At 64.0% G+C, this 230,686-nt stretch carries 186 protein-coding genes, 2 tRNA genes and 2 pseudogenes (2 of these 190 running past the window's edge); 80 read left to right on the top strand and 110 right to left on the bottom strand.

Annotated elements, in window-relative coordinates; all coding sequences use genetic code 11:
* The 7 genes from BJ994_RS04495 to BJ994_RS04465 form a co-directional block, all read right to left on the bottom strand.
* A protein-coding gene (locus BJ994_RS04495; protein ID WP_167991905.1) for an AAA family ATPase crosses the window boundary here: on the bottom strand, window positions 1-347 show its 5' portion. Its footprint begins 625 nt before the window's first position; 347 of the gene's 972 nt are visible here — the first part of the coding sequence; its start codon is at window positions 345-347; its stop codon lies beyond the left edge, outside the window.
* A gap of 108 nt (window positions 348-455) precedes the next feature.
* The gene (locus BJ994_RS04490; RefSeq protein ID WP_167991902.1) at window positions 456-6,269 is read right to left on the bottom strand and encodes an Ig-like domain-containing protein; all 5,814 of its coding nucleotides are present in this window, start codon (window positions 6,267-6,269) and stop codon (window positions 456-458) included.
* A 474-nt stretch (window positions 6,270-6,743) separates the two neighbouring features.
* Window positions 6,744-12,560: an Ig-like domain-containing protein gene (locus BJ994_RS04485; RefSeq protein ID WP_167991900.1), complete on the bottom strand. Its 5,817-nt coding sequence runs from the start codon at window positions 12,558-12,560 to the stop codon at window positions 6,744-6,746.
* Window positions 12,561-12,994: 434 nt separating this feature from the next.
* Window positions 12,995-14,077, bottom strand: coding sequence for an adenylate/guanylate cyclase domain-containing protein (locus tag BJ994_RS04480; RefSeq protein ID WP_245192403.1), 1,083 nt, complete (start codon window positions 14,075-14,077; stop codon window positions 12,995-12,997).
* Between the two features lie 89 nt (window positions 14,078-14,166).
* Entirely contained in the window at window positions 14,167-14,745 is a 579-nt protein-coding gene (locus BJ994_RS04475; RefSeq protein WP_167991897.1) for a PH domain-containing protein, read from the bottom strand.
* A gap of 42 nt (window positions 14,746-14,787) precedes the next feature.
* The gene (locus BJ994_RS04470; protein ID WP_167991893.1) at window positions 14,788-15,672 is read right to left on the bottom strand and encodes a biotin--[acetyl-CoA-carboxylase] ligase; all 885 of its coding nucleotides are present in this window, start codon (window positions 15,670-15,672) and stop codon (window positions 14,788-14,790) included.
* A 257-nt stretch (window positions 15,673-15,929) separates the two neighbouring features.
* The gene (locus BJ994_RS04465) at window positions 15,930-16,778 is read right to left on the bottom strand and encodes an SDR family oxidoreductase (protein WP_167991891.1); all 849 of its coding nucleotides are present in this window, start codon (window positions 16,776-16,778) and stop codon (window positions 15,930-15,932) included.
* A 242-nt stretch (window positions 16,779-17,020) separates the two neighbouring features.
* Here BJ994_RS04465 and BJ994_RS04460 point away from each other — a divergent pair, with 242 nt between their 5' ends.
* Window positions 17,021-18,673 carry an acyl-CoA carboxylase subunit beta gene (locus BJ994_RS04460; protein WP_245192251.1) on the top strand — a complete coding sequence of 551 codons (1,653 nt, stop codon included), beginning with the start codon at window positions 17,021-17,023 and terminating at the stop codon, window positions 18,671-18,673.
* A complete protein-coding gene (locus tag BJ994_RS04455; RefSeq protein WP_342450282.1) occupies window positions 18,670-18,894 on the top strand; it encodes an acyl-CoA carboxylase subunit epsilon in 225 nt (74 codons plus the stop codon). The genes BJ994_RS04460 and BJ994_RS04455 overlap by 4 nt, the downstream gene beginning before the upstream one ends.
* Here the strand turns inward: BJ994_RS04455 and BJ994_RS04450 are convergent.
* Together BJ994_RS04450 and BJ994_RS04445 are read right to left on the bottom strand one after the other, a co-directional pair.
* Window positions 18,891-19,565 carry a hypothetical protein gene (locus tag BJ994_RS04450; RefSeq protein WP_167991889.1) on the bottom strand — a complete coding sequence of 225 codons (675 nt, stop codon included), beginning with the start codon at window positions 19,563-19,565 and terminating at the stop codon, window positions 18,891-18,893. The two genes, BJ994_RS04455 and BJ994_RS04450, sit on opposite strands and share 4 nt — an antisense overlap.
* A 67-nt stretch (window positions 19,566-19,632) precedes the next feature.
* The gene (locus BJ994_RS04445) at window positions 19,633-20,898 is read right to left on the bottom strand and encodes a serpin family protein (RefSeq protein WP_245192250.1); all 1,266 of its coding nucleotides are present in this window, start codon (window positions 20,896-20,898) and stop codon (window positions 19,633-19,635) included.
* A gap of 153 nt (window positions 20,899-21,051) precedes the next feature.
* Here BJ994_RS04445 and BJ994_RS04440 point away from each other — a divergent pair, with 153 nt between their 5' ends.
* Together BJ994_RS04440 and BJ994_RS04435 are read left to right on the top strand one after the other, a co-directional pair.
* On the top strand, window positions 21,052-22,767 hold the full coding sequence (locus BJ994_RS04440; RefSeq protein WP_167991877.1) for a DUF885 domain-containing protein: 1,716 nt from the start codon (window positions 21,052-21,054) through the stop codon (window positions 22,765-22,767).
* A 287-nt stretch (window positions 22,768-23,054) separates the two neighbouring features.
* Window positions 23,055-24,293 (top strand): IS110 family RNA-guided transposase, encoded by a 1,239-nt coding sequence (locus BJ994_RS04435; protein ID WP_167991874.1) that lies wholly within the window; start codon window positions 23,055-23,057, stop codon window positions 24,291-24,293.
* A gap of 101 nt (window positions 24,294-24,394) precedes the next feature.
* On the opposite strand, the gene BJ994_RS04430 is transcribed toward BJ994_RS04435, so the two are convergent.
* Both BJ994_RS04430 and BJ994_RS04425 read right to left on the bottom strand, forming a co-directional pair.
* Window positions 24,395-25,153: a hypothetical protein gene (locus tag BJ994_RS04430; protein WP_167991872.1), complete on the bottom strand. Its 759-nt coding sequence runs from the start codon at window positions 25,151-25,153 to the stop codon at window positions 24,395-24,397.
* Window positions 25,150-25,683, bottom strand: a complete 534-nt coding sequence (locus BJ994_RS04425) for an RNA polymerase sigma factor (RefSeq protein ID WP_167991869.1) — start codon at window positions 25,681-25,683, stop codon at window positions 25,150-25,152. The genes BJ994_RS04430 and BJ994_RS04425 overlap by 4 nt, the downstream gene beginning before the upstream one ends.
* 177 nt (window positions 25,684-25,860) lie before the next feature.
* On the opposite strand from BJ994_RS04425, the gene BJ994_RS04420 reads away from it, so the two are divergent.
* The 3 genes from BJ994_RS04420 (at window position 25,861) to BJ994_RS04410 (ending at window position 28,871) form a co-directional block, all read left to right on the top strand.
* A complete protein-coding gene (locus BJ994_RS04420) occupies window positions 25,861-26,571 on the top strand; it encodes a CHRD domain-containing protein (protein WP_167991866.1) in 711 nt (236 codons plus the stop codon).
* 204 nt (window positions 26,572-26,775) lie between these two features.
* Window positions 26,776-28,167: a cation:dicarboxylate symporter family transporter gene (locus BJ994_RS04415; protein WP_167991863.1), complete on the top strand. Its 1,392-nt coding sequence runs from the start codon at window positions 26,776-26,778 to the stop codon at window positions 28,165-28,167.
* 77 nt (window positions 28,168-28,244) lie between these two features.
* Window positions 28,245-28,871: a Maf family protein gene (locus tag BJ994_RS04410; RefSeq protein WP_167991861.1), complete on the top strand. Its 627-nt coding sequence runs from the start codon at window positions 28,245-28,247 to the stop codon at window positions 28,869-28,871.
* On the opposite strand, the gene BJ994_RS18525 is transcribed toward BJ994_RS04410, so the two are convergent.
* On the bottom strand, window positions 28,868-29,056 hold the full coding sequence (locus BJ994_RS18525) for an FAD-dependent monooxygenase (RefSeq protein ID WP_425339401.1): 189 nt from the start codon (window positions 29,054-29,056) through the stop codon (window positions 28,868-28,870). The genes BJ994_RS04410 and BJ994_RS18525 overlap by 4 nt on opposite strands.
* A gap of 166 nt (window positions 29,057-29,222) precedes the next feature.
* A complete protein-coding gene (locus tag BJ994_RS04400; RefSeq protein WP_167991856.1) occupies window positions 29,223-29,600 on the bottom strand; it encodes a serine/threonine protein phosphatase in 378 nt (125 codons plus the stop codon).
* Between the two features lie 181 nt (window positions 29,601-29,781).
* On the opposite strand from BJ994_RS04400, the gene BJ994_RS04395 reads away from it, so the two are divergent.
* The gene (locus BJ994_RS04395) at window positions 29,782-31,581 is read left to right on the top strand and encodes an acetyl/propionyl/methylcrotonyl-CoA carboxylase subunit alpha (protein WP_167991854.1); all 1,800 of its coding nucleotides are present in this window, start codon (window positions 29,782-29,784) and stop codon (window positions 31,579-31,581) included.
* Window positions 31,582-31,742: 161 nt separating this feature from the next.
* Here BJ994_RS04395 and BJ994_RS04390 read toward each other — a convergent pair whose 3' ends face one another.
* The 3 genes from BJ994_RS04390 to BJ994_RS04380 form a co-directional block, all read right to left on the bottom strand.
* Complete coding sequence (locus tag BJ994_RS04390; protein ID WP_167991852.1) at window positions 31,743-32,387, bottom strand: hypothetical protein; 645 nt, start codon at window positions 32,385-32,387, stop codon at window positions 31,743-31,745.
* Window positions 32,384-33,598: a serine/threonine-protein kinase gene (locus tag BJ994_RS04385; RefSeq protein WP_167991850.1), complete on the bottom strand. Its 1,215-nt coding sequence runs from the start codon at window positions 33,596-33,598 to the stop codon at window positions 32,384-32,386. The genes BJ994_RS04390 and BJ994_RS04385 overlap by 4 nt, the downstream gene beginning before the upstream one ends.
* Window positions 33,599-33,772: 174 nt before the next feature.
* Complete coding sequence (locus tag BJ994_RS04380; RefSeq protein WP_167991848.1) at window positions 33,773-35,185, bottom strand: MFS transporter; 1,413 nt, start codon at window positions 35,183-35,185, stop codon at window positions 33,773-33,775.
* Window positions 35,186-35,438: 253 nt separating this feature from the next.
* Between BJ994_RS04380 and BJ994_RS04375 the strand changes: the two genes are divergently transcribed.
* The 3 genes from BJ994_RS04375 to BJ994_RS04365 are packed head-to-tail and all read left to right on the top strand — an operon-like array spanning window position 35,439 to window position 40,497.
* The gene (locus BJ994_RS04375) at window positions 35,439-36,809 is read left to right on the top strand and encodes an MFS transporter (RefSeq protein ID WP_167991846.1); all 1,371 of its coding nucleotides are present in this window, start codon (window positions 35,439-35,441) and stop codon (window positions 36,807-36,809) included.
* Window positions 36,810-36,826: 17 nt separating this feature from the next.
* Window positions 36,827-38,920, top strand: coding sequence for a molybdopterin oxidoreductase family protein (locus tag BJ994_RS04370; protein ID WP_167991844.1), 2,094 nt, complete (start codon window positions 36,827-36,829; stop codon window positions 38,918-38,920).
* A complete protein-coding gene (locus BJ994_RS04365; protein WP_167991841.1) occupies window positions 38,917-40,497 on the top strand; it encodes an FAD-dependent oxidoreductase in 1,581 nt (526 codons plus the stop codon). Before BJ994_RS04370 ends, BJ994_RS04365 begins: the two co-directional genes overlap by 4 nt.
* 137 nt (window positions 40,498-40,634) lie before the next feature.
* Here BJ994_RS04365 and BJ994_RS04360 read toward each other — a convergent pair whose 3' ends face one another.
* Window positions 40,635-42,032 (bottom strand): NAD(P)H-quinone dehydrogenase, encoded by a 1,398-nt coding sequence (locus tag BJ994_RS04360; protein ID WP_167991839.1) that lies wholly within the window; start codon window positions 42,030-42,032, stop codon window positions 40,635-40,637.
* A 107-nt stretch (window positions 42,033-42,139) separates the two neighbouring features.
* Between BJ994_RS04360 and BJ994_RS04355 the strand changes: the two genes are divergently transcribed.
* Both BJ994_RS04355 and BJ994_RS04350 read left to right on the top strand, forming a co-directional pair.
* Window positions 42,140-42,952: a purine-nucleoside phosphorylase gene (locus BJ994_RS04355; RefSeq protein ID WP_167991837.1), complete on the top strand. Its 813-nt coding sequence runs from the start codon at window positions 42,140-42,142 to the stop codon at window positions 42,950-42,952.
* A 2-nt stretch (window positions 42,953-42,954) separates the two neighbouring features.
* Window positions 42,955-44,643 (top strand): phospho-sugar mutase, encoded by a 1,689-nt coding sequence (locus BJ994_RS04350; RefSeq protein WP_167991834.1) that lies wholly within the window; start codon window positions 42,955-42,957, stop codon window positions 44,641-44,643.
* A gap of 19 nt (window positions 44,644-44,662) precedes the next feature.
* On the opposite strand, the gene BJ994_RS04345 is transcribed toward BJ994_RS04350, so the two are convergent.
* Both BJ994_RS04345 and nirD read right to left on the bottom strand, forming a co-directional pair.
* Window positions 44,663-45,214 carry a flavin reductase family protein gene (locus BJ994_RS04345; RefSeq protein ID WP_167991831.1) on the bottom strand — a complete coding sequence of 184 codons (552 nt, stop codon included), beginning with the start codon at window positions 45,212-45,214 and terminating at the stop codon, window positions 44,663-44,665.
* Between the two features lie 49 nt (window positions 45,215-45,263).
* Entirely contained in the window at window positions 45,264-45,641 is a 378-nt protein-coding gene (gene nirD / locus BJ994_RS04340) for a nitrite reductase small subunit NirD (RefSeq protein WP_167991829.1), read from the bottom strand.
* Between the two features lie 226 nt (window positions 45,642-45,867).
* Between nirD and nirB the strand changes: the two genes are divergently transcribed.
* The 5 genes from nirB (at window position 45,868) to BJ994_RS04315 (ending at window position 52,017) form a co-directional block, all read left to right on the top strand.
* Window positions 45,868-48,471, top strand: a complete 2,604-nt coding sequence (nirB, locus tag BJ994_RS04335) for a nitrite reductase large subunit NirB (RefSeq protein WP_167991826.1) — start codon at window positions 45,868-45,870, stop codon at window positions 48,469-48,471.
* Window positions 48,472-48,473: 2 nt separating this feature from the next.
* Window positions 48,474-49,496 carry a uroporphyrinogen-III C-methyltransferase gene (cobA, locus tag BJ994_RS04330; protein WP_167995851.1) on the top strand — a complete coding sequence of 341 codons (1,023 nt, stop codon included), beginning with the start codon at window positions 48,474-48,476 and terminating at the stop codon, window positions 49,494-49,496.
* Window positions 49,493-50,620 carry a uroporphyrinogen-III synthase gene (locus BJ994_RS04325; protein WP_245192249.1) on the top strand — a complete coding sequence of 376 codons (1,128 nt, stop codon included), beginning with the start codon at window positions 49,493-49,495 and terminating at the stop codon, window positions 50,618-50,620. Before cobA ends, BJ994_RS04325 begins: the two co-directional genes overlap by 4 nt.
* A 59-nt stretch (window positions 50,621-50,679) precedes the next feature.
* Complete coding sequence (locus BJ994_RS04320) at window positions 50,680-50,943, top strand: hypothetical protein (RefSeq protein WP_245192248.1); 264 nt, start codon at window positions 50,680-50,682, stop codon at window positions 50,941-50,943.
* 126 nt (window positions 50,944-51,069) lie between these two features.
* Window positions 51,070-52,017, top strand: a complete 948-nt coding sequence (locus BJ994_RS04315) for a hypothetical protein (protein ID WP_167991824.1) — start codon at window positions 51,070-51,072, stop codon at window positions 52,015-52,017.
* Between the two features lie 67 nt (window positions 52,018-52,084).
* Here BJ994_RS04315 and BJ994_RS04310 read toward each other — a convergent pair whose 3' ends face one another.
* The 4 genes from BJ994_RS04310 to mfd form a co-directional block, all read right to left on the bottom strand.
* Complete coding sequence (locus BJ994_RS04310) at window positions 52,085-52,957, bottom strand: aldehyde dehydrogenase family protein (RefSeq protein WP_167991821.1); 873 nt, start codon at window positions 52,955-52,957, stop codon at window positions 52,085-52,087.
* A complete protein-coding gene (locus tag BJ994_RS04305; RefSeq protein ID WP_167991819.1) occupies window positions 52,954-54,426 on the bottom strand; it encodes an aldehyde dehydrogenase family protein in 1,473 nt (490 codons plus the stop codon). Before BJ994_RS04305 ends, BJ994_RS04310 begins: the two co-directional genes overlap by 4 nt.
* A 10-nt stretch (window positions 54,427-54,436) precedes the next feature.
* On the bottom strand, window positions 54,437-55,453 hold the full coding sequence (gene deoC, locus BJ994_RS04300) for a deoxyribose-phosphate aldolase (protein WP_167991816.1): 1,017 nt from the start codon (window positions 55,451-55,453) through the stop codon (window positions 54,437-54,439).
* A 256-nt stretch (window positions 55,454-55,709) separates the two neighbouring features.
* Window positions 55,710-59,324 (bottom strand): transcription-repair coupling factor, encoded by a 3,615-nt coding sequence (gene mfd, locus BJ994_RS04295; protein ID WP_167991813.1) that lies wholly within the window; start codon window positions 59,322-59,324, stop codon window positions 55,710-55,712.
* A 206-nt stretch (window positions 59,325-59,530) separates the two neighbouring features.
* On the opposite strand from mfd, the gene BJ994_RS04290 reads away from it, so the two are divergent.
* The 3 genes from BJ994_RS04290 to nhaA all read left to right on the top strand — a co-directional run bounded on the left by BJ994_RS04290 (window position 59,531) and on the right by nhaA (window position 61,711).
* Complete coding sequence (locus BJ994_RS04290) at window positions 59,531-60,028, top strand: DUF2505 family protein (protein ID WP_167991811.1); 498 nt, start codon at window positions 59,531-59,533, stop codon at window positions 60,026-60,028.
* The gene (locus tag BJ994_RS04285; protein WP_167991808.1) at window positions 60,028-60,249 is read left to right on the top strand and encodes an SCO4848 family membrane protein; all 222 of its coding nucleotides are present in this window, start codon (window positions 60,028-60,030) and stop codon (window positions 60,247-60,249) included. Before BJ994_RS04290 ends, BJ994_RS04285 begins: the two co-directional genes overlap by 1 nt.
* Before the next feature lie 106 nt (window positions 60,250-60,355).
* Window positions 60,356-61,711 carry a Na+/H+ antiporter NhaA gene (gene nhaA / locus BJ994_RS04280; protein WP_167991806.1) on the top strand — a complete coding sequence of 452 codons (1,356 nt, stop codon included), beginning with the start codon at window positions 60,356-60,358 and terminating at the stop codon, window positions 61,709-61,711.
* An 85-nt stretch (window positions 61,712-61,796) separates the two neighbouring features.
* On the opposite strand, the gene sufU is transcribed toward nhaA, so the two are convergent.
* The 9 genes from sufU to BJ994_RS04235 form a co-directional block, all read right to left on the bottom strand.
* Window positions 61,797-62,270, bottom strand: a complete 474-nt coding sequence (gene sufU, locus BJ994_RS04275) for a Fe-S cluster assembly sulfur transfer protein SufU (RefSeq protein WP_167991803.1) — start codon at window positions 62,268-62,270, stop codon at window positions 61,797-61,799.
* On the bottom strand, window positions 62,267-63,568 hold the full coding sequence (locus BJ994_RS04270; RefSeq protein WP_167991800.1) for an aminotransferase class V-fold PLP-dependent enzyme: 1,302 nt from the start codon (window positions 63,566-63,568) through the stop codon (window positions 62,267-62,269). Before BJ994_RS04270 ends, sufU begins: the two co-directional genes overlap by 4 nt.
* Before the next feature lie 218 nt (window positions 63,569-63,786).
* Complete coding sequence (locus BJ994_RS04265; protein WP_167991797.1) at window positions 63,787-66,480, bottom strand: LuxR C-terminal-related transcriptional regulator; 2,694 nt, start codon at window positions 66,478-66,480, stop codon at window positions 63,787-63,789.
* A 7-nt stretch (window positions 66,481-66,487) separates the two neighbouring features.
* Window positions 66,488-69,115: a helix-turn-helix transcriptional regulator gene (locus BJ994_RS04260; RefSeq protein ID WP_167991795.1), complete on the bottom strand. Its 2,628-nt coding sequence runs from the start codon at window positions 69,113-69,115 to the stop codon at window positions 66,488-66,490.
* A gap of 402 nt (window positions 69,116-69,517) precedes the next feature.
* Window positions 69,518-70,105: an aminoacyl-tRNA hydrolase gene (pth, locus tag BJ994_RS04255; RefSeq protein ID WP_167991792.1), complete on the bottom strand. Its 588-nt coding sequence runs from the start codon at window positions 70,103-70,105 to the stop codon at window positions 69,518-69,520.
* Between the two features lie 12 nt (window positions 70,106-70,117).
* A complete protein-coding gene (locus tag BJ994_RS04250) occupies window positions 70,118-70,762 on the bottom strand; it encodes a 50S ribosomal protein L25/general stress protein Ctc (RefSeq protein ID WP_167991789.1) in 645 nt (214 codons plus the stop codon).
* A 266-nt stretch (window positions 70,763-71,028) separates the two neighbouring features.
* Window positions 71,029-72,009: a ribose-phosphate diphosphokinase gene (locus tag BJ994_RS04245; RefSeq protein WP_167991787.1), complete on the bottom strand. Its 981-nt coding sequence runs from the start codon at window positions 72,007-72,009 to the stop codon at window positions 71,029-71,031.
* A complete protein-coding gene (gene glmU / locus BJ994_RS04240) occupies window positions 72,006-73,496 on the bottom strand; it encodes a bifunctional UDP-N-acetylglucosamine diphosphorylase/glucosamine-1-phosphate N-acetyltransferase GlmU (RefSeq protein ID WP_342450281.1) in 1,491 nt (496 codons plus the stop codon). Before glmU ends, BJ994_RS04245 begins: the two co-directional genes overlap by 4 nt.
* Window positions 73,497-73,586: 90 nt before the next feature.
* A tRNA-Gln gene (locus BJ994_RS04235) sits at window positions 73,587-73,658 on the bottom strand.
* A gap of 132 nt (window positions 73,659-73,790) precedes the next feature.
* Between BJ994_RS04235 and BJ994_RS04230 the strand changes: the two genes are divergently transcribed.
* On the top strand, window positions 73,791-74,435 hold the full coding sequence (locus BJ994_RS04230) for a TetR/AcrR family transcriptional regulator (RefSeq protein WP_245192247.1): 645 nt from the start codon (window positions 73,791-73,793) through the stop codon (window positions 74,433-74,435).
* Between the two features lie 32 nt (window positions 74,436-74,467).
* Here BJ994_RS04230 and BJ994_RS04225 read toward each other — a convergent pair whose 3' ends face one another.
* The 5 genes from BJ994_RS04225 to BJ994_RS04205 form a co-directional block, all read right to left on the bottom strand.
* On the bottom strand, window positions 74,468-76,306 hold the full coding sequence (locus BJ994_RS04225) for an ABC-F family ATP-binding cassette domain-containing protein (RefSeq protein ID WP_167991785.1): 1,839 nt from the start codon (window positions 76,304-76,306) through the stop codon (window positions 74,468-74,470).
* A gap of 46 nt (window positions 76,307-76,352) precedes the next feature.
* The gene (locus BJ994_RS04220; RefSeq protein WP_167991782.1) at window positions 76,353-77,327 is read right to left on the bottom strand and encodes a 4-(cytidine 5'-diphospho)-2-C-methyl-D-erythritol kinase; all 975 of its coding nucleotides are present in this window, start codon (window positions 77,325-77,327) and stop codon (window positions 76,353-76,355) included.
* Window positions 77,328-77,401: 74 nt separating this feature from the next.
* The gene (rsmA, locus tag BJ994_RS04215) at window positions 77,402-78,277 is read right to left on the bottom strand and encodes a 16S rRNA (adenine(1518)-N(6)/adenine(1519)-N(6))-dimethyltransferase RsmA (protein ID WP_167991781.1); all 876 of its coding nucleotides are present in this window, start codon (window positions 78,275-78,277) and stop codon (window positions 77,402-77,404) included.
* A 127-nt stretch (window positions 78,278-78,404) separates the two neighbouring features.
* Window positions 78,405-79,514 (bottom strand): resuscitation-promoting factor, encoded by a 1,110-nt coding sequence (locus tag BJ994_RS04210; RefSeq protein ID WP_167991780.1) that lies wholly within the window; start codon window positions 79,512-79,514, stop codon window positions 78,405-78,407.
* A gap of 361 nt (window positions 79,515-79,875) precedes the next feature.
* Window positions 79,876-80,811: a TatD family hydrolase gene (locus BJ994_RS04205; protein ID WP_167991779.1), complete on the bottom strand. Its 936-nt coding sequence runs from the start codon at window positions 80,809-80,811 to the stop codon at window positions 79,876-79,878.
* Window positions 80,812-80,990: 179 nt separating this feature from the next.
* Between BJ994_RS04205 and BJ994_RS04200 the strand changes: the two genes are divergently transcribed.
* The 3 genes from BJ994_RS04200 to BJ994_RS04190 are packed head-to-tail and all read left to right on the top strand — an operon-like array spanning window position 80,991 to window position 85,883.
* A complete protein-coding gene (locus BJ994_RS04200) occupies window positions 80,991-82,034 on the top strand; it encodes an AAA family ATPase (RefSeq protein WP_167991778.1) in 1,044 nt (347 codons plus the stop codon).
* Between the two features lie 13 nt (window positions 82,035-82,047).
* Window positions 82,048-83,487 carry a DUF58 domain-containing protein gene (locus BJ994_RS04195; RefSeq protein ID WP_342450280.1) on the top strand — a complete coding sequence of 480 codons (1,440 nt, stop codon included), beginning with the start codon at window positions 82,048-82,050 and terminating at the stop codon, window positions 83,485-83,487.
* Window positions 83,484-85,883: a transglutaminase TgpA family protein gene (locus tag BJ994_RS04190; RefSeq protein WP_167991775.1), complete on the top strand. Its 2,400-nt coding sequence runs from the start codon at window positions 83,484-83,486 to the stop codon at window positions 85,881-85,883. The genes BJ994_RS04195 and BJ994_RS04190 overlap by 4 nt, the downstream gene beginning before the upstream one ends.
* Before the next feature lie 141 nt (window positions 85,884-86,024).
* Here BJ994_RS04190 and BJ994_RS04185 read toward each other — a convergent pair whose 3' ends face one another.
* Together BJ994_RS04185 and rsmI are read right to left on the bottom strand one after the other, a co-directional pair.
* Window positions 86,025-87,506: an NAD-dependent succinate-semialdehyde dehydrogenase gene (locus BJ994_RS04185; RefSeq protein WP_167991772.1), complete on the bottom strand. Its 1,482-nt coding sequence runs from the start codon at window positions 87,504-87,506 to the stop codon at window positions 86,025-86,027.
* Between the two features lie 185 nt (window positions 87,507-87,691).
* Window positions 87,692-88,552, bottom strand: coding sequence for a 16S rRNA (cytidine(1402)-2'-O)-methyltransferase (rsmI, locus tag BJ994_RS04180; RefSeq protein ID WP_425339400.1), 861 nt, complete (start codon window positions 88,550-88,552; stop codon window positions 87,692-87,694).
* A 259-nt stretch (window positions 88,553-88,811) separates the two neighbouring features.
* Here rsmI and BJ994_RS04175 point away from each other — a divergent pair, with 259 nt between their 5' ends.
* Together BJ994_RS04175 and BJ994_RS04170 are read left to right on the top strand one after the other, a co-directional pair.
* On the top strand, window positions 88,812-90,308 hold the full coding sequence (locus tag BJ994_RS04175) for a dolichyl-phosphate-mannose--protein mannosyltransferase (RefSeq protein WP_167995845.1): 1,497 nt from the start codon (window positions 88,812-88,814) through the stop codon (window positions 90,306-90,308).
* 51 nt (window positions 90,309-90,359) lie between these two features.
* Window positions 90,360-92,156 carry an AMP-dependent synthetase/ligase gene (locus BJ994_RS04170; protein ID WP_167991770.1) on the top strand — a complete coding sequence of 599 codons (1,797 nt, stop codon included), beginning with the start codon at window positions 90,360-90,362 and terminating at the stop codon, window positions 92,154-92,156.
* A 42-nt stretch (window positions 92,157-92,198) separates the two neighbouring features.
* Here BJ994_RS04170 and BJ994_RS04165 read toward each other — a convergent pair whose 3' ends face one another.
* Both BJ994_RS04165 and BJ994_RS04160 read right to left on the bottom strand, forming a co-directional pair.
* Window positions 92,199-93,230 carry a lipoprotein intramolecular transacylase Lit gene (locus tag BJ994_RS04165; protein ID WP_342450279.1) on the bottom strand — a complete coding sequence of 344 codons (1,032 nt, stop codon included), beginning with the start codon at window positions 93,228-93,230 and terminating at the stop codon, window positions 92,199-92,201.
* Between the two features lie 126 nt (window positions 93,231-93,356).
* Window positions 93,357-94,349, bottom strand: a complete 993-nt coding sequence (locus BJ994_RS04160) for a stage II sporulation protein M (RefSeq protein ID WP_342450278.1) — start codon at window positions 94,347-94,349, stop codon at window positions 93,357-93,359.
* A 73-nt stretch (window positions 94,350-94,422) separates the two neighbouring features.
* Here BJ994_RS04160 and BJ994_RS04155 point away from each other — a divergent pair, with 73 nt between their 5' ends.
* Complete coding sequence (locus tag BJ994_RS04155) at window positions 94,423-95,226, top strand: RDD family protein (protein WP_167991767.1); 804 nt, start codon at window positions 94,423-94,425, stop codon at window positions 95,224-95,226.
* 14 nt (window positions 95,227-95,240) lie between these two features.
* Here BJ994_RS04155 and BJ994_RS04150 read toward each other — a convergent pair whose 3' ends face one another.
* From BJ994_RS04150 to BJ994_RS04140, 3 genes are all read right to left on the bottom strand, one after another.
* The gene (locus tag BJ994_RS04150) at window positions 95,241-96,518 is read right to left on the bottom strand and encodes a L,D-transpeptidase (protein ID WP_167991765.1); all 1,278 of its coding nucleotides are present in this window, start codon (window positions 96,516-96,518) and stop codon (window positions 95,241-95,243) included.
* A 182-nt stretch (window positions 96,519-96,700) separates the two neighbouring features.
* Window positions 96,701-98,179, bottom strand: coding sequence for an adenosylhomocysteinase (gene ahcY / locus BJ994_RS04145; RefSeq protein WP_167991763.1), 1,479 nt, complete (start codon window positions 98,177-98,179; stop codon window positions 96,701-96,703).
* A gap of 381 nt (window positions 98,180-98,560) precedes the next feature.
* Entirely contained in the window at window positions 98,561-98,941 is a 381-nt protein-coding gene (locus BJ994_RS04140) for a DUF3499 family protein (protein ID WP_167991762.1), read from the bottom strand.
* Window positions 98,942-99,076: 135 nt separating this feature from the next.
* On the opposite strand from BJ994_RS04140, the gene BJ994_RS04135 reads away from it, so the two are divergent.
* The gene (locus BJ994_RS04135) at window positions 99,077-99,568 is read left to right on the top strand and encodes a metallopeptidase family protein (protein WP_167991761.1); all 492 of its coding nucleotides are present in this window, start codon (window positions 99,077-99,079) and stop codon (window positions 99,566-99,568) included.
* A gap of 39 nt (window positions 99,569-99,607) precedes the next feature.
* Here BJ994_RS04135 and BJ994_RS04130 read toward each other — a convergent pair whose 3' ends face one another.
* Genes BJ994_RS04130 through BJ994_RS04120 form a run of 3 tightly spaced genes read right to left on the bottom strand, consistent with a single transcriptional unit; the run spans window position 99,608 to window position 105,379 of the window.
* A complete protein-coding gene (locus BJ994_RS04130) occupies window positions 99,608-101,245 on the bottom strand; it encodes a DUF5719 family protein (protein WP_167991760.1) in 1,638 nt (545 codons plus the stop codon).
* Window positions 101,246-101,255: 10 nt separating this feature from the next.
* Complete coding sequence (locus tag BJ994_RS04125; protein WP_167995842.1) at window positions 101,256-104,831, bottom strand: glycosyltransferase; 3,576 nt, start codon at window positions 104,829-104,831, stop codon at window positions 101,256-101,258.
* Window positions 104,831-105,379, bottom strand: a complete 549-nt coding sequence (locus BJ994_RS04120; protein ID WP_167991759.1) for a WhiB family transcriptional regulator — start codon at window positions 105,377-105,379, stop codon at window positions 104,831-104,833. Before BJ994_RS04120 ends, BJ994_RS04125 begins: the two co-directional genes overlap by 1 nt.
* A gap of 272 nt (window positions 105,380-105,651) precedes the next feature.
* Here BJ994_RS04120 and BJ994_RS04115 point away from each other — a divergent pair, with 272 nt between their 5' ends.
* Complete coding sequence (locus BJ994_RS04115) at window positions 105,652-106,398, top strand: TIGR03089 family protein (RefSeq protein WP_167991757.1); 747 nt, start codon at window positions 105,652-105,654, stop codon at window positions 106,396-106,398.
* Here the strand turns inward: BJ994_RS04115 and BJ994_RS04110 are convergent.
* Window positions 106,376-107,002 carry a GtrA family protein gene (locus BJ994_RS04110; protein ID WP_167991754.1) on the bottom strand — a complete coding sequence of 209 codons (627 nt, stop codon included), beginning with the start codon at window positions 107,000-107,002 and terminating at the stop codon, window positions 106,376-106,378. The two genes, BJ994_RS04115 and BJ994_RS04110, sit on opposite strands and share 23 nt — an antisense overlap.
* Before the next feature lie 251 nt (window positions 107,003-107,253).
* Between BJ994_RS04110 and BJ994_RS04105 the strand changes: the two genes are divergently transcribed.
* The 5 genes from BJ994_RS04105 to BJ994_RS04085 are packed head-to-tail and all read left to right on the top strand — an operon-like array spanning window position 107,254 to window position 112,840.
* A complete protein-coding gene (locus BJ994_RS04105) occupies window positions 107,254-108,378 on the top strand; it encodes a 5-(carboxyamino)imidazole ribonucleotide synthase (protein ID WP_245192399.1) in 1,125 nt (374 codons plus the stop codon).
* A gap of 35 nt (window positions 108,379-108,413) precedes the next feature.
* Window positions 108,414-108,914 (top strand): 5-(carboxyamino)imidazole ribonucleotide mutase, encoded by a 501-nt coding sequence (gene purE / locus BJ994_RS04100; RefSeq protein ID WP_209067398.1) that lies wholly within the window; start codon window positions 108,414-108,416, stop codon window positions 108,912-108,914.
* A complete protein-coding gene (locus BJ994_RS04095) occupies window positions 108,911-110,500 on the top strand; it encodes an LCP family protein (RefSeq protein WP_167991747.1) in 1,590 nt (529 codons plus the stop codon). The genes purE and BJ994_RS04095 overlap by 4 nt, the downstream gene beginning before the upstream one ends.
* A gap of 15 nt (window positions 110,501-110,515) precedes the next feature.
* On the top strand, window positions 110,516-111,835 hold the full coding sequence (manA, locus tag BJ994_RS04090) for a mannose-6-phosphate isomerase, class I (RefSeq protein ID WP_167991745.1): 1,320 nt from the start codon (window positions 110,516-110,518) through the stop codon (window positions 111,833-111,835).
* Between the two features lie 3 nt (window positions 111,836-111,838).
* Window positions 111,839-112,840: a lipid II:glycine glycyltransferase FemX gene (locus BJ994_RS04085; protein WP_245192246.1), complete on the top strand. Its 1,002-nt coding sequence runs from the start codon at window positions 111,839-111,841 to the stop codon at window positions 112,838-112,840.
* Here the strand turns inward: BJ994_RS04085 and glpX are convergent.
* Entirely contained in the window at window positions 112,822-113,871 is a 1,050-nt protein-coding gene (gene glpX / locus BJ994_RS04080; RefSeq protein ID WP_167991742.1) for a class II fructose-bisphosphatase, read from the bottom strand. The two genes, BJ994_RS04085 and glpX, sit on opposite strands and share 19 nt — an antisense overlap.
* A gap of 147 nt (window positions 113,872-114,018) precedes the next feature.
* On the opposite strand from glpX, the gene BJ994_RS04075 reads away from it, so the two are divergent.
* The 3 genes from BJ994_RS04075 to BJ994_RS04065 all read left to right on the top strand — a co-directional run bounded on the left by BJ994_RS04075 (window position 114,019) and on the right by BJ994_RS04065 (window position 116,790).
* Window positions 114,019-114,603 (top strand): DUF4245 domain-containing protein, encoded by a 585-nt coding sequence (locus BJ994_RS04075; protein ID WP_342450276.1) that lies wholly within the window; start codon window positions 114,019-114,021, stop codon window positions 114,601-114,603.
* A 76-nt stretch (window positions 114,604-114,679) separates the two neighbouring features.
* Entirely contained in the window at window positions 114,680-115,294 is a 615-nt protein-coding gene (locus BJ994_RS04070; protein WP_167991740.1) for a carbonic anhydrase, read from the top strand.
* A 71-nt stretch (window positions 115,295-115,365) separates the two neighbouring features.
* On the top strand, window positions 115,366-116,790 hold the full coding sequence (locus BJ994_RS04065) for a class II fumarate hydratase (protein WP_167991738.1): 1,425 nt from the start codon (window positions 115,366-115,368) through the stop codon (window positions 116,788-116,790).
* A gap of 131 nt (window positions 116,791-116,921) precedes the next feature.
* Here the strand turns inward: BJ994_RS04065 and BJ994_RS18335 are convergent, their stop codons facing one another.
* Entirely contained in the window at window positions 116,922-122,414 is a 5,493-nt protein-coding gene (locus BJ994_RS18335) for a rhamnogalacturonan lyase family protein (protein WP_280801301.1), read from the bottom strand.
* Window positions 122,415-122,645: 231 nt separating this feature from the next.
* On the opposite strand from BJ994_RS18335, the gene BJ994_RS04055 reads away from it, so the two are divergent.
* Window positions 122,646-123,296, top strand: a complete 651-nt coding sequence (locus BJ994_RS04055) for a TetR/AcrR family transcriptional regulator (protein ID WP_167991735.1) — start codon at window positions 122,646-122,648, stop codon at window positions 123,294-123,296.
* Window positions 123,293-124,927: an MDR family MFS transporter gene (locus BJ994_RS04050; RefSeq protein ID WP_167991733.1), complete on the top strand. Its 1,635-nt coding sequence runs from the start codon at window positions 123,293-123,295 to the stop codon at window positions 124,925-124,927. Before BJ994_RS04055 ends, BJ994_RS04050 begins: the two co-directional genes overlap by 4 nt.
* 118 nt (window positions 124,928-125,045) lie before the next feature.
* On the opposite strand, the gene BJ994_RS04045 is transcribed toward BJ994_RS04050, so the two are convergent.
* Together BJ994_RS04045 and BJ994_RS04040 are read right to left on the bottom strand one after the other, a co-directional pair.
* Window positions 125,046-125,516: an NUDIX hydrolase gene (locus tag BJ994_RS04045; protein WP_167991730.1), complete on the bottom strand. Its 471-nt coding sequence runs from the start codon at window positions 125,514-125,516 to the stop codon at window positions 125,046-125,048.
* Between the two features lie 5 nt (window positions 125,517-125,521).
* Window positions 125,522-126,025, bottom strand: coding sequence for a prepilin peptidase (locus BJ994_RS04040; protein WP_167991727.1), 504 nt, complete (start codon window positions 126,023-126,025; stop codon window positions 125,522-125,524).
* A 59-nt stretch (window positions 126,026-126,084) separates the two neighbouring features.
* On the opposite strand from BJ994_RS04040, the gene BJ994_RS04035 reads away from it, so the two are divergent.
* Complete coding sequence (locus BJ994_RS04035; protein WP_167991724.1) at window positions 126,085-126,828, top strand: hypothetical protein; 744 nt, start codon at window positions 126,085-126,087, stop codon at window positions 126,826-126,828.
* A 1-nt stretch (window position 126,829) separates the two neighbouring features.
* Here BJ994_RS04035 and phoH2 read toward each other — a convergent pair whose 3' ends face one another.
* A complete protein-coding gene (gene phoH2 / locus BJ994_RS04030) occupies window positions 126,830-128,242 on the bottom strand; it encodes an RNA 5'-3' helicase PhoH2 (protein ID WP_425339363.1) in 1,413 nt (470 codons plus the stop codon).
* A gap of 51 nt (window positions 128,243-128,293) precedes the next feature.
* Between phoH2 and BJ994_RS04025 the strand changes: the two genes are divergently transcribed.
* Window positions 128,294-128,470 carry a hypothetical protein gene (locus tag BJ994_RS04025; RefSeq protein WP_167991722.1) on the top strand — a complete coding sequence of 59 codons (177 nt, stop codon included), beginning with the start codon at window positions 128,294-128,296 and terminating at the stop codon, window positions 128,468-128,470.
* Window positions 128,471-128,495: 25 nt separating this feature from the next.
* On the opposite strand, the gene BJ994_RS04020 is transcribed toward BJ994_RS04025, so the two are convergent.
* On the bottom strand, window positions 128,496-129,257 hold the full coding sequence (locus tag BJ994_RS04020) for an isoprenyl transferase (RefSeq protein WP_342450275.1): 762 nt from the start codon (window positions 129,255-129,257) through the stop codon (window positions 128,496-128,498).
* A gap of 144 nt (window positions 129,258-129,401) precedes the next feature.
* Here BJ994_RS04020 and trhA point away from each other — a divergent pair, with 144 nt between their 5' ends.
* Complete coding sequence (trhA, locus tag BJ994_RS04015; protein WP_167991717.1) at window positions 129,402-130,157, top strand: PAQR family membrane homeostasis protein TrhA; 756 nt, start codon at window positions 129,402-129,404, stop codon at window positions 130,155-130,157.
* Here the strand turns inward: trhA and BJ994_RS04010 are convergent.
* From BJ994_RS04010 to mca, 3 genes are all read right to left on the bottom strand, one after another.
* Window positions 130,148-132,241 (bottom strand): thioredoxin domain-containing protein, encoded by a 2,094-nt coding sequence (locus BJ994_RS04010; protein WP_167991714.1) that lies wholly within the window; start codon window positions 132,239-132,241, stop codon window positions 130,148-130,150. The genes trhA and BJ994_RS04010 overlap by 10 nt on opposite strands.
* A 3-nt stretch (window positions 132,242-132,244) precedes the next feature.
* Window positions 132,245-132,589, bottom strand: a complete 345-nt coding sequence (locus BJ994_RS04005) for a hypothetical protein (protein WP_342450274.1) — start codon at window positions 132,587-132,589, stop codon at window positions 132,245-132,247.
* A 63-nt stretch (window positions 132,590-132,652) separates the two neighbouring features.
* A complete protein-coding gene (gene mca, locus BJ994_RS04000) occupies window positions 132,653-133,588 on the bottom strand; it encodes a mycothiol conjugate amidase Mca (RefSeq protein WP_167991711.1) in 936 nt (311 codons plus the stop codon).
* Between the two features lie 83 nt (window positions 133,589-133,671).
* Here mca and BJ994_RS03995 point away from each other — a divergent pair, with 83 nt between their 5' ends.
* Window positions 133,672-134,112, top strand: coding sequence for a DUF4307 domain-containing protein (locus BJ994_RS03995; protein WP_167991709.1), 441 nt, complete (start codon window positions 133,672-133,674; stop codon window positions 134,110-134,112).
* 217 nt (window positions 134,113-134,329) lie between these two features.
* Window positions 134,330-134,821, top strand: a complete 492-nt coding sequence (greA, locus tag BJ994_RS03990) for a transcription elongation factor GreA (RefSeq protein WP_167991706.1) — start codon at window positions 134,330-134,332, stop codon at window positions 134,819-134,821.
* Here the strand turns inward: greA and BJ994_RS03985 are convergent.
* From BJ994_RS03985 to BJ994_RS03975, 3 genes are read right to left on the bottom strand one after another with little or no spacing between them, the layout of a single operon-like run.
* Window positions 134,818-135,429: a rhomboid family intramembrane serine protease gene (locus BJ994_RS03985; protein WP_209066592.1), complete on the bottom strand. Its 612-nt coding sequence runs from the start codon at window positions 135,427-135,429 to the stop codon at window positions 134,818-134,820. The two genes, greA and BJ994_RS03985, sit on opposite strands and share 4 nt — an antisense overlap.
* Window positions 135,413-136,609, bottom strand: a complete 1,197-nt coding sequence (gene ilvA / locus BJ994_RS03980) for a threonine ammonia-lyase (RefSeq protein WP_245192395.1) — start codon at window positions 136,607-136,609, stop codon at window positions 135,413-135,415. Before ilvA ends, BJ994_RS03985 begins: the two co-directional genes overlap by 17 nt.
* Window positions 136,610-136,665: 56 nt before the next feature.
* A complete protein-coding gene (locus tag BJ994_RS03975; RefSeq protein ID WP_167991700.1) occupies window positions 136,666-137,898 on the bottom strand; it encodes an AI-2E family transporter in 1,233 nt (410 codons plus the stop codon).
* 82 nt (window positions 137,899-137,980) lie between these two features.
* Between BJ994_RS03975 and BJ994_RS03970 the strand changes: the two genes are divergently transcribed.
* From BJ994_RS03970 to galK, 3 genes are read left to right on the top strand one after another with little or no spacing between them, the layout of a single operon-like run.
* Window positions 137,981-138,811, top strand: a complete 831-nt coding sequence (locus BJ994_RS03970; protein WP_245192245.1) for a DeoR/GlpR family DNA-binding transcription regulator — start codon at window positions 137,981-137,983, stop codon at window positions 138,809-138,811.
* Window positions 138,808-139,944, top strand: coding sequence for a galactose-1-phosphate uridylyltransferase (gene galT / locus BJ994_RS03965; protein WP_167991695.1), 1,137 nt, complete (start codon window positions 138,808-138,810; stop codon window positions 139,942-139,944). Before BJ994_RS03970 ends, galT begins: the two co-directional genes overlap by 4 nt.
* Window positions 139,941-141,083, top strand: coding sequence for a galactokinase (gene galK, locus BJ994_RS03960; RefSeq protein ID WP_167991693.1), 1,143 nt, complete (start codon window positions 139,941-139,943; stop codon window positions 141,081-141,083). The genes galT and galK overlap by 4 nt, the downstream gene beginning before the upstream one ends.
* A gap of 159 nt (window positions 141,084-141,242) precedes the next feature.
* On the opposite strand, the gene BJ994_RS03955 is transcribed toward galK, so the two are convergent.
* A complete protein-coding gene (locus BJ994_RS03955) occupies window positions 141,243-142,124 on the bottom strand; it encodes a Bax inhibitor-1/YccA family protein (protein WP_167995835.1) in 882 nt (293 codons plus the stop codon).
* A gap of 187 nt (window positions 142,125-142,311) precedes the next feature.
* Between BJ994_RS03955 and BJ994_RS03950 the strand changes: the two genes are divergently transcribed.
* The 5 genes from BJ994_RS03950 to BJ994_RS03930 all read left to right on the top strand — a co-directional run bounded on the left by BJ994_RS03950 (window position 142,312) and on the right by BJ994_RS03930 (window position 146,934).
* Complete coding sequence (locus tag BJ994_RS03950; RefSeq protein WP_342450273.1) at window positions 142,312-142,608, top strand: GroES family chaperonin; 297 nt, start codon at window positions 142,312-142,314, stop codon at window positions 142,606-142,608.
* A 259-nt stretch (window positions 142,609-142,867) separates the two neighbouring features.
* The gene (locus BJ994_RS03945; protein ID WP_167995834.1) at window positions 142,868-144,124 is read left to right on the top strand and encodes a branched-chain amino acid ABC transporter permease; all 1,257 of its coding nucleotides are present in this window, start codon (window positions 142,868-142,870) and stop codon (window positions 144,122-144,124) included.
* Window positions 144,125-144,134: 10 nt separating this feature from the next.
* Complete coding sequence (locus tag BJ994_RS03940; protein WP_167991688.1) at window positions 144,135-145,118, top strand: branched-chain amino acid ABC transporter permease; 984 nt, start codon at window positions 144,135-144,137, stop codon at window positions 145,116-145,118.
* A gap of 68 nt (window positions 145,119-145,186) precedes the next feature.
* The gene (locus tag BJ994_RS03935) at window positions 145,187-146,161 is read left to right on the top strand and encodes an ABC transporter ATP-binding protein (protein ID WP_209067381.1); all 975 of its coding nucleotides are present in this window, start codon (window positions 145,187-145,189) and stop codon (window positions 146,159-146,161) included.
* Window positions 146,158-146,934, top strand: a complete 777-nt coding sequence (locus BJ994_RS03930) for an ABC transporter ATP-binding protein (RefSeq protein WP_167991683.1) — start codon at window positions 146,158-146,160, stop codon at window positions 146,932-146,934. The genes BJ994_RS03935 and BJ994_RS03930 overlap by 4 nt, the downstream gene beginning before the upstream one ends.
* An 83-nt stretch (window positions 146,935-147,017) precedes the next feature.
* Here the strand turns inward: BJ994_RS03930 and BJ994_RS03925 are convergent, their stop codons facing one another.
* The gene (locus tag BJ994_RS03925; RefSeq protein ID WP_167991681.1) at window positions 147,018-148,400 is read right to left on the bottom strand and encodes an ABC transporter substrate-binding protein; all 1,383 of its coding nucleotides are present in this window, start codon (window positions 148,398-148,400) and stop codon (window positions 147,018-147,020) included.
* Window positions 148,401-148,633: 233 nt separating this feature from the next.
* Between BJ994_RS03925 and BJ994_RS03920 the strand changes: the two genes are divergently transcribed.
* Window positions 148,634-148,706: transfer RNA gene (locus BJ994_RS03920), tRNA-Leu, on the top strand.
* 17 nt (window positions 148,707-148,723) lie between these two features.
* Here the strand turns inward: BJ994_RS03920 and BJ994_RS03915 are convergent.
* The 20 genes and pseudogenes from BJ994_RS03915 to BJ994_RS03820 form a co-directional block, all read right to left on the bottom strand.
* On the bottom strand, window positions 148,724-149,125 hold the full coding sequence (locus tag BJ994_RS03915; protein WP_342450272.1) for a CHY zinc finger protein: 402 nt from the start codon (window positions 149,123-149,125) through the stop codon (window positions 148,724-148,726).
* Entirely contained in the window at window positions 149,035-149,547 is a 513-nt protein-coding gene (locus BJ994_RS03910; protein ID WP_167991678.1) for a GNAT family N-acetyltransferase, read from the bottom strand. Before BJ994_RS03910 ends, BJ994_RS03915 begins: the two co-directional genes overlap by 91 nt.
* 77 nt (window positions 149,548-149,624) lie before the next feature.
* Window positions 149,625-151,073 carry an NAD(P)/FAD-dependent oxidoreductase gene (locus tag BJ994_RS03905; protein WP_167991675.1) on the bottom strand — a complete coding sequence of 483 codons (1,449 nt, stop codon included), beginning with the start codon at window positions 151,071-151,073 and terminating at the stop codon, window positions 149,625-149,627.
* A 40-nt stretch (window positions 151,074-151,113) separates the two neighbouring features.
* Window positions 151,114-152,607 (bottom strand): S8 family serine peptidase, encoded by a 1,494-nt coding sequence (locus BJ994_RS03900; protein ID WP_342450271.1) that lies wholly within the window; start codon window positions 152,605-152,607, stop codon window positions 151,114-151,116.
* Window positions 152,604-153,560 carry a Ppx/GppA phosphatase family protein gene (locus BJ994_RS03895; protein ID WP_167991674.1) on the bottom strand — a complete coding sequence of 319 codons (957 nt, stop codon included), beginning with the start codon at window positions 153,558-153,560 and terminating at the stop codon, window positions 152,604-152,606. Before BJ994_RS03895 ends, BJ994_RS03900 begins: the two co-directional genes overlap by 4 nt.
* A 1-nt stretch (window position 153,561) precedes the next feature.
* Window positions 153,562-154,212: a DUF501 domain-containing protein gene (locus tag BJ994_RS03890; protein ID WP_342450270.1), complete on the bottom strand. Its 651-nt coding sequence runs from the start codon at window positions 154,210-154,212 to the stop codon at window positions 153,562-153,564.
* Window positions 154,213-154,254: 42 nt separating this feature from the next.
* Entirely contained in the window at window positions 154,255-154,956 is a 702-nt protein-coding gene (locus tag BJ994_RS03885) for an FtsB family cell division protein (RefSeq protein WP_167991670.1), read from the bottom strand.
* 92 nt (window positions 154,957-155,048) lie between these two features.
* The gene (gene eno / locus BJ994_RS03880) at window positions 155,049-156,329 is read right to left on the bottom strand and encodes a phosphopyruvate hydratase (protein ID WP_167991668.1); all 1,281 of its coding nucleotides are present in this window, start codon (window positions 156,327-156,329) and stop codon (window positions 155,049-155,051) included.
* Window positions 156,330-156,467: 138 nt separating this feature from the next.
* Window positions 156,468-157,172: a MazG nucleotide pyrophosphohydrolase domain-containing protein gene (locus tag BJ994_RS03875; RefSeq protein WP_245192243.1), complete on the bottom strand. Its 705-nt coding sequence runs from the start codon at window positions 157,170-157,172 to the stop codon at window positions 156,468-156,470.
* Window positions 157,169-158,302, bottom strand: a complete 1,134-nt coding sequence (locus BJ994_RS03870) for an adenosine deaminase (protein WP_167995830.1) — start codon at window positions 158,300-158,302, stop codon at window positions 157,169-157,171. Before BJ994_RS03870 ends, BJ994_RS03875 begins: the two co-directional genes overlap by 4 nt.
* 222 nt (window positions 158,303-158,524) lie before the next feature.
* Window positions 158,525-159,136 (bottom strand): annotated as a pseudogene (locus BJ994_RS03865) (DedA family protein); the annotation flags it as partial.
* A gap of 249 nt (window positions 159,137-159,385) precedes the next feature.
* The gene (locus BJ994_RS03860; RefSeq protein WP_167991663.1) at window positions 159,386-160,672 is read right to left on the bottom strand and encodes a thymidine phosphorylase; all 1,287 of its coding nucleotides are present in this window, start codon (window positions 160,670-160,672) and stop codon (window positions 159,386-159,388) included.
* Window positions 160,669-161,127: a cytidine deaminase gene (locus tag BJ994_RS03855; protein ID WP_167991661.1), complete on the bottom strand. Its 459-nt coding sequence runs from the start codon at window positions 161,125-161,127 to the stop codon at window positions 160,669-160,671. The genes BJ994_RS03860 and BJ994_RS03855 overlap by 4 nt, the downstream gene beginning before the upstream one ends.
* A 4-nt stretch (window positions 161,128-161,131) precedes the next feature.
* On the bottom strand, window positions 161,132-162,412 hold the full coding sequence (locus BJ994_RS03850) for an ABC transporter permease (protein ID WP_167991658.1): 1,281 nt from the start codon (window positions 162,410-162,412) through the stop codon (window positions 161,132-161,134).
* Entirely contained in the window at window positions 162,409-163,704 is a 1,296-nt protein-coding gene (locus BJ994_RS03845; protein ID WP_167995829.1) for an ABC transporter permease, read from the bottom strand. Before BJ994_RS03845 ends, BJ994_RS03850 begins: the two co-directional genes overlap by 4 nt.
* Window positions 163,705-163,757: 53 nt before the next feature.
* Window positions 163,758-165,494 carry an ATP-binding cassette domain-containing protein gene (locus BJ994_RS03840; protein ID WP_167991654.1) on the bottom strand — a complete coding sequence of 579 codons (1,737 nt, stop codon included), beginning with the start codon at window positions 165,492-165,494 and terminating at the stop codon, window positions 163,758-163,760.
* Window positions 165,495-165,646: 152 nt separating this feature from the next.
* On the bottom strand, window positions 165,647-166,723 hold the full coding sequence (locus BJ994_RS03835) for a BMP family lipoprotein (RefSeq protein ID WP_167991651.1): 1,077 nt from the start codon (window positions 166,721-166,723) through the stop codon (window positions 165,647-165,649).
* 270 nt (window positions 166,724-166,993) lie between these two features.
* Entirely contained in the window at window positions 166,994-168,028 is a 1,035-nt protein-coding gene (locus tag BJ994_RS03830; protein WP_342450268.1) for an LLM class flavin-dependent oxidoreductase, read from the bottom strand.
* 66 nt (window positions 168,029-168,094) lie between these two features.
* Window positions 168,095-169,300 carry an amidohydrolase gene (locus tag BJ994_RS03825; protein WP_167991647.1) on the bottom strand — a complete coding sequence of 402 codons (1,206 nt, stop codon included), beginning with the start codon at window positions 169,298-169,300 and terminating at the stop codon, window positions 168,095-168,097.
* Window positions 169,301-169,366: 66 nt separating this feature from the next.
* The gene (locus BJ994_RS03820) at window positions 169,367-170,488 is read right to left on the bottom strand and encodes a mannose-1-phosphate guanylyltransferase (RefSeq protein ID WP_167991645.1); all 1,122 of its coding nucleotides are present in this window, start codon (window positions 170,486-170,488) and stop codon (window positions 169,367-169,369) included.
* Window positions 170,489-170,713: 225 nt separating this feature from the next.
* Between BJ994_RS03820 and sdhC the strand changes: the two genes are divergently transcribed.
* The 4 genes from sdhC (at window position 170,714) to BJ994_RS03800 (ending at window position 174,197) form a co-directional block, all read left to right on the top strand.
* On the top strand, window positions 170,714-171,094 hold the full coding sequence (sdhC, locus tag BJ994_RS03815) for a succinate dehydrogenase, cytochrome b556 subunit (protein WP_167991643.1): 381 nt from the start codon (window positions 170,714-170,716) through the stop codon (window positions 171,092-171,094).
* Window positions 171,095-171,097: 3 nt separating this feature from the next.
* Window positions 171,098-171,565 (top strand): succinate dehydrogenase hydrophobic membrane anchor subunit, encoded by a 468-nt coding sequence (locus BJ994_RS03810; protein WP_167991641.1) that lies wholly within the window; start codon window positions 171,098-171,100, stop codon window positions 171,563-171,565.
* 65 nt (window positions 171,566-171,630) lie between these two features.
* On the top strand, window positions 171,631-173,409 hold the full coding sequence (gene sdhA, locus BJ994_RS03805) for a succinate dehydrogenase flavoprotein subunit (protein WP_167991639.1): 1,779 nt from the start codon (window positions 171,631-171,633) through the stop codon (window positions 173,407-173,409).
* Complete coding sequence (locus tag BJ994_RS03800; protein ID WP_167991636.1) at window positions 173,409-174,197, top strand: succinate dehydrogenase iron-sulfur subunit; 789 nt, start codon at window positions 173,409-173,411, stop codon at window positions 174,195-174,197. The genes sdhA and BJ994_RS03800 overlap by 1 nt, the downstream gene beginning before the upstream one ends.
* A gap of 101 nt (window positions 174,198-174,298) precedes the next feature.
* Here BJ994_RS03800 and BJ994_RS03795 read toward each other — a convergent pair whose 3' ends face one another.
* From BJ994_RS03795 to BJ994_RS03775, 5 genes are read right to left on the bottom strand one after another with little or no spacing between them, the layout of a single operon-like run.
* Window positions 174,299-175,411 (bottom strand): YihY/virulence factor BrkB family protein, encoded by a 1,113-nt coding sequence (locus tag BJ994_RS03795; RefSeq protein ID WP_167991634.1) that lies wholly within the window; start codon window positions 175,409-175,411, stop codon window positions 174,299-174,301.
* Window positions 175,371-175,970 (bottom strand): 2'-5' RNA ligase family protein, encoded by a 600-nt coding sequence (locus BJ994_RS03790; protein ID WP_167991631.1) that lies wholly within the window; start codon window positions 175,968-175,970, stop codon window positions 175,371-175,373. Before BJ994_RS03790 ends, BJ994_RS03795 begins: the two co-directional genes overlap by 41 nt.
* 4 nt (window positions 175,971-175,974) lie before the next feature.
* Window positions 175,975-177,030: a tryptophan--tRNA ligase gene (trpS, locus tag BJ994_RS03785; RefSeq protein WP_167991629.1), complete on the bottom strand. Its 1,056-nt coding sequence runs from the start codon at window positions 177,028-177,030 to the stop codon at window positions 175,975-175,977.
* 12 nt (window positions 177,031-177,042) lie between these two features.
* Window positions 177,043-177,879: an exodeoxyribonuclease III gene (locus BJ994_RS03780; RefSeq protein ID WP_342450267.1), complete on the bottom strand. Its 837-nt coding sequence runs from the start codon at window positions 177,877-177,879 to the stop codon at window positions 177,043-177,045.
* A gap of 36 nt (window positions 177,880-177,915) precedes the next feature.
* The gene (locus BJ994_RS03775; protein WP_167991626.1) at window positions 177,916-178,407 is read right to left on the bottom strand and encodes a hypothetical protein; all 492 of its coding nucleotides are present in this window, start codon (window positions 178,405-178,407) and stop codon (window positions 177,916-177,918) included.
* A 181-nt stretch (window positions 178,408-178,588) separates the two neighbouring features.
* Between BJ994_RS03775 and BJ994_RS03770 the strand changes: the two genes are divergently transcribed.
* A complete protein-coding gene (locus tag BJ994_RS03770; RefSeq protein ID WP_167991624.1) occupies window positions 178,589-179,365 on the top strand; it encodes a hypothetical protein in 777 nt (258 codons plus the stop codon).
* 16 nt (window positions 179,366-179,381) lie between these two features.
* The gene (locus BJ994_RS03765) at window positions 179,382-180,059 is read left to right on the top strand and encodes a class F sortase (protein WP_167991623.1); all 678 of its coding nucleotides are present in this window, start codon (window positions 179,382-179,384) and stop codon (window positions 180,057-180,059) included.
* Window positions 180,060-180,146: 87 nt separating this feature from the next.
* On the opposite strand, the gene BJ994_RS03760 is transcribed toward BJ994_RS03765, so the two are convergent.
* The 6 genes from BJ994_RS03760 to glyA all read right to left on the bottom strand — a co-directional run bounded on the left by BJ994_RS03760 (window position 180,147) and on the right by glyA (window position 185,704).
* Complete coding sequence (locus tag BJ994_RS03760; protein ID WP_167991620.1) at window positions 180,147-180,506, bottom strand: VOC family protein; 360 nt, start codon at window positions 180,504-180,506, stop codon at window positions 180,147-180,149.
* Between the two features lie 58 nt (window positions 180,507-180,564).
* Entirely contained in the window at window positions 180,565-181,398 is an 834-nt protein-coding gene (locus BJ994_RS03755) for an ABC transporter permease (protein ID WP_167991617.1), read from the bottom strand.
* A complete protein-coding gene (locus BJ994_RS03750) occupies window positions 181,395-182,273 on the bottom strand; it encodes an ABC transporter permease (RefSeq protein ID WP_167991615.1) in 879 nt (292 codons plus the stop codon). The genes BJ994_RS03755 and BJ994_RS03750 overlap by 4 nt, the downstream gene beginning before the upstream one ends.
* Window positions 182,266-183,207 carry an ABC transporter ATP-binding protein gene (locus tag BJ994_RS03745; RefSeq protein WP_342450266.1) on the bottom strand — a complete coding sequence of 314 codons (942 nt, stop codon included), beginning with the start codon at window positions 183,205-183,207 and terminating at the stop codon, window positions 182,266-182,268. Before BJ994_RS03745 ends, BJ994_RS03750 begins: the two co-directional genes overlap by 8 nt.
* A 167-nt stretch (window positions 183,208-183,374) precedes the next feature.
* On the bottom strand, window positions 183,375-184,268 hold the full coding sequence (locus tag BJ994_RS03740) for a bifunctional methylenetetrahydrofolate dehydrogenase/methenyltetrahydrofolate cyclohydrolase (protein WP_167991613.1): 894 nt from the start codon (window positions 184,266-184,268) through the stop codon (window positions 183,375-183,377).
* Between the two features lie 143 nt (window positions 184,269-184,411).
* Window positions 184,412-185,704, bottom strand: coding sequence for a serine hydroxymethyltransferase (glyA, locus tag BJ994_RS03735; protein ID WP_167991610.1), 1,293 nt, complete (start codon window positions 185,702-185,704; stop codon window positions 184,412-184,414).
* Between the two features lie 302 nt (window positions 185,705-186,006).
* On the opposite strand from glyA, the gene purU reads away from it, so the two are divergent.
* Window positions 186,007-186,888, top strand: coding sequence for a formyltetrahydrofolate deformylase (gene purU, locus BJ994_RS03730; protein ID WP_167991607.1), 882 nt, complete (start codon window positions 186,007-186,009; stop codon window positions 186,886-186,888).
* A 20-nt stretch (window positions 186,889-186,908) separates the two neighbouring features.
* Entirely contained in the window at window positions 186,909-187,082 is a 174-nt protein-coding gene (locus BJ994_RS03725) for a DUF1737 domain-containing protein (protein WP_167991605.1), read from the top strand.
* A gap of 163 nt (window positions 187,083-187,245) precedes the next feature.
* Here the strand turns inward: BJ994_RS03725 and BJ994_RS03720 are convergent, their stop codons facing one another.
* On the bottom strand, window positions 187,246-188,205 hold the full coding sequence (locus BJ994_RS03720; protein ID WP_167991602.1) for a hypothetical protein: 960 nt from the start codon (window positions 188,203-188,205) through the stop codon (window positions 187,246-187,248).
* Window positions 188,206-188,512: 307 nt separating this feature from the next.
* On the opposite strand from BJ994_RS03720, the gene BJ994_RS03715 reads away from it, so the two are divergent.
* Genes BJ994_RS03715 through BJ994_RS03700 form a run of 4 tightly spaced genes read left to right on the top strand, consistent with a single transcriptional unit; the run spans window position 188,513 to window position 192,095 of the window.
* Window positions 188,513-189,034 carry a gamma carbonic anhydrase family protein gene (locus tag BJ994_RS03715; protein ID WP_167991600.1) on the top strand — a complete coding sequence of 174 codons (522 nt, stop codon included), beginning with the start codon at window positions 188,513-188,515 and terminating at the stop codon, window positions 189,032-189,034.
* Between the two features lie 50 nt (window positions 189,035-189,084).
* Complete coding sequence (locus tag BJ994_RS03710; RefSeq protein ID WP_167991598.1) at window positions 189,085-189,750, top strand: winged helix-turn-helix domain-containing protein; 666 nt, start codon at window positions 189,085-189,087, stop codon at window positions 189,748-189,750.
* Complete coding sequence (locus tag BJ994_RS03705) at window positions 189,747-190,979, top strand: MFS transporter (protein WP_167991597.1); 1,233 nt, start codon at window positions 189,747-189,749, stop codon at window positions 190,977-190,979. Before BJ994_RS03710 ends, BJ994_RS03705 begins: the two co-directional genes overlap by 4 nt.
* 39 nt (window positions 190,980-191,018) lie before the next feature.
* Window positions 191,019-192,095, top strand: coding sequence for a Gfo/Idh/MocA family protein (locus tag BJ994_RS03700; protein ID WP_167991594.1), 1,077 nt, complete (start codon window positions 191,019-191,021; stop codon window positions 192,093-192,095).
* Between the two features lie 32 nt (window positions 192,096-192,127).
* Here BJ994_RS03700 and BJ994_RS03695 read toward each other — a convergent pair.
* From BJ994_RS03695 to purH, 5 genes and pseudogenes are all read right to left on the bottom strand, one after another.
* Window positions 192,128-193,116: pseudogene (locus BJ994_RS03695) on the bottom strand (bile acid:sodium symporter family protein).
* A 169-nt stretch (window positions 193,117-193,285) separates the two neighbouring features.
* A complete protein-coding gene (locus tag BJ994_RS18330; protein WP_280801299.1) occupies window positions 193,286-195,496 on the bottom strand; it encodes an LPXTG cell wall anchor domain-containing protein in 2,211 nt (736 codons plus the stop codon).
* A gap of 89 nt (window positions 195,497-195,585) precedes the next feature.
* Window positions 195,586-196,716, bottom strand: a complete 1,131-nt coding sequence (locus BJ994_RS03685; RefSeq protein WP_167991592.1) for a hypothetical protein — start codon at window positions 196,714-196,716, stop codon at window positions 195,586-195,588.
* 172 nt (window positions 196,717-196,888) lie between these two features.
* On the bottom strand, window positions 196,889-199,108 hold the full coding sequence (locus tag BJ994_RS03680) for an NADP-dependent isocitrate dehydrogenase (RefSeq protein WP_167991590.1): 2,220 nt from the start codon (window positions 199,106-199,108) through the stop codon (window positions 196,889-196,891).
* Between the two features lie 71 nt (window positions 199,109-199,179).
* The gene (gene purH, locus BJ994_RS03675; RefSeq protein WP_167991587.1) at window positions 199,180-200,796 is read right to left on the bottom strand and encodes a bifunctional phosphoribosylaminoimidazolecarboxamide formyltransferase/IMP cyclohydrolase; all 1,617 of its coding nucleotides are present in this window, start codon (window positions 200,794-200,796) and stop codon (window positions 199,180-199,182) included.
* A gap of 153 nt (window positions 200,797-200,949) precedes the next feature.
* Between purH and BJ994_RS03670 the strand changes: the two genes are divergently transcribed.
* Both BJ994_RS03670 and BJ994_RS03665 read left to right on the top strand, forming a co-directional pair.
* Window positions 200,950-202,299, top strand: a complete 1,350-nt coding sequence (locus BJ994_RS03670; RefSeq protein WP_167991585.1) for an MFS transporter — start codon at window positions 200,950-200,952, stop codon at window positions 202,297-202,299.
* Between the two features lie 56 nt (window positions 202,300-202,355).
* The gene (locus BJ994_RS03665; RefSeq protein ID WP_167991583.1) at window positions 202,356-205,058 is read left to right on the top strand and encodes an alpha-amylase family glycosyl hydrolase; all 2,703 of its coding nucleotides are present in this window, start codon (window positions 202,356-202,358) and stop codon (window positions 205,056-205,058) included.
* Window positions 205,059-205,097: 39 nt separating this feature from the next.
* Here the strand turns inward: BJ994_RS03665 and purN are convergent, their stop codons facing one another.
* Window positions 205,098-205,679, bottom strand: a complete 582-nt coding sequence (gene purN / locus BJ994_RS03660) for a phosphoribosylglycinamide formyltransferase (RefSeq protein WP_167991581.1) — start codon at window positions 205,677-205,679, stop codon at window positions 205,098-205,100.
* A 254-nt stretch (window positions 205,680-205,933) separates the two neighbouring features.
* Here purN and BJ994_RS03655 point away from each other — a divergent pair, with 254 nt between their 5' ends.
* Window positions 205,934-206,347, top strand: a complete 414-nt coding sequence (locus BJ994_RS03655) for a hypothetical protein (RefSeq protein WP_167991578.1) — start codon at window positions 205,934-205,936, stop codon at window positions 206,345-206,347.
* Window positions 206,348-206,394: 47 nt separating this feature from the next.
* On the opposite strand, the gene BJ994_RS03650 is transcribed toward BJ994_RS03655, so the two are convergent.
* The gene (locus BJ994_RS03650) at window positions 206,395-207,651 is read right to left on the bottom strand and encodes a cell division protein PerM (RefSeq protein ID WP_167991576.1); all 1,257 of its coding nucleotides are present in this window, start codon (window positions 207,649-207,651) and stop codon (window positions 206,395-206,397) included.
* Window positions 207,652-207,720: 69 nt separating this feature from the next.
* Entirely contained in the window at window positions 207,721-208,473 is a 753-nt protein-coding gene (locus BJ994_RS03645) for a TSUP family transporter (protein ID WP_167991574.1), read from the bottom strand.
* A 40-nt stretch (window positions 208,474-208,513) separates the two neighbouring features.
* Here BJ994_RS03645 and BJ994_RS03640 point away from each other — a divergent pair, with 40 nt between their 5' ends.
* The 3 genes from BJ994_RS03640 (at window position 208,514) to BJ994_RS03630 (ending at window position 211,235) form a co-directional block, all read left to right on the top strand.
* Window positions 208,514-209,140, top strand: a complete 627-nt coding sequence (locus BJ994_RS03640; protein WP_167991571.1) for a DUF1684 domain-containing protein — start codon at window positions 208,514-208,516, stop codon at window positions 209,138-209,140.
* Window positions 209,141-209,209: 69 nt separating this feature from the next.
* Complete coding sequence (locus BJ994_RS03635) at window positions 209,210-210,376, top strand: glycosyltransferase (RefSeq protein WP_167991568.1); 1,167 nt, start codon at window positions 209,210-209,212, stop codon at window positions 210,374-210,376.
* 34 nt (window positions 210,377-210,410) lie between these two features.
* Window positions 210,411-211,235 carry an MSMEG_6728 family protein gene (locus BJ994_RS03630; RefSeq protein ID WP_167991566.1) on the top strand — a complete coding sequence of 275 codons (825 nt, stop codon included), beginning with the start codon at window positions 210,411-210,413 and terminating at the stop codon, window positions 211,233-211,235.
* On the opposite strand, the gene uxaC is transcribed toward BJ994_RS03630, so the two are convergent.
* Window positions 211,225-212,643 carry a glucuronate isomerase gene (uxaC, locus tag BJ994_RS03625; RefSeq protein ID WP_167991564.1) on the bottom strand — a complete coding sequence of 473 codons (1,419 nt, stop codon included), beginning with the start codon at window positions 212,641-212,643 and terminating at the stop codon, window positions 211,225-211,227. The two genes, BJ994_RS03630 and uxaC, sit on opposite strands and share 11 nt — an antisense overlap.
* A 239-nt stretch (window positions 212,644-212,882) precedes the next feature.
* Window positions 212,883-213,938, bottom strand: coding sequence for a substrate-binding domain-containing protein (locus BJ994_RS03620; RefSeq protein WP_167991561.1), 1,056 nt, complete (start codon window positions 213,936-213,938; stop codon window positions 212,883-212,885).
* A 243-nt stretch (window positions 213,939-214,181) separates the two neighbouring features.
* Between BJ994_RS03620 and BJ994_RS03615 the strand changes: the two genes are divergently transcribed.
* The 5 genes from BJ994_RS03615 (at window position 214,182) to manD (ending at window position 221,134) form a co-directional block, all read left to right on the top strand.
* Window positions 214,182-215,222 carry a TRAP transporter substrate-binding protein gene (locus tag BJ994_RS03615; protein ID WP_167991560.1) on the top strand — a complete coding sequence of 347 codons (1,041 nt, stop codon included), beginning with the start codon at window positions 214,182-214,184 and terminating at the stop codon, window positions 215,220-215,222.
* An 83-nt stretch (window positions 215,223-215,305) separates the two neighbouring features.
* Entirely contained in the window at window positions 215,306-217,195 is a 1,890-nt protein-coding gene (locus BJ994_RS03610) for a TRAP transporter large permease subunit (protein ID WP_167991559.1), read from the top strand.
* Between the two features lie 51 nt (window positions 217,196-217,246).
* The gene (locus BJ994_RS03605) at window positions 217,247-218,395 is read left to right on the top strand and encodes a M24 family metallopeptidase (protein WP_167991558.1); all 1,149 of its coding nucleotides are present in this window, start codon (window positions 217,247-217,249) and stop codon (window positions 218,393-218,395) included.
* 104 nt (window positions 218,396-218,499) lie between these two features.
* Window positions 218,500-219,894, top strand: a complete 1,395-nt coding sequence (locus BJ994_RS03600) for a mannitol dehydrogenase family protein (RefSeq protein ID WP_167991557.1) — start codon at window positions 218,500-218,502, stop codon at window positions 219,892-219,894.
* 10 nt (window positions 219,895-219,904) lie between these two features.
* A complete protein-coding gene (gene manD / locus BJ994_RS03595; RefSeq protein WP_167991556.1) occupies window positions 219,905-221,134 on the top strand; it encodes a D-mannonate dehydratase ManD in 1,230 nt (409 codons plus the stop codon).
* A 75-nt stretch (window positions 221,135-221,209) separates the two neighbouring features.
* Here the strand turns inward: manD and BJ994_RS03590 are convergent, their stop codons facing one another.
* Window positions 221,210-221,890, bottom strand: a complete 681-nt coding sequence (locus tag BJ994_RS03590) for a PIG-L deacetylase family protein (RefSeq protein WP_245192242.1) — start codon at window positions 221,888-221,890, stop codon at window positions 221,210-221,212.
* A 17-nt stretch (window positions 221,891-221,907) separates the two neighbouring features.
* A complete protein-coding gene (locus BJ994_RS03585) occupies window positions 221,908-222,438 on the bottom strand; it encodes a ferritin (RefSeq protein ID WP_167991554.1) in 531 nt (176 codons plus the stop codon).
* Between the two features lie 124 nt (window positions 222,439-222,562).
* Between BJ994_RS03585 and BJ994_RS03580 the strand changes: the two genes are divergently transcribed.
* On the top strand, window positions 222,563-224,170 hold the full coding sequence (locus BJ994_RS03580) for a stealth family protein (protein ID WP_167991553.1): 1,608 nt from the start codon (window positions 222,563-222,565) through the stop codon (window positions 224,168-224,170).
* 1 nt (window position 224,171) lies between these two features.
* On the opposite strand, the gene BJ994_RS03575 is transcribed toward BJ994_RS03580, so the two are convergent.
* Together BJ994_RS03575 and BJ994_RS03570 are read right to left on the bottom strand one after the other, a co-directional pair.
* Window positions 224,172-225,083: a phosphodiesterase gene (locus tag BJ994_RS03575; protein WP_167995826.1), complete on the bottom strand. Its 912-nt coding sequence runs from the start codon at window positions 225,081-225,083 to the stop codon at window positions 224,172-224,174.
* A gap of 168 nt (window positions 225,084-225,251) precedes the next feature.
* Window positions 225,252-225,845: a TetR family transcriptional regulator gene (locus BJ994_RS03570; protein ID WP_167991552.1), complete on the bottom strand. Its 594-nt coding sequence runs from the start codon at window positions 225,843-225,845 to the stop codon at window positions 225,252-225,254.
* Window positions 225,846-225,932: 87 nt separating this feature from the next.
* Between BJ994_RS03570 and BJ994_RS03565 the strand changes: the two genes are divergently transcribed.
* Together BJ994_RS03565 and BJ994_RS03560 are read left to right on the top strand one after the other, a co-directional pair.
* Window positions 225,933-227,366, top strand: a complete 1,434-nt coding sequence (locus tag BJ994_RS03565) for an APC family permease (protein ID WP_245192241.1) — start codon at window positions 225,933-225,935, stop codon at window positions 227,364-227,366.
* Window positions 227,366-229,060 (top strand): amidohydrolase, encoded by a 1,695-nt coding sequence (locus tag BJ994_RS03560; protein ID WP_167991550.1) that lies wholly within the window; start codon window positions 227,366-227,368, stop codon window positions 229,058-229,060. Before BJ994_RS03565 ends, BJ994_RS03560 begins: the two co-directional genes overlap by 1 nt.
* A gap of 205 nt (window positions 229,061-229,265) precedes the next feature.
* Here the strand turns inward: BJ994_RS03560 and BJ994_RS03555 are convergent, their stop codons facing one another.
* A complete protein-coding gene (locus tag BJ994_RS03555) occupies window positions 229,266-230,345 on the bottom strand; it encodes a glycoside hydrolase family 130 protein (RefSeq protein WP_167991549.1) in 1,080 nt (359 codons plus the stop codon).
* A 6-nt stretch (window positions 230,346-230,351) separates the two neighbouring features.
* Window positions 230,352-230,686, bottom strand: partial view of a carbohydrate ABC transporter permease gene (locus BJ994_RS03550; RefSeq protein ID WP_245192385.1) — the 3' end only. 421 nt of this gene lie beyond the right edge of the window; only the last 335 of its 756 coding nucleotides appear in the window; its start codon lies off the right edge, out of view; the stop codon is at window positions 230,352-230,354.

The following is a 230,686-nucleotide window of genomic DNA, read 5'->3' as shown; positions in this document are numbered from 1 at the left end:
TTGATCTCATCCGCGAGCACGATGTTCGCGAAAATCGGCCCCTTGTGGAACTCGAATTCCTGGGTCTTCTGGTCATAGATCGTGATGCCGGTGACATCGGATGGGAGGAGGTCCGGCGTGAACTGGATCCTGGAATGGGTTCCCTGCACGGTGGCTGCAAGGGACCGGGCCAGCATGGTCTTTCCGGTTCCCGGCGCATCCTCGAGCAGCACGTGCCCCTCGGCAAGCATGCTGGTCAGAACCAGGCGGACCACCTGAGACTTACCGAGGACAGCCTGGCCGACATTGCCGACAAGCTTGTCGAAGGTACCGGCAAACCACGCGGCCTGCTCAGCTGTCATTGTCATGATGGTTCCTTTGTTGTCGATGTCCGGTTATCACTGAGGGAGTACGGCGTTGGGCCGTGTCCAAGAATAGCTAGCATTTGGGAGCTCCAGGTCGGCCCAGTGAACGCGCTACCCGCATCGCGGCATTCCTTCAGGAGGGTTGGTACCACGGGTGGCGTGAATTCCCTTCAGGAACAAACCGTTGTTGTTGGCATCCCTGTTTGGCCCCGACTGCTGCCGATACCAGGTGCCGCTCGATCGCGTAATGAAGCAGTTCGATTGCATGGTCTCACCTTCATAGAGCCAATGGCTCCCGATGCAGCCACTGCCGGTCCAGTTCGTTCCCCCCTGTGGGTCCATGCAGCTACGTGAATTCTGATTCAGTTGTCCTCCACCGGTGATGGGCCAAGGGCCGGGATCCGGTGGCGGTGGTGGTGGCGGTGCCTCTCCGCTCTTCGCCGCTGCCTCGGCCACCGGCCCTGCTTGGTCCCGGGAGTTAAGTGACCTCACCTTGATCCGTACGGTCTCGTTGTAGCCATTCGTCCTGACGGTACGGTTCCCGGAGTTGCGGACGTTTTCCCAGCCACCACCGTTGATCTTGATCTGGATCTGCTTGACGTCATGGGCTGCCGGGTTCGGTGCGTTCCAACTCACCGTTACCTTCTTCTCCTCCTTGGCCCCGTCACGTGCATCAGCTTTCGCCGATCCTGGTGCGCCGTAGGGGTTCACCCGGTTGGATCCGGCGGGCGGACTGGAGTAGTTGGCGCCGTCGCTGTTAACGACAGCCGTGACGGTGGCTGTGACGGCCGTGCCATTCTTGAAGCCGCCGACCTCTTGACCGGATCGAATACCCATTTGGCGTCCGTCGCTGAAGGTTGCCTGGTAGCTGACTTCGGAGGCTCGTGCACCGTTGCGCTGGGCGGGAGTAAGTTCATTGAAGTTGATGACGACATGCCGTCCCTCGGCACCGGTTCGCGTCTCCTTAAGCGATACGCCGGTCGGTGCGGCGGGGGCTCCGACTGCTCGTCGTGGTGCGGATTGCGCCCCGTACTCGGTCCAGCCGGCTTTGTTATAGGCCCGCACGGAGTAGCTGTAATCGGCTTCAGCGTTCGGGACAACGATGGTCTGTTCAGAGGCCTGGACTTCGGGCAGGGTACGGATGAGGTTCCCGCCCTGGAATTCCTGGACCTGGTACTTCGTCACGGGTGCACCGTTCGGGTTTACATCCGCCCAATCGATGACCAGCTGGCTCTCATTACCCAGCGACTGGGCCCGTGTAGTGGTCGGCGCCGGAGGTGTCCCGGGCAACCCGGCAGGAGTTTCCGCAGCGGAGTAATCACTGAACTCCGACGGTTCCGGGGCAGCGTTACGAGCCTGCACCCGGACCTTGTAGGCGGTACCGTTTTCCAGGCCTTCCCACGTCAGCGGGCTCCCGGACGCGCTGCGCTGCACCGCACCATTGGGTGGTGCCGGGGAAATCTGCAGGTCATACCCCTCGATCGGGGACCCTTCATTGGCCGGTGGAACCCAGTTCACCGTCAATGCTCCGTCTCCGAATACCAGGGTCGGCGGTGCAGGCTGCGCAGGTTGGGTATCCGGGCGTGCCACAGCGGATTCCGGGGACGGATCGGAGGTGCCGATAGCGTTCGTGGCGGTGACCGTGAACACGTATTCCACGTTGTTCGTCAACCCGGTCAGCGTGCACGTGGTCGCCTGGCATTCCTGGGTAAAACCGTTATTACTCGTGACCGTGTATCCGGTGATCGGGGACCCGTTATCGGCCGGTGGATCCCAGGACAACACGACGGACTTATTCCGGGTGCTCTCCACCACCGGGGTCGAGGGAACACCGGGTTCGCCCTTCACGGTCAACACGATCTGCCCGGTAGCGAGCCGTGAAAGCTCGCCTGTTTTATCCTGCACCGTGTACTCCACCGTCATGGTGCCCACAAAAGACTCACCCGGGGTCACCACCACCGAGTCGCCCTGCTGGGACACACTGCCGTTACCGTCAGCGATCACATCGATAATCTGCAGCGGCTCCTCAGGGAACGGATTCACATCATTGCTGAGCACATCCACCGTCACCGGTTCTCCCTGGACCGCTTCCGGAACCTCGTCGTCATTGGCGACCGGCAACGGCCGGGACGAGGCAAGGACCGTCAACGCGACACTGCTGGTAGCGGTTTCCTCACCATCACTCACGGAAATACCCACCGTGCCCGCGGTCCCGACCTGCGTACCGTCCTGCGCCGCAACACTGAGCACGGAACCTTCGAAAGACACATCGAAGCCCGCCGGCACGTCCCCGGTCAACGAAAACTCAAGCACGTCATCCGGGTTCGGATCCGCTGCCAACCCGGCCAGATCCAGGGTCACCGCCGGCTCCGCGATAGCAACCTCCAACGACCCGGACTCAAGCGTGGGCGGGAAATTACGGTCCTCGTTCGGGATCACGTTTATCAGGACCGTCAGCGTCGAACTCAACCCTTGCGGATCATCCGGTCCCGTACCGTCAGTGACTTCGAACGTGATCGAACCCTTACCCGCGTAATCAATATCCGCCGCGTAGCGCAGGTTGCTGGGGTCAACCACCCACTCATTGACGTTGCTGGTCCCGATCGCTGAAACCTTGTCCTCGACCGTCAGCCGTGGGCTCCGACCCTCCCGGACCTCAACAAGCTCACTCAGATCAAGGGCCAGTTCCTCCCCCGCCGTCACATCTATCGGAGCATCACTGATCAACGTCGGATACTGCTCGCTCAACCCCGGCACCCAAATCACCGCCGTCGCTAAACCACCATCAATGTCCTCGACCGTATACGGGACAATCTGGGCGTCCTCAGTCAGTTCCACCCGGACCACGTTCTCGGCACCGACACTGGCACCGACATAAGCCGGATCAACCGTGACATCCAGATCCTCGGAAACCCCATCCGGGTCCTCATCATTCTTCAACACCGGAACATCAACAGCAGTCTGGCCCCGCGTCTCTTCCCGCTCCACCCGGTCATCACGGGCAATCGGCAACAACAACGGAGCGTTCTGATCCACCGTGACACTGATGTTCCCATTCGCCGTCCCACCGCGGCCGTCCTGGATGCCATAACGGACACTGAAGTCACCCTCGGCCTCCGGTGCACGGAACACCACCCTGCCCTCAACAACCTCCGGGCCCATCTCCTCGGGAGACGCGCTCACAGCCTCGGGATCCAACGAGATCGGATCCCCGTCCGGGTCAGAATCATTGCGTAACGCATCAACAGCGATCGCACGCCCCGGCCGCAAAATCACCCCATCATTGACCGGCACCGGTAACTGGTTAGCCTCCGCCGCAGGAGCGATCCCCACCTGCACGGTTCCCGTGTTTTCCAAACCCAACCGGTCCCGCACCGTATACGTAAACGTATCCGTCCCAGCACCCGTAGCCGAGGCCGTGAAATCAATATAGTTCGGCCCCGGCACCGCAGCACCCATCCCAGGTGCAACATCGATCCCAGCCAGGAACGACGAGTCACCATCGGCATCAATGCCATCCAACGGGACCGGAATCCGCACGGTGGATCCCGCGATCACCCGGGCATCAAGGTTCTTCGGCACCGGCGGAGTGTTCGGCGCATCCAACGGCCGGATGTTAATCCGCACCTCCGCCGAGTCCGTCTGCCCCGTGCTATCCATCACCTCGTAAATGGCGTACACGGTCTTCGCAGTATTCCCGGCCACGAACCGCAACGTGTTCTCCGACGCGAAGATCCGCCCATCAGCAAGATCAATCCCCTGCGCCAGCACCGGGCTCAACGTCAGCTCATCCCCATTCGGGTGCGTGTCATTCTCCAAAACCGGGATATTCACCACATCCCCGGCACGCACCGTCACCTCATCCGCGTTCGCCTGCGGCGGCAAAAGCGTCTGGGGGCCCTCCACCGACAACACACTCACCTCACCGGTAGCAGTCGCCGTACCATTGGAAACCGTATAAGTGATGGTCGTCTGCTGGTTCAGGCCGCGGACGTCATGGATGCGAAGAACATTGTGATCAAGCACAGCCACCTCAAGAGGTGAGTCCGCGGGGACATCCACGGACTGAACCACCAGCACGCCACCAGTCGGATCGCTGTCATTCCCAAGCACATCCACCAGCACGTCACCATTTCGAGGCAACAACGCCACATCACGGACAGCGATCGGAGCACCCTCAGCACCCTCAGCCTTCGCATCCACCCGGATCAGACCACTGGCACTCTGCGGCCCATTCGTCACCAAATACTCGACGTAATACGTCCCCGCCGCCTCCGGAGTGAAAGCAACCGTCCCCGTGTCGTAATTCGGGGTCAGCGCTGCCTCACCGCCGGTAGCCTCCGCCTTGGCCAGACTCAACTGCCCACCGGCAGGATCCAGATCATTCTGCAACGGAGTCAACTGCGACTCCTGCCCCACCGTCGCCGTGAAATGATCGAAATTCACCACCGGCGCCAGCGTTCCAGACGCCCGAACATCAAAACTGATCACACCGGAAACCTCATCGCGGCCATCAGAGACCACAATGTTCACTTCCTTCACGCCCTGGCCCTTGCCGACATCCCGGAACGTCAACAACCCATCCGAACGGGTCCGCACCTGATCGCCGTCGGGCGTGGGCTCCGCGCTGACCAGGAACAAATCATCACCATCAGGGTCCATCCAACTGGACAGAATGTTCTGACTGACCGACTTCCCCTCTTCCACCAAAATCTTCGTCGGCCGCAAAGGCGTCGGCGGCTCATTAGACTCCGCACCCCGCACATCAACACTCACCTCAGCCGAATCGCTACCACCCCGACCATCAGCAACCTCATACGAGAAAGTATGGTTCCCCACCGGCGCATCCGCCGGCACCACAACCTGCAACCCCGCACCGTTATAAATCGGCTGCACACTCCCCGCAGCAGGCTGCTCACCGGTCAACGTCGCGGTAAGCAAATCACCATCCGGGTCAGTGTCATTAGTCAACACATTCAAAATCGTGGTCCGCCCCGCACGCGCACCATAGGAATCATCCTCAGCCACCGGCGGACGGTTCTCACCACTACGATCCGGCAGCGTATTCACCGGATTCTCACTGGCCGATTCCTCATCCTCCTCATCGGAGTCCTGCTTCGGCGGAATAATGTCACCCCAGTTATCCACCAACTGCATGTTCTGCAACACCAACCACACATCACCGGCATTGACATCATTGAGCACAACCACACTCCGGTTCACCCGGAAAACCAGCTCCGACTCCGCCCCCAACTCCGGAATCTCCTCACGACGATCACCAGCATCATCAACACAATCCCGCACATACACCGCCGCCCCAGCCCACGCCGCATGCACACAACCATCCAACTGCACCGGAGCCGCAGGAACCCCATTACCCTCCAACGCAGTAACCACGGGTTCACCACCACCAAGAGACTGCTTGATCAACGACGTCGGCGTCGCCACCACCACAAAATCCGCAACCGGCCCACTCTGCTGAAGCTTGCCATCTTGTCCGTCCGGGAGAACAACAACCTCACCACCAGGCAAAACAAGCTGCCCCGACTCACCATCGAACACCACAACCTGATCACCCACCGCCGCGACCTGCACATCACCGAAACTCTTCAGCGCCTCCGACTCCACAACCTCAAGCTCTTCATACGTACCGTCCACGGCGACCACATACGTCGAAACGGTCCCCGCACCAGGATCAGCAACAAACACCCGATCATTCGACGACACCGCCGCGACCACACCCGCCGCACCGGTCACCACCGGCTCGACCTCCTGATCACTGAACGCACCAAGATTCTGCGTCGTCGTAATCCAAACAGACCCACCAGCCCGATCCGTCACTACCGCAGTGCTCCCACCCATCGCGACCACAGCAGAACCCGGCAACTGAACCTCAGTACCACGCACCACATTCGCAACATCCACCGGACTGACCTTCGACTGATCAGAATTAACATTAAAAACAGTGGCCGCATCCTGAAGAACGTCAAAACCATCACTATTCGCCGCATACCCGCCATCAAGCAGACGCGACTGATAATTCAAATGACCCACCATCCCCGTATTACGGTTAGTCACCCACACACCACCATCGTTCAGATCCACCTCAGCCGTCGCGAACCCCGGATACAACAACGCACCACTGACCACAGCCACAACCACCGCCGAAACGGTAGAAACAGAAACTGCTCGCTTATGCCTGGCACCGAACCGACGAAAACCGTTCAAAAGCTTCACAAAATTCCCCGACAAAGACACTGGATGGACCGGCCCCCACACACGGAGGCGAAAAGGCCAATACTTGACCGATTAAAGTGTTACACGACCACGCAACCCAAAAAGCCCCCACCCATGGGCAGTTGTGCCCATGAAAGCTCCGACACAGTCTGTTTCAAAGGTTCAGCATCGGGGCAGTTCACTCTCCGACGGTGAGCCAACGGTCGTGTGTCCAGCGTCGATATACCGTCCTACATTCCGTGGGCCGGCCACGATCCGATACCAGGAACCAGACTTGCCGTAGCCATCGGTATGCGTGATCCAGCACCCAACCGTAAATTCATGCATGTAGTAGAACCAGGGCGGGTTGTTCCCTCCAACGCCGTCGCAGGTGTGCCTACTGGTGTCGTATGTAGCACGGTCGGCAGGATCAGTGCAGCTTCTTTCCATGCCATTATTCAGACGAGTCCGCAGTTCCCGTGGCGCGGGAGCACCACCGGCGTGTCCGGTAACCTGCTTGCTTCCGGCGCACTGGCCCGTGGAATCGCACGTCTGGAACTCGAGCGTTACAGATTTGCCCCAGTCATCAGCGGGGAAGCTCGCCTTGCCGGACTTACCGCCGTTGACCCATCCGAGATCCGGTGCGAGATGCCGATAGCGCACATAGTCCACGGCGCGACCGTTGTCTGCGGGGGCGGACCAGGTGAAGTGGACCTGTCTGTCGCCGCGGTCGCTCGTTCCCGAATCGGCATTGGGCTGCCGCGGTTGTCCAAACGGGACCACAGGATTGGAAGGTTCACTGTCGGGTCCGGGGTAATTGGAACCGTCGGCTGTGGTGACGGCGCGGATGACTGCTGTGACGCGGGTTCCGTTGGGGAATCCGCCGATTTCCTGGCCGTTGCTCACCCGTAGTTGGCGTCCGTCGCTGAAGGTTGCCTGGTAGCTGACTTCGGAGGCTCGTGCACCGTTGCGCTGGGCGGGAGTAAGTTCATTGAACTCGATACGCACGTGCTCACCGTTACCGCCCGTGCGGGTTTCGATCAGTCGTGGTGGTGCCGGTGCGGCGGGGGCTCCGACTGCTCGTCGTGGTGCGGATTGCGCCCCGTACTCGGTCCAGCCGGCTTTGTTATAGGCCCGCACGGAGTAGCTGTAATCGGCTTCAGCGTTCGGGACAACGATGGTCTGTTCAGAGGCCTGGACTTCGGGCAGGGTACGGATGAGGTTCCCGCCCTGGAATTCCTGGACCTGGTACTTCGTCACGGGTGCACCGTTCGGGTTTACATCCGCCCAATCGATGACCAGCTGGCTCTCATTACCCAGCGACTGGGCCCGTGTAGTGGTCGGCGCCGGAGGTGTCCCGGGCAACCCGGCAGGGGTCTCCGCAGCGGAGTAATCACTGAACTCCGACGGTTCCGGGGCAGCGTTACGAGCCTGCACCCGGACCTTGTAGGCGGTACCGTTTTCCAGGCCTTCCCACGTCAGCGGGCTCCCGGACGCGCTGCGCTGCACCGCACCATTGGGTGGTGCCGGGGAAATCTGCAGGTCATACCCCTCGATCGGGGACCCTTCATTGGCCGGTGGAACCCAGTTCACCGTCAATGCTCCGTCTCCGAATACCAGGGTCGGCGGTGCAGGCTGCGCAGGTTGGGTATCCGGGCGTGCCACAGCGGATTCCGGGGACGGATCGGAGGTGCCGATAGCGTTCGTGGCGGTGACCGTGAACACGTATTCCACGTTGTTCGTCAACCCGGTCAGCGTGCACGTGGTCGCCTGGCATTCCTGGGTAAAACCGTTATTACTCGTGACCGTGTATCCGGTGATCGGGGACCCGTTATCGGCCGGTGGATCCCAGGACAACACGACGGACTTATTCCGGGTGCTCTCCACCACCGGGGTCGAGGGAACACCGGGTTCGCCCTTCACGGTCAACACGATCTGCCCGGTAGCGAGCCGTGAAAGCTCGCCTGTTTTATCCTGCACCGTGTACTCCACCGTCATGGTGCCCACAAAAGACTCACCCGGGGTCACCACCACCGAGTCGCCCTGCTGGGACACACTGCCGTTACCGTCAGCGATCACATCGATAATCTGCAGCGGCTCCTCAGGGAACGGATTCACATCATTGCTGAGCACATCCACCGTCACCGGTTCTCCCTGGACCGCTTCCGGAACCTCGTCGTCATTGGCGACCGGCAACGGCCGGGACGAGGCAAGGACCGTCAACGCGACACTGCTGGTAGCGGTTTCCTCACCATCACTCACGGAAATACCCACCGTGCCCGCGGTCCCGACCTGCGTACCGTCCTGCGCCGCAACACTGAGCACGGAACCTTCGAAAGACACATCGAAGCCCGCCGGCACGTCCCCGGTCAACGAAAACTCAAGCACGTCATCCGGGTTCGGATCCGCTGCCAACCCGGCCAGATCCAGGGTCACCGCCGGCTCCGCGATAGCAACCTCCAACGACCCGGACTCAAGCGTGGGCGGGAAATTACGGTCCTCGTTCGGGATCACGTTTATCAGGACCGTCAGCGTCGAACTCAACCCTTGCGGATCATCCGGTCCCGTACCGTCAGTGACTTCGAACGTGATCGAACCCTTACCCGCGTAATCAATATCCGCCGCGTAGCGCAGGTTGCTGGGGTCAACCACCCACTCATTGACGTTGCTGGTCCCGATCGCTGAAACCTTGTCCTCGACCGTCAGCCGTGGGCTCCGACCCTCCCGGACCTCAACAAGCTCACTCAGATCAAGGGCCAGTTCCTCCCCCGCCGTCACATCTATCGGAGCATCACTGATCAACGTCGGATACTGCTCGCTCAACCCCGGCACCCAAATCACCGCCGTCGCTAAACCACCATCAATGTCCTCGACCGTATACGGGACAATCTGGGCGTCCTCAGTCAGTTCCACCCGGACCACGTTCTCGGCACCGACACTGGCACCGACATAAGCCGGATCAACCGTGACATCCAGATCCTCGGAAACCCCATCCGGGTCCTCATCATTCTTCAACACCGGAACATCAACAGCAGTCTGGCCCCGCGTCTCTTCCCGCTCCACCCGGTCATCACGGGCAATCGGCAACAACAACGGAGCGTTCTGATCCACCGTGACACTGATGTTCCCATTCGCCGTCCCACCGCGGCCGTCCTGGATGCCATAACGGACACTGAAGTCACCCTCGGCCTCCGGTGCACGGAACACCACCCTGCCCTCAACAACCTCCGGGCCCATCTCCTCGGGAGACGCGCTCACAGCCTCGGGATCCAACGAGATCGGATCCCCGTCCGGGTCAGAATCATTGCGTAACGCATCAACAGCGATCGCACGCCCCGGCCGCAAAATCACCCCATCATTGACCGGCACCGGTAACTGGTTAGCCTCCGCCGCAGGAGCGATCCCCACCTGCACGGTTCCCGTGTTTTCCAAACCCAACCGGTCCCGCACCGTATACGTAAACGTATCCGTCCCAGCACCCGTAGCCGAGGCCGTGAAATCAATATAGTTCGGCCCCGGCACCGCAGCACCCATCCCAGGTGCAACATCGATCCCAGCCAGGAACGACGAGTCACCATCGGCATCAATGCCATCCAACGGGACCGGAATCCGCACGGTGGATCCCGCGATCACCCGGGCATCAAGGTTCTTCGGCACCGGCGGAGTGTTCGGCGCATCCAACGGCCGGATGTTAATCCGCACCTCCGCCGAGTCCGTCTGCCCCGTGCTATCCATCACCTCGTAAATGGCGTACACGGTCTTCGCAGTATTCCCGGCCACGAACCGCAACGTGTTCTCCGACGCGAAGATCCGCCCATCAGCAAGATCAATCCCCTGCGCCAGCACCGGGCTCAACGTCAGCTCATCCCCATTCGGGTGCGTGTCATTCTCCAAAACCGGGATATTCACCACATCCCCGGCACGCACCGTCACCTCATCCGCGTTCGCCTGCGGCGGCAAAAGCGTCTGGGGGCCCTCCACCGACAACACACTCACCTCACCGGTAGCAGTCGCCGTACCATTGGAAACCGTATAAGTGATGGTCGTCTGCTGGTTCAGGCCGCGGACGTCATGGATGCGAAGAACATTGTGATCAAGCACAGCCACCTCAAGAGGTGAGTCCGCGGGGACATCCACGGACTGAACCACCAGCACGCCACCAGTCGGATCGCTGTCATTCCCAAGCACATCCACCAGCACGTCACCATTTCGAGGCAACAACGCCACATCACGGACAGCGATCGGAGCACCCTCAGCACCCTCAGCCTTCGCATCCACCCGGATCAGACCACTGGCACTCTGCGGCCCATTCGTCACCAAATACTCGACGTAATACGTCCCCGCCGCCTCCGGAGTGAAAGCAACCGTCCCCGTGTCGTAATTCGGGGTCAGCGCTGCCTCACCGCCGGTAGCCTCCGCCTTGGCCAGACTCAACTGCCCACCGGCAGGATCCAGATCATTCTGCAACGGAGTCAACTGCGACTCCTGCCCCACCGTCGCCGTGAAATGATCGAAATTCACCACCGGCGCCAGCGTTCCAGACGCCCGAACATCAAAACTGATCACACCGGAAACCTCATCGCGGCCATCAGAGACCACAATGTTCACTTCCTTCACGCCCTGGCCCTTGCCGACATCCCGGAACGTCAACAACCCATCCGAACGGGTCCGCACCTGATCGCCGTCGGGCGTGGGCTCCGCGCTGACCAGGAACAAATCATCACCATCAGGGTCCATCCAACTGGACAGAATGTTCTGACTGACCGACTTCCCCTCTTCCACCAAAATCTTCGTCGGCCGCAAAGGCGTCGGCGGCTCATTAGACTCCGCACCCCGCACATCAACACTCACCTCAGCCGAATCGCTACCACCCCGACCATCAGCAACCTCATACGAGAAAGTATGGTTCCCCACCGGCGCATCCGCCGGCACCACAACCTGCAACCCCGCACCGTTATAAATCGGCTGCACACTCCCCGCAGCAGGCTGCTCACCGGTCAACGTCGCGGTAAGCAAATCACCATCCGGGTCAGTGTCATTAGTCAACACATTCAAAATCGTGGTCCGCCCCGCACGCGCACCATAGGAATCATCCTCAGCCACCGGCGGACGGTTCTCACCACTACGATCCGGCAGCGTATTCACCGGATTCTCACTGGCCGATTCCTCATCCTCCTCATCGGAGTCCTGCTTCGGCGGAATAATGTCACCCCAGTTATCCACCAACTGCATGTTCTGCAACACCAACCACACATCACCGGCATTGACATCATTGAGCACAACCACACTCCGGTTCACCCGGAAAACCAGCTCCGACTCCGCCCCCAACTCCGGAATCTCCTCACGACGATCACCAGCATCATCAACACAATCCCGCACATACACCGCCGCCCCAGCCCACGCCGCATGCACACAACCATCCAACTGCACCGGAGCCGCAGGAACCCCATTACCCTCCAACGCAGTAACCACGGGTTCACCACCACCAAGAGACTGCTTGATCAACGACGTCGGCGTCGCCACCACCACAAAATCCGCAACCGGCCCACTCTGCTGAAGCTTGCCATCTTGTCCGTCCGGGAGAACAACAACCTCACCACCAGGCAAAACAAGCTGCCCCGACTCACCATCGAACACCACAACCTGATCACCCACCGCCGCGACCTGCACATCACCGAAACTCTTCAGCGCCTCCGACTCCACAACCTCAAGCTCTTCATACGTACCGTCCACGGCGACCACATACGTCGAAACGGTCCCCGCACCAGGATCAGCAACAAACACCCGATCATTCGACGACACCGCCGCGACCACACCCGCCGCACCGGTCACCACCGGCTCGACCTCCTGATCACTGAACGCACCAAGATTCTGCGTCGTCGTAATCCAAACAGACCCACCAGCCCGATCCGTCACTACCGCAGTGCTCCCACCCATCGCGACCACAGCAGAACCCGGCAACTGAACCTCAGTACCACGCACCACATTCGCAACATCCACCGGACTGACCTTCGACTGATCAGAATTAACATTAAAAACAGTGGCCGCATCCTGAAGAACGTCAAAACCATCACTATTCGCCGCATACCCGCCATCAAGCAGACGCGACTGATAATTCAAATGACCCACCATCCCCGTATTACGGTTAGTCACCCACACACCACCATCGTTCAGATCCACCTCAGCCGTCGCGAACCCCGGATACAACAACGCACCACTGACCACAGCCACAACCACCGCCGAAACGGTAGAAACAGAAACTGCTCGCTTATGCCTGGCACCGAACCGACGAAAACCGTTCAAAAGCTTCACAAAATTCCCCGACAAAGACACTGGATGGACCGGCCCCCACACACGGAGGCGAAAAGGCCAATACTTGACCGATTAAAGTGTTACACGACCACGCAACCCAAAAAGCCCCCACCCATGGGCAGTCAGTCCAGAATCAGACCGTCGCCGGTTCCCCGGGCGAGCGTCACCGGGTGCACCTCGCCGAAGCCGCGCACCGTCCGCGCCTTGTGCGGCATCAGGACAAAGCGTTCGTTGTCCCGCAGCGTTGCCGCTGTCGTCGCGTCAATCAGTACCGTTCCCGGCTCTGCCAGGGACGTCAGCCGGGCAGCAAGGTTGACGGTAGGACCGTAGATGTCCCCGAGCCGGGACAGGATCCTGCCCCACACCATCGATACCCTCGCGGATGGCAGGAGCTCGTCCTCCGTGAAGGCTTTGGCCAGGGCGAGGGATATCTCAGCGCCAGCCTCGGGAGTCTCGGCGATGTACAGCACTTCGTCGCCAATGGTCTTGACCAGGCGACCGCCGCCCACAGAAATGATCTCGGCGCACATGTTCTCGAACCGTTGAACCAACTGCGCGAGCGTCCGCTCGTTCATCTGCCGGGACAGGCTGGTATAGGACACCAGGTCTGCGAATCCCACGGCGCGTGCCAGCGGCAGCGGAGCGTCATCCTCTGTCCCTGCCCGTCCTGTCTCGCTTGATGCGAGACCGGCCTCCGCACGGACGGCCAACCGCTGGACAGCGGCGTTCAGCTGGCGGCGCCAGGCGTAAACGAGGGTCTTTTCCAGCGGGTCAATGAGCTGTGGAAGTTCCGCGACGAGGTTCCGGCGCGCGGCGGCGTCGGTGATCCCACGCTGGACCACCATCTCCTCTACCAGCGCCTCAATCTGCCACACGACCATGCGGTCGGTCATCTGGCCGATCGCACGCGTAATCGAGATCGCCGCTGATTCGGTGAGCTGCTCCTTGCGCACCAGCTCAATAATGGTGGTGAGAGCCTCCATGTCCTTCTCGGTGAACGCGACGTCGTCGTCCCCGATGTTGGGAAAGCCCATGGCACGCCAGAGCTTGCGTGCGGACAGAAGGGACACGCCTGCACCCGAGGCGACCTCGCGGCGTCGTAAGGTGCGTTCGGCGCCAAGGAGTTCGATTTCGAGTTGCCGGATGGTGTCCCGGTCCAGTGTGTCCGGTGCCGGTGGGAGGGCCGCGCGGTTGAGGATCGGCATGGACAGGGTCAGCGGGTTCTCCTCACCCTCGGACAAATCTCCTGAGGCCACGCCCACTTCGGTACCGTCAGTGCCGCTGCTGGCGCTCATCACCACTCCTGTTCCGTTCCGCGAATGTCCGCCCTGTCCATCGGCTCGACTTCCATATCTACACCATCGAACATGGCGGTCAGTGGGAGGTCGCTGATCGCGGACACCATGTACTGCTTGAACGTCGATATCTGGGGAATGTTCGGGAACCCGATCATCCTGTCCCTGCCAAGGTCAAAAACGAGTGTTCCGCCTGCCGTCATCCTTTCGACCAACGTCTGCTCGACGATGATCTGGAAGATTCCCGTGAGCCTGACTTCGCGCTCACTGCGGCGGGTGAAACCGGCCCGCCGGATCAGCCGCCGGCTCGTCAGGATGTAGCGGGTACCCGCCCAGTTCAGCAATGGGACCACGAACACACGCAGAATCAGCAGGCCGGCGATCACGAGGAACGCCGTGAGGAGGGCTGGTTCCCAGGGCAGCCACCCGGGCGGTAGCTGTACACGGCTGTACCAGCCGAGGCCGTATCCCGTCACCGCCAGGATCAGCAACGTGGCGACGAACCGCCCGAACAGCCGCCGTGGGTGCGGCCTGGTGCGGACCACAACATGCTCACCGGGTTCGAGCTTTATGCGCATGCTGCAACCCGCTCCCTGTGGGCGCCCAAACGGTCCATGCGTCTAGGAAGGCAGCGGACGCAGGTGGACGACGTCGCCGGCAGCGACGGTGTGCCGCTCGCCGTCGTCGTCGCGCACCACCAGCGCACCGTGGGTGTCGAGGTTCATGGCCCGGCCGGTGATCATGGTGCCATTCGGCAGTTCGGCCCGTACGTCCTGTCCGAGGGTGACCATCCGGTCACTGACCCGAGCGAGCAGCGATTTGCCGTCCGTCCACGGACGGGACTCATCGCCGTCGACCGCCGTGAATTCCGCATACGAATCCGCGAGCCGGCGCAGATAGGCCTTCAAAAGGACGTTCCGGTCCGTGGTTGTGGCGTACTCGAGCAGGAGGCTGGTCGCGTTCGGCACGGGCAGTTCCTGGTCGGTGAGGCTTACGTTCACACCACAGCCGACGACGACGGCGGGCGGCGCCCCGTTGGCCCCGGGGACCAGTTGCGCCAGGACGCCGGCGAGCTTACGCCCGTCCACGTGGACATCGTTGGGCCACTTGAGTTGCGGACTGACTTCGGTGCGCTCCTCAATGCTCTCCGAGAGCGCGAGCGCAGCAAGAAGCGATAACCATCCGTAGCTCTGGGTGGGCAGCGGACGACCGGTCTTTGTGCGGGGACGCAGCAATACGCTCACGATCAGCGACGAGCGCTCCGGCGCGGTCCACTTCCGCTCCAGCCTGCCCCGACCGGCTGTTTGCTCTTCTGCCGTCAGGACACTCAGATCGGGCCAGCCGGCGGCGTCCTGTTCAGCGAGGCGGACTAGGTCGGTGTTGGTTGACCCTGTTGCCTCCACCAGTTCCAGTCTCGCGAATTGCCCTCTTGGACTGCAGAGGGCCTCGCGCAGCCCGGCCTCGTCAAGGCCCGGGCGTTCAAGGCTGGAGTAGCGGGATGTCATCCTCTAAGCGTACTGGGCGAGGGTCCCGCGCCGAGCGAAGCGAGGTGTGGGAGGCCAGGAGCGCTATCGGCAGGGACCCGGTGTGAGCGTAGCGAACCCCGGGGGGCCGGTAGGCGCGTACTGGGCGAGGGTCCCGCGCCCACATCGTTGCACCTAACCGGCGGATCCGTCGCCTTTGCGCGGAGGGGGCTGGTTGGAACCCATGTCCTCTGCATGCACTCAACGGATTCGTTGAGTGCATGCAGAGGAAGCGGGCGCTACAGGAAGATATCCGGCACCAACCGGTCTTCCGGTGCTCCGAGACTGTAGCCGGTGAAGTCGGCTAAGCCTTCCTGTCGGAGCACCTCCTCGTCAGTAAAGAAGTTGCCGGTGCACTCCCGTGCCGGCCGGACCAGCACTGCGTGCGCCGCATCCGCAACGATCTGCGGACTCCGCGCGGCCTGGACCAGATCTCCGCCTCCGGGCATGGCACGGATCGCGGCGGTATCGATGAGCGTGCGCGGCCAGAGCGAGTTGACGGCAATGCCCGCACCGCGCAGTTCCTCGGCGAGGCCCAGCGTCGTCAGGCTCATCCCGTACTTCGCCATGGTGTACGCCAGGTGCTTACCGGCCCACTTCGGGTCCAGGTTCAGCGGCGGCGACAGCGTGAGGATGTGCGGGTTGGCAGATTGCCGCAGGGCAGGCAGCGCCAGCTTGCTCAGCAGGAAAGTGCCGCGCACGTTGATGTCGGCCATCAGGTCGTACTTCTTCATCGTCACGTCGTCGGTACTGGACAGATCTATGGCGGAGGCATTATTGACGACGACGTCGATGCCGCCAAATTCGGCGACGGTCGCCGCCACGGCGGTCGCGACGTCGTCGTCGTTCCGCACATCGCCCACAAGGGCGAGGGCGCCCCCTCCCGCTGCACGGATCTGCTCCGCCGCGGTATGGACCGTACCCTCAAGCCGGGGATGCGGCACACCCGTCTTCGCCATGATCGCCACGTTTGCCCCATCAGCGGCTGCACGCAGGGCGATGGCCAGACCGATGCCCCTGCTGCCGCCTGACATGAGAAGGGAGCGCCCGCGGAGGGTGCCTGATTCGGAAGCGCCATTGCCTGTCATAGGGGAAACCATAAGCCCGGAACCGGGGGCAAAACCTAATTGTTACTCACGGGTAACTTCCGTGCGGCGACTAAGTCTTTCCAGCGGTTGTTGTAGGTGTTCTACAGCTACGGGGTCCATTTTGCTTACTAGACTGTCCAAAGAGCCCGGTTCTTTGTGGGAAACCTACTTAACGTGTTGGTCAGGCAGGTTGAATAGGTTTCCCCTGGAGCCATAACCCGAACCCAATCCGAAGAGACTCGATGCAACCCGAAACGCTTCCCCTCGACCAGGCTTCCATCCCGCAGGCAACCGGCTCTGCTGCAACCGAAAGCGCTCCGGACCTGCACACCACTGCGGGGAAGCTCGCCGATTTCCGGCAGCGCCAGGAACGTACCCTTGCACCGTCCGGCCCTGAAGCGATCCAGAAACAGCACGCCCGTGGCAAGGGCACAGCCCGCGAGCGCATCGACCTGCTCGTGGATCCGGGGTCATTCGTGGAGTTCGATGCCCTGGCCGTGCACAGGTCAACGGCGTTCGGCATGGAGAAGAAGAAGCCGCTCGGGGACGGCGTCGTGTCCGGCTACGCCACGGTGGACGGTCGCCAGATCGCCATCTACAGTCAGGACTTCACCGTGTACGGCGGATCGCTCAGCCAGGTCAACGGCGAGAAGATCGTCAAGGTCCAGGAATTCGCGCTGCGGAACGGCTGCCCGCTGGTGGGAATCAACGACGGCGGCGGCGCGCGCATCCAGGAGGGGGTGGCTTCGTTGGCGATGTTCGCTGACATCTTCCGGAACAACGTGCACGCCTCCGGTGTGGTCCCGCAGATCTCCCTCATCATGGGCCCGTGTGCCGGCGGCGCAGCATACTCCCCCGCGCTGACGGACTACGTGGTGATGGTGGACAAGAGCTCGCACATGTTCATCACCGGACCGGACGTCATCAAAACCGTCACCGGTGAGGACGTCGACATGGAAACCCTTGGCGGCGCACGACAGCACAACTCAACTACGGGCACCTCCACCTACCTCGCATCCGATGAGCAGGATGCCATCGACTTCGTCCGCGAGCTGCTCGACTTCCTGCCGTCCAACAACCTCGCCGAGGCCCCGCTGACGGAGTTCGCCGAGGACCTTGAGGTCAATGAACTCGACGCTGACCTGGACCACCTGATTCCTGACTCCGCGAACCAGCCGTATGACATGCACACGGTCATCCAGGCCGTTGTCGACGATGGCCACTTCCTGGAGATGCAGTCGCTGTACGCCCCGAACGTGGTGATCGGCTACGCGCGCGTGGAGGGCCACACCATCGGGATCGTCGCGAACCAGCCCATGCAGTTCGCGGGCACGCTGGACATCGCAGCCTCGGAGAAAGCGGCGCGCTTCGTCCGGCATTGCGATGCCTTCAACATCCCCATCCTCACCCTGGTGGACGTTCCCGGTTTCCTTCCCGGCAAGGACCAGGAGTTCAACGGCATCATCCGCCGCGGCGCCAAGCTGCTTTATGCCTACGCCGAAGCGACAGTGCCAAAGCTCACGGTCATTACCCGCAAGGCCTACGGCGGCGCGTACATCGTGATGGGCTCCAAGAAGCTCGGCGCGGACATCAACCTCGCCTGGCCCACGGCGCAGATCGGCGTGATGGGTGCCCAGGGTGCCGTGAACATCCTCTACCGCGGTCATTTGAAAGCAGTGTCCGACGCCGGCGGCGACGTTGACGCGGCCCGCACCGAGGTGATCAACCAGTACGAGGAAGAGCTCCTCAACCCCTACCAGGCAGCACAGTTGGGCTACGTGGACGCGGTGATCGCACCATCCGACACACGCGTGCAGATTGTCCGCGGCCTGCGGGCGCTGCGTGACAAGCGTGCATCACTTCCCGCCAAGAAGCATGGGAACATCCCGCTGTGACCACGGCTACCGAGGAAAACAACCAGCCGTTGTTCCAGGTTGTTGCGGGGAACCCGACACCGGAGGAACTGGCGGCACTCGCCGTCGTCGTGCTTGGAATGCAAACCAACGACGACGGCGGTACCAGGCCAGCGGCGCATCGCACCTGGATCCGGCGCGACCAGTTGCGGCTCGGCCCCCGGCCGGGTCCGGGTTCGTGGCGCCGGAGCGCGCTCCGCTAGCTCGTGGCCGGTCCTCGGCCGCGCTCCAGGGCACGCGCCACCTGCTCCTCGATGCGATTCACGGCGCGGTCGGGGAGCACAATCAGCCCATCCAACTCCCGGCGTGCGCGGCGGTAGGCGGCCTGCCGCTCGGCTGGGCTTGCCGCCGCATCCACCGCTATGTTGATCAGCTTCCTTGCCTTCGCCAGGCGCTGCCGCTCGACATCTGAGAAGCTGCCTGCCCTGATCCGCCGCGCTTCGGATTCGGCTACGCTGAACGCCACTTCATAGTCATTCACCGCTGCCCGGTACTCTGCGCACCGCTCGGCGCTCACGGAATCCGGGTTTGCCGGACGGAGGGCGTCGGCCTCCCGCTTGGCCCGCAGGAACGCTACGGTGAGCGGTTCCCGGACGTCGGTCATCATCGGGAAGTCGATGAGCTTGCCCACGTCCAGTTCGTAGTCGAGCCACTGCTGATTCACTGCATCATGGGTGCCCATGAGCGCTTTGACCTCGTCGGGTTGAGTCTGACTCGTCTGCTGGTTCTGATAGCGGATTTTGTACAGTTCAACCTTCCGCTTGTGCCTGCGCTTACTGGCCTTCGACAACGAATCACCCCAGGCGGCGAATGCTCCGCTCAACGGAAAGATCAGCCACCAGTAATCACCGGCGAACTCCAGCAACGGCTCCACCGTTTCATCCTATTCCGCGAGCGGCGGTTGGGGCGGCCGGATCCGAAGCTGGCGGCGCAGTGCTTCGCTAACCTTCTCCGACAGTGGGATCCATCACCGTTCCGAGGAACATCGGCATTCCGGTTTCCTCGTGGAGGATCTGGTAGAGGAAGGGGCGGTCGAAGACGATTTCAACGTCGGTTTCGGGCGCGCCGCTCTCCTGCATCGAGATCTGGGTGACTGCCGATGCGACGGTGCCCTTCTCTGCCACAGTGATATTGGCTGCCTGGGCGACGCCCTCGACGAACAGATCAGCTCCCATGCCCGTGTAGTCCGGTGTCAGTCCCATCGCTTCGTCGAGCCCCATGCTGATGAGCATCTTCTTGAGGTCGAGGTCATAGGCGTGGTCCCACGAGGGCAGCGTTAAGTCGACCATCGTCTCGGGAGCTTCGTCGAAAGTAGCATCGATGTCGGCGAGCGCCGCCTGATCCATCGCCGGCGGGCGACCTTCCTCCGGCAGGACCAGGCGCATCACGAACCCGTTGTTATAGGGCAGGTCGATGCCCTGCCAGCCGTCTCCGGCGGCGTACTGGATGCGAAGCGTTGTGTGCATAAGATCGGCTTGAACCGGACCGTCTCCTGTCGTGAATGTTCCCTCAACCGTGCTGGTCGGATCAAAAGGGTTGGCCCATGCAGCGGCGAAGTACACAGTATTGATGATGTTAAGGACGGTGTCCTGGGAGGGCTTAATCGGTACCTCCTCGATTCGGCCGCCGGTGTGCTGGTTCACCCAGGCATTCATGGCTTCGAGCGCGCTGCTGCTGCTGTAATCCACCGGGTAAACACCGACTCCGTAGTGCTGGGCGAGGGGTTCCAGAAAGCCGTCCGCCAACTCGAGGTCCTCCGCGACAAACAGTCCGTTCGCCAGGTGCAGCAGCGGCTCCTCCGGCGGCTCTTCGTCATCAACCGTACCGGGATCGCCGTCGTGCTGGGCCCATTCCGCGAGCAGGGCGTTCATTGCCGCATCCCGGTGTTCCGCGGGGAAGCCGAGCACGCTGTCCAACTCGTCCGCCGTCGTCGTTTGCGCCCCGACCCGCAACATGGCCAGCGCGGCCAACGCACTGACCGGGCTGGTGACCTGGTTGGCCTCGGGCTTGACCGCGAGCATTTCCGCCCCCAGCCGGTAGGCCGATGATCGCAACGCAGCTACGGCGTCGGGATGATCGTCCAGGCCAACCGCCTGGCGGTCCACCTCAGCCATGCGCTGTTCAGGGGCAGCCGCGCCGCACGCTGTCAGTAACAGCGCCTCTGCAGCAACAACTGACGTAACGAGCATCCTCCGCGCAATGCCCATGCTGTGCCCCCGGTAGTTTGGTGTGTGCTGTTCAACCTAGGGCCGCGCGGTGTTCGCGCACCAGCACGGGAGGAACACAATCCGGTCACGATACTGTCCACAGGCGCAGCGCTCTGTGGCCCCGAGCAACAGTGGGCCGCTAGGCTCGTAGACGTGACCAACGAGACTTCCACCACAGACCTGACCGCCGAGGCTCCTACCCGTGCCCAGACGGCCATCGACGCCGTTGCCGATGCCCACACCGACATGCTGCTGCAACTGGACCCGGGCTTCGCCACCACGCTTGGCCTGCCCGGCCATGAAACCGAGTACCGCGACTACTCTCCTGCCGGCCTCGAGGCGTTTGCTGAAGCAACCCGGGAGACGCTTGAGCGGCTCACAGATCTGGAACCTACTGACGACGTCGACGCCGTCACCCTGGACGCGATGCGGGAACGCCTTGGGCTGGAACTCGAGATCCACGCCACCGGCCGCAGCCTCGCGGACCTGAACAACATTGCCTGCCCGGCACAGGAAATCCGGGCGATCTTCGACCTCATGCCCACGGACACTCCGGAACAGTGGGGCCACATCGCCGGGCGGCTCTGCAATATCCCTGATGCCATTGGCGGGTACATCACCTCGCTGCGGGAAGGCAAGAACCGCGGCATCGTCGCAGCTGCCCGCCAGGTACGCATCGTCATCGGGCAGACCACTGCCTATGAGGCAGACGGCGGTTACTTCGACGAGTTCGTTGCCGGCGCCCGCGCCAAGAACGGCGCCGAGTTGCCCGAGTCGGTGCGCAACGAACTCACCGCGGGAGCAGAAGCCGCCCGCAATGCGTACCGTCAACTGACATCCTTCCTTGAAGAGGAGCTCCTCCCGGAAGCACCCGAGAAGGACGCCGTTGGTCGCGAGCACTATGCACTGATGTCCCGGCTGTTCCTCGGTTCGGCTGTTGACCTTGAGGAGACCTACCGGTGGGGCGTCGAAGAGCTGGACCGGATCATCGCGGAGCAGGAAGCCGTGGCGAACGAGATCAAGGAGGGCGCTTCCATCGAGGAAGCGATCCGAATCCTCGATGAGTCTCCGGAACGCCAACTGCAGGGCACGGACAACCTTCAGGCGTGGATGCAGGGGCTGTCGGACAAGGCTGTGGCTGAACTCGCTGACGTCCACTTCGACATCCCGGACATCATGCGCCGACTCGAGTGCATGATCGCGCCCACCCAGGAAGGCGGGATCTACTACACCGGCCCCAGCGACGATTTTTCGCGCCCCGGCCGCATGTGGTGGTCGGTGCCCGAGGGCGAGGAATCCTTCACCACCTGGAAGGAAACCACCACCGTCTACCACGAGGGTGTTCCGGGGCATCACCTGCAGGTCGCCACCGCCACCTATCAGCGTGGCCTGCTCAACTCCTGGCGCCGCAACGCGGTCTGGGTTTCCGGCCACGGTGAAGGTTGGGCGCTCTATGCGGAACGGCTCATGGAGGAACTCGGATATCTCAGTGATCCGGGAGACCGCCTTGGCATGCTCGATGCCCAGCGCATGAGGGCTGCCCGCGTGGTGTTTGACATCGGCGTGCACCTGGAACTCGAAGTCCCGGAGCGCTGGGGCTCAGGCACATGGACTCCGGATGAGGGTTACGAGTTCCTGAAGAAGAACATCGCCATCAGCGAGGGGCAGTTGAACTTCGAGTTCAACCGCTACCTCGGCTGGCCGGGGCAGGCACCGTCCTACAAGATCGGACAGCGGCTCTGGGAGCAGATCCGCGACGAGGTGAAGGAGCGCGAAGGCGAGCACTTCAACCTGCGCGCCTTCCATACCCGCGCGCTGAATCTCGGCTCAGTCGGTCTGGATACACTGCGCCGGGCACTGCTGAGCTAGCGGTTCAGCGTCGCTGACGCGCCGTGGTGGTAGAAAGTCGTCGTTGGCTCGCCTTAGGCTCTGGTTCCGGTAGGTGGTTAGGCGGATCATTGAGGTGTCTGCCACGGTCGACGCCGGTCCAAGCTTGGTGCTGTAGTTGAGCCTGTGAGCTAGCGTGGCGTGGAGGACTTCCACGGGAACCGTGGATTGTTGCCGGTGAGCACGAGTGTTAGATTCCTGAATTGATTTCCCTGTCCTCCCCGCGGCAGACACCAATTATCGAGTTTAAGGGTGTCAGGAGAATCATCATGGATATCGTGCATGACCGGGCGGTCGGGATGGATATTTCCAAACGCGACGCGAAGGTTTGCCTGCGGGTTCCTGGTAAACGGGCCGGAACATTCACCACGACGGTGACCAGTTGGGGTGCAACAACCAGCCAGATCCTGGCACTTCGGGACTTCCTGGAGGCCGAGCATGTGAGCACGGTGGTGATGGAAGCGACCAGTGATTACTGGAAACCGTTCTTCTACCTGTTGGAGGAAACACTGCCCGTTGTGCTGGTCAATGCGAAAGCGGCCCGGAACATCCCGGGACGTAAGACCGATGTCTCCGACGCGGCGTGGTTGGCCCAATTGGCCGCGCACGGGCTTCTGCGGGCATCGTTCATTCCACCGGAGCCCATCCGGGAGTTGCGGGATCTGACCCGCACCCGCTCCATTGCCATCAGGGACCGGACTAGGGAAATCCAGCGGCTGGAGAAGTTCCTGGAAGGCTCGGGCATCAAGCTTTCCTCCGTGGTCTCGGACCTGACCGGGGTCTCCTCCCGGGCCATGCTCGAAGCCCTCATCAACGGCGAACGGGATCCGCAGATCCTCGCGGGGCTGGCCAGAGGAACGCTCAAATCTAAGATCCCCGAACTCGTCGACGCCCTCACCGGTCGCTTCAAGGAACACCACGCGTTCATGGCACGGCTGCACCTGGATCAGATCGACGCCCAGAGCCGCAGCATCGACGCCCTCACCGAGCGGATTGAGGAGGCGATGTCACCCTTTCGCGCAGCCAGGGAATTCCTGGCCACCATCCCCGGAGTGTCCCAGCGCGTCGCCGAAGTGATCATCGCCGAAACCGGTGCGGACATGACCGTCTTCGAAACCCCCGGACGACTCGCATCCTGGGCCGGGGTCTGTCCCGGATCCAACGAATCCGCCGGCCGGATCAAATCAGCGCACATCCTGCCCGGCAACAAGTACCTCAAAGCCGCCCTTGGTACCGCCGCACTCTCCGCTTCCCGCAGCAAAAACACCTACCTTGCCGCCAAATACCGGCGCATAGCCGCCCGCCGCGGACCCATGAAAGCCATCGTGGCGCTACAGCATTCCATCCTCACCGCGGTCTGGCACGTGCTCGCCGACGGCGAATGCTACGCAGACCCCGGGCCCGACCACTACACCCGGCTGGACCCGGCCAAAGCCAGGAACAAAGCCATCAACAAGCTAAAAAGTCTCGGCTACAACGTCACCATCACCCCGGGAACCGCAGCCTGACTCACCTTACTTTCGTATTAGCTACTTAGGGGAAGTTTCGTGCAGTTGTGGCGACGTACGACGTCCGGAAGTCGCCGCAGCTGCACGAAACTGTCCTCCGGCTAAAGGTCCGGGAGGGTCGATGAGGCCACCACTTCACCGGTTACCCTGCGGATCTCCAGCGCAGAGACGTCCTCGCGCATAACCGCCGCGTTCATTCGGCAGGTGACAGTCTGCTCCGATCCGAAGAAGGTTCCTGATGTCAGGTCTCGGCCGTCTTCACTCACCAGCACCACTTCGTAGGAATCACCCACTGTAAGGCCATCCACTTCGAGCACCGTTTCTGTGCCCCAGGTGTGCGCCACCAGCGAAGCGTCGAAAGAAGCCCCTTGCTGAACACGGGAAAAATCAACGTCTTCGACGGCGCCAAGCGTTCCAGGGGGACCACCGGGGGGCGCCTGCAACGCATTGTTGATAGCGATTCCTCCCAGCGCCCCGACCACGAGCAGGCTGGCTGCTGCGGCCGTGCTCATCAGTGCAACTCGGCGTCTACGGTGACGGTGGGACGTTGGTGGCGGCACGTGGTCGCCATCCGTGGCATGGCGTGCGGCAGGAACGCCGTGCCCGTCGCCGGCGCGTTCCGGCTTCTCTGTTGTCGCGGCGAAAACCCTTCCGGCTAGTCCTGGCGGGAGGTCCTGGTCCGTCCAAACGAGTTCTGACCGGTCAAGCCGCTCCGCTACGCCCTGCAGGGCCTGGTACTCGCGCCGCAGACGAGGGTCAGCGGCGCATGCCCGGTCGAACTCACGCCGCTCCGCTTCTGTCAGCTCACCCGCCAGGGCAGCGCCCATCAGCTCCTCGCGGCGCGCTTGTTCATTTGTCACTTGTCCTCCTCCCTCAATACTTCCCGCAATGCCTTAAGGCCGTAAAACATCCGTGTGCGTAGCGTTGCCACCGAAATTCCGCTTCGCTCGCTCAACTGCTGGTAGCTCATACCGTTCAGTTGCACGGCAACAATTACTGCGCGATGCTCCGGGCTCAACTGCGCCAGGCCGCCATAGAGCACAATCCGATCGTCCACCTCTCCCGCCTCAATGAGAGCAGCGGTTTCGCTCTCCATCCGATCGCCCGTTATCGGCGTCGGTCGGCGGGCCCGGGCCTTTAATTCATCGACGACGACGTTGCGCGCTATCGCAAAGAGCCATGACCGCTCCGAACCGCGCTCGGAGCTGTACCTCTCACGCGAACGCCACGCCCGGACGAACGTCTCCTGCACACAGTCTTCTGCGACTGAGGCGTCCCGGGTGCTGTTGTATACAAAACCGTAGATCGCCCGGGCGTGTTCGGCGAATGCCTTCGGCGCGTCGAACCCCGCGGTTTGGCTGAGCACGCGGGCCGCCCCTTCCTCGCTCATCGTCCCAAGCATAACTACCGCCCATTCGCGAACAGATCCTCAATAGGGTTACTGCCAAGGACTGCGCCGCGTTCACCGGACGGGCAAAAAAAATCAGGATGAACGAAACGGCCGGGTCATAGGTATTCCCTCGTACGGCGGCACCGGCTCCCGGCGCTGCGTATCGAAAGGGACATCATGCAAACCACCAAGACACGCATCGCGGCTTTCGCAGGAGTCGCCGCAGGGACCGCTCTGCTGGCCGTAACCGGGGCGGCGCCGGCCAACGCCGAGACCGCGGTTGACCGACCCGACAGCTTCACGAGCTATTACACGGTCTACGCAACCCCGGATCAGGTGATCGGCCCGGACGGCGCACCTGCACCGGGTGAGCCTGGGGCCACCGGCGGTTTTAACTTCATGATCAACTCCGATTTGGAGATCATCTGTTACGAGATCACTCTGAACGGTGTCACACCGCCATATCAAAGCGCAGCAAAGACAGCAACGCATGTTCACGAGACTGCTGCGGGCTCAAACGGACCCCCACGGTTGGCGTTCCCGAATCCTGAGGGCGACGGCGTGCTCACCAGTTCGGGATGCCTCCAGGGTCCCTTCACTACGGGACTTGAGGGGGACGACGGCGCAGATACCGGAGAGGGATTCTCGCTGAAGGAAATCGAAGCCAATCCCGGCGGCTTCTCCGCCGACACCCATACCTCGGCTTACGTCCCCGGTGCGGTACGCGGCCAATTGGCATCAATGCCGGTGGGAGGCGCTGATACTGGTGCCGCTGTCGTGGCGGATGACGGCGCGGCAAATGCAGCTTCGCCCCTTGCCCTTGGCATCCTCGGTGCAGCAGCGCTCGGGACCGTTGTATTTATGCGCTCCCGCAGCCGCCTCGACTGAGGAGGCCACGCTGAAACCTGGCAGCCGCGACACATTTCATGATCGCGGCTGTCAGGTTTGTCACGCGCGTTGCTGGAATAAGATCGCGCTTCCGCACGATGACGCCTGAAGCTCATAGAAGCCCCTTCGCATGACCTTCTTGCTCGCCGTAACATTTCGCAACGGTCACTTTCTTTGCTATGGGAGCGGGTCTACGGTTTCTGGGTGACTTCAGAAACCTCCGCTCCCGCCTCCCGCAGGCTGCCCCGCTGGGTGACCTCCTTCGGCCCCCAGATCATCGCCGCACTCATCGTGGGCCTCGCGCTTGGCCTCCTCGCCAAGTACACCGGCCACACCGAGGACTCCCCCAACGCCCTCGGCACCACGCTGGACACCATCGGTTCGAGCTATGTTGCGCTGCTGCGCGCCGCCGTTGTGCCGCTCATCTTCACCGCCGTGGTCAGCTCCATCACCAACCTCCGCGCCGTCCACAACGCTGCCCGCCTGGCTGGCCAGACGCTGCTCTGGTTCGCGATCACCGCGCTGATCGCCGTCATCATCGGGATGGGGCTTGGTACCATCTTCCAGCCGGGCGCCAACACCAATGCCACTGCTCCGGATGAGTACACTGGCGGCACCGGTGACTGGTGGGCGTTCCTGCAGGGCCTGATTCCGGTGAACTTCCTCGGTCTTGAGGCTTCCTCGAGCGTTGACGACGCCGGTGCAATCTCCACCGGGCTCAGCTTCAACGTGCTGCAGGTGCTGGTTGTCGCCGTCGCCGTCGGAATCGCCGCCCTCAAGGTGGGCAAGCCCGCCGAGCCGTTCCTGAACTTCAACGCCTCGGCCCTCGCTGTTATCCAGAAGGTGCTGTGGTGGATCATCCGCATCGCTCCGATCGGTACCGTCGGGCTCATCGGTAACGCGGTCGCCGTCTATGGCTGGGACACCATCGGTTCGCTCGGCAAGTTCACGCTCGCAATCTACGTGGGCCTTGCCCTGGTGCTGTTCGCGGTCTACCCCATCCTGATCAAGACCAACGGGCTCTCCGTGAAGCAGTACTTCTCGGGTGCCTGGCCTGCGATCCAGCTTGCATTCGTCTCGCGGTCCTCGGTCGGCACGCTTCCCCTGACACAGCGCGTCACCGAACGGAACCTCGGCGTCCCCCGCGGCTACGCATCCTTCGCGGTGCCGCTGGGCGCCACCACCAAGATGGACGGCTGCGCAGCGATCTACCCGGCCATTGCCGCAATCTTCGTCGCCCAGTTCTTCGGAATCCAACTCGACTTCGGCCAGTACCTGCTCATCGCGCTGGTTTCGGTTCTCGGCTCCGCAGCCACTGCGGGCACCACGGGGGCCGTCGTCATGCTGACCCTGACCCTGTCCACTCTGGGACTGCCGCTCGCGGGCGTCGGCCTGCTGCTCGCGGTGGACCCGATCCTGGACATGGGGCGTACTGCGGTGAACGTTGCCGGGCAGGCACTCGTCCCGACGATCGTCGCCAAGCGCGAGGGACTCCTGGACACGGACCTGTACAACGCCAAGCGCACCGGTGATCCGTTCGTGGACGACACCCCGACCACGCAGGACGCACCCGAGCTTGCAGGAGCGAAGGCCTAACCTGTTGCACACGGAAAAGGGGCTCGGCATCAGGCCGGGTCCCTTTTTCGTCTGCCACAACAACTAGGCTGGTCCGCATGACTGTTCGGCTCATCCTCGCTTCCGCATCCCCGGCCCGCACCAAACTCCTGGCTGAAGCGGGCATCGCCCATTCGGTGCGGGTCTCGGACGTGGATGAAGACAGGGTCACCGCTGAACACGGAAATCCAAGCCCCTACGACACTGCCCAGCTGCTTGCCCGCGCGAAAGCCGAAGCCGTCGCAGCCCTCCCGGAAGCCCACGGCGCCCTGATTCTCGGTTGCGATTCCGTCTTCGAGTTCGAGGGGGAAGCACACGGCAAGCCATACGAGCCCGAAGTCGCCCGCGCTCGGATCCGGCGGATGTCAGGCTCGCACGGAACCCTGCACACCGGCCATTGGCTGGTGGACACACGGGACGCGAACGACGCCGGATCCGGCACCGGCGTGGGCGCCGTCGCCTCCGCACAGGTGCACTTCGTGGAACTCCAGGACGCCGAGATCGAGGCGTACATTGCCACGGGTGAGCCGCTGAACTGCGCCGGCTCCTTCACCATCGACGGACGTGGCGGGGCCTTCATCCAGAAGGTCGACGGCGACCCGCACGCCGTCGTCGGCCTCAGTGTTTCCACCCTGCGGGAGCTGCTGCGAAAGGCCGGAGTGGAGCTCACCTCGCTCTGGAACTAACCCCACGGTGCAGGCCGCAAAGTATTACTGAGGTGCTTCCCAGGACAGGGCCGCACCTCCTGCAGCGATGTGATCGCGCCCTGAACCGTGGTCGGCGGCATTGCGTGCGCCGCGTCGCCGATCAGCACCGTCCGCCCATTAACGTAGGTCTTCAGGCTGGGAGCACTGGTGCGTCGAACGCGCATCAGCCACTTCCCATGCCGGTCCTTCGTTCCGGCCATCTGCACCCGATAGCCAAGGCGGCGCGCTGGTTGTTCAAGTCCCAGCGCTGCCAAGTGCCGACAAGCCGTTCGCAGTAAGGACGCTTTCGGGATTCCGCTGTCGTGACGCGACTCCGGCGGAGAGGTGCGGCTACGCTGACTGACCGGTCTGCACAAGCCGGTCGGTCGGGAGAGGAAGATCGATGGTCTCCGTGAGGTCGACCGATTTGGCGATGGTGCCCGGCATAGCCCGCGCCACCGATATTGAGTCGCGTCGGATCTCGCAGATGAGCACTTTTTCCTGCTGCCCGTCACGTATGAGCCACCAGTCCTCCGTGAACATGCGCAAGCCCAGCTCATCGAGTAGGTTCTCGGCTTCGTCAAGATCCATAGGCTCAGCACGCTGGCGGTGAAGGAGGTCAAACGGCACAAACCGGCCGTCCTGGGTCAGGTTGATATACCCCACATGCTCACCGTCCGATGAGCGCAGGTGGTCGAAAGTGTTCTGCGCCGGCAGTGGAGTAACCATGCAACTCACTATAACTGCGCTCCTACCGACGCCGGGCGGACCGCAGCGGAACGCCACCTGACACCCCTTTGTAGCTTCCCTACAAATAATCGGCTGACAACACGGGGAATCGTCATCATTTATGGGCAGTTGCGACAAAACCGCGCTAGGCTCCCAACAGACCAAAGGAGCCTTACACCCTATGAGCGAGTCGTTCACGCGCGCGCAGACATCCGCGCCCGCACACGTCACCAAAGTCCTGATCGCCAATCGCGGCGAGATCGCCGTTCGTGTCATCCGGGCGGCCCGGGACGAGGGCATCGCGTCGGTAGCGGTCTACGCTGATCCGGATCGCGATGCACTCCACGTGCGGCTCGCTGACGAGGCGTTCGCGTTAGGCGGCAACACCGCCGCTGATTCCTACCTCCTGATGGATCGAGTGCTCGACGCCGCCGTCCGAAGTGGTGCCGACGCCATCCATCCGGGCTACGGCTTCCTCTCCGAGAACGCCGAGTTTGCGCAGAAAGTGATCGACGCCGGACTCACCTGGATCGGTCCATCACCATCCGCGATCGCCCAGCTCGGTGACAAGGTCCAAGCCAGGCATATCGCCGAAAGAGTAGGTGCCCCCCTGGTTCCCGGGACCGAGGATCCGGTCGAATCGGTCCAGGAAGTGCTCGACTTCGCGGACCAGCACGGCCTGCCGTTAGCCATCAAGGCGGCCTACGGCGGCGGCGGACGCGGCATCAAGGTGGTGCGCTCACGGAACGAAATCGCTGAAGCCTATGAATCCGCCGTCCGCGAAGCAACGGCTGCCTTCGGCCGCGGTGAGTGCTTCGTTGAACGGTTCCTAGATGCACCGCGCCACGTCGAAACCCAGTGCCTGGCGGATGCCCACGGTGACGTCGTCGTCGTTTCCACCCGCGACTGCTCGTTGCAGCGGCGCAATCAAAAGCTGGTCGAAGAGGCGCCTGCGCCTTTCCTCACCGATGAGCAAAACGCACGCCTGTACGAGGCATCGAAGGCGATACTGAAGGAAGCCGGTTACCAGGGGGCAGGAACGTGTGAGTTCCTGGTCGGCCAGGACGGCACTATCTCCTTCCTCGAGGTGAACACCCGGCTCCAGGTCGAGCACCCGGTGTCCGAAGAGGTCACGGGCCTCGACCTGGTCCGCGAACAGTTCCGCCTCGCCCGCGGCGAGGCACTCGGCTACACCGATCCGCAGGTGCGAGGGCATTCCTTTGAGTTCCGTATCAACGGCGAGGACGCAGGCCGCAATTTCATGCCGGCACCCGGCACCGTCCGGACGCTCAAGCTTCCGACCGGTCCCGGCGTCCGTGTTGACTCCGGCATCGAGGCGGGCGAGGTGATCGGCGGAAACTTCGACTCCATGCTGGCCAAGTTGATCGTCACCGGTGCAACCCGCGAGCAGGCCCTCGCCCGATCCCGCCGTGCCCTCGAAGAAATGCTCATCGACGGCATGCCCACCGTCCTTCCCTTCCACGCCGCCGTGGTCAGCGACCCCGCCTTCGCTCCGGCCTCCGGCAGCTTCTCGATCCACACCCGCTGGATCGAAACCGAGTTCAACAACACGATTGCTCCGTGGAGTCCGTCGGGTACGGCGGACGCCGTGGCGGACGACGAAAACCGGCAGCGCGTCACCGTCGAGGTGGGCGGCAAACGGCTGGAGGTCGTGCTGCCTGCCGGGCTGGGAACGACCAACGGAAAGCCCTCCGGAAAGCCGAAGAAGGTTGCCCGTTCCCGTGCAGGAGCTGCCTCCGCGGCGAGCGGTGATGAGCTGACCTCTCCCATGCAGGGAACCATCGTGAAGGTTGCTGTCAACGACGGTGACGAGGTCTCAGAGGGCGATCTCATTGTGGTGCTCGAAGCCATGAAGATGGAGCAGCCCCTCACCGCGCACAAATCCGGTACCGTGTCGGGGCTGAGTGCAGCACCGGGCGATACGGTCTCTGCGGGCGCCGTGATTGCCGCGATCAACTAGCGCGTCGGCGGCGCGGATGACCCCGATGGCGTCTGACATCCGTGAGTCCGGTTCGGCGCCCTCGTGCAGGGTGGCTGACCGGAAGTAGCAGTGTCCTGTCAATCTGCATGCTGCAGAGGCTATCGCGGTACGGACGGCCACGACAGGTCTGAGACGCAGGATCAGCCGTCGCCGCCCCTGCCCCGCCCGCGGCCGCGGCCCTTACCGCCGTCGTCATCTTCATCCTCGCCGACGTCCACGCGATCGTCGTCGTCAGGCTCCACCGCAGGCTCTGCCTGGGCGTCCGGCAGCACCGGATCGGAATCGTCCTGGTCTGCTCCCCCGTCGCCACCGTTGTCATCAGTCGCGCCGTCCGGAACAGCGGGTGCCGGCGGGTCAGGCGTAGGAACGGGCTCCGGCGTGGGAACGGGCTCCGGCGTCACGGTGCGGGCGGGCGCCGAGGGCGCTGACGGCGCGGGTTCCCGGGGCTGCGCAGGTTGGGCGACGGGGCCGGGAGTGCCGACCGGCGCCGGCGCAGCACCCGAATCCGCGAGCACCGAGATCAGTCCGTCTATTCGCTGCAGGATGAGCGCCGCACGCTCCTCACTGATTTTTCCGTTCGCCTCCGCGATCCGCACCCGGTCTGCAAGCGTCCGCGCTGCCGCAGTGGCATCTGCGGTGTCACCGCGCGCAGCCTGCACCGCAAGCTGCTGCACGTCCACCTGCAGTTCATCCGCAAGATCGTCGGAGAGCGCCGGTTGTGAGCATCCGCCCAGCAGGATCGCCGCCGCGACTGCGGCCGCACACACCCGGAGGTACGCGCTCACGGCTGCACGCTCTCATACAGGTCCTCAAGCAGGTCACCGATGGTGCCCGGTATCGAGGGAAGCGGGGCCGGCACCGGCTGCGCACTGAGCAGGGAGATGACGACGACGCACGCAAGCGCCAGCGCCGCCAGGAGTACGACGGCGATGACCACCCGGGCCGACGGGCGCGCTCCTGAAACCGGAAGCGGTGCTGCGAGCGGGGCCCGCGGTGCGTGCTCCACCGCGGCCGGGACCGTCGCTCCGGCCGTGCGGGCCCCGGGGCGCGACTCGCGCGTTGGCGGCGGCGCCGTCGTCGTCGTCGTCGTGAGGGTTCCCGGTGTGCCGACGTGCGGTGTGGGCTCGGTAGGACCCGCGAGGAGTACGGCGGCGAGGGTCGGGGCGTCCCGGGGTGAGACTGCCGGGTCGAGCGCTTCCAGGGTTCGTACTATGTCGGCGGCGGTCGGTCGAGCGGCGGGATCGTCGAGGGTCATCGCCACCAGCAGTCCGTGCCAAAGCGGACCGAAGGACTCGGGGACGACGGGTGCCCGGCTGATCCGGGCGAGCGCGCTCTCCAGGCCGGTGCCGGGGAAAGCGGGCTCCCCGGTGAGGCACTCGATGAGCACCAGGCCGAGGGCGTAGATGTCCGTTGGGGCGCCCACGGACATGCCACGCGCCTGCTCGGGGCTGAAGTAGGTTGCGGTTCCGATCAGGCTTCCCGTGGCGGTCACCCGACTGCTTTCAAAGAATCGGGCAATGCCGAAGTCCGTGAGTAGATAGCTGAATTGGCCGTCCGAAACCTCGCTGTGTCGGATCAGTACATTCGAGGGCTTGATGTCGCGGTGCACAATCCGCCGGCCGTGAATGTAGTCGAGAGTGCGGGCAATGTCCCGGCCCGCCGTCGTCGTGCTCTCAGCTGATAGCGGACCCTCGCGGAGCAGCGCGCCGAGGTCGGACCCGCGGATGTACTCCATGACGAGGTAGGACGGGCCGTTCGCCGCGCCTTCAGCGTCCATGTCCAGCACGCGCACCAGGCCGGGGTGATGTAGCGCGGCCAGCATGCGGGCTTCGCCCGAACCGCGTGCAACCCCTTCGGCTGAGCCGCGGCGGAACATCTTTACTGCTACGTCGCGGCCGAGCCTCAAGTCCCGGGCGCGATAGACGTCCGCCATCCCTCCGGCGCCGATCACCCGGTCGAGCAGGTATCGGCCGCTCGCGAGCGTTTCCTGATTCATTCCATCCGCTTCCACCGAGAAGGATCCTGAGAATGAATTCTTGCTTGCGTGCCCTGCGGAAAACTTGGAAGGAAAGATTAACGATCATCGACTCTCCCCAAATGGGCCCTTTGGAGGCTAATTCAGCGCTGAGAAGCACCATTTGGGAAGAGTCGATGCAAAGGAAAGAAAGCGTTAGCCGATGTTGTTGTCGTAGTCGTGGTCGCGGGTTTCGCGGGACAACCACAGAGCGATAAAGGTAAGGACCGCCGCGGCGCTCAGGTAGAGGCCCACCATGAGCGTGCTGCCATCGGCCGCCTTCCACAGCGCGAGGGCAACGAACGACGCCGGCGCCGCACCGATCACGCTCGAGAGGTTGTAGGCAACGGCTGAGCCCGTGTACCGCACGTTGGCAGGGAACAGCTCCGGCAGGATGGCAGCCATGGGGCCGAAGGTCAGGCCCATCAGGATGAATCCCAGGATGAGCAGGATCATGGCACCCACGATCCCCGCACCGAAGAGCGGCACCCAGGTCAGCCCGAAGAGCGCGATCCCCACGGTGACCGCCAGCAGCATCCGGCGACGGCCGAACTTCTCAGCCAGCGGCCCCGAAACGATGGTGAAGATACCGAAGAAGACGACACCGATGATGAGCATCCACAGGAAGGTTCCGCGGTCAATCCCCAGGCCCGGAACGAACTTCGCGGCGTCCTCGGCCGTGAACGTGCGCCCTGCAGCCTCCGCGGCGGTTCTGGCCTGATCAACGGTGGCGGCGGTGGTGCCGAAGCTCAGCGTGAACGAGGTCATCAGGTAGAACAGCACGTAGGTGGCGAACATGATGAAGGTACCAAGGAGCAGCGGGCGCCACTGGCGGGTGAACACCGAAGCAAGCGGAAGCTTCACGACCTTGCCCTTGTCCAGTACCTGCTGGAAGGAGTGGCTCTCGATCAGCTTCAGCCGCACATAGAGGCCAACGATCACCAGGACGGCACTGGCAATGAACGGCACGCGCCAGCCCCATGCCAGGAACGCTTCGGGCGAGAGGACCTCGTTCAGAAACACGAACAGCAGGTTGGCGATGATGAAGCCGATCGGCGCACCGAGCTGCGGGAAGGTTCCGTACACCGCGCGCTTGTTCTTCGGAGCGTTCTCCGTCGCGAGCAATGCAGCACCGCTCCACTCGCCGCCGAGGGCAAGTCCCTGCAGGAAGCGCAGCAGGACGAGGATGGCGGGCGCCAGGAACGTCCAACCGGGAACCAGCGCGGTCGGCAGGACGCCGATCAGGAAGGTGGCAATGCCCATCGTCAGCAGCGAGGCCACAAGGGTTCCCTTGCGGCCGATGCGGTCCCCGAAGTGGCCGAAGATGATCGAGCCGAGGGGGCGCGCAACGAAAGCGACGCCGAAGATCGCGAATGACTGCAGGAGCGCACTGGTGGGGTCGGAGTTCGGGAAGAACAGTGCCGGGAACACCAGGACCGACGCCGTGGCGTAGATGTAGAAGTCGTAGAACTCGATGGTGGTGCCGATGAGGCTGGCGAAGATGACGCGCCCACGGGAGTTCAGCGGCTTGGTGTCGCTGGGCTCCACTGTCGATGATGACGATGACATATGTTTCGTGCTTTCTCTGGACGGCTGCGGGAATACCCGGCAACCGTGGTATTACGGATCCTTCATCTCATCACCGGAATCGAAGCGTGAGATAACCCGTCCACATTCTGGACAATAACCGTCTGTCCCCTCCGCTCACGCAGCGGCTGTGCCGCGGATAGGCGGATGTCACACCGCGTTTACATACCGGGACCTGACGCGAAACGCGTCCTCCATATCGTGGCTGTACTGCTCCTTGAATGAAAGGTCCGCCATGAGCGTTGAACGCGCAGTCACAGCCTCCGAAACAGCTATTGCCCATCGTCCCGGCCGGTGGATCGATAACTGGAACCCCGAGGACCGCGATCAGTGGGAGTCCGGCGGCCGAGACATTGCCCGACGTAACCTCCGCTGGTCCATCGCCTGCGAATTCCTCGGCTTTGTTGTCTGGCAACTCTGGTCGATCGCCGTTATCTACCTGCCTGCGGCCGGTTTCACACTCTCCAGCGCCGAGATCTTCTGGCTTATCTCGATGCCCAGCCTGATCGGTGCCACGCTCCGCATCCCGTACACCTTCATGGTTCCGAAGTTCGGAGGGCGGAACTGGACCATCATCTCGGCGCTCCTGCTCCTGATTCCGGCGATCGGCCTGGCCGTTTGCGTCAGCAACCCGGACACGCCGTTCGGAGTACTGCTGGGCGTCGCGGCGCTTGCCGGGTTCGGCGGCGGCAACTTCGCAAGCTCGATGGCGAACATCACCTTCTTCTACCCTGCCCGCGAGAAGGGCTGGGCACTGGGACTGAACGCCGCCGGCGGAAACCTGGGCGCCGCCGTCGCACAGTTGGTTGTTCCGCTGGTCATCGCGGCGGGCGCAGCTGCGACGCTCAACCTTCCCCTCGCGGGTTGGATCTGGGTTCCGCTGATCCTTGTCGCCGCTTTCGGTGCCTGGAAGTACATGGACAACATCTCCAGTGCGAAGTCGGATCTCGCCGGCTCCGTCGCTGCCCTGCGCGAGCCGCACCTGTGGATCATGGCGTTCCTTTACATTGGAACGTTCGGCTCATTCATCGGCTTTTCCGGTGTCTTCCCGAAACTGATCCTGGACTCCTTCCCGGCGTTCTCAACGTTCGCCATCGGACCGGCCGCCCTGTCGCTCGCGTTCCTCGGACCACTGGTCGGCTCCCTGGCCCGCCCCTACGGTGGCCGCCTCGCCGACCGCTGGGGCGGGGCGCGGATCACCGTCTGCGCCTTCGCGGTCATGGCGCTGGCTGCCTTGACCGTCGTCTGGACCCTCCCGGCGTCGAACTTCTGGCTCTTCCTGGCGCTGTTCCTCGTACTCTTCGCAGCAGCCGGCGCCGGAAACGGCGCCACCTACCGGATGATCCCGATCATCTTCGCTCTGCGGGGCCGAATCGATGACGGGATGAGTACCGGACGCAAGGCGGCCGCGGCCCTCGGGCTGATCTCCGCGATCGGAGCCTACGGCGGATTCGTCATCCCCCAGGTGCTGAACGCTTCGAAGGGCGCTACCGGCTCGTACGACGCCGCGTTCTACGGTTTCGTCACCGCCTACGCACTCATGCTTGGAGTTACCTGGTTCTTCTACCTCCGCCGCAGCACCTCCAGCCGGGTGGGAAGCGTCTGATGTGCGATCCCGCTGGCATGACTGACACCCACTGCCCGTACTGCGCGCTGCAGTGCGCCATGACGCTGACCCCCACGGGTCCGGATTCCGTGGGCGTCAGCGGTCGGGACTTTCCCACCAACAAGGGCGGGCTGTGCCGTAAAGGCTGGACGTCCACGGAGCTGCTTCGGCACCCGGACCGTCTGCAGACGCCGCTATTGAAGGACGACGACGGCGTCCACCGCCCGGTGAGCTGGGAACACGCACTCGGGCTCATCCGGGACACCGTGCGGAAAGTCCGCGCACAGTATGGAGCCGACGCAATCGGCGTCTTCGGCGGCGGGGGGTTGACCAACGAGAAGGCGTACCAGCTGGGAAAATTCGCGCGGCTGGCGCTCGGCACCTCCCGCATTGATTACAACGGGCGGTTTTGCATGTCCTCGGCCGCCGCCGCGGCGAACCGTGCTTTCGGACTGGACCGCGGGCTCCCCTTTCCGCTGGCCGACCTGGGGTCAGCGCGCACCATCCTGATGCTCGGGTCAAACACGGCCGACACGATGCCGCCCTTCGTCCAACACTTGCAGGGTGCGCGGGATGCGGGCGGACTCATCATCGTCGACCCCCGCCGATCAGCGACCGCCCAGTTCACCGCCGACGGCCAGGGCGTACACCTCCAGCCCGCGCCGAAGACGGACCTCGCGCTCCTGCTCGGCATCACGCATGTGGTGATCACGGAGGGCCTGGTTAGCCGGCCCTACATCGCAGGTCGAACCCGCGGCTACGAGGCCATCACGCGGAGTGTGGCCGCCTGGTGGCCCGAGCGGGTCCAGGCCGTCACCGGAGTTCCGGCGGAAACGATCCGGAAGACCGCGCACCGGCTCGCCGAGCCCGGCGGGACGTACATCCTCACCGGCCGGGGCGTGGAGCAGCACACCAACGGGACGGACACGGCGACGGCGGCCATCAACCTCTCGCTCCTGCTGGGCCTGCCCGGAACTCCCGGGAGCGGCTACGGCACGCTGACCGGCCAGGGAAACGGTCAAGGCGGCCGCGAACACGGGCAGAAGGCCGACCAGTTGCCCGGATACCGAAAGATCACCGATCCCGCCGCGAGGAAGCACATGGCCGAAGTCTGGGGAGTGCCCGAGGAGGCAATTCCCGGGCCCGGGCTTCCCGCCGTCGAACTTCTCGCTTCGCTCGGCAAACCCGGAGGAGTGCACTGCCTGTTCGTCCATGGCGCGAACGTTGCAGTCTCGGCCCCGAACGCCGCCACGGTCCTCGATGGTCTGCGCAGTCTGGACTTTCTGGTGGTCTGCGACTTCTTCCTGTCCGAAACCGCCGCCGAGGCTGATCTTGTTCTTCCGGTCCTGCAGTGGGCGGAGGAGGAGGGCACCATGACCAATCTCGAGGGACGTGTTCTCCGGCGCCGGAAGGCTCTGGCACCGCCGGCCGGCACACGCAGCGAACTGTGGATCATGTCCCGGCTGGCCGAGCTGCTGGAGGCGCCGTCGTCGTTCAGTGACGACCCCGAAACCGTGTTCACCGAGTTACGCGCCGCGAGCGCCGGTGGCCTCGCTGACTACTCCGGAGTGGACTACGCCATGCTCGACGACGGCGAGCCCGCCTACTGGCCCTACCCGACCGGAAGCAACGGGACGCCCCGGTTGTTCCTTGACCGTTTCGCGCACCCAGATGGACGGGCTGTGCTTCACCCTGTGGCGCCGTCGTCGGTTGCCGGTGTTGCTCCCCGCGGAACGCTGACGCTTGCGACAGGGCGGCTGCTGGAGCACTACCAGTCAGGCACGCAGACCCGCCGGGTCGGTGATCTCCTGGCCACAAGTGACAGCCAGGTGATCCAGATTCACCCGGTCACCGCCGCCGGTCTGGGCATCACGGACAACGCCGAGGTGGAAATCGGCAACGGCCGCGGCACCGTCACGGCACGCGCACAGCTGACGACGACGGTCCGGCAGGACACCGTCTTCCTCTCCTTCCACTTTCCAGGCGCGGGAAACGCGAACCTGCTCACCTCCGATGAGACGGATCCGGTCTCCGGAATGCCCGAATTCAAGACAACCCGGGTGACGGTGCGGGCGCACCGTTCGGCAGGGACGGAGGCTGTGGCCGTATGAGCGAACGCATTGTTGTGGTGGGATTCGGCCCCGTCGCGGCACGGTTCATCGAGCTGATCGATCCGCTGCTTGCCTCCGGTGCGGCACACCTCACCGTGATCGGGGCCGAGCCCGACTCGGCGTATAACCGCGTCCTGGTTGCCGACGTCGGCGTTGGCCGGACCTCCCCCGAGACGATCTCGCTCAGCGACACTGCGCGGCTCGCCGCCCTGGGCGCTGACGTTCTACTAGACCGGACCGTGCGCCGGATCGACCGGGCTCGCCGGCAGCTCCAGCTCTCCGACGGGACCGTCCGCGCGTATGACCGGCTGGTCCTGGCCACCGGGGCACGTCCCGTCATCCCCTATCTCGCCGGACTGAACCCGGACCCGCTGCACCCCGCGCTTCCCCCGGGAGTCACTGCTCTACGTGACCTCGCAGATGCCCGGGCACTGCGCGCGGTGGTTCAGCGGCGGGGAGACGTGGTGATCCTCGGCGGCGGTATCCTCGGGTTGGAAGCCGCCCTCGCGGCAGCCGAGGAAGGCGCGCGGGTCTCGGTGGTGCACCACGGCGATTACCCTCTGGCCCGCAACATCGACGACGACGGCGGCCGGGTCCTCGCTGCCACGCTCCGGCGGCAGGGCGTCCGGCTGGTCTCCGGGGCCAAAGCCGTGGGGCTGGAACACACTGCCACCGGGGAGTTCACGGCCCTCCGCCTCGATGACGGCCGGTTCGTCTCGGGCGATCTGTTGGTGTTGTCCTGCGGCGTGCGGCCCCGCACTGAACTGGCAGACGGCGCCGGGCTGCCAATTCGCAGCGGAATCCTGGTTGATCATTCCCTCACGGTCCATCACGACGAGTTCATCCACGCGATCGGCGACTGCGCCGAGGTGAGCTGCCTGGACCCGGACTGCGCTGACTGTGCGGGTGATACCACCCCCTCGGGGCTGATCGGGCCGGGCTGGAAGCAGGCTGAGTGGCTCGCGGACTTCCTGGGCCGGCAATTGGCACCTTCCGATGTGGCTGCTGTCGAAGCGTCCGGCACTCCTTTCGGCGCGACTTCTGGCGCGGGTGGGTCGTCGTCGTCATACCGTGAAGCGGCGCTGCCCCCGGTCGTGATGCTGAAGGCACGCGGGTTGGACGCGGTAGTGGCCGGTGACGTGAGCGCAAACCTGTGGTCCGGGCACGACGACGGCACCGCAGTTGCGCTGTGGGCCGATCCGCAGCACGGGCGGTACGCCAAGATTGTGACGCGCGACGGGGTGCTCAGCGGGCTGGTGTGCATCGGGATGCCGCGAACGGGTGCCGAACTGGTGCTGCTCTTCGAGAGCGGTTCGGTGTTACCTGAGGACCGGTCGAGCCTGCTTCCCCTGGATGGGGCGGAGGAGCAGGCGTCGTCGTCGCCCAACCGCGATCCGTCGGCCACCGTCTGCCGGTGCGCGGGGGTGAGCCGGGGAAGTATCGAGCAGGCCGCCGTCGTCGGCTGTTCAACGGTTGTGGAGGTGTCGGCGTCGACGCGGGCGGGGACGGGATGCGGCGGGTGCCACGCGGACATCCGCGGGATCATCGAGGAGCACTTCCAAACTGCGCCGGCCTAGTGAGGCCCGTATCCCGGATTCCCCACCTATTAGGGCGCAAACGGCGTGTAACCGCACGCCACGCCGTTAAATCCACGACGGCGGCTGGAGATGGTGGGGAGACCGGCTCGCGGTGACGCCGGCCGGTGGAAACAGGCCTAGTGGATGTGCAGCCGGCGCGCCGCTTCCGAGATTGACCCGGTAAGCGACGGGTACACGGTGAAGGTGTTGGCGACGTCGTCCACATGAAGCTTCTTGGTGACGGCGAGCGCGAGCGGGAAGATCAGCTCGGAAGCACGAGGGGCAACAACGACGCCGCCGATCACCGTGCCCGATCCTTTGCGGGCGATGATCTTCACGAACCCGTCCTTGACGTTCATCATTTTCGCGCGCGGATTGGTGCTGAGCGAGAGCTTGAAGACGTCGCCCTGGTAACGGCCGGATTCGACGTCGGCCTCCGAAACCCCAACGGAGGCGATCTCGGGTGCCGTGAAGATGTTGGACGCCACCTGCTTCAGCTTCAACGGTGTGACGCTGTCTCCCATCAGGTGTGCCATGGCGATCCGGCCCTGCATAGCGGATACCGAGGCAAGGGCAAGGACGCCGGTGCAGTCACCGGCGGCATAGACGTTGGGGGCGGTGGTACGGGAGACACCGTCCACTTTGATGTGCCCCGATTCGGTGAGCGCAACACCGGCTTCCTCGAGCCCGATCCCTGCGGTATTCGGGATGGACCCTACGGCCACCAGGCAGTGGCTTCCGTCAACAGTGCGGCCGTCGGAAAGGGTGACCCTCACGCCATCGTCGGTGCGGACCACGCCCTCGGCACGGGATTTGGACAGCACGCTCATGCCGCGCTCGCGGAAGACGTTCTCGAGGACCTCCGCGGCGTCGGCGTCCTCGCCGGGCAACACGCGGTCGCGGCTGGAGACTAGGGTGACTTCCGCTCCGAGGCCGTGGTAGGCGGAAGCGAACTCGGCACCCGTCACCCCCGATCCGATGACGATCAGGTGCTCGGGCACTTCGGTCAGGTTGTAGATCTGTTTCCAGTTGAAGATCCGCTCACCGTCCGGCGCTGCCGTGGGTAGTTCGCGGGGGTGGGCTCCGACGGAGAGCAGGATGGCATCTGCCTCAACGGTTGTGGTCCCGGATTCCGTTTCCACTTCAAGCCGGTGGTTATCGAGCAGCTTGCCTGTACCGATCAGGACGGTGACTCCCGCACCCTCCAGAGCTGCGGTGATGTCCCGGGACTGGTTGGCCGCGAGGTCAAGCAGCCGCTGGTTCACCTGCCCCAGATCCGCGTAGGCCGCAGTCGAATCAGCGAACTTCACTCCAAGGTTGTGCGCGTTGGCGACGCGGGCCATGGTGTCGGCCGTGGCGATGAGCGTCTTCGAAGGAACGACGTCCGTCAGCACAGCGGAGCCGCCCAGGCCGTTCTGCTCAACAATGGTGACGGTCGCTCCAAGCGAGGCGGCAACCATGGCCGCTTCGTAGCCGCCCGGTCCACCCCCGAGAATTGCGATCCGCAGGGCGCTGAAATCCAGTTGACTCGTCACAGTTGCCATTCTGTCCTATCCCCCACCACCGCTCAAACGGCGTGGACAGCAACAGGAGGCTAAACAGCAGGTGGATCGACGCCGAGAACTGGAGGTAAGTTGGACCGGTGACTGACCAATCCCCCCAGGACCCGTTCGCCCTTGCCCGCACCGCAGCGGAGTACATCGCCCAGGAGACTTCGGTACCAGCCCATGACATCGCGCTGGTCCTCGGTTCCGGCTGGGGCCAGGCCGCGGAACTGATCGGTGAAACCACCCACACCCTTCAGGCCACGGACATTCCGGGTTTCGCCGCGCCGGCAGTCGCCGGGCATGTGGGCACCATCCGCTCCGTCCTCACCCCGGCGGGCAAGCGTGCCCTCGTCCTCGGCGCCCGCACCCACTACTACGAGGGCCGCGGCGTGCGTGCCGTCGTTCACGGTGTGCGCACGGCCGCGGCGGCGGGAGCCAAGGTCCTCGTCCTGACCAACGGCTGCGGCGGCCTGCAGGAAAAATGGGCACCCGGCACCCCGGTACTGATCAGCGACCACCTCAACCTCACGGCAACCTCACCGCTTGAGGGCGCCACGTTCGTCGACCTCACCGACCTCTACTCGTCCCGGCTGAGGACCCTGGCACGCGAGGTCGATCCATCCCTCGACGAAGGCATCTATGCCCAGTTCACCGGACCGCATTACGAAACCCCGGCCGAAGTCCAGTACGCCAAGCGGATCGGCGCGGACCTCGTTGGCATGTCCACTGCCCTTGAGGCGATTGCCGCGCGGCACGCGGGCATGGAGGTCTTCGGTATGTCGCTGGTGACCAACCTCGCGGCCGGCATCAGTCCCCTACCGCTCAGCCACGAGGAAGTCCTGGAGGCCGGCCAGGCCGCCGGCCCGCGCATCTCGCGGCTCCTCGCCGACATCATCGGCAGGCTCTGACCATGGATCTCTTCACGCAGGCCCGCGAATGGGCCGCCGAGGACCCAGATCCGGAAACCCGCGCGGAACTGACACGACTGATCAACAGTGCCCAGAACGACGACGACGGCGGGCTGGCTGCCCTACAGCAGCTTGGGGATGCCTTCAGCGGCCCGCTGCTTTTCGGGACGGCGGGCCTGCGTGCCGCGCTGGGACCGGGTCCAAACCGCATGAACCGGGTCGTCGTGCGGCGCGCCGCGGCCGGGGTTGCAGCCCATGCGCTCGACCTGGCGTCGGGAGAGTACGCGCCGCGCGCCGTCGTCGGCTTCGATGCCCGGCGCAACTCGCGGATCTTCGCCGACGAAAGCGCCGCAATCTTCACGGCAGCCGGGCTGGAGACTTTCCTGCTGCCCACCGAACTTCCGACGCCGGTGCTGGCGTATGCGATCCGTGCACTTCAGTGCGAGGTCGGCGTCATGGTGACAGCCAGTCACAATCCGCCCCAGGACAACGGGTACAAGGTGTACCTCGGCGGACGCGCGGTTGAGCCCACGGCCCGTGGTGTGCAGATTGTCGCCCCGCATGACACAGCGATTGCTGCCGCAATCGCCTCGGTGAAGGATGTTGAGCTCGCTGAGAGCGGCTGGACTGTGCTCCCCAACAGCATCGAGGACGACTACGTTGCCACGGTGGTTGCCCTCGCTGACCGGGAGGGTTACCCGGCGCGGGACCTGTCGATCGTGCTCACTCCTCTTCATGGCGTCGGAGGCCGTACTGCGCAGGCCGTGCTCGCCGGTGCAGGTTTTGCAGACGTGCATGTTGTTGCGGAGCAGGCCGAGCCCGATCCTGCCTTTCCCACGGTGGAGTTTCCAAACCCGGAGGAACCCGGCGCGCTTGATCTGGCGCTGGCTGCAGCGGGTAAACACGATGCTGACCTCGTGCTGGCCAACGATCCGGATGCCGACCGCATGGCCGCTGCTGCGAAGGATCCCGCAACGGATCAGTGGCGGATGCTTCGGGGAGACGAGGCCGGGGCGCTGCTCGGGCTGCACCTGGCACACAGGCTCTCCAAGGGCGAGGTCTTCGCTAACTCGATTGTCTCCTCGCGTCTTCTCGGACGGATCGCCAACGCTGCCGGATTGCGCCATACCCAGACGCTCACGGGGTTCAAATGGATCTCACGCGTTGCGGACCTCGGTTTCGGCTACGAGGAGGCCCTCGGGTACTGCGTGGCTCCCGAGGTGGTGCGGGACAAGGACGGCCTCTCGGCGGCCCTGTTGCTGGCTGAGTTCGCCGCGACCTGCCGCGCCGAGGGCAAGACCCTCTTTGATGTACTCGATGAGCTCGCCCTGGCCCACGGGCTGCACGTCACGGACCAGCTGTCCGTGCGGGTGGAAAACCTCGACCTGCTCGGGACGATGATGACCCGCCTGCGGCAGGTGCCGCCGTCGTCGTTCGCGGGTTCCGCCGTGACCGTGGCTGAAGACCTCGCCGAGGGCGCGAACCTGCCGCCCACGGATGGGCTGCTCTACGTCACCGGAGACCAGACCCGGGTCATCATCCGCCCCAGCGGGACTGAGCCGAAGCTCAAGTGCTACCTGGAAGTTGTGGAGCCTGTCGGCTCGCCGCCGGAACTGGGAACGGCCAAGACGACGGCGCGGACCCGACTGGATGCAGTGATCAGGGACGTGAAGCAGGCACTCGGGCTCTGACCAGCTCCAACGAAGCTGTCTAGCGCCGCAGCCGCTCGTATCCGCCACCGAAGTGGATCAGGGGATCAGTTGCGGAGCCCGCCGGCACGTCGCGGCCCATCGACAGGACCTGCCCGACAATGAGCTGGTGAGTTGCGGCAGGGTGCACGGCCACGGTCTTGAGCTCGAACCACGCCAGGGCACTCGAGATCACAGCACTTGAAGTGGACGGGCCTCGCCGGAAGGGCACCTGGGCGAGGAGTCCCTCCACAGGATTTCCGGGGCTGGCCAGCCAGTTCACCGTGCCGCGGTGATCGTTCGAGAGGAGGCTCAGCGCCCACGTTCCCGATGCCGTCACCGCTTCGCAGATGCGGGACTCTTCATACACGCTCACCAGAAGTGTGGGCGGATCGTAGGAGACCGAGAGGAAGCTGCTGACAGTCGCCGCGTAGTCCCGACGGCGCAGGACGGTGGAAAGAACTCCGACACCGGCGGCGATGTCGCTGCTGAGCACCCGGAATGCGTCTGTGTCGGCCTGCGAGGGGTTGGCTTCGTCCAGGCTTTGCGCGGTCAACGCACCATCCAGCTCCATGTCCCCATGATGTCACCGCCGGTACTGGCAAGCACCTGTGGTCCGCCGTTCAGGCGACCAGCACTTCAACCACACCGTCCGCAATACGGGTTGGGAAGCTGCGCAGGGCCGTATCGGTTCCGGAAACGGGCTCCCCCGAGTCCAGGTAGTACACCTGCTTATGAAGCGGGGATGTAATCGTGAATCGCTGGCGCTTCGACCCGACCAGTCCGCGCGCCATCACCTGCGAGCCACTCACCGGATCACGGTGGGATACCGCAAACACTGCTTCGGTGTCCACGCGGAACAGTGCAACCTGCCGGCCGTGGATCAATGCGGCTTCACCCCAGCACTGCTCAAGATCAGCGAGGCGGCAGATCGGATACCAGGTGCCCTGGAGCCCTTCCTGCAGTGCGGGCTCAGGACTGAAGTCGAGTTGCAGCGTCATGGGTCTCCCTCGTTCTTGCGCGATTGGAACTGGTCCTGACGCTATTCAGACGGCGTTACACACGGCGCTATTCCGTGTTGCGGACGCGTAAAACGCGTCTCACCACCGAACCAGGTGCCGGTGAGTGCGAAGTTAATCTTCGTTTACATAAGGGAAATCACGAGGCAACTGCGCGTCCGTACGCTCATTTCAAGAGTGCTGCTCAAATGCGCGAAAGGTGTCCTACATGTCAACCCAGAAGATCCTCGTCGTCGGTGGTGGGCCCGCAGCCCACCGCTTCGTTGAAGCCATGTGGTCCCGCGGACTGGACGGATTCGCCATCACCGTCCTCACGGAGGAAACCTGGCTGCCGTATGACCGCGTGGCGCTGAGCCAGGCCCTCGTTGCCGACGTCGATCTCACACTCGGCGACACCACCATGTGGGACCACCCGTCCATCACCCTTGCCACCGGCTCCCGCGCCGTCGGCCTGGACCGCACGGCGCGTACCGTGACCACCGCATCCGGGGACGTCCACACCTACGATCAGCTGGTCCTCGCCACGGGTTCCAACGCTGCCCGCCTTCCGCTGCCCGGAATGGACGCGGCACACGTCTACCGGACAGTCGACGACGTCAGGGCCCTGCGCACCGAGGTTTCCCGCCTGATGCAGGAACTGGGCCGGACCATCGACGCCGTAGTGATCGGCGGCGGGCTGCTCGGACTGGAGGCGGCCGGCGGAATGCAGACGCTCGGAGCCAACCCGGTGGTCATCAACGGCGCGGAATGGCTCATGAACACCCAGCTCGACCAGGGCGGCGGGCAGGCACTCGACCGGCTCATCACAGCCAAGGGCGTCACCGTGCACGGTGGGGTGTTCCCCTCCGGTTTCGCGATGGAGGACGGGCGGATGGTAGGCGTCGACATGGCTGACGGTCGGCGGATTCCCGCGGACCTCGTGGTGGTGGCCATCGGCGTCCGGCCCCGCGACGAACTCCCCCGCGATGCCGGCATGACCGTGGGGCCGCGCGGCGGCGTTGTCATCGATGCGTCCTGTGCCACAGAGGACCCGAACATCTGGGCGATCGGCGAGGTCGCCTGTTTCGACGGCATGGCCCTTGGGCTGGTGGCACCGGCGAACACCATGGCCGAGATCTGCGCCGACCGCCTGCACGGCGGCACTGCCACATTCCCCGGCTTCGATACAGCGACCAAGCTCAAGCTCTCCGGGGTGGAGGTCGCGGCCTTCGGCGACGCCTTCGCCGCTGCCGAACAAAGCCTTGAGATTGTCTACGCGGATCCTGCGCGCGGCCTCTACCAGAAGCTGGTCGTCACGGACGATGCAAAGACGCTGCTCGGCGGTATCTTCGTCGGCGACGCCTCCCCCTACACCGCACTTCGCCCGCTCCTCGGGCGGGAACTCAGCGCCGAGCCCGGCGCCTACCTCTCAGCCGCCGGCGGCGGTGAGGCGCCGGACACGGAACTGCCCGACGACGCCATTCTCTGCTCCTGCAACAACGTCTCGGCAGGCTCAATCCGCGACGCCGTCAACGGCTGCGGTACCTGCGAGGGCTCCGAACCGGTCCGCGAGCTCAGCCCCCTGAAGGGCTGCACGAAAGCCGGCACCGGCTGCGGATCCTGTGTGCCGATGCTCAAGAAGCTCCTCGAGGGTCAGCTGAAGAAGAGCGGCATCGAAGTCTCCAAAGCCCTCTGCGAGCACTTCACCATGTCCCGCCCGGAGCTCTTCGAAGCCGTACGCGTACTGGAGCTGGACAGCTTCGAGGGCATCATCGAGCGTTTCGCGGTACCGGAGACGGGCACGCACGGCTGCGACATCTGCAAGCCCGTGATCGCGTCCATTCTCGCCTCGCAGCGTGCCGAGTACGTGCTCGACGGCGGCCGCGGGATCCTGCAGGACACCAACGACCGCGCACTCGCCAACATGCAGAAGAACGGCACCTACTCGGTGGTACCGCGCATCCCGGGCGGCGAGATCACCCCGGAGAAGCTCGGCGTGATCGCCAAGGTCGCCCAGGACTTCAACCTGTACACCAAGATCACCGGTGGCCAGCGGATCGACATGTTCGGTGCGCGGCTGGAGGAACTACCGGAAATCTGGAAGATCCTCGTCGAAGCCGGTTTCGAGTCGGGCCAGGCATACGGAAAATCGCTGCGGACCGTGAAGTCCTGCGTCGGGTCCACCTGGTGCCGGTTCGGCGTGCAGGATTCTGTGGCGATGGCCATCCAGCTGGAGCTGCGGTACCGCGGGCTGCGCAGCCCGCACAAGCTCAAGTTCGGCGTCTCCGGCTGTGCCCGCGAATGTGCGGAGGCGCGCGGAAAGGACGTCGGCATCATCGCCACCTCGGACGGCTGGAACCTGTACGTGGGCGGAAACGGCGGAGCTACCCCGGCACACGCCCAGCTGTTGGCCAAGGACCTCGATGACAACACCCTCATCCAGTACATCGACCGCTACCTCATGTACTACATCCGTACCGCGGACCGGCTGCAGCGCACCGCAGCCTGGCAGGCAGAGCTCGACGGCGGGCTCAAGCACGTCGAGGACGTCATCGTCCACGACTCGCTTGGTATCGCCGAGGATCTGGAAGCAGCCATGGCGCGGCACATCGACAACTACGAGGACGAATGGGCTGCCACCCTGCAGGATCCGGAGCGGCTGCGCAGGTTCCGCTCCTTCGTCAACGCCCCGCACGAGAAGGACGACTGGATCGCCAACGTTCCCGAACGCGGCCAGATCCGGCCCGCCACTAACGAGGAGCGGGCCGCCGGCGGTCCCGTCCTGTTGGGCGCCGGGATTCCCGTCCGTTCCGTCCTTGGGGAGGGCGAGTGAGCATGCAGCTTTCCCTCGAAGTCACCGGCCTGACCGTCCTTGTTGCGGGCACGACGACGGCGGCGCGCCGCGTAGTGCGCCGCTACGGTGCCGGCGGCGCAACAGTGCGCCGGATCGCCGGCCCCGAGCAGTTCCATCCGCGGCTTCTTGACACCGTGAGCCTCGCCGTCGTTGTTGACGATTTGCCCGGTCGTTGGGAACCACTGCTGGAGGCAAGCCGTAAGCGCAGGATCCTTGTTTCCGTGGAGGAGCCGGCCGCACCGGGCGGCTGCGTGACCCTGGTGGGAGGCGGCCCGGGTGTGGAAGACCTGCTCACGATGCGGGCGCGCACCGCGCTGCGGGAGGCCGACGTCGTACTCTACGACCGGCTGGCGCCCTACCGGACGCTCGCGGAGCTGGCGCCCGGGGCGGAACTGATCGACGTCGGCAAGACGCCCGGGCACCACCCGATTCCCCAGCCGGAAATCGAAGCGCTCATGGTCAGGCGGGCGAAGGAAGGATACAACGTTGTCCGGCTGAAGGGTGGCGACCCGTTCGTGTTCGGTCGCGGCGGCGAGGAGATCAACAGCTGCATAGCGGCCGGGGTTCCCGTCTCCACTGTGCCGGGGATCAGCAGCTCGATTGCCGTGCCGGCGGCCGCAGGCATCCCGGTGACATATCGGGGTGTGGCGCACGCGTTCACCGTCGTGTCGGGACACCAGCCACTGCCTCCGCAGGAGCTCGAGGCGCTCGCCGCCCTGGGCGGAACCATTGTGGTGCTCATGGGCATCGGTACCCTGCCCCAGCTCACCTCGGGACTGTGCAAGGCGGGACTTGCATCCAACGTTCCGGTTGCGATCGTGGAGAAAGGCTTCAGTCCGGAGCAACGGACCACCATTTCGACTCTCGGCGGAGCCGTGACGGCTGCGGGCGCGGCGCGCTGTACCTCGCCCGCCGTCGTCGTCATCGGCGAGGTGGTTCGCCGTCACCAGGACTTTCGCGCGACCCTGACCGACGTACTCACACACCCGATGGTGGCATCATGACTGTTATGCCCGCAGTTGACCTGCCCACCGGTGAGCTCTCGCTTGCCGGCTTCCGCATCGGTGTTACCGCGGACCGGCGTGCGGGTGACCTGATCGAGGCGTTCGAACGCCGCGGTGCGTCAATCCTGCACGCACCGGCGCTGAAAATCGCCCCGGTGGCCGAGGACCTGCCGTTGTTCGAAGACACCCGTGCGATCATCGCTGCCCGTCCGGACTACGCCATCGTCACCACTGCCTATGGCCTGCGGCGGTGGTGCGAGGCCGCAGATGCCGCCGGCGTCGGGGATTCTCTGCTGGACGTTCTCGGTGAGGCGAAGATCTACGTCCGGGGTCCCAAAGCCCGCGGTGCTGTGCGCGCGCTAAGCCTTACCGACGTCGGAATCAGCGTCGATGAAACAACTGCGTCCCTGGTGAACATGATGCTCGGGCTGGAGCTGCATGGGAAGACGGTTGCTGTGCAGCTGCACGGGCACACGGACTATCGGCAGCTGGAACGGCTCCGCCGTGCCGGTGCGCAGGTTTTGACCGTGACCCCGTACCGCTGGGTGAAGCCAATCGGTCCGGATGCGCTGCCGCGGCTGATCGAGACTGTCTGCGCCGGCGGGCTCGATGTTCTCACGTTCACCAGTGCACCCGCGGTTGATGCCGTGCTCAGCACTGCTTCGGAAATGGGGTGCCTTGATGCGTTTGTCCGGGCGTTGACCGGGCGGGTGACGGCCGCCGTCGTCGGACCCGTGACCGCACAGCCGCTGGTGGATGTGGGGGTTTCGCCCCTCGTGCCGGAACGTTACCGGATGGGGGCGCTCATCCGGTTGGTGGGCGAGTATCTGGGCCAGCACCGGGTTCTGCAGTACCCGAGTGCCTTCGGGCCGATCGAGTTGCGTGGGAAGAACCTGCGCATCAACGGGAATCCGGTGGAGCTGGCGCCTGCGCCGATGAGCCTGTTCCGGGCCCTCATCGAAGCCAACGGTGCGGTGCTCTCACGGGAACAACTCGTTGGGGTGCTCGCGGACGGAACCGGCGAGCATGCACTGGACATGACCATCAGCCGGCTGCGGAAGTCGTTGCCCGATGCCCGCCTCGTGGCGACCGTCATCAAACGCGGTTACCGGCTGCAGCTGTAGGTTGCTCCGGAGGATATTGTTAATGCAGCAACGTTCCGCATACTCCGAGGAGAATACCGATGGCGCATCCAGTTACGTCCGAAAAGCCGAAACGCCCCACTCATTCCGGAGACGGCCACCTGCTGGAGAACCTATTGGTGTACGCGGTGATGCTGGCGCTGTTCCTCGGATCCATCTACATCATGAGCTTCGGCACGAAGGAGAACGTGTGGCCCTTTGCCATCAGTCTCGTCCTGGGCTTCCTCGCGTTCTGGATCCCGCAGACCATCCTCGGCCGTTCGGACACCGGTGGGCAGATCGCGAAGGGCGAGCGCAAGGCCTAACCCCTTCCTTGTATCGACTCTCCAATAGGTGACCGTTTGGGCCCGCTAACGGTCACCTATTGAGGAGTCGATCGCATATGTGGATAACGACGACGACGAAAGTCCTGCCTTCGCAATAATCGCTTCATGCGAACACCGGAACCTCTTCCAGAACCTCTGACCGTTCTTCCCTTCACCGTTGGTGACGCTGACGCGCTCGGCATCAGCAGACGCCGCCTGCGTAACGGGAAAGTTGTATCCATCGGTCGGGGCTTGAGGTCCGCCAAACGCTCTCCCTCAGGTGCGGAGCTAGCTGGCGCAGTTAGCAGGGTCACGTCTTTCTCCGCTGCCTCGCATGAAACCGCTGGAGCCATTTGGCAGTTTCCGCACTACTCGTGTGATGTAGCAGCGATCATCCACATCTCGCGCCCCGAAGGAAAGCCAGCGGTAAGACGGCCCGGCGTCGTCGGCCATGAGTGCAAAATGTATGCCGACGAAGTAACAACGGTTGACGAAGTGAACGTCACCACGCGTGAAAGGACATGGCTCGATCTGGCCGCGCGTTTGGCTGTCCACGATCTCGTCGTGATCGCAGACCACCTCATCAGGATTCCCCGCCCTAACCTCGAAGGGCGAAGCGAACCGCACAGCACCCTCGAACGCCTGCAGGACATGATCAATCGCCACGCTGGTAAGAGAGGTGTTCGGCGTGCCCGTGAAGCACTGGCGCTCGCACGAATCGGCGCCGATTCCCCGCCAGAGACTCTGCTGCGTCTCGCGATTGTGGACGCGGGGCTGCCTGAACCGAAGCTTAACGTCCCCATTACGGACGAAGCTGGCAACGAGCACCACCAACCAGATTTGTCCTACCCCGAGTACCGCGTCGGAATCGAATATGAGGGATCCGGTCACTCAGACCCGGAACAAGTGGCTCGCGACATTGCCAGGGCGGAACGCTACGGAAGGTTGGGGTGGGATGAAGTTCGAATCTCCAAGCGCCATATGCTGAACGATGCCAAAGCCGCCGTGGCAAAAATTCGGTCGGTACTCGTTGCGGCCGGTTGGCGTCCATCTCCGAAATCCACTCTTCAATAGGTGACCGTTACAGCGCTCTAACGGTCACCTATTGAAGAGTCGATGCAGGGCTAGAGTCGATGGAGGGCTAGAGGAGGCCCTTCGTGTGCCACACCGTCTTGGTCTCCGTGAAGAACGTGATGCGGTCGATCGAGGGGGCGCCGGCGTCGGTCCCTGACTCCGGCGGAAGCACCCGCTTCAACGTGTCCGCGGCCGCAACCTGCAGGTCCACCCAGTCCAGCTCGCCGGCTCCAAGCAGGTCCAGCGCGTTGACGTCCGCGTGTGCAGCCAGCCACGGCAGGATTTCGGCCGGTGAGCCACTGAGGACATTCACGACGCCGGCCGGCACATCGCTGGTCGCGAAGACCTCGCCAAGGCTCAACGCAGCAAGCGGCGCTGCCTCGTTCGGAATGACGACGACGGCGTTTCCACTCACCAGGACGGGCGCCACCGCGCGTACAAAGCCCAGCAACGAGGAAGTCCCCTGCGGCGCCACCACAGCCACCACGCCGGTCGGTTCAGGAACCGAAAGGTTGAAAAAGGGACCCGAGACGGCGTTAGAATTCCCCGCAACCTGCACGTACTTATCCGCCCAGCCCGCATACCAGACCCACAGATCGATTGCCTCGTCCACCTGCGCCGATGCCGCCGAGGAGGAAACACCCTCGAACGCCGCGATCTCCTCGGCGAACTGCGCACGGCGTCCGTCGAGAATCTCCGCGATCCGGTACAGCACCTGCCCTCGGTTGTAACCCGTGGTACCCGACCAGGTACTGACGGCAGCCCGGGCGGCAACCACTGCATCCCGTGCGTCCTTCCGCGAAGCTTTCGCGGCGTTGACTGAACTCACCGAAAAGCTCCCCTTCTTGGTCGCAACCTCGTACACCCGCCCCGATTCGCTCCGAATGAACTTCCCGCCGACGTAGAGCTTGTAGGTCTTCGGAACAGCAAGGCGGCTCATCGGGCACCTCCCTTGAACGACGGCGACTTGAACGACGACGGCGCCAGGTAGGCCGAGAGCCCATGCTTGCCGCCCTCGCGGCCATAGCCGGATTCCTTGTACCCGCCGAAGGGAGACGCGGGGTCGAACTTGTTGAACGTGTTGGCCCAGACGACGCCGGCACGCAGCTTGTCAGCGACAGCGAGGATCCGGCTGCCCTTGTCGGTCCAGATACCGGCAGAAAGCCCGTACGGCGTGTTGTTCGCCTTCGCGATCGCTTCCGCGGGCGTGCGGAACGTCAGCACGGACAGGACCGGCCCGAAGATTTCATCCCGGGCGATCCGGTGGCTCGTGGACACGTTCGTGAAGACCGTCGGCGGGAACCAGAAGCCTTCGGAAGGCAGGTTGCAGGCCGGACTCCACCGCTCGGCTCCCTCCTGCTCGCCGATGTCGGACAGTTCACGCATCCGCCCCAGCTGCGATGCGGAGTTGATGGCGCCGACGTCGGTGTTCTTGTCCAGCGGATCACCCACGCGCAGGGTGGATAGCCGCGCTTTCAGCCGGTCCACGACGTCGTCGTGGACTGATTCCTGCACCAGCAGCCGCGAGCCCGCACAGCACACCTGACCCTGGTTGAAGAAGATCCCGTTGACAATACCCTCGATTGCCTGGTCGATCGGGGCGTCGTCAAACACAATGTTCGCGCCCTTGCCGCCCAGTTCGAGGGTTAGCTTCTTGGAGGTACCGGCCGTGGAGCGGGCAATCTCCCGGCCCACCGCCGTCGATCCTGTGAAGGCAACCTTGTTGACATCCGGGTGATTCACCAGCGCGGATCCGGTGGCACCCGCACCGGTCACGATATTGACGACGCCGGCGGGCAAGTCGGCCTGCTGCAGGATCTCCGCGAACAACAGCGCCGTCAGCGGAGTGGTCTCGGCAGGTTTGAGGACAACGGTGTTTCCGGCGGCGAGCGCTGGCGCGATCTTCCACGCGAGCATCAGCAAAGGGAAGTTCCACGGAATCACCTGTGCGGCAACTCCGAGCGAGCGCGGCGCCGGTCCCAGACCGGCGTACTCCAGCTTGTCCGCCCAGCCCGCGTAGTAGAAGAACCACGCGGCTACCAGCGGGATGTCGACGTCGCGGCTTTCCTTGATCGGTTTGCCGTTGTCCAGGCTTTCAGCCACTGCGAGTTCGCGTGAGCGTTCCTGAACCAGCCGCGCGATGCGGAATAGGTACTTGCCGCGATCGGCACCGGACATACGCGACCACGTTTTTTCGTAGGCGCGGCGGGCGGCGACGACGGCGGTATCCACGTCCTGCTCATTGGCGCAGGACACCGTGGCAATCTGCTTTTCGGTGGCCGGTGAAATGGTGGTGAAGGATTCGCCGTTGCCTGGCACGAACTCACCGTTGATGAAGAGACCGTATTCGTCGCGAAGGTTGAGGATCGCTGCCGACTCGGGCGCGGGAGCGTAATCAAGGAATGTCATGGCGGGTCCTTCAGTCGATCGTGACGTAGGCCGGGCCGGAGTAGCGGCCGCTGGTGAGCTTCTGGCGCTGGAGCAGTACGTCGTTGAGGAGGCTGGAGGCACCGAAGCGGAAGAGGTCCGGCTGCAACCACTCCTCACCCACCGTTTCCGCGACCGTGACCAGGTATTTGATAGCGTCCTTGGAGGTCCGAATACCGCCCGCGGGCTTCACACCGATCTTCTCTCCGGTGAGACGGTGCCAGTCGCGGACCACCTCGAGCATGGACAGCGTGACCGGGAGCGTGGCCGCGGGTGAAACCTTGCCGGTGGAAGTCTTGATGAAGTCCCCACCGGCGAGGATGGAGAGCCAGGATGCACGACGCACATTGTCGTAGGTGTTCAACTCACCGGTTTCGAGGATGACCTTCAGGTGCGCATAGCTGCCGTCGGACCGCTTGCACGCTTCCTTGACCGCAACGATCTCATCGAACACCTGCCCGTAGCGGCCCGCGAGGAATGCCCCGCGGTCGATCACCATGTCGATTTCGTCGGCTCCGGCGGCAACGGCGTCGGACGTATCCGAAAGTTTCACGGTCCGGGACGCGCGGCCGCTCGGGAAGGCTGTGGCAACCGCGGCGACGTTGATGCGGCCGGGGGCGCCGTCGTCGTGCGCTGCTCCCAGAGCCTGAACCGCGTGCGGCACCATGTCGCCGTACACGCAGACGGCGGCGACGCGCGGGGTGGACATGTCGTCCGGATCCGGCACCATGGCTTTGGCGACCAACGAGCGAACTTTGCCCGGAGTATCAGCGCCCTCGAGCGTGGTGAGGTCGGTCAGCGTGATGATGGTGTCGAGCGCCCAGGCCTTCGACGTGGTCTTGATCGAACGGGTTCCGAGGGCGGCCGCGCGGGCTTCAAGGCCCACCGCGTCGACGCCCGGGATACCGTCGAGGTAGCGGCGCAGGCTGCGTTCGGTGAGGTCTCCACCGATCACGTCCAAGGCCCTCGACGCCGGTGCGATGGTGGTGCCGGCGCGCGTGGTTTCCATGGTCACATGTTCTCCATACTTCTACTCACACCATGCGCAGAACGGTTCCGGCCGCACCCTCTTCCGCCTATGACAGCGTGGGTATCGATAGCGGCGGGACAGGTGGTCGGACGGCGCATAGTCGCTACGACTTTACCACCGGGTAACGACGACGGCGACGGCCCCGCAGGGTGCCGATCCGGGGAACTTTCGTACACCTCTGGCGACTTTCCCGGGCTCGAAGCCGCCATGTCTGCACGAAACTTCCAAAGGAGACTCAGGCCGCGAACACCGCGTCGATGACGTTCTGCGCCCACTCGAGGATCGCTGCGTCGGCAAGGTCCCGTCCTCCGACAGCAGAAGTCTTCGGCTTTGGAACGAGCGCGGCGTTCAATGCCGGTTTCACCGAGGCGCCGGGGTACATCCGCTTCAGCCGCATCTCCTTGGACTCCGGCAGGTTGGCGGGGGCGAACTTAATGAAGTTTCCCTGCAGCGCGACGTCCGTCAGCCCAACGGAACGCGCACGTACCCGGAAGCGCGCCACGGCAACAAGGTTCGCCACCGCAGGCGGCAGGTCACCGTAGCGGTCCTTGAGTTCCTCGACCACCTCATCGATCGCCTCATCGGTCACGGAGGACGCCAGCTTCCGGTACGCCTCAAGCCGCAGCCGTTCCCCCGGAACGTAATCGTGCGGCAGGTGCGCATTGACGGGCAGCTCGATCTTCATCTCGGCTGCCTTCTCCTCGGCCTCACCGCGGTAGTCGGCTACTGCCTCGCCCACCAGACGGATGTAGAGGTCGAAGCCGACGCCGGCAATATGCCCGGACTGTTCGCCGCCGAGCAGGTTACCGGCGCCGCGGATCTCAAGGTCCTTGAGCGCAAGCTGCATGCCCGCCCCGAGCTCGTTGTGGGATGCAACGGCCTTGAGCCGCTCCAGCGCCACGTCGCCCAGCGGCTTTTCGGAGGGGTAGAGGAAGTAGGCGTAGGCACGTTCACGGCCACGGCCCACTCGTCCGCGCAGCTGATGCAGCTGCGAGAGGCCGTAATTGTCCGCCCTGTCCACGATCAGCGTGTTCGCGTTCGAGATATCGAGACCGGTCTCGATGATGGTGGTGCACACCAGGACGTCGAACTTCTTCTCCCAGAAGTCAACGATGATCTGTTCCAGCCGTGATTCGCTCATCTGCCCGTGGGCCACAGCCACACGGGCTTCGGGAACCAGCTGCTGCAGGTGGGCGGCAGTACGGTCAATCGAGGACACGCGGTTGTGCACGAAGAACACCTGTCCCTCGCGCATCAGCTCACGCCGGATCGCCGCCGACGTCTGCTTGTCGGTGTAGGGGCCAACGTAGGTCAGCACTGGGTGCCGTTCCTCCGGCGGAGTTGCAAGCGTCGATGTCTCGCGGATTCCCGTGAGCGACATTTCCAGTGTTCGCGGAATCGGAGTGGCACTCATCGCGAGCACGTCCACGTTGGTGCGCATCTTCTTGAGCGCTTCCTTGTGTTCGACGCCGAACCTCTGCTCCTCGTCGACGATCACCAGACCCAAATCGCGAAACTGCACCTCCTTGGAGAGCAGCCGGTGCGTGCCGATAACTACGTCGACCGAACCGTTCTTCAGCCCCTCCACCGTCTCCTTGGACTCCTTAGATGTCTGGAACCGGGACAGGGCACGGATGCGCACGGGGAACCCGGAGAACCGCTCGGAGAAGGTCTCGAAGTGCTGCTGGACCAGGAGCGTGGTGGGCACCAGTACGGCCACCTGCTTCCCGTCCTGCACAGCCTTGAACGCCGCCCGAACCGCGATCTCGGTTTTGCCGTAGCCCACGTCGCCGGAGACCAGACGATCCATGGGCACTTCCCGTTCCATGTCCGCCTTGACCTCGTTGATCGTGGTCAGCTGATCGGGCGTCTCGATGTACGGGAACGCCTCTTCCAGTTCCCGCTGCCACGGGGTATCGGCTGCGAATGCGTGACCACGCGAAGCCATCCGCGCCGAGTACAACCGGATCAGCTCCCCGGCGATCTCCTTTACCGCCTTGCGGGCCTGGTTCTTGGTCTTTGCCCAGTCGGATCCGCCCATCTTGCTCAGCGTCGGCGTATCACCGCCGACATAGCGCGTGACCTGGTCAAGCTGGTCCGTCGGCACGAAAAGCCGGTCCCCCGGTGCACCACGCTTTGACGGCGCATACTCGAGGACGAGGTATTCACGCACGGTCTTGGTGGGTCCGGCGCCGGTGGAGCGCTGGATCAGCTCGACGAAGCGCGCCACACCGTGCTGCTCGTGCACCACGAAATCGCCCTCGCGAAGCTGCAGCGGATCGACGGCGTTGCGTCGCTTCGAGGGCATCTTCCGCATGTCACGGGTGCCGGAGGCGGTTGTCCTGCCCAGCAGGTCGGCCTCGGTCAGCAGCCCGAGCTTCAGTCCGTCGAGCACGAAGCCGCGGCCGGCAGAGGCCGTCGTGATCTCGATGATTCCGGGCTGGGGAGGCGAGTCCAGAGATTCAACGCGCGACGCCGGGATGTCGGCATCGTGGAAAAGTTCCGCCAGGCGTTGGGCGGGTCCCGGACCTTCGGTTGCGACGACCACGCGCCACTGGTCGCGGACCCGTCCGCTGAGGAACTCCATCATTTCGGCGACGTCGCCCTGGTATCCGCGGGGTTCGCGGGCGGCGACGGTGAAACTGTCAATGTCAGTAAGCAGATCATCGGACCCGAACGAGGTGATCGACCACCATGCGACATCGTTTGCCAACGCGGCGGAACGGGTGTCACCGAGTGACCGGAAGCTTGCCGCTTCCAGGTCCGCGCCCAACTGGCCGCTGAGGTCAACGGGCGCCGCACCGCCATCGGACGCCGTAGCCCACGCCGCCTGGAGGAACTCCTCGTTGGTCGCCTCAAGGTCGTGGGCGCGCGCGCGGACCTTCTCCGGCTCGACGACGACGGCGATAGACCCCGCAGGCAGCTCACCGACGAACGGCACCATGGCATCTACGAGCACCGGGGCCAGCGACTCCATCCCCTCCACTGCAATGCCGCCGGCAATCATCTCGAGCATTCCTGCAGCGGCCGGAAGCTCCGGACGGAGCTTCGATGCGCGCGACATCACCGACGGCGTGATGAGGATTTCACGGCAGGGCGGCGCATACAGTTCAGTCGGGGCACCGCGGTCCCCATCGGTGGGCAGTGACCGCTGGTCAGCGACCGCGAACCACCGCATCTGATCCACCTCATCACCGAAGAACTCGACCCTGACCGGGTGGTCCTCGGTGGGCGGGAAGACGTCAATAATGCCGCCCCGCACCGCGAACTCGCCGCGGTGGGTCACCATGTCCACGCGCGAGTACGCTGCGTCCGCGAGAGCACGGACCACCTCGTCGAACCCCCGCTCTTCTCCGACCTTCAGTGCCACCGGTTCGAGGTCGCCGAGGCCTGCCACGAGGGGCTGCACGACGGCGCGGACGGGCGCGGTGATGACCCGCACCGGGTTTTCGCCAGGGTGGGCCAGGCGCCTGAGCACCGAGAGGCGCCGTCCAACGGTGTCGGACCGGGGAGAAAGACGCTCGTGCGGCAGGGTCTCCCAACTCGGGAACTCCTCGATCGAGCCGGCCGGCAGGTAACAGCGCAGGGCGGCGGCGAGATCTTCGGACTCCCGCCCGGTGGCGGTGACGGCCACGACAACCGGAGCCTGCGCGCCGTCGTCGTTGTTCGTATCAAGGCCGTCCACCATCTCGGCGATCAGGGCCGCCCTCAGTCCGGCGGGGGCACCGATCTGAAGATCGGTGCTGCGGTCCGCGAGCGCCCTCGAAGCGTTGGAACGCACCCGCACGAAGGACGCGTCCTCCTGCAGCGCGGAGCGCAGTCCGTCGAGCGTGGGTCCGTTGGGGGCCATGACAATCCTTCGCGAAGCAACGTAGAAGCCGTGGAAGCAGCAAAAAGACAACACAAATGCCCGAAATTCACGAAGAATCCCGGGGAGCACCATCAAGACTACCCGTGTTTGACGGGCTGCGGGGCACGGCGGGCAACCGCTGAAGGAAGCTCACATAGGATGTACGGGACGCAAAATCCTACACACCCCTATAACCCGGAGGATCCGTGGCACTCAGCGCCTCAACCACCCTGCCCTACGACGTCGCAACCGTGACCGACGTCTTCACCGACGAGGCTTTCCTCAAGCACACCAGCGAGCATGTGGGCGGTAGCCTGAAGTCCCTGACGGTCGACGGCGACACCGCCGGCGCATTCACCCTCACCGCTGTGCGCACCCTTCCGACCACCCGGTTGCCCGAGATGGCCCGCAAGTTTGTCGGCGAAACCCTCACCGTCACCCAGACCGAGCACTGGGCCGCTCCGGCGGAGGACGGAACCCGTGAAGCGAAGGTCGCCATGAGCGTTTCCGGTGTTCCCGTCAACGTCGACGCCGTTCAGCGGCTCGTCGCCGAGGGCACGTCCACCCGGGTTGACGTAGCAGGCAACGTCAGCTCATCCATCCCGTTCATGGGTAGCAAGATCGCCGACGCCGCAGAGCCGATGATCGGCAAGGCGCTGAACATCCAGGCCAGCCAGGCCAAGAGCTGGCTGGAGAACCGCTGATGGCACTGCCCCTTGCGCTCTCGATCGTCCTGGTGGTTTCCGGTCTCTGGACCCTGATCGTGTGGCCGCCGTTCCTTCGCCGCATTCTGAAGGACCCCCGCTCGCGTAATGAGCACGGTGCGCCCACGCGGTTCCTGAAGGTGCACTTCATGCTGATCACCACGTCCATGATCCTCGGGGCCGCGACCCTCGTGATCGGCATTCGGACGCTCGCTGCCTGAGTAAAGACTTCCGCGCGATCTGCGCCATCCTGCTAGGGTTGCAGAAATTGGTGCGCCGGGAAGTCTGGTCGGCAGAGTTCTGTCCTGTCTTCTGAAGGAGCCACACGTGTCAAACGAACATCGCTCTGCGCCCAGGCGCGCATTCAGCCGGTCCAGCTGGTTGGAGTACCAGCGAATCAGCGAGATCCTTCGCAAGGAAACCGTTGGCGGCATCCTGCTGATCATCGCAGCTGCACTGGCTCTCATCTGGGCCAACTCACCTCTGGCCGACAGCTACTTCGCGCTACGCGACTTCGAATTCGGGTATGAGCCCTGGCACCTGAAGCTTTCCGTTGGCCACTGGGCTTCGGACGGACTGCTGGCGATCTTCTTCTTCCTGGTGGGCCTCGAGCTCAAACGCGAATTCGTGGCCGGTGATCTGCGCAGTCCGGCCAGGGCGATCGTTCCGGTGGCAGCAGCCATGGGCGGCGTAGTTGTCCCGGCACTGATCTATGTTCTGGTGAACCTGGGCTCCCCGGAAACCCTGCGCGGTTGGGCTATTCCCACCGCGACGGACATCGCATTTGCGGTGGCGGTCCTCGCTGTGATCAGCTCCCACTTGCCCAGCGCCCTGCGCATCTTCCTGCTCACGCTTGCCGTGGTGGATGACCTGATTGCGATCGCCATCATCGCGTTCGTCTATACGGCTGACGTCGACTTCACTTTCCTGCTGTTGACGCTGATTCCGCTGGCGCTTTTCGCGTTCCTTGCACAGAAAAACCCAAAGTTCTTCGGGAAGAAAACTCCGGCCGCGTGGATCATCCTGCTTCCGATCGGCTTCATCACGTGGGCCCTGATGCATGCATCGGGTGTTCACGCGACGGTTGCCGGCGTGCTGCTCGGCTTCATGATTCCGGTGCTGCGCAAAGGCAAGGGTGGAAAGCCCGTGCAGCCAACGGCCAACAAGCCGGGTCTTGCCGAGACTTTCGAGCACCGCTTCCGGCCGCTGTCCGCCGGCATTGCGGTTCCGGTTTTCGCCTTCTTCTCGGCCGGCGTGACAATCGGCGGGCTCGACGGCCTGGTCGCCGCCTTCGGCGATCCTGTCACCATCGGCATCGTGATGGGCCTTGTTCTTGGAAAGCCGATCGGCATTCTGCTGACCACCTGGGCCGTCACCAAAACCACCAGGGCAACCCTGGACCCGGATCTGAAATGGGTCGACCTTCTGGGAGTGGGCGTGCTCGCGGGCGTCGGGTTCACCGTCTCCCTTCTGGTCAACGAGCTGAGTTTCGGCGAAGGATCGGAGCACACGGAGAATGCCAAGGTCGCAATCCTCGGGGCCTCCCTTATCGCCGCGCTGCTCGCCACAGTGATTCTGCGCTCCCGCAACAAGCACTACCGTCGAGTAGTGGAAGCGGAGAAGGTCGACGCCGACGACGACGGCGTCCCAGACCTCTTCGAAGACAATCCTCCCCGCCGCTAGGCCTGGCGAATCGAGTCAGTGGGAATCGCTACCTTCCCGCGGCTTTCCAGTTATTTCTGTTGACTCGATTCTGACCAACCCGCACTCAGCGGTTGGCCGCGAGTACCGCTTCTTCCAGTGCCACCCAGGCGAGCATCGCGCACTTCACGCGTGCCGGGAACCGGGATACCCCTGCGAAAGCGGTTGCATCGCCAAGCAGTTCATCGTCAACCGGTGCGGCTCCGCGGGAGCGCATCAACTCCCGGAACCTGTCGAGCTGATCCATCACCTCGTCGCGCGTGCGCCCGGTCACGAGTTCCGTGAGTACCGACGCCGATGCCATCGAAATGGCGCAGCCGGCTCCGTCCCAGGCCACGGACTGCAGACGCGAGTCCGAGATCCAGACCCGTAACGTCACCTCGTCGCCGCACACGGGATTGAGCTGGTGTGACTGGGCTGTGGCGACGTCACCGCCGTCGTCGGCGTCTGTAGCACTGTGCCCATCAATGCCCTGCCCCACACGCCGTCGGGCGTGGTCGAGGATGATCTGCTGGTACAGCGATTCCAGGCCGCCGTTCACCGCACTACCCCGAAATACGAACGTACCTCGGCCACGGCGGCCAGGAATGCATCGATCTCCTCCATAGTGGTGTAAAGGTACGTGCTTGCCCGGGTGGAAGCGGTCAACCCGAGCCTGCGGTGGAGCGGCTGGGCGCAGTGGTGGCCCACCCTCGCCGCTATTCCCCGCGCATTCAGGAACTGGCCGACGTCGTGAGCGTGGACGCCGTCGACGTCGAACGCCGCGAGACCGATCCTCTCGGAACCTGTCCCCGGTCCCAGCACGCGGACACCGTCGATGGACTCCAGTCCCCCGACCAGCCTCTCCCCCAGCGCGGATCCCCGCTCCGCAATGCGCCCCATCCCCGTCTCAGCGAGATAGTTGACCGCGGATTCCAGGGCGATTGCCTGCGAGATGCGCTGCGTTCCAGCTTCGAAGCGCGCGGGCGGCGGTAGGTAGTCAGACCCTTCCATGGTGACGGTTGTGATCATTGAGCCTCCCGTGAGGAAAGGAGGTAGGGCGGACAGATGATCCGATCGTCCATACAGGACGCCGATTCCCGTGGGGCCCAGCATCTTGTGCCCCGAGAAGACCATGAAGTCTACGTCGAGTGCGCCTACGTCGACCGGGAGGTGCGGTACGGACTGGCACGCATCCAGGACCGTCAGCGCACCTGCTGCCCGCGCAAGGCCAACCAGCTCGGCCACGGGAGTGAGAGTGCCCAGCACGTTGGAAACGTGGGTGAAGGCAAGCACCTTCGTCGAGCCGTCGACGACGGCGGCTGCCCGCTCGAGGAGGAGGGCGCCGTCGTCGTCAGTGGGTATGTATCGGATTTCGGCTCCAGTACGCGCGGCCAGCTCCTGCCACGGCACCAGGTTCGCGTGGTGTTCCAGCTCGGTGACCACGATCGAATCTCCCGGCCCAAGCGCGTAGGGGCGCGCCGCGTCACCGCCGCGGCCAAGCGACGCGTTGGACAGCGAGTACGCGACGAGGTTGAGCGCCTCCGTGGCGTTGGAGGTGAAGACAATTTCCTCGGCGTTTGCACCGATGAACGAGGCGACGGTGGACCGTGCGCTCTCGTAGGATTCGGTGGCCGCCACCGCAAGCGTGTGCGCGCCGCGATGCACGGCTGCGTTTCGCTGCTCGTAATACTCCTGCTCCGCTTCCATCACACTCAACGGGTTCTGCGAGGTGGCACCGGAATCCAGATAGACCAGCGGGTGGCCGTTAAGCTCGGTGGCAAGCAAGGGGAAGTCGTTCCGGATGCGAAGCACTTCATCCTCGGACAGCGGAGACGATAGGGCTGACGCGTTGGACATGGCACTCCCTCGATGCGCGAATGGGCGCTACTCACTCTACCGAAGCCACTGCCGCGCAGCGCCCGATCGCCATGAAGGAGCCGACGACGGCTGGGGACGAGCCTTGGTCTCAAAGGCTTCGACGTCGCCGGCTCCACTGACAACTCTAGGCGGGAACCCGGGCTCCGGACACGAGTACCCGGTACCCGATTTTCAGGCCCGGACCGCCCGCTGTGTACTCAGCCGGTACTCGTTGTATCGCCCCCGCCGGGCAGCTCTTCGCGCCTGGTGATTCCAAGCTTGGCAAAGATGCGGTAGAGATGCCCCTCAACGGTGCGCACCGAAACGCCCTGCTCAAGGGCGATGTCACGGTTGGTGTAACCGTTAGCGGCAAGCCGCGCGATGTCCTGCTCCCGTTGCGTGAGTTTAGAGGTGGAATGTACCTGGCTGAACTGCGGGCTCTGCAGGCCCTCAAGCTGAGCGACAATCTGGTTGAGCTGCTGCTGGATAGAACGGGACCGGTGTTCCTCCCCGCGCTGGGAAAGGAACTTCACTGCCTTGCCAAGGCATTCGGCGGCGATGAGGAGGTAGCCCGCGGACTGAGCCAGCCTTGCCGCCTCCACCAATCCGCCCGGGTCACGGAGGGCAGCGGATTTCGCCATGGCGGAAATGACGGCACCCTCAGGGCCCTCGAAGTTATCGGTGAGACGCGCGAGTTGGTCGAAGCAGCGTTCGTCACCCAGACGCGCGGACAGCTCAAGGGTGAGCGCGGCCAACACGTCCATTCCGTCGCCCTCGGCCCGCGCCGCGACGACGCGCAGCTCCTCGATGCTCTTGGCAGCTCCCTGGAACAATGCGTTTGCTGCGATTACGTGAATTTTTCCGATGAGCCGCGCCTGTCTGGTGCCGTTGCCCTCGCCTGCTGCAAAGTCCGCCGCGTAGGTGCGGGCCCGCGTGGTGTCGCCAACCATCGCACAGGCGAAGGCTGCAAGACCAAGCGCCATCGGCATCAGCTGGTTCTGGTCCGACTCCCGCAAACCTTCAACCGCGAGGATCAGGCATGTGCGGGCAGTGCGCATCAGGCCCTTCCGCAGCGAGATCAGTCCCTGGGCGATCTCGTTCATTCCGCTGAACGGGGACGGACCGCCTGGTTTGGACCGGATGAAGCGCTCGAGAAGTTCTTCGATGTCATCCCAGCACCCGGCATGGGCAAGCGAGAGGAAGTGCCGGGTGACAACGAATTCCCAGTGCGCAACGAACTGGTGGCCGTGGGACGCAATGATCTGCAGCGCTTCGTTAGTGGCGCTTGCTCCTTCAATCCCCCTGCCGGTTGAGCCCAGGGCCTCCCCCAGCAGCGTCAGGCCGGCAAGCCGAACCTCATCGGTACAGTACTGATCCGCGAGAATGTCCCGAAGCACGGCTTCAGCCTCTACGAACCTGCCCTCATAATTCAGTGCGAAGCCTTCCAGGATCCGGTAGCCGTTCCTGGACACGCTGGCGCCGATCAGCACCGCGGGATCGTTCCCGGAATCGGCTGCGATCTGCTCCACGATCCGCTGCCAGCGGGCCGCGTCGGTGCGGATGGCTTCCGGAGGGTTGCTGCCGCGGACATGCAGCGCGACGGACAACAGTGAAGCATCCTTGGCGAGCAGGAAACTGGTGCACTGTTCGAGCACTTCATCAACGATTTCGCGGGCATACGGCAGGTTCCCACGCATCATCTGCGCCCTCGCGATTTCGACCAACGAGCTCCCGCGAAGGTCAGGAGTATGGACTGCCCTTGCCGCGCGCAGGGCGAAGTCGGCGTCGTACAGACGGTTGGCGACGACGGCGGCGTGCAACAGCGTTTTGTCATCCGGCGGCAGTCCGCAGTCCAGGCCCCAGCCCACGAAACGCAGGAAGCCGTCCGCTGAACTCGACTGTTTGTCCAGCAGGTTCAGCACCTGTCTTCGGATCGCGAGGCTCCGCCCGGCAGGCACGTCGTGGCGGATGACCTCTCCGTACAGGGGATGGCTGAGGCTCGCAACCCGTTCACGTCCACCGGAAACGGTGATCAACCCGTCCTCGTGCAGGGTGGCCACTGCCTGCCGGTCCGTGCATTGCACAAGTGCGTCGAACGGCATGGGTTCAGCAAGGGAAAGGGTCTCAAGGACCGCGATCTCCTCGGACGAGCGGCGCCGGAACCGGCTCTTGATGAGGTCAACGAGGCTGAGATCAAGCGGCGGCGCGTGACCGACCAGGCGCCAAACCTTGTTGCGCACCCCGAGATAGCCTGAGCGTCTGCCCTGGCGAAGCAGCGCCAGGAGGAACATCGGGTTACCGCCGGATGTGGCGCCAAGCGTGATGCTGACGCTTGCAAGCACGTCACCGCCCAGTTCCCGTTCGCACAGTTCGTGGACTTCGTCAGCGGTTAAGGGCTGCACCTCATACCGGTTCAGCAGACCGTCCTGCCAGAGCGATCCGAGTTCCGACATGGGTCCGGGCGTGGTGCGGGACAACGCAAGAATACGAGCGCGGCGGCCGGTCACCAGTTGGGAGAGCAGGACACTGGTGCTGTCGTCCAGTTCATGCGAATCGTCCACGAGGAACAGCGGCGTCAACATGTCGCCATTGGTGCTCGTCTCAAGATGGGCCATGATGCTGCGATACACGGCGACGGAGGATCCGACGTCGTTGATCGACAGGGTACGCAGGTAAGGCGAGAGGGCGCCGAAGGGAACCTTGCGCAATGACGGGCTGGCCGAGATCGGCAGGACAGCCGCATTGCCGTCCAGTTGCCGTGCCACTGAGTGTGCAAGGGCCGTCTTCCCCACGCCAGCCTCGCCCACCAGGATTGCGCCAAGATACTGCGTACCGGAGATCGCCGCTGTTACCTCTTCGATCAGATCCCTACGGCCAACCAGATCCTGCCCACCATCAGAATGTTCAGCCATGGGCCCGCTACTCCAACAGCAGAGCCAGCTGGCTGCGCGATGACACCCCAAGCTTTGAATAGAGCCGGTAAACGTGACCCTCGATAGTCCGCACAGAAACACACATGACCTGAGCTATATCACGATTGCTGCGTCCCTGTGCCACCAGGACCGCAATACTGCGTTCACGTTCCGTCAGTGAATCGAGCGCTCCCCTACGTCCGGCCACTCCAGGGGCACCGACATTGCGCAGCACCTTCTCCGCTTCGGTGACCGTGACGTGGTCGCCCTGCTCCCCGGCGAGCCGGGCCGCCAACCGGGCGGCATCCGCACCGAGGCGGTAGTTGCCGATTTCGGACGCCTTCTGAGCTGCCTGGAGCAATTGGTGAACGTCTTTGGACGCGATGCCCTTGCCGTAAAGCGCACACACCTCGGCAAAGGGGCCCTGAACGGCGAGCGCAGAGGACACTATGCGGTCGGCCACATCATCGAGGCCGAGCTGCATGCTCTGGCACAGGAACATCAGTTCATGCCCGTGGTTGCCGAATGCGCGGTCCTCGTCCGCGAGGTCCAGCATGCGTTGGGCAACCTCAAGCGGCGAATCGGTTGCTGTGGATGCGAGCGCAGAGAAGTAGTCGACAGCGCGGGCAGCGTGCCATGGAAGCCGTTCGGGCTGATGGCGGGCTCGGAGCAGGTGCTCCTGGGCCGCCCGCACCTCGCCTACCAGTGCATACGCGTAGGCTGTGGCTGCTTCCGCGAGCGGCAGGATCTGATGGCGATCGCGCGTGCGGAGTTGGCTGAGTGCTGGAAGGAGCTTGTCGAGGGCTTCTGTCCCCCGCCCGGAGTATGCGAGCAGGCACCCTTCAGCAAACTCGGATGCGGACCCGTCATAGGCGGAGTCCTTGGCGGGCTGATCCTGCGAGGCGAGCATGCCGAGGCACTCCTGCCAGCGTCCCGAGAGGACCAGCAACTTGAAGACCCTCGCCATCGCCTGCTCATGCAGCAGCGGATCCTTGGTGGTATCCAGCAGCCGCGACAGGACTGAAGTTGCAAGCCGAAGCGCATCATCCTGCCGGCCGGTCATTGCGAGCGCCTCCGCCAGCCAGCCGAGCAATTCGGAATCGTGCTGGTCTGCGTGGAAGTCGTGCAGGTCTGCGTGCTCTTCAATGATCTCGGCGTAGCGTCCGTTATACACCGCGAGCTCGGCTGCGAGCACATCGACCTTCTGAACCGCGTCCCCCATGCCTGTCGCTGCGGCGGCTTCGATACTGAGCCGAAGCCGGATGTCCTCGAAGGTGGGCTCAGCTTCGACGTACCGCGCGGGACTGCGGACCAGGAGACGGCACTGGAGTATACGGACATCGATCCATTCCTCCACCGAGTGGGCCACTCCGCTTCCAAGGAACTGCTCGAGGGTTCGGAGGCCGCCTGCGATATCGCCGTCGATACCCAGCGCGCGCGCTTTCTCGATGACTGCCTTTGCCATCGATGCGTGTCCCGGGATGGCGTGCACCAAGCGCAACGCCAATGTCCCTTCAAAGTGCCTGTTCGCAAGACCCGCCGCGTCGATGAGGCTTTCATCGTCGATGTCTGCCCCGCAGTCCAGGCACCAGGAGGCGTAGGTCATCCGTGCCAACGCGGGCATGTCCCAGCGACGGGACTCTGCTGCCAGGGCACGCAGCAGTTCCCTGCCACGGCCGAGCGGAACCTGGGCCCGGACCACCTCGCTCACCAGTCCATTCGCCACCCGCACGAGCGGTACATCACCGTGTTCAAGCTGCAGGATCTTCTTCTGCTGGAGTGCATCCACCGGCCCGGAAGACACGAAGCGCAGGAGCAGTTCGTGCGGGATCACGCTGACCACCGAAACAAGCTCCAGCACCTCCCGTTCCTCCGGGGAGAGCCGGCGGAGACGGACCATGATCCAGTCGGACACCGAGCGCCGGGTTTTCGGCGCGGTGCTGGGCTTCGCTACCCAGACGCCGTCACGCTCGAGCATTTCGCCGGAGTCCACCTGTTCGCGGGTCAGTGCCTGCAGGAACAGTGGATTGCCGCCTGTCGTGTGCCACATGCTGGCAGCGACGGAGCGCGATACCGGCGCATCGAGCGCCGCGGACAGGAGTCTTGTTGTCGAGGCCAGTCCCAGGGGCCCGACGTCGACGCGGCGCAGGGCACCGTCCTTCCAGAGATCGCAGAACTCCTCCGGCGAAGCGTCGATGCTCTGGCAGATTGCGATCAGTTTCACTGCGCCGACCCGCACCAGGTGGCTGATCGCCATGGACGACGACGAGTCCAGATCCTCGAGATTGTCGGCGAGGATAAGGGTCTGCCGTCCGTCTTCCCTGCGCTCATACAGTTCCTGCAGTCCGCGCAGGAGCATGAGCGGGTTATCCACGATAGCGTCGTCGAGATCGCTCAGGACAAAGCTCAGCGCCCCATAGGGCATCTTCGCGGCCAGTGCCGAACCGCGGACGTAGACCAGTTCGAAGGAGTCATCCAGGCCCCGCGCGGTGCGCTGGGCGAGCACAGTTTTACCGACTCCCGACTGGCCCGTGATGATAACGCCGCTGGAGCCAGCGTCCAGCAGGGCGTCCCGTACGTCCTTCAGCTCGCCGTCACGTCCGACCAGGGGCCATTCCCCATGGACGTTCAACATCGCTGTGTACCGGCAACTTGTCCGTCCTCACCTGGTGGCGCAACGGTATTACCCTTCAGTGCCGACAGATCCTTGTCGACACTGGACATAACACAATTTCTCATCGAGTCCGCCCCAACACGTCTTGCGCTAGGGCATAAGACTACGCCGGAATGTGTTATAGCGCACCCATTTTCGGGACGTCGTGAACACCGGCGTCGGCGGGCAGCTCTTCGGCCTTCTTAGAACGCAGCGGCGGCCCAGGTCTTCCGCGGGGAGGGGAGCACAAAAAAGGGACCGACGTTGGGATGGGGGTGGCCCAGTCTCAGAGGCCGCCCAACGTCGGCCCCCGATCTTGGGGCCATCAGGCCGAGCGATTTCATCCGGTATTACCGGTTGTGAACCGCTCCACTTAGTTTATCGCTATTTGCCCGCGGAATGAAACTTCTGCTGGGCCGTAAGCAGACCGTCCCGCACAAGGCTTTCGACGGCGTCGGCAGCCTCCTCGAGCAGGATCGGAAGCTCCTTCTTTTCCGTGCTGCTGAAGTCGCGAAGCACGTAATCAGCCGCTTCCTGCCTGCCGGGCGGACGACCGACGCCAACCCGGATCCGGACATAGTCCTTGGTGCCCAGCGAGCTGGTGATATCCCGCAGGCCGTTGTGCCCGCCTTCCCCGCCGCCGATCTTGATCTTGATCGTGCTGAAGGGAATATCAATCTCGTCGTGTACCGCAACGACGTTCGCCGGGACTACTCCATAGAAGCGGGAGAGAGCCGACACAGGCCCGCCGGTCAGGTTCATGTACGTGAGCGGCTTGGCGAGGACGAGGCGCGGCCCGCCTATTCCGAGGCGGCCTTCGAGCACGACGGCGCGTGCTTTGGACGTACCGAACCTGCCACCCAGCCTGCTGCCAAGCACATCGAGGACCATCTGTCCTACATTGTGCCGGTTGCCGCTGTAGCCGGGCCCGGGGTTACCGAGCCCGGCTACGAGCCAGGTGTTATCAGACAAGGAGACGGGTGCTTAGGACTCTTCGGAGGCCGGAACCACGTCACCCGTGGCTTCCTCAGCGGTGGCATCGCCGCCGTCAGAGTCAACGCCGGTCTCGGTTGCGGTTTCGCCGAGGTCTTCAACAACAGGTGAGGATACGTTGATGATCAGCGTCTCTCCATCGGTGAGCAGGGTGGTGCCCTTGGGCAGGCGGATGTCCGAGGCGTATACGTGGTCGCCTACACCGTGTCCGTCGAGGTTGACGGTCAGGGAATCCGGCAGGTGGGTGGCGTCAGCCTCGACCGTAACTGTGGTCTGCTCAAGGTTGGTGACAACGCCGGGCTTGGGCTCGCCCTCAACGTGGATGTTGACCTCAACGGTGACCTTTTCGCCGCTGCGGACGGTCAGCAGGTCGATATGCTCGACGATCTGCTTGATGGGGTTGCGCTGGACGTCCTTCGCGAGGGCGAGGTGCGATTCGCCGTCTACGTCGATGCTGAGGAGCGCGTTGGAGTGGCGGACTGCCAGGGTGGTGGCCTTAGCCGGGAGCAGTACGTGGATGGGATCAGCGCCGTGGCCGTAGATGACGGCGGGGATCTTGTTTGCGCGGCGGGCCTGGCGTGCCGCGCCCTTGCCGAAGTCGGTGCGCAATTCCGCGGGGAGCTTCTGCTCGGACATGGTGTCTCCTGAAGTTCGAAAATGGTGGTCTTGAGGACGTACCGAGGAAAAAGCAACGGGTCCAGCACCATCCACCGGCAACGTCTTCACAGACGCGAACTCAGGAAAGCCGCCAGCCACCGTCGATCACGGAGCAAGCTGTAGTCCCCGTAAGGACGTGTTCCAGGCTGCTCCCTCGCCTAGGCATCGGAAGTCAATGCTACAGCAAGCCGGGCCCTGCCTTGAATCGAGACTGGGCAGGGTGCGCAGACCGTGGCTGGGACCGCTCAGGCGTGGCCGTCGAAGAGGCTGGTGACTGAGCCGTCGTCGAACACCTCGCGGATTGCACGGGCAATCAGCGGCGCGATCGAGAGAACGGTCAGTTGGGGGAACCGCTTCTCCGGGCCAATGGGCAACGTGTTGGTTACCACCACTTCCCTTGCGCCCGACTCCGCAAGGCGCCGGGCCGCGGGATCGGAGAACACCGCGTGGGTCGCGGCGATGATGACGTCCTTGGCGCCCGCATTCTTCAGCACGTTCACCGCACCCGAAATGGTTCCGCCGGTGTCGATCATGTCATCGATCAGGACGCAGGTGCGCCCCTCGATCTGGCCGACCACGGTCTTCGAGACAGCCTGGTTCGGCACAGTGAGGTCCCGGCTCTTGTGCACGAAGGCCAGCGGCGCGCCGCCGAGCCGCTCCGCCCACTGCTCGGCCACCCGCACGCGGCCGGTATCCGGGGAGACGACTGTGATGTTCTCTGCGTCCACGCGGGTCCGGATGTAGTCCGCCAGCAGCGGGATGGCCATGAGGTGGTCCACCGGTCCGTCGAAGAACCCCTGGATCTGCGCCGTGTGGAGGTCAACCGACATCAGGCGGTCGGCGCCGGCTGTGCGGTAGAGGTCCGCAACCAGGCGGGCGGAAATCGGCTCGCGTCCGCGGCCCTTCTTGTCCTGGCGCGCGTATGGGTAGAAAGGCGATACAACGGTGATGCGCTTGGCGGAGGCACGCTTCAGCGAATCGACCATGATCAGCTGTTCCATGAGCCAGTTGTTCAGCGGTGCCGGGTGGGCCTGGATGACGAAGACGTCGGTTCCCCGGACGCTTTCACCCGAACGGACGTAGATCTCTCCATTAGCGAAGTCATAGGCGGAGACAGGCAGGAGCTCGGTCTCCAGCACCGCCGCTATTTCTTCAGCCAGCTCCGGGTGCGCCCTTCCCGTGGCGAGGACCAGCTTCTTCTCGCCACGTGCGGTGATCTCGCTCATGAACGGTTGCTCTCTTCCGTGGATGTGTCGGTGGTGTGTGCGCGGGTGGCTGCTTCGGCGGCGGCAGTGCCCTGCCTCTTCTGTTGCACCCAGTCTTCAGTGTTCCGCTGCGGTGCCACGCTGATGGCCAGCGCTCCGGCCGGCACGTCCTTGCGGACAACCGCCCCCGCACCGGTATACGCGCCGTCACCGATCGTGACCGGTGCAACGAACACCGTGTTGGAACTGGTCCGTACTTCACTGCCGATGATGGTGCGGTGTTTGTTGACGCCGTCGTAATTCGCTGTGATGTTGCCACAGCCAATGTTGGTGTTTTCACCGATCTCGGCGTCGCCGGCGTACCCGAGGTGTGAGAGCTTGGACCCCCGGCCGATCGTGACGTTCTTGGTCTCGTAAAAGGCACCGATCTTGCCGCTCTCCCCGAGAACCGTGCCCGGACGCAGGTAGGTGAACGGACCCACGGAGGCGCCGGCCCCGATCCGGGCGCCGCTGCCATGCGTGCGCACCACCTTCGCGCCTTCTTCGATGACGACGTCGGTGAGGGTGCAGTCCGGGCCGACGACGGCGTCGCGCGCGACCTGCGTGGCACCGTGCAGCTGTGTGCCGGGCAGGAGCGTGACGTCCTCGTCCAACTCGACACCGACATCGACCCAGGTGCTGGCCGGATCCACGATTGTTACTCCTGCGCGCATCCAGCGCCGAAGCGTACGCCGGTTGAGTTCGGCACCAAGCGCGGCCAGTTGTACGCGGTCGTTGGCGCCCTCCACCTGCCAACGGTCCGTGGAGATCACCGCGGCAACCCTGCCGCCGCTCTGATCGGCCACGGCCGGCACATCGGTGAGGTACATCTCCCCCTGGGCGTTGTTGACATCAACGCGAGTGAGGCTTTCCCTGAGCACGGCGGCGTCGAACGCGTAGATTCCCGAATTGATCTCGGTGATGGCGTGCTGCGCTTCCGTGGCGTCCTTGTGCTCAACGATCCCCGTGACGGTGCCGTCCTCCGCCCGGACAATGCGTCCGTAGCCGGTGGCGTCCTCAAGCACGGCGGTCAGGATGGTGACGGCGTTTCCGCCGCGTTCATGGACGCGCACCAGTTCCTGAAGCGTTGCGGTATCCAGCAGGGGCACGTCGCCGTAAGTGACGACGACGGTTCCTTCGACCCTGTGCCGGGCGTCGAGCGCTTCGAGGGCAACCTGCACGGCACGCCCGGTGCCGGGTACCTCATCCTGGTCCACGATGAGCGCTCCCGGATCCAGTTCCAGGATGTGCGCTGCCACTCTGTCACGCTCGTGGCGGACGACGACGGCGAGCTCCCGCGGTGCGAGGCCACGGGCTGCCGCCAGTGCGTGCCCAACCATGGATGCGCCGCCGATGCGGTGGAGGATTTTCGGGGTCCGGGACTTCATCCGTGTCCCGGCTCCGGCTGCCAGAACTATCACTGCTGCAGGCGCTGATACCGCCTGCACGGGCTCGTTCTCGTGGCTCACGAAGAGGGCCGCTCCTTGCCTGAGTTGTACGCCTGCTGGCCTGCTGGGAAACTGCTCGCTGCAATCCTATCCGGCGCAGGACAACCGCCGTTCCGCCCATAGGATTCGAACCTATACTCCACAGCTCCAAAGGCTGGGGTGCTGCCGTTACACCAGGGCGGACCGCACGGAACCTCAACCGAACACTGGAAGCGTCCGCGCGACTATCTAGTCTGCCATGACCGGGCGCGTTCCTGCGAGTTGCCTCCGCCGCGCAGGAAGTGACCAAACGCCGGTCCTGCGTACGATGAATCCATGACTTCCCGCACAGAGCCTACCGAGAGTGTTGTGCGGCTACGGATGACCGGGCCGCAGCGACGGGCGCAACTGATCGACGTTGCGCGTGGACTGTTTGCGCTCCGCGGACTGGACGGCACAACGATCGAGGAAATAGCCCAGGCGGCCGGGGTTTCCAAGCCTGTGGTCTACGAGCACTTCGGGAGCAAAGAGGCCCTGTACACACAGGTGGTCGATGTCGAGTTCCACATCCTCCTCCGCAGCGTCTCGACGGCCTTAGGTGGAAAGGCGAGTTCACGGGAGCTCCTGGAACGGGCAGCGCTGGCTCTGCTGGACTACATCGAGAACAGCACCGAAGGCTTCCGCATCCTCATGCGCGATGCGCCGCCGTCGCAGCCCGAGGGCGCCTTCTCAACACTGCTGTCCAACATTGCCGCCCGGGTGGAGCACATCATGGTGGACGAGTTCGAGCGCCGTGGCTTCAACCCTCGTGACGGCGCCATCTACGCCCAAATGCTTGTGGGGATGGTTGCGATGACCGGGCAATGGTGGCTTGATGAGCGCAGTCCCGACAAGAAGGAAGTTGCCGCCCATCTGGTGAACCTCGCCTGGAACGGGTTGCGCGGACTGTCCACGGAACCGGTCCTGAAGGTCGACGAGTAGCCAAGGCACGCATGCGTGCGCGGCCGCGAAGGTTACTCCCCGAGGACCTCCGCCGCCGCCAGCCACTGTTCCTCCAGCGCCTCCTGCTCGGACTGGAGTTCGCGCAGCTTTGTGTCCAGCCCGGCCATTTTCTCGAAGTCGATTGCCGACTGGCTTCCCGCTTCACTCATCTGCTCGTTGATCTTCTCGATCTGCGAACCGGTCTTGGTCATCTGCCGCTCGATGCGGGTGAGGTCCTTCCGGGCCTGCCGGGTCTCCTCCGGTGAGGGACCACCGGGGCCGGGCGCCGCCGTCGTGCCGTTGGTGCCGGTGGATTGGCCCGCAAGCGGTGTCCCGCTCATTCCGCCGCTCGCTGCATCGCGGCGCAGCTGGAGGTACTGGTCGACGCCTCCGGGCAGGTCGCGGATCTTCCCGTCGCCGAGCAGCGCCAGCTGGGAGTCGGTCACCCGCTCAAGCAGGTACCGGTCGTGGGAGACCACCACCAGCGTGCCCGGCCAGCCGTCGAGGACATCCTCGACCGCTGCGAGGGTGTCGGTGTCGAGGTCGTTGGTGGGTTCATCGAGCATGAGCACATTCGGCTCCCCCACGAGCAGGCGCAGCAGCTGCAAGCGGCGGCGCTCGCCTCCGGAAAGATCCCCGACCGGCGTCCACTGGCGCTGGTTGGTAAACCCGAGCTGCTCAACGAGCTGACTCGCCGAGACCTCCTTTCCGCCGACCGAGAGCACCCGCTTCTCCTGCTCAATCACCTCGGTGACACGCAGGTGGTTGACGTCGTCGAGCTCGCGGACCTCCTGGGACAGGATCGCGGTCTGTACCGTCTTTCCCCTCTTCAACCGGCCCGACGACGGCGCCACCTCGCCGTTCAGCAACCGCAACAGGGTGGTTTTGCCGGCACCGTTGACGCCGACGATTCCAAGGCGCTGGCCGGGTGCCAACCGCAGGGTGACCGACCGGAACAGTTCCTTCTCCCCCAGCTCCAGGGACACGTTCTCGAGGTCCAGAACATCCTTGCCAAGCCGCGCTGTTGCCAGCTTGCTCAGGGCGAGGGAGTCCCGCGGTTCGGGTACGTCGGCGATCAGGGCGTTCGCCGCTTCGATGCGGAACTTCGGCTTCGAGGTGCGGGCGGGAGCGCCGCGCCGCAGCCACGCGAGTTCCTTTTTCACCAGCTGCTGGCGCTTGCCTTCGACGACGGCGGCCATCCGGTCGCGCTCGGCGCGGGCCAGCACATAGGCCGCGTAGCCCCCGTCGAAACCGTCGATGATCCCGTCGTGGACCTCCCACGTTCGGGTTGAAATTTCGTCGAGGAACCAGCGGTCGTGGGTGACCACGAGGAGCCCGCCCTCGGTGGGACGCCAGCGCTGTTTGAGGTGTTCGGCGAGCCAGGCCACACCCTCCACATCGAGGTGGTTGGTGGGCTCGTCGAGCATGATGACGTCGTCGTTGCCGATGAGCAGTTTCGCGAGGGCAACCCTGCGCTTCTGTCCTCCGGAGAGGGAGGATATCCGCGCGTGCCAGTCGACCTCCGCCACGAGTCCGCCCATGACGTCGCGGATCTTGGGGTTGGATGCCCATTCGTGGTCTGCCTGATCGCCAACGATCGCAGCGCCGACCGTCAAATTTTGATCAGAGCCTCCGTCGACCACGTTGTCTTGGTTGAGATAGCCGACGGTGACATCGCGACGTTTGGTAACCCGGCCGTCGTCGGGCGTGCTGCGCTGGGCGAGCAGGCGCATCAGGGTCGACTTGCCGTCACCGTTCCGGCCGACCATTCCGACCCGGTCGCCCTCCTCAAGTCCGAGGGTGACGCCGTCCAGGATAGTCCGGGTGGCAAAGGTGACGCTGATGTTTTCAGCACCGAGCAGGTGGGCCAACGTGAGTACTGCTTTCGTTTGGGATCTTGGGTCAGTTGTGGAGTTCTCAGGCGATGTAGTCGCTGACAATCCTTGCACCATGTGCCGGGCCGGAAACAAGCTCCGTGGAAAGTCCGGTACTCGCCAGGAGCGCGTCGATCGTCTCGCCGTGATCCGCGGACTCGGCCAGGAAGGCAACTGTGGGACCGGAACCCGAGACGATGCCGGCGAGCGCACCGGCCTCCTTGCCGGCGTCGAGCACGTCCCGCAGCCCAGGAGCGAGCTCCAGCGCGGCATCCTGGAGGTCGTTGTGCAGAAGCTCGGCGAGCGCATGGGCATCGCCTGCCCGCATGGCGCCAAGTACCTGCGGGTCGATCTCCGGCAACTCGGGTGGCTCGTGACCAGCCGCGAGGCGCAGGTCATCCAGCGTCCGGTAGACAGCAGGCGTCGAGAGCCCGAATGGCGAGGTGACAAGGACCCAGTGCAGCGGCGTCTTGGAAATTGCCGGTGTGAGCTGCTCGCCGACACCGAGCCCGACGGCGGTGCCACCGATGAGCGCGAACGGCACGTCCGCGCCGAGATCGACGGCGATCTTGGCGAGTTCGTCACGGGAGAAGCCGCTGTTCCAGAGTGCGTCGCAGGCCAACAGTGCAGCTGCGGCGTCGGCGGACCCTCCTCCCATGCCGCCTGCGATCGGAACCCGTTTGGTGATGTTGAGATGAACGCCGGTGGAGTTTTCACTGAGCTCAGCGAGCAGGGACGCCGCCTGCGCGGCGAGGTTGCTGCTGTCGAGGGGAATTTCCGCCATGGGGAGGTTGAGGCTGCCCTGGCCGTCGACCGTGACGGTTACGCCGGGTTCGTCGGTGACCGTGGCCGTGATCTCCTCGTACAGGGACACTGCGAGGTACACGCTGGCGACACTGTGGTAGCCGTCCTCCCGCGGCGGTCCGACGCGCAAGGACACATTGATCTTGCCGGGCGCCTTCACGCGCACGGCGCGCGGTCCGGTTCCACGTATCCCTGCCGTTCTGCCAGCCACCATGGTTTCCAACTTAGATCACGCGTGCATCATTTGCGCAGTCGCGGGTTCTGGGGCGGCTCCGGCTTGTCCATCGCTCACGCCAGGGGCAGCTGCTTCGACTCGGCGATGCGGGCAAAACCGTGGATGTCGAGCACTTCACCGCGCGCCGTTGGGTCGATGCCCGCACGAAGCAGCGCATCTTCGGCGTGGATTGCCCCGCCCGCCCATCCTGCGAGGGCAGCCCGGAGGGTTTTCCTGCGCTGGGCGAACGCGGCGTCGATGACGGCGAATACTTCCTCGCGCGATGCGGTGGTTGCGGGAGGCTCGTGCCGTTCGAAGGCCACCAGACCGGACGCGATCTTCGGTGCAGGCCAGAAGACGTTCATTCCGATGACGCCCGCCTTGCGCATGGTGCCGTACCAGGCGGCCTTGACGCTCGGCACCCCGTAGACCTTCGACCCGGGAGGAGCGGCGAGGCGGTCGGCTACCTCATCCTGCACCATGACGAGGCCGTGGCGCAGGGCCGGGAAGCGGGCAAGCAGGTGCAGCACAACGGGCACGGCCACGTTGTAGGGCAGGTTCGCGACGAGTGCGGACGGCTCGGCGGGCAGCTCCGTTACGCGGAGGGCATCGGCCAGTACCACGTCGCAGGAAGCGGCCTTCCCGGGCCGAAAGCGCGCAATGGTCTCCGGCAACCGCGCGGCAAGGACCGGGTCGATCTCCACCGCTACAACGTGGCGTGCGGCGTCCAGCAGCCCCAGGGTCAGGGAGCCGAGACCGGGCCCGACCTCAAGTACCGTCTCCCCCGGATCAATGTGTGCAGCGGCAACGATCCGGCGGATGGTGTTGCCGTCTATGACGAAGTTCTGCCCGAGGGTTTTGGTTGGACGGACGCCCAACTCATCGGCCAGCCGCCGGATCTCCGTGGCTCCGAGCAGGGGGGCTGCCGGAGACTGGCTCTTGTCATTCACCTAGCCATCGTAACGGGACAGGCGGCAGCACCGGCGTCCCCCGGCAGATGCGGGACCATCGCGGGCTATCTCAGGCTATCTCAGGCTATCTCAGCACTAGCGCAGGCGATCTCAGCTCTAGCCCAAGCTATCGCAAGCCAAGTTTTGCCGAGCAGGAGGGCCAGTGTCCCCAGCCGCCATTCTGCTTGAGCACCTCGGCGGTGGCAATCTGCTCGGCCGGTGCTGCCAGGTGCGGCAGCGGAGCGTACTGCCCGCCGCCTGCTCCGAGCCAGCTCGATTCGCTGAACTGCAGGCCGCCGTAGTAGCCGTTCCCGCTGTTGATGGACCAGTTGCCGCCGGACTCGCACTGCGCCAGTGCCTGCCATGCGCCGCCCGCCGGTGCCGGTCCGGCAGCCGGCTCGTCAGCGGGTTCAGCCGGTTCCGCCGGCTCAGTAACAGGTTCGGGTTCCTCGCCGGTGCCGATCGCGATGATCTCGTTCACGGGTTCCAGAGTTACCTTCTCGCTCAGGAGTTCCCGTTTGGTTTCCTTGCCATCGATCACCGTGACCGAGAAAACCTTGGTCCTCTCACCAGGTACGCCTGCCTGCAGGATTTCCTGCTCGCCTACCAGCAGCTCGTCCGTCTCTTCCTCGGTGCTGGAGAAATTGATGGGCTCGGTCTCGGTGACCTGTTTGTCCGTTTCGACGCGGGTGACCTTCAGACCCATTCCGGTGACGAGGGAGCTGGTGACCGGCACGGAGACCCGGTCTTCGTCGCCGAGGGTGATGCCTGCTTCGGCCAGCAGTTCCTCGACGGTGTTGACTGTGGTTTCCAGGCTTCGTCGCTCACCATCCACAGCGATTGTCACGGACTTCGGAGTCGAGATGCTCAGGGTGGAACTCAGCGTCGTCAGCCTGGTTTCAGTCGAGGCTGAAATTACGGAAGTGCGCGCAACACCAAGCTCATCAACCAGTTCACCGACCGTATCGCCGGTGGTATGGACAACCGTTTCGGCTCCATTAAGGGTCACGTCCACCGCGGTGGCTTTGTTGACCTGGATCGCGGCGCCGTCGTCGACTTCGCTGGTCAGTGAGGGAACCACCAGGTCATTCGCGGTGACGGTGACGTTGGCTGCATCGAGCACTTCCGAGACCGTGCCGCCGAACGTCTGGACAACGCGCGCATCGCCGTCAACCACCACCTGGACGCTTTTGCCGTTGCCCACGAAGGCCACCAGACCTACCACGAGGCTCGTCATGACCATTCCCTGCCCGGCAAGCACAGCCCAGGCTTTCGCATCCCTCTTCGCCACAAAGTCCCACATTCCGCGTTGTGTCCGGGCACGGGGAAATGGCGCTCACAGACACCGCGCATGGAAGCGCGCAGGCAGGAGTGCACAGGCAATGAACGACGGCGGAAGGGCCACCCGCCGCGCGCAAAGACCCACAGATGCCACGCAGCATCATGCGGCTAATGCGCAACAGGAAGCCCGTCCGCGTTGGACGGTATCAGTCCGAAAGCCTTCCCCGACCCCGGCTAATAACTGCCCACCGTAACCGAACCGTGACCAAAGGGCAAACCTCGGTAGCTGACCTCCGCAGCCCCGGGCAGTGCGTTGATCAATCCCATTCCCCGTAGGCGCGGCGGGTGTTCGCATTGATGGTCCTGCAGAGTTCCTCCAGGTCAGCGCCCAGATGTTCGGCCATGAAGCGCACCGTGTAGGGCACCGCATAGCTGGCGTTTGGTTGGCCGCGGAAGGGATGCGGGGTCAGAAAAGGCGCGTCGGTCTCGGTGAGAATCAGGGACGGGTCGGCAATTTCCAGCGCCTCCCGCAGAGCGCCGGCGTTCTTGAAGGTGACGGTGCCGGAGAAGGACATGAACCAGCCACTGTCGTTACAGATCCGGGCAAAGTCCGCGTCTCCGGAGAAGCAGTGCAGCACCACGCGTTCAGGGCTCCCTTCGGCGCGAAGGACGGAGACGACGTCGTCGTGCGCGTCCCGGTCGTGAATCTGCACGGCAAGGCCAAGGCGCTTTGCGATGTCCAGGTGCCGCCGGAAGGAGTACTGCTGCCGCTCGATGCCCTCGGCAGGCGTGCGGAAATAGTCCAGCCCGGTTTCGCCGATAGCCCGGATCCTTTGATGGTGCGCGAGTTCCTCGATCTCGGCGAGCGCGTCCTCCAACGCACCGCTGGCGGCCAGAACGGGTGCCTCATTAGGGTGGATAGCCACAGCGCCGAGCAGGCGGTGGTCCCTGTCAACGGCGTCGACCGTGAACCGGGAGGACGCAAGGTCAGTTCCCACCTGGACCGCGAAACCGACGCCGACCGCTTCTGCGGCGTCCATGGCGTCAGCGGCGCTCACGGCTACCTGCCCGTCACGGAAGTCCAGGTGTGTGTGGTTGTCCATCACCGGGAAAGGCAGGGGAACTGGCGCCGGCGGGTAGTCCAGTTTCCGGCTCCGTCCGCCGGACTCCGGAGCCCTGGAACGGGCGCCCGGCGCTTCAACCGCCGCTGCTTCGACGGGCCGGTACTGGACTGGGATCTCGGTGGTGCACATACATAAACCCTAGACAAAACCTGTAGGTCGGTCCTACCGCAGGAACTTTCCGGGACGAACCCCAGTTGTCCTAGTAATCTGTAGGTAGTCACTAGCCGCTGTGCAGGTTCGTGTTTCACGCTGATGTGTTTCGCACCGGGGTGGACCAACTCCTGAGGCGACGAATCCGGAAGGTATCCATGGACGCCCACAACCAGTACGCCACCCCGAACGGCAGCACGGCGCCCGCGGCGGAGACCGCCCCGACGCCGATGTCCGGCGAGGCGTTCCACGACACCAGTTCGCGGATTCTGGACTCGATCAACACCGTCATCGACGGCAAGCCGGACGCCGCACGGTTGGCGCTCACCGTTCTTCTGGCGCAGGGGCACTTGTTGCTGGAGGACGTGCCGGGCGTGGGTAAGACCATGCTCGCAAAAACGCTGGCCCGGACGATCGACTGCAGCGTCAACAGGATCCAGTTCACCCCGGACCTTCTGCCCTCGGATGTGACGGGCGTATCCATCTACAACCAGGACTCGCACCGCTTCGAGTTCCGGCGCGGTCCGGTTTTCGCGAACATCGTCATCGGGGACGAGATCAACAGGGCGTCCGCGAAAACGCAGTCCGCGTTGCTCGAGTGCATGGAGGAGCACCAGGTCACTGTCGACGGTGACTCCTACCACCTTGCGGAACCCTTCATGGTCATCGCCACCCAGAATCCCATCGAAATGGAGGGCACCTATCCGTTGCCCGAGGCCCAACGCGACAGGTTCATGGCGCGGATCTCCATGGGTTACCCGGACATCAACTCCGAGATGGAGATGCTGGAGACCCACCAGTCGGTGTCTCCGCTTGAATCAGTCCGCGCAGTGGCGGATGTGGCGGATGTGTCGGCCATGATTGCCCAGGTGCGGCAGGTATACGTCTCCCCCGCCGTGAAGGAGTACACGGTGGGCATCGGGCACGCCACGCGTGAGCACGCCCAGCTGCGGCTGGGTGCGAGCCCACGCGGCCTCCTCCAACTACTTCGTGCTGCGAAGGCCGGCGCTGCGCTGGAGGGCCGGGACTTCGTCCTTCCCGACGACGTCAGTGCCGTTGCCGAGGCTGTCCTGGCACACCGGCTGATCCTGGACCGCAAGGCGCTGAGCGCGGGCGAGACGCCGTCGTCGATCATCGCCGGCATCCTCGCCCGGGTGCCCGTGGCGCGGGAGGCCCTCAGCGTCTCATCCCGAAACGGCTAGCACCGTGTCCCTGGTGGAGCGACTGCCGCGCGTGCTGACTGCAAGGGGCTGGGGCCTCGCTGTCACCGGCGTGGCTGCGCTGCTCTTCGCCCAATTCCTCGGGCGCCGGGACCTGCTCTACCTCGGCATCCTGCTGGTCCTGCTGCCGCTGGTGTCGGTCCTCATCCTCCGTCTGGTCAAACCCCGGTTCACCGTTAGCCGGACCTTCGCGCCGCAGAGCATGGAAACCGGCTTCACAACCACTGTGACGCTCTCTGTCGCAGCTGACGGTCCGCTCGGTGGTTCGGTCACCATGCAGGAACAGCTCCCGCAGCGGTTCGGTGACGCGCCGGAGTTCCACTTTCCGTCCCGCCATCCCACCCCGAGCGGAGTCAGCCTCTACGAATACCGGCTGCGGTCCGCCGCCCGCGGCGTGTACGACGTCGGCCCGGTCACCGCGGGATTCACCGATCCCTTTGGCCTGGGCATCTCCCGGCATACACTCGGCGGTACTGACCGCCTGGTCGTGACTCCCAGCCCCCTGGAGCTCCCCCATTCGCCGCTCACCGGGGTCCGCGGCACCGACGGCAGCGCGGTAACCCGGCGCAACGCCAACCCCAGCGATGACGACGTCATGACCCGCGAATACCGCCACGGTGATCCGATGCGGAGGGTGCACTGGGCTGCGACGGCGCGGCACAACGAGCTGATGGTGCGCCAGGAGGAGTCCGTCACCACGCCGGAGGCAACCCTCATCCTTGACCAGCGCCAGGGCAGCTTCGGAACAGGCTTCCTCTCGGCGTTTTCCGGAGACCGCGACGCCGATGGCACCGGAATGCTCTCATCGCCCACTTTCGAGTGGGCCGTGGTCGCAGCAGTGTCCATCAGCGCCCATCTGCTGGAACGCAGCTACGCTCTGCGGTTTATCGACGAGACCGGTGCGCCGGCGCTGCGACGGTCGGTGTCGGCACCCTGGCCGGAGGACGAGGAATATGGCGGCCTGTCCGGGCTGCACGGAATTGCCCAGGGCCTGGCTGCCCTGGAGCTATTGCCGGACCCGTCCAAGCGTGCACCCTCCTCCCAGAAGCGACGCCCACTCGCAGACCGGAAGGTGAACGGGAGCGAGACCCAACGCACGGTGCCCTTCGGTGATCCCATGCTGGACAAATTGGCCAGCCTCAAGCACCGGGGTCCGTTGATCGCACTGCTCGGGGTCATCAGCGAATCCGAAGCCCGGGATCTCGCACCCGCTGCCGAATACGGATCCCAGTCGTTTGCCATCATTGTCAGCGAACGGCCGCGCGACATGCACGGCGTCATGGACATCCTCCGCGGAGCCGGCTGGCACGCTGTCGCCGTCACGCCGAACGCCTCGCTGGCCGCCGCATGGGCGTACTTCGACGCTCCCACCGGGACCGTCACCTCGTCCACCGCAAAGACCACCATCAAATCGGCTACGGGGGTACGTACATGACGGCTACACTCTCAAGGCCAGCCACATCGGGGCACACGCAACGCCTCACTCCCGCACGCCCGGACGAACCGCGCCGCAGTTACTGGCATCTTCTCGTCAGCCTGGCGTCCCTCATAGCGGTCATGCTCACATCGGTGAGCCTCTCCGGAGTGATCTTCGGCGGGTCCTGGTTCACGCCGGTTCTGGTGACCGTTGTCACAGTGCTCTTCTTCATGGCACTGACACGACTTGCCCGCCTGCCCGGCGTCTTCGCCCCCCTCGCGGGGCTGCTGGCACTCGGCGGATCCCTCATCTGGCAGTTCTTTCCCGGGCAGAGCACGTTCGGGGTGTTCCCCGGCCCCGGATTCAACGGGCGTCTGCTGGTCCTGCTCAACCATGCCGAGAACACCGTTGTCTCGCAGGTAGCCCCCGTCCTGCCAGGAACCGGCCTGTTCCTGGTGGTGTGTGCCGGAGTGGGACTCATAGCCATCCTCGTGGACACGCTGGCCAATACGCTGCGTATGCCGGCCACCAGTGGGCTCGCGCTCCTAGCCATCCTTGTGGTTCCTGCCGTCGTCCGCATCAACAGTGTCGGTGTTGCGGCTTTCATCGCCGCAGTCGTGGGATTCCTGATCCTTCTGGGGTGCGCGCACTGGCGCGAGGCCCGCTTCGAATCGGCGTCCTCGCATGAACTCTCCGGCGGGCATCTTTCGCGTGGACTGGTCATCGGGGCGTCCGCACTCGTCCTTGCCGTACTCCTCCCGCTGGCCATACCCGGGTTCAACTCGGGGGCTTTCCCGCAAGGTGCCCGGGTAAACCTGTGGGGAACGGCAACGGGGCTGAACCCGATCGTCACGCTCGGCAACGACCTGCGGAATCCGACGGGGTTCGGCCGGATTGAATATGCAACCAATGCCGAAGATCCCCTGTACCTGCGTTCTGTAACACTGGAGGATTTCAGCGGCCAGCGTTGGGAGCCTGACCAGCGCATGGGCCAGCGCGTTGCCGGTGTCGAGGAGATGGGAAGTGAGTTGCAGCAGGACCCCAACCTTGAGAGCTCGCTCACCCGGATCAGCACCGAAAGCTTCACCAGCCCCTGGCTGCTTGCCCCGTACGCTCCGGTCTCGATCAGCGGATTGAACGGCCGGTGGGCCTGGGATCCGCAGAACCTGAGCATCCTTGCCATTGACGGGGGTTCCACCGCTCAGCAGGACTACCTTGTCCGCAGCGCAGAACCCGCGCTCACGCGCGAACGCCTGCAGGCCATCCCTCCGGTCGACCGCGAGTCCGTTCCCGAACAGTTCCTTTCCCTGCCCGAGCAGACCCCCGGAATCATCCGCGACACCACGGCGACGGTCACCGAAGGTATCGAAAACCCGTACAGCAAGGCGATCGCAATCCAGAGCTACCTTCGCGGGCCGTCTTTCGTCTACTCGGTCGATGCTCCTGTTGACGGAGGATACGACGGCAACAGCCTCGAAGTGATGGCGCGCTTCCTCGAGTCCAAGTCCGGTTATTGCGTCCACTACGCGGGCACCATGGCCGTGATGGCACGCCTCGCGGGTATCCCAAGCCGCGTGGCGGTAGGGTACTCTCCCGGCACCCCGACGGGCGAAGTCGTCGACCAGGACGGTGTCGAGCTAACCCAGTACTCCGTAAACTCCAAGGACGCCCACGCCTGGCCGGAGCTGTACTTCGAGGGCGTGGGCTGGGTGCAGTTCGAACCCACCCCTTCCCGCGGCGTTGTTCCGGACTACGCGTTGTCCGCCGTGGCTCCCGTCGCTCCGCCTGTCAATGACAACCTCAACCCCGGTGCCGGCCCAATTGCGCCGTCCACCGCCACGCCCACCCCCGCAGCGGAAGAGGAGGAAACCGCACAGGCCGTACGGGAAAGTACCGAGCGCAGTTCGACCCTTGGCATCATCCTCGGAAGCGTCCTGCTCATCCTGGCTCTCACACCGCTGACCCTGCGGCTGTTACGGACAGCCCGCCGTCGTAGCACCGTTACGGCCGGACCTGATTCCTCTGGCCGGGCTACGGCGGCGTGGGCACAGGCTGTCGAGATTTCCGGCGACTACGGGTACGCGGCCGCGCCGACAGACACACCGCGCTCCTTCGAGAACCGTCTGCTGCGGCAAGCCTCACTGGGCAAAGCTGCCGCTGGTGCCGTGGAGCGCCTGCGGCGTGCGTACGAGGAAGAGGAATACTCAGAGCTGCGCGGACCAGGCGCTCACTCGGGGACCGCCTGGGACGACGTCGAAACCGTTACCGCAGCGCTGAGGGACGCTGCATCCTTGCCCACACGGTTGCAGGCGCGCTTCTGGCCAGCGTCGCTGTGGCAGCGTTTCGGTGCCCAGCGCAGCGAGGGCGCGCGCGCCGCAGCCCGGGCAGCAGGCGCCGGCGTCCGGACGGGCTAGGCCACAGGCACGCGCGCTGGTTTCACCGGCACTCGTGCGGGCTAGTACAACCGGCGCTCGCGCGAGCTACGCCTACCCGCCCAGGCCCGACCGGCCCAGCTCCGGGCCGCCCGAGCGGGTAGGCTCCCTTCCGCCCGCGATTCAGCTGGCGGAAGGGTCTGCGATGCCCACGTACTGCGTGTAGAGGTACTCTTCGATGCCTTCGTAGCCACCCTCCCGACCGAGGCCCGACTGCTTGACCCCACCGAAGGGTGCTGCGGCGTTGGAAATCACTCCGGCGTTCAATCCCAGCATTCCGGTGTCCAGCCGCTCGCCGATGCGCAGTCCGCGGTTCAGGTCGCGGGTGAAAACGTAGGCAACAAGCCCGTATTCGGTGTCGTTGGCCAACCGGACGGCGTCGTCCTCGTTCGAGAAGGTGATGATGGGAGCCACCGGGCCGAAGATCTCTTCCTGGAGGATCCGGGCCGAGGAGGGGACCGACGTCAGAACCGTGGCCGGGTAGAAGTAGCCCGGCCCATCCTGAGGCGAGCCGCCGGTGAGGCAGGTGGCTCCGGCGTCGACCGCGTCCTGCACAAGCGAATGGACGCTGTCCCGGCTTTTGCTGTCGATCAGCGGGCCGAGGGTTGAGTTGTCTTCGGTGCCTCGTGCGGGTGTCACCTCACCCATCTTCGCCGCGAGACGTTCAGCGAATTCGGCAGCAACGGATTCGTGCACAATGAAGCGGTTCGCTGCCGTGCAGGCCTCACCCATGTTGCGCAGCTTCGCGGCCATTGCGCCTGTCACTGCGGCGTCGAGATCAGCGTCTTCGAAGACCACGAACGGCGCGTTACCACCGAGTTCCATGGAGGTGCGCAGCACCGTTTCGGAGGCGTCCGCCAGGAGACGGCGGCCCACGGGTGTGGAGCCGGTGAAGGAGAGCTTGCGAAGGCGGGTGTCCTTGATGAGCGGCCCGGTGACGCCGCCGGCGTCGGAAGTGGGAATGATGTTGAGCACGCCGGCCGGGAGCCCTGCCTCCATGAGCACAGTCGCGAACAACGACGACGTCAGCGGGGTGAGGTTCGCGGGCTTCAGCACCATGGTGCAGCCGGCTGCGACTGCCGGAGCGATCTTGCGCGTTGCCATGGCGAGCGGAAAGTTCCACGGGGTGATGAGCAGGCACGGACCAACGGGCTTCTTCGTCACGAGGATCCGCGACTTACCGTCGGGGGCTGTGGAATAGCGGCCGGAGGTGCGTACTGCTTCCTCGGAGAACCAGCGCAGGAATTCGGCTGCGTAGGTGAGCTCGCCGCGTGCTTCGGCGAGCGGCTTACCCATTTCAAGGGTCATCAGGAGCGCAAAATCATCTGCCCGTTCGGTGACGAGCTCGAACGCCCGGCGGAGAATCTCACCGCGTTCCCGGGGTGCTGTCCGGGCCCAGTCGTCCTGCGCCGCAACGGCCGCGTCGAGGGCGGCCCTGCCGTCTTCAGGGCTGGCGTCGGCGATGGAGAGCAGGGTCTTGCCCGTGGCAGGATCCTCGACGTCGAAGGTCTTGCCGTTGGAGGCGTCGCGCCATTGGCCACCGATCAGCAGGCCGGTGGGAACCGTGGACAGAAGTTCGTGTTCGCGCTGGGCGGTGATGGTCATCCTCTTCAAGCCTTTACGATCGACAGAGTTCAGGCGCGGTGCTGCGCCTCAAGACCCTCACGCTAGCCCTCGGTTTCGAACACTGTCCATGCAGCACTGCACCATGATCTCCCGTAAACCCTGTCACGGTGCACAATAGTGACCCGCACGGCTCATCGTCAGGACCGCACTGTCAGGACCGCATGTCAGGAACGGGCCGCGACCACGGCCGCGTACAACTCGCGCTTGCTCACCCGCGCGTCCTCGGCCACGGCGGCAACGGCCTCCTTCAGCCGCAGGCCCTGCTCCAGGAGTTGGTTCACGGCTCCAACATGGTCTGCAGGCTCCGAGGGCGCTGCAGCCGACGCGCCGCCAACGACGACGGCGATCTCGCCCCTCGCTGCCACGCCCTCCACCCATTCGAGCAGGTGCTGCAGTGACCCGCGAACCACTTCTTCATACCGTTTTGTCAGTTCGCGGGTTACGCAGGCAGGCCGGTCGGCTCCGAATTCCTGGTGCAGTGCCCTGATCATGGCTTCCAGCCGATGCGGCGCCTCGAAAAACACCATGGTCCGGCGTTCAGCGCGCAACTCAGCCAACCGCGCGGCCCGCTCCCCAGCCTTACGCGGGAGGAATCCCTCAAAGGTGAAACGGTCCGTAGGTAATCCCGAGAGTGCCAACGCCGTCAGCACGGCGGAGGGGCCCGGCGCCGCCGTAACGGTGATTCCCCGCTCGGCTGCTGCTTCGACCAGCCGGAATCCGGGATCGGATACTGACGGCATACCGGCGTCGGTCACCATGAGGAGAGTTGCCCCGCCGGTAACCAGGTCCAGCAGCTCGCCGGTGCGCGAGGCCTCGTTGTGCTCGTGGTAGCTGAGCGTCCGGCCCTTCGGGGTTACGCCCAGCGCCCGGATCAACCGTTGCAGGCGCCGGGTGTCCTCGGCAGCGATCACGTCGGCGGTTTCAAGCAGGGACACCAGGCGGAAGCTCGCATCCCCCATATTGCCGATCGGTGTCGCTGCCAGCACGATGCTTCCCTCGCCCTGGGCAACGTGCGCTGGGAGCAGCTGCGCGCCGTCGTCGTCGGCTTGCTGATCGATGTCCTGTTCCTTCACCGCTCCAGCCTAGTTGCATTCCCCGCGGCGTCGCGGTGGCTGCCTTACCGAAACTGACAGATGCCCTCGGTACGATGATCGGGTGAGCCAAACCACCAGCACCGTTCCCGCCGCGCGGCCCGAACGGCAGCAGTGGATTGCCTCACCGCGGTCTGCGTTCACCGAGAAGGTCCTCCGCAGGCGCCTGCTCGGGGAACAGCTGTCCTTCGGCATGTGGGGGTGGCTGCTCCCGCTCCTCGTAGCCCTCATCGGTGGAGTGTTGCGCTTCGTCCGGCTGGGAGAACCCGATTCCCTGGTTTTCGACGAGACGTATTACGTCAAGGACGCCTACTCCTATCTGCAGTCCGGGTATGAGCGCGAGTGGCCCGAAGGCGCTGACGAAAGCTTCAACGCCGGCAACCCCGGGGTCATCCTGGGAACAGCGGACTACGTGGTCCACCCGCCTGTCGGCAAATGGATGATTGCCTTCGGAATGGCATTGTTCGGTGCGGACAGTCCGTTTGGCTGGCGGTTCTCCGCTGCTGTTGTCGGCACCATTTCCATCCTGATTGTTGCGCTGATCGCCCAGCGCCTGTTCGGTTCTGCTGCCCTGGGCGCAGCAGCCGGCCTGCTGTTGGCGGTCGACGGCCACCATTTGGTGCACTCACGCACTTCCCTGCTCGATGTCTTCCTCATGTTCTGGGTGCTCGTGGGTTTTGCGGCCCTGGTGCTGGATCGGGACCATGCACGACGCCGACTTGCGGCGAAGCTCGCAGCTTTGGCCCGGGAGCGGGGCAGGCCAACCCGGGATCAACTGCTGTACGGTCCGTGGTTGGGCTGGCGTCCATGGCGAATCGCGGCGGGCGTTGCGTTGGGGCTCGCGCTCGGAACCAAGTGGTCTGCACTGCCCTACATTGCGGTGTTCGGACTCATGACAGTCCTGTGGGACATGGGCGCGCGTCGGACGGCCGGCATAAAGCACTGGGTGCGGGGAGCTGTGGTGCGTGACGGCTTGCAGGCCTTTGCCTCGATCGTTCCCCTGGCCCTCGTTACCTACGTTGCTTCCTGGGCCGGTTGGTTCCTCTCCTCGGATGCCTACAACCGTCAGTGGGCAGCGGATAACCCGAACCCGGCGTGGGACTGGGTTCCGGGACCGCTCCGCTCCCTCGCCGAGTATCACCGCAGCGCCTACTCGTTCCATCAGGGCCTGAGCTCCGAACACCCCTATGAGGCCACTGCGTGGTCCTGGCTGGTGCTCGGGCGGCCAACGTCCTTCCACTACGAGTCAGAGGGGCTCACCTGCGGCGCTTCGGACTGCTCGCAGGCAGTCAACGTGGTGGGAAACCCGATCATCTGGTGGGCGGCGGCGCTGTCGCTGATCGTCGTACTGCTGTTCTGGGCCGGACGCCGTGACTGGCGGGCGGGCGCCATCCTGGCGGGTGTGGCTGCGGGATACCTTCCGTGGTTCCTCTACCCGGACCGCACCATGTTTTTCTTCTACGCCATCGTCTTTGAACCGTTCCTGATCCTGGCGCTGGTGTACGTGTTGGGCCTGGTTCTAGGACGTGCCGGCCATCCCGCCTGGCGGCGTCGAACCGGTATTGTGCTGGTGGGGGCATTCGTCACGCTGGCGGTGCTAGTGTCAGCGTTCTTCCTGCCCATCTGGACTTCCGAGACCATTCCATACGACCAGTGGCGTCTACGGATGTGGATGCCGAGCTGGATCTAGCATCATCAGATTAAGCATCACAGCCACCGAGGGAAAGCGAGTGCACTAAAGATGCGAGAATCCTCCACCGAGCTCCTGGTAGACCTGCCTGCCGAGTCGAACGTCACCGACCTGCTCCTCGCCGAACATAAGCGCTCCCCCCGCGGTCCGCTCTACGCGGTGAAGTCCAATGGTTCGTGGCACGATGTCAGCGCGGAATCGTTCCTCGATCAGGTTCGCTCCCTGGCCAGGGGCCTCATTGCCAGCGGCGTCCAGCCCGGCGACTGCGTCGCAGTCATGTCCAAGACCCGGTACGAGTGGACCCTCGCGGACCTGGCCATCTGGTTCGCAGGAGCGGTCACCGTGCCGGTCTACGAAACTTCCTCGGCACAACAGGTGAGCTGGATTCTCGAGGATTCTGCCGCCGTCGTCGTACTGGTGGAAAACCAGCAGAAGGCATCGGTGGTCCGCGAAGCCGCGCCGGATAAGCGCCTTGTTCTGATGAACTACGACGACGACGGCGACGCCTCCTTCGCTTCGCTGGTATCGGCCGGAGAGGGCGTCAGTGACGAGGCACTGGAGACGGCGCGTTCGGGCAGGACCCTCAACGACGTCGCGTCACTGGTCTACACCTCGGGCACAACCGGCATGCCCAAGGGGTGCGAGATCACCCATGGCAATTTCGCTCTCTTCGCAGTGAACACGCTCGAGTTCCTTCCGGAGCTGCTGCGTGAGGAGAGCGCACGGACCCTCATGTTCCTGCCGTTGGCCCACGTTCTCGCGCGGGCGGTGCAGCTGGTGTGTCTGGCCGGCGGAGTGAAACTGGGGCATACGAGCAACGCGACCGAGCTTCTTGAAGACCTCGCCGAGTACCGGCCGACGTTCCTGCTCGTGGTGCCGCGGATCTTCGAGAAGATCTACAACACGGCGGCGCAGAAGGCTCAGACAGCCGGCAAGGGCAAGCTGTTCTCCGCTGCAGCGGCAACAGCGGTGAGCTACTCGAAGGCGCTCGACGATGCGGCACGCGGTGGGCGCGGTCCCTCACTGCCCCTGCGGGTACGGCATGCGCTGTTTGACCGAGTGCTCTATCCGAAGCTCCGCGCGGTGTTCGGTGGGGCTGTGACGCACACCGTTTCCGGCGCGAGTCCGTTGAGCGAACATCTTGCTCACTTCTTCCGCGGTGCCGGAATCAATGTTCTGGAAGGCTACGGGCTGACCGAGAGCACAGCACCCTGCACGGCGAACACGGTTTCGCTGACCAAGGTGGGGACCGTAGGGATTCCCATGCCTGGAACCACCATCCGGGTGGACGACGACGGCGAAATCCAGGTCAACGGGGTGGGCGTATTCAAGGGCTACCACAACAACGAATCCGCCAATCGTGAAGCCTTCACCGAGGACGGATTCTTCAGGACGGGAGATCTGGGCGCACTCGACGACGACGGCTTCCTGAAGATCACCGGGCGGAAGAAGGACCTGCTGGTAACCGCATCGGGCAAGAACGTTGCACCGGCGCTGCTTGAAGAGAAACTCCGTGAGCACCCGCTGGTGGCGCATGCGGTGGTGGTGGGCGATGACCGCCCATACATCGCGGCACTGATTACAGTCGATCCGGAGGCGGTGGAGAGCTGGGCGCAAGCGAACGGGCACAGCTCTCCGGTGTCCCCCGTCGCGTTGAAGGCGGAGCTCCAGCGGGCTGTGGATTCTGCCAATGAACTTGTCTCACGTGCAGAGCAGATTCGGAAGTTCGAACTGTTGGATGCGGAGTTCACGATCGATTCGGGTCACCTCACACCAACCTTGAAGCTCAGGAAGGCCGCCGTGCTGACCGACTACGGCAACGAGGCTGACCGCCTCTACGCTTCCTGAACCGTTGCTCTCGGCCTGGCTTCGGGTTCAGGCGCTTCGGGTTCAGACCTGCGATTGAGCGCGCCGGGATGCGTAGGTCGCCTCTGACTTCTCCCGTCGCGCTTTCGTAGGCCAGGTAAGGATCACGGTCGCTACGGCCACTATCAGGACCAGTGCACCCACCGTTGCGGCGCTGTCGATCCAGAACTGTGCGGGGAACAGCCTGATCAAGGTGTCGTCCAGCCGGAAGGTCCAGGTGCCGTCGGCGAAGAACAGCGCGTGAACCTGCGTGAAGAAGACCTCCCACGCCAGTGCGGCGGCGATAGCAAATCCCACGACAAGGACAAGGGTTGCAGCTGCGCCCGCGAATAGGCTCCTGCGGATTCCACCGGGATAGCGGCGTGCCAGGAAGATACAGGACGCGATGCAGAACAGGGCGAGAACCGTTGCGACCACAAATCCCGTGGAAAGCACCAGTTTCACATCGGCCATGTGACCGACTTCGCTGTCGAGGAACAGTTGGTCGCCGTTAACACCCACCAGTCCGCCCAGATACCGCGGCGGGGCCCAGTTCAGGATGTAGTCCATGGCGTACGATCCGTAGGTCATCCGGTCTTCGGTGCTGAACCCGTAACTGTCAGCAGGGAAACCGGGACGGTGATACTCGACCCAGAGGAACAACGGTGTAGCAACGGCACGGACTGCTGCAGCGAGCAGGATCACCGGAAAGAATACGGCCACGAGGACCTGGAGCACACGCGGTAGAACAGGCTTCGCCGCTACTGCATCGTCCCGCTGGCTTGCCCTACGGCTGACATCTTCTTCGGATGGGCGAATGGACAACGCTGTGGTGTCCGGCTGTGCTTCGGTGGGGGTGCTCTCATTTGTGCCAGCGGTCTGAGCCTTGCTGTCGCTGTCTTTTGCGGAGGAGCGGTACGCAGCTACATCCGGCAGCGTGCTCGCCTTGCGCATGGGAAGGGTTCCTGACCGGCCAGGTGTCTTCGCCGGGGGCGCGTCATCGCCACGCAGCGCGGCACGGCGTTCTCCGCCCTCCGCCGTTACGCCTTGCTGTCTGTTTTCGTCCTTGTCAGCCACGACCGTCTCCTCGCATAAAGCTCCTGCTTAAGACACTACTCGGGAGGTTGGCGTGCGGGTGCGACAACCACGCCGGGGCACGGTCGGGTGGCCGCATTGCTTGCTCACCTGTGCCGGACAACATAGTCATGCGGTCAGGACGGTCGCACCCCGATCGACGTCACTCAGATCGCTCGTATAACCTGCCCGTACCGCGCGGCGACCAAGAACGAACGTGTACACCCAGTACAGGGCGAACACGACGAAGCCGATTCCGATCCTCGCCCAGACAGGCAATGGGCTTGGGGTGACGAATCCTTCAACCAGCCCGGAGACCAGCAGCACCAGAACCAACCCCAGCGCAACGGTGATAAGGGACCGCCCTTCCTCAGCGAGCGCCTGTGACCGTGTACGTGCTCCGGGAGACACCCAGGCCCAGAAGATCCGCAGACCCGCAGCTGCGGCGACGAAGATCGCAGTCAGCTCCATGAACCCGTGCGGAAGGATGTAAATGAAGAACACGTCAAGCCGGTCGTAGGACGCCATCATCCCACCAGCCATTCCGACACCCTGGGCGTTCTGGTAGAGAATGAACGGCGACCAGAATCCGGTGATGCCAAAAGCAACCGCCTGAACGGCAATCCACGCGTTATTCGTCCACACCAGCCCCGCGAAAGACGCCGGAGGGTTCTCCGAGTAGTAGTCGACGAAGTCTTCCTCGACATAGCGCCGGATTTCTTCGTCACTGCCGAGCGCGGCAATGACGCCGGGAGTGTTCGCGACCCACGCACCATAGAGCCACGCGACCCCAACGAAGAGCACTCCGATGATGATCGTCAGCCAGCGAACCCGATAGAAAGCGGCCGGCAACGAAATCACAAGGAAGCGTGCGACGTCCTCCAGAACGTTCGATCGGGCACCGGTGAATTTTGTCCGCGCCCGGGACAGACGCATGGACAGCTCGTTGGAGAGCGCACTCTCCGGAGCAACCGATCGGATCATCGACAGGTGGGTGGAGGTGCGCTGGTACAAATCAAGCAGCTCGTCCGAGTCCTCACCATGCAACCTTCGTTGCCGGGTCAAGGAATCGAGCCGGTTCCAGTCCGGTCGGTTTACTGCCTCGAATGCATCCAGATCCACTCGATCAGCTTAGCGCCGAGAGCGCTCGGAGAAGGAAGCTATGCTGAATTCCAGCCAAGGGGAGGACAGTGGGATGAGCTCGGTGATAACCGGCGAAGCAGTTGTGCTGGAATTACGCCCGGCATCGTTCGGCGCACGCGCAGTCAGCGTGATGATTGACGTCGTGGCGCAGATCCTCGTGATCATCGGAGTGATCCTGGTCGTAGGGCAGACTCTCGGCGGGTCCTTCGACCCGGCGTTGACCCAGGCGCTGGTGTTGGTACTGGTAGTGCTGGTCCTCGTCGTCGTCCCCGTCACTGTGGAAACGGTTACCCGCGGGAAGTCGCTCGGAAGGTTTGTAATGGGCCTGAGAATAGTGCGCGACGACGGCGGCTCCATACGATTTCGGCACGCCTTCATCCGGGGGATGCTCGCAGTGCTGGAGATCTACCTGTTGGTTGGATCCCTTGCTTTTCTCGTAGCCGTTTTCAACGAGCGCTCCAAGCGGCTGGGAGACCTGCTGGCAGGGACGTATTCAATGCATGAGCGAGTGGTTGCCAAACCACGTACGCGAGCCCAGCTCCCGCCGTCGTTGCGGAACTGGATCCAAACCGCCGACGTCGCCCAACTTCCGGACCCCCTCACCCGGCGAATCTCACAGTTCATCGGCCAGGCGGCTCGGTTAACCCCTGGTGCCCGAGCCACGCTGGCTGTGGACCTGGCCACAGAGGCACGGACCTTTGTGTTCCCCGGTCCTCCCCCTGGCACACTGCCTGAGGACTTCCTCAATGCCGTTGTCTCCGAACGCCGCGACCGCGATTACAACCGAATGATGAAGCAGCGGGAACGGACGGCCCGCGTGGCAAAACACCTGCACAGGTTACCGTTCAGCTCCTGAGAACTCCCGGCCTGTCACGCAGGCTGCTGAGCAGTCCATTCCGGCCAGGGAACGTTCCAGTCGCCAAAGCCGTCCCAGACCTGGACCGGACCTTTGCTCGTGTTCAGGATCTGAACCATGTCGCCCGGACCGAAGACCTCATAGAAGTACTTGGCGCCCTCGGGACTCATTCCCACACACCCGTGTGAAACGTTCGTCACGCCCAGAACTGACTGCGCCGCGGGCAAAGCTTCATGAACAAAGGCACCGCCGTTGGAGATCCGACTGGCGTAATTGACCAGTGTCGGTTCGTAGTACGCCGGGTCACCGGGCTGGAGGCCTATTGATTCCGCCGTGAACTTTGTCTGTTCATACTGTTCCATCACCGTGTAGTAGCCGAAGAATGACGGCCACTCCTCGGTGCCGAGGGTTACGGGGAAAGTCCGTTCGAGCTTGCCGTCAATGAAAACCTGCATCTGCTTGGTCGCATTGTCCACGACGGCCAACCGCGTGTTGTGCGTCTGGAAGGAGAAGGTGTTGTCGAAATTGCCGATCATGCCGTTACCGAAGTCCACTCCGAAAAGCTGCATATCAACGGTGATGGTGCTGTGCGGCTCCCAGAACTCCTGCGGGCGGTAGCGCACCTTGTTGTCATTCAGCCAGTAGAACGCACCCTCCTGCCCGGACGTGCTGGTGATGGTGATGGCATTCTCGACGTCAGCCTTGTTCGTTACCGGCTCACTGAAGGTGATCTCGATGGTCTGTCCGGTACCTACCGTTGACCCGTCCGCCGGGTACATCCAGGCATTCGCCTCGTTGGCCGGCAGCACGGTGGTGAACGTTTGTTGAATGCGGTCCTGGCCACCAACGCTGTCAATGAGGACGAACTCGAAGGAGTACTCGGTGGCAAAGCTCAAACGCTCATCCGCTTTCCAGGACGTGCCGTCCTGGGAAACGGTTCCGGAAATGGCCTCGCCACCGTCCATAGGCTCGAGTACTACATCCACTACTGTCGCGTTTTCCGCACGGATCTCCGGAGGCGTCACCGGGTTCACGCCAGTGGCTCCGTCGGTGGGCGTCACCCCGAACGTGTACTCCTCCGCCTGGGGCGCCCCGGATGGAGGAGTTGAGGAAGCATCAGCCGCGGAAGCATCTGAGCGCGAATCAGCAGATCCTGAGCCAAGGTTGGCCCACGTAGGCGCGGTCACGATACCGGCAACCACCGCCGCTACTACAAGAAGTCCCGCGATGACGAGCGCACCGATCTTCCAGCCTCGCCGACGGGGCTGGAGAACTTCGGGGTGATTCGACATTCGCTATACCTTGCCTGTTGATTACTGTCCAGTTTCGATTTTATGCCCGCACGTGCGGCGCAGCGTCAGGACACCCCGGCGGGCATATTAACTGGGTTCAAGACCTTACGAAGTAAACCCGCACAGAATATCCTTGGCCTGGACAGGGCGTGCAGCACAGCTTCCGTCCAGCGGGATCCCCGTCAGTAGCGGTAGTGGTCCGGCTTGTAGGGCCCGGCCGCATCAATGTCGAGATATTCCGCCTGGCTCTTTGTCAGCTCGGTGAGTTCCACTCCGAGCGCGTCGAGGTGAAGCCGGGCAACCTTCTCGTCGAGGATCTTCGGCAGGACGTAGACCTGCTTGTCGTACTCCAGTGATCCGTCCTCACCGGCCAAGCCATGCTTGGTGTACAGCTCGATCTGAGCGATGGTCTGGTTCGCAAAGGAATTGCTCATCACGAATGAAGGGTGTCCCGTGGCGTTGCCGAGGTTAAGCAGACGTCCTTCAGAGAGCATGATGATGCTGCGCTGACGATCGCTTCCTTTGTCGAAGACCCATTCGTGGACCTGCGGCTTGATCTCAACCCTGGTGATTCCGGGAACACGGGCAAGGCCTGCGATATCGATTTCATTGTCGAAGTGCCCGATGTTGCCCACGATCGCCTGATGTTTCATGCCCGCCATGTGGCTGGCCATGATGACGTCCTTGTTGCCCGTGGTGGTGATGAAGATATCACCTTCGGCCAGTACCGATTCCAGCCGTGCCACCTGGTAGCCGTCCATTGCCGCCTGCAGCGCACAGATCGGGTCCACCTCGGTCACGATGACACGTGCGCCCTGGCCGCGCAGCGCTTCGGCCGCACCCTTTCCGACATCCCCGTAGCCGCAGACAACCGCGACCTTTCCGCCGATCAGGACGTCGGTTGCCCGATTCAGGCCGTCCGGCAGCGAGTGGCGGATGCCGTACTTGTTGTCGAATTTGGACTTGGTCACCGAATCATTGACGTTGATGGCAGGGAACAGAAGCTTGCCCTGCTCGGCCAGCTGGTACAGCCGGTGCACCCCGGTTGTGGTTTCTTCCGAAACGCCCCTGACGTCCCCTGCAATGCGCGTCCAGAGCTGCGGGTCTTCCTGAAGCGACGCCCGAAGAACATCCAGAATCACCGTGTACTCGTGCGAATAGTCGACGTCGTCTTCTGCCGGCGCAGCGGGAACCGCGCCTGCGGCCTCGAACTCAACGCCCTTGTGGACCAGAAGGGTGGCATCGCCGCCGTCGTCCAGAATCATGTTGGGGCCGCCGTCCGGCCACCGCAGAATCTGGGTGGTTGCCCACCAGTATTCTTCGAGCGTCTCGTTCTTCCAGGCGAAGACAGGCACGCCGGCCGGCTCATCGGTAGTCCCCGACCCGACGACGACGGCCGCCGCAGCCTCGTCCTGTGTCGAGAAGATGTTGCACGAGGCCCAACGAACCTGAGCGCCAAGCGCGGTCAGCGTTTCGATCAGCACGGCAGTCTGGACCGTCATGTGAAGCGAACCGGCAACCCGCGCACCCTTCAATGGCTGGCTGTCACCGAACTCGCGGCGTAGGGCCATCAGGCCCGGCATCTCGTGCTCCGCAAGGCGGATCTGGTGGCGCCCGGCCTCGGCGAGTGAAAGGTCGGCTACTTTGAACTCAAACGTCATTTTTGTGTGGGTTCCTCTGCGGATGTGGCGGGCGGAATATCAGGAACAGATGGGTCCCGGCGCGTTCCGGACGCCGTGGCTGCCCCTACGAGTTCGGGGCTGAGAAGCACGGGGATTGATTCGTCGATCGGATACTCGACCGGTCTACCGGACGCATCGGGTGCAACGGAGCGAAGTATCCCGCCGTCCTGGATAACAGCAGAACCGGTCACGGGGCATCGGAGGATGGTCAGCAGACCGGGTGCGATATTGGCCAATGGGATGCAACCCTTCCAGGATTCCGGATACAGCTCGGAGTGCGCGGTACTGCAGCGCTACGCAGTGCGGTGAAACAAGCGTATCGCGCAGCATGAGCGGACGGAGAATTGGCTGCAGGTTGCTTTAGGAGTCGCGCAGCACCCTCAGATGGCCTCGACGGGCACCCTGCTCTCCCGGTGGCGGTGAGAGAGGGGTTTTCGAAGACGGTGCTGCCGGCTCGGGAATGCTTCGGTCCGTCGCAGCCTCCCGTACGGCGTTTGCGAGCGCGAGGAGGTCATCCGGATTCGGTTCGGGCCGTCCGGAGGGCAGAGCCAGCCGGAGAACTTCCCAGCCGCGTGGAACTGTCAGTCTTTCCGCGTGGAGCGTGCACAGGTCATAGGAATGCGGCTCGGCATAGGTGGCGAGCGGACCAAGCACTGCAGTGGAATCGGCATACACATAAGTCAGCGTTGCCACAGCAGCTCGCTGGCACGCTGAACGCGAACATTGACGGATGGATCCCACGACTGATCAGCCTACCGTGTCCGGCGACCGCTCGGCGGACCGACTCTCGTTTCCCACGGGCTCGCGTGAATGGTGGCGGTGCTTCAAGCTGCGCGCCGGGGTGCAGGCAAGCCGACTTGGGACTAGAGTTTCTTCATGCGGGATAGCTCTGAACTGTCGATTCGCCTGGCCGTGCCGGACTCCCCGCTTCGCGGATCTTCCGGTTCCGCCAGGCGGCGTCGCAACCGGCACGGACGCGGTTTGCGCGGCGACCTGGTCCCTTCCCATCTCCCCGGTGCCCGGACCCGGTCCGAGCGTTTCGAAGACTGGGTCATGGAGTCAGCGCAGCGCCTCGAACGGCTCTGGGGCGACCGGATCCAGGACGTCCAGATAATTGTGCAGGAAATCCCGGACGGATTGGAGAGTATGACCCCTCTCGCACTTCGCGGCCTGCTCGGTACCTCCACCGCTGCCGTCGACAAACGGCCGGCGATCATCACGGTGTACCGGCATCCCATCGAGATGGCTGCCAAAGGCTACGTTCCCACCAATGAGCTGGTACACGACGTCGTCGTCGAACAGATCGCGGAGCTGCTTGGCATGACTCCCGAAGCCGTCGATCCGGCCTATGGGCGATCCCGCGCCTAGCACCCGCTCTGCCGGCGAATACGGTTCGACGGCGAAGGCCTAGTAGCCGATATTCACCGCGACACTTAGTTGCCCCGCGCTCCCTGGCGGAATCGGCGAGACCGCAATTCCGGGCGTCTCTCCGCCAAGGGTTGCGAGCTGCGCCCCATACGCGGGGTCCCCTGACGATCCGATCAGCGCAGCCACCGTGCCCTCGCCGAGTTCGGTCGCGGGCACCGTTACCGTGGTGCCTCCGCCTACATTGAATACGCGCTGCTCGCCGAGCGCGCCTTCGGCATTGACCGGTGTGATCGTGACTTCTGCCCTTCCAGACGGGGCGCTGAAGATGAACGATGCGTCAGCACCGGTCGGCAGCACCGAAACATGCTGGCTTCCAAGCCGGGCCGCCGACGGAATCCGTGCGAGGTCGAGGGGTTCATCCGGTGCTGTTCCCCGCGCAACCCGCGCGCCCGAGACGATCAACACATCCGAGCTGACGACTGCCGCATAGTTTCCTTCCGGAAGGGAGTCCAGGGGGATTGCTGTCACAGCTCCTGCCGCCGCGGTAACGACTCCCCCGCCGGGCAATGCGACTTCACCGTTGGGCCCGTAGATCCGGACGTCGAGGACAGCGTCGGTTCCGCCCGGCACCGCTACCTGCAGGGAAGGAGCAGCGTTCGCGTATCCCTCCTGGGCAACAATTTCATCCATCACATCATCAGGCTGGATCTGGATGCCCGGAACAACCTGGGTGGATGAGCTTGGAGCGGAGGACTGAATGAGGTCCACCCCGCCGGAGGTCAGCCCCCGGAGCACGCTCTGTTGGACGAATCCGCTGACACGGCCGCCGTCGCTGCGAACCCTGATGGCAACATTCTCGTCGTTGGCAGCGAGACCGGCCAACACGATCGACTCCGATTCACCCGGCGCGATCAGTATTCCCCTGCCGCCGGGCGCTTCGATCACGCCCTTGGATCCATGCAGTTCAAGATTGACCGTAGCTGGCGAGACCGATGGGTTGTGCAGCTTCAGCACCGCGGTTGCGCCAACAGTCGTCGAGGCGCCCACCAGCCAGAAGTCGTTCGACGGCTCCTGGCAGTTCGCCGTAGCAAGCCCCGCGAGGTCACCATCGGATGCCGTGTACGTGAATCCCGCGCCTGCGGTTGCCTCCTGCTCACCAAGGGCCTGGGCGCGCAGCACCGTTGCGTTCTCCACAGTTTCACCGCGGACAACACCGGCAACGCGCCCGGTCAATCCGTCCTCGTTGCTTACCTGCGGCTTCGCCTCTTCCGATTCGGGCACCTGTTCGGCAATGACAACTGCCGGCTCATCGGCTCCGAGCGGCCTCACGGCCGCACCGGGCACTGTGCCTCCGAGGTCGCTCAAAGCCATCGCGCTGACCCGGTTCTCTGCTGTTTCGGATACCGGGCTGAACTCGGGATCCCCGCCCTCCACAGCGCCCTCCAGAAGCCTGAGCGGTTCGGGACAGACGGCAGAGTACTCACCGGCAGGTACGGCAGCAGTCGGAACGGGAAACTGCTCCGAGGCAGTTCCAATCCTCCCCGCGATGCCCGCCCCGACGAGCGCGCCCGTCGCAGACACCAGTACGACGCCGGCAGCCACGCCAGCCGCACTGCGCACCCAGGTGCCGCGCGGGGTTCGAGCGCCGGTACGTTCCGTTTTGTTTTTCCTGCTCATGCTTCCCACGTCAGTTACCGGCCCTTCTACCGCTCAGAGCCGCATCTTCGGACCTTGGTGTACCGGCGGACGCGCCGGCCCCGGGGTGCTCACCGGCGACCGGGCGCTCACCATTTGCGGCCTCGTTTCCGGTGCCGGCTTGCTCCTTCACAATCGCACCATCGTGCGCATCGTTTGGCACTGCATCAGGCTGCACACGCTTCGTATCGCGGACCGGGACCGCTGCACGCCTGCCTGAGGAAGAGCGAACTTCAGTTGCCCTGTTCCTGCTGGGCGGGATGCGTACAAGCCGGGGGCGCGCGGGGATGGGAACGGCCAACAGCACGGTCAATGCGAACACCACCGCTTGTCCGGTTCCCACCCACGGTTCCCACGGAGTCACATAGCGGACCTCAAGCGTGCCGCCGCTCTCCGGAAGCGTGTAGCCCTGGCTCCAACCTGCGTCAGCAGGTTCCAGCCGCTGTCCGTTCAGCGTTGCTTCCCATCCGGGAGCGGCACGTTCGGCCAGTACGAGGATTCGCCCTATCGGTCCTGCCGGAACGTCCGCGGACGCGGTTGTCGCGTCAGAGTCAAGCACGCTGATAGTGGTTCCGGACTCGTCGAGGATGCGGATGCGTCCTGTCTGCGGCGCCGATTCGGTCGCTCCGGATGCCTGCATCTCGACGCGCCACAGCCACCCTGACTCGGTGTTGCCAACCGATACAAGCCCCGGTACGGAATCGATCTGGCTGGCGAGAACTTCGGCCGCCGAGTCGGACTGCTGCAGCACTACGAACCCAACGCCGAGCCGCTTCAGTTCTTCACGCGGATCGGCACCGGTTCCGGCGACGAGGGTGGCCACTGTCCGGCGCATGTCCGCCGTGGCGTCGTCGTCGGTCCTCAACTGGGCGTCCAGGAGTGGTCCGTGCAACTGACGAGCCGCATATATCTGCGACAGTCCGTCCAGGGTGGTCCCGCCACCACGCATCACTGCAGCGCTGACGTTCCTGTCGCCGTCAACATTCATCACCAGGGTGCGGCTTCGTTCCCCGCTACTCCCCCGATCCGCTGCCGTGGCCGGCAACGTCCGCTGTGCACTTGGCACTACCCACGACTCCGTACCGAAGGACGTGGCCGCAATGGAAGAATCCGGCGTACGAAGTTGCGGAATCAACCACAGCCCAAGGCTGGTTGCGGGCCCCAGAGCCAGGATGACGGCAGCTGAAGTCAGCCACAGGCGCATGCCGCGCGCAGCGGAGGGGTTCGAGCGTGCGCGCCGGGTGCGGAGGACCTGCGAGATGCCCTCCCCGCCTAGAAGACCTGCGGCGAGCACCGCGAAGGTGAGCACCGAAACCCACGGGCCGGAGAAGGGGGTGGTGAGGGTCGCGGAGCCGACTGCAGTAACCACGAGGGAACTTCCAGCGCTCCCAAGGAGCGCCAGGATCGCAAGCAGCCACAGCACCCGTGCCGCCGGCCGGCCACGTCCCGGCAGGAACAGTGCAACGGCCCCCAGCAGCAGCACCGGCAACCCGACCAACAACGCTGCGACAAGCGGCCAGGGCCCCGGCGGGAGGGTCGGAAAGGCTGCAAGCGGTGCAAAGGGGTCAAATGCCACGGGGTAACCGAGCAGCTGCTGCCACAGTGCGGCGGCCTCGAATGGAAATGGGAGCCCCGGATCCCCAACCACAGCCCTGGGACGATCCAGGGTTGAAATCGCAAACGGCAGGAAGAGGGCCAACGCCGGCAGCAGAGCCCACCACAAGGTCTTCGCCCGGCGCCTGGCTACAAAGGTGATCAGGAGAATGGCGAGCACAAAGAAGACCAGCAGGGACGGCGCACTGGCAACGATCGCTGCGACCAGCAAGCCGGCTGCTGCTGCGGCGGTCCAGCTCGGAATCCCGTTGATCCCCGGTTTCAGCATCAACTGCAGGCCGCGCTGGCGGTTCCTGTACCCGACCGAATCGTCCGACTGTGAGCCCGGCCTGCCTGGGGCCTGACCCACAGCGCGAATCATCGCGAGGGCTGCAAGCGGGAGCAGGATGTGGACCAAAAGTGCACCGAGACGCCCGGTTCCCAGTGCAACCTGAAGTACTGGCACTGAACCCCAGAAGAAGGCCGCCCACAGCCGCAACGGTCTGCTGCGGACCAGGGCGCCGGCTGCAAACCATGCGCTCACACCGGCCAGCGGGGCGGCACACAGCAGCAGGGCAACGATAGCCGCGTTGCCGTTACCGAATCCCAGAGCGGACAGCACCCACAGAACGTAGCCGAACGGATCTCCGTGGCCGGCTACCCCTGAGCCAAGTCCGATCCACCACCGGGAAGAATTGGCCCAAATCTCTGCGAGGTCTGTCGATACAGGAAGCAGCGCACCGCCGGCGAGCGCCGGCGCACCAATGAATCTGGACAGCGCGACAACCGAGACACCCAACAGAACCACAGCAGCGGCGATGGCACCCCAACCGACCCATAGGCGGGACGGACCTTCGAGTGCCGCGAAATCGTCGTGGGCATCACCGCTCGGAACTTCTGCGGCGGTGCTTTGGGCATAGGACTCGTCATCGAGCCCACGCGCAGAGAAAGCTTCAACCACGGACTTGCGGTGTGACCACACTTCCCGCCGGTGTGTCCGCAGGGCGCGAACAACTGAGCGCGGCCGCCGCTTGGTGCGGGCTGCGGACCGTCGCGAGCGATAGAGGTCAAAAGGTTTGAGACAGGCTGCGATACTGGCGGCCAGTTGCCCGAGTCCGTACCCGGGGTCCTTCGCAAGCATCCCCAGAATCAGCCGGGCGAATCCGCCCAGGACGGCACCGATTGCCAAAAAAGGTATCTTCCAGAGCGTGGCGTGCTTGAGGCGAAGGTACACCTCGGAGCGACGTGCTGCACGGAACACGGCTGTGTGGCTTTCGCGGGAGCCGGCATGCCGCATCGCCGCAGCGGGCACCACCACCACGCGATGCCCGGCGAGGCGGTTCCGCCAGCAGAAATCGACATCATCGCCGACGCCCGGCAGTGCCGGGTCGAACCCGCCGAGCTCTTCCCACACATCACGGCGGATGAGCATGCCTGCCGAGTTTACGGCGAAGGTGTCACTGCGCGCGTCATACTGGCCCTGATCCAGTTCGTCTACATCGATGAGTGTGAGCCGCTCGGCCCAACGGCTGATCGAGAGTCCAACATCAACCAGCTTCCGCCGGTGTTCCCACTCAACCTGTTTGGCTCCGGCGACGGTAACCGACGGAGCGAGTTCAACGGCTCGAAGCAGTTCCTCCAGGGCCGTCGGTTCGGGAGCTGAATCATCGTGCACCAACCAGATCCAGTCCTGGTCCGCAGCCTCAGGGTTGGCACGACGGGCGGCAGGAATTTCCGCCAGTCCCGTCCGGATGGCGCCTCCGAATCCGCCACGTCCGGTCGCCCCCACAACCGGCGAACCTACCGGAAGCTGCAGTTGCAGAATAGACGCCGATTCATCAGTTGAACCGGCGTCTACTCCAACGTGGAAGTCTGCGGGTCGGGTCTGTCGACCGAGTGCACCCAGCGTTTCAGCGAGGTACTCGGCACCGTTGTGCGCTACGACAACGGCGGTGACCCTCTGGTGAGGATGAATCAGACTGCTCGCTTTCGTAACCGCCGGCGCTCACGCTCGGAGAGGCCTCCCCAGATCCCGAACCGCTCATCATTAGCCAGCGCGTATTCCAGGCACTGCGCCTTGACGTTGCAGGAGCCACAGACCTTCTTGGCGTCCCGCGTTGAGCCGCCCTTTTCCGGGAAGAATGCTTCAGGGTCTGTCTGCGCGCACAGGGCATCCGCCTGCCACCCGAGCTCGCCTTCATCATCGAAGTCGGAGCCGATTCCGGGCAGTCCGATCCAGACAGCCTGCTCCACGTGTTCCGGTGCAGCGGGTTTGCGCGGGCTGGGGACTTTCTGCGGGTCCAGGAAGTTCTCGACGGCAGCGCCGTCGCTGAGTGCCTCGTGCGCTGCGAGGAACGCCGTCGCCTCATCTTCCAGGCCCTGGGTTTGCTGTTTGTACCGAACAGCAGCACCCGGATCTGCCGGGTCAACGTACCAGTCCTGTGGTACTCCCCTTGATCCGTAACGTGCCGATGCCTGGGCCGCTATGGATGTACGGTCCTGAATGTGCTCTGCCTGCCCCATATCAGCCTCCCGGTGTTGCAGCTCCGGCTGGAAGTGTGGGAGATGCGTCCACCGCAAGTCGCTGTGAACCTCTAAATCCCGTCCGCCGGAACAAATCCGATGACCTAATTACACGCGTGTAATACGTTGCGAGTCAAGCGGCGGAAGGAATCTTATAGAGTAATTTTTGCAAGCGGTGGGCACGCCACGCGAAAGACTCCTCACGATTCAGAAACCGGCACCCTCGAATACGCCCCGGCGGACCGCGGCGGCGCTGGGAAGGAACAGCATCAATGACCAGTATTTCCAGCGTGGCCGAACTCCTCGAATCCTTCCGGGCGGCATCCTCCAGACCGAAGCTCATCTGGTACGGCGAGGCGAACGAACGCATTGAGCTATCCGGGCGGGTGCTCGACAATTGGGTGGCCAAGACCTCCAACCTCCTCGTCGAGGAACTGGACGCCGGCGACTCCACCGTTGTCGCAATGAACCTGCCCCCGCACTGGAAATCCCTTGTCTGGGCTCTGGCATGCTGGCAAGTGGGAGCGCGGAGTGCCATTACGGAGCCTTCAGCAGAAGCTGACATCCGCCTCTCGATGGAGGCCGATGTTGCTCGCAACGATATTGCTGACAACGGCGTTCTTGTGTTCATCGCCCCCGGCGCACTGGATGTGCGCTGGCCTGGCGAACTCCCGGCCGGGAGCGTGGACTACGCAGCTTCGGTTCGTTCCTACGGCGACGTTTATCTGGAGGAGCCGGCGCTGCCGGACTCGGTGCTCGCCACCGACGGCGTGAGAAGTCTCACCTTCGAGGACCTGGCTTCCGCGCCGCTGGCCGCAGAGGATCAAATCGCGTCAAAGGAGCCAGAGAACGACGACGGCGTGTGGCTGATTCCAGCCGCGCTGCCCCTTCACACGGTGCTGGCTGCCGTTGTCCGCATCTGGGCGGGCGGCGGCGCCGTCGTCCTGGTACACCCCAGCGTAGAGGTGACCGACCGGCTGCTGGCGGGCGAACGGGTTACTGCTCGGTTGGCTGCTTAGCTTCCCGCACAACGGTGCCCAGCCCGCCGACGTCGTGCTGGTCCGTCCGTACGTTCTGGTCCGTCCGGGTGTGGCCGGGGTCCGGAGTGTCCGCGGCATGCGCGCCGCCGTGCGAGTGCGGGTGGATAAGTTCGTAGTCGTGCGCGAAGCCGGGCTCTGCATCGAGCTCTACGTTGAAGACCCAGAAGCGGTAAGCCACAAAACGCACGGCAGTAGCCAGGACGGTTCCTATGATCCCCGCGACGAACAGGCCGGTTCGGTCGGAAATATCGAGGGGATACTTCGCCAGCCAGACAAAGCCCGCTGCAATGCCCAGTCCGATGGCGTTGATGAATGCGAACATCACGAGCTCGCGCCATGGGTTGGCTTGCCTGCGATGGCGGAATGTCCAGTACCTATTGGCAATCCACGCGAACACGGTGGCAATCGATGCTGAAACGACCTGCGCCTTGACCTCGCTGTCCGACATGGGCCCGTGGATGAACAGCCAGAACAGTCCCTTGTCGATGATGAAGGCCACGCCGCCCACTGCGCCGAATTTCGCGAGCTCCCGCCAGAACAGGGATGCGAGGCCCCTGATTCGCTCAGCAAGTGTGGTGATCATGACCCTCCGGTCGATTGGACTAATTCGCCATGGCAGCTGTTGGAAAAGCATACGGGGCGGACGAACTGCGAGGAGCTGCGAAGAACACAGTACAACTGGCGACCTATTTTACTTTACCGATCGAGATTGAGACTTTCCTGGGAAGCTGCGAAGGGAAGAGGTCACATCACGGTTACGCACCCGGCTATGGGTACCCTGAAGGGGTGACTTTTCCCGTAATTGGTGTGGTGGGCGGCGGTCAGCTGGCCCGAATGATGGCACCGCCCGCCGTCGAACTCGGCCTTGAACTACGCGTGCTGGCAGAGGCTCCCGGCGTGTCCGCGACGGCTGCCGTGGCTCACGCGACCGTCGGTGATTACACGAGCCTGGAGGACCTGCTGGTCTTCGCCGAAGGCGTCGACGTCCTGACCTTCGATCACGAGCACGTGCCCGGCGGGCACCTTCGCGCGCTCGAAGCTGCCGGAGTGAATGTGCAACCGCGGCCTGTTGCGCTGCAACACGCCCAGGACAAGCTGATCATGCGCGCCGCAGTTGACCGGCTGGGACTCCCGAACCCCCGATGGAGTTCTGTTTCCTCACCGGATGAGCTCCGGGAGTTCGGAGGCGCAGTCGGTTGGCCCGTGGTCCTGAAGACCCCGCGCGGCGGCTACGACGGCAAGGGCGTGCGGATCATCGCCTCGGCGGACGACGCCGATAATGCCGCCGACTGGTTCGACGGCTCAGCCCTGCTGGCGGAGGAGAAGGTCGCGTTCACACGTGAACTATCAGCGTTGGTAGCGCGCTCCCCCAGCGGGGAAGCCCGCGCCTGGCCGGTGGTCCACTCCATCCAGGTGGACGGTGTCTGCGACGAGGTGATCGCCCCGGCACAGGACCTGTCTCCTGAACAGGGACAGGCTGTTGCGGAGGCCGCCCTGCGCATCGCCGACGAGCTCGGCGTCACCGGCGTGATGGCGATGGAACTGTTCGAGGTTCCGGGCTCCGAGCATGGATTTCTCATCAACGAACTCGCCATGCGTCCACACAACTCGGGCCACTGGACCATGGACGGCTCGGTAACCAGCCAGTTCGAACAGCATCTTCGCGCGGTGCTTGACCTGCCGCTCGGCGATCCCTCACTGGCAGGCGGTGTCGTTGTGATGAAGAACATCCTCGGCGGGGACAACCCCGAGCTGTATAGTGCTTTCCCGAAAGCACTGCAGGCGGAGCCCGCTGCGAAAATCCACACCTACGGCAAGAGCGTCCGGCCCGGCCGCAAGATCGGCCATGTCAACGCCATGGGTCTACGAGGCGAAACGCCTGCACAGATCGCCCGGCGTGCCGAACGCGCCGCTGCGATCCTGCGGGACGGATGCGAGACCCGGAAGGAAGAACAGTGAACCACTCCGCTACGGACGCCCAGGTTGGCCTGGTCATGGGCTCTGACTCCGATTGGCCGGTCATGGAGGCAGCGGCAACGGCACTGGATGAATTCAACGTTCGCTATGAGGCCGACGTCGTCTCCGCCCACCGCATGCCCGAAGACATGCTGGCCTATGGACGCGAAGCTGCAGGCCGCGGGCTGAAGGTAATCATCGCCGGCGCCGGCGGGGCGGCGCACCTGCCGGGCATGCTCGCATCGCTGACAACCCTGCCTGTGATCGGTGTCCCGGTTGCCCTCAAGTATCTGGACGGTATGGATTCGCTGCTATCTATTGTCCAGATGCCGGCCGGAATTCCGGTCGCCACCGTGTCTGTTGGCGGTGCCCGCAACGCCGGTCTCCTTGCCGTGCGCATCCTCGCGTCCGGCGAAGGGCAGCCGGCACACGACCTCTCAGCAAGGCTGGACGACTTTGCCCGGGGACTCCGGCAGACCGCGCTCGACAAAGGGGCTGCGCTGCGCTCCCGCGCGGGCAGCAACCAAGGCGGCGCATGAGCAGGGCAGTCCATCCCGGCCGTCCCTCTGAGCGGGCCCTCCTCACCGATCCGGTGAGATACCCGGAATCGGCCCAATCGCAGGTGCGCACCAAGCGCGCCTTCATGCTTCTGCTGCTGACGCTCCTGATTCCAGGGTCCGCCCAGATAGTCGCCGGTGACCGCAGGCTCGGCCGCCGCGTGCTGCGCGTGACCCTCACGGTCTGGCTCCTGGTGATTGCCGCCGTCGTCGTAGCACTGGTCAACCGCCAAATCCTGGTGACCCTTTTCACGAACGAGTGGCTGTCTCTGGTCCTGATCGTGGTCCTGGTCCTGCTGGCTCTGGGGTGGGCATTTCTGTTCCTCAACACCCTGCGCATTATCCGCCCGCCGCTCCTGGACCGCGGGATGCGGCCCGCCGTTGCCGGATCACTGGCACTGCTGATGCTGTTGACGAGCGGCAGCCTCGGTTACGGTGCATATCTGCTGAACGTCGGCCGGAACACCTTCGGCAGTATTTTCCAGGCGGGTCCCGCCTTTGATCCGGTCGAGGGCCGGTACAACTTCCTGCTGATGGGCGGCGACGCCGGCGAAGACCGGACCGGACGCCGGCCCGACAGCATCTCGGTGGTCAGCGTGGACGCCGAGTCCGGCGCGACCGTCACCTTCAGCATCCCCCGCGACTTCCAGAACGCTCCGTTCTCCGAGGGTTCACCCCTCTGGGAGGTGTGGCCCGATGGTTACAACTGCGGTAACGAGTGCATTATCAACAGCCTCTACCCGGTGGTGACGCAAGAGTATGCCGATCTCTATCCGGAGGCCCAGGACCCGGGTGCCGAAGCGATGATGGATGCCGCCAGCGGGATTCTCGGCATCGAGGTGCAGGCCTACATCCTCGTGGATATGGCCGGATTCGAGCAGCTCATTGACGCGATGGGCGGTATCACCATCGACGCCGGTGGCTGGGTTCCCATCACGTCCACGGAAATCCCGGGCACGGTGCCCAAGCGCTATAATCCGCCGTCGGAGTGGATTGCACCGGGCGTCCAGACCCTCGACGGCTACCACGCGCTCTGGTATGCACGCTCCCGCGAGTACGCCACCGACTACTCCCGCATCCGCCGTCAGCAGTGTGTGCAGGCAGCCATGATCGCCCAGCTTGACCCCGCGACTGTGCTGACCCGGTTCCAGCAGATCGCGGCCGCCGGGACCCAGATCGTGGAAACCGACATCCCCCGCGACCAGCTGGGCAGCTTCGTGGACCTCGCGCTCAAGGCGAAGAATCACGACGTCGGCCGCCTCACCATCGGCGCGCCGGACTTCGGCGAACCGGGTGATCTGTTCTCCACTTACCCGGATTTCGACCTCATCCGGCAGCGCGTCCAGGAGACACTCGCCGCGGCTTCTCCGGTTGCCTCAGGCGGATCGGCTTCCCCAGACGCCCACGGAGTCCTTGGCGCCGACAGGGTTGCGTTCACTCAGGCCCTCCCTGCACAGACCGCAACCGGCGAAATCACCGAGGAGTACCTGCATCAGCTCGCCGTGAACCAGGACTGGGCCACACTGGAGTCCCTGCTCGCCGACAACGGGGAATGCACCCCCGCCTAAGAACGGACTCATCGGATGTACAAGCTGGATAACCCGCTCCGCCCCTACGCTTGGGGGTCGGAGACAGCCATCGCGGAACTGCTCGGCAGGAAACCCTCCGGCGGCCCGGAGGCTGAACTCTGGATCGGTGCGCATCCCGATTCTCCGTCGCGCGTCCTTGGACACGGTGATTCCGGTGAGACGCTGAATGAACTGATCAGTGCCGACCCGGACCGCACCCTTGGCTCCGCGGGCGATGCGTTCGGCGATCGGCTGCCCTTTCTGATGAAGGTGCTTGCCGCAGCGGCCCCGCTGTCCCTGCAGGTGCACCCGAGCCTCGAACAGGCGCGTGACGGCTACGAGGCCGAGAATGCAGCCGCCGTGCCGCAGGATGTCCCACAGCGCAACTACCGTGATGCCTTCCACAAGCCGGAGATGATCTTCGCCCTCACCGATTTCGAGGCACTCTGCGGCTTCCGCCCGGTCCGTGACGCGTCCGATATCTTCACCGCGCTCGTGAAGTTGGTCGAACAGCGCCGCGGCTGGTCCCCGGCTATCCTCCAGTCTGTGGTCCGGGATCTGGTCATCCCCGACCCGGTGCGTGCGCTGCGCGAAGCTTTCACCCGCCTCTTGACCGGCGGCGCCGAGACCCGGGAGGCTGTCGCCGTCGTCGTTGGCGTGTTGGAGGAGGATCCGGCTGAGGTCGCCGACGACGTGCGCTCAGCCGCGCACACCGTGCTCCAGCTCAACGGCCACTATCCGGGCGATGCGGGCGTGCTCGTTGCGCTGCTGCTCAACCGGGTGGCGCTCCGCCCCGGCCAGGCGCTCTATCTCCCCGCCGGGAACGTCCATGCCTACCTCGAGGGCCTCGGCATTGAGGTGATGGCTTCCTCCGACAACGTGCTGCGCGGCGGACTCACGGCCAAGCACGTGGACATCGGCGAACTGCTCAAGACCGTCGACTTCGCTCCACTCGAACTCCCGATGGTAGAGGCCGAGATCACGCCGCTTGGCCAGGAACTGTACCGCCCGCCCTTTGACGAGTTCCAGCTTCAGCGGCTTGAAATTCCCGTCTCCTTCGGCGACAGCGCCGCCTCCGCCGACATCCCGTTGGCCCAGAACGGTCCGGCCGTCATCATAGCGCTGAGCGGTTCGGTGGTGCTGGACTCCCCCAAGGGAGACCTCATCCTCCACCGTGGTGAAAGCGCATTCATACCCGCCAACGAGTCGCCGGTGATGGTCAAGCGGGCCTCGGAAACCTCGGAGAACGACGACGGCGGCGCGGTGCTCGCATACGCAGTGACGATAGGCGAGGCTACGGATGGCATGCACTCCTTGAGAACCAGTGAGAGATAGTCGATGAACACCATGCCCTCCTCGATCCTGCAGTCTGCGCTGTGGGCCGAGTTTCAACATGGCCTAGGCAAGAAGGTCCACGAAGAGTCCGGAGACGGCTGGACATTCCTGGCGGTGCTGGAATCGACGGTGCTGGGCAGATACCTGTATTGCCCCCACGGTCCGGTAGCTCAGGACGTGGCCGGGTTTCAGCAGGCCGTTGCTGCGCTGTCGCGCCGCGCCAAGGCTGAAGGAGCCCACTTCGTACGGCTCGAGCCCGGGCACGGTGGCGTCGAGACGAGCCATCGGATGCTCACCGCCGCCGGATTGAGGAAGGCACCAACCGATATACAGCCGCAGCGCACGTGGATGCTTGACCTGACGCAGGATGAGAAGAGTCTCCTCGCAGGGATGCGGCCCACCAGCCGCAACCTCCACCGGAATATCCACAAGAAGGGCGTGACAATCGACACGTCCTCCGATCCGGATGACATTTCGATCCTGCTCGGCTTCCTGCACGAAGTCTCTGACCGCGCCGGATTCCGCCCGCAGTCCGACACATACCTGGAATTGGCGGCGAAAACGCTGATGCCCTCAGGAGCAGCGAAACTGTTCATCGCGCGTCTGGACGGTCAGCCGATTGCCGCCGCCCTGTCCTACGAGACCGGTACCACCCGCGCGTATGCACATGCCGCTGCCAACGACGAACACCGCCGCCTGAACGCAGCGATCCCCCTCCTCGTGACCATGATCCTCGACGCCAAAAAATCAGGGCTCACTCACTTCGATATGTGGGGGGTCTCCCCCGAGGATGAACCTGAGCACCCCTGGGCAGGTTTCTCCCGGTTCAAACGCTCGTTCGGCGGATTCGAGGTGGCTTACCCGGGCAGCTGGGACCTGCCGGTACGCCACGGCATGTATCGGGCGTACGTGCTGGCGCGGCTGGCCCGGGGAGCCCTGCGCGCTACCGCGTCAGCGGCCCGCACCGCCGGGTCGCGCGCCCGGCGCTATGCCAGGCGGGCGTAGCTTTCCCACTTGTGGGCCTGGTGCTCGCCGTCCACCACGCGGATGGTGCCCGACTTCGAGCGCATCACGATCGACTGGGTCAGGACCTTGCCCTTGTTGTAGCGGACGCCGCGAACCAGGTCGCCGTCGGTGATTCCCGTTGCTGCGAAGTAGCAGTTGTCACTGGTGACGAGATCGTTCGTCGAAAGCACCCGGTCGAGGTCGTGGCCGGCGTCGAGCGCCTTTTGCTTCTCGTCGTCGCTGGTGGGCCACAGGCGGCCCTGAATCACTCCACCGAGGGACTTGATGGCGCAGGCGGCCACAATGCCTTCCGGTGTGCCGCCGATGCCCATCAGTGCGTCGATGTCGGTGCCTTCGCGCGCAGCGGCGATGGCACCGGCAACATCGCCGTCCATGAGGAATCGGGTGCGGGCACCGGCGTCGCGAATTTCCTGGACCAGCGGGCGGTGCCGGTCACGGTCGAGGATCATGACGTTGATCTGATTGACCTTCTTGCCCTTGGCCTTGGCGATGAGGTGCAGGTTTTGCTTCACGGGCAGGCGGAGGTCCACCATATCCGCGGCCTCCGGACCGGTAACGAGCTTCTCCATGTAGAAGACGGCGGAGGGATCGAACATGGTGCCGCGCTCAGCCACCGCGAGGACCGCGAGCGCGTTGTTGATGCCAAGCGCCGTCAGGCGGGTGCCGTCGATGGGGTCAACCGCGACATCACACTCCGGGCCGCTGCCGTCACCCACCCGCTCGCCGTTGTAGAGCATCGGCGCTTCGTCCTTCTCGCCCTCACCGATCACCACGATGCCATTGAAGTGGACTGTGGAGAGGAGGGAACGCATTGCGTCCACCGCTGCGCCGTCTGCCTTGTTCTTGTCGCCGAACCCGACCCAGTGCCCACCGGCGATCGCCGCGGCCTCAGTCACGCGGACCAGCTCGAGCGCGAGGTTGCGGTCCGGCTCGTCATCCCCAACCGCCAGGGCGGGTGACAGGGTGGAATACTGTGCAGCTTTTGCGGTGTCGGACACGTTGTACCTCATCGTTGAAATCATTGGACTGGCCGTTTCCTTCTCCCGCAATCATAGTGCGGCCCGGACCTGCTCCCCTTATCAGTGACGTGTTCGAAAGGACCGCCCGTGATGAGTCCCGGTTGGCCGCGGCAACCATCCGTGGGTGACAATGGAGGGGTGAGGAAAGCCCAGGAAGATCAGCAGTCGGCAGCGGGTACGCCGGTGCTCACGCCCAAGCAGGCAAAGCGTGCCAACGCTTCAGCTGTGGGCATGTTCATTGCCACCGGCGCCACGCTGGCCCTGGTTTTCCTTGTGGTGCTGCTGAATCCCACACATACGGCTGAGACCTACACCCGCAATGTCGACGTAGCACGGATAGCCGACCAGGCCGAGGGCGCCGCCGGGTACCTCCCGGTTGCTGCCGGGCTGCCGGACGGCTGGACCTCGAACTACGCCCGCTGGACCGGAAGCGGCGCAGACGGGGTCCCCTTCTGGGAGGTGGGATATCTCACACCCAGCCGCGAGTTCATCCGGCTGACACAGACCAACCAGGCCAACCCCACCTGGCTCTCGCAGCATCTTCAGGACGCTGAACCCTCCGGCCAGCGAGTGATCGACGGCGTGACCTGGGAGCTGCTCGACAGCCCCTCCGGCGATGCCTTCCTGACCACCGAGCTCAAGGGCTTCACCCTGATTCTGGGCGGCACAGCGGACCTCGTGGAGTTCGACATACTTGCCGGTGCCGTCGCCGACGAGCTCTGACTCATTCTGACCCACACGCTCAACGTGCCGTCACCGACGGTACGGTCCCGTGAATCGTCCGCAGTACAGTAATCGGGTGAACAAGCAACTTACTCCCGCGGAAGCATGGCAGAAACTGCGCGACGGAAATGCTCGCTTCATTTCCTCGGACTCCTCGCACCCCAACCAGGACGCGTCCAGACGCACGTCGCTGGTCAACACCCAGAATCCCTTCGCAGTCATCTTCGGCTGCTCGGATTCGCGTCTGGCCGCAGAGATCATTTTCGACGTCGGCCTCGGTGACGTCTTCGTGGTCCGCACCGCCGGCCAGGTGATCGACGACGCCGTCCTCGGCTCCCTCGAGTACAGCGTGAGCGTGCTCGGCGTCCCGTTGATTGTGATTTTGGGGCACGATTCCTGCGGCGCAGTCACGGCCACCATGAACGCTATCGAGACCGGAGCCATGCCCGCCGGTTTCATCCGCGACCTAGTGGAACGCATCACGCCGTCAGTACTGACCTCGCAGCGAAACGGTGTCACCGACGTCAACGGAACCGTCGTCGAGCACATCAAACAGACCGCGAACCGCTTGGTCGACTCCTCGCGCGTCATCAGCGACGCGGTCGAGCAGGGGTCCACCGCCGTCGTCGGGGTGGCTTACCGGCTCGAGGAAGGCAAGGCGGAACTGGTCGCCGACAACGGAGCGCTGTAGCTGCAGCGCGGGTACCGGCGGCGGGCACCGGCAATTTGTGGCGCGATAGGGCTACAGACGAGAATTGGCGCATGACGACTGATTCCCAGGACCTCGAATACCGCATCGAACACGACACCATGGGCGAGGTGCGGGTACCCACAGACGCGCTCTATCGTGCCCAGACACAGCGCGCCGTGGAGAACTTCCCGATCTCCGGCAAGACCCTGGAGCGCACCCACATCGAGGCCCTCGCGCGGATCAAGAAGGCGGCCGCCACTGCCAACGCCGAACTCGGCGTGCTCGATGCCGAGCTGGCACGAGCCATCGAGACCGCTGCTGACCTGGTGGCCACCGGGCAGTACGACGGCGATTTCCCGATCGACGTGTTCCAGACCGGTTCCGGAACGTCCTCCAACATGAACAGCAACGAGGTCATCGCCGAACTCGCCTCACGGGCGCTCAAGGATGGCGGCAGCGAGAAGGTGGTTCACCCCAATGACCACGTCAACGCCTCGCAGTCCTCGAACGACGTTTTCCCGACCTCGGTCCACGTAGCGGCAACCTCGGCGCTGATCAACGACCTGATCCCGGCGCTTGAGTACCTCGCCGAGTCCCTGGAGCGTAAGGCCGAGGAATTCAAGGGCGTCGTGAAATCCGGCCGCACCCACCTGATGGATGCCACACCGGTCACCCTGGGTCAGGAATTCGGCGGGTACGCCGCGCAGGTCCGCTACGGCATTGAGCGCATCAATGCCTCGCTCCCCCGCGTTGCCGAAGTTCCCCTCGGCGGGACGGCCGTCGGCACGGGAATCAACACCCCGGCCGGTTTCTCCGCCAGGGTCATTGAACTGCTCGCCGAAGACACCGGCCTGCCGCTGACCGAGGCCCGCAACCACTTCGAGGCGCAGGCAAACCGCGACGGCCTCATCGAGGCTTCGGGACAGCTTCGCAACATTGCTTACTCGTTTATGAAGATCAACAACGACCTGCGCTGGATGGGCTCCGGGCCCAACACAGGTCTTGGCGAGATTGCCATTCCGGACCTGCAGCCTGGATCCTCCATCATGCCCGGCAAGGTGAACCCGGTGATCTGCGAGGCGGCCATCATGGTTGCAGCGCAGGTGGTCGGCAACGACACCACCATCGCGCTGTCCTCCACCAACGGGGCGTTCGAGCTGAACGTGGGCATTCCGGTCATGGCAGCAAACCTGCTCGAGTCCATCCGGCTGCTCGCCAACACCAGCCGGGTGATGGCCGACAAGATGATCGACGGCCTTACCGCCAACGAGGAGCGCGCCCGCTTCCTCGCCGAGGCATCGCCGTCGATCGTGACTCCGCTGAACAAATACATCGGCTACGAGAACGCCGCGAAGATCGCGAAGAAGGCCGTCGCAGAGGGGCTGACCGTCCGGGAGGCCGTCGTCGCGCTCGGTTACGTTGAGCGCGGCGAGCTGACCGAAGCGCAGCTCGATGAGGCGCTCGACGTCCTTTCGATGACGCGTCCGCCGCAGTAAGACCTCAATCGAGTCAGCAAGAATGACTACTTTCGGCTCAATTCCTAGCCATTTCTGCTGACTCGATGTGGGAATGGCAGAGCCCGGACGGTTCACAACCGTCCGGGCTCCCTGTGTTCCAGCTACTGCCGTCAGCGCTTGACCGGCGGTCCGACCACTTTCAACCGGTCCCAGCCGTGAAGCTCACCTGAGGCGGTGTGGATAACAAGCCGGTTGTCACCAGGCCGGGTGTCCTCCGGCGTCGTCACGGTGACTGTGCCGTCGTCGTTCACCAGATGCCAGCCCAGTGCGGTTCCGCCGAGGTAGATGTGAACCCACTGACCTGCCGTCAGGTTGGATAAGACAACTTCCGACGCTCCGCGTGGGAACTTCTCCTTGCCGAGCCCGAGGTCCACCTGGTTCTTCTTGGTCAGCTCCTTCTTGTCCGCGGGTTCCGGAACGAAGCCCGGCTTCACAAGCTCGCCCGGTGCCGGCTCCTCACCCGTATAGGCGATGCTCGGCGCCTCCGGCTGCTCCATCCCGGCTCCCAGGAAGTAGGAGGTGTGCGGCGGCTGGTTGTAAGCGGTGTTCTGCCATGCCACGCCGAGACGGTATACCGGATCGGACTGCAGCGTGCGGAGCCGGTGGTCGGTTACATTCACCGTCGTGGCAATGCGCAGGGCCGTGGAATCATCAGTGCGCGTGACAATTTCTTCTCGCCAGTCACCGAACAGATCTGCCTGCAGTGCCGGGGTGCCCTTGGTGTCGTTGTTCGTGAGGGTTCCCGTTGCCCGGTAGATCTCCTCCTCCGTGCTGGTCTCCGCATTCCACTTGGAGATGGTCGGCACGCCGGTGCGGGTAGCCTCCGTCCAGTCGTGATCGGTGATCTCCCGAAGCAGGTCACCGTCCCACCAGGTGAGGAAGTTCGCCGCCGGAATCTGCTCGGAAAGCAGCTCACCGCTTGCTGACTTCAGTTGGCCCACGGGTGAGTTCCACGCAGCGTCGCCGCCGATGGCCCACCCCTCCGAGCCTGCATGCCTCGGATCGATGTCGCCCATGACGGCGCGGCCGGTATCCCTGGTCGCAGGAATGGACCAGATGACCTCACCGGTCGCAGCGTCACGGTACGTTGCACCCGCGCCGCCGGAAGCACCGAGGTCCTCATGCGCAGCGAACACCTCGAGTCCGGCATGCGCCGGATCGAAGTCCGATACGTGCAGCGCGTCACCGTGGCCGAGGCCGGTGTTGTAGAGCGGCGTCCCGTCGTCGTCGATGGTCATCGAGCCGAAGACAATCTCGTCCTTTTGATCCCCATCAACATCCGCCACCGACAATCCGTGGTTACCCTGGCCGCGGTACTCATCGCCGGACTCATTGGAATCGAAGGTCCACCGTGAGGTGAGCGAGGTGCCGTCGAAGTCGTAGGCTGCGATCACCGTGCGGGTGTAGTAGCCGCGGCTGAAGATCAGGCTCGGCTTTTCACCGTCAAGGTATGCGACGCCAGCCAGGAACCGGTCCACGCGGTTACCGTAACCGTCGCCCCAGGAACCGACATCCCCACGAGCCGGAATGTAGTCTGCGGTATCGATCGCCGCACCCGTTGCGCCCGAGAAGACCGTGAGGAATTCAGGGCCGGACAGCACGTACCCGCCGGAGTTCCGGTAGTCGGCCCGTGCATCGCCGATCACTACACCGGCTCCGTCCACTGTTCCATCGGCCGTCTTCATGGTGACTTCGGCCTTGCCGTCGCCGTCCAGGTCGAACACCTGGAACTGGGTGTAGTGAGCGCCCGCACGGATGTTGTTGCCCAGGTCGATCCGCCATAGGCGGGTGCCGTCCAGTTCGTAGGCATCAACATAGACGTTGCCGGTGTAGCCACCCTTGGAGTTGTCCTGCGAGTTGGTCGGATCCCACTTGAGCACGATCTCGTACTGACCGTCACCGTCCAGGTCACCGATCGATGCGTCATTGGCACGATAGCTGTAGGGCTGGCCGTCCTTGGTGTATGCGTCGGCCGGCTTGTCCAGCGGGATATCCAGGGTCTGGGCATCCCACACAGTGAAGTCCTCGGTGGCCCAGCGTTCGGATCCGTTCACCACGGTGCTGATGCGGTAAGTTGCACCGGCAGCGCCGTCGGCATCGAGCATGTTGGTGCTGGATGTCACAGGGTCGGCAGTGATCCGCTCACCGTCGCGGTACACGTGGAACTTGATCTCCTCAGGATCGAGGCCGAGCATGCGCCAACCAATGTAGACGCCTTCTTCGGAGGCAACCGCAACCGGGGAACGGTCAAGCCGTTCGGTCTGCCGCGCCAGCGTGGTGACAGCGGGGGAAGTGACGGTCTCAGACTGCGCCGAGACGCCGCCCGCGTTCACGGCAGCCACCGCATACACGTACTCGATGGTGGTCAGGACATCGGTGTCCGTGTAAGTGGGACCTTCAGCCCGACCGATGAGCTCGAGCTCACTGACCGAACCGTCAGCCAACGGATCGGCGCGGAAGACCTGGTAGAAGAGCGCGCCCTCGGAGGCCTGCCAGTTGAGCGTGACGTCGTTCTTGTTCACGTCGCCCAAGGCCAGTCCTGTGGGAACCGGCGCCTTTGCTACGTCCGGGTCCACCGTAGTGAGCTCAAGCGCATTGGACGGAACAGACTCCGCGCCGGCCGCGTCCAGAGCAACGACGGTGTAGGTGTACTCCAGCCCGATATCGGCCGTCGTATCCACGAAGGACGTTCCATCCACATCACCGAGAGCTTCGGCTTCCGTCGCTCCCGCCGACTGGCGGTAGACACGGTAGCCCGCGGCGTCGTCGTTGCCCTTCCAGCTCAGCGACACAGCAACGTCACTACCGTCGATAACGACGTCGTCTGCCGTGAGCTCATTCGGCGCCAGCAGCAGCGGCGTAATTTCGAGGCCGTTGAACCAGCCGGTGGCCTTGATGCTGATCTGACCATCCGTCACCAGTACCGGCTGCAGGAGCCGGTCGCCAATGGTGCCGCGACCGGCGTTGGAAGAACCGTAATCCTTGCTCTCTGCCTGCAGCGCGAGCCGTCCGCTTCCGAGCGGGTCGCCGTAATAGGCCTTCAGTGCATAGGAGCCGTTCGGCACATCGATGACAAGTTCGTGCGCATTCGCATCGGGCAGCAGGAAGTCCTGCTGGAGAGCGGTGGGCACAGGGTCAAACCCGGTACCACGGTCGCGCCCGCCAAGACCATCGATGGACAGGAAGCCGTAGCCGATCTCCGGTGTGTAGAGGCTCATGTTATCGATCGCTGTGTAGCCGTCCATCACCGGGTTACCGGAGAGCTGCAGGTCGAACTTGTACAGCGGTGCCTTCGTGGTGATCCGGACAACTTCCGACGGCGCCGAGTCGCCCCGGCCGTTGACTGCGGCAACCCGCAGGTCGTAGGAGGTGCCTTCCGCTAAACCGGTTACCGAAGCGATCGGCACGGTCGACGTGGTGACGAGAGCATACGCTTCGTCACCGGCGTCGGCCTTCTTCGCGAAGACCTTGTAGATGTCAGCACCCTCGACTGCATCCCAGGTCAGCTGCGCACCGGCGTTCGAGACGCTGCCCGCAACAAGCCCGGTGGGCGCTGCCGGAACTTCTGCCGGCGGCTCTGCCGCTTCCACCTCTGCCGCAAGCGGGATGTCCAGCTTTGCGATATCAGTGGCGACGAGGCGGGCCATCTGAATGGCGCCGTATTCCTGGAAGTGGGTGTCGTCAGTGGTTCCGTTCGGCCGGCCCGGGTACACGCCCGCCGGAACGTGCAGGAAGACTGACTTGGCTGCTTCCGGCCCGATCTCGGTCAGGTAGGCGCGGCTCGAGGCCGACAGGTCCACCAGCGGCGTGCCGGTCTCGGCAGCGATATCCGATGCTGCCTGCACGTACTCGGGGAAGGACACGTTCGTCTCGCCTGTCTCCGTGTTGTAGGACCTGCGGGACACCGGCGTCACGATGACCGGGGTTGCACCGCGCTGTGTGGCGCCGTCGATGAAGGTACGCAGGTACTCCGCGTAGTCCCCGGGAGCGGCCCAGCGGTCGTCAACGCCATAGCTGTTGTCGTTGTGGCCGAACTGAACGAAGAGGTAGTCGCCCGGACGGATGTCCAGCAGCACCTCGTCGAGGCGGCCCTGGCTGATGAAGTTCTTCGAACTGCGCCCGCCGATCGCCTTGTTCTCGATCGCCACGTCATCCGAAAGGAAACGGTCAATCATCTGACCCCAGCCTGCCTGCGGCGCGAACCCGGAGGTGTAGGTCTGGACGGTGGAGTCGCCGGTGATCCAGGCGGTCGGCTGAGGCCCTGCCTCAAGCGGCGTCTGCTGGGTCAGCACGAGCGAATTCAGATTAGCTGCAGTGCCACCGAACTCAAGATTGAGCTGGCCGTCCACCACTGCGATGTCGAAGGCCATCTCCAGGTACTGACCGGCAGTCTTGGCGGTTGGCTGCACCTTCGCCATCTGCTCAGCGGTAATCGCGATATCAGTGGCGCCCTCGGGGTCGCCCGCGATGAGATTCGCCGTGTAGTTGCCGTTCGGCAGGTCGATAACGAGCTCGGTATCCCCGACTGTGACGAAGTCTGAACGCGTTGCGTCCTCGATGCCGCGGTCGGTAGCGGACACCTGTGACACGTCCACGAAGCCCACGCGGTTCTCTGCCGTGTATGCGGTGGTCTCGTCCACCCGGACAGCGCCGGGAGCGGTTGCCCCGTTACCGAGGTCCAGCGAAAGTACGCCGTTCTCCGGAAGTGCCGGTGCCTCACCGCTGAGGCTGGAGACAGCAGCAGCCGACGACGGCGAGAGGCCGTCTGCGCCGCGCGCCTGGATCTTGTAGTAATGGGTTTTGGTTGTGTCGACGGGGTCCGTCAGGTAGACAACCCGCTCCGTGGTTTCTGCAACTTTGGTGTAAGGACCGCCGACGGTGTCGGCGCGGCTGACTACGTAACCCGTGGCTCCGGTGACCAGATTCCAACGCAGTGTTACCGCCTCGGGGGTCACGTGGGACATGCGCACAGACTGTGGAGCGGTGAGCGTGGAGACCGGCTCTTCCGGCTCGGGTTCAGGTTCTGGTTCCGGCTCCGGCTCCGGCTCAACCTCGGTGACAACCACGCCGTTGACGTAGGCCCCACCGGTGTCTGCGGAGAAGTCAATGGTGAGCTGGCCGTCCTCCACCGTTGTCTGCCAGGTCTGCTCAGACACGGACTGGCGCGCCTGAACGGTTCCGGCTGCCACCCCTTCCAGCGCAACGTTGGTCTTGGAGGTGCTGGTACCGGGAAGCTGATCGCCCGACAGAACCCGCACGCTGTAAGCGCCATCGGGAACATCAACCACAAAGCCCCATGCGGAGCCCAGCACGAAGTCGTTCGCGACAGGGTCCACAGCCTCAATAGCGCGGTACCGGGACGTTGGTGCCGCGGCGCCGGCTAGCGGCACAACCCCGAACCCTGCTTCAACGGAGTAGCGGTTGCTTTCAGCGACTCCGGTCCAGCCGTCAGCAACAGGGCTGCTGGCAGTACCGAAATCGAAGGATCTGGTGAGCGGCTCCTCCGCCGCCAAGGCCGGCGTCGTCGCCGTACAGAGACCGACGATGGCCGTCCCTGCTATCAGGGCACGCGCTGAATGCGGGCGCAGAAATCCGGGGGACATGGCATCACACCTTCTTGTTTCGACAGTGAAATCTCTCGGTGGTACGTGGGGTCCATGCCTCTTCGCCGTTCGTGGATGAAACGATTCAGGATCCTGGACCTTCGCCAGCCTATACGTGAGAACGGTCACACACAAGAGCTTCACTTCGAATGTGGAAAGCGTTTCCCAATGTGTCGGTCCACCTTTCAGGATGTTTTGCACGTTTCGTATAAGAGTGCAAAAATACACTTTATGGACAATAGTGCAGATAACGACGACGGCGGCCTCCGCGAACGCAAGCGGCGCGCCACCCGCTCGGCCATCTGCACAACCGCCCGTCGGCTGACCGCAGAACGTGGCCTTGCCGGGTTCACCGTCGAGGAATTGTGCGAGCTCGTTGGGGTCTCACGCCGCACCTTCTTCAATTACTTCCCCTCCAAGGAAGACGCGATCCTCGGTCATGACGAGGACGCCCATTTCCCCGAAGACCTCGTCACGGAGTTTCTTGACAGCGCAGGACGCATTTGTCTCCTCGATGCCTTGACGGAGTACGCGGCGAACGCCGGCGAGCGCCTCGCGCTGACCCGCGAACAATTCGCCCAACTGCACGCTGTGATGCAGAAAGAACCCGAACTGCTCGCGAAACTCTTCGGCGAATCCGCCGTCCGGCAGAAGGAATTCGCCGCGCTGATCGCACGCAGGGAAGGCATGGCCGCGGACGATCCGCGCGCTTCGATGGCAACGCACATCCTGAGCCACATCGCGTGGACCTCCACGCACACGTTCCTGACCTCGGAATCCCCGCAAAGCTACCGGGAGATCCTCATCACCAATATCGACGCCGCCAGGTACCTGTTCAGCGAGCAGAGCCGACCCGCAGCCACCTCCGAAGGAAAACCATGAGTTCGCGTACTGAGACCTCCGGGCCGCTGCTGCTGACGCAGCGCCGCATCTGGATCATCTTCTCCGCCCTGATTGCCGGCATGCTGCTCTCCAGTCTTGACCAGACGATCGTGTCCACGGCAATGCCGACGATCGTCGGCGAGCTCGGCGGCGTGGAGCACCAAACGTGGATCACCACGGCGTACCTGCTGGCCACAACCATCGTGATGCCGATTTATGGCAAGTTCGGCGACGTCCTCGGACGGCGCAACCTGTTCCTGTTCGCCATCGCACTGTTCACCCTGGCATCCGTCGGGTGCGCGTTCGCCACCGACTTCTGGGGCTTCGTGATCTTCCGTGCGATCCAGGGCCTCGGCGGCGGCGGCCTGATGATCCTCTCGCAGGCCATCATCGCCGACATAGTTCCGGCCAACCAGCGCGGCAAGTACATGGGTCCCCTCGGAGGCATCTTCGGCCTCTCCGCCATCGCGGGTCCGCTGCTCGGCGGCTACTTCGTGGACCACCTCACGTGGGAGTGGGCCTTCTACATCAACATCCCGGTAGGCATCGCAGCCTTCTTCATCGCGTGGTTCACCCTGACCCTCCCGGCCAAGAAGGCGCAGCACCGCATCGACCTGCCCGGAGTGCTCCTGCTTTCGATCGCAACCACCTGCCTCATCTTCTTCACCGATTTCGGTGCCGATTCGGAGCACGGCTGGACTTCCGGCCTGACCTGGGCGTTCGGCGTCGGTATGGTGCTCGCTGCGGTGGGCTTCGTCATGGCAGAGAAGCGCGCAGCGGATCCGATCATTCCGCTCAGCCTCTTCCGCAACAGGGTCTTCATCAACAGCACCGCAATCGGGTTCACCCTGGGTCTCGGCATGTTCGCGGCTCTCGCCTTCGTACCGACGTTCCTCCAGATGTCCTCCGGGACAACAGCGGCGGCGTCGGGCCTGCTGATGCTGCCCATGATGGTGGGCCTGATGGGCACCTCCATCTACTCGGGCATCGCGATCTCCCGCACCGGCAAGTACAAGCTCTACCCGATCCTCGGCACGCTCTTCACCATCGCTGCCCTGCTCTGGATGACCACCCTTACGGCCGCCACTCCCGTCTGGGTGATCTGCGTCCAGCTGTTCATCTTCGGTGCCGGGCTGGGCCTGATCATGCAGGTGATCGTCCTCGTGGTCCAGAACGCGGTATCGCCGAGCATGATCGGCACGGCCACCAGCACCAACAACTACTTCCGTGAAGTAGGCGCGTCCCTGGGCGTCGCGGTGTTCGGTGCGATCTTCACGAGCCGCCTCACCGAATCGCTGACGACGACGTTCGCCGGCTTCGGCGCCTCAGCCGAGCAGGCGGACCAGACCGCTTCAACACTCAGCCCCGCAGCCCTCGCGGAATTGCCGGAACCGGTGCGGAACGCTGTCGTGGAAGCCTACGCGCAGTCCCTTGCTCCGGTCTTCTGGTACCTCGTACCGTTCCTCGTTCTCGCGCTCATTCTCGCGCTCACCCTGAAGGAAATCCCCCTCTCGGAGACCTCCGGCATGGTGGCCCGCGGCGAGGCCGTGGGAGGCGAGGAAGCGGAGCGGCTGGAACGCGAACTCGCCGCCGCTCGCAACGACCTCGCCCCGCCAACACCCCGGCGCTAAGAACCCGCGCCGGCAATCCCCTAACCACCGGCGTTGAGTGCGGAGATAATGGTTTTCTGAGCACCGCATTCGGTGATTATCCAAGCACTCAGCCCTCGCCTCTACCGAACAAAGGCCGCTACCGCACGAAGTAGGGCACACCGTCCGAGTGCCGGGCTGTCCGCGCATGGTGCCGGTGCAGGTCGTTCAGCGGCGGCAGGTCCTGCAGGTCGAACCAGCGCACCTCGCTCGACTCGTCGTCGTTGACCCGCGCTTCGCCCGAGAGGTAGCGGCACCGGAAGACCAGGCTCAGGAAGGTGGACACGTCTCCGTTCGGGAACGTCACTGGCCCGACGACGTCGACGCCCACCAGATGCTCCACCTCCACAACCACCCCGGTCTCCTCCATCACTTCGCGCACGATTGCCTGCGCCGGTTGTTCGCCCGGGTCGATGATTCCGGTGATGATCGTCCATTGGCCGTTGTCGGCGCGCCGTCCGAGCAGGACGCGGCCGTCGTCGTCGTACACCACTGCCGCGGCGCCGGGAAGCCAGAGCGGGTCATTACCGATTTTTGAACGGAGGGCCAGCACAAAGTCGGGTGTAGGCATGGTCTTCAGCCTAGTGCGAGCACCAGGAAAGCGCCGACGATCATGAATGGCCCGAAAGGAATGGCGGACTTCGCGGTTCCGCGCCGACTCACAATGAGGAGAACGCCCCACAGTCCGCCCAACAGAAACGCGGCGAACGTCCCCCAGAGCAGATTGGGCCAACCGGCGAAGCCGAGGTAAAGCCCGAGCAATCCGGCCAGTTTCACGTCCCCGAAGCCCATTCCAGCTGGATAGATCAGGCGCAGAAGAAAGTAGAAGACCCACAGCGCGGCCGCCCCGCCTGCGAGGGAAACGAGCCGGTTCCAGTCCTGTACGGCAAGCGCTGCGGCAATCAGGAGCACTGCGGCGGCGGGATAGGACGGGAAGATGATCCGGTTCGGCAGACGGTGGGTCAGGATGTCGATGATGCTGAGCCAGATCCCCACCACGGCCAGGAGAGCCAGTGCCGCCGCGCAGAGCCAGAACGCAACAGGTGCGCTGCCCCAGTACTCCCCCATCAGTGCCAGCATGAGCCAACGGTAACCGACCGAAGCCGGTGGACAGGCGAGGCCCTGACTAGACTGTGGATATGTCGGCTACGAGCAGCTCAAACCCGGCGAGTATCTTCCGGTCACTCTGCCGGTCCTCGCCCTGGCGCTGGGACACGGTGCGGTTCTCCGTGTCGTGGTCAACACGGGACGGCGAATCCGACCCCTTGCGCGCCTGGGTGCGGCGTCCGGCCGCGCTCCGGGTGGAGACTGCCGACGGCGTTGTGCTCCACAGCAGCACCGGCAACGAGCAGTCCCGTGATGCCCTGTATGTCAGCGCGAGCAAGAAGTCTTGGCTGGTGGCTCCACGGCTGGTCTCCCCGGTCTATAACGACGTCGGCTACGTGCACCGCCGTCCCCAGGCGGCCTACGGCGACCCGGCGTTCGGCGACCCCCGCTGGACCGCCATGCTGGACCCGGTGGAACTCGCCGGCGCCGCCCCGGTTCCTTTCGAAACGCCGTTCGCGAACCGTGTGGAGCTGGAGGACATCGCCGAGGAGACCTACGAAGGACGGGCAGCACTGGCAGCCACAGTCACGCCGAACGTCTCCTATCAGCCGTTCACCCCGGGCAGGCCATTGATCGGCACGGGTAACACGCGGGTGGTCGTGGACATTGCCACCGCGATCTGCGTGTCAACCACGGCGCTCGACGGCGAGCTGGCCGGATGCGGACACCGGCTGGCCATCAGCGGCGTGGACGAGTACATGGTCGATGATCTCTTCATCGACGCCCCGCCCACGCTCACCGATGTCCGCGAGCACATGCCGTGGCAAGTCTCCTGAGTTAGATCTCCGCTCCCTCGAGCAGTTCGGTCACGAGCGCCGCGATCGGCGAGCGCTCCGAGCGGGTGAGCGTGATGTGGCCGAACAGGGGATGCCCCTTGAGGGTTTCGACGACGGCGGCAATGCCGTCGTGCCGCCCGACCCGCAGGTTGTCCCGCTGTGCCACGTCATGCGTCAGGACGATTTTCGAGTTCTGCCCGATGCGGCTCATCACGGTCAGCAGGACGTTCTTCTCCAGGGACTGTGCCTCGTCGACGATCACGAATGAGTCATGCAGAGAGCGCCCCCGGATGTGCGTCAGGGGCAGGACCTCCAGCATTCCGCGGTCCATTACCTCCTCGACGACTTCCTGGGAGACCAGCGCTCCGAGGGTGTCGAAGACTGCCTGCGCCCACGGGTTCATCTTCTCGGACTCGCTCCCGGGCAGGTAGCCCAGCTCCTGGCCGCCGACTGCGTACAACGGACGGAAGACCACCACCTTGCGGTGCTCCTGCCGCTCCAGCACCGCTTCCAATCCGGCGCACAGCGCCAGCGCCGACTTCCCCGTTCCCGCCCTGCCACCGAGGGAGACGATACCCACTTCCGGATCCAGCAGCAGGTCGATCGCCAGCCGCTGTTCCGCGGAGCGTCCGTGCAGACCGAACACATCCCGGTCCCCGCGCACCAGCCGGACCTGCTTGTCGGCGCCTACCCGTCCCAGCGCCGATCCCTTGCCGGAGTGGAGGATGACGCCGGTGTTCGCCGGCAGTTCAGCGGCGGCCGGCAGGAAGACGGGCTCGTGCGCGTAGAGGGTGTCGACGTCGTCGTCCGCTGTGTCCAGCTCGGCGACACCGGTCCAGCCGGAGTCCTTCACCAACTCGTTGCGGTACTCATCCGCCTGCAGGCCCATGGCGGAGGCCTTGACCCTCATGGGCAGGTCCTTGGAAACCACCGTGACGTTCCGGCCCTCGTCGGCGAGGTTCTTGGCGACCGCGAGGATGCGGGAGTCATTGTCACCGCTCCGGAAACCCACGGGCAGAACCTCGGTGGACACGTGATTGAGTTCGACACGCAGGGTGCCGCCCTCGGTTCCCAGCGGTATGGCTTGGTTCAACCCGTTGTGTTTCACGCGCAGGTCATCGAGCAGCCGAAGCGCCTTGCGAGCGAAATAGCCCAGCTCGGGATCGTGGCGTTTGCCTTCGAGTTCAGTGATCACCACGATCGGCAGAATCACCTCGTGCTCAGCGAAACGCGTGATGGCGCGCGGATCAGACAGCAACACGGACGTGTCCAGCACATAACTGCGGCTGCCGAGACTCTCCACAACAGAAAGGCCCGCCTCTGCGAGCACCTGTTCATCCTGTGCTGCCTGGCGGGCCCGGTTGTTGTTGAGCGTTTCGCTTGCGGATCGCTGGGTGGTGCGAGATGTGGCCACTTCAACTCCACTTCCCCAGGCGCCAAACGCCCGGGAATTCCTAGGGCTTTGGTGAGGCGGGTTGGCCTGTTGGCCGCACGCGGCCTCCCCTACTCAGCGCGTGTGCTGTGGAGCACGTCGTCTGCATTGGTGGCCTCCCCGACCAGTCGGCGGGTGCCGTCTGATGCAACCGACAATACGCTCTACTACGACGACGGCGGCACCCACCCACGCGGGCGTGTCGCGTGAACTTGGGATTAAGTTTGAACCGATTTTAGGAACCGAAGCGCCGCTGGCGGCGGCCGTAGTCACGCAGGGCGCGAAGGAAGTCGACGCGCCGGAAGTCCGGCCAGAGCGCCTCACAGAAGTAGAACTCGCTGTACGCGCTCTGCCACATCAGGAAGCCGGAGAGCCGCAGCTCACCCGAGGTGCGAATCACCAGATCCGGATCGGGCTGCCCTCGGGTGTAGAGGTACTCGGAAATTTGGCCGACCGTGAGGTTCTCTGCGACCTCGGGAAGGGATGATCCGTCCTTCTCCGCATGCAGCAGGAGCTCCTTGACGGCGTCGACAATCTCCCGCCGCCCCCCGTAACCCACAGCAACGTTGACGTGCAGCCCTTCAATGCGGGCCGTACGTTCCGCAAGTTCGGTGACCTTCGTGGCCAGGTGCTCCGGCAGCAGGTCCAGTGCACCAACCGGCTGGACCCGCACCCTCCGGGTCTCCCCGAGCCGGTCCAGGGTGTTCCCGATGATGTCGAGCAGCTGCTCGATCTCATCAGGTGAACGGTTCATGTTATCGGTGGAAAGCATGTACAGCGTGACCATCTCAATGCCGAGTCCCTCGCACCAGCCAAGGAATTCGAGGATCTTGTCAGCGCCAGCCTGGTGCCCGTGTTGCGTGGGAGCGCCTGCGAGCTTCGCCCAGCGCCTGTTGCCGTCCACCATGACGCCGACATGGTGGGGAATGCGGTCCGGTGCCAGTGAGCGTTGCAGCTTACGTTCGTAGAAGTCGTAGGCGAACGTCGGAAACTTCACGGCACAGCCCACCCGTCCTTTGATCCTGTTTGATAATCTGCGGTCTTGATACTTGTCCTACCGTACCGGCACAGACTGTGCCTGATCGGGAAGCGCCTTGTTACTCATTAGTAACTTACGCTTCCGTAAGTTAGGATGGCGCCCATGAGCCGAAGCGTTTCCCCTCCGCCCGGTGCATCAGCTCCTTCCCCTGACGGCGACGAATCGGCGCCGGCCCAGGGCCCGGTCGAAGCGGCTGTAGACCGGGTAGCGGACGCCCTGAACATCAAACCCAAATGGCGCGGCTGGATCCACGCCGGGGCTACCCCCCTGGCTGTGGCGGCAGGCATTGTCCTCATCAGCATCGCTCCGACCACGGCGGGAAAGATCACCTCCGCCATCTACGCCTTCACCGGCGTCCTGCTGTTCGGAGTGAGCGCCGTCTACCACCGCGGAAACTGGCGGCCGCGCACCAAAGTGGTACTCAAGCGCCTTGACCACACCAACATCATGCTGGTCATCGCCGGCAGCTACACTCCGTTGTCCTGGGCGCTGCTGGAGCGGAACACAGCCGTTGTCCTGTTGTGGCTCATCTGGTGCGGCGCCATTGCAGGAGTACTTTTCAGGGTGCTGTGGGTCAACGCACCCCGCTGGCTCTACGTCCCCATCTACGTTGCGCTCGGCTTGGCTGCCCTCTTGTTCCTGCCTGACTTCCTGGCGGCCAGTGTGCCCGCCACCGCCCTGATCTGCGTTGGCGGCGCGCTCTACATCGCCGGTGCGGTGGTGTACGGCCTGAAACGCCCCAACCTCAGCCCGAAGTGGTTCGGGTTCCACGAGCTCTTCCACGCGTTCACCGTCGCGGCGTTCACGGCGCACTTCATTGCGATCATGATCGCCGTCCTGAATCCGGTCTACTCCTGAACCTCACCGGTTGAGCGTCCCAACAGCGCGCCGAGTTCCTCGGGCTCCGACACGGGGCGCCTGCACACCATTGCCTCACAGACATAGGCGAGCGGTCCGCCGTCGTCCGCTGTTCTTCGCCCGGTCAGCAGCGGCACGGCTGATTCGCTCCCCTCCCCCACTGCGAGCGCAATCCCGGCCTTGCCCCGCCGTCGTGCTGTGGCCGCCAACCGCTCACGAGCAGAACCGCGAGGCCCAACGACGGCGACTTCCTGAGGCCCGTTGACCGCAGCCTGCCCAACAGCGAGCGCCCACCCGATCGCCCGCGGTGCGCGGGAGGCCAGCGCGGACACGTGGGCCAGGAGCTTCTCAGCCAGCCCGCGCCGCTCGGCTGAGCCGTTGTAGGCAGCGGAGGTCACCAGTGCTCCTGCCAGCAACGCGATGCCTGACGGCGCCGCGTTATCGAAGGGATCCGCCGCCTGCTGGGCCGCCTGTGCAGCGAGAAGCGGGCCGGCCAGCGTACCTGCGTCAACTACTGTCCCGTCCGGCCGTACGAAGATGCCCAGGGCCCTCTCGAGGAGCTGCTCCGACGCCCGGTACCACCGCAGGTCCCCGGTGGCGGAGTACAGGGCCTGGAGACCGTCGACCACGCCGGCATAGTCCTCGAGCAGCCCATCGATACCCACGGCCCGCCCCCGGTGGGAAACCCTGCGCAATTGCGTACCGTCCCAGTGCACCTCCAGCAGGTACGCTGCCGCCCGCCCGGCCATCGCGAGCAGGGCCGCATCCTCCAGCAGGGCGCCGGCTTCGGCGAGGCTTCCGACCGCCAGTCCGTTCCAGCCCGCCACCACTTTTTCATCCCTGGCCGGTTGCGGTCTGTCGTTTCGTGCGCTCAGGAGACTCGGGGCCACCTCATCCCAAAGCGTCCATTCCGCCGTGCTCCAGCTCCGCCCGGCGTGCAGCGTGAAGGCTCCGCTCTCAACGCTGCCCGCCCGCACATCGAACAGGTCCAGCACCGCTTCCGCGCGGTTGCCGAGGATTTCCCCAAGCTGGTCCCGAGTCCAGGTGTACGTACCGCCCTCTACCCGCGCGCCGTCGATCAACGTATCGGCGTCCAGTGATGAGGCGAAGGCTCCCCCGTCGACTGCCAATTCCCGTTCCAGCCAGCCTGCTGCGCCGCGCGCAACCCGTTCAGCCAGCCGTTTGCGCTCCGGGCTGTCCGCCTGCACGGCCCAGCGCGCGTAGACGCGGATCAGCTGCGCGTTGTCGTAGAGCATCTTCTCGAAGTGCGGCACAGCCCAGGCGGCGTCCACTGCGTAGCGGGCAAATCCCCCGCCCAGCAGGTCGTGCATTCCCGAGCCAGCCATGGCTTCGAGCGTGCGGGCGGCCAGCGCCGCCGCTTGGCCCCCGGGGTCATCGGACCGGGCCCTTGCCAGCAGGAAGGCAAGCGACGACGACGGCGGGAACTTGGGTGCGTCGCCGAACCCGCCGTGGATGGTGTCCTCCTGCGCTGCCAGTCCGGCCACCGCGGCCGGAAGTGTGTCCTCGAGCGGGGAGACGCCGTCGTCGTTATTCCGGGGAAGGAGCAAGCCGGCGCTCCGGCGCTGGGCGTCCCCCAGGCTGCCTGCCAGTTGACCGGCGCTCTGTTCGACTTCCGTGCGGCGGTGGGTCCACGCGTCCTGCACCGCCTCGAGCACCTGGCGGAAGGACGGAGCCCCACGGATTGGTGACGGCGGGAAGTAGGTGCCTGCGAAAAAGGCCCGCCCGTCCGGGAGGGTGAAGACGCTCATCGGCCAGCCGCCCTGGCCTGTCATGGTTTGCGTCGCTGCCATGTAGACGGCGTCGACGTCGGGGCGTTCCTCGCGGTCAACCTTGATGGAGACGAAGTGCCGGTTCAGGTAGTCGGCAACCGCTGTGTCCTCGAACGACTCGTGCGCCATGACGTGGCACCAGTGGCAAGCGGCATAGCCAACCGAGATGAAAACCGGCACGTCCCGCTGCCGCGCCTCGCTGAACGCTCCATCGCTGAACGGCCACCAGTCCACCGGGTTCTCCGCATGCTGACGGAGATAGGCCGAAGCTTCGATGCGTAGCCGCTCAGCCATGGGTCACGGAGCGTCGGGGCCGTATTTGCCGCCGGGCGCGTGACGCTGCGGCTTGCCGTCGGGGTCCTCCGGATGAGAAACCGGCAGCCCGGCCTCCGCGGCAGGACCGTCCGCTGGCCGCTCGCGCTGCGCCTGCGCCTCCTCCTCGGCCATGGCCTTGTAGCGCACCCGGCGGATCCGCTTCACCATGTCGCGGATCAGGAAGATGACGGCCACCACCAGGAAGAGCGTTGCAAGGAAACCCAACAGGCCGGGTGTTACCTGGGCCGGGTCCAGGCCCGGCCGCAATGATCCTTCCTCACCCGGCGTGGGGGTTACGGTTGCGGCCAGGTTGAGCAGGGAGAACACTCCAGGGCACCACTTTCGACAGGTTCGCGGCGGTAAGGGGCAGAAGCGGGAAAGGCCGCAGGACTATTCTATGCCCGCGAAGAAGTCGGTTTCGGGGAGGTCCTGGGGCACACGGGAATGGATCAGCGAGTAATCCTCCCAGGGCCAGACCTTCCGCTGCAGGTCGGCCGAAACAGCGAAAAAGAAGCCGCCGGGCTCCACCTGGGTGCGGTGGGCAAGGAGTGCGCGCTCCCTGTGTTCGAAGAAGTCGCCGCAGTCGATCTGCGTGGTTGTGGCATGGGTGGGACGGGCAGGCTGGTGGCCCTCGGCGTCGGCTTCCAGCCACGCCGCAATGCGCTCCGCATAGGGCGACTGAAGACCCGCCTCCTCCAGCGCGAAATGGAGGGCACGGAACCGCTCCGGGTTGAATGCCCGGTCATAGTAGAGCTTCGACGGCGACCACGGTTCGCCAAGGCCCTCATAGCGGGAAGGGTCGCCCGAGGCCTCATACGCTTCGACAGCTACCTTGTGCGCCATGATGTGATCCGGGTGCGGGTAGCCACCGTTCTCGTCATAGCTCAGGATGACGTGCGGCCGGAACTCGCGGACCAGCTTCACCAGCGGTGCAGCGGCGCGCTCAATCGGCTGGAGGGCAAAGCACCCGAAGGGCAGCGGCGGCAACGGATCACCTTCCGGCAATCCCGAATCGGCGAAACCGAGCCACCGCTGTTCAACGCCAAGCGCGTTGGCTGCCGCTGCCATCTCCAGCCTTCGCAGCCCGGCGAGGTCCCGGCTGGCGTGGGGATCTCCGGCCAGCTGGGAATTGAGGATGTCGCCTCGCTCACCGCCGGTGCACGTGGCAACCAGAACCTGGACTCCGGCTGCCGCGTAGCTGGCCATCGTTGCGGCGCCCTTGCTCGATTCATCATCCGGATGAGCATGCACCGCCAGCAGGCGGAAGCCTGGGTTGCGGGCTGAGCCGGACGCCGAAGTGTCGGAAGGGTATTGGGGGGTGGGCACTGAAATGCTCCTGAGTCTGCACTGGCTGACCAGGTTCAAACGCCCGGTCAGAGGTTGAAGGCTGAGGCGGTAAAATCGAGGTGATGAGCACCGACCACGCGCCAGTACCAAGAGTAGCCAATCGCTACGGTGCTCCCAAGCCTGCGCGGCTGCGGCCTGGATCACGCCGGTGGCTGCTCTGGGTGGTTCTGGGCATCGCCGTCGTCGGTACCGCCCTTTTCAGTCTGTCCGTCGGCACACCCGCCGTGTCCTCGAAGGACGTCGGGTTCAAGATCGATGGATCCGGCGTTGCACGGGTGGACTTCGAAGTCACCAAGGACCCGGAAGCCACCGCACAGTGCGCGGTGCAGGTGCTCAACGAGTCCTACGCCATTGTGGGCTGGAAAATTGTGGACATACCTATGGTCGGGCCCGGGCAGGGCTTCAACGACGGGCGGACCACCTCGCACAGCGTCGATATACGCACCGAGTCCGACGGCGTGAGCGGCGGCGTTAATGCCTGCTGGATTGTGCAGGATTCCTGACACAGGCTCGTTCAACCGCGCCATTGTTGGGTTATCGAAGCGTGCTGACTATAATGGACTGATACGTTCCGCCCCGCCCTAGTCGGTGGCCCTCCAGGAAGAGGCCCCTACGCAGGCGGGGTCTTTGCTTGTAGATGCCTCGCACAGTGTGCGTACAACCGCAGGCAAAGTTTCCAGCCGAACCCGCCATGGGCTTCGACGTACCTAAGGAGATACCGTGTCCACCAACAGCGCATCCGTCGCATGGCTCACGCAGGAGTCCTACGACCGCCTCAAGGCTGAGCTGGAACACCTGTCCGGTCCAGGCCGTACCGAAATCGTCGCCCGCATCGAGCAGGCCCGTTCCGAGGGCGATCTGAAGGAGAACGGCGGCTACCATGCGGCCAAGGAAGAGCAGGGTAAGGCCGAGGCCCGCATCCGCCAGCTCACCGAACTGCTGAACAACGCCCACGTCGGCGAAGCACCGGCAGACAACGGCATTGTGGAGCCGGGAATGCTGGTAGACGCGAAGATCGCCGGGGACAAGGAGACGTTCCTCCTTGGCAGCCGCGAGGTGGCCGGGGACACGGACATCAACGTCTACAGCGAGAGGTCCCCGCTTGGCGCGGCGATCCAGGGCCACAAGGCCGGAGACAAGGTCACCTACACGGCACCCAACGGCAAGGACATCACGGTGGAGATCCTCTCCGCCAAGCCTTACGCGGGCTAGGGATTGACGGCGTTACGGCGGCTTGCTCCAGACGGGGCAGGCCGCCGTTTCAGTATCAGCGCGGCCAGCACGCCTCCCAGCGCGCCGAAGAGGTGCGCCTGCCATGAGATGTTCGAGCCGAACTGCGGCAGGATGCCCCACAGAAGCGAGCCATATACCAGGAAGAGGACGACGGCGAGCAGGACCTGCTTGAAGTCCCTGTTGTAGAACCCCCGCACCAGGAGATAGGCAAACAGGCCGAACACCACGCCTGATGCCCCGATGGTCAGCCCTCCGCCGAAGACCCACACCCCGAGTCCCGAGGCCAGCCAGCTCGCTCCAAGAGCAATGGCGAACCGCTTGGCACCCTCGAGGAAGGCAAGGAATCCCAGGACCACCAGCGGCAGCGTGTTGCTGAAAAGATGCCCAAAATCCGCGTGCAGCAGCGGTGCGAAGAGCACGCCGTCCAGGCCGTCCAGTTCACGGGGCTCAATACCCAGTGCACGGATCAGGAAGAAACCCGTCAGGACGTTGACCAGCTGCACCGCCCACAGCAGACCGGCGAGGACGGCGACGGTCACCAGGCCGCTGCGTGCCCGTTTCGCCAGCACGTCAGCCCTGGATGACAACGGGCTGGAAGCCTTCCGCCCGAAGATTGTTCAGAACCAGTTCGCAGTGCTCCTCGCCCTTGGTCTCCATATTGATGGTGATCGCCACGTCACCCATGCTGATCGAGCCACCCACCCGGGTGTGATCCACGCCCGTCACGTTGGCGTCCGATTCCGCGATGATCCTCGAAATGGTCGCGAGCGAACCCGGGCGGTCATCGAGCAGCATCCGCACCACCATGAATCGCCCCGCGGCGGCAAGGCCGCGCTGGATCACTTTCAGCATCAGCATCGGATCGATATTTCCACCCGACAGTACGACGGCGGTGTTCCCGGGGTTTGCCCCGTTCTCAGTCAACTTGCCGTCCAGGAGCGCCGCGACACCCACCGCTCCTGCGGGTTCAACCACCATCTTGGAGCGTTCAAGCAGGAAGATCAGCGCACGGGCGAGGGAATCCTCGCTGACTGTGACGACGTCGTCGACCAGTTCCTTGATGATCGAAAAGGGAAGCTGCCCTGGCCGGCCCACGGCGATGCCGTCCGCGATCGTGGAAACCTTCTTCAGCGGCACCAGCGCATCCGCCGCCAGTGAAGGCGGATAGGCTGCCGCGTTCTCAGCCTGCACGCCGATGATCCGGATCTCCCGGCCAAGCTCCCGGGCGCGCGCCTTCACAGCTACGGCGACCCCGGCCAGCAGCCCTCCGCCGCCAACACCCATGAGGATGGTGTCCACGTCAGGTACCTGCTCGAGGATCTCCAGGCCGATGGTGCCCTGGCCCGCTACAACGTCCACGTTGTCGAACGGATGGACAAACACCGCTCCGGTCTCGTCCGCGTAGCGCTGGGCTTCCGTCAGCGCCTCATCGACGTTATGGCCGTGCAGCACAACCTCGGCACCATGGCCGCGGGTTGCCGCGAGCTTCGGCAGGGCGACTCCCAGCGGCATGTAGATCCGGGCTCTGATGCCCAGTCTGCTCGCCGCAACCGCGACACCCTGTGCGTGGTTTCCGGCCGACGCCGCGACAACCCCGTGGGCCCGCTCTTCGGCGGTAAGCCGTGCCATCCGGACGTAGGCGCCACGCACCTTGAAGGATCCGGCACGCTGCAGGTTCTCGCACTTGAGGGAGACCTTCGAACCGGTCCGCCGTCCCAGGGCACGGGAATCCTCGATGGGCGTGTACGCAATGACCCCTTCGAGCATCTTCTGCGCCTCGAGGACGTCCTCGAGGGTTACTGCCAGCTGGGCGAGGTCGGTTCTCACGTTGAGGCTTCTTTCGTGGAGGTGTCTGGTTCGGTGAGTTCACCCGTCGTCGGCGCGGGCGCCGTCCCCGGTTCTGGATGACGGGGCGCCGGAGCGCCAAGTGCGGGATCGGTTTCCCAGGAACGCGCGGCGATGTAGCGGACCACCGTGTTAAGAATGGCAAGAACCGGAACTGAGAACAGCGCCCCGGGTATCCCGGCAAGCAGCGAGCCGCCCGCAACCGCCAGGACAACGGCCAGCGGGTGCAAGGATACCGCCCTGCCCATGACGAACGGCTGAAGGATATGCCCCTCGACCTGCTGGACCAGCAGCACGATGGCGAGCATCACCAGCGCATTCACCCAGCCGTTGGCAACCAGCGCCAGAAGGACGGCGACCATGCCCGTGAACAGCGCTCCGATAATCGGTATGAAGGATCCAAGGAATACCAGGACAGTCAGCGGAAGGACCAGCGGAACACCGATGATTGCGGCTCCGAGGCCGATACCGACGGCGTCGATGAAGGCCACCAGAATCTGGACCCGCACATAGTTGGCCATGGAGGTCCAGCCACGTTGCCCGGCCCCTGCCACGGCCGCCCGGGCGCGCCGGGGTGCCAGGCCGGCGGTGAAGCGCCAGATGCGCTCACCGTCGAGCAGGAAGAAGATCAGCGCGAACACTGTGAGCAGCAGGCCCGCGAGGAAGTAACCCGCGCTGCTACCGAAGGAGAGCGCACCGCTGACGATCATGCCGCTGTTGTTCTCTACGGCGGTGGCTGCCTCGTCAATAAAGTTGTCGATCTGCGCGGAAGTCAGGTGCAGCGGACCGTCCGAAAGCCAGTCCTGGATCTGCTGAATGCCTGCCAGAGCCTCATCCCAGAGGTCCGCGAACCCCACGGCAAGCTGTTGGCCGACGAGGGACAGCGTTCCGCCAACCACCAGGAGGAAACTGATGACCGTGGCCGCAACGGCAACCCCGTTCGGGAACCGGTGGCGGCGGAGAAAGGTGACCAGCGGGGTGAGCAGGCTGGAGAGCAGGCCCGCAACCATCAGCGGGATGACCAGAAGGGAGATGTGGCTCAGAAGCCAGATGAGCACACCGGAGACCACGATGACCAGGCCCACCCGCCACGACCAGGCCGCGCTCACCCGCAGTGCGTAAGGCACGTCTTCGCCGGCCGACCGCCCCGCGGGCGCGGCAAAGGCATTCTGGAAGGCCTGGTGCGTTTTCCGCCGCGATGGACGCGTCATGAATCAATCTTTTCACAACCGCGCCGGATGCAGTTGCCGTGACGCACAGCATATGTTTGAATTTGTTAGAAATAGTTTTATTTTGTTTCAACCCATCGATCGACCCCTGGAGATACCCGTGCTCGCTGCTGACCGCCACGCCGCGATTCTGGACACCCTGCGTGTGCAGCGCACCGTGCGGGTGAGCGAACTCGCCGCAGGCCTGGGCGTTTCCGAGATGACTATCCGGCGGGACATCGACAGCCTCGATGCGGCGGGAACTCTGCGGAAGGTCCACGGCGGCGCCGTATCCCGCGCAACGCTGAGCACGCTGGAACCCGGCTTCGGCGTCAATGCCGACCAACGCACGGAGGCGAAGGAAGCCATCGCCTCGGCGGCCGCTGAGCTCGTGGAGCCGGGCATGACCATAGCGCTGACCGGCGGCACCACCACCTACCGTCTGGTCGAACACCTCACAGGGCCGCTGACCATCATCACCAACTCCCTTCCTGCTGCCGAAAAGCTGCACCGGAGTGCAGCTTCGGGCATCACTGTGCTGCTCACGGGTGGGGAACGCTCACCTTCAGAGGCACTCGTCGGCCCCATCGCCACCTCCACCGTGCGGTCCTTCAACGTGGATCTGTGTTTCATGGGTTCCCACGGTGTCGATGCGGACGCCGGGATCACCACGCCAAACCTGGCCGAAGCGGACACCAACCGCGCCTTCGCCGAACAGTGCGGCCGGCTGGTCATCCTCGCCGATTCCACCAAGTTCGGTACGGTCAGCCTCGCCCGGGTGGCCGGTCTCGCCGCGGTGCACTGCATCGTCACAGACCAGCCGCCCAGTGACTCCCGCTATGCCGCACAGACCACCGTCATCACGCCTGATTCCTACGCCAGCCCCTCCACACAATTACCCCAGGACGCCCCATGACCCACATGACACCTACGTGTCTGTCCGACGGCCGCGAGCTGATTTACTTCGATGCCTCCCCGGAAGCGTCCGCAGCGCATCGTGACGTCTCCGCCGTGGCTGACCGTCGCGGCCTTCCGCCGCGCGGCGGGACGGGCGACGTGCGGTATGACCCCCTCACCGGTGAGTGGACTGCGGTAGCCGCGCATCGCCAGACGCGCACCCACCTGCCGCCGGCCGATCAATGTCCCCTGTGTCCGTCGTCGTCGGTCAATCTGTCGGAAATTCCTGCCGAAGACTACGAAGTGGTCGTGTTCGAGAACCGCTTCTCATCGTTCGGTCCCGATCTCGGTACCCTTCCCGGCCCCGAGGCCGGCAGCACCGGCTGGGGTACGACGACGCCGGCCTACGGTCGGTGCGAAGTAGTTGCCTTCGATTCATCCCACGAGGGCTCCTTCGGATCGCTGCCGCCTGAGCGAGCACGCACTGTCATCGACGCGTGGGCGCAGCGGACCGAAGCGCTCTCAGCGTTGGAGGGAATCCGGCAGGTCTTCCCGTTCGAGAACCGCGGCGCGGACATCGGAGTTACCCTCCTGCACCCGCACGGGCAGATCTATGCGTACCCCTTCGTTCCCCCGCGGGCTGCGGTGATGGGACAGGCCGCCCGCCGCTATTTCGACGCCGTCGACGGCCGAGGGACACTCATGGGTTCAGTGCTGAAAGCAGAGCGGGACTCCGGCGAACGCATGGTCCTCGAAGGAGAACACTTCAGCGCCTACGTCCCGTTCGCTGCCCGCTGGCCGCTGGAAGTCCATCTCGTACCTCACCGCCATGTGCCGGACCTCGCAGCGTTGACGGGCGGGGAACGGGATGAACTCACAACCCTCTACCTGGACCTGCTGGCCCGCGTCGACGGGATTTACAGCACCCCCACTCCGTACATCTCAGCCTGGCATCAGGCCCCGCTGGTGCCTGAACTTCGGGAATCCGGCTATCTCCACCTGCAGCTCACCTCGCCCCGCCGGGCCGAGGACAAGCTGAAGTTCCTGGCCGGCTCCGAGGCCGCGATGGGCGCTTTCATCAATGACACCACCCCCGAGAAGGTCGCAGCCACCCTGCGCGCCGTAACCCCTGCAGGGAAGGAAGCACAGTGACACTTACGCAGCAGTTCGAGGATCGCTTCGGGCATCCTCCGGCCGGGGTCTGGGCAGCGCCCGGAAGGGTCAATGTGATCGGCGAGCACACCGACTACAACGAGGGCTTTGTGCTGCCGTTCGCGATTGACCGGTCCACACAGGTTGCAGCCTCGATGCGGAATGACACGACCGTTCGGGTCAGCTCCACGTTCTCCCGCAAGAGCGAACTGGTGATCAGCGAGCTTGACGAGTTGACGGCCGGCGGCGTTGAGGGTTGGGCAGCATACCCGGTCGGTGTCCTCTGGGCGCTGCGGCAGGCCGGTCATGAGATTCGGGGCATGGACCTGCTGATCGATTCCCAGGTGCCCGTTGGCGCGGGGCTCTCCTCCTCGGCCGCAATCGAGTGTGCCGTCGCTGTTGCCGCCAACGAACTTCACGGTCTGGGGCTCAGCGGATCAGAGCTGGCGCTGATCGGCCAACGCGCTGAAAACGAGATGGTCGGCGCACCGACCGGCGTCATGGACCAGTCAGCGTCACTGCTGGGGAAGCACGGGCACGCCGTGTTCCTGGACTGCCGTTCGCAGCATGCCGAGCTGGTTCCCTTCCCGCTGCAGGAAGAGGGACTGGCCCTACTGGTGATAGATACGCGCGTGAGCCACTCGCACGCAACAGGCGGCTACGCGGCGCGGCGACGCTCGTGCGAGGTGGGCGCCGACGTCATGGGGGTAGCTGCGCTACGCGACCTCAGCGAAGGCGACCTTGCAGAGGCTTCGGGCCTGCTCGATGAGGAGACGTTCCGCCGCGTTCGCCACATCGTCACCGAGAACGCCCGGGTACAGGCAACGGTGGAACTCCTTCGTTCAGAAGGACCACGCGCGATCGGCCCACTGCTAGATGCGAGCCACGTCTCCATGCGCGATGACTTCGAGATTTCCTGCGCGGAGCTCGACCTCGCTGTCGACTCCTCCCGGGGGGCTGGAGCGCTGGGAGCCCGGATGACGGGCGGCGGCTTCGGCGGCTCTGCGATAGCGCTGACCCAGGTGGAGGACATCGATCGGGTGCGCGCCGCCGTCATGGAAGCGTTCGCCGGAGCGGGCTTTACCGAGCCCTTGGTCTTCGCGGTCTCCCCCGCGGACGGCGCCGGCCGCGTCCCCTGACGTCAGCATTGGGAAGTTTTGTGCAGCTCTGGTGGGCTCACCCCCGGCGAAGTCACCAGAGCTGCCCAAAAGTTCCGGGTAGTAGGCAAAAGGAAGGCCCCCGGCGTTCTGAACTGGTCAGTCCGCCGGGGGCCGCTTCGTGTAATGGGACGAGCGCTGTTACTCGCTGCTACCGCGAACGATGGCGATGAGGCGCAGGATTTCGACATACAGCCACACGAGCGTGACCGTCAGGCCGAAGGCCGCGGTCCACGAGTACTTGCGCGGAGCACCGTTCTTCACGCCCTCGCTGATCATGGTGAAGTCGATGACCAGGGAGAACGCTGCCAGGCCGATAGCCAACAGCCCGATCACAAGGCCCCACGGGATGCCGTTCTCGAATCCGAACATTCCCTCGGTGCCCGGGATGCCTGCTCCTCGAACTCCGAACATGCTCTCAGTAGCGCCGAAGAGGACCAGGCCAAGGTTCACGAGGCTGAAAGCCGCGTAGCCGATCATCATGATCATGAAAATCTTCATTGCCTTCGGAGTGGCGCGTACCTTGCCGCTCTTGAAAAGCAACAACGTAACCGCGAACACGGTGAGGGTTCCGACAATCGCCTGCAGTGCGATATTCGGGAACATGTTCTCGAGGAACATGGTCAGCCCGCCGAGGAACAAGCCCTCAAGGAAGCCGTAGGCGAGAATCAGTGCTGGAACGGGCTCACGCTTGAACGCATTGACCAGTCCGAGAACAAATCCACCGATCAGGCCGATTACCATCAGTGGGAGCGCCAGGCCCGGCAGCAGGAACGCTGGGACAGCTGCACCGATGAGCACCATGCCGATTGTGGCGATGGTCTTGACGATCACGTCGTCGAAAGTCATCCGCCCCGTTTCGGCAGGACCTGCCGAGGGCTGGTTGTAGAGGTTCTCCAGCTGCTGCTGGTTCATTGCCGACTGACCGGCCAATGCTGTTGAACCGTGCGCTGCCGGATTGTTGCCGCGGGCAGCGGTACGGAAGTTCTTACCGTTGAAAACCGGGTTACCGCCGAGTGCCATTGTGATGTAGTCCTCCATCTGGGGGCTGAGATGTTTCAACCCTACCAATATCAACGGTTTCGGGCGCCTTTTGTTCCTCACCTGTGGAGGACGGGCTCGCAAGGCCAAACGGTAGACTAACCGGGTACGGAAAACCCCAATCCCTTCGACAACGAGAGCCTCCATGCCCGACGCCCTGCCACTGAAAATGCTTCACGACCGACTCCTGGTGGTCCTGGACAAGGACGGCAGCGAGCGGCGATCGTCGTCGGGCATCGTGATTCCAGCGACAGCGGTGATGGGAAAGCGCCTCGCCTGGGCCGATGTCGCCGCGGCTGGCCCGAGCGTCCGCCAGGTCTCGCGGGGCGACCGCATCCTGTTCGATCCCGAAGACAAATCCGAGGTCGATGTCGGCGGCACCGACTACATCCTCCTGCGCGAACGCGATGTTCATGCCGTCGCGCAGCCGGAGCACGACGACGCCGGCACCGGGCTCTATCTTTAGGCGAACGTCCGCCCGGGTTTCCCAACCTGCACAGTTGTTATCCAATCGCTATCTGGATGCCCCGGTTTGGCGATTTGCGGTAACCCCGCACGGGTAACATGTTCTCCACACTGAGTGACTTCGATCACAGGCTTTAGGGCCGTCGTACCTCGACGGACAAGCCACCATCGTGGAGGTTCATAACTTGATAACCAAGCCGACGACGGCATGGCGCAGGAGACTCATCTTCCTGACAGCCGGCCTCCTGGCCGCTTTGTTCATGAGCGCACCTGCGGCCGGGGCGTTCCCCCATCCATCGGGAAGCAGTCCAGGCACCCCAGCCTCCATCAAGGCGGGTGAGTTCGAGAACCGGATCAGCGGCGTACTTCGGAACGCTGAAGGCCCGCTGGAAGGCGTTCAAATAACCGCTACCGGTGAAGGCTTCGAAGGCGAAGCCACCTCGGACGAGAGCGGACGCTGGGTCATCGAGGTCCCCGAACAGGGCGCCTATGAGGTGGAGCTCGATGAGTCCACCCTCCCCGATGGTGCACAGCTGGCCGAAGGCCAGGAGAATCCCCGCACAGTCACGTTCTCCGGCACCACAAACATCACCACGCTGTTCCTCTTCGGTGAGGGAATCGTGCTGGAGACCACCAGCTTCTGGAGCGTGCTGGCCGACCGTGCGGTCGCGGGGCTGAGCTTCGGGCTACTTCTCGCGCTGAGCGCCGTCGGCCTCTCACTGATTTTCGGCACAACGGGACTCACGAACTTCGCACACGGCGAGATGGTGACCATGGGTGCGGTTCTGGCGTTCGCCTTCGCTGCGCTGGGACTCCCGGCGATCATCGCGATCATCCTCGCCGTGATCGGCGGCGGCGCATTCGGCTACGTGCAGGATGCGGGGCTCTGGAAGCCGCTGCGGCGCAAGGGCACGGGCCTTGTGCCGATGATGATCGTCAGCATCGGCCTGGCGCTGGCACTGCGCTACATCATTCAGTTCAACTTCGGCGGACAGACCCAGCAGCTCCCAGGCGCGCAGGGAAACATCCTGGACTTCGGTCCGGTGTCCATCTCGCAGAACAACCTGAACTCGCTGATCACCAGTCTGGTGGTGATCCTGCTGATCGCCTTCCTGCTGCTGCGCACCCGCGTCGGCAAGGCCACCCGTGCGGTCGCGGACAACCCGGCCCTCGCGGCCGCCTCTGGTATCGACGTGGACCGCGTCATCCGCCTGGTCTGGGTAGTGGGCGGGGCACTGGCCGCACTCGGTGGGATCCTGTGGGCTTACTACCGTCCGGGCGTGACCTTCAACATGGGCCAGCAGATCCTGTTGCTGATCTTCGCGGGCGTGGTCCTCGGTGGGCTCGGTACCGTCTTTGGTGCACTGCTCGGCTCAATCATCGTTGGGCTCTTCGTGGAGATTTCGACCATCTGGCTTGAGGCCGACCTCAAGTACGTCGGCGCTCTGCTCGTCATGATTCTTGTTCTTCTCTTCCGGCCCCAGGGAATCCTGGGCCGCCGTGAGCGCGTAGGTTAGGGGCACCAGCATGGATTTCGCTAACATCTTCTCCCTCGCTTTCGGCGAGATGATCAGCCCGACGACGGCGGCATACGCCCTCGCCGCGCTTGGCCTGGCCGTTCACTTCGGTTACACCGGACTGCTCAACTTCGGCCAGGCAGGGTTCATGGCCATGGGCGCGTACGGTTACGCCATCTCGACCCTCACGTTCAACGCTCCACTGCCTGTGGCAGTGTTGGTGGCGTTGCTCGCTTCGGTGATTTTCGCCGTCGTACTCGGTATTCCAACGCTGCGGCTACGCGCTGATTATCTTGCGATCGTGACGATCGCGGCCGCTGAAATTGTGCGGTATATCGTTACGACGAACGGACTCACCAACGTCACGGGTTCGGCGAACGGTCTTGCGGGCGGTTTCGAGAACGGGTTCTTCGCACTCAATCCCTTCCCGGACGGGAACTACAACATCGGCCCGGTCGGTATGAACGAGGACGGCTTCTTCATCCGGGTTGTCGGCTGGACGATCGTGGCGCTGGCGTGCGTGGCCGTCTGGCTGCTCATGCGCAGCCCCTGGGGACGTGTGCTGAAGGGCATCCGCGAGGACGAGAACGCCGTCCGCTCACTTGGGAAGAACGTGTACGCCTACAAGATGCAGGCCCTGATCCTGGGCGGCCTCATGGGCACTGTCGCGGGGATGATCTTCACGCTCCCCCGCGGTGCCGTGCAGCCCGCGAACTATTCGACCGAACTGACGTTCTTCCTGTACACGGTCCTGCTGCTAGGCGGCATGGCCACGGTGCTTGGCCCGGTCCTCGGCGCCATGATCTTCTGGGTGGTTCTCTCGCTGACCCAGAGCCTCCTGTTCGGCGCCATTGAGATCGGCGCCATCACATTCCTCACCAACGTCCAGGCCGGACAGCTCCGCTACATCCTCGTGGGTGTGGCGCTCATGCTGCTCATGATCTTCAGGCCGCAGGGCGTGCTCGGAAACAAGAAGGAGTTGGCGTTCGCATGACTGAACACGCTTCCAGGGAACAACTTCCGCAGGAACGAGCCGAAGCCTCGCCCGAGGCGGTAGACCATATGACCGATTCACGGCCCATCGCGGCCGAGACGCCCGGCCCCGGATGCCGCAAGCGGGACCCAATCGTCACCGCGAAGAACGTGACCCGCAGCTTCGGCGGCATCAACGCCGTCGACGTCGAGTACCTCGAAATTCCGCGTAACAAGATCACGGCGCTCATCGGACCGAACGGCGCGGGCAAGACCACGCTCTTCAATCTCCTCACCGGGTTCGACACACCCCAGAGCGGCGAATGGCAGTTCGACGGACACTCACTCGAAGGCGTGGCACCCTACAAGGTGGCGCGACTCGGCATGGTGCGCACGTTCCAGCTGACCAAGGTGATGGGCAAGCTCACCGTCATGGAGAACATGCGGCTGGGCGCCAAGGACCAGCCTGGTGAGAGCCTCCTGCGGGCACTGTTCAAGGGCTTGTGGGGCGGCAGGGAGAAGGAGATCACCGCGCAGGCGGAGGTCCTGCTCAAGAAGTTCAAGTTGGACACAAAAACCGATGACTACGCTGCGTCGCTCTCGGGCGGCCAGCGCAAGCTGCTCGAAATGGCGCGTGCGCTGATGGTCCGCCCGCGGCTGGTCATGCTCGACGAGCCGATGGCTGGGGTGAACCCTGCGCTCACGCAGTCGCTCCTTGACCACATCAAGAACCTGAAGGCAGAGGGCATGACGGTCCTTTTCGTGGAGCACGACATGCACATGGTCCGCCATGTTGCCGACTGGGTGGTTGTCATGGCGGAAGGCCGCGTGGTGGCTGAGGGAACTCCCGGCGTCGTCATGAAGGATCCGGCTGTGATCGATGCCTATCTGGGTGCCCACCACGACGTTGACCTGGGCGACTCCCACGGTGTCGAGATGCTCGAGGTTGAACTGTCGCATGATGAGGAGTCTGTGATCGGAACCGACAACGCGGGCCTCCTTGACCATCACCACACCAAGATCACTGAAGCGGGACACCGCGGCACAGAGGAGAAGCGGCCATGAGCGAAGCACCGGAAACCCCTGGCGGGGCCGGTTCAGCGGAACCGGCGGGAAAGTCAGTTGTAAAAGTTACGGACCTCGTGGCCGGATACCTTCCCGGTGTGAACATCCTCAATGGCTGCTCGATCGAGGCGCGATCGGGAGAATTGATCGGCATCATCGGGCCTAACGGCGCAGGCAAGTCCACGCTGCTCAAGGCCATGTTCGGGCTGGTGAAAGTACATTCCGGCACCGTGGTGGTTCGGGATCAGGACATCACCGGGCTGAAGGCCAACAAACTGGTCAGCCGTGGCGTGGGGTTCGTCCCGCAGAACAACAACGTCTTTGCCACCCTCACCATCGAGGAAAACCTCGAGATGGGGATGTACCAGCGGTCCAAGGACTTCAAGAAGCGGTTCGAATTCGTCACTGACCTGTTCCCCGAACTCGGGAAGCGGCGTGCACAACGCGCGGGATCCTTGTCCGGCGGCGAGCGCCAGATGGTTGCCATGGGCCGTGCGCTCATGATGGAACCGGCCGTGCTGCTGCTGGACGAACCCTCCGCCGGGCTCTCACCGGTCAAGCAGGACGAAACCTTCCTGCGTGTGCACGAGATCAACCGTGCCGGTGTCTCGGTCATCATGGTGGAGCAGAACGCCCGGCGGTGCCTGCAGATCTGCGACCGCGCCTACGTCCTCGACCAGGGCAAGGACGCCTACACGGGCACCGGGCGTGAACTCATGAAGGATCCGAAGGTCATCCAGCTGTACCTCGGAACCCTCGCAGACACTGCGTAGAGCGGCTTGCACCAAAGAAGCCCTTCCCCTGGCTGGGGAAGGGCTTCTTTGTCTGTGCGAGTGAATAGCTACTGCGTGCTGTCCTACAGCTGTCCGGACTCGGAACGGTAGGGCTGCGGTACGTTGTTCTCGTCGAACTCGTAGATGCCGATGAAGGCTTCTGTCGGGTCACCGTTCTCATCGAAGGTGATGGGACCGGAAATACCCTGGTAGTCGATATCTTCACCGTTGCGCTGGAGTGTAATGCAGCCTGCGAAGTCGAAGCACTCCGTGCCTTCCTTCGACACAGCCTCAAGCTCCGCTGCGATGTCCGCTCCCTCGATGCTTCCCGCAGCATCTGCTGCCAGAGCGATGAGGTTCACGGCGTCATAGCTTTCACCTGCGTAGTTCCACACATCCAGGTTGGGATCGATCTCGGCGAGGGCGGCCTTGAACTCGTCACCGGCGAAGGAACCGGGCTGGGTGCCCTGCGCGCCTTCCATGGTGCCTGGCTCAAGGTCTTCGCTGTAGTCTGCGGTGTTGCCGTCCACGAAGAACATTGCGTTCGGATCCACGCCTGCGCCCGTCATCAGCGGGATGATGCTATTGGCCTGGTCGAAGCTGATGACCACGTAGGCATCAGGAGCGGCCGCAACAAGTGAGTCCACCTGGCTGCTGAACTGCGAATCGCCCTCGTTGAACATCTCCTCGGCCACGATCTGCCCGCCGGCGCTCTCAACCGCGTCGGTGATGCTGGCTGCGAGGCCGGTACCGTAGGCGTCATTCAGGACGATCATGCCGACGGTCTGGGCGCCACACGCCATGATGTAGTTGCCGAGCACACGGCCCTGCAGAACATCGGAGGGAGCTGTGCGCCAGTAGAGACCGTTGTCGTCAGCGGTGGTGAAGTCAGGTGACGTGTTCGCCGGGGACATCTGGATGACACCCGCGCCGGTGATCTGCTGGATCACCGTCTGCGAAACGCCGGAGGACGCCGCACCGATGATCGCGCTGACATCCTGTGACAGCAGGTCAGTCACGGACTGGGTGGCGATGTCCGTGGTGGTGTCACCGGAATCCCGGTGAATGATCTCGATGTCCTGGCCAAGCACGCCGCCGGCCTCGTTGATTTCCTGTACTGCGAGGTTCACACCCGCGATTTCCGGCGGGCCGAGGAACGCGAGGGCTCCTGTGGTGGGCAGGATGGACCCGAGGACCAGCGGAGCATCAGAGGTGGTTTCAGCCTCGGGAACGGCGCTTGGATCGCCCTTCTCGCCGGGAGGGGGCGCTTCGCCGCCCTGACTCTCGGGGCAGGTCAGCCCCGTTGCTGCCGGTGCCGAAGACTCTCCGCCTTCTTCTTCGGGGGTGGGGTTTCCACCGCAGGCAGACGCGAAGAGAGCAACGCCCAAGCTGAGGGCGGCAATCTTCGCAGCGCGCGGAGCACTTCCCCCGATGCTGAACCGCGCGGAGTTACGTGTTGCTGTCATGGAATTTATCTCCTCGATCGAAAGGCATGATGAGCCTTTGATGCGATCACCAGGTGTTCCTGGTATGTGAAAAAGCTAATGCAAAAACTCGCCCAAGATAAGAGAATCTGATTACATCCTTGTAACGCTCATCACAGCCGTTTTGGATTGCGCTTCACACCGCGCTGGAGCGCATGGTGGCGTAACGGGGTCGCGTATCCTTGATGGGACGCATGAGCAGGTCATGCCGTTCCGCCCCAGTAGCCCAATGGCAGAGGCAGGAGACTTAAAATCTTCACAGTGTGGGTTCGAGTCCCACCTGGGGCACCGCTACGCACAACTGGCTAAACCTCGAAGTAGAGGTGCTTGTGCAACCTGCACCGCGGATTGAACGGCGCGCTGCACGAGGGACATCCGTCCACCTCGAAGTACCGTTCAATGCTCAGCGTCTCCCGGCACACTCCGCACAGGATCGCCTCCGTGTTCCACGCCGTCTGAGGCCACACCGCCGCCTCGTGCCCGGCGCCTTCTTCGTGGCACAGGTGGCAGGGGTAGAACTCACCGCAGCATTTGAAGCTGATCGCGACGACGTCGAGCTCCGTGCGGTAGTGAACGCACCTTGTCTGGCCGTCGACGGTGCTGCCGAGAACCCTTGTCAGAGGCCGTCGAAGGGCTCGGCATAGCGGAACGGACCCGTGGGAATCGGCGATTCTCCCAGCGCCCGGATCATGAAGTCCTCGCCCCACGCCGGCTCCGGCGGAAGCACACCGCGGACATCGGCCCGGACAAAACCGAACCGTCCGTAGAAGCTGGGACTTCCGAGCAGCACGAGCGAGACCTCCCCCAAGCCCGCGGCCCTCTCAATGGAGCCGTCGACCAGCAGCCGCCCCACTCCCCTGCCCTGCTGCGACGGAAGCACCCCGATGGGCCCGAGCCCGAGAGATGAAACCTCCCCGATCCGCGCACGTGTGGTGATGACATACCCGCACACGACGCCGTCGTCGTCCTCTGCAACAAGCGAAAGCTCAGGCAAATAAGCCGGGCACTCCCACAACTGCTCCAGGAGTGCTGCCTCGATGGGCCGCGCCTTCCCAGGCGACCCGAACGCCGCCTCGATGACGGACAATGCAGCCGGCCGGTCGGCGAGGGTTTCAGCGCGAATGATCACGATCGAGAACTATAGCCGGTTAAACGACGACGGCGGCACCCTGGGTGGGTGCCGCCGTCGTGTGCTGCCTATGAAAGCTAAGCCTTGGCTTTCGCCTTTGGCTTGGCCTTCTCCGTGTCCTCGGTGCGGTCCTTGTCCAGCGAGGGTGTTTCCTGCTTTTTCGGCGGAGGCGTTGCCGCCTCGTGGAACGCGCGGCGCGGGGTCTGCAGGTCCATCAGCTGGGTGGTGTCGCGTCCGAACACGAAGCCAAGGATCCAGTTGGTAACCACGCGGAACTTTCGCTCGAACATCGGCATGGCCATTCCGTGATAGCCGCGGTGGGCCAGCCAGGCGGGAAGCCCGCGCAAACCGAAGCCCATGATGTTGGCTACGCCCTTGTACTGGCCGAAGCCCGCAACCGCGCCCAGGTTCTTGTGCTTGTACTCGCGGACCCGGCCCACACCGTAGCGCTCGGCGTAGATGTTGTCTGCGAGGAGCTTCGCCTGACGGACTGCGTGCTGCGCGTTGGGCACGCAGAAACCGCCCACACCGCCGCCCGAAAGATCAGGAACAGCCGAGACGTCACCGGCAGTCCACGCGCCGTCCAGCGGACCGTCGTCACCGGTGATGCGCAGCTCGGGATTAGCGCGGACCCTCCCGCGCTCGTCGATCGGGAAGTCAGTGTTGCGGACAAACGGATTGGCCTGCACGCCGGCGGTCCACACGAGGGTGTCGGTCTCGAACTCATCGGCGGGCGTCTTGTCCGGCATGTTGATCAGCTTGAGCTTGCCGTCCTTCGCACTGGCCAACGAGGTATTGAGCTTCACCTGTACGCCGCGCGAGCGCAGGTGCTCAACAACCCACTTGGCCTGGTCCTCGGTGACCTCGGGCATGATCCGGTCCAGGGCCTCGACGAGGACAAAGCGGATGTCGGAGCGCCCCAGCCTGTGGTTCTTCTTCACGGCAGCCCGCGCAAGGTCCTCCATCTCGGCCAGGGCCTCGATCCCCGCGAATCCACCGCCAACGACGACGAAGGTCAGCGCCCGGTCACGCTCCGGTCCCGGTTCCATCAGCGAACCGGTTTCAATGCGTTCCAGGAGCTGGTTACGCAGCGCCACAGCTTCCTCGATGGTCTTCAGGCCGATGCCTTCATCAGCCAGCCCCTCGATCGGGAAGGTGCGCGTGATCGCCCCGGCCGAGATCACGACGTCGCGGTAGGTCAGTTCAAAGGGCTCGCTGCCGTCCGATGGTTCCACCACAGCGGTGCGGGACCCGTGATTGACGCGGGTGACCTTTCCGGTGATCAGCTCAGTGTCGGTGAGGTGCATGCGGTGCGAGACGACGGCGTGGCGCGCCTCGATGTTTCCGCCGGCGACCTCCGGCAGGAACGGCTGGTAGGTCATGTAGGGCAAAGGATCCACGAGGGTCACAATGCCGCCGTGGGCCTTCACCTTCTTCTGCAGCTTGTGCGCTACGTACAAACCAACGTAGCCGCCGCCGACAACAAGGATCCGGGGACGATCAGAAAACTTGGGGGTTTGAGCCATGGAACCAGCCTACCGGACTTTGTGAAAATCTTCACTAGCGTTACCGGGAGGCCGATGGGCCGTCCTGCGAGACGCCTTCTGCCGCGAATTTCTCCGCGTCCGGCGCCCCCGCGGAAGCTTCCGGTTCCCCTCCCGACGCGGTTCCCCTATAGACCCTGACAACCTGGTAGGTGCCGCCCAAAAGGATCAGGAGGATCACGCCACCGAAGCCGAAAACGATCAACGCGGGCAGTGAGGTGGACGACGCCGCTCGTTCCTCGGCAACGGGAACGGTTGGCTCAGGAATGTCCGGCAGGGGCTCGGCCGGGGCTGGTGGCGCCGGGGATGGCGGTGGCGGCGCCTCACCCCGCCGATAGGTCTCGATGAACTGCGCCATGCTCACCACGCCGCCGGCACCCAGCAGCGGTTCGGCAGGCACGTCGAGGTCCGCGTTCACCGCAGCTGCGGCATCGAGGATGCCGTGCCCGTAGATGGTGTCTTTCCCAGGCACTCCGGCATCCTTCGCCGTCATGATGATCCGGTTGATGACCTGCGGGGCAGTCAGGTCCGGATACTTCGAACGAATCAGGGCGGCCACACCGGACACCAGCGGAGCGGCCCCGGAAGTTCCGGACCACTTGGCCGCGTAAAGCCCTCCCGGCAGTGCACCGACCAGGTTCTCCGCCGGGGCTGCGATCCCGATGCTGATGCCTTCCGAGGAGGATTCGCGGCTTGCCTTGCCATCGGCGTCGAGCCCGCCTACCGCAAGGACACCCGGCATGGTCGCGGGAGCGCCAACCTGCACCGAACCGCCGGCGCGGTTGCCCGCCGCGGCGACGATTACGACGTCGTTCTGTTCCGCATAAAGGAATGCTTCGTCCCAGCTTTCGGGCCAGGTGGGAGACGTACTGCCCAGGGACATGTTGATCACGGAGGCCCCGTTATCCACGGCCCAGCGCACGGCGTTGGGAATCTGGTCATCGATGCTGATCCCTGCCGGGTTGGGGCCGCTGGACTCACCGCCGATCCAGAGCGAGACGGCAAGCAGGTCCGCTTCGGGCGCAACCCCGATCACGCCGTCGGGCCCGCGGCCCACCGGGTCCTCCTCCGGTTCGGCGGACGGTGAAGCAGATGCAGAGGGTGACGCGGACGGTGACGGGGAAGCATCGGGTTCCTCCTCGGGAACGTGTCCGCGCCCGGCGAGGAGGCTGGCGACCAGCGTGCCGTGCTCGGGCACTTCCCCGAGGCCCTCCTGCCCGTTGGGTGCTCCGGCGCCGGAAACATCCGTCCCGCCGACCACCACGCCTTCAAGGTCGGGATGACTGCCGTCCACGCCGCTGTCGATGACTGCAACCGTGACACCCTTCCCCCGTGTGCTTTCCCAGGCCTCCTTGATGCCGTAGTCCTCGAGCCAGTACTCGCGTTCGCGGAGCTCGGCCCCGTGCGCGTGCGCGGCATCGACCGGAGCAACTACGGTTGCGCTGAAACCCAGGAAGATCGCGACGACGGCGGCCAGGGGCCGCACACCGCGCACCTGGGCTGAAGAAGCGGTCACTTCTGCACCCGTTCCTGCGCAGCAGCGCTGAGGGCGATGCCGTCGAGGATGTCATGCTCGCTTGCCAGGGCGCCCTGCACCCGGCCATCGGTCGCCTCGGCGACCCTGCGGACAATCGTGCGCCAGATCAGGGCTCCGGCGCCAATGACGTCAACCCGGCCGGGGTGCATGTACGGCAGCGCGGCCCGCTGCGACCGGGACAGGTGCAGCAGGGACGTAGCGGCGTCGTGGACTTCGGCAACGCTGAGCATGGCGCCGTGGATGCGATCCGATGAATACTCGGGAAGTTTCAGTGCGTGTGCCGTGACGGTTGTAATGCTTCCCGCAACACCGATGATCCCCCGAACAGAAGCAAGGTCGACTGCTTCGTTCGCTTCGTCGATCATCCGGCCGACCTCGGCCTCGGCAGCTGCGATTTCCGTGTCCGTAGGCGGATCTGAGGGCAGGAATCGTTCTGTGAAGCGGACGCACCCCATGTCCATGCTGCGCGCAGCCGTGACCCGCCCGTGGGAACCCACGACAAACTCGGTGCTTCCGCCGCCCAGGTCCACAACGAGGATCGGCTCATCCGCTTCACTCTGCAGGACGCTCGAGGCGCCCGCGAAGGACAGCTCCGCCTCTTCACTGCCGCTGACCACCTCAGGCTCCACGCCAAGGCGGGTCCGGACGCCATCGATGAACTCATCCCGGTTACTCGCATCACGCGTGGCCGAGGTCGCCACGAACCGCACACGATCCACCGCATTCTCCGCGATCAGGCCTGCATACTCATCCACCGCTGCGAAGGTCCGTTCCAGCGCTTCGGGGGCGAGCATGCCCGTGGCATCCACTCCCTGGCCGAGCCTCACCACACGCATAAGGCGTACGACGTCGGCCAGCCGGCCGTCGTAGTCGATATCCGCTATTAACAGGCGGATGGAATTTGTTCCGCAATCTACCGCTGCAGTACGCATGTCAGGCCTTCCCTTCACCGGTTCGGCGTTCGGCGCGTTTCCTGTCCAGTTCCTCCGGGCTCAGCCCCTGCGTCTTCACATGCCGGCTAAGGTCTCGGACCGGCGCAACGCCCGTGGTGTCCCACGCTCCGTGGCATTGGCACCGGTCAGGTGTCCACCATTCAACGATCGCCGCGAGCGCCTCATCCCCGAGCGGGTTGACGCCCGGACCTGCGGCAAGCGAGTGACCCACCAGGACGTGGAGGCATTTGACGCGGCCAGGCATCCCGCCCGCCGAAACGCCGTCGATCTCCGGCACGGCGCCAATCCCGCTGCGGGTGCCTACCTCCGCGCGGGCCCGCAGGTACGCTTCGTGGGCTTCCCGATACCGGGCCGCGAGGGCTTCGTCCTGCTCCAGGCGCGCTGTCATCTCGGCCATGGTTCCCGCCGCTTCCAGCCGCGAAACCGCTGCGGTGATAACGGGATGCGTTAGGTAGTACGTGGTGGGAAAGGGGATTCCGTTCGCAAGCCGTGGAGCGGTGGTCGCAACCAGCGGGTTGCCGCACACACAGCGTGCGCCGATTTCGACGACGTCACGCACCGGGCGTCCCAACTGCCGGCTCAGCGTCTCCAAATCAGCCGCGGTGGGCGCGAGCGCGTTCGGTTCCGTCACGGCGGTCCTTCCTGTGGCTGTGTACTCCTGCACAGACCAAGGTTAGTCGGTGGCCGCCCGCTCCACAGATTCCCACAGGGCGTCCGCCCACGGCAGGTCCTGCGGCGCCGCCGCTGACTGCTGTTCCTCGGATGGCTCAATGTCAGTGCCGCCCTTGACGAGATAGCGGGTCTCTCCCGGCATGACGAGGAACAGCCTGTCCCTCGCCTGCTGCCGAATGTAAGCAGGATCATCCCACCGGGCGATCTGCGTCTGCAGGTTCCCCTGCTCCTGTTCGAGCGCGGTGATCCGCTCCTGCAGCGCTTCGGTCTCCGCCCGCTGCTGAAGGTACGTACGGATGGAAGGTGCCAGCAGCACGGTGATCGTGATCAGTACGACAGCGAGTGCCAACAGCCTGCCGGAAAAGGCTTTGGCAGGGATCGGCTCAGCGTCCTCGGCTGGAACGATCGCGCGCTCCGAGGAGCGGCGGAAAGGCGTCCTGGCGGTTCGGATTGCGCCGGCGAGCTGGGAACGCTCCGCGGCACGATTCTCCGAGGGTGATGTCTTCTTCCGTTGTGCTCCGCTGTCTGCCTTATGAGGAGTCTGCGGGGCTTTGCCCGCGTCTTTCCCGGCTGCGCTGTGGTGGCTGGCTTGCTTGCCGGTCTGCGTTGAAGCGCCCTGGGCGCCAGGGCGCTTCAACGGTGGTGACTCTCGCTGCCCGCCGGTTCGCACGGTGCGCGGAACGCTGGGGCGTCGGGTGGACATCGGGCTCCTTGCTCACGCTTCGCTGTTCCATCAGAGCCTTCAACTGCTGACGGCTACCTGCTTAACGAGGGTAGCGCCCGATGCCCCGCCGATCAGGCAGTGAAACGCGGGAAAGCAGAACGGCCGGCGTAACGTGCGGCGTCGTCCAGCTCTTCCTCGATGCGCAGCAGCTGGTTGTACTTTGCGACGCGTTCGGAGCGTGCGGGAGCGCCGGTCTTGATCTGGCCTGCGTTGGTGGCCACGCAGATGTCCGCGATCGTGGTGTCCTCGGTTTCGCCGGAACGGTGCGAGGTGATGGTGGTGTAGCCGGAGCGCTGAGCCAGGGAGATGGCGTCGAGCGTCTCGCTGAGGGTGCCGATCTGGTTGACCTTCACGAGCAGCGAGTTGCCGGTGTCTGCCTTGATGCCGCGCTCGAGGCGCGTCGGGTTGGTGACAAACAGGTCATCGCCCACAAGCTGGACCTTCTCGCCAAGGGACTCGGTGAGCACCTTCCAGCCTTCCCAGTCTTCCTCGTCCAGCGGATCCTCGATGGAGACCAGCGGGTAGTCGCGGACCAGCTCCTCGTAGTAGGAGCGCATCGCGGCGGAATCGAGCGTCTTGCCCTCGAAGTGGTACGCGCCGTCCTTGTAGAACTCGGATGCAGCCACGTCGAGTGCGAAAGCGATATCGGTTCCCGGCTTGTAGCCCGCACGCTCAATGGCGGAGGTGATCAGGTCCAGGGCGTCGCGGTTGGACGGCAGGTTCGGAGCGAAGCCGCCCTCGTCGCCAAGACCGGTAGCCAGACCCTTCTCGTTCAATACCTTCTTCAGCTCGTGGTAGACCTCAACGCCCCAGCGCAGGCCCTCGGAGTAGGACTCGGCACCCAGCGGAACGATCATGAATTCCTGGATGTCGACGTCGGAATCGGCGTGCGAACCGCCGTTCAGGATGTTCATCAGGGGTACGGGCAGAACGTGCGCGTTCGGGCCTCCCAGGTAGCGGTACAGCGGGAGTGCGGAGGACTCAGCTGCGGCGCGCGCAATGGCCAGGGAAACACCGAGCATTGAATTCGCGCCGAGGTTGGACTTGTTCTCGGTGCCGTCCAGGTCGATCATCGCCTGGTCAATGGCACGCTGGTCCCCTGCGTCGAAGCCCAGGAGCGCAGGCTGGATCTGCTCGATGACGGCCTCAACGGCCTGCAGTACGCCTTTGCCGAGGTAGCGGTCCTTGTCACCGTCACGGCGTTCGTTCGCTTCGAACGCACCGGTGGATGCACCCGAGGGTACGGCTGCGCGGCCGAAAGTGTCGTCGTCGAGCAGTACCTCAACCTCAACCGTGGGATTTCCGCGGGAGTCGAGGATTTCACGTGCGTGGATGGCATCAATGATCGCCATGGAATTGCTCCTGTTCTTGGGCTTTCGTGGAAACTTCTTCAGGTACGGACAGTGCAAAGCGTGCGCACCGCTGTAACAAGCCGGTTTACACAGCATCTTCGCGGGGGATTCGGTACTCAGCCTAGTTCAAAGCAGCGGTCAATGAGCGTCCGTGACGTTGCCTGATTCCCGCCTCAAGGCAGCACCCGCGTACTCATCCTGGTAGCGGCGCACCGCCAGCCTCAGCGCGCGCTCCGGGTCCAGGCCGGAGTCCACGGCACCGTGCACCAGGTCTAGCAGCACACTGCCGAGTTCCTCCTCGGAGGTTAGGCCGGGCGCAGCGGTCGCAGGAGTGCCGATGTGTCCGCCGTCGCGCCTGGCGCGGGTCACAGACTTCGCAGCGAGCGCAAGCGCGGGTAGGTGCGCCGGAATGCTCTCGAATGGAGAGGTCGCTTCCGGTTTCTCAGCGCGCTTGCGACGGTGCCACTCCGCTTCAATCTCCTGAATCGTAGCGCCGGCTTCAGGCTTCAGCTCCCCCTCCGTTGTGAACACGTGCGAGTTTCGCCGGATCATTTTGGCGGTCAGGCCCTCGACGACGTCGGTGATCCGGAAGGAGCCACGTTCTTCCTGCAGCCTCGCGTGAAGCACCACCTGCAGGAGGACGTCGCCCAGTTCCGCGCGCAACTCGTCGGCGTTGTCAGGCCCCTCGATCACCTCGAGCAACTCGTAGCACTCCTCGACGAGGTACTCCGCGAGGGACTCGTGCGTCAGCTCGCCCATCCATGGGCAGCGTTCGCGCAGCAACCCAATTACTTCCACGAGGCGCTCAAAGGCAGCGCCCGGCGTTCGTGCGGCTACGCTCATGCCCCGCTGGCGGAGTCGTACCCCTGGCCAATGAGTTCGGCGAGTGCGGTGCGGCTCTCCAACGGCAGGAAGGCGGCTTCAACGGCGTTCAGGGTGAGTTCAAGGAGATCATCGAGATCGTAGTCGAAGGTCTCGACGAGCAGTTCGAACTCATCCGTAAGGGTGACGCCGCTCATCAGGCGGTTATCGGTGTTCACCGTGATGTTGAAGCCGAGCTGGTAGAGCAGGTCAATCGGGTGGCTTGTGATGTCCTTGCCGAAGGCCTCGATCGCACCGGTTTGCAGGTTCGACGAGGGGCAGACCTCCAACGGAATGCCGCGGTCGCGTACCCAGGCGGCAACCCTGCCGAGTGTCGCCATGCCCACGCCGGCTTCGGGACCGGTGGCGGCGTCGTCGTACTCCACCGTGATGTCCTCGGCGATGCGCACGCCGTGCCCAAGGCGCAGGGCGCGGCCGCTGACGAGCGCGTCAACAATGCTCTCGATTCCGGCAGCCTCGCCGGCGTGGACCGTCGCTGGGAACTGGTGCTGCGCGAGGTAGGTGAAAGCGTCTGCGAGGCGGGATGGCGGGAACCCATCCTCGGCACCGGCGATGTCGAAGCCCACCGCGCCGCGGTCACGGTGGCGGACGGCGAGCTCGGCGATCTCCAAACCACGGTCCGCGTGGCGCATGGCGGTGATCAGCTGGCCCACCTGGATGGTGCGCCCGGTAGCGGCCACGGCTTCCACCCCGGCGTCGAGGCCCTCCTGCACCGCCTCCACCGCTTCGTCGAGGGTCAGGCCCTTCGCGAGGTGCTGTTCCGGTGCCCAGCGCACCTCGCCGTACACCACGCCGTCGTCAGCCAGGTCCTCCACGAACTCCCGGGCCACGCGGGAGAGCCCCTCGCGGGTCTGCATGACCGCGATCGTGTGGTCGAAAGTCTCAAGGTAGCGGACCAGGGACCCGGAGTTCGCAGAATCCCGGAACCATTCGCCGAGCGCTACGGAATCCGTCGAGGGCAGCTGGTGGCCGGCGGCTTCGGCCAGCTCGATAATGGTGGCAGGACGGAGCCCACCGTCGAGGTGGTCATGCAGCGAAACCTTGGGCAGGCTCCGGATGTCAAAGGTGATGTCAGTGGCAAGGGAAGTCATAGGTTCAGTCACAGGCCAAGACTACGCGCCACGAAGCAGCCTGGCACACCGTGCAGTTGCGGGCGGAAATCAGGCGCGATTACCCGGGTCGACGGCGGCGGTGGCGCACTCAGCCTCCAGCACCTCAGGCGCTACGGCCCCTGCCTCCATGCCCTCTCCGGGATCCGTTACGGGGTCCGTCACGAAGGTGGTGGCGGGTTGCCGGGGATGGAGGGGCTCCGGGCGCTGCCGGACGGGAGTGGATCCGCGGACGGCGCTGATGACGCGGTCCACAATGAAACCGAGCACTACGGCGACGGCGATCGCCACCATCACGCCCAGCAGGTGGTTATCCTCGAACCAGGCGCCGGCGAGTGCGCCGATGCCCACCGAATAGCTGCCCCACGCGATGGCGGAAATGCCGGTGAGGGCAACGAACCGTCGTCGTGAGTAGCCGGTTGCGCCCGCTGTGAGGTTCACCGCCACCCGGCCGAACGGAATGAAGCGGGCCACGAGGATGAGGGAGGCGGCGCGTTTCTCCAGTTCGTAGCCTGCCCATTCGAAGGCCTTCTGCGAGCGTGGCCTGCGCATCCAGGCGAACCGCTTGGTACCGATACCCCTGCCCATCAGGTAGGCGATGTTGTCGCCTACGAAGGCGCCCAACGCGGCCACCAGGATCAGCAGCCAGCTGTTGGGAACGCCCTGGGTGATCACGAGCGAAGCCAATCCCACCACTACGGATTCGCTGGGGAACGGCGGGAAGAAGCCGTCAACCGTGCAGCACACGAATACCAGGAGGTAGACCCACGGCTGCTCCGCGGTGCTGAGGATGAAGTCACTCAGCCCACTCGTCACAGCAGTGATCGCTTCCACAGTGCTCCTTGGATAGTTGGCTTTCGGTGCCGCAGCAGCCCGATGCGGCACATCTAACGATGCCAGTATCGATTCGGTGCCACCATGGGGTTTCCCCCTGAGAGACCCCCGGCTCCAGCCTTTCTCCAAGGTTAGGGTTTAAGCGCAGACCCCCGCGTCGCCCGAAGGGCTGATCTTGTCACCACGGATAGTCCCCCTGCGGTATGACCCGTCAACGCGATGGGTTGCCGGTCAGGCGATGCGGTCGATGATGAGCTGCTGGGACGGCCTGGATCCATCCGGCGCAATTACGACGGCGGTTTCCAGCGCCTCGCGCGCACGCGCAAACTTCTCCGGGGTGTCAGTCAGGAGCGTCATCAGCGGTTCGCCGGCGCGGACGTGGGCGCCCGGCTTGGCGTGGAGCCGCACCCCTGCCCCAGCCTGGACAGCGTCCTCCTTCCGCGCGCGGCCGGCACCAAGGCGCCAGGCCGCAACGCCGACGGCGAGCGCATCGAGTTCAACCAGAACGCCGTCGGCCGGCGCATACACCGTTTCCGATTCCTTGGCGACGGGAAGTGCGGCACGCGGATCCCCGCCCTGTGCCTCGATCATCCGGTTCCAGACGTCCATTGCGCGGCCGTCCCTGAGCGCCTGGGCTGGATCGGCGTCGTTCATGCCGGCGCTGCTGAGCATCTCCTGAGCCAGCCTGACGGTGAGTTCAACGACGTCGTCCGGTCCGCCACCGGCGAGCACCTCGACGGATTCCTCCACCTCAATTGCGTTACCCGCGGTCAGCCCCAGCGGCGTGGACATGTTGGTCAGGAGTGCAACGGTCTTCACGCCGGCGTCAGTACCGAGTGCCACCATGGTTTCGGCGAGCTCGCGAGCCTGTGCCTCATCCTTCATGAAGGCACCGCTGCCGACCTTCACGTCGAGAACCAGCGAGCCGGTCCCCTCGGCGATCTTCTTGCTCATGATCGAGGAGGCGATGAGCGGAATGGCTTCGACGGTACCCGTCACGTCCCGCAGCGCGTAAAGCTTCTTGTCTGCCGGTGCCAGGCCTGCACCGGCAGCACAGATGACGGCGCCGACGTCGGCAAGCTGGGCCATCATCTCGTCATTGGAGAGCTGCGCCCGCCACCCGGGAATGGACTCGAGCTTGTCGAGGGTTCCACCGGTGTGGCCAAGGCCCCTACCGGACAATTGCGGCACCGCAACGCCGAACACGGCAACCAGCGGCGCCAGCGGCAGCGTGATCTTGTCCCCTACCCCGCCTGTGGAGTGCTTGTCGCTTGTGGCCTTCCCAAGCGCCGAGAAGTCCATCCGCTCGCCGCTGGCGATCATCGCGGCGGTCCAGCGGGAGATCTCCGCGCGGTCCATGCCGTTCAGCAGGATGGCCATGTTCAGCGCGGCCATCTGCTCGTCGGCAATAGCACCACGGGTATAGGCATCGATGGTCCAGTCGATCTGGGCCGGGCTCAGCGTCCCTCTATCTCGCTTGATCCGGATGATGTCGACGGCGTCGAAATTTTCGGTCATGGTGCGCTTCCTGTCCAGGCGGTGCCTGCTTCAGTAAGGTTCTGCGGCCCGAAGGCATCCGGCAGCACCTCATCCATGGTCTTGATACCGCTGACTGTCATCAGCAACATGCCGGGTGCCCGGAACTCGTACAGCAATTGCCGGCACCGCCCGCACGGCATGAGCGCATTGCCCTCGCCGTCCACGCAGCTGAAAGCGGCCAGCTTCCCGCCGCCCGTCATCTGCAACGCGCTGACCAGGGAGCATTCCGCGCAGAGCGTGAGCCCGTAGGACGCGTTCTCCACGTTGCAGCCGGAAACTATACGCCCGTCCTCGGTGAGTGCGGCTGCCCCCACCGGGAACCTTGAGTACGGGACGTAGGCCTTGCGCATCGCCTCCGTCGCGGCCTTGCGGAGTTCCGCCCAGGGAATGTCCTCGCGCGTGCCGCCGCCCGTCGTCGTCGTTGTTGTGGTCATGTTGTTATTCCTTGACGTATGGGGTGCCGCTTGCGGCGGGTGGTCGGGACCGGCCGACGAGTCCGGCGACGGCGGCGATGGTCACGATGTAGGGGAGCATGGCCAGGAATTGGCTTGGTACGTCCGTGCCGATGATCGAGAGCACAAAGCGGAGGTTGGTGGCGAAACCGAACAGGAGGGCTGCGAAGAACGCTCCGATGGGGTTCCAGCGCCCGAAGATCAGTGCTGCGAGGGCGATGTAGCCTTGGCCGGCCGTCATGTCGCGGGTGAAGGTGCTGACCGAGACGAGGGTGAAGAAAGCGCCGCCGAAGCCGGCTACCGCTCCACCGAGCAGGACGTTGAAGAATCGGGTGGAGTTGACTTTGATGCCCATGGTGTCCGCGGCCTGCGGGTGCTCTCCGACGGCGCGCACCCGAAGGCCCCACCGGGTGCGGTAGAGCCCAAGCCAGATGATGATCACGGCGGCGTACATGATGTAGCCGACGATGGTCTGGTTGAACAGGATGGGTCCGATCACCGGGATGTCCGCGAGCAGCGGTATGCGCACGTCGGGCAGGCTCGGTGGTGAGTTGAAGGTTTCCGAGTCGCGGCTGAGCAGCGTTGAGGCCAGGAACCCGGTCAGGCCGGAGACCAACACGTTCAACACCACGCCGACGATGATCTGGTTCACCAGGTACTTGATGCTGAACAGTGCCAGGACCAGGGACACGAGTACCCCGGCGAACGCCGCCGCGAACAAGCCGACGTAGGCGTTGCCGGACACCGATGCGGCGACCGCGGCGGCGAACGCGCCGGAGAGCAGTTGGCCCTCGATAGCGATGTTCACGACACCGACCCGCTCACACAGGACACCGGAGAGGGAACCGAAGATCAGCGGGATCGCCAGGGTCACCGAACCTGCCACCAGGCCGGCCAGGGAAATGGTGGGCCGGTCCGCGATGCCCACCACCCAGGTGAGGAAACCGACAACGAACAGGACCGCATACGCGATACCGAACCAGCGGTTGATCTTCTCACCCTTGCGGGCCTGCAGGAACGAATACACGGTGATACCGGCCAGGGCAACCGCTACAACCCAGCCCACAACGTTCGCGGGCAACACCAGGTCCGCGAGACGGAACCGGTCCGAATCATCCGAGACACGGAAAACAGCGGTGGTTGCGGGGCCACCGAGGGCGAAGACGATCAGCGCTGCCAGCGCGCCGATGCCGAAGCCGATGGGCGCCTTCCAGCTGCGGCCGGCCCCTGAGACGCGGGTATCGGTCACGGTTGCTGCCATGCTCATGCTGCACCTCCGGCGGCGCCCTGGTTTACGGTGGCTTTCCGGTTTTTGCGGTTTTTGTGGTTACCGGTCTTCTTGCGGTCGATCCGGAAGATCGCCTTCACCAGCGGTGGGGCGGCGATGAACAGGACGATCAGCGACTGCACCACCAGGACAATATCGATGGGTGTTCCGGTGAGGGTCTGCATCTGCACCCCGCCGGCCCGGAAGGCACCGAAGAGGACACCGGCCGCGAACACACCCCACGGGTGCGAGCGGCCCAACAACGCCACCGTAATGGCGTCGAAGCCGAAACTCGCGGCGATCCCGGCCGTCAGGACCTGCTCGGTGCCCGCGACCTGTGCTACACCGGCCAGGCCGGCCAGCCCGCCGGCGAGCATCATCACGACGACGTAACCCTTGGTCACGCTGATCCCCGCGGTCCGGGCAGCGAACGGGTTGGCGCCGACCGCACGCAGTTCGAACCCGACGGTGGAGCGGTTGAGCAGCCACCACACGCCGTAGGTCGCGGCCACGGCGATCAGGAAACCGAGGTGGAGCCGGAACTGCGGGCCCAGGATCTGCGGGAACACCGCCGTTTCATCGAGCCGGGGGCTGATCGGGTTCGCCGAGCCCGGGTTCTGGAAGAACGGGGTGGTCAGGAAGTATCCGACGAGGTTGATCGCGATGTAGTTCAGCATGATCGTCACGATCACCTCATGCGCCCCGGCGCGTGCCTTGAGGATGCCCGGGATCAGCCCCCACAACGCACCGCCGATGAAGCCCGCGATCACCACGAACAACAGGTGGATACCGAAGGGCAGGTGCCAGGAGAAACCGATCCAGCCTGCGAACATCGCCCCGAGGATGATCTGGCCCTGCGCGCCGATATTAAACAGACCCGCCCGGAACGCCACAGCCACACCAAGCCCGGCCAGGACCAGCGGCGTCGCCACGGTCAGGGTTTCGGTCAACGGACGGAACATCAACGCCAACGAATCAGCGCGCGGGTTGAACACCGCCCCCTGGAACAACGCCACGTAGGCGCCGCTGGCAGCTTCCCACGCCGCGGCCAGCGTGTCCGTCGGACGGCTGAAGAAATACGACGACGCCGCCGCGACATCCTCATCGGTGAAGGCAATAAGGATCCCACCCAGGATGATCGAAAGGACGACGGCGAGGATCGCCACCAGCGAAGAGCCGCTGACGATGCTCTGCAGTACCCCGCGTCCGCGGTCGTGGTCCTCCTGGGGTGCCGGCGTCGTATCGCCGGTGCCGGGTGCGGGAGGCGGTGCCGCCGTGCTTTCGGCAGCCATGTTCTCAGCGGCCGTGTTCTCGGCAGCGGTGTTGGAACCACGGTTATCAGCACTCACTGGCCATCCTCCCTCGACGCCGCAGCGCGACGCCCGTGCCCCGTCACCGGGTCGTTAGTATCGTCTCTTTCACGCGCCGGCGCACCGGTCTCGTTCTCATGGGCGGCGCCGTCTGCATTGCCTGCTGCATTGTCGGCTGTATTGTCTGCTGCATTGTCGGCTGTATTGTCTGCTGCGTTGTTGTCTGTATTGTCTGTGGGCGTGGTCTGGTCCGGGTCTTGCCGTAAGGCTTCTTCGGCGGTCATGCCTGCCATCATGAGGCCGAGGACGTCGCGGGAGGTGCCCCCGGGAACAACTCCCATCAGCTGCCCGCCATGCAGCACGGCGATGCGGTCTGCCAGTTCGCTGATCTCATCCAGTTCGGTCGAGACGATCATGACCGGGGTGCCGGAGTCACGCTCAGCCACGATCCGCTTGTGCAGGAACTCGATCGAGCCGACATCCACGCCGCGGGTGGGCTGGGACGCAATGAAAAGGTTCAACGGCCGGGATAGTTCCCGCGCCAGGACCACCTTCTGCTGATTACCGCCCGAGAGCGTACTCACCGGCGCTTCGGCGCTCTGCGTACGGACGTCGAACTCAGCGACCTTCTCCTGCGCGTTCTTCAGCACCACGGCCGGCTTCATCGCCAGACCCTTCGCGAAGGGTGCCTCGTTATACCAGTTCAGGATCATGTTCTCCGCGATGGAGAAACTACCCACCAACCCGTCAACCTTCCGATCCTCGGGCACAAACCCCACACCCTCGCGGATGATGTCCTTCACCCGCTTACCCAGCAACTCCTTACCGCCCAGCTGGACGGAGCCCGTGGCATGCGGGTGCAATCCCAGGACCGCTTCGGTCAGCTCTGTCTGCCCGTTTCCCTGCACACCGGCGACCGCGACGATCTCACCCTGGGCGATCTCGAAGCTCACACCGTCAACAAGTTTCTGACCACTCGGGCCCTCTACCGTGAGGTCACGGACCTGGAACGTGGTTTCACCGGGTGTGGCAGGTGCCTTGTTCAGGCTCAGGCTCACCTGCCGTCCCACCATCATCGACGCGAGGTCACCAGTACTCGCGGTCGGCTCGACCGTGCCAACGACGGCGCCGCGGCGGATCACCGTGATGACGTCCGAAACGGCCTTGACCTCGCGCAGCTTGTGGGAGATGAAAACAATAGCCGTGCCACCGGTCTTCAGTTCCTCGATGATCTGGATCAGCTCATCCGTCTCCTGCGGTGTGAGGACCGCGGTGGGTTCATCCAGGATCAACACCTCGGCCTTACGCACCAACGCTTTGATGATCTCCACCCGCTGCTGGACACCCACGGGGAGGTCCTCGACGAGGGCATCGGGATCAACGTCGAACCCGTAACGATCGGAAATCTCGCGGATACGCTCACGTGTCTTACCGAGATCAAGAACGCCGCCGGCCTTGGTGTACTCGTTTCCGAGCGCCACGTTCTCTGCCACGGTGAAGACAGGGATAAGCATGAAGTGCTGGTGGACCATGCCGATTCCTGCGGCCATGGCATCTCCGGGACCGCGGAAAGTCACCGGCTTGCCATCCACAAGGATGCGACCCTCGGACGGCTCATACAGTCCGTAGAGCACGTTCATCAGCGTGGACTTGCCCGCGCCGTTTTCCCCGAGGAGGCAGTGCACCTGGCCGGGGTTCACCACCAGATCAATATTGTCATTGGCAACAAGGGACCCAAATCGCTTGGTGATTCCCTGCAGTTCGAGTTTCACAACCCCAACCAACCTGTCCTATAGGAGGTATCTGGACGGTACCCGGTGAGCACCCTCCAAGGATTCCAATTTCAACCGTAGCGCGAAACACGCCGCCCGCTCCTTGGGTCCGTTGGACCTTTTGGGAGCGGGCGGCGCGTTCTACTGCGGTGTTACTGGGGGCTTGCCTCAGACTCGACGGTGATGTCGCCGGAGATGATGCTCGCCTTGATTTCCTCGAGTTCAGCTGCCATCTCGTCAGACACGGCTTCTTCCTGGTCGTGGAACGGAGCAAGTGCAACGCCGCCGTTTTCAAGGGTGCCGACGTACGGCTCGGGGCTGAAGTTGCCTTCGACGTCCTCGGTAATGACCTGCTCGACTGCCTCGCCCATGAGCTTCATGACAGAGGTGAGGATGTATTCAGTGCCGGACTCGACGGTCAGGAAGCCGTCGGAGTCAACCCAGATGACCTTGTTGGTGCCGCCGTCTGTATTGGCTTCCTCTACGGCTTCGATGGTGCCGAGGCCGACGGGGCCGGCTACCGGCATGATGATGTCCGCGCCCTCATTGATGAAGTTCTGCGTGTTGGTCTTACCTGCAGCCTGGTTCTCGAAGTCACCGATGAACGTGCCGGTCTGTGCTTCCTTGTCCCACCCGAGGAGCTGGACATCGGCGTCCTTCTGCTCGTTGTAATAAGCAACACCGTCAGCGAAACCATCCATGAAAATGGTCACGGTAGGAATCTGGATACCCCCGTAAGTTGCCACCCTGCCCGTCTCGCTGGTTCCGGCAGCCAGATAACCGGCCATGAACGCGGCCTGAGCCGTGTCATAGATGATCGGCTTGACGTTCGGCAGGTCAATCTGCGCATCATCGACGATAGCGAAATTGGTGTCCGGGTTGGCTTCAGCGGCCTCCGCCGTGGTCGCCGACAACAGGAACCCGACCGTCACGATCAGATCGCAGCCGGAGGTGACCATTGAGTTCACGTTCGGGGTGAAGTCTGTCTCCGCCTGGGATTCTGCCTCCTGGGTGTCGATGCCCAGCGCTTCTTCAGCCGCGAGCAGACCCTCGTACGCCGACTGGTTGAACGACTGATCGTCGAAACCGCCAGAGTCCGAAACGATGCAACCGGTGTAATCACTCGCGCCGGCCACGGGATCAGATCCTCCACCACCATCAGTTTCCGCCGGCGGCGCACCGCAGCCTGCGAGAAGAAGGGCTGCTGCTCCCAGTGCTGCAACGGACATACCCGTGCGGCGCCCTATCAAGCTCCGTGAATTCTTCAATGTTCCTCCGATAAGAAATTAGCCCACGACCTAGATCCCAATGAGTGTCCGTTTGCGATGCCTTCATTGGCATCGAAGCTCTGTTTTCATTGATATTCGTGGCGCCGGTCCCGCCTCAATCGGGACTCGATGATGCAGCTTACTCTAACGGGGAGTGACCGGGCACACTACCAAAACCCGCCTCGGGCACCCATATTGTTCAAGTTTTGTTACCTACGGGTAAGTTCCGTTTCAACGGGTTGCCGTAGCGAGGTCCCACGCGGCACTCAGGTGGGCCAGGGAATCAACCCGGCTGCCGACGTCGTACGTTGTTCCGGTGATCATCAGCTCCTGCGCACCGGTGATTTCCACCAACTCATCCAGCCGCGCCGTGACCTGCCCAGGAGTGCCGACCGTTTTGATCGCGGGGAGGTGCTGGAGCATCGTCTGCTCCTGCTCCGTCAGGACGCGCTCCGCGGCCTCCTGCGGGGACACAATGGGAGCGGGCCGCCCGGAACGCAGGGACAGTGCCATGACCTGCGCCGGACCGGCGAGGTACCGGGCTTCCTCCTCGGTTTCGGCGGTGAGGGCGGAGGTCGCAAGCATTGCATAGGGTTCCGCGAGCACCGGCGAGGGCTGGAAATTGGACCGGTACAACCGCATGACGGCCGCCGGGTCCTCGTTCCCGAAGTGGTGGGCGTAGCTGTACCGCAGTCCCAGCATCCCGGCCAGCTGGGCGGAGTATCCGCTGGATCCGAGGAGCCAGACTTCAGGGAACGACGACGGTGCGGGAGTGGCTGCCAGCCTCGCCGCCCTCTCGGGCGTGCGGTTATCCCCCAAGAGTGCGAGGACCTCGAGCACGTGTTGGGGGAACTCTTCCACGCCGAGTCCATCCACCTGGCGGCGCAAGGCCATCGCGGTCATCTGGTCAGTTCCAGGGGCGCGGCCGATGCCAAGGTCCACACGTCCGGGCTGAAGGGCTTCGAGCAGCGCGAACTGCTCCGCGACAACAAACGGGGCATGGTTGGGCAGCATGACCCCGCCGGACCCGAGGCGAATCCGCTCGGTGTGCGCTCCGAGGTGGGCGATCAGGACCGCCGGGCTCGTGGATGCCACGGAGGGCATGTTGTGGTGCTCCGCCACCCAGAACCGGGTGAACCCCAGACGATCGGCTTCAACGGCGAGCCGGGTGCTGTCGGCGAGGGCCTGGGCGCTGGTTCGGCCGACGCCAACAGTCGCGAGGTCGAGGACGGACAGGGGGACACGGTTTCCGGTGGAGCTGCTCACGTGTTGTGCCAACCGGACTTCGGGCGTACGCATTCCCGGCGGAGGCCGGAGTGTTCGTTCAAGCCCCTAGTGGCGCAGGCCGAGCACAGCGCGCATCGCTGCGGCCGCCATCACACGGACGCCGCAGCCGATAGCGTGTTCATCCGGAATGTAGTCTCCACGATGCAGGTCATAGGTCTCGCCACCATGGCTGCGCGTTCCCAGCCGCATCATTGCGCCGGGTACCTTCTGGGTCATCCAGGCGAAATCTTCCCCGCCCATCGACTGCGGTGTCAGCACCACTGCTTCAGGTCCCAGCTCCGCCCGGGCAGCGGCCTCGATCAGGCCGGTCTCAGCCTCGGTGTTCACCACGGGAGGGACGCCGCGGGTGTGTTCGATCTTCACCTCGACGCCGAACGGTGCCGCCAACTGCCGTACGGTGTGGTCCATGAGGTCGCCGGCGGCTTCCCAGGCCTCGCCGTCAAGGCACCGCATGGTACCGGACATGAAGCCGTGGGCGGGAATCGCGTTCGGTGCGGAGCCGGCATGAATCTGGCCCCAGACAACCGACACGGCGCTGCGCACGTCGATCCGGCGGGACAGGACTGCGGGCACGTTCGCGGCAATATGGGCGAGGGCGAAGACGAGGTCCTCGGTCAGGTGCGGGCGGGAGGTATGGCCGCCGCGGCCACTCAGTTCAACCCGGACTGTGTCGGAGGCCGACGTGATCGCACCGATGCGCGTGCCAACCAGTCCGACGTCGATGCGCGGGTCGCAGTGCAGCGCGAGGATGCGCGGCACCTCGTCGAGGACGCCCTGGGCGATGACATCCAGCGCACCTCCGGGCATGGTTTCCTCGGCGGGCTGGAAGATGACCCGAATCCGCCCGCTGAGGGGTGACTCTGCGTCGATCTTGGCCAGTACGAGTGCGACGCCGAGCATCACGGTGGTGTGGATATCGTGGCCGCAGGCGTGGGCAATGCCCGTATTCGTCGATGAGTACGGCAGGTCTGTTTCCTCAAGGATGGGCAGCGCATCAATATCCGCGCGCAGGCCGATCCTCAGCTCCCCCTGGCCGATGTCCACGAACAGGCCGGTGTTCTCCAGCCGCTTGGGCTGCAGGCCGGCTGCCTCCAGACGCTCTACGAGCCGGTCTGTGGTGCGGTACTCCTTGTGCGAGAGCTCGGGATTTGCGTGAAGGTCACGCCGGAACCTGGTCAGCTCATCCAGCAGCGGCGCTACCCACACTCCGATCTGGGGAACAACGAGGGGTTCGGTGGGAGTCTTCTGCACTCGTCCAGCCTATCCAACGGTGATGGGACAGCCCCAACCGGGCGTCATTGTGCGTCGCCGGCGCGCCTAAAGGACGTCGACGTCGCCGCTCGCCCTGAGGGACTCGACCGCCTTCTTCACTTCCTGGGCGTGTTCCTTGGTGGTCACCAGCAGTGCGTCGGGGGTATCGACGATGACGACGTCGTCGATTCCGATCAGCGCGATCACCCGCTTCGTATCGGAAACCACGATCCCGGAAGCGTTCTCCGAGAAGACCCTCGCGCCCTCCCCCATCACCGTGAGTTCACTGTTCTCCATCGCGGGGTTGAGCCTGCCGATAGCAGCGAAGTCGCCGACGTCGTCCCAGCTGAAGTTCCCGGGGATCATGGCGACGTCACCCGCCGCGGCGGCAGGTTCGGCAACCGCGTAGTCGATGGCGATCTTCGGGAGCGTGGGCCACACGCGGCGCGCCACTTCATTACGGGAGCGGGTGTCCCAGGCCTCGGCGATCTCCGTCAGCCCGGCATACAGGGTGGGCTCGTTGGCTTCGAGGTGTTTGAGCATCAGGGCCACCGGGGCCACGAACATACCTGCGTTCCAGCTGTACTTGCCACTGTCCAGGTACTCTCGCGCAACCCCGACGGACGGCTTCTCGACGAATTCGATGACGGAATGGGCGCTGGGGGCCGACGCGATGCTCAGCGCTTCACCGGCCCGAATGTAGCCGAAGCCCGTCGACGGGTGCGTGGGACGGATACCGATCGTGACGATGTATCCCTCGGCAGCGGTGTAAACGGCTTCGCGGACGGCAGCCTGGAACTCCTCGACCGGTGCGATCACCTGGTCGGCAGCGAAGGATCCCATGATGGTGTCCGGATCGCGCCGGTAGAGAATGGCGGCCGCGAGACCGATCGCCGCACCCGAGTCTTTGGGCTCGCTCTCGAGGACAAGGTTCGAATCCTTCAGCTCCGGCAGCTGACGAAGCACGGCCCGGCGGTGCGCCTTACCCGTGACCACCATGATCCGCTTACCGCTCAGGGGGTGGAGCCGCTCGAAGGTGGCGCGGATCAGCGTGCTGCCGGACCCCGTGAGGTCGTGCAGGAACTTGGGGGCGGCCGCCCTGGACAGGGGCCACAGTCTGGTTCCGGTGCCGCCGGCCGGGATCACACCGTGAAAGCGGTCCAGTGGGCTGTGCTCTGAAGTACTCATCGATCCCACATTAATGCAGGGAAGCCTCCGCGCTCGACTGGAAGCCGTACTTACCGTGTTCAAGGGCCACTTTGCCCTGTTAACAAAGTCACAGCGTAGGGCGCCCTAAATTGAACACCCCCGGCGCGGAACCTAGATTAGGCTTGTTTGAAGAGTGCTCTCGCTTAGGCGACATTGCAGCGCGGAAGACGCGCTGACGTCCAGGCGACACAGGGAGGTTTTTCAGTGTCGAAGACACCAGCAGGCACCCTTTACCGCGGCCGTGAAGGCCAGTGGTCCTGGGTTGCGCATCGTATTACCGGCGTCGTGATCTTCTTTTTCCTACTGGTGCATGTGCTCGACACCTCGCTGGTACGGGTTTCACCCGAGGCTTACAACGTCGTCATCGAGTCCTACAAGAACCCCCTCATGGGCCTCGGAGAGCTGGGACTGGTCGCAGCGATCGTCTTCCACGCCTTCAACGGACTTCGCGTGGTTCTCGTGGACTTCTGGAAAAAGGGTCCGAAGTACCAGCGCCAGATGCTGTGGGCGGTTGTCGGGCTCTGGGCGGTCACCATGATCGCCTTCTCTATCCGCCATCTCTCTGTGGTATTCGGAGGTCACTAAGCCATGGCAGCTCCCATTGTTGAAACACCGCGTTCAGGCCGTATTTCTCCCCAGTACCGGCGCAGCGGCTCCTCCAAGGGCAACTTCGAAATGTTCGCGTGGCTGTTCATGCGGCTCTCCGGTGTTGTCCTGGTTGTCCTGATCTTCGTCCACCTCTGGACCAGCATGATCGCGGGTGACGGCATCGAGGGTGTCGACTTCGGTTTTGTGGCCGGCAAGTGGGCTGATCCCCTGTGGCAGGTCTGGGACCTGGTCATGCTTTGGCTTGCGATGCTGCACGGCACCAACGGCGTCCGCGTCATCATCAACGACTACGCGGAGAAGGACTCCACCCGGTTCTGGCTGAAGAGCGTTCTCTACGTGGCCACCGTCGTCATCGTCGTGCTGGGCACCCTGGTGATTTTCACCTTTGACCCCTGCCCTGTCATCAACGGCGTTCCGCACGTGGCGGATTACTGCCCGGCACCTTAGCTGCCGCCTCGGGCCTTCGCCCGCCCCCTAGATATCGACTGGATTTCGACAGAAAGAGCACAGGTATGCAGGTCCACAAGTACGACGTCGTTATTGTTGGCGCCGGCGGCGCCGGCATGCGCGCCGCGATCGAATCCGGCCAGCGCGCAAGGACGGCTGTACTGACCAAGCTCTACCCCACGCGTTCGCACACCGGTGCGGCGCAGGGCGGTATGTGTGCAGCGCTCGCCAATGTCGAAGAGGACAACTGGGAGTGGCACACCTTCGACACCGTCAAGGGCGGCGACTACCTCGTTGACCAGGACGCCGCCGAGGTAATGGCGAAGGAAGCCATCGACGCCGTGCTGGACCTTGAGAAGATGGGGCTGCCCTTCAACCGCACGCCCGAAGGCCGGATCGACCAGCGCCGTTTCGGTGGCCACACCCGGGACCACGGCAAGGCTCCCGTCCGCCGCGCCTGCTATGCCGCGGACCGCACCGGCCACATGATCCTGCAAACGCTGTACCAGAACTGCGTGAAGCACAACGTCGAGTTCTTCAACGAGTACTACGTACTGGACATGCTCACGGTGGATGAGGAAGTCACCGTCGAAGGCAAGACGCGCATTCAGAAGCGTGTTGCCGGCGTCGTTTCGTATGACCTCGCCACCGGTGAACTGCACGTCTTCCAGGCAAAGTCCGTTGTCTTTGCCTCCGGCGGCGTGGGCAAGGTCTTCAAGACCACCTCCAATGCACACACTCTCACCGGCGACGGCATGGGCATCGCCTTCCGCCGTGGAATCCCGCTCGAGGACATGGAGTTCTTCCAGTTCCACCCCACCGGACTGGCTGGGCTGGGAATCCTGCTCTCAGAGGCGGCCCGAGGCGAAGGCGCGATCCTGCGCAACTCCGAGGGTGAGCGTTTCATGGAACGCTATGCCCCCACCATCAAGGACCTCGCTCCCCGCGACATCGTGGCCCGTTCCATGGCCAACGAAGTGCGCGAAGGCCGCGGCGCCGGGCCGAACAAGGACTATGTCCTGCTGGACCTGACCCACCTCGAGCCCGCGCACATCGACGCCAAGCTGCCGGACATCACCGAGTTTGCGCGCACCTACCTCGGCGTCGAGCCCTACACAGAGCCGGTTCCCGTCTTCCCGACGGCGCACTACGCGATGGGCGGGATTCCCACCAACATCAAGGCCGAGGTCCTTCAGGACAATGACACCGTTGTGCCGGGCCTCTATGCCGCCGGCGAGGTCGCCTGCGTCTCCGTGCACGGCTCAAACCGCCTTGGCACCAACTCGCTGCTGGACATCAACGTCTTCGGTAAGCGCGCGGGCATCGCGGCCGCCGAGTACGCCACAACCGCAGAGTTCGTCGAAATCCCCGACAACCCGCTGGTCGAGACCGAGCGCCTCCTGGACACCATGCGGAGCTCGGAGGGCGGGGAGCGCGTTGCGCAGATCCGTCAGGAACTGCAGGACATCATGGACGCCAACGTCCAGGTTTTCCGTACCGAGCAGACGTTGAAGGAAGCCCTCGAAGTCATCGACAAACTTGAGGAGCGCTACACCCGCGTAACCGTCCAGGACAAGGGCAAGCGCTTCAACCTTGATCTCCTCGAAGCAGTGGAGCTGGGCTTCCTGCTGGACATGGCCAAGGTCATGACAGCAGCGGCCCTGCACCGCCAGGAGTCCCGCGGCGGCCACTTCCGCGAGGACTTCCCGGAGCGCGACGACGAGAATTTCATGACCCATTCCATGGCCTACAAGGATGCCTCCGCCACTGAAACCAGCGGGGTGCGCCTTGAGACCAAACCGGTAGTCTTCACCCGTTACCAGCCCATGGAGCGTAAGTACTAATGAGCACCGAAACTGTCGAAAAAGAACCGGCCTCCAAGGTTGACCTCGCTCCCGGTGTTGGCGGCGGCGGAGAAATCCCCACCTTCGACATCACGCTGAAGGTCCGCCGCTACAACCCCGAGGTCTCCGATGAGGTGCACTGGGACGAGTGGAAGCTCACCATGTACGGCACGGACCGCGTGCTGGATGCACTGCACAAGGTCAAATGGGAGCACGACGGCACGGTCTCGTTCCGCCGCTCCTGCGCGCACGGTGTCTGCGGCTCGGATGCCATGCGCATCAACGGGCGCAACCGCCTGGCGTGCAAGACCCTGCTGAAGGACCTGGACACTTCCAAGCCCATCCTCGTGGAACCCATCAAGGGCCTTCCGGTCGAGAAGGACCTGATCGTGGACATGGAGCCGTTCTTCCAGTCCTACCGGGAGATCATGCCGTTCCTCGTAAACCGGGGACACGAGCCAACGCGTGAACGTCTGCAGTCCGCCGAGGAACGTGAACGCTTCGACGACACCACCAAGTGCATCCTCTGCGCCGCGTGCACCTCGTCCTGCCCGGTCTTCTGGACGGACGGCCAGTATTTCGGCCCTGCGGCGATCGTCAATGCGCACCGCTTCATCTTCGATTCCCGTGACGACGCCGGCGACATGCGCCTGGAAATCCTCAACGACAAGGAAGGCGTGTGGCGCTGCCGCACCACCTTCAACTGTTCCGAGGCCTGCCCCCGCGGCATCCAGGTCACCCAGGCCATCGCAGAGGTCAAGCAAGCCATCCTGACCCGCAAGATCTAGTCTAAAACAGTACGACGACGGCGCGTGGCCCCGTGAGGTAGCCACGCGCCGTCGTCGTACCCTGACGTTTCTTGCTCCCCCCGGCGGCTGTCCCTGCCCTGCTACGTGCCCGAGACTTCCGCGGCACGGGCGGCGCGGCTGCGCTGGCGCAGCGACCTGGCGCGGCCGCCCCGGGCATGGATCCGGGCCGACCGGGCGTCGGCGGTACCGATGGCGCCCCAGGCCGTGGCCAGCAGGTAGACCTGGCTGAGCAGGAAGAACCACACGAAGAGTCCGAGGATCACAGCTGACCCGGCCAGCAGCGGGTTCCGGTCAACGTTCGCGAGCAGCAGAGTGCTGAAAGTGCGCAACACAGTACTGCCCACGCCCGCGATCAGGGCTGACTGCAGGAGTACGCGCCGGGGCATCTGCACTGCTGACGCGGACTTGAACAGAATCACCGCCACCAAGGTGTCGAGCAGGAGTGTCACCACAGCTCCGGCGATCTGTGTCAGCGGTTTGGCCGCGTCACTCAGGCCCAGCCACTGCAGCACCAGATCCAGGACAGTGTTGGCAAGCAGACCGACCGCCGTGGTCATTATCAATGCAACGGCTAGGACCAGCAGGATACCGAGGTCCTTCAGCTTCACCAGCACCGGGTTCACCTGGACGGGCGGCAGGTCGAAGATCCCGCGCATGCCCTCCCGGACGCCCCCGATCCAACGCAGAGAGGTAAGGAGCATGACAACCGTTGAAATAAGAAGGGTGAGACCCAGTTCGGCTTCCAGGCCGAACAGCTGCTCACGCGTCGCGATGCCGCTTGAAGTCGCGTCCTCCCCGTCAGTGTCAATGAGGCCCGGGGTCGTGGAATCAACAGTCCGGACGATAAGGTTCTGCAGGTTCTCATCCCCGGTGACCACCAGCCCGAGAATCGAGAACCCAACCACCAGCAGCGCCGCGATGGCAAAGAACATGTTGTACGCGATGCCGGCAGCCATCAGCGGGCCGTGGCGCATCGTGTACAGCTGGAAAGCACGCATGGGCCGGAAGGCATACAGTTTGGCGATCAGGTACTGGATGGTGGCCGCGAGAACGGGCACTCCCCCGCCCTTTTCCCGCCGTATCCGGCCAAGTTCCCCGCGGGCCCGCAGTACTTTCAGCGTCAGCTGGACCCGCTCGGTGGGAAACGGTGTGTCAGGCGCCTGCTTCTTCGCCTGCGGCAGTGTTTTGGCCAAAGATGAGCTCTTCCCGTAGTTTCCAGACGCCCGTGGTGTCGTGCTCGTACAGTCCCATGGTACGTACGGTGAAGGATGCCTCGAAGTCGTCGAGGGAGTCCTCGGCGGAATCCATGCTCGCCTCGCTGACGTCATGCGCCACGGTGACGTGTGGGTGGAAGGGATACTCGAGTTCGCGTTCGAGGGGCCCGGCCTGCAAACGGCGGTGAAGCTCCACACAGGACTCGAAGCCCTCTGTGACGTTCACATAAACCACCGGCGTGAGCGGACGGAAGGTGCCGGTGCTCTTCAACGTGACAGTAAAGCATCGCTGCGAGGCCGCGACGTCGCGAACGTGCCGGATTGTCTCCGGCCAGTCGGTTGCCGGCGTCGTCGTAATTAGCGTGATGTGCGGCGGGACGAGCGCCGCCATCGGGTCCCCGAAGGACGCACGCCACCGTTCCAATTCACCGGCAATCGGCTCAGGAATGGCGATGACCACCCCCACGCTGTTGCCTTCCACAGCGCGCCGACCCACCACGTAGGTCGGTTGGCTGATATCGCTGACGGGCCGGCTCATGATGTTAGCGGGCACCCACCGGTCCGCGGTCTGCGGCGGGGAGGAAGCCGACCTTGCTGAACACATCCGCAAGCGTGACGGACGCAATCTCGCGGGCCTTCGCTGCACCGACGGCGAGCAGCCGGTCAAGCTCGGCCGGATCGGCCAGCAGTTCCAGTGCGCGGCTCCTGATCGGCTCCAGACGATCGACGACGACGTCTGCCAACTCGACCTTCAGGTGACCGTACATGCGGCCCTCAAAGTGCCCGACGACGTCGTCCATGTCCTTCCCCGTCATCAGCGAGTAGATGGAGAGCAGGTTGGAAACGCCGGGCTTGCCCTCGCGGTCGAAGCGGATCTCTGTGCCGTCATCCGTGACCGCTGACTTGATGCGCTTCGCCGTCACCTTGGGTTCGTCCATGATGTTGATCAGCCCGGCGGCAGAGCTGGCGGACTTGGACATCTTCGCGGTGGGGTTCTGGAGGTCGTAAATCTTGGCCGATTCCTTCTGGATGAACGGCTTCGGCACCACGAACGTTTCCCCGAAGCGGGTGTTGAAACGCTGTGCAAGATCGCGGCTCAGTTCGATGTGCTGCCTCTGGTCCTCCCCCACCGGTACGCCCTCGGGTTGGTACAGCAGGATGTCCGCCGCCTGCAGGACTGGGTACGTGAAGAGACCAACCGAGGTGGAGTCAGCTCCCTGCTTCAAAGACTTGTCCTTGAACTGCGTCATCCGCGATGCTTCGCCGAACCCGGTCAGGCAGTTCAGGACCCACGCCAGCTGGGCATGCTCCGGAACCTGGGACTGGACGAACAGGGTGCAACGGTTCACGTCCACGCCGCCCGCAATGTACTGCGCAGCGGTCAACCGGGTGCGCTCGGCCAGCTCGGCCGGGTCCTGGGGCACGGTGATCGCGTGCAGGTCCGGGATGAAATAGATGGCGTCGTAGCTCTCCTGCATCCGGACCCACTGGATGAGTGCTCCGAGGTAATTCCCGAGATGGAGGGAGCTGCCCGAGGGCTGCATGCCGGAGAGCACCCGCTGGCGCTGCGCGGGACTGCTTGGAGGTGCTGAGGCCATGTTGGTGCGGTCCTAAAGCTTGTAGTCGACGACGAGCGGGGCGTGGTCCGAGAACCTGGCTTCCCACGAGTGGGCACGGTCAACGACGGCGTGGAGAGCTGATGCTGCAAGTTCCGGGGTGGCGAGGTGGTAGTCGATGCGCCACCCGGCGTCGTTGTCGTATGCCTTGCCGCGCCAGGACCACCACGTGTACGGGCCGTCCATCTCACCGGCAAGGGTGCGGTGAACATCCACCCAGCCGACGGATTCGCTGAAGAAGTGATCGAAATAGGCGCGTTCCTCGGGCAGGAAGCCCGCCTTCTTCAGATTGCCCTTCCAATTACGGATGTCCAGGGTGGTGTGGCCGACGTTGAGGTCTCCCACCACAAGGGCGTGGTCCCGTGTGCCGCGCAGGTCCGTAAGGCGTGCCGTCATCAGGTCGAGGAACCGGTACTTGTCCTCCTGCTGCGGCGATCCCGCCTCACCGGAATGGACATAGGCACTGGCAACGGTGACCTTCGCGCCGTCGAACTCGAAGTCGGCTTCCACCCAACGGCCCGCGGTGGCGAAGTATGCGTCACCGATGTGCTCGCGCGTGGCGATGGGAGCCGTACGGGATGCGATGGCCACACCCGCGCGTCCTTTGGCCGCTGCTTCCGCGTGGACGATGTGCCAGGAATCACCGAGGAGGTCCCGCACTATTTCATCCGGCGCACGCACCTCCTGCAGGCACAGGATGTCGACGTCCCGGGCAGCGAGCCATTCCTGCATCCCCCGCCGGTAGGCGGCGCGGATACCGTTTACGTTCACCGTGGCAACGCGCAGGGCATCAGGGTGCTTAGTGCTCTCAGGGGTTGGTGCCAAACTCACCCAATCAACCTTACCGGAGGGGTCAGAGACCAGCGGCTAATCTACGACCGTGCCCTCGACAGGGCCGTCGTCGTTGTTCTTCATCATGCTGCGCGCGTTGTGGGAGGTGATCTCGATGGTCTCGATTGCGCGGTCCACCATGCCCTCGTCTTTGCCCAGATGATCGCGGATAACCCTCGCCTGCACCTGGACGATCTTGAAGCTGTGGTCCAGCTTCTCATCCCGCATCGCCGACGAACGGGGGGAGGAACCCGGGCCAGCCATGCCGCCGCCGGCAGCACGGTTGAACTCCTCGATCCGGGCACCCGCCTTGCGGGCAGCCGAACGCAGGGTGAAGACCACGAAGCTGAAGATAAGCAGCCATCCGAGGGAAATGATCACCACAAGCCAGCCGACGACGTCGTTCTCATTCGCCGCGAAGACCACGGCCACAAGGAAGACCACCAGCATGATGGCCATTCCAATGCTGCCCATCCGCAGGCTCAGGCCCTTGCCCGCGGGCTTTCCAGAAGTTCCCAGTGGTTGCATTCCTCCATTGTCGCAAAGAAGCCTGCACCCGTTGCCGCCTTCCACCACCGGCGAAAACCCACCCTGCGGGAACTCAGGAAACTTTAATTCAATTCACACCCATCCGTGACCCACCGCACGTCGAACTAGGGTTATGCGTGGCTTTGAAGGCACGCGTCCCATTCGCACAACGGAGGAAATCATGAACAAGAAGGCTCTCCTCGCAGTTCCCGCTCTCGCATTGGGCATGGTTGCCCTTGGAAGCGCTCCTGCGATGGCAAACCATGCAAACGGCACCTACACCTCGGAGTTGGGTCAGCTCAACGGGACAACGGGTTCCGGCAACATCACGGTGACCATCAACGACAAGCAGGCCACGGTCTACCTGGAGGTGTCCGGCCTCGCCGCGATGCTGGATGCGGAAACCGTGTACCCCCACGTTCAGCACATCCACGGTGGAGCTCAGGGCGTTTGCCCCACCGCGGCCGCTGACGAAAACGGTGACGGCATCGTCTCCACCACTGACGGAGCTCCGTTCTACGGCGGAATCCTGACCACGCTGAGCACCAGCGGTGACACCAGCCCGGCTGCAGGTCTTGACCTGACCCTCGGCGGCCAGGGTGCCTCGTACACTGTTGAGCGCACCTTTGAGATGAACGCAGAGACCCTGGACGCACTTGCTGCCGGGACCGCTGTCGTTGTTGTCCACGGCCTGGATCCCGCAACTGCCGGCGTGAGCGAGGAAGTGTTCACATCCCCGAGCGACCTTGACGACAGCCTGCCCTTGGGTGCAACTTCACCTGCACTCTGTGGCACCTTGGCTCTCTCCCAGATGGGCGAAATGCCTCAGGGTGGCGCTGACACCGGTGTAGAGCAGCAGACCGGCTCCAACCTGGGCATGATCGCCCTCGGTGGTGGCCTGGTTCTCGCTGCAGCAGCAGGTGGCACCTACGTTGTTCGCCGCCGCGGCAACAACTAAGGACTGATCTGATTTCATGATCAGCTCGAACAACGGCCGCCGCAGAGGCTTTGCAGTCTCTGCGGCGGCCGCCCTTCTTATCCTGACCGGTTGCGGCAGCACACCCGGCAGTGACGGCGCGCAAGCGCCCAGTACGACGACGGCGCCCGCCACGTCCGCTCCAGCGTCCCCCACTCCGTCGGTAGCGGAAACAACGCCGGCCGCCGAGCCTGCGCCTGCTGATTCCCTTCCGCCGGTGATGGAAGCCTCCGAGCCCGTGTCATTCACGATCCCCTCGATCGGCGCCGGTTCCGAGCTGCTGTCCCTGGGCATCCGTGAGAACGGTTCGCTTGAGGTCCCGCCGGACGGTCCGGGAGCACCGGCGAGCTGGTACAACCAGTCACCCACGCCGGGCGAACGCGGCCCTTCCGTGCTGCTTGGCCACGTCAACGCAACGGACGGTGGACCGGGTGTCTTTGCCGACCTTCGCAGTCTGAAGCCAGGTGACCGGATTGACGTGTTGCGGGCGGACGGTTCCACCGCGACGTTCGAGGTCACCCGCGGCGAGCAGTACCCGAAGAATGATTTCCCCACCGCTACCGTCTACGGCTACACGCCGGAGTCCGAGATCCGTCTCATCACCTGCGACGGCTACGATCCCGCGACGGGGCTGTTCGACGACAACTACGTGATCTTCGCAACGCTGGTTCTCTAGCGGGTTCTACCCAATCGACTCTTCAATAGATGACCCTTTGAGGGCTCAAACGGTCATCTATTGGAGAGTCGATGCGCTTTTAATGACTCACCAGCGGACCAGACAGAACGGGTGCCCTGCCGGATCGAGGTAAACCCGGAAGGCCTCCGTACCGGAGTCCATGCTTGTGGCTCCCAGCGCGAGGACCTTCTGCTCGGCAACGTCGAGGTCCTCCACCCGGATGTCGAGGTGCACCTGCTGCGGGATGTCCTGGCCCGGCCATTTCGGCGGAGTGTATTCCTCCACTCTCTGGAAGGCCAGGGCCGGACGGTCCGGGGCGTCACCGATGGTGATCCAGCCGTCGTCGTCGTGTTGGACGCGGATCATCCCAAGCATGTCCTCGTAGAACGAAGCGAGCTGGTCCGTATTGGAACAGTCAAAGACAGTGGCGTGCCATTTTCCGATCATGGTTCCAGTATCTGCCCACAGACCTGCTGCGGAAAGACCGTTCCGGACAGCACCTCTCCTATTTCAGGAACAGCTTCCGCAACCTCGTCGTCGTGAGCACCATCCCAATGAGGATCATCACCAGGTAGTAGGTGATGTGGATTGCCGTTGCCGGAGTGAAGATGCCAACGCTGATCTGCCGCAGGAGCTCGACGCCGTGCCACAGCGGAAGTGCCTGGATGAACCACTGGATGGGCTCAGGGTACACACTCAGCGGATAGAACGTGGCCGAGAACAGGAACATCGGCAGCATCACGAAGTTGATCCAGTCCATCTGCTGGAACGTCTTCATGTAGCTGGTGATACCCATGCCGAAGGACGCGAATCCGAACGCGATCAGCACCGCCGCCGGAATCATCAACAGGGCCCACGGCGTGGTAATCAGACCCATCATGCCCATGACTGCCGTGAAGCCCGTGGCATACAGGGCACCGCGAAGCAGCGCCAGGAAGATCTCCCCGATCGCAACGTCGAGGGGGCCCAGCGAGGTGTAGAGCATCCCCTGGTACAGTTTCGCGAAGTTCATCTTGAAGAACACATTCCAGGTGGAGTCATAAACCGCACCGTTCATCGCTGACACGGCCAGCAGAGCCGGCGCGATATAGGCGGCGTAACTGATCTCCTCACCACCGGGTCCGACGACGGCGCCCACCAGTGCGCCCAGGCCCAGACCCATTGAGACCAGGTACAGTACCGGCTCGAAAAACCCTGAGACCATGATCATCCAGTTGCTGCTCTTGGTTGCCATGAGACCGCGGCTGATTACGGCCTTTGCGTTGCGCGCATAGAGGGCGCTGAACGGACGGTTCCGGGTGGTTAGTTGATAGTCCCGTGTGGTCAGTACCTTGCTCACTGGCCCAACCTCTGTTCGTAGATGCGGCGGGCGAGGATCCAACCGACGAGGGCCAGTCCGATCAGGTACAGGACGTGGATCACTGAAAGCCAGATCGGCTCGGTGTAGCCGTACGTGAGCACCCGGCCCAGCTCCGTGCCGTGCCATAGGGGTGAAATCCAGCCGATCCAGCGCAGGAAGACAGGGAGCGTCTCAAGCGGGAAGAACGTCCCGGAAAACAGGAACAACGGCGTCACGATGAAGCGCATGACCAGCGCGAACTGCCCCTTGTCCTCCTTGATGCTGGCCGAGTAGGCCATGAGCGGCAGCCCGAAGGCCAGACCGCAGAGGACGGCGACGACGATCGCCATTGAACCCCATGCCGACGGCGAGGCGCCGAACAGTGCGACGATGGCGAAGTAAATCGCGGACATCAGGAACAGGCGGATGGCGATCGCGATGATGTAGCCGTTGACAATCTGATGAACGGCAAGCGGGGACGCGTGCGGCCCGTAATAGACCCTGCGCCATTTGAATCCGTCCATCACCGGATACGTGAACTCCGTGGCCGCCGCCATGATGGTCGCCGAGGACAATAGGGCCGGTGCGATGAAGGCAAGGTAGCTGACCCCTCCGAAGGCGGCCTCCGCACTGTTCTGGTCCACCAGGGTGGCCAGGCCTACGCCCATTGCGAAGAGGTACATTACCGGGTTGCCCACACTGTAGGCGAGCAGGGTCCAGCGATAGCCGTTCATGACCTTCAGGGCATGCTCGGCGTAGTACCAGGAACCGAACTTACGGGCCCGCTGCGCCGCTACCGTGGGTGAGTGTGCCTTAAGGGTGGGCACCGCGGTCGTCGTGCTTGTGTCCGGGTTGCCCGTGCGTTGGCTAGTCAATGAGGCTCCTACCGGTCAGGCGCAGGAAGACATCCTCGAGCGAGGACCGGCGCACCAGCGAGGTGATGGGGTGCAGCCCGCGGGCAGTGACCTGCTCGAGTGCCGCTTCACCGTCTTCGGTGTAGATCAGGACGCGGTCGGGCAAGGGTTCCAGCCGGTCGCCGATGCCCTGCAGGTCAGCGGCGACGGTCGCGTTACGCTCGGACCCGAAGCGCAGCTCAAGCACCTCACGGGTTGAGTGCTCCCGGATGAGCCTGGCAGGCGATCCCTCGGCCATGATCTGTCCCTTGTCGACAACGACGAGGCGGTCGCACAGCTGCTCGGCCTCATCCATGTAGTGGGTGGTGAGGATCAGGGTAACGCCGGACTCCTTGAGGCGGAACAGGCGGTCCCACAGGATGTGGCGGGCCTGCGGGTCCAGGCCAGTAGTGGGCTCGTCCAGCAGCAGGATCTTCGGCTCGTTGATGAGCGAACGCGCAATCGTCAGGCGGCGCTTCATACCTCCGGAAAGGGAATCGACCTTGGCCTTCGCCTTGTCCGTCAACTGTGCGAATTCGAGGAGCTCATCCGCCTTGGGTTTCAAATAGCTCATTGGCAGTCCGAAATAGCGCCCGTACACCAGCAGGTTGTCGCGCACGCGCAGCTCTTCATCGAGGTTGTCCTGCTGGGGCACCACCCCAAGGTGCGCGCGGACCTCAGGACCGTGCTGCTCCGGATCGAGGCCCATGATCGTGAGCTTGCCGGAGGTGCGCTGCGAGACGCCGCCGATCATCTTCATGGTGGTCGACTTGCCGGCGCCGTTGGGACCGAGCAGGCCGAACGACTCCCCTGCCGGCACGTCAAAGGAAATGTTGTTGACCGCAGCGAAGTCGCCATAATGCTTGGTCAGTTTCTCAGCCGAGATGACGTAGTCCGGAATAGTTTGGTTGGGCACCAGATCAGACTAGAGGATTTCTGCGATTGGTAAAAGCCAATCATTTATTAATGAGGACGGCGAACGTCCGCATTCTCCCTTCGGTACTGGAGTAGCTTCCAAGCGGGGAACGACGACGGCCGCCACCTTTCGCGATGAAGGTGGCGGCCGTCGTCGTCGTACTTTTTCTAGCGAATGCTGATGCCTGCCTGCCGTTCGGCTGCTTCCACCACGTTCGAGAGCAGCATCGCCCGGGTCATCGGGCCTACTCCACCCGGGTTTGGCGACAGCCAACCGGCAACCTCCGCGGCGTCCTTCGCGACGTCTCCGCTCAGCTTCGCCTTGCCGGTGTCCGAGTCGATCACCCTGGTGACGCCGACGTCGAGCACGATAGCCCCCGGCTTCAACTGCTCAGCGGTGATCATGCCCGGCATTCCTGCGGCGGCTACGACGACGTCGGCCACGGCCAAGTGCCTCGGCAGGTCAACCGTGCCGGTATGGGCGAGCGTGACCGTGGCGTTGATCGACTTGCGGGTCAGCAGCAACCCGAGCGGCCTGCCCACCGTGACTCCACGGCCCACCACGAGGACGTTCTTGCCTTTGAGGTGAATATCGTGACGCAGCAGGAGCTCCACGATGCCGTTCGGGGTGCAGGGCAGCGGGGAATCCAGCCGGTCTTTGACATTGAGCACGAGTTTGCCCAGGTTGGTCGGGTGCAGCCCGTCTGCATCCTTCCCCGGGGCCATCCGCTCGAGGATCGCGTGCTCGTCCAGGTGGGGCGGCAATGGCAACTGGACGATGTAGCCGGTCGTGGCGTCGTCGTCATTCAGTTCATCGATGACCTTCTCGAGATCTTCCTGGGTGATGTCCCCGGGAAGATCCCGCCGGATTGAGTTGATGCCGAGCTGCTCGCAATCGCGGTGCTTAGCTGTGACGTACGTGTGGCTTCCGGGATCGTCGCCGACCAGGACCGTACCCAGGCCGGGCGTGATTCCCTTCGACTTGAGCGCGCCTATCCGATCCGCCAGTTCACTTCGGATCGTTGCTGCGGTGGCCTTGCCGTCAAGTATCTGTGCGCTCATCTACGCGGCTCCTTTATCCAACTGTTCGAGCAAGAAGGCTTTGCCGCGCTCACAGCAGCCTGTGAAGCAGCATTCGTCAGTGGGGATGTCGTACGCGCTCGAGGCGGCCGCAGCCGACTCCAACGCGTCCGTCGGGAGGTCTTCTACCATTCCTCGTGACCAGGGTAGAGCGGGAAGTCGGCGGCGAGGCGCGAAACGCGTGCGCTCAATGCCTCGATGTCGGCGCCGGGCTTCAGGACCGACGCGATGATCTCGGCGACCTCGGTGAATTCGGTTGCACCGAAACCGCGGGTTGCGAGCGCCGGCGTTCCGATGCGGAGGCCGGAGGTGACCATCGGTGGGCGTGGATCGTTCGGGACGGCGTTCCGGTTTACAGTGATGCCGACCGAGTGCAGAAGGTCTTCCGCCTGCTGGCCGTCGAGCTCGGAGTGGCGGAGATCAACCAGGACGAGGTGCACGTCAGTGCCGCCGGTAAGGACTGAAACACCGTGCTCGGTGACATCGTTGCCCATCAGGCGTTCCGCAATGATGCGGGCGCCCTCTAGCACACGCTCCTGGCGCTCCTTGAATTCCGCGGAGCCGGCGATCTTGAAGGCAGTGGCCTTGGCCGCGATGACATGCATGAGCGGCCCGCCCTGCTGGCCCGGGAATACGTTGGAGTTGAGCTTCTTCGCCCACTCCTGCTTGGCCAGGATCACTCCCGAGCGGGGTCCCGAGAGCGTCTTGTGGACGGTGGAGGTGACGACGTCGGAGTGCGGCACCGGGCTCGGGTGCAGATCCGCCGCTACCAGGCCGGCGAAGTGAGCCATGTCGGTCCACAGCAGGGCGCCAACCTCGTCAGCGATCGACCGGAAGGCTGCGAAGTCGAGGTGCCGCGGGTAGGCGGACCAGCCGGCGATGATGACCTGCGGCTTCTCCGCAATTGCCTGCTCGCGGACGCGCTCCATATCGAGCCGGTTGGTGTCGTTCTCCACACCGTAGGCAGCGACCTCATACAGCTTGCCGGAGAAGTTCAGCTTCATGCCGTGGGTCAGGTGCCCGCCGTGCGCCAGGGAGAGGCCCATGATCTTCTCGCCGGGCTTGATCATGGCCGCAAGCGCTGCGGCGTTCGCCTGAGCTCCGGAGTGCGGCTGGACGTTGGCGTACTCGGCGCCGAACAGTGCCTTCACGCGCTCGATGGCGAGGCTCTCGGCGACATCGACGTGCTCACAACCACCGTAGTAACGGCGTCCGGGATACCCTTCGGCGTACTTGTTGGTCAGCACCGAGCCCTGCGCCTCGAGCACGGCGCGGGGCGCGAAGTTCTCCGATGCGATCATTTCTAGGGTGTCGCGCTGGCGCGCTAGTTCATTCTCAAGGACCGCGGCGATTTCCGGGTCAACCTCAGACAGAGGTGCGTTGGTGACGGACTGGGTCACAGAGGGAGATGAGGTCACGGGAGGCTCCTGGTTGTGGCGGCTTTCTACAGGTCAGGCTACCTGCTGAGCTCGCTGCACCCGAAGTTGGATGCATACTGCAGCAGGTACAACTTGACCTACGTCCCAGGCGTGCGATCCGTGGTCGGTGCTTGAGCGCCGTCGTCGTACAACAACGGCGCACTTGCCGCTTCCTGGTGGTTACCCACCTAACGCCAGTCGCGACATCCCGATTCTACCGGCTCCGCGGGATGCGCGGGAAGTATGTCCGACGGTGACTTCCGACGCCGCGGGCTTGCTCTGGGGGCCGGTACCCTTGGAGCGTGACCTCCGCTGTACTTTCCGAAGGCGCCGGCAACGCGCCGTCGTCGTTCATTCTGACCCTCTCCTGCGATGACCGGCCCGGCATTGTGCATGCGGTCTCCGGCGCGCTTGTAGCAGCCGAATGCAACATCACCGAGTCGCAGCAGTACGGCAGCCCTGACACGGGAACCTTCTTCATGCGGGTCGCGATGACCACGTCCTCGCCGCAGGCCGCCGTCACAGCGCACTTGTCCCCGGTCGCGGAGGCCTTCGGGATGACCTGGAACCTCCACGTCGCCGGAACACCGGCGCGAACGTTGATCATGGCGTCGAAATCCGCCCACTGCCTCAACGACCTCCTCTTCCAGCAGCGCGCAGGGATGCTGCCGATCGAAGTACCAGTGATCGTTTCCAACCACACGGAGCTAGCAGACCTCGCTGCGTTCTACGGCGTACCGTTCCACCACGTGCCGGTGACCGCTGACGGTAAGGCCACTGCGGAGTCGAAGTTGCTTGAGCTGGTGGCCCAGTATGAGATCGAGCTGGTTGTACTCGCCCGGTACATGCAGGTGCTCAGCGACAGTCTGTGTTCACAGCTGGTGGGGCGGGCCATCAATATCCATCACTCGTTCCTGCCTTCATTCAAAGGTGCCCGGCCTTACCACCAGGCTCATGCGCGCGGGGTGAAACTGATCGGTGCAACTGCGCACTACGTGACACCGGCGCTGGACGAGGGGCCGATCATCGAGCAGGAAGTGATTCGCGTAGACCACGCGCGGACGGCGCCGCAGCTGGTTGCGATGGGCGCCGACGTCGAAAGCCGGACGCTGGCGCAGGCAGTCAAGTGGCACGCTGAACACCGGGTGCTGCTCGACGGCACGCGTACCGTGGTATTCAACTAACGCCTTTTCGAGGAGGAACCATGACCGACGAAGCACCCCTGCGTTACCGCGTATTGACCGGACAGGACGACAAGGCGTTCTGCGCCCGCGTCAGCGAAGCCCTCGAAAGCGGTTACCGACTGCACGGCTCCCCTGCGCTCACCTACAACGGGGACCGCGTGATCGTTGCCCAGGCATTGGTGCTGGAGGACTGACTGGTTCCTTCTCGGGCGTTTCCCCCGTCGGCTGACTTCTGCTTCGGGAGCAAACCAGACAAAGGTGAGCAGCATATCCCTCACCTCGGTCTGGCTTAGCCGATTCCGCGTCCGGGTTGCTCACCCCGTGTCCGGGTTGCTCACCTTGAACCCTACCGGCCTTTTACGCGCCGCGACTCAGCCGCGGCAATCCAGCTTTGGTCAGGTCGCGAGCGAGCGCGTTGGGGTTGACCGCTTCATTCCACTCCCACCGAACGACGTTCTTGCCTGTAGCTCGTATGCGGTTCTCCCGATTCTTCTCATCGATGACGGCCTGCGCGGGAGTCCGTCCCTGCAGATACTCCGGCTTCATATACTTACCGCGCCCATCGAACTCTCCTACGAGCGCATGGTCCTTCCAATAGAAATCGGCCTTCGCTACTAGGCCGCGTTCGTCCATTACGGGATGCTGCAGCTCCGGCGCGGGAAATCCGAGCTCAGCCATATGCACCCTGCTCAGAGATTCTCCCGGATATATGGCCAAGCCATCGGCGAAACTAAGGACGCGCCATGCCTTGCGCCGCTTCACACCGGAAGGCAAATCCTCGATGCACTCCGCGACCTGCGCCTTGGTTACTGGTTGGGGATGCAGTTCGGCAGGCAGGGGTTTGGCGTTCAACAGCCGGTCCATCACGGCGACTGCCCAGGGAAAGTCATAGGTTAGTGCAAGAGCAACCGCTGTCTGAATCTTCCCCGTGACCAGGTCCCGGCCGAGCTCGGTGATGTCCAGATGGGAAGGATCAACCGTGATCCTGTGAACACCGTTACCGCTCTTGCGCCCGCTCCCGACCGGCACCATTACCTGAACATCCGAAGGAAGAGCAGGGCGCGGAAGCCCCCACAGAACTCCGGCGGTCTTCACGCCGAAGACGGGGACCTGGCGAGCCGACCGCGTCACAGCTGCGAGCATGCCGCGATAGCGCTGCTCGTCCTCAAGCTGGCCCCAGCCCTGTGCATCGACGTAGCATCCGTGCCTGATCCGCAGCAGTTCGCCGTTCTTGGCCCGGCGGGCGAGCTCCCTCGGCCACCCCTCCTCGTAGGGCTTGTCCGCGCTGGTTCGGATTCGAATCGGGAAGTCCTCCATGGTTTCCAGCTAACCGCGGCAGGATCCTCGATGTAGGCGAAAGGTCTGCTATGTGGATAACGTCAGCAAGATTGGGTCAGGGCCGGGAGCAAGCCCGACGGCCCAACGCAGGGACCAAATAAGACTGAGGTGTCCAACCTTTCCCTCACCGCGGCCCAGGTCAGTCCACGGCCAGTCCAGATTGCTCACGACTGTGTCGAGGTTGGTCCAAGACCAGGCCGGATTGCTCCGTGATCGATCCGGGCTACCTAAAATCAACACCACCGAGACGATATCGACCGAATTTCGCACCGGATACGCTGAGCGCATGGGACACATCATCACATTCGCAGGCCACACACCGTCCATCGCGGAGTCCGTGTTCGTCGCGCCGACGGCATCGATCATCGGAAACGCCGGGCTCGGTGAGAACTCCAGCGCCTTCTACGGTGTCTGCGTACGCGCGGACACCGAATCGATCACCGTCGGCGAAGGCACGAACCTCCAGGACAACGTCGTCCTCCACGCCGATCCCGGCTTCCCGACGACGGTGGGAGACCGCGTGAGCATCGGACACAGCGCCGTGGTCCACGGATGCGCCATCGGGAACGACTGCCTCATCGGCATGAGCGCCACCGTCATGAACGGGGCGAATATCGGCGAGGGATCGCTCGTGGCCGCGGGCGCCGTCGTACTCGAAGGAACCCAGATACCGCCGCGCTCGCTGGTGGCGGGAGTGCCCGCCAGGGTACGGCGGGAACTGAGCGACGAGGAATTGGAGGGCGTGAAGCAGAATGCCGCCCGCTATCAGGAGCTTGCCGCAGCACATCGTACAACTCTCGAAAAATGATTCTAAAGAACTCTTGCTAAAGAGTCCTTTAGAAAGCCATACTGGGTGGCATGACCAACGGCGACGGCGCCCGCACCTTCCCTGACGGCGTCACCTACCGCGGGCCAGCGAACGAACAGGTTGTCAGCGACCCGGTTCGCATTCGAGCCCTGGCGCACCCGGCGCGTCTCGAACTGCTCGACGTGCTGAATGACAAAGGCGAAGCGACCGCCACAGAGTGTGCTGCGGCAATCGGGGAATCGGTCGCGAGCTGTTCCTACCACCTGCGCATGCTTGCGAAACACGGCTACATCGAGAAGGTTGACCGGCCCGGGCGGGAGAAGCCGTGGAAGACGGTTTCGCACAGCCGCTCGCAAGTCATCGATAGGAACGCGCCCGGCTCGGTCCACGCGGTATCCGCGATGGCCAGCATCCACGTACACCGCCAGGCGGATCGCATCCAGTCCTGGCTACAGCGTGCTCCTCAACTGCCCGTGGACGACATCGATGTCGCCTCGATCATGCGCTCGAGCTTCTATGCCACCCACGAGGAAATCCGGCAGTTCCGCGATGATCTCCTGGAGCTCAGCCGTCGCTTTGACGGCCGGTGGCAACACCCCGAGCAGCGTCCCGAGGGCTCTCTTCCCGCCCAGATCTTCGCGGTGCTCAATATTGATCCTGACGGCAGCGGCGCCGATGCCAAAGCCGGCGCCGCTGACCCAAAGGAAAGCGAATGAGCGCCGACGTACAGCCCCACGCCGACGTCGCGACCAACCGCGAGATCCTGCGCATACCGGCCTTCCGGCGGCTCGGTCTGGCCTGGATCTTCAGCAACTTCGGTGACTCCGCGCTCTATCTCACGGCCGCAATCTGGGTGAAGCAGCTGACCGGGAGCGACGCGGCCGCGGGCCTGGTTTTCGCGGCGCTGGGACTCCCGGCACTGCTGGCTCCGCTGACCGGGCAGCTCGCCGACCGCTTCCGACGGGTGCCGGTGCTGGCCGTGACCAACGTGGCTGCCGCCGTCGTCGTACTGGCCCTGCTGCTGGTGCGCTCCGCAGACCACCTCTGGCTCATCTACGTGGTGATCTTTGTCTATGCGAACGCGTCCTACGTGACCGCGGCGGCCCAATCCGGTGTGCTGCGCGACCTGCTGCCGGACCGCATGCTCGCTCCAGCCAACGGGATGCTCAGCAGCATCGACCAGGGGCTGCGTATTGTGTCGCCACTGATCGGCGCCGGCATTCTGGGGCTGTGGGGAATGGACTGGGTGGTGGGGATGACCTGTGTGTCGTTCCTCGTTGCGGCAGCTGTACTCAGTAGGCTGCGGGTTGCCGAATCGGTGCACGAGCGCGGACAGGAGTCCTTCTGGGCGACCAGCACCGCGGGTTTCCGGTTCCTGTTCGCGCACGCCCTGCTTCGCCCGGCTCTGCTGACGCTGGTCATCGCCGTCGGAGCGACCGGCGTCCTGAACGTCACCATCTTCGCAACCACCGAACAGGGCCTTGGCATGCCTCCGGAGTTCCTCAGCGTGCTCATCAGCTGCCAGGGCGTGATGTCAGTGGTCGGCGGGCTTACCGCGAGCATGGTCATCCGGCGGCTGGGCATCCGACGGACGATCGTCGTCGGGATCCTGCTGCTCAGCGTGGCGGTCTTCGGCTCCGGCGTGCCCGTGCTTGGTGTGGTTCTTGGCTCCACAGTGTTGCTGGGTATCGGCGTTCCGTGGGCGATCATCGCCTTCGTTACGCTACGCCAGCAGGAAACCCCGCCCGCAATGCAGGGACGCACGTCCGCCGCCACCAACATGATGATCAACGTCCCGCAGGTGGGCGCGTCCGTGCTCGCTGCGGCGCTGTTGAGCATCATCGATTACCGCATGTTGATTCTCGCGATGACGGTGCTGTGCTTCCTGAGCGTGCTACCGCTGGTTCTGCGGAGGAGGTCCGCGGCGGTGAATCGCGCGATGTAACGGGTGGACGCGACCGGCAGGATTGGGAAGTATGAGGAGATGACTCCAAAAACCCGCTTCCCTGTGCCGCCGTGTGTCGAGCCCGGTGCGCCATCCCCTTTCACCGCCACCGGAGAACCGTTGCGGTGGGGCGTCGTTGCGACCGGCGGCATCGCACGATCGGTGACAGAGGACCTGGCGCAACTTGAGGACGCCGTGCTGCAGGCCGTCAGTTCCCGCAGCGAAGAACGGGCACGGACTTTCGCGCAGACCCACGGCTTCGCGACTGCCCATTACGACGACGACGACGCCCGCGGCTTCGAGCTCCTCGCGCAGGATCCGGAAGTGGACGTGGTGTACATCGCCACCCCGCACGGGCAGCACTTCGAGGTGTGCAAGGCTGCGTTGACGGCAGGTAAGCATGTGCTCTGCGAGAAGGCCTTCACCGTCAACGCGCGAGAGGCTGAAGAACTCATCGACCTGGCGCGCGAGAAGGGCCTGTTCCTCATGGAGGCGGTCTGGTCACGCTTCCTGCCGAGCCTTAACCGTGCCTGGGAGATCATTCACTCGGGCGAGCTCGGCGAGATCGGCTGGGTACAGGCCGACCTCGGCTTCCCCTCAACCTATGACCCCGCCGCCCGCCTGTGGGACCCACTGGCAGGCGGCGGCGCCCTCCTCGACCTCACCGTTTACCCGACGACGTGGGCGCTTGGCGCCTTGGGCTTCCCGACGTCAGTCTCCGCGGAAGCCACACTGAACGACGACGGCGTCGACGCACAGAATGCGCTCACCCTCACTTACGCGAGCGGGGCGCAGGCCCAGCTGTCGTCGTCGTTGGTGGCTTCCGGGCCCAGCCAGGCCACTGTCGCCGGCAGCAAGGGGTGGCTGCGGACATCGTCTCCGCTTCATAACCCGCGGGAACTCGTCATCCAGGCCTTCAATGGGGAATCGCGGGTGGAGGAGTTCGAACGGGTAGGCAACGGCTACGCGTACGAGCTCCGCGAGACCACGCGCTGCATCCAGTCAGGACTCCTGGAGAGCCCCACCATGCCACTGCAACACACCCTCGACACCATGCGCATGTTCGACGGCGTCAGGGCACAGCTCGGCGTTCGCTACGCCAACGACAACCGGTAAGCGGGCAACCGCACGAGCGGGCGTCGACCGCCTCAGCTGGCGACGCCCGCTTCCGGTGCTGGCTGCACCTCGTCAGCCAGGCCCCGGCGGCGCCAGTATGCGGCCAGCAGCGCACCGGAGACGTTGTGCCACACCGAGAAGATGGCTGCCGGGAGAGCCGATTCCGGTGTCATGTGGGTGCGTGCCAGCCCCGCGGCCAGGCCCGAGTTCTGCATCCCGACCTCGATGGCAGTTGTGCGGCGGGCTCGAACAGGGAGCTTGAACAGCCGGGCTGCGGTGTACCCGAGCGCAAAGCCAAGCCCGTTATGGAGGATCACCGCGAGCAGCACAAGCAGGCCCGCGGAGAAGATGGCGTCAGCGCTCAGGCCTACTACTGCCATGACCACGAGCGTGATGGCTGCGACCGAGATCCAGGGCAAGACAGGCAGTGCCGCCGCCACGAGCCGTGGAAGGAGCAGACGTGCGGCCAGTCCGAGCGCAACGGGGATCAGCACAATCTGGACGATGGACCACGCCATGGATCCGGCGTCGACCGGGAGGTATTGTCCGGCCAGCCACAGGGTCAGCAACGGCGTGAATATCGGAGCCAGCAGCGTCGACACGGTTGTCATCGCGACGGACAGTGCCACATCACCCTTCGCGAGGTAGGACACAACATTCGACGCCGTGCCGCCGGGGCAGCAACCGACCAGAATCACACCGGCTGCCAGCGCGGCAGGAAGTCCGAGGACAGATGCGACCAGGAGTCCCAGCAGGGGCATCACCACGAACTGAGCGACGACGCCGATCACCACCGGGATCGGTCGCCTCGCGATCACTGCGAAATCCGGAGGAGTCAGCGTCAGGCCCATCCCGAACATGATGACGCCCAGCAGCGGGTTGATGCAGGGGCCAATCCTGTGAACGCAGTTGGCATCAACAGAGCTACCGCGCCTCCGCCCAGAACCAGCAGCGGAAATAGCGTGACGGCGATGCGGGCGTTGCGTTCCTCTGACGACACAGCGGGGCGTTGCGAATTCATGGTTCAAGCAGTAACACGAACATTTCCGCGCAACTTACTCGGACAGGAATTGTTACGCGAGGCACCTAATGTTGGGCTTGGCTCCGTGCTCGGCCTCTCAACAAGCGGCTGCTTCTGACGTGGCTAGTTGGCCGGAGCTCGATCTGCTCCGGCCAACTTGCCTTCGTCATTAGATCCGCACTGTGCGAACCCGGCGTGCGACCAGGGCGACGCCGCTTATGACGAGCAGGCCTCCCATCAGAAGCAACAGCGACGAATCGACGCCGGTCTGAGCGAGACTGCCGCGAGCCGCTGAGCCTGCTGTGCCTGCAGCGCTCGTTGCGTTCGTTGCGGCGCGGTCCGCGACGCCTGCGCCGGCCGTGACGCCCGCACTGGCCAGGACAACCCTGAAGTCGGTGCCGTTGTTGAGTCCGTTGTCCGTTCCGGCTCCTGGCGTCCCGTTGCCGTCATCACCCGTGGCTGGCCCCTGAGGATCGGTGGGATCCGTGGGATCCGTTGAGTCCGTTGGGTCCGTTGGATCAGTGGGATCCGTGGGATCCGTGGGATCCGTTGAGTCCGTTGGGTCCGTTGGATCCGTGGGATCCGTGGGATCCGTGGGATCCGTTGGGTCCGTGGGATCCGTTGGGTCCGTGGGATCCGTTGGGTCCGTGGGATCCGTTGGGCCTGTGGGATCATCCGGGTTCCCTGCAGCCGAACCGCAATCGGAGGTGGAGGTGTCACCAATCACCGAGACTGCGTTACACCCGACGTTCACGGGGACCACGACATCAACACTCCCGATGACATCCCCCACCAGGGAATCATCCGAACCACCGCCAGCAGAGCCACCGTTACTTCCCGACGAGCCACCATTGGCAGTTGCCGCTGATTCGCAGTTCGAAGATGAGCTGTCGCCAATCACCGACACCGCGTTGCACCCAACATTGACCGGTGCGATAGCGCCGAGATCAAGTCCGATGTCGCCGAGCAAACCGTCATCGGCGCTGCCTTCCGAACTGCTGTCGGCACCACCGGAGGTTGCACCACCAGCAGCCGCATCCGAGCCCTCAGTCGAGGAATCACCAATCACCGACACCGCATTCCCGCTGACATTCACCGGAGCCACAGCCTCAACCACAGCGGCCACATCACCGACCAGACCGTCATCCGACGACCCACCAGCAATACCGCCACCACCAGACGTGGAACCGCCAGCCGCAGCATCCGAACCGCCAGTCGAGGAATCACCAATCACCGACACCGCATTCCCGCTGACATTCACCGGAGCCACAGCCTCAACCACAGCGGCCACATCACCGACCAGACCGTCATCCGACGACCCACCAGCAATACCGCCACCACCAGACGTGGAACCGCCAGCCGCAGCATCCGAACCGCCAGTCGAGGAATCACCAATCACCGACACCGCATTCCCGCTGACATTCACCGGAGCCACAGCATCAACATCACCGACAACATCGCCCACCAGCGAATCATCCGAACTACCGGATTCCGAACTGCTGTCGGCACCACCGGAGGTTGCACCACCAGCAGCCGCATCCGAGCCCTCAGCCGAGGAATCACCAATCACCGACACCGCATTCCCGCTGACATTCACCGGAGCCACAGCCTCAACCACAGCGGCCACATCACCGACCAGACCCTCATCCGACGACCCACCAGCAACACCGCCACCACCAGACGTAGAACCACCAGCCGCAGCACCCGAACCGCCAGTCGACGAATCACCAATCACCGACACCGCATTCCCGCTGACATTCACCGGAGCCACAGCCTCAACCACAGCGGCCACATCACCGACCAGACCGTCATCCGACGACCCACCAGCAACACCGCCACCACCAGACGTAGAACCACCAGCCGCAGCACCCGAACCGCCAGTCGACGAATCACCAATCACCGACACCGCATTCCCGCTGACATTCACCGGAGCCACAGCCTCAACCACAGCGGCCACATCACCGACCAGACCGTCATCCGACGACCCACCAGCAACACCGGCACCACCAGACGTGGAACCACCAGCCGCAGCATCCGAACCGCCAGTCGACGAATCACCAATCACCGACACCGCATTCCCGCTGACATTTACCGGAGCCACAGCCTCAACCACAGCCGTCACACCGCCAAGTAGCGAATCATCCTCGCCGGACGATGCCTCGCTGCCAGCGGCTACTCCCCCGCCCGATGACGACGTCGACCCCTCAGAGGAAGCGTCCCCAATCACCGAAACGGCGTTACCGCTGACATTCACTGGCGCACTTACGCCGCCCAATACTTCTGTGCCGGGTTCCGCGGCGGACGCCGCCCCAGCGCCAAGGACCAGAATGCCCCCGGCTAGGAGGAATACTTTGATCCCTCGTTGTATGCACGTTTGCATGATGTTTTCTCCTGAATTGATGTTTGACGTGGCGCTTCGAGCGCCACAGAAGCTCTTCTGCTACCGCGTGGAGGGCAGCGACGAGCTCATCAATCGGGAGTTGAGCCGGGATCGAAAGTTGGCCCCTGAGGCAGTGCCGCGGAGTCGCGGGACTGCCTGGGGTCCGTCGAAGAAAATGCAGGATCGAATGACGATGGCATGTCAGCAGCACCAACGCCGCCTGGCCCAGCGGATCCAGCGGAGGCAGAACCGGCGCCGGAACTGAGCATTGGCGAACCCGTTGGCGAGGCGGCTGGCTGGGCGTCCGCGAGCGTCAGCAAAGGAGCTTCCTGCACAACAAACTCGTCACCGGAGACAAATATCGGCGACGACGTCAGGTCGACCGGCGGGCCACTAACCGTGATGCTCGACGAACCCACGCGCTTACCCGCCGGACGATCGTCAGCAGCAACCGATGTCGTCGTGACAGGAACTCCCGAGACGCCGTTGGAGTCGGGAGGAATTGTCTGCTCGCTATCGACTACGGAAGCCACTGGTGCGCGCTCGGGAACAACGGGTTCGATAACATCGGGTGCCGGCACCGCCGGTGCAACAGGATCCGAGACAGGCTCAACCACATCTACGACCGGGTCCACGACATCCACAACAGGATCAACAACCGGCGTCACCACATGTTCAACAACATCGACCACCGGTTCCACTGTCTCGATCACAGGATCCACGGCATCGACGACGGGCGTGAGAACCCGCTGTACCGGCGTAAGCACCGGCTCAACGGTTGTATCCACCGCATCAAGAACCGGCTGCGTGACCCTTGAAGTTGTCCCCTCGGGAACTACCCGGTTGACCACCGGAACCTGCGACACCACCGAATCAACCAGGGAGGTAACCGGTGCAACTGTCTCGGCAACGCTCACTTCACCGATGAGCTCGGGTACGTTGCTGACGACGTCGGACACTGGCGGAACAGCCGAAGCCGACGACGACGGCACCACCGCTTCAACGGCCGGCTTCAATGACGAACCGACTTCTTCCAACACAGCTTCCGTGGGAGTCGCAACTGACTCGACCACGGAGGTGAGGGCGCCGGATAGGCCATGGCCGTCGTCGTCGGCTGTTGCTGTAGCGGCGGAAAACGCCAGAAAACCCAGCGCTCCACAGCCGCCGAGAAGTGAGATGCGCAGGCCGGCAGCGGCAGATCGGCGAATGCGCCTTTCCATCTGTCACCACCCCCTGTGGATCGCTTCCCCAGGAATCAAGGAAAGCATGCTTCCAATTCGGTGTAAATAGTCACTTGGATGGGCTAACTCCTAAAAACTTCTCCACCCACACGAAAGGCCCCGGATTCACGCGAAAAAGTGCGCGAATCCGGGGCCGCCGAGAAGCAGATGATCAGCTAAGCGAGGACAGAACCTCGTTGAGCTTTGCGGAGGGACGCATCACCGAAACGACCTTCTCGATGTCGGGACGGTAGTAGCCACCGATGTCCACGGGTGATCCCTGGACTGCAAGCAGCTCGGAAACGATGGTTTCTTCGTTCGACGTGAGTTCCTTCGCGACGGCGGAGAAGGCAGCTGCCAGTTCTGCGTCCTCGGCCTGCTCGGCCAGCTCCTTCGCCCAGAACTGTGCAAGGTAGAAGTGGCTGCCGCGGTTATCCAGTTCGCCGGCCTTACGGCTGGGCGACTTGTTCTCCAGGAGGAAGGTGGCGGTGGCGCGGTCCAGCGTGTCCGCCAGAATCTGCGCCCTCGCGTTGCCCGTGGAGGTGGCGAGATGCTCGAAACTCACGGCGAGTGCGAGGAACTCACCCAGGCTGTCCCAGCGCAGGTGGTTCTCGCGGACCAGCTGCTGCACATGCTTGGGAGCCGATCCACCGGCGCCGGTCTCGAACAGGCCGCCACCGTTGATCAACGGGACGATGGACAGCATCTTGGCGCTGGTGCCCAGCTCAAGGATGGGGAACAGGTCCGTGAGATAGTCGCGCAACACGTTTCCGGTGACGGAAATGGTGTCCTCGCCCTTGCGGATGCGCTCAAGGGTGAACGCGGTGGCCTTGACGGGCGAGAGGATCTCGAGCTGGAGTCCCTCCGTGTCATGGTCCAACAGGTACTCCCGAACCTTGGCAATGAGGTTGGCATCATGGGCGCGGTCCTCATCAAGCCAGAAGACGGCTGGCGTAGCGGAGGCGCGGGCACGGGTAACGGCCAGCTTCACCCAGTCGCGGATGGCAATGTCCTTGGTCTGGCAGGCACGCCAGATGTCGCCCGGCTGCACCTCGTGCTCGATCAGCACTGCGCCCGATCCGTCGAGAATCTGGACCGTACCGGCGGTCTCGATCTCGAAGGTCTTGTTGTGGCTGCCGTACTCCTCCGCTGCCTGCGCCATGAGGCCTACGTTCGGAACGGTACCCATGGTGGTTGGGTCGAAGGCGCCGTTGGCGCGGCAGTCATCAAGCACCACCTGGTAGATACCGGCGTAGGAACTGTCCGGCAGGACCGCGAGGGTGTCCGCTTCCTGACCATCCGGGCCCCACATGTGGCCGGAGGTGCGGATCATGGCCGGCATGGAGGCGTCGACAATCACGTCGCTGGGCACGTGCAGGTTGGTGATGCCTTTGTCTGAATCGACCATCGCCAGGTCCGGGCCGTCGTCGAGCCCCTTGCGAATGGCGGCCTCAACCTCACCGCGCACGTCCTCGGGAAGCTTGTCCAGCCCGCTCAGGATGGAGCCGAGGCCGTTGTTCGGGCTCAGGCCTGCAGCCTCGAGCTGCTCGCCGTAAGAGGCGAAAACCTCGGGCATGAACGCGCGGACGATGTGGCCGAAGATGATCGGGTCCGAGACTTTCATCATCGTTGCCTTCAGGTGTGCGGAGAACAGCACGCCGTCGTTCTTCGCAAGCTGAACCTGCGCGGCGAGGAACTCATCAAGCGCCGCTGCGCGCATCACCGTTCCGTCGATCACTTCACCGGCGAGCACGCCGAAGGCCTTCTTCAGAACGGTTGCAGTACCGTCTTCAGCGACGTGCTGGATGGTGAGGGAATCGTCTGCCTTGATCACCACTGACAACTCGTTAGAACGGAAGTCGCCGTCGCTCATGGTTGCGACGTTGGTCTTGGAGTCGGCTGTCCAGGTACCCATGGTGTGCGGGTTCTTGCGTGCGTAGTTCTTCACAGATTGGGGTGCGCGGCGGTCCGAGTTGCCCTCACGCAACACGGGGTTCACGGCTGAGCCCTTGATCTTGTCATACCGCGCGCGAACATCCACTTCCTCATCGCTTGAGGGGCTGTCCGGGTAGTCCGGGAGCGCGTAGCCCTGGCCCTGGAGCTCGGTAATGGCGGCCTTCAGCTGCGGAACCGAGGCGCTGATGTTGGGCAGCTTGATGATGTTGGCTTCAGCCTTGGTGGCCAATTCACCCAGTTCGGCCAATGCGTCACCGATGCGCTGTTCCTCGGTCACGTAGTCGCTGAAGTTCGCAATGATGCGGCCGGCCAGTGAGATGTCGCGGGTTTCCACCTCCACACCCGCCGTCGAAGCGTACGCTTCGATGATCGGCAGGAACGAGTACGTGGCCAGCATGGGCGCTTCGTCGGTGTGGGTATAGATGATTCTGGCCATTGTTAGGCGTCTCCCTGAGGGTCTTTATGTGCTGAATTATGTTGGTGCTTCAACGTGTCTAACGTACCGGTTCAGTGAAAGAAGTGGCGTGCCCCGGTGAAGTACATGGTGATACCGGCGGCCGTCGCGGCGTCGATAACCTCCTGGTCGCGCACCGAACCGCCGGGCTGGACGACGGCGCGGACACCGGCGTCGATCAGGATCTGCAGACCATCTGCGAAGGGGAAGAACGCGTCCGACGCCGCCACGGCGCCGCGCGCGCGCTCCTCACCGTCACCGTCGAGCGTGTTGGCCCGCTCCACCGCGAGGCGGCAGGAATCGAGCCGGTTGACCTGCCCCATTCCGACGCCGACGGCGGCACCGTCCCGGGCGAGCAGGATTGCGTTGGACTTCGCGGCACGGCACGCGGTCCAGGCAAAGGCGAGATCGGCGAGGGTTGCCTCATCAGCCGGCTCGCCCGCGGCGAGGGTCCAGTTCTCCGGATTGTCGCCGTCGGCCTGCACGGTGTCGCTGACCTGGAGGAGCACTCCGCCTGAGACCTGCCGGATTTCCGTCGGGTACCGGTCATAGCCTTCAGGCAGCGCGAGAAGGCGGATGTTCTTCTTCTGCGACAGGATCGCCACCGCTTCGGGATCGAAACCCGGAGCGATGACAACCTCGGTGAAGATGTCCTTCACGGTCCGGGCCATGCCCGCCGTGACCGTCCGGTTGGCCGCAATCACCCCGCCGAAGGCTGATACCGGGTCACAGGCATGCGCTTTGGCGTGGGCGTCAGCGATTGGATCCACTGCGTCTGCGGAGCCGATGGCAACACCGCATGGGTTCGCATGCTTGATGACGGCGACGGCGGGTTCCGCCAAGTCGAAAGCGGCACGCAGAGCGGCGTCCGCGTCCACGAAGTTGTTGTAGCTCATCGCCTTGCCGTGCAGCTGATCGGCCTGCGCGATTCCCACCGGAGCTGCCTTGTCCACGTAGAGCGCGGCCTGTTGGTGCGGGTTTTCGCCGTAGCGCAGCACCTCGGAGCGCTCGAGCGCGAGACCGGCGTAGGCCGGCCAGTCCACCACGCCGTCCCCGTCTTCGTCGAGGAACTGACTCGCTGTCCAGGTGGCCACCGCATTGTCATAGGAAGCTGTGTGCGCAAAGGCACGGGCTGCGAGCCGCTGGCGCGTCTTCAGATCGAACCCTCCCTCACTGGCGGCTTGCACAACACTGGCGTAGTTCGCGGGATCAACCACAATGGCGACGGCGGCGTGGTTTTTCGCGGCCGAGCGGACCATCGCGGGACCACCGATATCGATCTGCTCGACGACGTCGTCCTGTCCGGCCCCCGACTTGACTGTGTGGACGAACGGATAAAGATTCACCACCACCAGGTCGAAGGCCTCAATCTCCATCTGCGCAAGCGTGTCCATGTGGGCCGGCACCCGACGATCGGCAAGAATCCCGCCGTGAACGCGCGGGTGGAGGGTCTTGACGCGGCCGTCCAGCATCTCGGGCGAGCCTGTAACCTCTTCGACTTCCTGAACCGGAATTCCGGCGGCCGCAATCTTCCTGGCCGTGGAACCGGTCGACACAATACGCACGCCGGCGGAATGCAACCCCTGCGCGAGTTCCTCGAGCCCCGTCTTGTCGTAAACGGAAATCAGCGCGCGGCGGATGGGAACGCGGTCAAGGTTGGTCAAAGTCACGCAGGTCTCCAGGGAATGAGTGCAGTGGGATCGCTCCAAGTCTAAAACACTGCTGCCTGCTCTCTTTAGCCGGGCAGACGGCTTACGAAGCAAGACTGTCCGTGCGCGGCGGTATGGTGTTCGAAAAGTTGGATCCCATGCGAGAGAGCCCCAGTGAGCACCCACACCGAACTTCCCACCGGCGACCAGGTTGTCCAGGACCTGCCGTGGCGCTGGCGGGTGCAGGGCAGAATTTTCCTGATCGGCGGGCTCGGCTTCATGTTCGACGCCTGGGACGTCACACTCAACGGCTACCTCATCCCGTTGCTTTCGGATGAGTGGGGCCTGACGCCGGGGCAGGCTGCCTGGGTGGGCACGTCCAATCTGATCGGCATGGCAGTGGGCGCTTTTGCATGGGGTTCGATCGCCGACATCATCGGTCGCAAGAAGGCGTTCACGGCTACGCTGCTGATCTTTTCCGTGTTCACCGTGCTGGGCGCACTCTCCGGGGATCTCATCTGGTTCTGCATCTTCCGGTTCCTCGCCGGCTTCGGCCTGGGCGGCTGTATCCCGGTCGATTACGCCCTGGTCGGCGAGTTCACACCAAGGAAGCACCGCGGCCGCGTTCTCACCGCCATGGATGGGTGGTGGCCTATCGGCGCAGCCCTGTGCGGTGTGGTCTCGGCGCTGCTCATCGCCGCTTTCGGCGACTGGCGTTACCTCATGCTGGTGATGGTGCTTCCGGCGTTGCTTGTGTTCTGGGTGCGGCGGTCGGTCCCGGAGTCGCCCCTCTATCTGGTCCAGCGTGGACGAACGGACGAGGCGAAGGCCGTGATTAACCAACTGGTCCGGAGCACGGGTGGAACCGCACGGCGATGGCGGCTGCCCGAAGCCGGTGACGATCCACGGCTCACGCTCGGTGGCCTGACCGGGCAGTTCACGGCGCTGTGGCGGTTCAACTGGCGCATCACCCTGGCCGCCTGGGGACTCTTCCTGACCATCCTCCTCGTCTACTACGGCGCCCTGACCTGGATGCCCCAGATCCTCATCACCGCAGGGTTCCGGCAGTCGGTCGCCTTCCTGACAACAGCCGGTATGACGGGCATCGGCTTCCTTGGCGTCGTGGCCGCTGCCCTGCTCGTGGAACGCGTGGGACGAAAGTGGATTCTTGGCGTGTCCGGCCCGCTGTCCGCCGTCGTTCTGGTGATCTTTGCCCTCAGTGTCGAGTTGCCTGTCGTTGCGACGTTCTGGCTGCTGGCGTTTGGCTTCACCATTCAGGTGGCCATTCCGGTTCTCTACACCTATGTGTCGGAGCTCTACCCCACAGAGCTGCGGGGGTCGGGATTCGGTTGGGCGTCAACGGTTTCCCGTGTGGGCGCCGGCCTGGTTCCACTGATCTTCGGCTCGCTGCTGTGGCCGTATCTGGGGCTGCCGCTGACCTTCGCGGCAACGGGTCTTCTTGTGCTGCTCGCAGTGCTGTGGATGGCACTGAAGGCACCCGAGACCCGTGGTGCCGCACTTTAGTTGACAGTCCATGTGAGCTGGGACACTCTAAGGTGATCCACTCTCCCGGAGGTCTCATGCTGGTGCGCCACGCCGCCGTCGTCGTTCTTGCTGCCGTTCTGGCAGCGACAGGATCCGCCCTTCCCGCGCAGGCCAAACCCAAACCGGGACCTGACGGACCAACGGCCCTCACTTCGCTGCGCGCACCGGTGACGGACGAAAATTTCTACTTCGTGATGGCCGACCGCTTCGAAAACGGGACCACCGCGAACGACGACGGCGGGCTGGGCCCCGATCCGATGGTTTCCGGCTTCGACCCCACCCGTAAAGGTTTCTATAACGGCGGTGACCTCCAGGGCCTGCTGGAGCGAATGGACTACATCGAGGGGCTGGGGACCACTTCCATCTGGCTGACGCCGAGTTTCAAGAACAAGCCCGTGCAAACCGCAGACGCTTCGGCCGGCTACCACGGCTACTGGATCACCGATTTCACGCAGATTGACCCGCATTTGGGCAGCAACGCGGATCTGAAGGCGCTCATCGATGAGGCCCACTCGCGGGACATGAAGGTGTACTTCGACATCATCACCAACCACACGGCGGACGTCATCGGCTACGAGGAGGGTGCCCGGATGCCGTATATCTCCAAGGACCGGGAACCCTACCGGACCGCCGCAGGCGAAGAGTTCGATGACCGCGATGTCGCCGGGAGCGAGGACTTCCCGGCGCTCGACAACGAAGAGTCCTTCCCGTACACACCCGTGCTCGAAGCCGGTGAGGAGAACCTCAAGGTGCCGGCCTGGCTCAACGATCCCTCGCTCTACCACAACCGTGGCGACACCACCTTCGCCGGTGAGGATTCCTATTACGGCGACTTCTTCGGACTGGATGACCTCTTCACCGAACACCCCACCGTGGTGGACGGCATGAAGGAGATCTACCAGACGTGGATTGCGGACTTCGGCGTGGACGGATTCCGCATCGACACCATGAAGCACGTCAATGACGAGTTCTGGCAGGAGTTCGGGCCCGACGTCCTGGCATTCGCCCGCGAACAGGGCAAGGACGAGTTCTTCATGTTCGGCGAGGTCTTCGACACCACCAAGGACTTCACTTCCCAGTACACCACCCGCAATTCGATGCAGGCGGTGCTGGACTTCCCGTTCCAGGATGCAGCCCGCGGATTCGCGTCGCGCAGCGCCGACGCCGGCACCCTGGAGGATTTCTTCCTCGCCGATGACTGGTACACCGACACGGATTCGAACGCCTATAGCCTGCCCACGTTCCTCGGGAACCACGACATGGGGCGCATCGGCGGGTTCATCGCCGCTGATAACCCCGGTGCACCGGAATCCGAGCTGCTTGCCCGCGACGGCCTGGCCCATGAGCTCATGTACTTCTCCCGCGGCAACCCGGTGATCTACTACGGTGACGAGCAGGGCTTCACCGGCCCGGGAGGCGACCAGGACGCCCGCCAGACACTATTCGCGAGCCAGGTGCCGGAATACCTCGATGATGACCTGCTGGGAACTTCGTCCACCCACGCCGAGGACAACTTTGACACCAGCCACCCGATGTACCAGAAGATCCAGGAGCTCGCAGAGGTGACGGAGGACCACCCCGCCCTCCGCGACGGCGCACACCAACACCGGTATGCTGCGGACGGCCCGGGAATCTACGCCTTCTCGAGGATCGATACGCGCAGGCAGCGCGAGTATGTGGTGGCACTCAACAACAGCACCAAGGAGCAGACCGCGAGCATCCCCACCTACCTGCCCGGGCGGCCGTTCAAGAAGGTGTACGGCGACGGCGATCGCCAGCTCAAGAGCGAACGCAACGGCACCCTTGAGGTGACCGTGCCCCCGCTTTCAGCAGTGGTGTACGAGGGCGTCAGTCGCATTCCCGGCTCAAAGGCCGCGCCCGCTATCGCCCTCGATACGCCCGCACCGGCTGAGGCGGACAACGGACGGATGCTGGTCCAGGCCGACGTCGATGGCTCCTCGTTCTACCAGGTCACCTTCGAGGCGCGGTCGGACGGCGGCACGTGGACACCCATTGGCACCGACGACAACGCGCCGTACCGCGTATTCCACGACGTCGCGGCGCTCGACCCCGGAACAGACCTGGAGTATCGGGCCGTGGTACTGGACAACAAGCGGCACACCGCGGCGAGTCCTGTTGTCGAAGCGGAGGTACCTGCCGCCGTCGTACGCCTTGAATCTCCCCAGGAGAACGCTTCCGTGCAGGGAACCGTAGAGGTCCGCGCGGTTGCGGAGCCCGAGAAGGCCACGCATGAGGTCACGCTCGAACGAAGCATCGACGGCGGTCCCTGGACCGGGATCGGGACCGACACCTCCTCCCCCGCCTATACCGCGTTCGACGACGTCGCGGGCGTCCCCGACGGGACGGAGATCAGATACCGCGCGGAACTGGGCGGTATCTACAGCGAGGTGCGCACCGTGACGGTCGGCGAGAGCTTTGAGCAACCGGACGCCGTTTCAGCGCCCGGCAGCTTCAACACCGAGATCGGTTGCGCGGAGGACTGGATGCCTGCGTGCGGTGCAGCACAATTGACTCTCGACCCCGCGGATGGGATCTGGCGGCTCTCCGTCGATGTCCCTGCCGGCAATTACGAGTTCAAGGCCGCCCTCAACGGGAACTGGAAAGTGAACTATGGCGCCGGAGGAGCGCCGGGCGGTGCGAATATCCCGTTCACGCACGACGGCGGCCCGGTCACCTTCAGCTACGACCACCGGACGAACGTGATTACTGTCGAATAGGTGCAACGAGTCAGCAGCGGTAGCGTCCCTTGCGGGTCGCTACCGCTGCTGAGTGGATGGGGTGAGGGCCAGTTCGCGAAGGGTTTCGATGAGGAGCAGCCGCTCCTGGACCTTGATGCGTTCGTGGAGGGTTTCCTCGGTGTCCCCCTCCAGCACGGGCACTGCAGCCTGGGCGAGGATGGGCCCGGTATCGATGCCGGCGTCGGCGATCATCACGGTGCAGCCGGTGATCTTCACGCCGTAGGCGAGGGCATCGCGCACACCGTGGGCTCCGGGGAAGCTGGGCAGCAGCGCCGGGTGGGTATTCAGGTACCGGTTGGGGAAACGGTCAAGGAATCGCTGGTCGACGATGCGCATGAACCCTGAGGAGATGACGTAATCGGGTTCGAAGCCGGCCGTTTGCGCTGTGAGTTCGGCGTTCCATTCAGCACGGCTCGCGTGGGACTTGAAGTCGACTACGAACGTGGGGATGCCGGCTGCTGCGGCACGCTCCACGCCATAGGTATCCGGACGGTCGGCCCCCACCGCCGCGATCTCCACGGGTAGGTCCCCATCCTGCACTGCGTCGATGACGGCCTGCAGATTGGACCCGGACCCGGAAACAAGGACAACGATGCGCATGGTTTCAAGGGTATCTGCAGGGACCCGGTGCGAGCGCCAGCGAGCATTTGGAGTTGAGGTGCACCAATCGCGCGGCTTTGGAGGCAGCAAGAGCGAGTCGAACGGCGACACGCCGCGACTTCACGGCAATCCGGGACGCAAAGCCGCGAGATCTCGAACAGGTGGGTATCGGTCGAGGACCCCGACTTGAGCGCCGGATTGGCCCGGAGCAGAAGTGGGCGCGCACTTCGCCGCGGAACGCCTAGGGTTAACCCATGACCCAGCCAGGCCCCTCCGCCCCACCGAAGCAGCCGAAGCAGCCGGAAAGCAACAATTCGACCCGCACGCTGCTCCGCGTGTTCATGCTCCTGCTCCTCGGCACCCTGCTGGCTTCCAATTTCCCGCTTCCGTGGAAGGTGTTGGGGTTGATCTTCGGCCTCGCATCCGTCACGGTCGGCGTCCTGGCACTCGTGGGGTTGGTGAAGCAGAAGGCTCCGGCGGTGCTGCGGGTTTCGACGACCGTGGGCCTCGTCGCGTCGCTGTTCCTGACCCTCGGACTCGGAGCGGCCATCCTGCTCTGGCCCGTCACCGAACGCTACGAGGACTGCACGTCGCGTGCCCTCACAAGCCAGGCTCAACGCGAGTGTGAAGACGGCCTCCGCAACCTTGACGGCTTCTTCAACCAGTAGCCGCGAAACCCAGTAGCCGCGGCAAACCAGCGGCCCCTGAACAGGGCTTACCGGTTCTCGCGCTCCAGCAGCGGACCGGCAGCAAAACCGACGACGACGCCGACAGCCACTTCAGCGGCCACCCACAGTCCGGTCCACAGTGGGTCCGGTCCAAGCTCAACGAACCGCCCAATGCCGGCCGACGCACCGGAAAGCAGTGCGAGCACGGCAGCACCCAGCCCTGCCATGACGCCGATGAAGGCACCGAGGGTGAGCGTGGAGGCCGTTGCCGTGAACCACCTCGCGTGCGTCTTCAGCTGCAGCCACTCATCGAAGTGATTCTCACCTTCCCGGAAGAACCACAAACCCGCGAGCACCCCTGCCACGACCGGCAGCGCGAGGGCCGCCATTCCGTAGTCCAGCGTTCCTGACGGCACAGCGCCGAGAATCGGGATGGCCGGAAGCGGGCCAGCCGTGGTTGCCAAGGGCGTGATGGAACTGCCGGTTCCGAGGGCAAACCCCGCACCGGAGGACCAGGAGAGCGTCCAGATGGCGAGGTTCGGAAGGAAACCCAACTGGCCGATGGTGACCACCGCCCCGCCAACTATCCCCGCGTCCAGCCGCTCGTAGATGGTTGCGATGCTGGCCCAGTGAATTGCCAGTGTCACAGCGAGCAGGAGCGCGGCCAGGCCAAGCGCGGCGACAACGGCCAGGAACGAAGCCCTGAGCGCGGACCATACGTAGGAGCCCGCCCAGCGGGAATGCTGACTGGTGGTTGAGATCCAGTCAGCGAGATCAACCCCGATAAGCCTCCCCCAGGATCCCGCCTCCTGGTAAGCACCGATGATCATGCCGAGCCCTGACGCGATGAGGGGCACCGAAGCGCCAGCAGCAGGGGAAGCCGAGGTGGCGCCGTCGTCGGCTAGAAAGGCCGCTCCAAACCCGAACGCGGCGTACACCACGAGTGCGCCGAGGAGTGCCTGCCACAGCTGGTCGGTGTAGGAGGCGCGGGCAAGCCTGCGTCCGGCGCGCCACGCGAGCAGGAACGGAAGGAGGGTGAGCGCAAGCGGGACCGCCCAGAGGGTGCCCGTCCCGCCGTCGGGCAAGGTGATTTCCAGGGGCACTCCGTGGATCACGAGCCACGCCTGGGCGGCAAGCCGAAGAGTTCCCAAAGCCTCCCTGGCAGCGAAGCCGCCGGTCAGCCAGACACCGGCCAGGGGAATCACGACGACCAGCGCTGAGACCACCGCTGCCTGCCCCAGTTCGAACGCGCCCTGCAGCCACAGGGGCATCGGCACAGCTCGGGGTTTGGTGGGAAGTCTCATCCCTTCAATGGTGCCACCGGGATGGGCAGGAGCCCCTCAACGACTCGGGCGAGCTGGCTCACGCGGAGGCTAGCCGACGAGGTCGAAAATCCCGTTCACGAACGCCGTGGCCGCCCCCAGGAACGCGATGATGATGACCGCGAAACGGGCGTGCCGGTCGCGGATGAAGCGGGCCAGCTGCTCGCCGGCGAAGATTCCGACGACAATGGTCAGCGGAATCACTACCCACATCCAGGCATCCAGTGGAGGTACCTGCGTGGGATCGATCAGCAGTTTCACAGTGACGGTCACCGTGCCGATGACGGCGAAGAACGGCTGCAGTGTGGCGGCGAAGGGCCGCTGCGGCCAGCGCGATAGCAGCGCGTAGGCGCTCACGGCCGGCCCGCCGACCCCGGCCATCGAGTTGGTAAGCCCCGCCGATATCCCCGCGACCGCCTTGGGCACGTTGCCGGCAACCACCACCGAGGAGCGCTGCATCACCAGCGAGAGGGTCAACGCCACAAGCACGACGGCGCCGACGGTCACCGCGAGCGGAGCGCTGGGAAGGGCTGCGGCGGCAATCGAACCGGCAACGGAACCGAACACGGCGGGGACCGTGAGCCAGCGGAACATGCTCCAGTCGATGTCCCGCCACACCCGGGGAACGATCAGCGCGGAGGAAACCACCCCGCAGATATTGATCAGCAGCACGCCCTCGTGCGGACCGAGGATCAGCACCAGGAAAGGGGACACGAGTAGCGCGAAACCCAGCCCCGCAATGCGCTGCGCAACGGCACCGACCAGAATGAGGCCGAGGACCAGCAGGAAAAGGGCAATCGTCACCCTAGATACAGTACGCCGAGGCAACCGTTAGGGTGGCAACATGAACCATGCAGCAACGGCCCTGCACACGGCAGACTGGCGTCGTCGGGTGTTCGCCCTGTACCAGGAGGTTCGGGACGCCGCAGCGGACGGATCGCCGGCGCTCGCCCACGCCCACTGGCGCACCGATCGGGACCGCCTGTTCGCCAGCCACCCGGCGTCGCCCCTCCCGGCCGAGGCACGCACACGGTTCACCGGCCTCTCGGTGGCGGCCTACAACGCCGATTACCGGTTCGAGGCGACGATCGACGACGACGGCGCCGGCCAGCTGATGGAGGTTCCCACCGGAACTGACGGCGTAGTTCCTTTCGAACGGCTGGGCAGCGTGGTGCTGGACGGCCTCGGATCGTTGGCACTTTGGCGATTGAAGTCCTACGGCGGCGGGCTTTTCCTGCCGCTCCGGGACGGCTCGTCCGGCGCCGGCGGAAGCTATGGCGGCGGGCGGTACCTGCTGGACACGGTCAAGGGAGCGCATCTCGGCGAGCGCGAGGGGCGCCTGATCGTTGACCTGAACTTCGCGTACAACCCCTCCTGCGCCTACGACGAAGCGTGGGCCTGCCCCCTGCCCGGCCCGGACAACCGGCTGGGCCCGGCACTTCCCGTCGGAGAGCAGTACACCGCGTATTAGAGGCACTGTTCACCCGGATGCAACCTCCTGCTCGCCGGTTGCACAGACGCCGCTGGCAGGATCTGTGGCGTGAGAGTCGCAGTGGTTGCCGAATCTTTCCTTCCGCACATGAACGGGGTGACACACTCCCTGTTGAAGGTGCTGGAGCACCTGAGCAGCCGGGGCGACTGTTTCGAAGATGTATTGGTGATCGCGCCGTCGTCGTCGTGGTTGGACGAGAAGTCCCCTGCGACGGTCGAGGGCTACCCGGTTGTTCCGCTGCCTTCGTTCCCGCTGAAGGGCTACCCGACCGTGCGGCTGGCGGCAGGCACGGTTGCGAGGGTCCGACGGACCCTCGCGGACTTCGCTCCCGATGTCGTCCATATCGCTTCCCCTTTTGTGCTCGGGTGGCGGGCGGTGCAGGCCGCGAATCAGTTGGGACTGACGACCGTGTCCGTCTACCAGACGGAGATACCCGCCTACGCCGCCCGCTATGGCGTGCCCTGGCTTGAGAACGTGCTGTGGCAGCGGGTGGAGAACATCCACGCCCGTTCCACACTGACGCTGGCGCCGTCGTCGTTCGCCCTGAATCAACTAGGAAGCCGTGGCATTCCCCGGTTGCGGCTGTGGCGCCGAGGGGTGGACACCGCCCGTTTCACTCCGGCGAAGCGGGACGGGCAGTGGCGGCGTTCGGTGGCGCCGCCGGGGTCGCGGATCATCGGATACGTGGGCCGGCTGGCTGCCGAAAAGCAGGTGGAGGACCTCGCCGGGTTGGACGCCATCCCGGGTACGCGGCTGGTGATCGTCGGGTCCGGACCGGCCAAGGATTCGCTGAGGCGGAAGCTGCCCGGAGCCGTTTTTGCCGGCTTCCAGACCGGGAATGAGCTGGCGCGCATCATGGCCTCGTTCGACGTCTTTGTGCACCCGGGCGAATCGGAGACGTTCTGCCAGACCATTCAGGAAGCCATGGCTTCCGGAGTCCCCGTGGTGGCGGTCGGACGCGGTGGTCCGCTGGACCTGGTCGATTCCTCGCGGACCGGCTGGCTGTATGAACCGGGAAAGCTGGATCAGTTACACGCCGGAGTCATGGACCTGCTGGGTGATGACACCAAACGCCGGGCCTTTGGCAGGGCGGCGTATTCCGCGGTTCAGGGACGCACCTGGCCAGTGCTGTGCGAGCAGCTGGTGTCCTACTACGCCGAAGCAGTCGACCTGCACAGCAGGACGCATTCTGGACGCTACCGCGCTGTGCGATAGGAAGCAGGCTTAGGACATGTGGCACACTGGCCGCATGCAGACCTTCCTGCCCTATCCCGACTTCGCGGCAAGCGCGGCCGTGCTGGACCAGGCACGGCTCGGAAAACAACGGGTCGAGACCCTGCAGATCCTCCGGGCCCTCGTGCTGCCCGATTACGGCTGGCGACGCCACCCCGCCACCCGCATGTGGATGGGTTACGTCCCAGCCCTCGCGGTGTACGGATTGGCGATGGTCCGGGAGTGGGTCTCGCGCGGACACGCGGACAGCACAGCTGCCTTGATCAGCGAGTTCGCACCGGATTCCGCTACGGCGTTCAACGCCGGCGCCGGGCCGGAACCGGCGATGCCGCCCTGGCTCGGCCAGACGGAGGTGCACCTGAGCCACCAATCCAACCTGATACAGAAGGCGCCGGACTTCTACCGGGACCGGTTCCCCGGCATCCCCGAGAACCTGCCCTACAGCTGGCCGGAGCCCGAGCTCGAGCTGATTCCGGTTGAGCCCGTCGGTTCGCGCCTGTGGATCTGGCACGGCCCGGTGGACTCTTCCGACGGCGACGCGCTGCACCTGGCGAACCATCCCCCGGCCGGTAGGGCAGCGCCCAAGTGGTCGCGACAGTACACGGCATTCACGGAACTTGCACGCGTTGGAGACGCTGCCGCCGTCGTCGTTGATGGTGGCGCCCGGCTGCAGACGGGCACGCTGGGTGCGCTTTCAACGGACGACGACGGCGCCCAGGCGGCGCGGCGGCGCATCAACTTCTCGGGCTGGCTGCGGCGCACGGATTTTGCGTATCCGGCGCTACTGCAGGATCCGCGGCGGTTCTATGCCGTCGAGGCGCCTGCTGACATCAGACCTTGAGCCTGAACGTGTCCACAGGAATCTTCTCCACCAGGTCCTGAACGATCCGGTGTGCGTCCTCTTCGCTGAGCTGATGGGTGGCCACCAGACCCGCAAGGTAGCCCGCGTCCAGGCGGCGGGACATATCGTGGCGGGCGGGGATTGAGCAGAACGCACGGGTGTCGTCAATAAACCCGGACGTCTTGTAAAATCCGGCACTGTCAGTGGCTGCCCCCCGGAAGCGGTGAATGGCTGCGGGGGTATCAATGAACCACCAGGGCGCACCGACATAGACCGACGGATAGAAACCAGCCAAGGGCGCAATCTCCCGTGAAAAGGCAGTCTCGTCCACGGTGAAGAGGACCAACCGGAACGAAGGGTTGGTACCAAAATCGTTCAGGACCCGCTGAAGTGGCAGCGTGAAGGCGGTGGTGTCCGGCAGATCGTGGCCGGTGTCCGGACCATACTGATCCAGTGTGGGCTTATGGTGGTTGCGGATAACTCCGGGATGTAGCTGCATGACCAGTCCATCCTCCTGCGACATCCGAGCAAACTGGTAGAGCATGTTGCGGCGGTAGGCCACCGCCTGATCGGGAGTAATGGTCCCTGCCATCCCCGCCGCATGGAGCCTTTCCGCCTCAACGTCCTCCAACGGCAACGCCCATGCATCAGGGACACCGGTGTCCGTTGAAGTGCAACCATGCTGCTTGAAAAAGGCCCGCCGGTTGCGGAGTGCTGACAGCAATCCGGCATACGTACCCGTATCGGTGTTACTTGCTTCAGCGAGCTCCTCCAGCTTCGGCAACCACGAGCTGTGGTCGGGCGTCATATATGCGTCAGCGCGGAATGTGGGGATCACCCGGCCCGCGAACGAAGGATCGTCCGCGAGTGCTGCGTGTGCGGTGAGATCGTCGGAAGGGTCATCCGTCGTCGCAAGGAGCCTGAGGTTGAACCGTTCGAGGAGGGAACGCGGTCTGAATCTCTCGGTCAACAAGGCGTCGCTGATCTGGTCATAGATGCTGTCCGCGGTCTGGGCTGACGGCTGTTCCGTTATCCCGAACAGTTCCGCAAACTCGCTTTCAAACCAATAGTGCACCGGCGTGCCAAAGAAAACGTGCCAGTGTGCGCAGAAGGCACGGAATACCGCCCTTCCGTCTGCTGCGGATGCCTTTCCCTTGCGTGTGACACCGAGGTCATCAAGCGGTATCCCGGAAGCGTGCAGCAGTCGAACCACGTAGTGATCGGGCGTGATCAGCAGCTCGGAGGGACCACCGAAGTAATCGTTTCGAAGCAGAAGTTCTGCGTCGACGTGGCCGTGGGGCGAGTAGATCGGCGCTTCAGCCACTGACTTGTAGAGGGACCGGGCAAGGGCACGGACCGCTGGATCGGCTGGCAGAAGACGGTCGGGATGAGGTGCTAGCGACGGCATGGATGAGTCCTTAAGGTGCACTTGGCTCATAGAGCTTTAATGGTCGTATTGCTGGAACTGAGGGCGCCGGCATGCGGCCTCAAGACGCCCGGCGGGTCAGACACCGAATCGGCAATGAACAAGCAGACGAGCTGGTGAACAGTAGCCGAATTGGGATCGGCGGCAATTGAGAATCGCACTCCGCAATTGTGATTCCCCCCACTCAGTCTGTCAACCGGTTGCCGCTCGGTTGCCAGACCTCAGCGGGGTGGAATGCGAACCTTGCCGGTCGAGCCGCGAATTAAGAGTTCGGTGGCCAAATCACCGATATCGCCGGCTCCCTCCGTGGCACCGACCGCACGCAAAACCAGCTCAATGGCCGAAGCCCCCATCTCGGCAAGTGGTGAGCTGATAGTCGTCAGAGGCGGAGTAGTAAAGTCCGAGCCGAAAATGTTGTCGAACCCGATGATGCTGATGTCATCAGGCACGTCTTTTCCGCCTCCGACCATTTCCTGCATCAACCCGATCGCCACCAGGTCGTTGTATGCGATAACGGCCGTCGCCCCGCTTTCCAAGACCTTCATTGCGGCCTTTCGCCCACCCTCCACGGTGGGAGCGGAACCTCCGATTGGGACGGCAGAAATATTGCTCCAGTTGCACCGATCGTTAATGATTTCCCAGCGCCGCCGAGACATCCACGACCGCTCCGGGCCGGCAACATAAGCGACCGACTTATGGGCCAACATAAACAGATGACGGACGGCTTGGGATATCCCGGTTTCTATATCAGCCATCACGCTCGGCACATCGGCTACCTCACGGTTGATTACCACCACCGGCTTGGACTGGGAGAGTTGACGAATTTGATCATCGCTCAAGCGTGATGTGGCTAGCACCACGCCGTCCGCTACCGCCAGCAGCCGCTGAGCAGCCAACAACTCGGTCTCCGGCGATTCGGCGGACTCGGCCAGCACCAAGGTGTAGTCGCGGGTTGCAGCCGCCCGTTCGGCGCCGCGTGCGATATCAAAAAACACCGGATTAGTGATGTCAGCAACCAGCAATCCTATGGTCTTCGTCCTGCCGGTCGGAAGCGCCCTCGCAACCGGATTCACCCGATAATTCAGGGCCTTCACTGCATCCTGGACCTTTTTGTCGGTCTTGGCGCTGATGCGGCCGGGTTGACTCAAGGCACGAGAGACAGTCGACGCGTTAACCCCAGCCAGCTTGGCGACGTCGTAAATAGTCGCGGCCTGCCGACCCTCCCGGCCCACGGCGGACGGGCCGCCCGGTACCGGTGAATTGGATTCAGTTCTCACAGCTTTCCTTTGCAGGTAGAGCGTCCGTCGGCTGGAGCCGTTTCAACGCGATCGAGGCTATCGGTTGCCATCCAGCTTAGCGACACTCATGCTCAGCATTGGCCCTCAAGGGGAACGCAGTCTGGTGAGTGAAGAAAATCTTCGAACACTAATGTTTGACAACCGGTTGCACAGGTGTAATCCTAATCACACCAACGACGTCAGCAAGTCCGCGGCTATGCCGCACTGACAAAAGGAGCTGTAATGAGGTCACGTCTTGCACCTGGGCACCCAGGCATGGGGATAGCAATTAGCTCTGTTGCCGTTGCCGTCGTGCTCGCCGGATGCGCACCATCCACCGGGCAGGAGGGGGGCGGCGGCGAGGTCATCGAGTACAGGGTGGCGACAATCGAAGGTGTCGGTACGCCCATGAATGACGCATTCGAGAGGTTCATCGACGAGGTGGAAGAGTGCTCGAATGGCCGCCTGGTGGGCAGCAACTTTCCGGCCGGGCAACTCGGCGGATTCATCGATCTGATCGACGGCAACCGTCAGGGCACCTATGAGATCACCAGCGGCGGCTTTGATGTGGAGGGTCCGGGCGCTCCCATCGTTTCGGCATTGTCCCTTGGTTACGTGTTCGAGGACGAAGAACACGTCGAGCGGGTAATTGAAGAAATGCAGGACGAGATGTCCGAGCTGCTGGAAGAGTCTACTGGTGTCACCATCCTTGGCATGGGTGAAGATGGATGGCGCTGGACATTCGCCAGCCGGCCAGTAGAGAACATCGATGACCTCGAAGGGTTGAAGATCCGGGTCCCCGAGGCGGAGATTCCGCTCGGACTCTGGAACGCCCTGGGAGCCAACGCCACTCCGGTTCCGTTCACGGAGATTTATAACGCACTGGAGACGGGCGTCATCGAGGCTGGCGAAGGCGCGGTCGCCCAGATCGAGGCCAACGCCTTCTGGGAGCCGGCCCCCCATCTGACCAATACAAAGCACTGGTTCAATATCAAGCCAATTCGCGCCAACGCAGACTGGTTCAACAGCTTGGACGAAGAACTGCAAAATTGCTTGACCGAGGTTGGGGAACGGGTCTTCGCTGAAGCGCGCCAAATGAGCCGGGAGCAAGAACAGGCGACGCTTGAGGAGCTGGAGGCCCAGGGCGCCACCGTCATCCCGGAACCGACGGATCTGGACGAATGGGAAGCCCGCGCACAAACCTACAACGAGGAGTACTTCGCAAAGTACCCCGGGTCAAAAGAGTTCATCGAGCAGGTCAAGTCGCTTGCAACCAGCGACTGACTCGGTATTAACCAGGAGAGGTAAAGATGACAACTAACGCCATGAAGGGTGCGGAAGCCGACCTGGCACCGACGAAGTCAGGCGTGGAACTGCGGGAAACGGTTGTTGATCCGAGCGAACAGCTTCCGGCAGCTGAGACACCAGCACGCGGCTGGTTACGTCAGTTCGATCTGGGCCTCGACTCGATTGGTGCCTCACTGCTGATAATCATGGTGGGAGTCACGGCTCTACAGATCGTGATGCGTTACGTCTTCAATGCGGCCCTGCCGTGGCCGGAAGAAGCCGCGCGCTGGGCCTTCCTCTGGCTGGTCATGCTGAGTGCAGCGACTGCCACCCGCCATGGAAGTCACATCCGCATGACCACGCTGGTGCACTGGTTGCCCCGTTCTACCTGGCGGTACACAGACCTGCTCGGCATAGGGCTCTCGGCCGCTTCCCTAACCCTCATCGGGTACTTGGGCGTCAATTTGATGCGGGAAACCACCGCGGTGGCAATCAATCTAGGCATCTCGTACAGCTGGCTGTACCTGGCGCTACCTGTCGGGGCCACCCTTTCCCTGTTAGCCCTACTGCGCGCCCACGTCAGAGATACCTTCAGAGGCTCGGTCTTCCTGGCAGTGGCAGGGGGCGTCCTCTTCGCCTCCCTGGTGGCGTTCTTCGTCAGTGAGAGCATCCTGGTGATCTTCGACACCACAGCCATCGCCGTCACTGCCTGCCTGGTGTTGCTGCTGCTTGGTGCCCCGGTCGCCCATGCTCTCTTGCTTGGCAGCGCCATCGCCTACGAAGCCGGCAGGTTGCCCGAGATTGTGATTGCCAACAATTTTGCCAGTTCTGTCAGTACAAACTTCGTGATGTTGGCTATACCGTTCTTCATTCTCATGGGTGCGTTGATGAACGCCAGCGGCATCACCGCTGCGCTTATCCGCGTCGCAGTTGCTTTCGTTGGGCACTGGCGGGGCGGGCTGGGACAGGTCAATATCCTGACGTCCGCAATGCTTGGCGGTCTTTCCGGCTCCAGTTCTGCCGATACCGCCATTGTCGGCAAGACACTCGTCGGTCCGATGGAAAAGACCGGCTACAGCCGCGAGTATGCAAGCGCCATTACGGCGAGCGCGGCCATCACAGCGACCTTGATTCCGCCGTCCATTTCTTTCCTGATCTATGCTTCTCTGGCCGGCGTGTCTGTTGGGGCGCTGTTTATGGCTGGCATTGTTCCGGGTTTACTGTTCGCGGCAACGCTCATGGTGGCCGTGTGGTGGCTCAGCGGGCGGGGCAAAAATAAGGTGGACTCAGTTGACAAGGCGCCTTCCCGGGAAAGGCTCACATCCCTGCTCTACGCTACCCCCGCGTTTGCGTTGCCTCTCGGAATCCTGATGATGCTCCGAGCCGGCGTCGTGACAGCAACAGAGGCCGGCGCGGCGGCATGTATCCTGGCCCTGCTCCTCGGTTTTCTAGTTTTTCGCAAGCTCCGAGCCTCAGGCGCCTGGGAATCTGTGCGGGAAAGTGCCCATGATACCGGCGTCATTCTGTTCTTGTTGGCAGCCTCAGGCCCACTAGCGTGGATTCTCATTGCCGAAGAGGTACCGGCAAACCTGGCAGAGGCGCTGACCGATATTGAGAACCAGACTCTGCTAATGCTGGGCATCGTGCTATTCCTTCTCATGCTCGGGTTGATTCTGGAACCGCCCCCGGCGATGGTGCTGATCGTGCCGGTGCTCGCACCATTGGCAGCCGCTGCCGGCATCGACCTGATTCACTTGGGTGTGGTCCTGGTGCTGGCAATTATGATCGGACAGCTGACGCCCCCGGTGGGCGGCCTTGTGTATATCGCCGCCACCGTCACCAAATCGAAGGTGGGCCGGGTGTTTTGGGAGATCAGGTGGCTATACGTCCCAATGGGCGTTGTCCTGCTATTGCTAACGCTTTTCCCCGCCCTCTCGCTCTGGCTGCCCCAGGCGCTGGGTTTCCAGTAATCCTCGGCGACTCCCTACCGCCTATCCATTATTTATTCTGAGGAGGATTTCATGCGGCTTGATCCCCCGCCGACGACCCCCGAATCCGAGCATCGCCGGCGCATTGGTGCCGTTCAGGAAGCCATGAAGCGCGAAGGCTTCAAGCTGCTGATCGCTTATGCAGACTGCTGGCGCACCGCTAACGTCCGCTATTTCACCGACTTCCGACCGGTCGATGGCGTTCATACCATCGCCCAAGCCGTCATCGCGCTTCCCGCCGAGTCAGACCCGACGCTCTTTACTGGTGACGGCTGCCTCGACTATGCCGCCAGCGAGACAGCATTCGATGTCGCCGAGCTGGAGCATCTACCCCTCTACCTGCGCCGCCATCTCAACGCAGATGGCCGGGTTGCGCTGGCCGGGGAGGAACAGATTCCTGTGGGGTTGCACCGCACCATCGCTGAGGCCATTGCTCCTGCGCCCCTTGTCGCCTCCAACTTGCTCGCGAAAATCAAGGCCGTAAAGAGCCCTTGGGAGCTGGAGCAGCTGCGCCATGCGGCGGTGCTGACGGATCTGGGCATGGAAGCGGTGCAGCAAGCGGTGTCGACGGCAGGCCAAGTCACCGAGCGGCAACTCGCCAGAGCGGCTGACGTGGCGATGATCAACGCTGGTGCCGACACACCGGCCTACCTGTCCATGGTGCAGGCCGGCCCTCGGTCCGCCTTCAGCCTAGCCTTGCCCACCAACCGCGTGCTGGAGCGGGGCGATCTCGTCCTGACCGACATCGGGGCTCGCTACGGCAATTACGTGGCCGACGGTGGGCGAGGATTCGTATACGGTCCGCCCTCCGGCCAGGCACGCGAGATAATCGACGCCGCTGCCGACGCCGTCGAAGCCGGCTTGGCGGCTGCTCGACCAGGTATCTCCGCTGCCGATCTCAATGGAGCGATCCAGGCCGTTCTGATTGAGCGAGGATACGCCGAGTTTTCCGGTGAGGCGCGAGGCCGCGGCACCGGCCATGGAACCGGAATGGACCCCGAAGAGGAGCTTCCGTGGATCGGGCCGACGGACCATACCGTCATCGAACAGGGCAGCGTGTTCACGCTCAAGGCCACCATCAATCACCCGCAGGTGGGTGGGCTGCGAACCGAGCGCATCGTCCACCTAGGCGCAACAGGACTGGAGTTGCTGGACACCTTCCCGATGCGCAACTTTTGGTAGTCCGCAGTCGCACAGCTGATCTTAGGCGTCGCGCCTGTGTGCGGCTTTGTGTCTGATTTGCAGCGTTACCTTGCTGTTGGTCTTACCTCGGGAGGAGTTAAGTGATGACTGGAACGAACAGACCGCCCATAAGGATGGTGCACCTTGGCCTGGGGGCGTTCCATCGGGCGCATCAAGCTTGGTATACGCATCAGGCCAACGAACTCTCGGGGAGTCGTCCCTGGGGAATTGCCGCTTTTACCGGCCGCAGCCCGCGGGCCGCCGAATCCCTCACCGAACAGGACGGACTGTATACCCTGCTCATCCGTGACCGGAACGAGGACCGCGCGCAGGTCATCTCCTCCATCGTTGAAGCGGTGGACGGCAACAACGGCGCCCGCTGGCGCGAGCTGCTGGCTACTCCCGACACAGCGGTTCTCACTGTGACCGTCACGGAGGCCGGGTATCACCATCACGGCACCAAGGGCCTGGACTACGGAAACGCGGAGGTCGACGGCGATATTCGTCTCCTGCGCTCGTCGAAACCCGCAACCCGGGCAGCCCGTTCAGCACCAGGGCGGATAGTGGATGGGCTACGGGCGCGCCGGGACGCAGGCGCCGGCCCACTTGCATTGGTCAGCTGTGACAACCTGAATCACAACGGGGATGTCACCCGCACGGTGGTCCTGCAGATGGCCACGTCCGTAGACGAAAACCTTGCGCACTGGATTGATGCCAATGTTTCCTTCGTTTCCACCATGGTGGACCGCATCACCCCCGCCACAACGGCTGCCGATTGTGAAACCGCTTCCCGCCTCACTGGCTTCCCGGACCGTGCACCCGTGGTTACCGAGCCATTCGCGGAATGGATCCTGGCCGGCGAATTTCCGGCGGGACGACCTGCATGGGAACTGGCTGGAGCCCGCTTTGTGGACGACATTAGACCGTTCGAGGAGCGGAAATTGTGGCTGCTCAACGCCGGGCACTCCCTGCTTGCCTATACGGGAATGATTCGCGGGTACCAGACGATCGCAGACACAATGAAGGATCCTGAATGTGTAGAACTGCTGGAGGAGCTGTGGTCCGATGCCCGCCCGGTACTTCCCTTCTCCGCAGCGGAAATCGACGCGGGGCTGCAAGACCTGCGCACGAGGTTCCAGAATCCGAGAATCGAGCATCAACTCACGCAAATAGCTGCGGACGGCAGCATCAAGTTGCGGATGCGCTCGATTCCCGTCATTCGTAGACGCCTTGCCCAGGGACTGGATCCTGGTCGCGGCCAGGCGGCGCTCATCGCAGCCTGGCTCCGGTGCCTTCGCAGTCCCCATATTGACTTCCACGACCGGGGAGCGGACTCCCTGGTCGGTCGACGCGACGATGGTCCAGCACATTCATCGGTTGACGAACGCAGTGCGCTCGCCCTTTTGGATTCCGAACTGGCCAAGTCCCCGGAACTGGTTGCCGCCGTCGTCCTCGCAGCAGAGCGCCTCGGCGCTGCAACAGCATCAACCTCATTCTGAAAGGACCCCCGTGAAAATCACCTCCGCAGAGGTCATCGTCACCAGCCCGAGCAGGAACTTCGTCACGCTCAAGATCACTACGGATGAGGGCATCACCGGACTGGGTGACGCCACCCTCAACGGCCGCGAGCTGGCCGTCGCCACGTACCTCAAGGAGCACGTCACCCAGCTCCTGATCAACCGGGACCCGCACCGTATCGAAGACACCTGGCAGTTCCTCTACCGCAGCGCGTACTGGCGCCGCGGCCCCGTGACCATGGCCGCCATTGCCGCCGTCGACATGGCTCTGTGGGACATCAAGGGCAAGGCCGCCGGGATGCCTGTGTACCAGCTGCTCGGAGGTGCATCGCGGACGGCGCTGCGCACCTATGGCCACGCATCCGGCCGCGACCTGCCCGAGCTGTTTGACTCCATCCGCCACCACCTCGAAGAGGGTTACAAGTCCATCCGCGTGCAGACGTCGGTACCCGGCATCAAAGCCCTCTACGGCGTGGCCGCTCAGGCGCAGGCCACCGGCGAGCGCTACGACTTCGAGCCTGCGGGCCGCGGCGCCCAGCCCACCGAGGAGGACTGGGACACCCGGGCGTACCTGCGTCACATCCCCACGGTCTTCGAGGCCGTCCGGAACGAGTTCGGGCCCGAACTGCCGCTACTGCACGACGGGCACCACCGGATGACACCGATCCAGGCTGCGAAGCTCGGCAAGTCACTTGAGCCGTACGACCTGTTCTGGCTCGAGGACGTCACTCCTGCCGAGAACCAGGACTCCTTCCGGCTGATCCGCCAGCACACCACCACTCCCCTGGCCGTCGGTGAAATTTTCAACACCGTCTTCGATTTCCAGACGCTCATCAAGGAACAGCTCATCGACTACGTGCGTGCCGCGTCGACGCATTTCGGCGGTATCTCGCCGCTGAAGAAGGTCATGGATTACGCGGCGCAGTATCAGATCAAGTCAGGCTTCCACGGGCCCACGGACGTCTCCCCTGTCGGCCTTGCGGCGCAGACCCACGTTGGTTTGGCGATCCACAACTTCGGCATCCAAGAGTACATGGAACACAGCGAGAAGACGAACACCGTCTTCGAGCAGTCCATGACTTTCACGGATGGCTTCCTGCATCCGGGGGACAAGCCCGGTCTCGGCGTCGAGCTGAACGAGGAGGCAGCGGCGTCGTTTCCGTATCAGCAGGCGTACCTGCCCTACAACCGTCTGTCCGACGGCACGGTGCACGACTGGTAGCAAATGGAGCAGTCCGGACATCGTTTCAAGCAAGCCCGAGTCCGGCGGCGGACCCACCTGGCCCGCTCGCAGCTCCTAGAGCCCGATCAGCTCGAACCCGACGCTCGGACCGCCCTCGCCGCGCCCTGTCGCCCAGCGCACCTGCTCGGTAGCCTGCTCCTCTACGGGCCGGCTGTCCAGCGCGCGAAGGTACTGCTCGTGGGCGGCGAGGGACAGAATCGCTTTCTCGACGCTCTCCTCGCTGACCGGCATGGCGTGCGTGGGACTCATGCTCATGATCGCCGTCCACTTGACCTTGTGGGGTGGGCCGTCAAGGTCAGGGAAGATCCACTCATTCGCCGCGTCCGCCACCGCATTGAGAACCGATCGCCCCAGCGCCCGGTGATCCTCGGAATTCCAGGTGCCGGGCCCCCAGGAGTCGCCGTGGTTCAGGGTGACGACGCCGTCGGGCTGGTGCCGTCGGATGACTTCCGCCAGATCGCGGCGGAGCTGCAGCGACTCCATGATCCGGCCGTCCGGATAGTCCATGAATTCCAGGACCTCGGCTCCCACCCGGTCGCAGGCGGCGCGCTGCTCAATCTCGCGGGCCGGGCCGCTCTCGCTGGGCGGCATTCCGGCGATTCCGGCTTCGCCCCGGGTGGCAAGGACGTAGCGCACCTCCTTGCCCTGCGCGATCCATTCGGCGACGGCGGCGGACGTGCCGTACTCGGCGTCGTCGGGGTGAGCCATCAGGACCAGCGCCCGCTGCCAGTCCATGGGGAAGGTCTCCATGGCTACAGCGCGCCGCCGGCGGTGGGCGGCATATTCGGGTCATTACCGGCGTCGCCCACGATCTCCCGGGCGAGGAAGTTCTCGACGTCGAACAGGTTGTCCGCGCGCTGCACGATGGCCAGCAGCGTGGACATCGATGCCACTTCCTCGACCTGCTCCTTGAGGAACCACAGCATGAACTGCTCACCGAGCGCATCATTCTCCGAGCGTGCCTGGGCAAACAGCGCCTCGATATCCCGGGTTACCTGCTTCTCCTGCGAGAGCGCGAGCGCTACTGGATCCTCCACCGAAGAGAAGGTGTTCCGCACTTCCTCGACGCCGGGGATCTGTACCTCATGACCGCGGTCCAGCATGTATTGCACCAACATCAGCCCATGGTTCCGCTCCTCGAGGGACTGCCGATAGAAGTGAGCGGCAAGCCGGGGAAGGTCCTGTCCGTCGAACCACACCGCGATGGCAAGGTACTGCTGGGATGCGGCGAATTCGTTGCCGACCTGCTTGCTCAGCAGGGTGGTGAAGGTGTGCCTGGCCATGGTGCCCTTTCGTTGTAGAGCCTCCGCGATAGCATGCGGGGGCTTCTCCTAGGCAGGCTTATCATTGGAGCAGCACCCGCGCAAGCTCTCAGCCTGCGGTGCCGACCCCGCTGAACTTTCCCCGATGGAGGATCCCATTACAGATACCGCCGCCCAGCATGATGTGTACTTCGGCGCGCCCGAAGTGGAGAACGACGTCGAACTCCTCGAATCCGCCTCCACCGCCGCCGTTGAACGACTGAACGACCGCGACGACATCACTACAGTCAAGCGCCGGTTCGCCCTCATCAACACCGATACAACGCCGCATCAGGCGATGGTGGAGGATCTGCTGTTCATTCGGGAAGCGCTGGAGCGCGCCGAAATCGAGTACCTGCTGGTGCGCGGCAATGACGAACGTCCCGTAGTCGCCGTCGATCTGAAATACCGCGAGCAACTAAGGGTTGCCCTCGTGGAGGCCTGCCGGAACGAGCCCTTCTACTCCCGCACCGTGGACACGAAGCGGCGCACCACCCTCCTTGTCGCTGACGGCTCCCTTTCGCCCAGTGACAAAGCCCGTATCTTCCGGTTGTTCCGGCCGCGCATCGAGCCGATCGGCGGCCTGACCTTCGGCCCCTCAGCGGGCGTGCAGATAGAGCTGTGGTCCCTCGACGGGAACCACATTGTGCTGCCGATGGAAAACTCCCTGACCCGGCGCACCTTGCCGTCCAACGAAGTGGTGCGCGGCTCGGTCACCCGCCACGGCCTGGTTTGGCCCACCATCGACAACATGTTCGCGGACCACGCCACGGACATCGACTTCGAGATTGATCTCGTCTTCTCCTGGGTGGACGGCAGCTCACCGGAGTACCTGGCCGCACGCGCCGCCCGCATGAAGGACGCCGTCGTAGGCGAGGGCGATGACCATGAGGCACGCTACCGGCAGATCGACGAGCTGAAGTATGCGCTGCGCTCGGTATACATGTTTGCGCCGTGGGTCCGCCGAATTTTCATCGCAACGGACTCGGACCGCCCGGAGTGGCTCGTGGATCATCCCTCGGTGACGCTGGTCCGATCAGAGGAGCATTTCAAGGACCCGTCCGTACTGCCCACGCACAATTCGCAGGCCGTGGAAGCCCAGCTCCACCACATTCCGGGCCTCTCGGAATACTTCCTCTACTCCAATGACGACATGTTCTTCGGCCGTCCTGTTGGGCCGGACATGTTCTACTCCCCCGGCGGGATCACCAAGTTCATCCAGGCAGACACCCGAATCGGGCTGGGCGAGAACGACGCCGAACGCAGCGGCTTCGAAAACGCTGCCCGGGTGAACCGGCGCCTGCTGCATGAGCGTTTTGGCCGCATCACCACCCGCCACCTCGAGCACACGGCGGCTCCGCTGCGCAAGAGCGTGCTGTTCGAGATGGAAGAGGAGTTCGCTGAGGAGTTCGCCTCGACGGCCGCCTCCACCTTCCGTGCGAAGGACAACATCTCCGTCACCAATTCGCTGTACCACTACTACGCGCTGCTGACCGGCCGTGCCGTGACGCAGGAATCGGCGAAGGTCAAGTACATCGACACCACCATGCGCTCCGGCCTGCGTAGATTGCACAAGCTGCTGGACAAGCGGAACGCAGACCTGTTTTGCCTCAACGACGGCAGCTTCCCCGAAGTCCCCGCCGAGGAGCGGGCAAAAGCCGTCACGGATTTCCTGGAGAAGTACTTCCCTGTGAAGGCGCCCTGGGAGAAGTAGGTCAGACGCCCGTCAGCTCGCGTGCAGGCGCCGCGTCCTCGATCCGCACACCGGCGGCTTCGAGGCGGCGGCGCGTCTCTTCACGCGGCACGGTCTCTCCGACTGCCTTGTGGGTGCCGATGGGTACCACCGAATTGACCACGGTGTCCTCATACACGTGGACCAGGTTGTAAGCCTGCGCGCCGTCGCGGCCGCGGGTGCCGCCGTCGTCGTACGCCAGGTCCTGCGTGTAGCAGGTGGCCGAGGCAACCGACACGGGGATGCCCGCGAAAAGCGCGCTGGTTGAGTAGTGCAGGTGACCCGCCAGAATGGCGCGGACATCAGTACCGCGTACGACGTCGGCGAGCCGGCTTTGGTCGCGCAGCTCCACCAGGACCGACAGATCCTGGATGCAGGGCACCGGCGGGTGGTGCAGGGCGAGGATGGTTCCGGCCGGCGCAGGCGTGAGCAGTTCATTGGCCAGCCAGACGAGTTGCTCGTGGCTGATCTCGCCGTGGTGGTGCCCGGGAACCGTGGAATCCAGCGTGATGATGCGCAGGCCGTTGACCAGGTAGCTGCGGTCCACCGGTGCTGAGTCTGCCGGCTGGCCGAGGAGCTCCGTGCGGAAGGTTGCGCGGTCATCGTGGTTGCCCATCGCCCAGATCACCTCCGCGCCCAGCTTGTGGGCTGCCGGCTCCACGATCGCGCGGAGCTTCGCGTATGCCTGAGCCTCGCCCTTATCCGCGAGATCGCCGGTGAATACAAGCGCCTCGGGCCTGCAACCGGAGGCTTCCAGTTCGGTGAAGATCTGCCGGAGCCGGGCCTCGCTGTCCACAACCCCATAGAGTGGTTCAGCCCCGCCCACCAGGTGGGTGTCGCTCATGTGCAGGATGAAATGCTGCGGCCGCGGATGCTCGGCCGTCCGGAAGTTCATGATCGCCTTCTCGATAGCTCGAATAGCTTTCACTTCATTTAACCTTCATCAAAGCAGAGAGATTCCTGCCAAGAGATGAACATCACACGGCGAGTCTGTTAATACTTCGCCTGTTCAATCATGCGCAGCCCACCATGAGACGGCGGGGAGTCAGCCATGAGAACATCCTCATGAACAACCGATCTGCATGGCGAAGGCAAGCATCGCTTCCCGCGCCAGTTGGACCGTGACCAGAGAGTTCCCCGCCACAATGTGCAGCCCATAGGCGTCTTCAAGTGCCACCAGGTTCATGGCCGCCTGGGGCACGTCGATCGTGACCGCGAACTCCCCCGTTGCATTGCCACCCTCGAAGATCCGTTGATACGTGGAGCACTGACGCAGGTACATCTTCTGGACCAGCGAATCGTGCAGTTCGGAGGTGCCTGCCATGAAGTCGAACTCATACAGCAACCGCATCAGCGCATCATCCGGCCCGCTGGGCAGGCCTGCGTCTATTGCGACGCGCAGCTTACCCGCCGCGGTTTCCTGCTGCGAGATCAACTCGTCGCGGCGGTCGCAGAAGCGCTCGGTTCCCGCCCGATGGGCTTCGACCAGCAACGCGTCAAGATCATCGAAATAGTAGAGCAGCGCCCCGCGCGTCAGCCCCGCCTTCTTCGCTACATCTGAGAGGGAAAGAGTCCGCAGGCCCTGGGCAGACGCGGCTTGCAGGGTTGCTTCGACGAGTTCTGTTCGACGCTGCTTCTGGGTGTTCGGCCTGGCCACTCCTTGACACTAGCCGATGTGAGCTGCCACACTCCAATGGTTATTTGACACAGGCGTCAAAAAACCTGTTCCCACGATTGGATGTCCATGAAGAAGCCTCCCAACGCCGTCGATACGCCGCCCGCAGCCGCAGGTCAGTCCTACACGCCCTCGTTGTCCCGCACACTGGGTGTCGGCGGCAATGTTCTCATCACGCTCTCGTCCATCTCCCCCGCCTCGAGCGTCTTCATCCTCGGCGGCGCGGCACTCACCGCCTTCGGCACCGGTGTCTTCTGGGGATTCCTGATCGCAGGGATCGTGAGCATCCTGATCGCGTTCTGCTACGCGGAGCTGGCCTCCGCCTATCCAGTCGCGGGAGGCGACTACTCGCTTGTCTCCCGCGCCCTCGGGCCGGCATTCGGCGTCGCGACCTTCCTCATCAGCCTGGTATCACTCCCGCTGATCATCGCCGTCTTCGCGCTGGGTGTAGCCGACTACCTTGGCGTCGCCATCGCCGGCCTGTCGTCGCAGCAGACGGCGCTCGTCGTCGTCGTAATCTGCACTGTTACGGCTTGCTTCAATATCCGGGCCAACGCCTGGCTCACCGGTGTGTTCCTTTTCATCGAAATGGCGGCGCTCGCGTTGCTGGCCGTGCTCGGGCTGATTCACATCGAGCGTCCCGTCACCACACTGTTTGATCCCCAGACCCTCGACCCGGCGACCGGAGGCCTTGCTCCCCTGGCCATCGCCGGCCTGATGATCGCTGTGACGCAGGGAATCTTCTCCTACAACGGGTACGGCGGTGCGGTCTACTTCGCCGAGGAGACGAAGAACCCCTCACGCGCTGTCGCGAAGGCGGTCCTCTGGAGTGCAGGCATCACCGTTGCCTCCGAACTGATTCCGCTGACGGCCATCCTGCTTGGAGCCTCCTCGCAGGAAGCGCTCTTCGGGTCCGAGCTTCCGGTCGAGGCCTTCCTTGCCGATCGCGCCGGCGATGCCGTGACCCTCTTTGTCCTGCTCGCCGTCGCCTTTGCGATTATCAACGCGATCATCGCCATCGCCCTGCAGGCCGGCCGGCTTCTCTACTCGGCCGCACGTGACCGCGCGCTGCCTGAACCGCTTGCAGCACGCCTGCGCTGGGTCAGCCCCAAGGGCCAGAGCCCCGTTATCGCGACCTCGGTGATGGGCCTCATTGCCTTCCTCGCATGCTTCGTGCCGCTGGACGTCCTGCTAACGGCCACCGGTTCCACGCTCTCCTTCAGCTACCTGTTCATTGCACTGGCTGCGGTCAATCACCGCCGCCGCGATCGCACACGCCCGGGCTACCGGATGCCCTGGTGGCCGTTACCGCCGCTGGTCTGCATCGCAGCGCTGGCACTGGTGTTCGTCATTTCCTTCCTCGACCCGGCGCAGTGGCTCAGTCTCGGCATTTCGGTGGGCTTCGTCGTCGCCGGTTTCACCTACTACTACCTCTACCTCAAGCCACGCAGCGGGACGCACCTGCTGCTTCTGGACGCCGTTTCCGAGGAGGACTCACGCTGATGCTGGACCTGTTGCTGCACAACGGAATTGTGCGGACTTTCGATACGCCCGGCTGGGCGCAGGCGGTCGGGATCGCCGACGGACGCATCAGCTGGATCGGGGATGACGCCGACGCACCTTCCGCGCGCCGGAAGTTGGATCTTCACGGACGCCTGCTCACGCCCGGCATCATCGACAGCCACAATCACCTGCTGCTCGGTTTCGATGCGGACGCCGTGAGCCTTGAGGGCGCGGACTCGCTGGCGGAGGTGCGCCGCCGGATCGCTGATCACGCGGAAGCCCGGCCCGACCTCGACTGGATCTGTGCAGAGAATGCCGTCTACTCGGTGGTTCCGGGCCGGCGGCCGAACGCCGATGACCTCCGCGGCCTCACTCAGCGGCCCGTGTTCATCACCACCTATGACCAGCATTCCGTCTGGCTGAACGACGCCGCCATCCGCCTTCTCGGCATTGACAGCGGGGCGAGGATCCACTGGGGAAACCCGGAGTACGACGACGGGCGCCCCACCGGGTGGGTCACCGACTTCTACACCAGTGCAATGACCTCCGCCGGGCTTCGAGGCCTGCAGAGCGACATCCCCCTGTACTCTCCGGACCGGCGGTACCGGCGCCTTGCCTCGAGCCTGGAGATGGCAGCGGCTTACGGAATCACCACGGTGGTGGAACCGCAGGTCCCATTGGCCGAACTGGACCTGATGTATCGGGCGCGTAAGGAAGGCCTTGTACATTCGAGGGTCATTACAGCCCTCTTCCACCCGGTGGATGCGGATGCTGCCTTCCGGCGGGATCTCCGCGAAGCCGTGGACAGCGCACCGGTTGACCCCATGCTTCGGCTCGGACCCGTAAAGCTGTACGCCGATGACGTGGTTGAACCGCACACGGCCGCCATGCTCGCCGACTACGCGAACCAACCGGGACACCGCGGGAAGCCCACTCTGCCGCCCAACGAGTTCACCGCGATGCTCACCGAGCTGGACCGGCTTGGCTTCCAGACCCACACGCATGCCACGGGCGACTGGGGCATCCGGCTTGCCCTTGACTCGATCGAGCACGCCCAGCGCGCCAACCGGACCACTGATCGCCGCCACGGGATCGTGCACGTCGAGTGCCTGCATCCGGATGACCTGCCACGTTTCGCAAGCCTGGGCGTGGTGCCGGCGATGCAACCGCGCCACTGTTCGCCGGACCTGGTGGCCGGGACGTGGATGGATAACGTCGGCGAGGAGCGGTGGGACCGGGCATGGCGCCTTAGGTCGCTCGCGGCGTCCGGTGCCCGGCTGGCGTTCTCGAGCGACTGGCAGGTGGGCGAAATGGATCCGTTGGTAGGCCTCTACAGTGCCATGACCAGGGCAGGGCTCGACGGCGGCTCGTCCTGGACACCTGATGAGCGCCTCGATCTGGACTCATCCCTGCGGGCCTACACCCGGGGCGGCGCCTGGGCCTGGCACGCGGAAGACACCCTCGGTGTCATCCGTGTCGGCGCCCACGCGGACCTCGTGGCGTGGTCCGCGAACCTGTACGCCCTTGAGCCGGGTGAGCTGCTCGCCGAGCGTGCGGACCTGACCCTGGTTGGCGGCGAAGTTGTACACGATGCGCTGCACGAGCTGACTGGCACGCCGCCGGTGTCAGCGGGGACGAGGCCGCACGCGCCGTCGTCGTCGTTGTCCACTTGTGGGCACGGCGCCCACCACTGACATCGGCCAGGCAGAACACGCCGCTTCACACCTTCCCGCGCGATTCCGTGCAGGTCTGCCGCCCAAGACCCGGCGAACAGCGGCGTGTCGTGAGTAACACGCCGGTTCAGCCCGTCATACCTGCACGGAATCATCGCCCTGAGCATTCAATAACGGCGTGTCCTGCTTGTGAGTCATCAACGGCGAGGGAAGGACGATGCGGGAATCATCTCCGATCGAGGCGTGCGACACCGATTTTCGAGTCCGCCATCCCGTAGAACACGAACAGTTGCCCGTCGATCTCCTCGATCGCCGTCGGGAAGACGACGTTGGGCACGATGCCCGATTTCTCGTCGTCCGTCTCCGGTGCCAGGAGCGGTTCGCTGCTGCGGGCGATGACCTTCGACGGATCATCGGCGTCGAGGATCATCGCGGCGGCCGTGTAGTGGACCTTCTGTTGGTGGTCGAACGCCGACTTCTCCAGCGCACCCGCTACCCCGTGATGAATGATCAGCCATCCCTCGTCAACCCGGATCGGTGCAGGGCCGCCGCCGATCTTCAGCTCCTCGAAATCAAACTCGCTCAAGGCAACGAGGCGGTGCTTGCCCATGTGCACGAGGTTGCGGAGGTCCCGCTGAACTTCCTCGACCGGGACGTAGGAGATCCAGATACCCGGGCGGTTGTCGGTGACGCCGGCCGGCAGGTGCTCACCCTCACCCTCACGGATCCAGCCGAGGTCCCACATGGGGCGGTGAAGCATGGCGTAGGAGGGGACGCCGTCGGGATCATTCACCGGTTCGGGGAAGAACACGGCGTCCTTGTTCGGGAACAGGTTGAGGTCCATCGAGAGGGAGGGCTCGTACTCGAAGAAGCAGGGTCCCAGACGGTCCCAGGTCCGCAGGTCCGCAGAATGGGCGAACGCCAGGCGCGGACCCAGCGGGCCATAGGCCACGTAGGTCATGAGGTGCTTGCCGAGCGAGGGCACCCACGTGGTGCGCGGATCCTCGGTGCCGGCGTTGTTCATGCCTCGTTCCCAGCCCTCGTCCGGCCCGAGCACAACGCCGAGGCGCTCGACGCCGGTGGGCACCCCGTTCTCGATGATCACCTTCGCGAGCCCCACGCGGGATACGTTGCCCTTGGCCACCAGGCGTGGAAGTAGGTACAGCTCGCCGTCGGGACCCCGGCCGCTGGCCGGGTTGAGCACGCCTTCGGCTTCGAAGTCATTGCCGTCCTCCGGTGTCATGATTACGCCGGCCCGGGTGAGCGTGTACGGCACGGTCGGCAGGAGAGTTTTCTGGGAAGTCATAGGAGATTAGCCCTTTGCGCTGGATCCGATATTGGTCGAGATGAATTGGCGTTGGAAGATTATGAACAGTCCGACGGCGGGAGCTGCGAGTACGCAGGCACCGGCAAGGATTGCCCCGAACGGGTTGGCGGCGGTTGCCGCAACGTTGGAAATGTAGTTGGCCAGCGACACCGCGAGCGGCTGGTAGGCCGCGTCCTTGGTGACGAGGAAGGGCCAGAGGAATTCGTTCCAGGGCCCGATGAAGGTCAGCAGGATTGCGGTGACGATCGCGGGCCGCACCAGCGGGACGGCGATCCGCGTGAGGATCCGCATCTCGCTGGCCCCGTCGATGCGTGCTGCCT

Origin of the sequence: Arthrobacter pigmenti (genome assembly GCF_011927905.1) — a bacterium.
GTDB classification, from domain to species: domain Bacteria; phylum Actinomycetota; class Actinomycetes; order Actinomycetales; family Micrococcaceae; genus Arthrobacter_D; species Arthrobacter_D pigmenti.
The sequence above is the reverse complement of the archived record's forward strand: the minus strand, read 5'-3'. Positions and strand labels throughout refer to the sequence as shown.

Bases quoted from the DNA above. Each gene is read 5' to 3' on its own strand.
- BJ994_RS03845 (WP_167995829.1), bottom strand. From the start codon at position 163,704: ATGGCTGCCGAAAGCACGGCGGCACCGCCTCCCGCACCCGGCACCGGC.
- nirD (WP_167991829.1), bottom strand. From the start codon at position 45,641: ATGACGCTGCAACTCGACTTCAGTCCTGAGCCCGCACTGCAGGAAGGG.
- BJ994_RS04265 (WP_167991797.1), bottom strand. From the start codon at position 66,480: ATGGCTGAACATTCTGATGGTGGGCAGGATCTGGTTGGCCGTAGGGAT.
- BJ994_RS03640 (WP_167991571.1), top strand. From the start codon at position 208,514: ATGAACCATGCAGCAACGGCCCTGCACACGGCAGACTGGCGTCGTCGG.
- BJ994_RS04130 (WP_167991760.1), bottom strand. From the start codon at position 101,245: ATGAGCAGGAAAAACAAAACGGAACGTACCGGCGCTCGAACCCCGCGC.
- nirB (WP_167991826.1), top strand. From the start codon at position 45,868: ATGTCAACCCAGAAGATCCTCGTCGTCGGTGGTGGGCCCGCAGCCCAC.
- BJ994_RS04115 (WP_167991757.1), top strand. From the start codon at position 105,652: ATGACCAGTATTTCCAGCGTGGCCGAACTCCTCGAATCCTTCCGGGCG.
- BJ994_RS04270 (WP_167991800.1), bottom strand. From the start codon at position 63,568: ATGTCCAACGCGTCAGCCCTATCGTCTCCGCTGTCCGAGGATGAAGTG.
- BJ994_RS03955 (WP_167995835.1), bottom strand. From the start codon at position 142,124: ATGGCACTCGGCGGTAACCCGGTTTTCAACGGTAAGAACTTCCGTACC.
- BJ994_RS04170 (WP_167991770.1), top strand. From the start codon at position 90,360: ATGCGAGAATCCTCCACCGAGCTCCTGGTAGACCTGCCTGCCGAGTCG.
- BJ994_RS04480 (WP_245192403.1), bottom strand. From the start codon at position 14,077: ATGCCGATCCTCAACCGCGCGGCCCTCCCACCGGCACCGGACACACTG.
- BJ994_RS03860 (WP_167991663.1), bottom strand. From the start codon at position 160,672: ATGACCGAAAATTTCGACGCCGTCGACATCATCCGGATCAAGCGAGAT.
- BJ994_RS04385 (WP_167991850.1), bottom strand. From the start codon at position 33,598: ATGAATCAGGAAACGCTCGCGAGCGGCCGATACCTGCTCGACCGGGTG.
- BJ994_RS04050 (WP_167991733.1), top strand. From the start codon at position 123,293: ATGAGTTCGCGTACTGAGACCTCCGGGCCGCTGCTGCTGACGCAGCGC.
- BJ994_RS03790 (WP_167991631.1), bottom strand. From the start codon at position 175,970: ATGAGCCGGCCCGTCAGCGATATCAGCCAACCGACCTACGTGGTGGGT.
- BJ994_RS04220 (WP_167991782.1), bottom strand. From the start codon at position 77,327: ATGGTGGCTGGCAGAACGGCAGGGATACGTGGAACCGGACCGCGCGCC.
- BJ994_RS03975 (WP_167991700.1), bottom strand. From the start codon at position 137,898: ATGACGCGTCCATCGCGGCGGAAAACGCACCAGGCCTTCCAGAATGCC.
- BJ994_RS04085 (WP_245192246.1), top strand. From the start codon at position 111,839: ATGAACACCATGCCCTCCTCGATCCTGCAGTCTGCGCTGTGGGCCGAG.
- BJ994_RS03895 (WP_167991674.1), bottom strand. From the start codon at position 153,560: ATGCGTACTGCAGCGGTAGATTGCGGAACAAATTCCATCCGCCTGTTA.
- BJ994_RS04425 (WP_167991869.1), bottom strand. From the start codon at position 25,683: ATGAGCGAGGAAGGGGCGGCCCGCGTGCTCAGCCAAACCGCGGGGTTC.
- BJ994_RS04465 (WP_167991891.1), bottom strand. From the start codon at position 16,778: ATGACAGGCAATGGCGCTTCCGAATCAGGCACCCTCCGCGGGCGCTCC.
- mfd (WP_167991813.1), bottom strand. From the start codon at position 59,324: ATGGCCCCCAACGGACCCACGCTCGACGGACTGCGCTCCGCGCTGCAG.
- BJ994_RS04350 (WP_167991834.1), top strand. From the start codon at position 42,955: ATGGATCTCTTCACGCAGGCCCGCGAATGGGCCGCCGAGGACCCAGAT.
- BJ994_RS03680 (WP_167991590.1), bottom strand. From the start codon at position 199,108: ATGGCCAGAATCATCTATACCCACACCGACGAAGCGCCCATGCTGGCC.
- BJ994_RS18330 (WP_280801299.1), bottom strand. From the start codon at position 195,496: ATGCAAACGTGCATACAACGAGGGATCAAAGTATTCCTCCTAGCCGGG.
- BJ994_RS03800 (WP_167991636.1), top strand. From the start codon at position 173,409: ATGAGCACCGAAACTGTCGAAAAAGAACCGGCCTCCAAGGTTGACCTC.
- BJ994_RS04230 (WP_245192247.1), top strand. From the start codon at position 73,791: ATGACTTCCCGCACAGAGCCTACCGAGAGTGTTGTGCGGCTACGGATG.
- BJ994_RS04110 (WP_167991754.1), bottom strand. From the start codon at position 107,002: ATGATCACCACACTTGCTGAGCGAATCAGGGGCCTCGCATCCCTGTTC.
- BJ994_RS04445 (WP_245192250.1), bottom strand. From the start codon at position 20,898: ATGGGCATTGCGCGGAGGATGCTCGTTACGTCAGTTGTTGCTGCAGAG.
- BJ994_RS03700 (WP_167991594.1), top strand. From the start codon at position 191,019: ATGACTCCAAAAACCCGCTTCCCTGTGCCGCCGTGTGTCGAGCCCGGT.
- BJ994_RS03555 (WP_167991549.1), bottom strand. From the start codon at position 230,345: ATGACTTCCCAGAAAACTCTCCTGCCGACCGTGCCGTACACGCTCACC.
- uxaC (WP_167991564.1), bottom strand. From the start codon at position 212,643: ATGCCGTCGCTAGCACCTCATCCCGACCGTCTTCTGCCAGCCGATCCA.
- BJ994_RS03655 (WP_167991578.1), top strand. From the start codon at position 205,934: ATGACCCAGCCAGGCCCCTCCGCCCCACCGAAGCAGCCGAAGCAGCCG.
- BJ994_RS04305 (WP_167991819.1), bottom strand. From the start codon at position 54,426: ATGACATTCCTTGATTACGCTCCCGCGCCCGAGTCGGCAGCGATCCTC.
- ilvA (WP_245192395.1), bottom strand. From the start codon at position 136,609: ATGCTCGAAGGGGTCATTGCGTACACGCCCATCGAGGATTCCCGTGCC.
- manA (WP_167991745.1), top strand. From the start codon at position 110,516: ATGTACAAGCTGGATAACCCGCTCCGCCCCTACGCTTGGGGGTCGGAG.
- BJ994_RS03600 (WP_167991557.1), top strand. From the start codon at position 218,500: ATGACTGGAACGAACAGACCGCCCATAAGGATGGTGCACCTTGGCCTG.
- BJ994_RS03740 (WP_167991613.1), bottom strand. From the start codon at position 184,268: ATGAGCGCACAGATACTTGACGGCAAGGCCACCGCAGCAACGATCCGA.
- BJ994_RS03575 (WP_167995826.1), bottom strand. From the start codon at position 225,083: ATGAACTTCCGGACGGCCGAGCATCCGCGGCCGCAGCATTTCATCCTG.
- BJ994_RS04065 (WP_167991738.1), top strand. From the start codon at position 115,366: ATGACGACTGATTCCCAGGACCTCGAATACCGCATCGAACACGACACC.
- ahcY (WP_167991763.1), bottom strand. From the start codon at position 98,179: ATGACGTTTGAGTTCAAAGTAGCCGACCTTTCACTCGCCGAGGCCGGG.
- BJ994_RS03925 (WP_167991681.1), bottom strand. From the start codon at position 148,400: ATGACAGCAACACGTAACTCCGCGCGGTTCAGCATCGGGGGAAGTGCT.
- BJ994_RS04375 (WP_167991846.1), top strand. From the start codon at position 35,439: ATGAGCGTTGAACGCGCAGTCACAGCCTCCGAAACAGCTATTGCCCAT.
- BJ994_RS03820 (WP_167991645.1), bottom strand. From the start codon at position 170,488: ATGAGTACTTCAGAGCACAGCCCACTGGACCGCTTTCACGGTGTGATC.
- BJ994_RS04200 (WP_167991778.1), top strand. From the start codon at position 80,991: ATGGACGCCCACAACCAGTACGCCACCCCGAACGGCAGCACGGCGCCC.
- BJ994_RS03760 (WP_167991620.1), bottom strand. From the start codon at position 180,506: ATGATCGGAAAATGGCACGCCACTGTCTTTGACTGTTCCAATACGGAC.
- deoC (WP_167991816.1), bottom strand. From the start codon at position 55,453: ATGGAAACCACGCGCGCCGGCACCACCATCGCACCGGCGTCGAGGGCC.
- BJ994_RS04380 (WP_167991848.1), bottom strand. From the start codon at position 35,185: ATGTCATCGTCATCATCGACAGTGGAGCCCAGCGACACCAAGCCGCTG.
- BJ994_RS03885 (WP_167991670.1), bottom strand. From the start codon at position 154,956: ATGTCCACCCGACGCCCCAGCGTTCCGCGCACCGTGCGAACCGGCGGG.
- BJ994_RS03940 (WP_167991688.1), top strand. From the start codon at position 144,135: ATGGATTTCGCTAACATCTTCTCCCTCGCTTTCGGCGAGATGATCAGC.
- BJ994_RS03560 (WP_167991550.1), top strand. From the start codon at position 227,366: ATGCTGGACCTGTTGCTGCACAACGGAATTGTGCGGACTTTCGATACG.
- purE (WP_209067398.1), top strand. From the start codon at position 108,414: ATGGGCTCTGACTCCGATTGGCCGGTCATGGAGGCAGCGGCAACGGCA.
- BJ994_RS04365 (WP_167991841.1), top strand. From the start codon at position 38,917: ATGAGCGAACGCATTGTTGTGGTGGGATTCGGCCCCGTCGCGGCACGG.
- BJ994_RS03590 (WP_245192242.1), bottom strand. From the start codon at position 221,890: ATGGACTGGCAGCGGGCGCTGGTCCTGATGGCTCACCCCGACGACGCC.
- BJ994_RS04470 (WP_167991893.1), bottom strand. From the start codon at position 15,672: ATGACATCCCGCTACTCCAGCCTTGAACGCCCGGGCCTTGACGAGGCC.
- BJ994_RS03995 (WP_167991709.1), top strand. From the start codon at position 133,672: ATGAGCACCGACCACGCGCCAGTACCAAGAGTAGCCAATCGCTACGGT.
- BJ994_RS04045 (WP_167991730.1), bottom strand. From the start codon at position 125,516: ATGCCTACACCCGACTTTGTGCTGGCCCTCCGTTCAAAAATCGGTAAT.
- BJ994_RS04185 (WP_167991772.1), bottom strand. From the start codon at position 87,506: ATGACCATCACCGCCCAGCGCGAACACGAACTTCTGTCCACGGTTCCC.
- BJ994_RS03945 (WP_167995834.1), top strand. From the start codon at position 142,868: ATGAGCGCACCTGCGGCCGGGGCGTTCCCCCATCCATCGGGAAGCAGT.
- BJ994_RS04420 (WP_167991866.1), top strand. From the start codon at position 25,861: ATGCAAACCACCAAGACACGCATCGCGGCTTTCGCAGGAGTCGCCGCA.
- BJ994_RS03715 (WP_167991600.1), top strand. From the start codon at position 188,513: ATGGGACACATCATCACATTCGCAGGCCACACACCGTCCATCGCGGAG.
- BJ994_RS04205 (WP_167991779.1), bottom strand. From the start codon at position 80,811: ATGTGCACCACCGAGATCCCAGTCCAGTACCGGCCCGTCGAAGCAGCG.
- BJ994_RS04175 (WP_167995845.1), top strand. From the start codon at position 88,812: ATGTGGGGGTGGCTGCTCCCGCTCCTCGTAGCCCTCATCGGTGGAGTG.
- BJ994_RS04135 (WP_167991761.1), top strand. From the start codon at position 99,077: ATGCGGGATAGCTCTGAACTGTCGATTCGCCTGGCCGTGCCGGACTCC.
- BJ994_RS03710 (WP_167991598.1), top strand. From the start codon at position 189,085: ATGACCAACGGCGACGGCGCCCGCACCTTCCCTGACGGCGTCACCTAC.
- sdhA (WP_167991639.1), top strand. From the start codon at position 171,631: ATGCAGGTCCACAAGTACGACGTCGTTATTGTTGGCGCCGGCGGCGCC.
- BJ994_RS03775 (WP_167991626.1), bottom strand. From the start codon at position 178,407: ATGCAACCACTGGGAACTTCTGGAAAGCCCGCGGGCAAGGGCCTGAGC.
- BJ994_RS04010 (WP_167991714.1), bottom strand. From the start codon at position 132,241: ATGGCTGAGCGGCTACGCATCGAAGCTTCGGCCTATCTCCGTCAGCAT.
- BJ994_RS03565 (WP_245192241.1), top strand. From the start codon at position 225,933: ATGAAGAAGCCTCCCAACGCCGTCGATACGCCGCCCGCAGCCGCAGGT.
- BJ994_RS04250 (WP_167991789.1), bottom strand. From the start codon at position 70,762: ATGTCCGAGCAGAAGCTCCCCGCGGAATTGCGCACCGACTTCGGCAAG.
- BJ994_RS03580 (WP_167991553.1), top strand. From the start codon at position 222,563: ATGGAGGATCCCATTACAGATACCGCCGCCCAGCATGATGTGTACTTC.
- BJ994_RS03950 (WP_342450273.1), top strand. From the start codon at position 142,312: ATGCTTCACGACCGACTCCTGGTGGTCCTGGACAAGGACGGCAGCGAG.
- BJ994_RS03905 (WP_167991675.1), bottom strand. From the start codon at position 151,073: ATGGCTCAAACCCCCAAGTTTTCTGATCGTCCCCGGATCCTTGTTGTC.
- BJ994_RS04315 (WP_167991824.1), top strand. From the start codon at position 51,070: ATGCGAACACCGGAACCTCTTCCAGAACCTCTGACCGTTCTTCCCTTC.
- BJ994_RS04395 (WP_167991854.1), top strand. From the start codon at position 29,782: ATGAGCGAGTCGTTCACGCGCGCGCAGACATCCGCGCCCGCACACGTC.
- BJ994_RS03870 (WP_167995830.1), bottom strand. From the start codon at position 158,302: ATGACTTCCCTTGCCACTGACATCACCTTTGACATCCGGAGCCTGCCC.
- BJ994_RS04310 (WP_167991821.1), bottom strand. From the start codon at position 52,957: ATGAGCCGCCTTGCTGTTCCGAAGACCTACAAGCTCTACGTCGGCGGG.
- BJ994_RS03585 (WP_167991554.1), bottom strand. From the start codon at position 222,438: ATGGCCAGGCACACCTTCACCACCCTGCTGAGCAAGCAGGTCGGCAAC.
- eno (WP_167991668.1), bottom strand. From the start codon at position 156,329: ATGGCGATCATTGATGCCATCCACGCACGTGAAATCCTCGACTCCCGC.
- BJ994_RS04460 (WP_245192251.1), top strand. From the start codon at position 17,021: ATGCAACCCGAAACGCTTCCCCTCGACCAGGCTTCCATCCCGCAGGCA.
- BJ994_RS03720 (WP_167991602.1), bottom strand. From the start codon at position 188,205: ATGGAGGACTTCCCGATTCGAATCCGAACCAGCGCGGACAAGCCCTAC.
- BJ994_RS03650 (WP_167991576.1), bottom strand. From the start codon at position 207,651: ATGAGACTTCCCACCAAACCCCGAGCTGTGCCGATGCCCCTGTGGCTG.
- BJ994_RS18335 (WP_280801301.1), bottom strand. From the start codon at position 122,414: ATGTCCCCCGGATTTCTGCGCCCGCATTCAGCGCGTGCCCTGATAGCA.
- BJ994_RS03770 (WP_167991624.1), top strand. From the start codon at position 178,589: ATGAACAAGAAGGCTCTCCTCGCAGTTCCCGCTCTCGCATTGGGCATG.
- BJ994_RS04475 (WP_167991897.1), bottom strand. From the start codon at position 14,745: ATGCGCATAAAGCTCGAACCCGGTGAGCATGTTGTGGTCCGCACCAGG.
- trhA (WP_167991717.1), top strand. From the start codon at position 129,402: ATGAGCCGAAGCGTTTCCCCTCCGCCCGGTGCATCAGCTCCTTCCCCT.
- BJ994_RS03930 (WP_167991683.1), top strand. From the start codon at position 146,158: ATGAGCGAAGCACCGGAAACCCCTGGCGGGGCCGGTTCAGCGGAACCG.
- trpS (WP_167991629.1), bottom strand. From the start codon at position 177,030: ATGGCCTCAGCACCTCCAAGCAGTCCCGCGCAGCGCCAGCGGGTGCTC.
- BJ994_RS04410 (WP_167991861.1), top strand. From the start codon at position 28,245: ATGACTGTTCGGCTCATCCTCGCTTCCGCATCCCCGGCCCGCACCAAA.
- BJ994_RS03665 (WP_167991583.1), top strand. From the start codon at position 202,356: ATGCTGGTGCGCCACGCCGCCGTCGTCGTTCTTGCTGCCGTTCTGGCA.
- BJ994_RS04325 (WP_245192249.1), top strand. From the start codon at position 49,493: ATGACTGTTATGCCCGCAGTTGACCTGCCCACCGGTGAGCTCTCGCTT.
- BJ994_RS04210 (WP_167991780.1), bottom strand. From the start codon at position 79,514: ATGACGAGCCTCGTGGTAGGTCTGGTGGCCTTCGTGGGCAACGGCAAA.
- BJ994_RS04345 (WP_167991831.1), bottom strand. From the start codon at position 45,214: ATGGAGCTGGATGGTGCGTTGACCGCGCAAAGCCTGGACGAAGCCAAC.
- purN (WP_167991581.1), bottom strand. From the start codon at position 205,679: ATGCGCATCGTTGTCCTTGTTTCCGGGTCCGGGTCCAATCTGCAGGCC.
- BJ994_RS04095 (WP_167991747.1), top strand. From the start codon at position 108,911: ATGAGCAGGGCAGTCCATCCCGGCCGTCCCTCTGAGCGGGCCCTCCTC.
- BJ994_RS04285 (WP_167991808.1), top strand. From the start codon at position 60,028: ATGGCACTGCCCCTTGCGCTCTCGATCGTCCTGGTGGTTTCCGGTCTC.
- BJ994_RS04120 (WP_167991759.1), bottom strand. From the start codon at position 105,379: ATGGGGCAGGCAGAGCACATTCAGGACCGTACATCCATAGCGGCCCAG.
- BJ994_RS04435 (WP_167991874.1), top strand. From the start codon at position 23,055: ATGGATATCGTGCATGACCGGGCGGTCGGGATGGATATTTCCAAACGC.
- BJ994_RS04155 (WP_167991767.1), top strand. From the start codon at position 94,423: ATGAGCTCGGTGATAACCGGCGAAGCAGTTGTGCTGGAATTACGCCCG.
- glpX (WP_167991742.1), bottom strand. From the start codon at position 113,871: ATGAGGTACAACGTGTCCGACACCGCAAAAGCTGCACAGTATTCCACC.
- BJ994_RS03630 (WP_167991566.1), top strand. From the start codon at position 210,411: ATGCAGACCTTCCTGCCCTATCCCGACTTCGCGGCAAGCGCGGCCGTG.
- BJ994_RS03810 (WP_167991641.1), top strand. From the start codon at position 171,098: ATGGCAGCTCCCATTGTTGAAACACCGCGTTCAGGCCGTATTTCTCCC.
- BJ994_RS04370 (WP_167991844.1), top strand. From the start codon at position 36,827: ATGACTGACACCCACTGCCCGTACTGCGCGCTGCAGTGCGCCATGACG.
- BJ994_RS04245 (WP_167991787.1), bottom strand. From the start codon at position 72,009: ATGAGCGAGATCACCGCACGTGGCGAGAAGAAGCTGGTCCTCGCCACG.
- BJ994_RS03855 (WP_167991661.1), bottom strand. From the start codon at position 161,127: ATGACCACAACAACGACGACGACGGGCGGCGGCACGCGCGAGGACATT.
- BJ994_RS04320 (WP_245192248.1), top strand. From the start codon at position 50,680: ATGGCGCATCCAGTTACGTCCGAAAAGCCGAAACGCCCCACTCATTCC.
- BJ994_RS18525 (WP_425339401.1), bottom strand. From the start codon at position 29,056: ATGCGCGTTCGACGCACCAGTGCTCCCAGCCTGAAGACCTACGTTAAT.
- BJ994_RS03875 (WP_245192243.1), bottom strand. From the start codon at position 157,172: ATGAGCGTAGCCGCACGAACGCCGGGCGCTGCCTTTGAGCGCCTCGTG.
- galT (WP_167991695.1), top strand. From the start codon at position 138,808: ATGACCCACATGACACCTACGTGTCTGTCCGACGGCCGCGAGCTGATT.
- BJ994_RS03615 (WP_167991560.1), top strand. From the start codon at position 214,182: ATGAGGTCACGTCTTGCACCTGGGCACCCAGGCATGGGGATAGCAATT.
- BJ994_RS03835 (WP_167991651.1), bottom strand. From the start codon at position 166,723: ATGTCCGTTGCAGCACTGGGAGCAGCAGCCCTTCTTCTCGCAGGCTGC.
- BJ994_RS04190 (WP_167991775.1), top strand. From the start codon at position 83,484: ATGACGGCTACACTCTCAAGGCCAGCCACATCGGGGCACACGCAACGC.
- BJ994_RS04105 (WP_245192399.1), top strand. From the start codon at position 107,254: ATGATGGCACCGCCCGCCGTCGAACTCGGCCTTGAACTACGCGTGCTG.
- cobA (WP_167995851.1), top strand. From the start codon at position 48,474: ATGCAGCTTTCCCTCGAAGTCACCGGCCTGACCGTCCTTGTTGCGGGC.
- BJ994_RS04040 (WP_167991727.1), bottom strand. From the start codon at position 126,025: ATGCTGGCACTGATGGGGGAGTACTGGGGCAGCGCACCTGTTGCGTTC.
- BJ994_RS04055 (WP_167991735.1), top strand. From the start codon at position 122,646: ATGGACAATAGTGCAGATAACGACGACGGCGGCCTCCGCGAACGCAAG.
- BJ994_RS03605 (WP_167991558.1), top strand. From the start codon at position 217,247: ATGCGGCTTGATCCCCCGCCGACGACCCCCGAATCCGAGCATCGCCGG.
- BJ994_RS03725 (WP_167991605.1), top strand. From the start codon at position 186,909: ATGACCGACGAAGCACCCCTGCGTTACCGCGTATTGACCGGACAGGAC.
- BJ994_RS03685 (WP_167991592.1), bottom strand. From the start codon at position 196,716: ATGGAAAGGCGCATTCGCCGATCTGCCGCTGCCGGCCTGCGCATCTCA.
- BJ994_RS03765 (WP_167991623.1), top strand. From the start codon at position 179,382: ATGATCAGCTCGAACAACGGCCGCCGCAGAGGCTTTGCAGTCTCTGCG.
- BJ994_RS04260 (WP_167991795.1), bottom strand. From the start codon at position 69,115: ATGTTGAACGTCCATGGGGAATGGCCCCTGGTCGGACGTGACGGCGAG.
- BJ994_RS04400 (WP_167991856.1), bottom strand. From the start codon at position 29,600: ATGGTTACTCCACTGCCGGCGCAGAACACTTTCGACCACCTGCGCTCA.
- BJ994_RS03935 (WP_209067381.1), top strand. From the start codon at position 145,187: ATGACCGATTCACGGCCCATCGCGGCCGAGACGCCCGGCCCCGGATGC.
- BJ994_RS04150 (WP_167991765.1), bottom strand. From the start codon at position 96,518: ATGTCGAATCACCCCGAAGTTCTCCAGCCCCGTCGGCGAGGCTGGAAG.
- BJ994_RS03705 (WP_167991597.1), top strand. From the start codon at position 189,747: ATGAGCGCCGACGTACAGCCCCACGCCGACGTCGCGACCAACCGCGAG.
- BJ994_RS03850 (WP_167991658.1), bottom strand. From the start codon at position 162,412: ATGAGCATGGCAGCAACCGTGACCGATACCCGCGTCTCAGGGGCCGGC.
- BJ994_RS04035 (WP_167991724.1), top strand. From the start codon at position 126,085: ATGTCGGCTACGAGCAGCTCAAACCCGGCGAGTATCTTCCGGTCACTC.